Origin of the sequence: Flavobacterium kingsejongi, from assembly GCF_003076475.1 — a bacterium.
Taxonomy (GTDB): domain Bacteria; phylum Bacteroidota; class Bacteroidia; order Flavobacteriales; family Flavobacteriaceae; genus Flavobacterium; species Flavobacterium kingsejongi.
In genome coordinates, this window is the sequence record NZ_CP020919.1 from 2,594,526 (window position 1) to 2,825,211 (window position 230,686).

The window sequence follows — 230,686 nt, forward strand, 5'->3', positions numbered from 1 at the left end:
GCCCTTATTCCCGCTTTGAATTATTTTTAGAAGACGAGAAAGAAAAACTGCGTCCACTCCCACAAGATCGTTTTGAAATTAAATACCAGTCTTTTGCAACAGTAATGCAAAACGGTCATGTTCAATTAAGCCAGGACAAAAACTATTACAGCGTTCCGTATCAATATGTAAAGAAGAAAGCCAAGCTGTTATATACCAAATCAACAGTAGAGATTTATTATAAATACAATCGAATAGCTGTACATCCAAGAAACTACAAACCTTATGTCTATACAACAACTCCTGAGCATTTAGCCAGTACACATCAATTTGTAGCCCAATGGAGTGCTGCCCGCTTCATTGAATGGGCTAATAATATTGATGAGTCAGTAGGAGAATATATAATGCAGATAATCGAAAGCAGAAATCATCCAGAACAGGCTTATAAAAGCTGTTTAGGAATACTGAATTTTGAAAAAAAGGTAGGCAGACAGCGATTAATAAATGCCTGCAGGCGGGCACTTGATTTTAAAATTTACAATTTTAAGACCATACAAAACATTTTAGAAAACAACTTGGATCATATTGATTTTGATCAAGAACCTGAGCAGGAACTTCCCGATCACAGTAACATAAGAGGAAAACACTATTATAACTAAATTAAATCTTGAAAAAATGAATGAATCCACAGTAACCAAAATGAAACAAATGAAGCTTTATGGCATGTTTAATGCTTTTAAAACAGCCATTGAAAGCGGGAAAACAGATCATTATACCCTTGACCAGTTTGTATCGATGATTATTGATGCAGAATGGGATGAAAGGTACAATCGTCGTATTGAACGAAGTATCACTAATGCCAAATTCCATTACAAATCAAATATTGAAAGTATCAATTTTGATGTATCACGTAACCTGGACCGAAACATGGTACTGCGTCTGGCAGAATGCGAATTTATAGAGAAAAACGAAAACATTTTAATCACTGGAAGCACCGGTGTCGGTAAAAGTTATTTAGGTACTGCATTAGGTTATCAAGCCTGTATACAGGGTTTTAAGGTAAGTTATTTTAATACCTCAAAATTGTTCGCTAGACTAAAAATGGCTAAAGCAGATGGTACTTATCTACGGGAACTTACCAAAATACAAAGACAGGATGTTATAATACTTGATGATTTTGGACTCCAGGCACTTGACAGCCATAACCGAATTACTCTTTTAGAGATCATAGAGGACAGGCATAATAACGGCTCTATAATCGTGACATCACAAATACCAGTTCAAGGCTGGTATGATATAATTGGAGAAAAAACGATAGCCGATGCAATATTAGACAGACTTATACACCAATCTCATAGGCTTGAATTACATGGAGAATCCATGAGAAAGAAAAGAGGAATAAACAAAGAGTGATATTTTATTATATTTGAATACTAATTAACAGATGAAAAAATATAGTTTTTAATCAAAACGGAGGTGCTCACTTTGCACCGGAATTAGGTGGTCATTTTGAACTGGAATCAGGTGCTCACTTTAAAACGGAATGGGGTGATCAATATAACCGGAATTTGCACATTAAAGCCAAATATACAGATTTTAAGACAGCCTCGTCTGTTGGGAACGATAATTTGTTTTTGGTGTACTTTCTGATTTTTCCATTTAGATTTTCGATTAGATTTGTGGTATAAATAATTTTTCTGATTTCTATCGGGAAGTCAAAGAATACGGTAAGTTCTTCCCAATTTTCAGTCCAGGATTTTACCGCATAAGGATATTTGTCATTCCATTTTATGGCAAAATCTTCAAGAGAAGCTTTGGCTGCCTGTTTGGTTGGAGCATTGTAGATTAGCTTCATATCGCCTGAAAAATCCTTTTTGTCTTTCCAGACAACATATTTGGCTGCGTTTCTGATCTGATGTACTACACAGATTTGTGTTTGTGATTCAGGGAATACATTTTTAATGGTTTGGGTAAATCCATTTAGATTGTCAGTGGCTGTAATTAGGATATCTTCAACACCTCTGGCTTTTAAATCGGTAAGGACACCCAGCCAAAAACTGGCACTTTCATTCTTGCCCAGCCACATTCCCAATACCTCTTTCTTGCCGTCTCTGTTGAGCCCGATAGCCAAGTAAATGGTTTTATTTGCCACCTTTGAGTTCTCTCGGACTTTAAAAACGATGCCATCCATCCAGACAATTAGATAAACTGGCTCTAACGGCCTGTTTTGCCAAGCCACAATATCACTGGAAACGCTATCGGTTATTCGGGATATAGTCGAGGTGGAAACTTCAAAATTATAGACTTCCCTTATCTGTTCTTCAATGTTGCTATTGCTCATTCCTTTGGCGTAAAGAGACACTATAACATTCTCTAATCCATCGAGCATATTCTGACGCTTTGGAACAATTGCGGGGTTAAAAGTAGCGTCTCTGTCTCTTGGAACCTGGATTTGAGATTCTCCAAAAGAAGTTTTTATTTTTTTGCTTGAAAAACCATTACGAGCATTAGGAGTTGCTGTTTTTTCATGCTTTTCATACCCTAAATGAACATCTAACTCTCCTTCAAGCATTTTCTCTAAACCTCGCTTTTGCAATTGACCTAAAAAACTATAAAGGTCTTTGCCTGTCTTGAATTGCTTCAAAAATTCATCGGATAATAAATCTTCCTTTTTCATAGAATATGTAAAATTTAAAATTAAGTAAAAAAGATATTAGGGGTTGCACAAACCCTTATATCTTTTTTACTTACACACTTTATGAGATAGTACCTATTTTTTTAAGTAATGCGATTTTCTATTATAAATTTATATGCCTTCGACTTTAAAACGGCTTTTAGCGCCGTCTTAAAGCGATAGGACAGAATTCATATCCTGCTTAAATGGGATTGATGTATTGTTCTATTTGAATGAGATTTTATTTGTTGTTTCCCTTTTTTTCTCATCAATGATCTTGGTATAAATCTGTGTAGTCTTTATATTTTTATGACCGAGCATTTTGGATACGGTAAATATGTCAGTACCTGCTGCCATTTGTAATGTTGCATACGTATGACGGAAGCAATGAAACGTGATATGTTTTTCTATCGATGCGTCGCTAACCCAAATAGGCAGCAGGCGGTCAATATCCCATTTTTTTAAATCATAAAAGACTCTCTTGTATTGTCCCACTTTTTCACCTAAGAGTTCTATGTGTCTCACATTGTGTCATAATTTCGCCGAATAAAATCCAAGCATGGATTTTATTTTTCGTGGTACAATTATGGTACAAAAAAGAACAAACTATCTGTAAATAAAACTATATAAACAGAAAGAGAAATACCAGTTAAAATGCTGTTTTATAACATTTTAACTGGTATTCTTTGTTTTAGTTTGTGATGTTTTGTGAAACCTATTTTCCGATACAGAAAATAACTTTACTTACTTTACTGGCATTTTAAACCTCTGTGGTACAATTATGGTACAAATTAAAGCAAACTATCGCAAAACTAAACAAAGTATCCTTGTTAAGACAACATATCTCATGGGAGTTGTTTGCACAAAAATAGTTAATAATTTTGAATGTTTATTACATCACTATTATAAAAAAGCTATGTCATATATGATGGTGATACCTAGAAATTAGGATTTTAAAAATAAGAGAACAAAAGAAAAGAGGTCGGAAATCTAGTTTTAACTTTAGATTTTTGACCTCTTTACAATATCATCTTCAATCTCGAAATAAGTTTTTACCCGACCAGACTTAATCCATTTCATTAACTCATGCCTGTAAAAATAAATGCGTTTACCTTGTTTATTGAATGGGATTTCCCTTTTGCACACTTTACTATAGATTGTGGATACCGATAGATTTAAAAGTTTTGATGCTTCTTTAATGTTTAGAAGTTCTTCCTTATTTTCTTCTACAGTAGAAATTCTTGCAATTAGTTTTTCTAAATAATCCAATTTATCATGAATCTTGTTCATCATTATAGGTATTTGGTCAAAAGTGAATGGCTTCATGGGATCTATAGTTTAAAATTTCTAGTAAAATTATCCAGTTCGACTATTAGAAATAAAAGTTGTCCTTTAAAGCGAGAATTTGGCGTTTGATTTCTAACTATTACTAATTCTAATGCAATAGAGAGTAATTATTCATTTCGAATAATCTGAATTTGCCCCTTTCAGTTTACTAGCGCGGTCCGAAAAAATTTCGATTTTTTAGTAGAGGATTTAGAACACTTAGCTTATAAATATTTAGGATTAAATATAGTTATCATTTATGCTGGAAACTCCAGTGCAATTGATCACCAAGTTCAGAAGAAAAAAGATGATTTAATCTTATTTAGTATTGTAATTTATATGTCTACAAAACTTCATTAATTCCGCTACTAATTTTATCACAGCTGCTTTTTATCAATACAACTACCTTTTTTTAGGGAAACAGCACCTAACTCAATATATTTGTTGCTCTTAAACTATAGTTTTAAATCAATTGTTAATTATAAAATATGCTTTAAAAAATTGGGCGATTTTAATTTTGACGTGCATTTTTAGATTAAAAATTAAAAAAAATACCCCAAAAATGTTATCAATTTTTTTGGGGTATAAAATAATCTTGGTAATGTATATTAAACTTGCTTGTATTCACTATTCCAAACTGCATCTTCTGGACCATCTCCTTTGTGTCCATCTAATTGAATCACAAAACTTTTAGCTGGGAAGTAAGGCGTAATATGTATATCTAATAAAATCCTATCTTTTTGAGTCTTGTCTTGCTCAATTTTCATTACTGTAAACTTTTCAATAAGATTAGTAGGACCTTTAATTCCGTCTAAAAATTTAATAATTTGGCTTCTTAAATCCGCTTCTGTTCGGGTTGTCCAATTTTCAAAAGCTCTTCTATTTAAGAAATCGAAAAGAACTTTAGTAATATGATCAAATACTCTAACCACTGAATATGTTTGTAAGCCTAAGTTATCTCCATTAAATAATGTTTTAGCAGAGAAAGCCATAATTTTACTATATTCGTTAACCATTGGTACTAATCCCATTCGTTCAAGTTCCGAAATTTCGCTTTTTTTCAAATCAAAACGAACACTTTCCACTTCATTTAGACCTCCAAATTTTTTACCAGCTACTACTTGAGACATCAAAGTTTTGTATATTTTCCCCGCTAATGAAGTGGATGGTGGAACATACAAGCTTTCTTCTTCTCCTACTTCATCATACTTGCTTCTTCCTAGTAAATAGTTACAAGTCATGATGGTATTTGATTTATGAACATCACCGCCTGTATGATTGGCATTAAAGAAAATATCTATAACATCATCTGGGGTTTCAAGATCTTGAAAATCCGTTAACAAAACTGCTTTGTTTTCATGTGCTATTTTAGACCATTTGTCTAAAACCGCATTAGAGCCTAAGTAGCCAGGTACAGAAAGAATAGAGTAGTTTTGTCTTAAATCTAATCTATCAAAATTTTGCTTTAACTCATTAGAAACATAATCAAAATACAAAGTATTATCTAAATCTTTCAATTGAGATATATCTGCATTTAGAATAGTTACATTTTTAATTTTATCACTTTCAGTGTTCTTATAAAATAAAGAAACACTTCTATAAGATGTTTCTAGTTCTCTGGAAACATTTAACGCATACTTTAAATTCTTATTTAATGTCAACTCTGCAGATGTAGCTTTCGCATCAGCCACTTCAATCATTGATTCTACAGCATTATTGTCTTTTAGTAAGTCCAACCATAAATCTATTTTGTTTGTAAGATTGGTTCTCTCACTTTCCCACTCTACATCGTTTAGAAAAATATTTTTCCTTGCTTTTCTAGTTGGGTTTAAGTTCGATAATCCGTCAATAACATTTTCTAAAAAGGCAAAACCTCCATATTCGTTTAACAAGTTTATTTTGCTACTTGAAGTTTCATTTAGCACTTGTTCGGTTGAAGAACCTTGACTTTTTTGTTCTTTAATTTGAGTTGCCATAATTATTGTTTGTTGTTATTGATTTCGTTTTTAGCATTTTCAAGTAATTCTATGATTGCATCCTTAACAGCTGGGTCTTGAATAGCTTTTATTAAACCTCTATTACTGGAAAGTTGACGAACAATTTTATATGCTTGTTCTTTCTCTGTGTTTAATTTATTCAAAAAAGGGCTGTTTTCTTTAATTGATTTTGCGCCAAAGTCTCCTAAATTTTTAAACACCATAGATTCATTCAAATCCGAACCTTCTTCGGTAGTAAATTCAAAATTCACAGCGGGTTTAAATTTTTCAAAAACAGCTTCTACTGTTTGTAAATCATAAATTGCCTCGGGGGCAATTGGTTGCTCATTTGTAAGTTTTTGAATTAGAATCATTCTATTTGAAGGAATTTCTAAAATTGATTCATTGGCGTCAACTTTTACTTCGTTTCCTCCAATGCCGTAATTGAACATGCTCATAATTTTATAACATTATTAGTTAATTTTGTAAATTTAATAAAAAAAATTCTAATTTATATTGATTTATAGGAATTTTAATTGTTTTTTTGTGTCTGAACTATAAAATAGTTTTTTAGAACCCTATTTGATTAAAATATCAATCTATTATTATTTAATATGAAATACCTTAAATATCCAATCAATTTTAAATCCTTGCTGAAAGGTTCACAGGAAAATTTTTGTAAGATTGAGGAATCTATAGCTTATAATATAATGATGATAATTACGACCTCTTTTGGAGAAATACCAGAAACACCAAACTATGGAACTATTATCTGGGATTTAGAATTTAATCAACACTTAAAGAAAAAGGATTGGGAAGATTTAGTTAAAAAATCAGTATACGAATCAATTGCTGCATTTGAAAAAAGACTAATTCTAAGTGAAGTTTGCATTTCTTTAAATGACATTGATGATAAGGAGTTGGGAGCCAGTATTCGGCGAAAGGCGAATATAATAGTTAAAGGTTCCATTATAGAAAGTTTAGTTCCATTTAATTTTCATACAAAACTGAATATAAGCCCAATTTCGCAATAAATATAATTATGAAGGATACAAAGTTTATAGAAATAAAAAATAGGATACAAAAAAAATGTTTAGAAATTTGGGGAATTGAAGACATTAACATGGCAGATCCATTGGTGATGATGTTAGTAGAGGTTTTTGTACACGAAATTTATTATCTGCACCAAGAAGGAGTAGAGTCCGATAATAAAATTATTGAACGTATTGCTCAGGAGATTGTACCAAGCCAATGGAACTTACCAATGCCTGCACATGCTTTAGCTAGTGCAACCGCAACTAACGGCGTTGTTTTATTAAATGATGATACGGAATTTGTAGTTAAATCAAGTACGGCTACTAGTATTAATTATGATATTTACTTCGCTCCTTTTACTAATGAAGAAATTATTGAGGGTGAGGTAAGCTTGCAAATGTATGATTCCTTTTTGATTGATTCGCTTAAAAATGTAACCTATTTAGCTTCAGAAAATAAAATAGAAGATCATCGTATTTGGGTAGGATTGGATATTTCTAAAGAAAATTTAGTAAAATTAAAATCATTAAAATTTACTTTTGTGACAGAAAGTTCTTCATTGGATGCTTTTTTAAAATATGTTACAGTAAAAGATAGCAATGGAAATGTTCTTCATATTGAGAATGAAATTTTTGATGAAGTTCAGGACAACAAGCATTATACTGAATCTATAAAATTATTCTATAAAAATTTTATTTACAAAATAACACTGAACCCAGAAGATATAATTTATGAGTCTATTTCAAAGAGATTTAAAATTGATGAAGAAGGTTTGAAATCCAGCAAAAAGAATACGGATTTGATTTGGTTAGAGTTTATATTTCCTGAAATTTTTTCTAAAGAAGAATTGGATAACATTCAAATTAAAATTAACACTTTTCCAATCGTTAACAGAAAATTAAATCATAAAGTTCATAATGCTCTAATTGAGGGGCGTCTCTTTCCAATGAAGGCTGAAAGAAATACTCATTTTCTTGATGTAATGAAAATTTTTAATGAAAAAAATGTTGATTTTATAAATGGCATAAAGCAAGCTAATATTCTTGCAACAAATACATTTACTCTATTTTATGGTGGATTAGAAAATTACGATTCTCGGAATGCTAAGTTTTTTCTAAAGAAGTTAGTTCGTGCTTTAAGAGAAGATGTCGGTGCATTTTCGAATATTAATGCGGATTATATTGATGCTACGATGACTAAAATTAATGAAGAAATTAATATAATTGAAAACAAAATTGGCAGTAGCTATAGTGAAGTAAATGATGATGAAGAAGTTTATGCCTTAATTCATGAGACAGAAAAGTCTAAAATCTTATACTGCTCGTACTGGACTTCAAATGGTCAAGCAGCTAATAATTTAAAAAAAGGAACTATTTTAAAACAAACTGTGTTATCAGAGTTAGCCCAAGATTCAACCGTTTTACAAACCAGTTCATTTGGTGGAGTTTACAGGAATGATAAAATTGAAAAAGTAATTAACCTTCGCTATGGCTTTTTAACCAAAGGACGATTGGTAACCAAACAGGATATAAAATCAGCAGTAAACTTTCATTTGAGAAATATTACAAAAGAAGTAGTAATCACAGATGGGGTAGGTATTAGTAATCAAAGAGAAAAAGGAGTGTTTAGAACGATTGATATAACAGTAGTTTTGCAAGACAAGTATAGCTTACAGATAGAAAACAAGCAAAAGATAGGATTATTTTTGAAAGAAACTTTAGAAAATCAATCTGTTATGAATATTCCATTTCAAATAACAATAAAATAAAGGTATGAACGAATTAGATTTTAGCCCCAGCTTATTATCGGCAATCAAATCTGCTAAATCATTAGCAATTCAAGATGGGCATAGTACTTATGGTGTTTCTCATTTGGCGTACGCGTTATTATTTGAGCCAACGGGACTCGTAGAAGTATTAAGAACGTTTTCAAAAGATATAGATTATATAAAAGAATGGTTTGACGTTAGAAAAGAGGTGTACACTTCTTCTCAAAATAATGATAATATTGTTAGTGCTGATGATGAAGTGGAGAAAGTTTTTTCAGAATCAAATTTTAATAGAATAAGATTAGGATCTGATTATATCGATGCATTTTGTGTATTTATAGCAATTATTAAACCTGGATTGGTTTACAGTGATAAACAAATTGATGGATTAAACTTGAGTGATGTAGAACTTTTGAAGCATTTTGGACTAAGAAATACTCAAAAAAGTTTTGATTTGACTGATAATGATAAAGAGCAGGGCAACATTGAAATTAGCTATTGTGATTCATTATATACAAAGAATATTATTGAGGAAGGCAGCAGTATTATCGGCAGAAATAAGGAAGTTAGGTTAATTCTGGAAAATATTGAACGTTATGAGAATCATGGTATTTTACTCATTGGAGAGTCAGGTGTAGGAAAAACAAGTTTAATAAAAAATCTTATTTACTATTTACATCAAACAGCTCCAAATTTCTTTGATGAAACACTGGTTTTATCGTTAAACTCATCTAAACTTGTTGCAAACTGTGGTAGCGAGAACGAAATCTCTAAAAAATTAATTGAAATTTTTGAAAAATTAACTAAATACGGAAAAAGTATACTTTTTATTGATGACGTACAGGTATTATTAAACTCCTCAAGTTCGAAATCAAATGCTGTAATCAATATTATAAATACACAATTAACCGAAGGCAATATTAACATTATTGCCTCAATTGATTCTGATTCTTATAGAAAATCAATTGAAGGAACGACTATAAGTGGAAAATTAGAGAATATTTTCATAGAAGAATTAGAGTATTCTTTACTGCTTGAGTGCTTGAATATTTATAAAGAGAAATTAGAAAAACATTACAAAATAACTATTGAAGAAAAGGTAGTCGAGGAAGCTATTCATTTGTCTAAGCGGTTTTATAAAGAAAAAAAGCTACCCTATGGAGCTATCGATTTATTAGATAGAACTGCTTCTTCGGTAATTGTTTCTAATTCAAATTCATTAGTTGAAATTGTAAAAATAATAGAGCAAATAAAAGAATGTGATCTTACTGATGAAACAAAAATAAACTTACTAAAAAAGCAAATATACAATAGAATAAGCTGTATTGTTACCAGTAAAATTAATATTGTCGAAAGTTCAAAAAACACCAAAAATGAAGTAGTGACATATGATGATATCGTTAAGTTATCTACTGATATTGAAATTATTGCAAAAGAAAAAATTACTGTTGTTACAAAATCTGAGATTTTAGCAGTAGTTTCTAATGCAACAGGAATTCCTTTAGGGAAAATAAGCGCTGGAGAAAAAGAAAAACTTCTAACGATTGAAGACAAATTACAAGAAAGAGTGAAAGGTCAGGCACATGCTATACAAACACTTTCGGAAGCTATTATTGAATCTCGAAGTGGTTTGAGTAATCCTAAGCAACCTATTGGATCATTCTTTTTCTTAGGACCAACAGGTACTGGAAAAACTGAATTAACTAAATCATTAGCTGAATTGCTGTTTGATGATGAAGATGCTATGATTAGATTTGATATGTCTGAATTTAAAGAGGAACACTCTGCTGCTTTATTATATGGTGCTCCGCCGGGATATGTGGGTTATGAAGAGGGTGGAATGTTAGTGAACAAAATCCGACAAAAACCCTATTCTGTTGTACTTTTTGACGAAATCGAAAAAGCACATCCGTCCGTTTATGATGTATTTTTACAAATTATGGATGAAGGAAAGATTCATGACAAATTAGGACGAGAAGGCGACTTTTCTAATGCTATTATTATTTTTACCTCAAATATAGGTAGTCAATGGATTCAGGAGCAAATAGAAAGTGGTTATTTACCCACTTCAAATGAATTAATTGATATTATGAGCAGTCATTTCAGACCTGAATTTTTAGGACGTCTGACAGAAGTAGTTCCTTTTGCTCCCATAAATAAGGAGATTGCTAAGGCTATTTTTAAATTACATCTTAGTCGCCTGCAGGAACAATTAATAAGCATCAAAAATATTTCATTTGACTTATCAGATAGTGCTTTAGAATATTTAACAAATAAAGGATTCTCTAAGAAATATGGAGCTAGACCTATTGCAGGTACTGTAAGAACATATCTAAAAAAAACAATTTCAAAGTTAATTATATCAGAAGTTATTCTAGAGAATGAAACAGTTGTTTTGGATATAAAGGGAGATGAATTTATTTGGGAAAAGAAATAAGTTATGGAGCAAGATATTACTGTTTTAAAACAACAAGTTAATTTTAATTTGAGAGCCGAAGTTCTTTTTTATGAATTGCAAAATATTTTAAAAAAAGAAACCCAAGTTTTTGTGAGACACAATGGGATTTCAAAAAGACACAATTCTAGGGATGCAATTGACATCTCTACGATGTTGTATCAAGAAGATTCACGAATAACCAAAGAAGCACTTGTCTTACATTTAGCAAAAAACAGCATTTATCACAATTTACCTGAATTACTTTTTCATCCATTGTCAGTTAGTAATCCAACAATGTCTAACAAAGAGATTGTGGAAGCTGTCAAAGAAAATAAAGAAACTGAAAATGATGTTTTAGATTTTTTCATGCCTTTTGATAATGAAATTTTTTCTGCCAATTCGGACGCTACGATAAGAAGCCTTCACTTATTTGATGATAAGATTGATTTGTTTTTAACTATAGTAGATGAGTTAGTAGCTATCGAATTTGAATTGACAGCAATCCAAAAAAAGAATTTATTTATCTATTTATGTGAATCTGAAAAGTTAAAAGAAAACCTTCCAGAATTAGAAAAAGTTTTAGAAATGCTATTAGGCAATGCAGTAAAATTGAAATACAAAAAACATGTCTTTACAACGTCTCCCTTTCTAAAACTAAGCGCAGGTATTTTGGGTTTTAATTTAGGCCTATGCGGAGCTGTAGAAAGTGAAATAGATGATGTAGAAGTTGCCTTGTATTTTGATGGAAATATTAATTATTCCATTTTACAGTATAAGATGACACTTACCCGTAAAGTGCTGGAATATTTTATTATTAGTAATAGAAAAATTGATATTGTATTTTTTAATAACTATCAGTTTGGAATAAAACTAAACGAAAACTATTTAGGTATTAATACCATTTTATAATTTTTAACGACAATAAAGAGATACATTAACTTATGAATACAATTCTGCCATTTTTTTTAAAATTCTTATTAGCACCGTTTCTAATACTGATTATTACGCTCATTATGAGTCAGTTTTCCAGTATAAAAATCAATATAAAATCGGCTATAATATTTGTTTTATGTTTTTCGCTTATAGCAGCTTTACCCTGTTTATTTGCTTTTTTTAATAATGAGTTTATTTGGTTAGGCTTGCTTTTTTCTGTTTTATATTATTTAATTATTGGGATTAGTTTATTGTATTTCATGGATACAGCCTTGTTCCAAAATATAGGTGTTAAAAATAGTGCCGCTGCTAAATTTTCTCTTTTTTTAATTGTAACGATTCTATCTTCTTGGATATATTATTTGGTGTTTAACTACATTGCCATATCAAATTATGCCCAGATAAGTATGCTTAATATTCTTTGGTTATTTGCACCAATTTTTTTCAAAGAATCAAAGAAAAACTATTTACAAATTCCTGATCCATTTTATGAATATTGGAGAGTTGGTAAAGAACGAAAAGACATAGAATACTGGGATAATATTGATAAATTTCGCTTAATGCAAGTATCTATACATATAAAGAAAAAAGTAAATGCTGAATTCTTTTCAAAATTTGATGTAAAAATCGCTCAGGATGTTAATCTGGGGAGCTGGTTTGATAAGTTTATTGAGGATCAAAATTACAGGTTTCCAAATGATGCTATCGAATCAAGTGCGGAAAATGAAGATGCTGGCTGGATTTTTTATACTGCCAAATACTTCACTTTCCCATTATTTATCAGGAATCTGAGTCCTCATCAGACCATCTCTGAAAGTAAATTAAATAATAAACAAACCATTTTTGCTAAAAGAGTTGCTTTGAATAAACTAGAAAAAGAATTGGAAGAGATATGACAGATTACACATTCGAAAACCGCATAATTAGTTCAATTCAAAAAGCAAAAGAAAAATCAGAAATAGAACTTAAATTTTCAACTCACGATAAGCTTTATAATGTCTTAAAAAATATATTGAACTTAGAATTAGAAAGGGTTAATTGTTTCCATTTATGTAGGATGGACTCTTTTAGCAATTGATATTATTGAAGTACTTATTGAATATTCGGAAGAGAATAACAATAAAGGTGGTTTTGGCAGAGGATTTGGAGGAGGTAGTTTTAGCGGAGGAGGCGCTGGAGGAAGATGGTAAATTATATGCTATTATATAAATTCTTAAATGAAGAAACAGGAAAAATAATAAATGATACTTCTCCTAATTGGAAAATTGAAAAAGACTTGGGAATTTATGGAGATGAGGCAGAAGACTTTATAATTCGGTTTTCAAATAGATTTAATGTAGATATAAGCAATTTTAATTTTAAAGAACATTTTAATTCCGAAATAGATAGTATAAGCCTTTTTATAGTTAATCTTTTCTATAAAAAAGAAAAAAATGAACTTACAATAAACGATTTAAAAAAGGCTGTGAAAAACGGCAAATTAGAATAAAAATAACCCAGCAATTATGAAATCAAACATACATTTACCAATTAACTGGACAGATGGTGTAAAACTAACCAAAGACCATTTTATCGATAATTATTTCAACTTTATAACAATTGTGAGTGATTATAATAAAGTGCATTTAAATAATTTTAACTATGGTTGTACCCAAACAGCAAGTGATAAATCAATAGATATTGACATAAAAATTGAAGCAGGCCAGCTAGTTGCCTACTTGAGAAAATGTGAGTTAATTGCAAAAAATGGACATTTAATTTCTTTTAACCAAGAGTTATACGGTACAAACCTGCCTGAAGCAAAAATTAATGCAAATGACCTAGATAGAAATTCTTTTGAATTTTATTATGTAATTGTTTCTATAAATCCATACGACTTAATTCCTGTGGGTATTCCTAATCCGAACATGATTCCACTGCATCACCCACATGTACTTCCGGAAATAAAATTACATATTGTCAACAAAAAGGAAGTAAATGATAATTTTTTAGAGGGTTACTTTTTGATTGTTAAAAAAATAGCATTCCAAAATGGAACTTTCATTGAAGATAATAAATATATAGCTCCTGTTGTAAAAGCAAAAAATAATGAAATTCTAAATCAATTTATTACTAGAATAAATAATGAATTATATCTGTTAAATGATTTTTCAATAAAAATTCATAAAAAAAATAATCAAAGCTCAGCTAATAATAAACTTGTAAGTAACACTTTTAGCTTGTGTAGTACGATAATTAATTATTACGGAGAACAATGCTTTTATCTTAAAAACATTGCTTCTGAAGAACCTCCTGTTTATATGTTTGATAAAATAATTGTTCTGGCCAATCATCTGCTTTCTTCATTAACACTCATGGATGATAAAGAGAAAGAGACGCTATTACAATATTACTATGAATGGATTGATGTGAAACCATCAGAATTACTCAGTGTATTATTTGAAGCAAAAAGTGCCGTTTATGACCATAATGATATTTCAGAAACACTTGACAAACTAAATCAATTCCTTAGCGTTTTAAAACGTCTATGGCAAAAATTAAGCGAGTTGGAATATATTGGAATCAGAAAAGAAAATATTGTAATAAGTGAAGAAACTAAGACTGTAACTCCAAGAAGTAATACTTGGTCAATACTAGATTAATATAATACAATACTATGAAACCACTAAATCATATTAAAATAAATGCTAAAAAACGTAAGTTTTACAGTATGTTTTTTTTAAGTTCCTTTTTTATTTTTGGTTGCCTGTATATTACACTAACAACTGCGAATAAAGGAGTTGCCGAACTAGAGCAAAAAAACAAATACTACAATGATATTGCAGTAAAGCAAGGAGAGATGAACTTACTTTTAAATGAAATCTTAATTGAAATCAATGATTTAAGATTTAAAGACAGGACACTGAACGAACGTAAAAATCTTCAATCGTTAATCAATGAGAAAAGATTTACAATCAATAATGAAATTCAAAAATCAAAGACTGATTTGACAAATTCCTTTAGTTTGTACGAAGAATTTTTAGTAGAACTACAGAAAGCACAAACTAAAATTGATGTTTTGAAGGAGGTTGAGACAAGTTATGATATAAATAAAATTCAGCTTGAAAAGTGTATAGCAAAACACGATCAGGAAAATAAAAAAAAATAATCCCATAATCATGAAAAAAGCAATAGAATTTGATGAAACATATTGGAAAAAATTAAAATTCAATTTATTATTTGTCATTAGTGCTTGTATTATTTACATCTGTGTTACAAAGTTTTTATTAAAAACACCCAATTTTAATAATACAGATATGCTCAGTAGAATAAATGAGTATGAAAAAATGCAAGAGATTAAAGCAGATTATGCTGATAAGTCAAAATTAATTTTCAAGACTATTGACACTATAAAATATGATATTAATCAGGTCCAGCGAATAGATGAAGTTAAGAGAAATATATCAGAATACAAACAATTATATAAAGATCATGAATTCCATTCGTCTTATAATTTTTGCCTAATTGGCGGAAATTTACTGAATGTTTTTTTAGAACTGAACCTAGAACAAAGTACCGTTAAAAAGAATGACATCCTAATAGAGAGAAGTCTTAACGAATGTAAAGCAAATTTTAAAAATGAATATTAAAAATAAAACAGTAGTTATCATTTTGCTATGCATTGCGGTAAGTTTAATCATAATAGCATTATTATTTCCTTTTAATAAAAAATTGAGTAATCTTGATTTTTCAATATTGGATAAGAACGATAATCATCAATACGAATTAAATGAAAAATTATCTTTTAAAATAAATGACAGTACTTTGTTATCTGATAAAAAAGCTGTTTGGTATTTTGGTAACGGTGATTCAATTGTCAGTAAGGAAAATGTAGATTACACCTATAAAAAAGCTGGCAAGTATTTAGTAACATTACGAATTAATAATAAATTCGATTTTTCTAAACAAATAAATATTGTAAATGGAAGAACTTTGACAGCAAAAGATTCTATACCAAAAATATTTTGCGCGGCATTTGGCTATGTAGGAGAAGAAATTGTTTTCACAGGATATTCCCCCAGTTCTAATAATTGGTATTGGGAATTTGGTGAAACAGGAACTATTGATTCTTATGAAAAACAAGCTATTTATGTTTTCACTTCACCTGGTATTTATACGATAAAACTAGAAACCGAAAAAACTAAATATCCGATAACTAAAGAAATTGAGATTTTTCAACTTTACGAACCATTTAAAGAACCGGAAGTTATTGACTCCGCAGGTATTGTATTGAATGATATAAAAAAACGATTGCAAATCATTGCTAATTTAGGGGCAAGAGATACTAGAGCTTACAAGGCTCAGGTTAATTACTTGAAAAATAAATACATCTGCAGTGACCTTTCTGATGTAGTTGTTGTAGTTAACGAAGAAAAATACAATGACTTTTTAAGTTATTGCCAAGGACTTCATTATTTAGACGGCAATGCTACTATTATTCAAGAAGTAAAACTGGATACTATTAAATGTTTTAGGCAGATAAATATTACCCAGAAAACTAATAAAACAAAGTAATATATGAAAATTAGCAATTTATGTCAATCCCTTTTTATGATTCACTTTTTGTTGTTTGCAAATGTTGTTTTTTCACAAGTAAAAAATAGTACTCACATTATTAAAAAAAGAGAGAAAACAGTAAACACATATGATAATCAATCGCAAAAGGAGAGGGGGGTGGCAGAGCTTAAATTAGTTTTTTCTGATAGAGACGACAATAATATTTACGAGGAACCTTATGGGGCTAAAGTAAGTAGCATTGCAACTATTTTATCCCCAATGTATGTCATTGATGAGGATAAAAATTATTATAAAGTTGTAGTTGCTGATAAAAAGATGGTTGGCAAACCCAAAGGAATTCTAGCAGTTTTAAGAAGTGAAAAAAATCATTTTTCCAATAAGAAAGAAGTACAATACTTAGGCTGGATTAAAAAAGATAATGTGATTGAATACAGCAGGGCAATTCAAAACCAAGACAATTTAAAGTACGTTAAATATTTTGTAGCTTGTAATGAAGTGGGCAATTTGTTTGCTAGTGCTAAAAATGTTAAAAAAGACACATTGCTGTTAAAAAATGACCCTAATTTAGAGTCATTAGCCCATAAAAATATTAAACTAAATGATTTTGTGTACGTATATAAAATAAATACAACCACTAAATCAGCATTTGTGTCCAATTTTGATGATATTATGACAAAGGATACTGCCAATTTTAAATATGGCTGGGTTCCTTTACAATATTTAAATCCGCTAGAGGACAATATGGTTATAAAACTAAGTCCGTCTGAGAAACTGGAGTTTTCTTTAGGAAAAGTTAGTTTTCAAGCTGACGAACTTTATAAAAACACTTTGTTTTTAAATGAAAATCAATCTAGTCAGCCCATAACCTTTGAGAATCCCAATAAGATTTTGTTACCAATAAATATATGGAATCACGATAAAAACAAAATTACAAATCTAAAAGGTGATGATCTTTCGATAAAAAAAATGGAACAGATTGCTTCTCAATACAAGAATATAAACTTTTATTTTATATTTGAGAATAATAACTTGACAAAACAGCATTTAAAAAAGACACTTTCGTCATTACAAAGTCTAAAATTAACCACTAGTAATGATGCTTATGCAAATTACAATTTTACTTACTCTTTTATTGCAAAAGGAAGGTATGAAAGTTATTATCTGATAAAATCACCTTCTTTTTCGAAGTGGTTTGATTTGATCGAAAAAAGTATCAAAACACCTAATGAGATTAACAAGGAAAATATTTTACCAAATAACAATAGTGATATTACTCAGTTCTTAAGTTCTGATGCTAATTTCGAAAATAACTTTTTTATTTTGGCAGGTGCCAATAGCGCTATAAATACCACTTTACCATCTAGTTTCAATATAATGGCTACAAACAATGCTAAGTTATTATTCATTCTTTTTGGAAATGAGAACACAAGCGATAATCAGGATTTTATTCTGCAAAGTAAAATGTATTTAAACGAAGCAAGTAATGCAAATAAAAGTAATATAAAAAACTATTATGTAGACCCAAAACTAATCACAAAAAACGATGAGTTTATTTATGATGGAGAATTTGATAATGACTACATCTATGACGCGCCTTTAAGAAGCAATTTCAATGGAGGGATTCTATTCCCCAAATTAAATGGGGAACTTAGTGCGGAAACTATTAACAAAGCTATTGACAGTGTTATTGGTAAAACGATAAAAACGAATAATACGTTATTAAAATCATTAACGGAGTATAAAAAAGAATTTAGTTTTTTGAGGAGCCAACCAAGTAGAACAATAAATAATCTGATACAAAATTTGCCGCAAAAGGACAGTATAGATACTACTATACCTAAAAATTATAAAAGCGAGACATTTGTAATTAATGCAAAAGATACTCTTAGCTCTAGTTTAGAAGATAAAATACACCTTTTACTCACAGCAAATGAAATAAAGCAACTTATAGAAAATTACAGGGAGTTAATTAGCAAAGAGTATACAAACGAGAATATCGATAAAGTCGAAATTTTTAGCTTTAAAAAGAGCTGTAAGATACTGGCTAAAAATATAAAAAAAACAGAAAGGTTTAGATCTAAAAGTTCATTGGCTGATTTACTGTACTTCAAAACTAGAGTTTTTGTCAACAACCCTGAGTTACATGCCCTGAGGATAAAAGACATTAGAAAGTTTAAGAAAAAGCCGCAGGAATTTAGATTACTTTTTACTGCTTTAAACGCTAAGCTTGAAGTTTTAGAAAAAATGCAACGAAACGATACTTTTGAGGTATTTAATGAGGAGTCCCAGACTAAATATTACTATATACCTAAAAAATTGCTACTATAACTATGGAGATAAAAAATACAATAGAAATGGCAAAACCTTTACATGAAATAATTTTAGAGTTATTTTATTTTGAAAGTAAAGAAAAACCTTGTGAACTGACTAAAAAAGAAATTTTATGGAGACTAAAAGATCCTAAAATCACAGAGTATCAAATGGAAGAAGTGGACATGCTAACTTAGCCTGCATTGAAAGTTAAGAAATAATCTTAATTTTAATCTATGAAACAAGTCCGCAAAATTTACGACAAGGCTTTTAAGGAAAAAGCCGTTGAATTGAGTTATGATAGAACAAATGTATCAGAACTTGCCAGGGAGTTAGGAATAACAGCCCCCCAGCTTTATAAATGGCGTAAAGAACTCCAGGAATTTGGAGAAGGAAGTTTTCCTGGAAAAGGAAATTTAAAACTAACTCCCGAGCAAGAAAAAATCCATGAACTGGAGAAAAAACTCAAAGATGCAGAGTTAGAACGTGACATATTAAAAAAAGCAATCGGCATTTTTTCCAAGAACGGTCGATGATTTATAGTTTCATTAAAAACAATGAACAGCTATTCCCGATTGAAAAAATGTGCAGAGTTCTACAAGTAAGCAATGGAAGTTATTACCGATGGAAAAAACAAATAAATACTGCAAGACAGCAACTAAAAAGCGCCATAAAAAAACAGATAGCATTGATTTATTTTCAAACCAAGCAACGATACGGGAGTCCTAGAATAACATTAGAACTTCGAAGCATTGGTTATAAAATTTCAAGAGTTACAGTTGCAAAGTATATGAAAGAACTTGGCTTGCGAAGTAAATTAAGCAAGAAGTTTAAAGTAACAACCAACTCTAGTCACAATTATTTAGTTGTCGAAAATGTATTAAACAGAGAGTTTACTGTAAAAATGCCATCAAAGGTTTGGGTTTCAGATATTACATACATCCAAACTAAAGAGGGATTTGTATACCTGACCACTATTATGGATTTATACGACAGAAAAATTATAGGCTGGAGTTTGAGCAACGCAATGAGCACTGAGCAAACGACACTTGGAGCTTGGAAAATGGCAATTAAAAACCGAGATCTTAAAAATGGTTTGATTTTTCATTCCGACAGAGGTGTCCAATATGCCAGTAAAAAGTTTGTAAATGTTCTTGATTCCTATAAAAAAATAACTCGCAGTATGAGCCGTAAAGGAAATTGCTGGGATAATGCTGTAGCCGAAAGTTTCTTCAAATCTTTGAAAACGGAATTGATTTATGGCAACAAACTCATTTCTAAAGAACAAATGAAACTGGAAATCTTTGAATACATTGAAATTTGGTACAACAGAAAAAGAAGGCATTCTGCTTTAAATTATGCAACTATTGAAGAATTCAACAATCAAATTAATTACAAAAATGTAGCTTAACTTACTGTGCAATTTTTGTTTGCATATCCAAAGTACTCAACTGGATGGTGCATCATAAAAAACTAAACGAAAGTTTGGGACATTATAGTCTAGACCGCTTTGAACTAATAGATTTAGAAGAAAAATTTAAAATGGAAAGATTGAATAAAGACAGACAACAAGAACCTATTTTTTTTACTAATTATAGTACCATAAATAATATTCATAGTGCTATGAAACCCAAACCAATGGAAATAGTAGTAAATTATATTTTACCAACGTTTTTGTTTACTTACATTGCTATTATCTTTTATCTGGTAAATGATTTAAATAATAGCTTCGAAATCAACAATAGCAAATTTGAAAGTGTAAAGGAGTTAACAATAAAAGAACCTAAAACGGGTGTTATAAGAAAAAGAAAAGCTTTGTCTGATAATGAAGTAAAACGATTGTTTTCTAATCAGCATCAAAACGTCGTGTATCTAAATAAAACACTTGATTCTTTACAAACCCAGATAAACAAAATAAATGATGTCCATACGGCGGCTACTTCAGATATTAAAAATCAGATAAATTCCCTGCAACCCCAAGTAAATACTATATTCTTACATATTGCAATTGTTTTATTAGGATTTATTTTATTATTTTTTATGAAAAATATTACGAATTAACTTGTTTATTTAATTTGTATTTGTATATTCGTACTAATATTGATTGCGAATCAACCTCACCTTCCTACAAGAAGCAAATCAAAAAAAGTACTTTATAGTACAAAAAAGAGGTATTCTAAAATCATATAGAATACCTCTTTTTTTTGTAAATACTAGTCATACAAAATGAAAGAGGGTTCTAAAAAAAACATTTTTTAACAACTTAATTATTTTTATTATGGCATTTAAAGCAATTTTAGAATTCGAAGGAAACGAGTACCAAGTATTATATTCAAAAGTCGATATGTTAAGACATACAGACGGTAAAGGAGCAGTTTCATCTGAAATTAAAGGAGGTAGATTAAACTTAAGATTAAAATCTACTGAGAACACTACGGTTATTGAGCAAGCAGTAAACAGCCAGCACAAACCTGTAGGCGGAAAAGTTAAATTTTTCAAAGCTGATTCAGAACAAGTAATGAAAGAGCTTACTTTTGAAAATGCTTTTATAGTTTTCTTTAGTGAGGTATTAGATGCTGTAGCTGAAACTCCTATGACTACTGAGATTACTTTCTCAGCAGAAAAAATTACATTAGGTAATGCAACATTAGATAACAATTGGGCGAAAATCTAATTTTTCTCAATGAACAAGAAGCGGTATTGTACCGCTTCTTGTTTTTATAATATCATTAAAACATATAATATAATCTCCAAATTGCATGAAAAGATTAAGGAATATCGCCATTTATTATATTGTTTTAGGAATACTATGTTTCTGTTCTTTTTGGCTTTATGGCTTTTGGAAATTATCGATAATAGGAGTCGTTTTACTGATAGTCTATTTTCTTTTACGATTTGTTTTTAAAATAAAAAATATTGCTTTTAATATATCCAAAAGCAAGTTCATCGTTTGGGATTGTTTCCTGTATCTTCTCCCTATTATTTTTATAACTTTTTCGTTTTGGTATTTGACTAAACCATTTAATCAAACTATTGTATTGCCAAAAGGGTATCAGGGTATTATAACTATAGAATATGATCAAAAAGAAGGACAACCAAAAAAATGGATTGGTGAATCTTTAGGTATGGGTGGTTCTCGACTAATAAGAGTAGATAATAATGGTAGAGCAAAAACTCAATTTAAATACGAGGATAAATACATACCGCTGCTGGGAACCTATTCTCAGGTTTCACTAAAGGGAATGAAAATTTACTATGAAAGTAACTTAAATGCCGAAATACCACAATATTCTTATAATGATAGTGCTGGAACTGAAGATTTTCAATATGAAAAATTAAAACAAAAAAATTTGCCAATTGCATACACAACAGCAGTGAACAAACAAAAGAATATAATTGTTGTATGCAAAGTAAAACAGTACAGTACTTATTTCTACACTGAAAATGAAATAAAAAAAATGGAGGAACAAGGTGTTTTTTTAGATTCCTGGTCCAATATTTTAAGAGACCACTATTATAAATAAGACCAATCTATGATACCGATTACTATACAATTCAATGCCTATATTCCCAAAAATCTTGGTAAATCATTGTTGAGTTATTTTGAAAATGATTCTCGATTTAATCCAAATAGAATGGCTAATTATTATCAATTTAGACAAAAATTACAAGAAATTGATGCTAAAGGTTATGCTTGGTTGCCGGAACCGGGAAACTTTGTATCAGATTATTATTTTTCTACTGATAAAGTTGACTTTCATAATAAACATAATGATCATCATAATCGTTTAAGTCTTATTATGAATCTTGATGCAGCAAAAACTGGAAATTATTCTTTATTTGACAAGACTGCTATTTTTAAGCATAAATGTGGGACGATTTATAAATCGGGACAACATTCTGATGCCTCACACAGGGTTGAAGCACATATTCAAACTGTTCCTATATATTATGGCGGTGCAAAAACAGGAAGTACACCAATCAACGTAGAATATAAAGGAGTTTGCGAGAAAATCCTGGTAGAAACTTCTGAGGAAGTACCATTAGAAACTAGTATACAAAATACTTTAAGCGGTACTCATATAAGTCGAGTAGGTACAAGAATCCCTAATAACACCAGCATTATTAGGGCATCTGCTTCTGCGGGATATCCATTTACTCCAGGCCTTGTAACACCTAATATTGATTTTACAATAAAAGCAACAATGTATCGCAATGGGAAATCATTACTAATTACAATTAATGGTGAGCACAATCATTTCCCAGCTTATGAATTAGTAATTGATGGTAAATTAGAATATAATTATAATCCTGTCGACAATGGTTATACAAATGGGCCTACACCCAATAATTTAAGCCAGTCAAAAACATTTACTAAAACAATATACAAACAATTAACCGATTGGGATATAAAATCTTTTGACTCTTCAAAGCAGTTTATTTTTTCAAATAAAAAGGTATTTGGATTCTAAATAATCACACTAATAAAATAGCTATTATGACACCACCAACAATAATTTTTGGAATAGATTCTAAAAAAATAAGTCACTTTACCAGTATTGAGTTAGTACAAGTGATAAATGACCATCATCGATTTGAAATACGTGTTCCTCATGCCGCTATAGAAAGCCCCTTAGCTTATACTCTGGAAAATGCACAGTCATGGTTAGGAAAAGTGGTACACATTGTGCTCGAAGAAAAAAATAATTTTTTAGGTGTTGTTACTAATATTGATTTTGATCAAGAAATGGGACATTCGGGTAATCATATTATAGTTACGGGTTATTCTAAAACGATACTGTTAGAATCTGGTGAGAAATTATATTCTTGGGAAGAGTTAGCCTTAAAAGATATTATAAAAGAGGTTGTAAAAAATGGGGCAGCTGAACAATTGCAAAATGAGATCAATCCTGAATGTACCAGTAAGATGGATTATCAAAACCAATACCTTGAAACAGATTTTCAGTTTATTCAGCGATTAGCAAAGCAATACAATGAATGGCTATATTATGATGGCGAAAAATTAATTTTTGGGAAGCCCAAAAGCTTTGATGATCCTATATCTCTAACGTATAATAGTGATATTTCAAAATTAAAAATTTCAGTACAGGCAGTCCCTAATAAATTTAGAGCTTTTACTTACAATGAGAATACTGATAAACGTTATACAGCTGAGTCTAAAGACACAGTTGGTGGTTTGCCCAAATTAGGTAATGAAGCATTTGCAAGTTCTAAAGACGTATTTGCAACAGCTGCTTATACCCATGGGATCGTGAGTACAGGAGACGATATACTATTAGAATCCTTCTTAAAAAAGAAACAACAAAGCGCAGCTGCCAATACTAATTATGTAACAGCAAGTACTAAAAATTCAAAATTAAAAATTGGTAGTATTGTAAATATAAAATCAAGTGTTTTAGAAAACGAGAGTATGATTACACAAGAAGTGGGATCATATATTATTACAGAAATTACACACTATGCTACAAATTTAGGAGAGTATGAAAATAATTTTAGAGCAATACCTTCTAAAGTACTTAGCTTGCCAGAACCGGATATAGCATATCCAATTGCACAAACACAGCAAGCTCTTGTAGAGAGTAATACAGATCCTAAAAATATAGGTAGGGTTAGAGTGCAAATGCTTTGGCAACAAGGTACTTCGATGAAAACAGCTTGGCTTCGTGTCATGACTCCTGATGCAGGTAATAGTGACAAAGTAGGTACAAATAGAGGAATGGTATTTATTCCAGATGTGGGCGATCATGTCATGGTACATTTTCGTTATGGAGATCCTAACAGGCCTTTTGTTCTTGGTAGCGTTTTTGATGGTACTAGAGGTACTGGTGGAGGTAGCGGAAATAACACTAGAACAATTAAAACTAAAAGTGGTAATACAATAGCTTTTGACGATAGTAAAAGTAGTATTGCCATTACTGATGGGGCTGGAAATTCTATAGCACTAGATGGTGCAGGAAACATTTCTGTTTCGTCCTCAGCTTCAATAACGCTAACTACTGGTAGTAGTAGTTTAACGTTAAAAGAGGATGGTACTATTGATTTGTCAGGTAATAAAGTAACAATTAATGGTATGGAGACACTTGATCATAATAGTCCAAAAGTAACAGTAACTGGATCAGAAGAAGTTGTGGTAACCTCTCCAATAAAAGTAGATATTAACTCGGCCGCAGAAGTTACAGTTACAGGAACAGCATTAGCAACTTTATCTTCATCGGCAACCACATCAGTAGAGGGAACAATTATTAAATTAAATTAAACATGGCAACTAGTAATTCTGTACAAAATACTATGGATAGTTTAGTAAGTAAATGGCAAAATGCTTATATCTTGAAAGAGGTAAAAATGGTATGCATTACTTATACCCCAAAAGAAGAGTCTATGATGGAAGCTTTTTTGGATTATATTTTAGCATTAGACAATCAAATAGAAAATTTTGTATGGGTTTTTGAGTCAGTTTTTGAAAATGAAGAATCTTTTGCTCTTGATATTGCTAATGAAATGCAGGAACTAGTACAAGATTGGAATACAATGAACAAGCCTGCGGAATATGATGCTTCAGAAATAAATTGGAAACCAGTTTTTGAGCACACTGATTTTAAAAACCCAATGCAACTTTTGGTGCATAACTTAAATAGTTTTGCTAAGAATCTTTTTCCTAATAGGGACATAGAAGTGTGTTATGTTTTTAAAAATTTTGATATTTCTAAATCTGAGGCCTATCAATGGATAAAATTATCATTAGAATTTCCTTTTGAAAAAAATATCACATGGACTGTAGTACAATCAACAGAAAATTTGGTGTATCAAAAAGCTATAGATAGTTTTCCTAAAGAAGTAAAAGAAATTAAATCGGATATTAATGTTAATGCTGTTGTAGAACAATTAGTAGCACAAGCAGATCCTACTAAGCCTGAAAATGTATATCGTAGTGAATTGGTAAAACTAATGCATGCTGTTGAAGATCGGAATAAGGATAAGGTAAGTATTCAAACAAAAAAATGTTTGGATATTGTTATCCGAGAATTAAAAAATGATCCTAATTGGATTTCACAAGTTGTGACCGTTTATGTAATTTTATATAACGATCAAATAGGTTATAAAAACTACAATGAAGCAATCTATTTTGCAGATAAAGCGGTAGAAGCTTCTGAAATTGCTCAAAAAACAACTGATGTCTCTATAGGAAATAGGTTGGCTGGACAAACGCATATAGGCAGAGGCAGCATTTATGTTTTAAAGAATGATTGGAAAAAAGCCAATGAAGATTACATAAAAGCTAAAGAAGCATACAAGCAATGCGATGATTATTTAATGCAAATAGAAGCTTGTCGTCTTTGTGGATGGTCTGGTAATAAATTTGATAAGGAAATAAATGTGCTTCCGTTTTATATTGAGGGATTTAATCTACATTCTAAATTAACTTCTGAATTGTTATCAAATTCTACTTTTCCGCTGCTGTTAAAAGAAGTAATCTATAATATAAATTTCGAAAATCAAGTAAGTAAACAGAAGCTAGACGAGGTATTAATTCCTCTTTTTGGTCAACATTATAAATTTGAAATTGATCAATATGGAACAGTTAAATAACATGTATGAAGCTATAGTTAATTTAAATTGGACAAGAATTTTTTCTTTTGTAGTGATAGGAATTTTAATTTTTGGTTCATTATATCAAAGAAATTGGAATCTTAGTAGCAAAGACAAAATAACATTGCCTAATAAAAAAAAAGTATCAAGAAGGCTTATAAATACGTTATTGGTATTTATTTTTTGCCTAATTAGTTTAATAATTTCAATAATACTATTCTAAAAAAAACAAACATTACTATGAAAGAAGAATCAGAAAATATTATGAATCAATTTAGTCAATTTTTAAGTCAAAATCCACATTATGGTTATTTGATCGCTGCAGCGGGGTTTGCTATTTTTTTTCTAGGTTATTTATTAAGATGGAGTTGGGTAATTAATCCAGAAGGAAGTACTAGATCAGTATTTATATACGAAGTGTTGGGAAAAGAAAACATGCGCAAATTAATGATAGTTGTAATGGGAATAGTAGTTTTTATTTGTGTTGGAGCCTTTTTTCTTTCTAATTCTAAACAAAAGAATAGCTTAAAAGATACTTCTAATACTGAGGTTACTCAAAAACAATAGACCGTATGGAAAAAGAATCTAAATATGCAGACAAAAGCTATCATGAAAAAGTAAGTCAACAACTTGCTATAACTACAGCTAAGGAAACGCAGGGGATTTCTACCAATATAACTACTGCTCAAAGCACATATAATAATAAAAACCTAAGTACTTCTACAAAAGCTACAGCATTAGCTCTTAATGCGGTAGATACTGGTATACAGGCGTTTGGTGCTATAACAGGTATGGTAGATGGTGTATTAGGCGCCGCATTGATGCCCATGTTAGAAGGTTTAGGCATGAAAGGGATGGCATCACTCCCAATCTCTAAACAGCTTGACCCTGTGTTAGGTATAGATATTCACATGGTAACCATACCGCCATCTCCAGCTCCTATACCCATGCCACATCCCTATATAGGAATGCTTTTTCGCCCAAAAGATTTCTTAGCTGCTGCAATTGCATCGATAATTCCACCACCACCAGCACCACCAGCAATGTCTGATACTGCTACAGATGGTGAACAAACTGATGCCAATATTGCACAAGGATTAACTGTAGCCCATACAGCAGCCACAATGATTGTAGGAATGATTGGTGCTACTGTAAAAATTGGCGGATTTGTACCGCGAGCTGTTGCGAGTACCCCTACAAAAAACATTCCCCATTTCCCAATGGGAGCAGGCTTTCATCCTGTTTATTCAAGAATGTGCAGTAAAGATAATGGACATGCTCTTCTAGGCAGTTTACTAGCTCTTGCAGATGGTGACCCTATTGGTGGTGGTGGAACCCATTTACACAACAGCTGTCAAGATATAGGTATTTTTTCGCCACATACTTTTCGCCCTACAAAAAATAAGGATGATACAACTAAGATAGGGTTAAAACTATTTTTGCCTACGAGCATGATAATACCCATACCCACATCAGGATTAATTATTACTAATCCTATTCCTGCGCCTTTTAACCCAATTACAATGCTTAAAAAAATGCTAAGAGCAACGCTGGGTAAATTTGTAGGAGGAAAATTGCATAAACTTGTCAATAAAAAAATAGGTTCGGGTAAGCTACAAAACATGTTACACAAAAGCATCTGTACTGTTACAGGTCACCCTGTAGATGTAGCAACAGGGAACTTTTTTACTGATGAAGAAGATTTTTTCTTGCCTGGCCCCATAGCATTATCTTGGGAACGTACTTATTATAGCAAGTCTGATTATCAAGGTCCCCTAGGTAATGGCTGGCACCATGCCTATGATATGGCAATACATATAGATGATGAAACCAATACCGTTACTGTAAGACTTGCCGATGGTAGACCCATAGCTTTTGAAAAACCAAGCCCAAAAGTGTCAACATTTAACAAAGCCGAGCAACTTGAACTTTTTGTAGACAATACCAATCGTTTGTACCTTTGGGATATAAAAGAAAATTTATATTATTATTTTACTCCAAACTCCTACAGCGAGTTGCATCTTTTACAAACCGTAACTAATGCAAATGGATTTGCCCTATTTTTTGGGTACGATACAAATGGTTTTCTAACAAAAATCATTGATGCAGCCCATCGAGAGCTTACAGTTACTAACGACAATCAAGGTAGAATAGTAACTATTACAGCACCACATCCCACATTAGATAACCAGTCCTTTGCAATTGCTACCTACGAGTATGATGCAATAGGTAACCTTATGAAGCAAACTAATGCTGAGAACGATAGTATGCACTTTGAGTACCAGGGCAGGCTAATGACTAAAGAAATTTGGCGTAACGGTCTTAATTGGTATTTTGAGTATGATGGTACAGCTCCAGGTGCACGCTGTGTACATACGTGGGGAGATGGAGACATTTACAAACACAAATTACTTTTTGAAGAGGGTAAAACTATTGTAACTGACAGTAGAGGATATGATATAGAATACTACCATAAAAACGGACTGGTATACAAACGTATAGATCCTAACGGAGCCATAAACCAGTGGCTCTATGATAAAGACAACCAGTTACTATCTCAAACAGACCCGTTAGAAAATGCTTATTTATATGGCTATGACAATCGTGGTAACCAGATACAAACCACCAACCCAATGGGCGGTACAGAAACGACAGAGTATAGCTTTTTACATAAAAATCTACCAAGCTTAGTACAAACACCACTGGGCGCAAAATGGAAATGGAAATACGATAGCAATGGCAACACCATAGAAGTAATCAACCCTAACAATGCCACAACCAAAATAGAATATCAAAATGGTTTACCCAATACTATTATAGACTATTTAGGGAATAAAACACTCTTAGAGTATGATCAAAATTATAACTTAATACAAATAACAGAACCCACAGGCGCCATAACCCTCTATACTTATGACTCCCTAGGACGCAACACAACTACACAAAATACAAAACACGCCAAGCAAAAACTGTTTTATGATCTACTAGGTAGAGTAACCCAAGTAGAGGATTTTGACGGTAATAAAATAAAACTGCAATACGACGGTATAGACAACCTGTTGCAATATAAAGATGCACAAACAGAGGTAAGCTACACCTACAAAGGGATGTGGAAGATGACAGCTAGGCATCAAAACCAAAAAAACACCCTCTTTTTTTACAATAAAGAAGAGCAGTTAATACGTATAGAAAACGACCACCAGCCTTACACTTTTAAGCGGGATAGCGTAGGTAATGTAGTCGAAGAAAGCCCGTTTGACAACATAGTACGCCTTTATAAACACGACCTTGCGGGCAATGTGCTGCAAAAGGAGATTGAAAATCACGAAAGTATTTTAGTTCCAAACACTAAAACTAATTATGAATATAACAAATTAGGCAACATACAAAAAATAACCTATACAGATGGTGTAGAGCACCTATTTGACTACAACCCAGCAGGCCTACTCATTAGTGCAATAAATCCAGCCAGTGAAGTAACTCTTGCTTATAACACTCTAGGTACTATTACCCAAGAAACACAAAACGGTACTACTATAACCAATACCTACAACGCAGTAGGACAACGTACCAATTTGCAAAGTAGTCTAGGCGCTAACCTAGATCTAGAGTACAATGAGTTAGGGCAATTGAGTAAAATGAAAACCCAACAAGATTGGCAAAGCAGCTTTGGTTATGACCAAATGGGTTTAGAAATACAACGCCTCTTGCCTGGACAAGTACAACAAACTACCACCCGAGATGCCCTAGGACGACCTACAGAGCAACTTGTAGGACATGCAAGCAAACGGGTTAAAAGCCGAAAATACCAATGGGGAATAAACAACCAGTTAAAACAAATAATAGACTCCACAACAGGCGCAACTAATTTTACCTATAACAAAAACGGACATTTAACAGAAGCACAATATGCTGATGGAAGCACTCAAAACCGGTACCCAGACAGCCTAGGAAACCTATACGAAACACCCGAAAAAAAGGACAGAGCTTATGCTCGAGACGGTAAATTAGAAAAAAAAGGGAGCTGGCATTACAAATATGACAATCTAGGCAACCTAATAGAAAAATATAAAAAAACAGGAAGTCTTTTTTCTTTTAAAGAAGAGCATTGGTTTTATGAATGGAACTCTGCGGGAATGCTCAAAACGGTACAACGCCCTGATGGAAACTACGTAAACTTTGCATACGATGCTTTTGGCAGACGAATTTACAAACAATTCAAGAAAACTTTTACTAACTTTGTTTGGGATGGCAATGTGCCTTTGCACGAGTGGAAAAGTTTTGAAACCCAAGACGTTCTTACCGATAGAGTAATTACTTGGATATTTGAAGAAGACAGTTATTCTCCAATAGCCAAAATAAAAAAGGACAAACAATACAGTATTGTCAACGACCATTTAGGCACGCCCATAGAAGCCTATGCAGAAGACGGAAAATCTATTTGGGAACGCGAACTCAACAGCAATGGTAAGGTTCTAAAAGAAAAAGGAACTATTGGCACTTGTCCCTTTCTGTTTCAAGGGCAATATTACGATGAAGAGGTAGAACTGGCTTACAACCGTTTTCGCTATTACGACCCAGAAGAAGGACGCTACATTTCCCAAGATCCAATAGGCTTATTAAGTGGCGAGTTTGGGTTTTATAATTATGTTCATGATACCAATGGTTGGATTGATGTTTTAGGTTTAGTAAGAACTTACTCTGCACGTGTACAGGCATTACCAGAACATTTACGGGATAGACCTAAATGGAGAAAGAAAACTAAAAAGCATTTAGATAAAACGAATCCTAAAAGAAATGGCAATTTTATAGATGTAAAAACTGACAAAGAAATTACTGGTAAAAAAGTAATTGGACATCAAAATGAAACATGGAAAGAATATCAAGATAATCCAGCAAATCATACCAAAACAAGAAAACAAGTTATTGACGATTATAATAATGTTAATAATTTAGGATATGAAGACGCTACACAAAGTTCTATAGATGGTGGTACTTTTAATGGTTTAGAAAATTAAATAAAAAAATGAAGACAATAGAAGAAATTAAATTATTACTTTTAAATTCAGATTATGAAAGTTTAAAAGAATCACTCAATGATTATGATATAAATTCCTTTGACACCAATGGAAATAATATTTTACATTATTACATTAATTCAAATCAAAGTGTTAAAATAAAACCAGAATTAGTTATCGATTTATTAGTTTCAAAAGGATTAGATATCAATCAAAAACAAATTAAAGGTGCTTTTAAAAGAAGTCCATTGCATATTTCGGTTTTTATTAAACAACAGGAAATAACAGATTATTTGATTAAGTTAGGGGCTGATATTAATTCTACAGATTTAAATGGAAATAATATATTAATGACAGCAATTTCAAGAATAAAATTTGGTGAAAATGGCGAATATTTTATAAAAAAATTAATTGAAAATAATGCCGATATAAATCAATTAAATAATCACGGTAGAAGTGCAAAAATGTCAGGTATAGAAAATGAAGGAAACGAGGCAATACACAAATATTTCATTTAGTCTTAGCTCAGTTGCTAAAAGTCTCCCGACTTTGAGGTATTATAAATATCAAAACCCAGCAATTGCTGGGTTTATTATTATGCAAGAAATAATAAAAAAAATATCATAAAAGGTTTTTTCATTCAGATGATTTTTTATCAGTTGCAAAGTTTGTAGATAAAAAATTAAGTATTTTAGCAAACTAGTAACGTAATCAAACATGTAGGCGAACTCAACAGCAACGGTAAAGTTCTAAAAGAAAAAGGAACTATTGGAACTTGTCCGTTTCTATTTCAAGGGCAATATTACGATGAAGAGGTAGAATTGGCTTACAACCGTTTTCGTTACTACGACCCAGAAGAAGGTAGGTATATTTCTCAAGATCCAATAGAGCTTCTGGGTGGATTTGAATTGTATGCTTATGTCGAAAACACTAACCTTTTTGTAGATATTTTTGGTTGGGCTAAAAGTTATGCACAAAAGAAAGCATGGAAAGATGCTAGAGAGGCTTATTGGAAAAAAGAAGCAAAAAAGAACAAAAAAGACTATTCTCAACATAATTTAGACAGAATGAAAAAAGGGACAGCTCCTCAACTGCAAGTTGAAGTTGAAAATAATAAAACTGGAAGAAAAGAAACAAAAGTAGTTTCAATGGAATTACATCATAAAAAAGCTCAACATTTAGGAGGATCAAACAAATCATCCAATTTACAAAAAGTGACTCCTTGGGAACACGAAGCAATTGACACATATAGACATACTGGCAGCACTTTGCAAAATATTATTAGTGATGCAGGTAGTTTCGGCGGATAATTTAACAAAAAAGTAAAATATGAATGAATTATTAGAAATAGTTACATTACACGATTATAATTTAGCTATAAAAACATTAACTTTTAGAAATAAGTTGATTATTGATAATAAAATAAATGACGCTCACATCATAAAATATAAGGATTATAAAGAAAAAGCTAATATTAATTTAAATGATATCGTTTCAATATTGGAATCAAAAGATGAAATGAAAATCGTAGTAAATTACGTTTCTAAAAAACTTGTAAAATATGATGGTTGTGATGAACAAGAATATCCTGACGGAGAAGAACCTGATGAAGATGAAAAAGACATAATAGTTTCGAGTAATAATGAGTATTATATTACTTTTCTAATTTATCATCTTATTGAATACTGTGTTTTAAAAAAAAATAGAGATTATATTGATGAGTACGTGAAATTGATTAGGATTCCAAATTCAAAAAAATACGCCAAAGAATTAAAAGAAATTTTTGCACAAGTAAAAAATTAGGAAATCAAATTTATTTTTATAAAAATCAAATTTAAAACCGTTTCCGTTTCTGTTTCAAGGGCAATACTATGATGAAGAGGTTGGCTTGGCTTACAACCGTTTTAGGTATTACGACCCAGAAGAAGGCAGGTATAGGCGGATTCAAGGGTCTAGCGCAACAGTGTTAGTTTTTTTTAATTAATCAAATTTAGTATTTTTCTTAGATAATGTGCTTAATTTTAGAATAACTTTTTTGGCTTTTTAAGGAGCCAAAAGTTATTTCCAAACTTAAGCCGTTGCTTGATTCATTTTGTTGATTTCCTCGCTTCTCATTTCATTAGGTGTCTTGAAACCTAAAACCTTTCTAGGTCTGTTATTTAGGTTGTTTTCTATTCGTTTTAGTTCTTCAATAGTTATTGTGTTAAAGTCGGTTCCTTTGGGTAAAAACCTTCTAATTAGTCCATTAGTATTTTCATTTGTTCCTCTTTCCCATGAGGAGTATGGATGTGCAAAATAAATATCCATTCCAGTTTTTTCTGAGAGCCATTTATGATTAGCCATTTCTATTCCGTTATCGTAAGTCATTGTTTTTCTGAGGTATTGAGGTTGTTTATTTAAGAGCTTTGCAAATTCGTGAGTTACTGTTTTGGATTTTCTGTTGTTGATTTTTACAATAATTAAAAATCTAGTTTTTCTATCTACAATGGTTCCAATAGCACTTTTGTGTGCTACACCAATCATTAAATCTCCTTCTAAATGTCCAGCTTCAAGGCGTTCCTCGATATATTTAGGTCTATCATCAATACTGACTTGGTCTTTGATTCGAGTTTTTTTTATACCATATTTCCTTTTGTCCCGTCTTTTGTGATGATTGCAAATTCCGGTTATATTGATCACCCCATTCCGTTTTAAAGTGAGCACCTGATTCCAGTTCAAAATGACCACCTAATTCCGGTGCAAAGTGAGCACCTCCGTTTTGATTAAAAACTATATTTTTTCATCTGTTAATTAGTATTCAAATATAATAAAATATCACTCTTTGTTTATTCCTCTTTTCTTTCTCATGGATTCTCCATGTAATTCAAGCCTATGAGATTGGTGTATAAGTCTGTCTAATATTGCATCGGCTATCGTTTTTTCTCCAATTATATCATACCAGCCTTGAACTGGTATTTGTGATGTCACGATTATAGAGCCGTTATTATGCCTGTCTGGACATGCTAACTTAGCCTGCATTGAAAGTTAAGAAATAATCTTAATTTTAATCTATGAAACAAGTCCGCAAAATTTACGACAAGGCTTTTAAGGAAAAAGCCGTTGAATTGAGTTATGATAGAACAAATGTATCAGAACTTGCCAGGGAGTTAGGAATAACAGCCCCCCAGCTTTATAAATGGCGTAAAGAACTCCAGGAATTTGGAGAAGGAAGTTTTCCTGGAAAAGGAAATTTAAAACTAACTCCCGAGCAAGAAAAAATCCATGAACTGGAGAAAAAACTCAAAGATGCAGAGTTAGAACGTGACATATTAAAAAAAGCAATCGGCATTTTTTCCAAGAACGGTCGATGATTTATAGTTTCATTAAAAACAATGAACAGCTATTCCCGATTGAAAAAATGTGCAGAGTTCTACAAGTAAGCAATGGAAGTTATTACCGATGGAAAAAACAAATAAATACTGCAAGACAGCAACTAAAAAGCGCCATAAAAAAACAGATAGCATTGATTTATTTTCAAACCAAGCAACGATACGGGAGTCCTAGAATAACATTAGAACTTCGAAGCATTGGTTATAAAATTTCAAGAGTTACAGTTGCAAAGTATATGAAAGAACTTGGCTTGCGAAGTAAATTAAGCAAGAAGTTTAAAGTAACAACCAACTCTAGTCACAATTATTTAGTTGTCGAAAATGTATTAAACAGAGAGTTTACTGTAAAAATGCCATCAAAGGTTTGGGTTTCAGATATTACATACATCCAAACTAAAGAGGGATTTGTATACCTGACCACTATTATGGATTTATACGACAGAAAAATTATAGGCTGGAGTTTGAGCAACGCAATGAGCACTGAGCAAACGACACTTGGAGCTTGGAAAATGGCAATTAAAAACCGAGATCTTAAAAATGGTTTGATTTTTCATTCCGACAGAGGTGTCCAATATGCCAGTAAAAAGTTTGTAAATGTTCTTGATTCCTATAAAAAAATAACTCGCAGTATGAGCCGTAAAGGAAATTGCTGGGATAATGCTGTAGCCGAAAGTTTCTTCAAATCTTTGAAAACGGAATTGATTTATGGCAACAAACTCATTTCTAAAGAACAAATGAAACTGGAAATCTTTGAATACATTGAAATTTGGTACAACAGAAAAAGAAGGCATTCTGCTTTAAATTATGCAACTATTGAAGAATTCAACAATCAAATTAATTACAAAAATGTAGCTTAACTTACTGTGCAATTTTTGTTTGCATATCCTGTCCTCTATGATCTCTAAAAGAGTAATTCGGTTATGGCTGTCAAGTGCCTGGAGTCCAAAATCATCAAGTATTATAACATCCTGTCTTTGTATTTTGGTAAGTTCCCGTAGATAAGTACCATCTGCTTTAGCCATTTTTAGTCTAGCGAACAATTTTGAGGTATTAAAATAACTTACCTTAAAACCCTGTATACAGGCTTGATAACCTAATGCAGTACCTAAATAACTTTTACCGACACCGGTGCTTCCAGTGATTAAAATGTTTTCGTTTTTCTCTATAAATTCGCATTCTGCCAGACGCAGTACCATGTTTCGGTCCAGGTTACGTGATACATCAAAATTGATACTTTCAATATTTGATTTGTAATGGAATTTGGCATTAGTGATACTTCGTTCAATACGACGATTGTACCTTTCATCCCATTCTGCATCAATAATCATCGATACAAACTGGTCAAGGGTATAATGATCTGTTTTCCCGCTTTCAATGGCTGTTTTAAAAGCATTAAACATGCCATAAAGCTTCATTTGTTTCATTTTGGTTACTGTGGATTCATTCATTTTTTCAAGATTTAATTTAGTTATAATAGTGTTTTCCTCTTATGTTACTGTGATCGGGAAGTTCCTGCTCAGGTTCTTGATCAAAATCAATATGATCCAAGTTGTTTTCTAAAATGTTTTGTATGGTCTTAAAATTGTAAATTTTAAAATCAAGTGCCCGCCTGCAGGCATTTATTAATCGCTGTCTGCCTACCTTTTTTTCAAAATTCAGTATTCCTAAACAGCTTTTATAAGCCTGTTCTGGATGATTTCTGCTTTCGATTATCTGCATTATATATTCTCCTACTGACTCATCAATATTATTAGCCCATTCAATGAAGCGGGCAGCACTCCATTGGGCTACAAATTGATGTGTACTGGCTAAATGCTCAGGAGTTGTTGTATAGACATAAGGTTTGTAGTTTCTTGGATGTACAGCTATTCGATTGTATTTATAATAAATCTCTACTGTTGATTTGGTATATAACAGCTTGGCTTTCTTCTTTACATATTGATACGGAACGCTGTAATAGTTTTTGTCCTGGCTTAATTGAACATGACCGTTTTGCATTACTGTTGCAAAAGACTGGTATTTAATTTCAAAACGATCTTGTGGGAGTGGACGCAGTTTTTCTTTCTCGTCTTCTAAAAATAATTCAAAGCGGGAATAAGGGCGTCCTGTCAGTTTTCTGTTATTGTGAGAGTCAAGTAAATCCCAGATCTGCTGGTTTAATTCTTCCAGAGAAAAGAACTTAGTTTCTTTTATGGTTACATAAATCCTTCGATATAATATCTTAACAGCTCCTTCAACTAGTGACTTGTCTCTGGGCCTGTAAGCTCTGGCAGGTAAAATTGTGGTTTCGTAATGTTCTGCTAAATCAGCCAGGGTTTCATTGATTGTCGGTTCAAAACGACTGCTTTTTATTACGGCAGATTTTAAATTATCTGGAACAATGGCGGCAGGAGTGCCTTCAAAAAAGCGCATGGCATTTTCTACCGAGTCAACAAAGTTTTCCTTTTGCTGGCTCATGGAAGCTTCAGCATACGTGTATTGGCTAGCGCCCAATATTGCTACAAAAAATTGTACTTCTTTGACTTCTCCAGTATCTATATCAATAATTGAGAGTGTCTTTCCGGCATAATCAACATACATTTTATCACCAGCCTTATGGTTCATATGCATGACCGGATTAACTCGTTTGCCCCATATATTGTAATGATAATGAAATTGTGAAGTTCGATAACCATCAGGATTTACAGCAATATATTGTTCCCACATATGCTGTACGGTAACGCCAACTTTTTTTAGTTCACGTTCCATTTTAGGAAAAAAATCATAAAGTGTCTGTAATCTCGGGCTAATGGCCTCTACACTAGTCTGGGAGAATAAAAGTTCCAGCTCTGCATCGGTTTTTTGGTCGATTAATTCAAAGCTTAATTCGAGAACTTCAAATAAAGAAATATATTTCTTTACCGTATTTCTTGAAAGGGATAAGTAGCTACTTATAAATAACTTACTCTTTCCATTACAATAGAATTTAATTACTTTTCTAATTTTACTCATGTCTGTTATTTTGTTTGCCATAATCCGTAAATTTTTAACGAATGTATGGTTCTAACAACATGAAAAAATCAATAGTTTTTAATACTTAATTCACCACAAAACTTGGTGGTCAATTTGCTCCGGAATTAGGTGGTCAGTTTGCTCCGGAACGGGTGGTCAATTTACTCCGGAATTAGGTGGTCAAATTGACCGGTTTTTCCAGTTTCCTGATCGGAAACTTAATCCGCAGACAATAAGAATGAGCGTGATCTGCAACTGGCTCAACGAGAAAAAAATTCCTTTAGAACAGGCTCAGGAACTTGCCGGGCATAAGTGGCCAGGAACTACGGAAAAATACATTAAAGTGAACAGTTCACAGCAACGAGAAATGATTAATCGTTATTTTCCAAATATTTAATAATATTACATGGAGTGTTAAAAGTTAGTGCACTTTGATTCTTATTCGTATATTTGTAAAATATTTACAAATTTTAAAATAAGAGTTATGATTGAAGAATTTAGCTTTGGAAACATGTGTTCCTTTAAAGACATTCAAACTTTAAACATGAAAGCGGCTAAAATTAAATCTAATAATTCAGTTTTAGATAAACAAAATGTAATTCCTATTAAGGAGGATTTGTCTTTGTTAAAATCAAAAGCTATTTATGGTGCTAACGCTAGTGGAAAGAGTAATGTTATTCGTGGTTTAGTATCATTCATAAAGATTATTAGGGAATCTGTGAAGGATGAGAGTGCATTAAGATTTATTGCTCCGTATGAGCTATCAACCGAAACGATTGATCAACCTACTTTTTTTCAATTAATTTTCAGGGTCGATGATGTAAGATATAGATACGGCTTTGAAGCTGATGAAAAGTCAATTAAAAGTGAGTGGCTTTTTTCAACACCAAGTGTTCGCGAGCAAACTTTATTTATCAGAGAAAATAATAAGATTCTGGAAATTAGTAAAAAGTATTTTACAGAGGGAATTAAGTTTGTTTCTTTAATGGAGGATTTTAGTGAGGAAGCTGAAGCTGAAGGCGGAATCTTTAGAGATAATTCCTTATTCTTATCTTCTTTATCTTCATTTGGATTTGGTAAAATTTCCAAAAAAATTATTAAGGAGATTAGTTCTATTGCTATTATAAGCGGATTAGGGCATAAAGGAATGTTTGCTCTTGCTGGTGACTCCTTGCAAGATCCAGATCAAAAGAAATTTGTTTTAAATTTTTTAAAGAATGCTGATATAGGAATTCAAGATTTAGAAACAATTGATTTTTCAAATGACAACTTGCCTGAAAACATTGAAGAGGATGTTGCAAAGACTTTGAAAGACAGAAAATTTCTTTTATCTCACAGAACCGTTTATGACAAGAATTTGAAGAAAGATGGCAATGCAACCTTTTCATTTCTTTCGCAAGAATCAGAAGGTACTAGAAAAATGTTTGAAATAAGTCCTTTTATTTATAATTCATTGAAAAATGGAACCACATTAATTATTGATGAATTTGATTCAAGATTTCATCCACTATTAACCAAGAAAATTGTTGAATTGTTTAATTCAAATCAAAATCCAAGGTCACAGCTCATTTTTACAACCCATGATACTAATTTGTTGTCATCTGAATTATTGAGAAGAGATCAAATTGATTTTGTTGAAAAAGATAAATATGGAGCAAGTCATTTATATACTCTGGTTGAGATTAAGGGCATTAGAAATAATGCTTCATTTGAAAAAGATTATATTCAAGGAAAATATGGTGCTATCCCTTTTTTAGGTAATTTTTCTAACATCTTAAATTTTGAATAATGCCTAAAAGTACGAAAGCTATAAAAGTAACAGATAAGGCAAAAGCATGGAACAAAAAGGCTAAATCTTCTAATTATAAAATAGATACTATTCCTGTAAACAAGATAATATTAATTGTTTGTGAGGGACAAACAGAGAAATTATATTTTGAATCATTTCCTGTATTAGGAATGAAAGTGGAAGCTATAGATCTTCGTGGTCAGTCAAAATTGAAACTCATTGAATCTACACAAAAAATAATTGAAATATCTGATTCTGAATATGACGGTGTTTGGTGTGTTTTTGATATGGATGTTAAGCGCGGAGCTGAAGAATTCTCTGATTTTGATAATTCTATTGAGAAAGGAATAGAACTTGGTTACAACATAGCTTACTCTAATGATTCATTTGAATTATGGTTTTACTTGCATTTTGAATATACTGACGCCGAACATCTAAGAGGATTTTACTATGACGAGTTGGGGAAAAAGTTTGGTATTAATTATGTAAGAGAGGGTAAGAAATATGCTTTTTGTTTACAACTTTACAATACATTGATGGAGGATGAAAATTCTTCGCAGGAAAAGGCAATAGACAGGGCTGAAAAATTATTTAAAAAAGTTAAAGATTTGCCTTTTCACCAGCAAAATCCAGTAACTAAAGTATTTGAATTAGTTAAAGAACTTAATAAGAATTTAAGACGATAAAAAATGAATGATGTATACCATTATCCACCGGATCTTTTTGATTTAATAGTTCAAACAATCCCGTTATTGAATAAATCCAAAAAAGCTGTTTTAACTTTTTTTAATGGTGCGGGAGTAGAAGTTGCATTATATAATGATGTTGTAAAAACGTTGCAGACAAATCCTGATTCACTGTCTAAGTATGATATTTGCAGAACGATACTTGAACGTATTAATCAAAATTCTGAAAAATATTTAAGACAGAGAAGAGAACTTTTAAAAAGAATTACAGAGTTTGAAGCATTTTCTACTTGTTGGGAAAATGATCAGTTTAAGGCAAAAGGATTAGTTGCAGAGATTCAAAAAGTAATTAATGTTAAAGATTCTTTTACAAGAATGAAACAGGAAAGGGAGAATGAACAAAGCCTTAGAAAACAAGAGTATCAAAATAAAATTAATCAAATACAAAAAAGGAAAGTAAAATTAGAGGATATTAAAAAAGAACTATTTTCTTTATTTTCTGAAACGAATCCACAAAAAAGAGGCAAGCTGTTAGAATCAGCTCTGGGAAATTATTTCAAAACTTATGAAATTTTAGTTAAAGAAGATTTTAAGAGAAATGGAGAAGCCGGAGAGGGTATTATTGAACAAATAGATGGAATCATTGAAATAGATAATCAAGTCTACTTTGTTGAAATGAAATGGAAAAAAGATGCAATAGGTAGCGATGATATATACCAGCATTTAGGAAGAATTTATCATCGAGCAAACGCTCATGGGATATTTATATCTGCTTCCGGATATACTCCTTCAGGAATAACCGCAGGGAAAGAAGCTCTTATTAAGAATGCGTTACTGGTTATGTTTGATTTAGAGGAATTCGTAAAAATAATCGAATCTGAAAGTGACTTTCCTAATTATTTACGTTCTAAAATACAGAGCGCAATAATAGAAAAAAACCCATATAAAAGAGGTTGAAGATTTAAAAGTTGAAAAGCTCTCAGAAATGAGGGCTTTTTTATTGGCAATAAGTGAAAATTATTAGGAAAATAATTAAAGTAAATCTACTTTCGTATTGTGGAAAATGCAAATGGACGTTCTTTATATTGAGATTTTTTGCAAGGGGTTTTTCTCTATAGAAAAGGTTTGCAGAACCTTATAAGTATAAGTACAATGGAAAGGAGCTTCAAGACGAGCTGGGGCTTAACCTTTACGACTACGGAGCGAGAAATTATGACCCTGCAATTGGAAGGTGGATGAACATCGACCCACTAGCAGAGAAGATGAGGAGACATAGCCCTTATAACTATGCTTACAATAATCCGATTAGATTTATTGACCCAGACGGTATGGTGGAAAAACCGGTCAATTTGACCACCTAATTCCGGAGTAAATTGACCACCCGTTCCGGAGCAAACTGACCACCTAATTCCGGAGCAAATTGACCACCAAGTTTTGTGGTGAATTAAGTATTAAAAACTATTGATTTTTTCATGTTGTTAGAACCATACATTCGTTAAAAATTTACGGATTATGGCAAACAAAATAACAGACATGAGTAAAATTAGAAAAGTAATTAAATTCTATTGTAATGGAAAGAGTAAGTTATTTATAAGTAGCTACTTATCCCTTTCAAGAAATACGGTAAAGAAATATATTTCTTTATTTGAAGTTCTCGAATTAAGCTTTGAATTAATCGACCAAAAAACCGATGCAGAGCTGGAACTTTTATTCTCCCAGACTAGTGTAGAGGCCATTAGCCCGAGATTACAGACACTTTATGATTTTTTTCCTAAAATGGAACGTGAACTAAAAAAAGTTGGCGTTACCGTACAGCATATGTGGGAACAATATATTGCTGTAAATCCTGATGGTTATCGAACTTCACAATTTCATTATCATTACAATATATGGGGCAAACGAGTTAATCCGGTCATGCATATGAACCATAAGGCTGGTGATAAAATGTATGTTGATTATGCCGGAAAGACACTCTCAATTATTGATATAGATACTGGAGAAGTCAAAGAAGTACAATTTTTTGTAGCAATATTGGGCGCTAGCCAATACACGTATGCTGAAGCTTCCATGAGCCAGCAAAAGGAAAACTTTGTTGACTCGGTAGAAAATGCCATGCGCTTTTTTGAAGGCACTCCTGCCGCCATTGTTCCAGATAATTTAAAATCTGCCGTAATAAAAAGCAGTCGTTTTGAACCGACAATCAATGAAACCCTGGCTGATTTAGCAGAACATTACGAAACCACAATTTTACCTGCCAGAGCTTACAGGCCCAGAGACAAGTCACTAGTTGAAGGAGCTGTTAAGATATTATATCGAAGGATTTATGTAACCATAAAAGAAACTAAGTTCTTTTCTCTGGAAGAATTAAACCAGCAGATCTGGGATTTACTTGACTCTCACAATAACAGAAAACTGACAGGACGCCCTTATTCCCGCTTTGAATTATTTTTAGAAGACGAGAAAGAAAAACTGCGTCCACTCCCACAAGATCGTTTTGAAATTAAATACCAGTCTTTTGCAACAGTAATGCAAAACGGTCATGTTCAATTAAGCCAGGACAAAAACTATTACAGCGTTCCGTATCAATATGTAAAGAAGAAAGCCAAGCTGTTATATACCAAATCAACAGTAGAGATTTATTATAAATACAATCGAATAGCTGTACATCCAAGAAACTACAAACCTTATGTCTATACAACAACTCCTGAGCATTTAGCCAGTACACATCAATTTGTAGCCCAATGGAGTGCTGCCCGCTTCATTGAATGGGCTAATAATATTGATGAGTCAGTAGGAGAATATATAATGCAGATAATCGAAAGCAGAAATCATCCAGAACAGGCTTATAAAAGCTGTTTAGGAATACTGAATTTTGAAAAAAAGGTAGGCAGACAGCGATTAATAAATGCCTGCAGGCGGGCACTTGATTTTAAAATTTACAATTTTAAGACCATACAAAACATTTTAGAAAACAACTTGGATCATATTGATTTTGATCAAGAACCTGAGCAGGAACTTCCCGATCACAGTAACATAAGAGGAAAACACTATTATAACTAAATTAAATCTTGAAAAAATGAATGAATCCACAGTAACCAAAATGAAACAAATGAAGCTTTATGGCATGTTTAATGCTTTTAAAACAGCCATTGAAAGCGGGAAAACAGATCATTATACCCTTGACCAGTTTGTATCGATGATTATTGATGCAGAATGGGATGAAAGGTACAATCGTCGTATTGAACGAAGTATCACTAATGCCAAATTCCATTACAAATCAAATATTGAAAGTATCAATTTTGATGTATCACGTAACCTGGACCGAAACATGGTACTGCGTCTGGCAGAATGCGAATTTATAGAGAAAAACGAAAACATTTTAATCACTGGAAGCACCGGTGTCGGTAAAAGTTATTTAGGTACTGCATTAGGTTATCAAGCCTGTATACAGGGTTTTAAGGTAAGTTATTTTAATACCTCAAAATTGTTCGCTAGACTAAAAATGGCTAAAGCAGATGGTACTTATCTACGGGAACTTACCAAAATACAAAGACAGGATGTTATAATACTTGATGATTTTGGACTCCAGGCACTTGACAGCCATAACCGAATTACTCTTTTAGAGATCATAGAGGACAGGCATAATAACGGCTCTATAATCGTGACATCACAAATACCAGTTCAAGGCTGGTATGATATAATTGGAGAAAAAACGATAGCCGATGCAATATTAGACAGACTTATACACCAATCTCATAGGCTTGAATTACATGGAGAATCCATGAGAAAGAAAAGAGGAATAAACAAAGAGTGATATTTTATTATATTTGAATACTAATTAACAGATGAAAAAATATAGTTTTTAATCAAAACGGAGGTGCTCACTTTGCACCGGAATTAGGTGGTCATTTTGAACTGGAATCAGGTGCTCACTTTAAAACGGAATGGGGTGATCAATATAACCGGAATTTGCAGAATACAGTTGAGGAAAGCTTTTTTTAGTCATTCTGTAAATTAGCAGTTTAACTTTTAAAACTTAAAAACGTATATGCTACTATGACAACTGCGACAGCACCGTATTTTGTACCATTCCTTTTTTAACTTATCTTCGCTCTTTATACATTGGTGAGTACATTTTACTCCTTTAAAAATTTACTTTGTGAAACAAAAACAGGAAGACGTAGCAGATAACCAGCTTAAACGTGGGCTGACGAACCGCCACATTCAGTTAATTGCCTTAGGTGGATCAATAGGTACAGGTCTTTTCCTGGGCATTGGCCCGGCGGCTGTATTAGCAGGGCCCTCTGTTATTTTAGGATATGCTTTTGCCGGAATTATCGCTTTTTTTATTATGAGGCAACTTGGTGAAATGGTTGTTGAAGAACCGGTGTCCGGAAGCTTTAGTCACTTTGCCTATAAGTATTGTGGCCCTTTTGCAGGTTTTGCCTCCGGTTGGAATTATTGGATTTTATATATTTTAGTGAGTATGGCTGAACTTACGGCCATTGGTGTGTATGTGCAGTTTTGGTGGCCTGGAATTCCGCTGTGGTCATCCAGTTTATTTTTCTTCCTGGTTATTAATGCGTTGAATTTTGCCTCCGTAAAAGTGTACGGCGAAACAGAATTTTGGTTCTCCATCATAAAAGTGGTCGCAATTATTGCCATGATCCTCTTTGGTACCTACTTGCTGATCAGTGGGACAGGAGGAGAGCACGCTACAATTCATAATTTATATAACGATGGAGGCTTCTTTCCAAAAGGTTTCTTTGAAAAAACGACTACTGGTAGTTTTGAGGGCTTATTAGCCGCAATGGCGCTGATTATGTTCTCCTTTGGCGGTTTAGAACTCATCGGGATTACCGCAGCTGAGGCAGAAAATCCAGAAAAAAATATTCCAAAAGCAACCAATCAGGTCATCTATAGGATCCTTATATTTTATGTGGGTGCATTAGTCATTTTATTTGCGTTGTCACCCTGGCAGCAAATTACGACAGATAGCAGCCCATTTGTAATGGTTTTTCAGAATCTAAACGGAATGGAATTTGAATTTTTTGGGCATAAAATATTTTTCACACGCCTTATTGCGAATGCGCTCAATCTAATTGTATTAACGGCCGCTTTATCCGTATACAATAGCAGCGTATACAGCAACTCCCGGATGTTATATGGTTTAGCAGATCAGGGCAATGCGCCCAGGTTTTTAAAGAAGCTCAACAAACAATCAGTACCCATTAATGCTATTTTGATTTCTTCCTGTTTTGCAGCGATCTGTATTTTAATCAATAAAGTAATTCCAGAAGAGGCTTTTAGTATTTTAATGTCTTTGGTGGTGTCTTCTTTAATTATTAACTGGGTGATGATTTCGTATACGCACCTCCAATTTAGGCGATCGAAAGACAAGGAAAACACAAAAACGAAGTTTCCTTCCCTATTTTATCCGGTAAGTAATTACATCTGTTTTCTGTTTTTATTGGGGATTTTATCCATCATGTGGATGACCAATATGAAGTTGTCCGTAGAATTAATTCCTATTTGGCTGGGGATACTTTTTGTATGTTATAAAGTTTTAAAGACAAAAAAATAACGAGCTTATAACTATTATGCGATGAGCTATATATTTTCTGACAACAATCAAATAGGAGTGGTAGCTACTTTCGATGCACTCGTACAGACCGATTTCAAGGGCGCAATGAATGCGCTGTGCTGGCACAGAAATTTGGATGGCGATTTTAACGAGATTGTAGCCCAATTATCTTTAAAAGAAAATATAACCGAAGTTTCTCGGGAAGATCTCATCGCACTCCAACTATCCGAAAAGGGGAATAGAGCCAGGGAAATAATCCTAAATGATTTGCAATTATTAAAGGATTTTGGCGCTTCGCCGGCTCTGAATTTGCTGAAGTGTTACGAACGTGATGATGAATTTGATTTCATATCGACCGATGTGTATTCGTTTCATGTGGATCGTTCGCCCATTGCTACCGATACTTTTTTATGTACCTATCACGGCGCGGCAAGTGATATTATTGCTAATGCACAGGCACAGCAAAAAATCCTGATTCCGGAAATCCGGGCCAAGCTAAAAGAGCTGCATGACGGACCAGAAGAAGAATTCGAAGACTTTTTAAAGAACAATTATTTTGATTTGCATTATCAGGTTAATGCGGATGCAGCACCTATTAATTTAGGGGTAGGGCATCTTTGGCGACTGGCCGTAGATCATCCTAAACAACAAGTGCTGCCTTGTATTCATAGAGCACCTATAGAAAAGGATGGGGGATATCGGTTGTTGTTGATTTGTTGAGGTGTGAAATTTCTATGGAAAATAGGTATTATCGAAAATGAAATTGCTTTAAAAGTCTTGCCTTCCAATAATAGTAATAATCTCTACCCGTTTGTTTGCATTAATTTGGTAGTAAATAGTATCGATACCGCAAACACAATAACGATATCCTATTTTAATGTGGTCAGCAGATGGAAATAAAAAAGGATTTCCCTCTATTTTTTCAAAACAATCATAAAACATATTAAAATAGCCATCAGCTTGATTAATTCCAAACTTACTAACACCATAATAATAAATTCTTCTTAAATCTTCTTTGGCTTCGCTACTTAAATAATAGCTATACATTAGGCAAATCTTTTTTAAATTCGGCTAACATTTCTTCTCTGGTTTGTTTTTTTGCAAAACCGCTTTTTTCTCCCTTATCTATTTTTTCTCTCACAAACTCATAGTATTCTTCTCGTGAACGAGCTTGCTTAATCAAATAGTTAATAGCTTCACTTTTGCTGCTAAACTCTTCTGCATTCACCTGATTTTTCAACCACTCTTCATTAGGGGCAGTTAATGATATACTTTGTCGTGTCATAATAATACAAGTTTTTAGATTGGTGTAAATTTACACCAAATTTTGAAATGGAAAATAGATTTAGATGAAATAGTTTTTTAATTGTTGCGTTGCAACCCTGATCGCTCGGAAATTCTTTCCGTGCCCGTTCTTATATTGGAAAAACCGGTCAATTTGACCACCTAATTCCGGAGTAAATTGACCACCCGTTCCGGAGCAAACTGACCACCTAATTCCGGAGCAAATTGACCACCAAGTTTTGTGGTGAATTAAGTATTAAAAACTATTGATTTTTTCATGTTGTTAGAACCATACATTCGTTAAAAATTTACGGATTATGGCAAACAAAATAACAGACATGAGTAAAATTAGAAAAGTAATTAAATTCTATTGTAATGGAAAGAGTAAGTTATTTATAAGTAGCTACTTATCCCTTTCAAGAAATACGGTAAAGAAATATATTTCTTTATTTGAAGTTCTCGAATTAAGCTTTGAATTAATCGACCAAAAAACCGATGCAGAGCTGGAACTTTTATTCTCCCAGACTAGTGTAGAGGCCATTAGCCCGAGATTACAGACACTTTATGATTTTTTTCCTAAAATGGAACGTGAACTAAAAAAAGTTGGCGTTACCGTACAGCATATGTGGGAACAATATATTGCTGTAAATCCTGATGGTTATCGAACTTCACAATTTCATTATCATTACAATATATGGGGCAAACGAGTTAATCCGGTCATGCATATGAACCATAAGGCTGGTGATAAAATGTATGTTGATTATGCCGGAAAGACACTCTCAATTATTGATATAGATACTGGAGAAGTCAAAGAAGTACAATTTTTTGTAGCAATATTGGGCGCTAGCCAATACACGTATGCTGAAGCTTCCATGAGCCAGCAAAAGGAAAACTTTGTTGACTCGGTAGAAAATGCCATGCGCTTTTTTGAAGGCACTCCTGCCGCCATTGTTCCAGATAATTTAAAATCTGCCGTAATAAAAAGCAGTCGTTTTGAACCGACAATCAATGAAACCCTGGCTGATTTAGCAGAACATTACGAAACCACAATTTTACCTGCCAGAGCTTACAGGCCCAGAGACAAGTCACTAGTTGAAGGAGCTGTTAAGATATTATATCGAAGGATTTATGTAACCATAAAAGAAACTAAGTTCTTTTCTCTGGAAGAATTAAACCAGCAGATCTGGGATTTACTTGACTCTCACAATAACAGAAAACTGACAGGACGCCCTTATTCCCGCTTTGAATTATTTTTAGAAGACGAGAAAGAAAAACTGCGTCCACTCCCACAAGATCGTTTTGAAATTAAATACCAGTCTTTTGCAACAGTAATGCAAAACGGTCATGTTCAATTAAGCCAGGACAAAAACTATTACAGCGTTCCGTATCAATATGTAAAGAAGAAAGCCAAGCTGTTATATACCAAATCAACAGTAGAGATTTATTATAAATACAATCGAATAGCTGTACATCCAAGAAACTACAAACCTTATGTCTATACAACAACTCCTGAGCATTTAGCCAGTACACATCAATTTGTAGCCCAATGGAGTGCTGCCCGCTTCATTGAATGGGCTAATAATATTGATGAGTCAGTAGGAGAATATATAATGCAGATAATCGAAAGCAGAAATCATCCAGAACAGGCTTATAAAAGCTGTTTAGGAATACTGAATTTTGAAAAAAAGGTAGGCAGACAGCGATTAATAAATGCCTGCAGGCGGGCACTTGATTTTAAAATTTACAATTTTAAGACCATACAAAACATTTTAGAAAACAACTTGGATCATATTGATTTTGATCAAGAACCTGAGCAGGAACTTCCCGATCACAGTAACATAAGAGGAAAACACTATTATAACTAAATTAAATCTTGAAAAAATGAATGAATCCACAGTAACCAAAATGAAACAAATGAAGCTTTATGGCATGTTTAATGCTTTTAAAACAGCCATTGAAAGCGGGAAAACAGATCATTATACCCTTGACCAGTTTGTATCGATGATTATTGATGCAGAATGGGATGAAAGGTACAATCGTCGTATTGAACGAAGTATCACTAATGCCAAATTCCATTACAAATCAAATATTGAAAGTATCAATTTTGATGTATCACGTAACCTGGACCGAAACATGGTACTGCGTCTGGCAGAATGCGAATTTATAGAGAAAAACGAAAACATTTTAATCACTGGAAGCACCGGTGTCGGTAAAAGTTATTTAGGTACTGCATTAGGTTATCAAGCCTGTATACAGGGTTTTAAGGTAAGTTATTTTAATACCTTAAAATTGTTCGCTAGACTAAAAATGGCTAAAGCAGATGGTACTTATCTACGGGAACTTACCAAAATACAAAGACAGGATGTTATAATACTTGATGATTTTGGACTCCAGGCACTTGACAGCCATAACCGAATTACTCTTTTAGAGATCATAGAGGACAGGCATAATAACGGCTCTATAATCGTGACATCACAAATACCAGTTCAAGGCTGGTATGATATAATTGGAGAAAAAACGATAGCCGATGCAATATTAGACAGACTTATACACCAATCTCATAGGCTTGAATTACATGGAGAATCCATGAGAAAGAAAAGAGGAATAAACAAAGAGTGATATTTTATTATATTTGAATACTAATTAACAGATGAAAAAATATAGTTTTTAATCAAAACGGAGGTGCTCACTTTGCACCGGAATTAGGTGGTCATTTTGAACTGGAATCAGGTGCTCACTTTAAAACGGAATGGGGTGATCAATATAACCGGAATTTGCACCATTTGTTTTAATTATGGTAAAAGATATTATTTCCTTTGGTTGCAAAATCGAAACAAAGATTAAAAGCTGATTGAGAACGTAATTGGCCGGTACTGCCCATGATTAGTGACGAAAGTTTTGCTTCATCATCTTTGTAGTTTCGGACATTTTGAAGGTTTTAATTGAAACATATATAGATTTAACAGATAGCGCAAGGGATAATAAAAGGGTGATTAATGAGCAGATAAAAGATTTAGAAAGTAAATTATCAAAAGCGAGGGATTTGCTTTTATCGATGGAGATAGACCCAGTAGATTACAAAATAATGAAAGAGTATTATGGTAATAGAATTAGTAAGCTTGAATCCCAACTATCAGATGTAGGAAATGATAAACATAGTATTGAAGAGCTTTTGAATCGTGGTTTTGATAACCTGATAAACTTAACTAACATATACCTAAACGGTAGCTTAGCAGAAGCAAGAGACTTAATTGGTTTAATTTACCCTGAAAATTTCACGATTCGGGAAACGCAAATACAAACCACCCGAACTAACAAAATTGTAGAATCTATTTATTTGATTAATAATGAATTAAGGGCAAAAAAAAACGGGACAAAAGAAGATTTTTCTTCTTTGTCCCGTAAAGTGACCTCGACTGGATTCAAACCAGTAACCTCTTGAGCCGTAATCAAGTGCGCTATTCAGTTGCGCCACGAGGCCTTAATTCCGGGTGCAAATATAAGGATATTTATTATTAACTTGCAAGCATAAATTGATATAAATATAAAAAAAATGGAACTCGAAAAGTATATACGTGATATTCAGGATTTTCCAAAACCCGGGATTGTATTTAGAGATATTACCCCGCTGCTGAATAATGCCGAAGCGCGTAAAGAATGCCTGAACCAACTGATGAAAGGGCTGGAAGGAATGCAAATTGATAAAGTTGTGGGTATAGAGAGCCGTGGTTTCTTTTTCGGGACTTTATTAGCCAGGAACTGAATGCAGGTTTTGTGCCCGTTAGAAAGCCTAAAAAGCTGCCGTATGAAACACTTTCGGCTACTTATGAGCTCGAATACGGAACAGATACGTTGGAAATTCATATTGATGCTATCAATAAAGGCGATAAAATCCTAATTCATGATGATGTCCTGGCCACAGGCGGTACTGCAAAAGCGGTATGTGAACTCGTAGAAAAGCTGGGAGGCGAAATCATGCAGTTTAATTTCCTGATGGAGCTTGCCTTCCTGAATGGAAGGGAAAAACTAAAAGGGCATCCTATTTTCGCATTACTGAAGTATTAAGAAAGTGCCCGTGATGTTACAAAGTATTTCCACGCAATAATCGCTTTCTGAAATTTGGTCGCTTTGGCTAAATCCAGTTGCTCTTTCGTATAATTCGGAAGGATGAGCTTGTTGAGTTTGGCTAATAATTTATACATAACAGGTTGTTTTATAGTAAATATACTAAAAAAGGACTGTTCATCGAACAGTCCTTTTCATTTGTTTAACTAACTCAGCGCAGTAGTGCAGGGATAGGATTATTAAAAAATAACGCTTTTTTGTACTGTTGCACTATTCTTTTTTAAGCGTAAGTTTTCATAAGGCGCTTTAAGCGTCAGGCTATGTTTCAATCGTGCAGCAGCTTTGTACCATTCGAAGTAGGTCTTTTTATCGATTTGAAGTTGCGCTACTTCCGGTTTTACATTTTCTGTTTTCAGGCGCAATAGCCCTGTTCTTCCCTCTTTTTTTGCTTTTTTGGTAGTAATCAGGATTACTCCATACGGTGCTTTTGGGCCATACTTTTTTCCCAGGCTTTCGGAAGATTTGTATCGGGAGGATTCTTCTACATCTTCAGGATTAAGCTGCTCCAGCTCTTTTGGGGTGCTTTCTTTTCCATCAATGAAGATTGCCGCTTTTCTGTAGTCGGTCGTGGTGCTCGTCATAATGTCCTGGAGTGTGGTTTTATAAGTACTGCTATACCTAAGGGTTAGTTTTTGATTAGCATCATCTTTGTTTTTTGAGGACAATGCTGTCCCGTTGTCCGGTGTAGCTTTTTTTTCCGGTCCCGTGGTAATTTCTACCGCACCATTGCTCCCTTCTTTACCATATTTATTTTCAGCTTCTTCAGGGTTGAGTTTCTTATGGGAAATGATCTCCTGGTCGAGCGGCAGTTTTACTTTGGTTCCTTTGGTTTGTTGGATCCCGTTGATTACAACAAGGTATTCGGTACCATTTTCATTATAGCTGTCATAGGTCCATCCGTAATTGGAGTTTTCTTCGGGGGATTTGTTTTCAGTAGTGACAATAAACAATTCTTTCACCCCATATTTTTTAAGATTGTCGTCGCTCTTCAATATCGTAATACTTTTGATTTCTGTCGGTTTCAACGCTTTAAATGCAGCGTCGGAATCGGGCTGCAATTTTCCGTCAAGAATAAGCGCTGTTTTTTTTCCGTCTGTTGCCAAACTTTTTATACTTTCTATTTTTAGTTTTGTCTGGGTAGACTTTGTAAGGGGCAGCCCATTGGAACTACGATTTCCTATAGTGTCCTGAGTATTGGCCATAGAGGTAGAGACTAGAGTGAGTGCCTGGGTAAGCATATTCGGATCCTTGCCGTCAACCATATTGACAAAAGAAAGATGTGGCTGATTGTTGTCTTGATTAAAGACGATCAAAATTCCTTTAAATTCTTTATTCCCTTTGCCATATTTCAAGGTACCGGTTTCTCCTTTTTTAGTGTCATATTGAATTGTAATGGCATTAATTTCCCTCTGGTCATTTCGTTTGATATTGGAAAACCGCAAGACAATTGCATGCTCTTTTTTGATACTCTCAGCATACTCTTTTAATTCTTTATCCGTTTTGTCTTTACTAATGGACCAGCTGTCATAGATGGTTTCAGCCGCAACTGGGGTATTGGAATAAGATACGGTGGTAAGGGTACTTTCCTTTTCCTGGGCAACAACTTTTACCTGAAACTGGAGCATATAGGCGACAAGTGCCGGAAGCACCAGGGCATATTTCCAGGAACGTGCTTTGTTTGATTTTTGTTGATTTAACATAACGATTCGTTTTTTGATTAATGATTGATAGAAATGATTGGTGATGGGAATACAGAGATGAGCTGTACTTACTTTTAAAAGTGTTTTTTGATATGCAATGGCATCAGATATCGTTTTGATAGCAGTAGCATCGGCAATAAATTCAAGGTTTTGCGCGATAGCTTTTTTGTACAGCCATACCAACGGATTGCACCAGAATACAATACAGCAGAGCTGTGCAAAGATCATGTCTAATGAGTGATACTGCCTGCTGTGTACCTTTTCGTGTACGATGATGTTGTCGAGTTCCTGCGGAGGAAAGAGGGCTGCATTAAAAACAATGTAATTGAAAAATGAAAAAGGGGATAGCACTCCTGGAGTATCAATAAGGCGAAATGGGCCGGATTGACGGAAAGGATTGCGTTGTAAAACGATAAAAAGCGATCTGGAGTCTCTTATAAAACGACCGAGGAAGAATAACATGCCCCCACAATAGATCAGGATGGCGATATACAGCCAATTGATTGCATTAGTATCTTTTGCTGGTGACACAGCGGTCATCACATCCAGGGCAGTCAGTTCATAAGCCATTGGGGATTCCACTACAGGTTCGGTCCAGACAATATGGGTAAATGTAAGCGTTGGCAAAACAATTGCAGCCAGCAGTCCACCCAATAAAAACCAGCGGTTGCTATTAAAAAAGGTTTCTTTTCGCAGGAGCAGATAATAGGCCAAAATGAATACCGTCAGTAATGCGCTGGATTTGATAAGATATAAAAACCAGGTTTCCATATTATTGCTTTTTTTCGATGATGTCTAAAATCTCCCGTAATTCTTTGGCGGAAATTTTTTCCTCTTCTGCAAAGAATGATACCATATTCTTGTACGAGCTGTTAAAGTAATTTTCTATTGCTGTACTCATGAATTGCTTCCGGTAGGCCTCAAGTGTTACCACCGGAAAATACTGATGTGTATTGCCAAAAGCCTGGTGAGCGACAAAACCTTTGTCTTCCAGGTTCCTGATGATGGTAGAAAGTGTATTGTAATGCGGTTGCTCATCGGTAATCTCAGCCTGTACTTCTTTTACAAAAGCTTTTTTAAGCTTCCATAAGATGTGCATGATTTCTTCTTCTTTGTTGGTCAGTTTTTGCATGGTTTTATTTTTTTGAGGTCTGAGCTATTTTTCTTTCAGGCAATTGCATTATACAAATCGGTTGGTTGTGCTTGCTAAAACAAACGTACAACTATATTTCTAGTTTGCAAACTATTTTTGTAGTTAATAAACTATTTTTGTAGTTTGGTTTTTAAAAAGCTATAAATTAAGGCTGTATCATCGTTGCAGCAGCAGGAAAAAAGGGTTCACCGGACTAAAAATTAGTAAAAGTGCTTTTATTTTAAATTCTTACTTTTGTAAAAAAAAGAATGATACGATATAGCGTTTGGATAGCATTGCTGATGGGGTATTATGGCTATTCGCAAAATAACTGTAGTGTGGCGGGCGTAAAAAGCTTTCAAACAACCATTAATACAGAATATGCGACAAGGGGAGAATCCCCTCTAAAAGAGAAAGACTTTCAGGAATTTAAAACACTGGACTTTTTTCCGATTGACCTGAAATATTGTATTGTAGCAAAATTTATACGCACAGAAAAAGAAAAACCTTTTGAAATGCCTACATCCAGTGGGAAACAAAAGCGATTTGTAAAATATGGTGAAGCACAGTTTACGATAAATGGCACATCTTTAAAACTAAATATCTACAAAAGCCTCGATCTTACGAAGCTGAAAAAATACAAGGATAATTTATTCCTGCCCTTTACCGATCTTACGTCGGGAGTTACCACCTATGGCGGTGGCCGGTATATCGATTTGCTTACCACTGATATTGTTGGTGAAACCATTACGATTGATTTTAATAAAGCCTATAATCCATATTGTGCTTATAGCGAAAATTATTCCTGCCCGATTCCCCCCGAAGCGAATGACCTGAAAATAGAAATCAGGGCTGGCGTTAAGAAATTCCACGACTAATGGATTTTGTCAATGTACATACCCATCAGGCAGCAGTGGAACCAAATGTACTGGGTATTGTCAATCAGTATCCGCAATCACTGGATGTTACAGTCCCTTTTTTCTCCGTAGGCATTCATCCCTGGTACATAGAACCTGCCCGGATCGAAGCCGATCTCCGGATTATTTCGGATACAGTAGCATTGGAACATTGCCTCGCACTGGGAGAATGTGGATTGGACAAAAGAACGGCTGTACCTTTGGAACTTCAGGTATCGGTATTTGAACAGCAGTTAGCACTGGCAGAAAAATACCAAAAACCCATGATTATCCATTGTGTAGCGGCATTCCAGGAGCTTATCGAATTGAAAATTAAAAATAAGAGTACCGTTCCAATGGTGGTACATGGCTTCTCTAAGAACGAACAAGTAGCAGCACAACTCCTTAAAAATGGCTTTTACCTTTCTTTTGGGAAGTACCTGTTGCAGAACCCGGAATTGGAGCGCGTATTTTGTACCATACCGAATGACCGCTTTTTTCTGGAAACAGATACGGTAGCAGAAACCATACAGGAGGTTTATGCAGTAGCGGCACAATATAAAAAAATAGAATTGAAAGAATTACAAAAGATAATAGCATATAATTTTAATACCGTTTTTAAAGATGGCAGAATGGACTGAAAGGGCAGCATTGCTGTTCAAACTGGAAGGATTGGATAAATTACAGCGTTCCAATATATTAGTAGTCGGATTGGGTGGCGTAGGCTCATTTGCGGCAGAATTCATAGCCCGGGCAGGTGTAGGGAAAATGACCATTATTGATGGTGATGTGGTTGATATTACCAATATTAACAGGCAGTTGCCAGCATTGCATTCTACCGTGGGGCAACCTAAGATTGATGTAGTGGCAGATCGCTTACTGGATATTAATCCGGAACTGCAATTGACAAAAATTAAAGAATTCCTGTCACCGGAGCGCGCGTTTGAAATTGTAACCGAGGAGTATGATTATGTGCTGGATTGTATTGATAGCGTAACCCCAAAGCTCAACCTCATTATTGCTGCAAAGCGCAAGAAGGTGAAAATTGTAAGCAGTATGGGAGCAGGAGGGAAGATGGAAGCTGCAAAAGTAAAAGTAGCCGATATCAGCAATACCGAAAATTGCTATTTTGCCAAAACCATAAAAAGACGCCTGAAAGAAGTAAAAATCGATAAAGGGGTCAAAGTGGTTTTTTCCTCTGAAATCCAGGATGAAAGCAGCCTGAAAACGACCGATGGTAAAAATTTCAAGAAATCATTTTATGGGACTAACAGTTATATGCCGGGATTATTCGGATTGTATGCTGCTGAAACCGTAATACGCCATTTGTTAAAAGAGAAGTAGCAGCAACACAACCCTGATAAAAGATTACTATACTCACAATAGTCCAGAATCAGGGGAGTAGTCGTTAGATTGTGTAAACGTAGAAATTGATTTTAATTTGATTTGAGATTTTAAGGCTTAGCCAAAAAACAACAGATCATTAAGTATAGAATTTAAAAGAACTACATTTAAATAATTTAAAAAGAGCGGATTATGATCGAAGATGGTAAATTACCCAAAGATTTTGCAAAGCAATTTAAAAACAAAGAAGACTTCCATACTTTTTTTCAAGACCTGTATAAACAAGGCATTGAACAGCTACTCCAGGGAGAATTGGATGCTCATCTGGGATATGAGAAGCATAATATTGACGGATACAATACAGGCAATAGCCGTAATGGTTCTTTCTCAAAGAATATAAAATCAGAGACTTTGGGCAATATGGTCCTGGCTATTCCCCGGGATAGAAATGGTGAATTCGAGCCTCAGGTCATCGGAAAAGGCCAATCGATGAGTGAAAAGATTGAAGATGCTATTTTAGGAATGTACAGTCGTGGAATGACCCGTAGTGATATTGTAGAACAAGTTAAAGAAGTTTATGGGATATCAGTAAGTGAGTCCACGATTTCGACCATCTCTGATAGAATACTGGCTGATGTTGATTTATGGACTAAAAGGGCTTTAGAACCACAGTATCTGATTGTTTGGATGGATGCTGTGCATATGAAAGTAAGAACAGATGGGAAATATGAAAACCATGCAATTTACATTGTAATCGGACTAAAAACAGATGGTAAGAAAGAAGTATTAGGAATGTGGCTAAATAAAGAAGAGTCGGCTTCATTTTGGATGACTGTACTCTCTGACATAAAATCTCGTGGAGTAAAGGATATTCTCATTGCCTGTACAGATAACCTTACCGGATTTACAAAAGCTATCAGAGGTGTTTTTCCAAATACAGAATCCCAGCTTTGCATTGTTCATCAAATAAGGAATAGCCTTAAGTTTGTAGTAGTTAAGGATAGAAAAGCATTTTGCAGTGCAATGAAAGAAGTATATACTGCAATAAATCAGGAAGAAGCCGTTTTAGCTCTGGCTGAATTTAAAAAAAACTGGGAAGCAAAATATAAATATGCCGTTTGCTCCTGGGAAAAGAATTGGGAAAATCTCATGCCTTTTTTGGCCTATCCTGCTGAAATCAGGAAAATAATGTACACCACAAATACAATAGAAAACTTAAACAGGGGAATTAGAAAATATACCAAAACAAAAGTGCAGTTCCCAGATGAAAAAAGCGTCAAGAAATCAGTCTATTTAGCAATACAAAATTGTGAAAAAAGCTGGATAAATGCAATACCAAGCTGGGGATTAATCATGAATCAGTTCTTGGTCATATTTGGAGAAAGGTGTAATATTAAACACTAAGAACTGTTTACACAAAATTTCGACCAGTCTCAGAATCAGAGATTAAAATGATACTAAAACTACTTTTAATACGTAATGAACCTATTAAAAGTGGTTCCCGATGTATTATAATACGTATGGGTACGTATTAAAAGTGGTCCCCGATGTATTATAATACGTATGGGTACGTATTAAAAGTGGTTCCTGACGTATTATAATACGTATGGGTACGTATTAAAAGTGGTCCCCGACGTATTTTAATACGTATAGGTACGTATTAAAAGTGGTTCCTGACGTATTATAATACGTATGGGCACGTATTAAAAGTGGTTCCTGACGTATTTTAATACGTATAGGTACGTATTAAAAGTGGTTCCCGACGTATTATAATACGTATGGACATATTTAAAAGTAGTTGTCGGCTTATTTTAACTTGACTGAAATGGAATCAACGCTATGGGATTCCGTGTTGTTCCAAAGAAGGAATACTGCGAATAAGCGAATAGAAAATTATTTTCAAGGCGTAGCCAAATGTCTAGTCCTAGAATAGCAATACAGGATTAATAATAATAAAAGTACATTTTTTAGACAGAAGTAGCTTCATGGTTACTTCTGTTTTTTGTTTTATAGGTTTTCATTTCTATTTCTTTTTGCTGATGCATTTGCATCGGAGTAAGCATATGATTAGAGCAATGCGGTCTTACTAGATTATAAATCTGTATAGATTCCTTAACTACTAACTTAATAATATTAAGTTGCTGATCATTATACCTATCTACTAAAAACTCCTGTTTTAATATCCCATTTACCCTTTCAGCGACCGCATTTTGATATGGATCATAAGACTCAGTCATGCTACAGCGCAGGTTTTTAGTCTTGCGTATCACTTTTTGATATTCATCAGAACAATATTGTATACCTCTATCTGAGTGATGGATTAACGACAAACAACTATTTTCCCTGCTCTTAAGAGCCATTTGTAAAGCTTTAAGACTATTTTCGGCATTTAAATTAGTAGCTACATTAAATCCCATGATCCGTTTTGAATATGCATCTGTTACTAAGCTTAAATAGCAGGGCTTACTTCTTTTTCCGATGTATGTAATATCGGATACCCAAACCTGTTCAGGACGTATTATTTTTAAGTTTTCAATTAAATTCTTGTGTTTTTTAAAACGATGATATGAGTTAGTCGTAATATGATAGCTCCGTTTTGGAGATATTAGCAGATGGTTTACTTTGAGGATATTAAAAAACATATCTCTTCCAATCTTTAATGCTCTAAGCTCCTGGTTTAATAAATAATACAACTTTCTCGTACCGATACGAGGCATTTTCATCCTAATCTTTCTTACCATAAGAATGACTTGTTCAGACTTTGATTGCTTTAAGATTTTTCTTTTAATGCTACGATAATAGACCTGCCTGTCTATCCCGAACAAACTACAGGTAAAACCTAAGGTTTGTTTTTGTTCTTCTTTAAATAGGACAATTGTTCGGGTGATGAGTTTTTTCGGATATCGATATTATATTCTTTCTCTGCAATATCAATAAGCATATCAAAAATAATAGCTTTCTTATCCGTAAAATTAACTTGTTGCTCCAGATGAGCTTTCTGTTTTTCAAGAAGCGTAACTTTAGCTTCGAGTTCCATGATTTGCTGTTCAGGTGTTTTAGCCATTTGAGATGGGGTTTGGGTTTCCTAATCAAAGTTACCAAATTTTCTAAGCCAACTAACAACTGTTGAACGTGCTTGCACACCATATTTTTTACAAGCTCCATGTGTAGATAACTCTCCTCGTTCAATCTCATGGACGATTTGCAATTTGAGAGACATACTGTAATCTCGCTGGGTTCGCTTTACATAATTTTTCTCTTTAGACATAATTGAGTTTTTTTTTGTATCGCTATTTCAGGACGGGACAAAAAGCCTAAAAAAAAGATCGCCTAAATTCTTAGGCGATCTTTTTTTATTGATCCGGGTCATTAAAGACTTCCGTTGTAGTAGTTGTGGGTTTTGCGACAGGAGCTTTCGGTTTCACTACTTTCGGTTTTAGAACCGTAGCAGGTGTAGTGCCCGGTATTGCTGTTGTTGGTGTGGCGGTAGTGTTACTTGTTACTACACCATTTTCCACAGGGGCAGTTACCGGCCCTATTGGAATATACAGCTCAGTGATCCATTCCGCAGCATTTTTTGTTTCCGCTGGGCCTTTTACATAAACTTCCAGATTGGGAAGTGCTGTATTCTGTACAAGGTTATTGGTTGTGATGTATGCCATCGCTTTATCCCATGCCTGTTTGCTGTGGGAATAGTGGCCATGCAATACGGTTTTAAGATACGTACCCGGCTCTAGTTTAGCACAGGTATAATCACTGCCCGGAGTCGTGAATATTTCTTCTGCTATCGGCATTGCTACTGCAAAATCAACCGTTCCTGTTGTTGTATTATAATTTTTGTAGACCGTAAAAGGAGGGCCGGTCATTGTGATCTTGTTATTTCTGAAGAAACTGAAAATGGCTGTCGTCATGGCAGTAATAGTATCTGTCAGTTCCGGGATTTTGCATATTGCCTGCTGTTGCAGGTAAAATCCACCGTTACGATTGGTGACACCTTCCACTTTAATGTCAAAAGTATTAATCTGTTCGATAATAATTTTGGTAAGGCCTGCAAGCCCTTTATCGTAATCCTTCCCTACAGATTTTTGTGTTCCGCCTTCCAGCAGGTTTTTGAATTTGGCCACAAACCCTAATTCTCCTTTGGTATACCAGGTGATCTTAGTTCCCTGTTCTGTGTCTTTAAAACTCCAGTATTGGAATGAGGTTTCACCGGATACCGTTTTCTTTTGCGCAAGCGAATCGGCCTCTTTGGCAAAAATGGTTTCCAGGCGGCCTTCTTCCGTATTGTTTTTCCATGAAATGTAGGCGCCATTTCCTGCGGTACTATCGCTGTAGGTGTACTGTATGTTGCTGCCTTTGTCATTGATAAAGTCCCAGTCTTCCCAGTTTTTATAATTATTGACATAATCATAAATTATTTTTTTAGAAACGGGAACCGTTTTGCTTCGTTCCACTAAATAATCTCCTTTAAGGGTAGCTACGTATACAGTGAGGGCAATAGCTACTAATACAATCAAAAGAAAGATATATTTGGCAATTTTCATAGGTGTAGGTTTAAGAGGCAAAGTTAGAAATTAAATCGAAACTTTTTCAAGTTACAAAAATTAACACAATCGCCCAATAAATATCTTTTAGTTATAATTATTTAATGGTCACTCTACACAATGAAACCCTGTTTTCAAACGTTTTAGGAGGATACAGGAATTATAAAAGTTTTCCTATATTTGTTTGAGAACTTAAAAAAAATCGAAATATAATGAAATTACAAACATTTGCCGGCTTGTTTTTGGCTTCGGCTGTGCTGCTTTCCTGTAATAAGGAAAAAACGGCTGTAGCAGAAAAAGAAGCACCAAAGACGAAAACTGAAAATTCCGACTATAAAGTAGATCAGTTTGCCGATATTGAAGTACTGCGGTACAAAGTACCCGGATTTGAAAACCTGACACTGAAAGAAAAGAAATTGGTATATTACCTCACACAAGCCGGGCTTTCCGGGCGTGATATTTTCTGGGATCAGAACTACAAGCACAACCTGAAAATCAGGAAAGCACTGGAAAATATTTACCAAAATTACAAAGGCGATAAAAATGCACAGGACTGGACTAATTTTGAAATTTACCTGAAAAGGGTATGGTTTTCTAATGGGATCCACCACCATTATTCCAACGAAAAAATTAAACCGGATTTTCCACAAGGCTACTTTATCAAATTGTTATCGGATACCAAAACGACTTTGGAACCTGAAGTTGTATCCATCCTGTTCAATGATGTAGATGCTAAAAAGGTAAATCTGGACGAAAGCAAAGGATTGCTTTCCGGCTCTGCGATTAATTTTTATGATAAAGGAATTACCGCTAAGGAAGTAGAAGATTTTTATGCTAAAAAAACCAGCCCGGATCCTAAAAGACCGTATTCGTATGGGCTAAATTCCAAATTGGTACGCAATGCCAAAGGGGAACTGGAAGAAAAAGTTTGGAAAAGCGGCGGAATGTATGGTGCTGCAATCGATAAAATTGTTTTTTGGCTGGAAAAAGCAAAAACAGTAGCCGAAAATAAAAAACAGGGCGATGCTTTAGGGCTCCTGATCAGTTATTACAAATCCGGAGACCTGAAAACCTGGGACGATTATAATATCGCATGGTTACAGGCTACCGAAGGTAATATTGACTATATCAATAGTTTTATTGAAGTGTATAATGATCCTTTAGGCTATAGAGGCTCTTATGAGAGTACAGTACAAATTAAGGATTTCGAAATGTCAGCCAAAATGGAAGTTATTTCTAAAAATGCCCAATGGTTTGAAAACAACTCTCCTTTACAACCGGAACATAAAAAGAAAAAGGTAGTAGGGATTACCTATAAAACGGTAGTTGTAGCCGGAGAATCCGGTGATGCCTCACCCAGTACTGCTATTGGGGTAAACCTGCCTAATTCTGACTGGATTCGTGCAGAATACGGCTCTAAATCGGTTTCTTTAGGAAACATCATAGATGCTTACAACCATGCCGGAGGTTCGGATAAAGTAAAAGAATTTGCCAACGATAAGGAAGAAATAGAACTGGAAGAAAAATATGGTGAAATAGCGGATAAAATGCACACGGCACTGCATGAAGTGGTAGGGCACGCTTCGGGTCAGATTAATCCGGGAGTAGGCACACCAAAAGAAACCCTGAAAAGTTATGCTTCCACACTGGAAGAAGGCAGGGCAGATTTAGTAGGCCTGTATTATCTCTATAGTCCAAAACTCCAGGAACTGGGATTGGTAGACGATTGGCAAAAAGTAGGAAAGGCGGCTTATGATGGTTATATCCGAAATGGATTGATGACACAATTGGTACGTCTGGACCAGGGGGCAGATATTGAAGAAGCACACATGAGAAACCGTCAGTGGGTGAGTGCCTGGGTATTTGAAAAAGGGAAAAAGGATAATGTTATCGAGAAAATCACCCGTGATGGAAAAACCTATTTTAATATTACAAATTATGAAAAACTGCATGAGCTTTTTGGTGAACTATTGAAAGAAACCCAAAGGATAAAATCGGAAGGGGATTATAATGCCGGTAAAGCACTGGTGGAAAATTATGGTGTTAAAGTAGATCAGAAGTTACACAAAGAAGTGCTGGAACGCAATAAAAAATTCAATGCAGCAGCTTATAAAGGATTTGTAAATCCGGTACTGGTACCGAAGACGGATGCAAAAGGCGAAATTACCGCCATTGAAATCCAGGAACCTAAAACCTTTGCGGAGCAGATGTTGTTTTATTCCAAAAATTACAACTTCCTTCCCGATACCAATTAATCTTTGATACGATCAAAAATGCCCGGTGGGAAGCCGGGCATTTTTTTTAACAATAACAAACTAAAACTATTGGACTGCCTGGCGGTCTGTAGTGCCAGGTGATATGGGTAACCTATTATTTTAGACACACAGGCATTGTCCTGTTCGGATACATTACATATTCCTGTTATTGGTTAGGCCTAATTTTTCAGCACACAAAGGTGCGGAAATACAGTACATAAAAAAATCCCCATTAATGGGGATTTTTTAGTTTTATAGTAGGGATTAAAATTTGTATTTCTTATCCATTGCGTACCGTAGCAATTCACTTTTCCCCTGAAGGTTTAACTTCCGAAGCAGGTTTTTCCGATGGGAATCAACGGTGGATTTTCCAATAAACAGTTGCTCGGCTATTTCCTGTGATGTTTTTCCCTGGGCAATAAGTTCCAGGATTTCCTTCTCCCTTGGGCTAATAGGACTGTTGGTAGTGTCCCGATGCTCGGATTTCTTAATATCCGCTTCAAAATAGGTCTCGTTATTGGCGACCGCTTTTATAGCAGTAAGCAATAATTTCAAAGAAGAATTTTTAGTAATATAAGCCGAAGCCCCAGTGTCGATCATCTGTTGTACGGCTTCGTCCTGCTCAAACATGCTGAAAGCAATAATCCGGCATTCCGGAAATTCCTTTCGTATGATTTTGGCCGCGGTAATGCCATCCATTTTCGGCATCCGGATATCGGTAAGGACAATATTAGGCTGCTTGCTACGGACAATTTGCAATAAATCTTCTCCGTTATTGGCTTCTCCAACGATCTGGATATCTTCTTCAAATTCCAGTAATAGTTTGATCCCGTCAATCAGGGATTGATGGTCTTCCGCAATGGCAATTGTAATCATAAGGGTATATTTATTACTACGGATGTCCCTTTGCCTTCGTAGGCTTCAATTGTAAGGGTACCGTCCAGGTGTTCTACTTTTTTTTCTATGTTTTTGAGCCCCATACCGTTTTTACGCAGGATAGTACGGGTATCCATTCCTTTACCATTATCCTCAATAATAATATTCAGGGAGTCTTCGTGCTGGGTAAGGTGAATATTAGCCTCTGTAGCTTCCGCATGCTTGATGATATTGGTCACGAGCTCCTGGATCATCCGGAATATGGAAATCTCCATGGTATTCTCGATACGTTCATCCAGCCCAAAGGGAAATATATTGATGGTAAACTTACCTGGAATAGTGACTTTGGCGGCTAAATTTTCCACTGCAGGCACCAATCCCTGATTTGCGATCACCCCTGCATTTTTAGCATGGGCCAGGCTTCTTACCTTTTGGTAGGCTTCCTGGATGAGGTTATCAGTCTTGTCGTAAAGCTTATCATGGATAGGCATACTGTTTTTCGTCCTGAGATTATCAAAATTAAGTTTCAAGGCGGCCAGTAAGCTACCCAGATTGTCATGGAGGTCGTTGGCAATCCGTTGCCGCTCTTTCTCCTGTCCTTCCAGCATCAGGTCGATGGCGCTGGATTCCATTTCACCCAGCTGCTTGTCTAATTTTTGTTTTTCAATCTCTTTGTACTGGTCGCTTATTTTTTGCTTTCGTTTTAAATTTTGGGTAATCAGGTAAGCAATAACGATACTGATGAATAACAGGGCAACCGCACCATAAAACAAGTTTTGGCTCGCCTTATGCTTGTTGTCAATGATTTTGTTTTCTTTCTTCAGCAGCTTGTTTTCCAGTTCCTTTTCTTTGGTTTCATACCGGGTCTGGATATCGGCAATCGCAATGTTTTGTTTGTCATACTGGATACTGTCACTATAGATGTATTCCAGTTGCTGGTAGTCATACGCCTTGGCGATATTGCCCGAAAGCTTGTAATTTAAGGAAAGGAATTCATAAATATAAGATTTCAGGATTTTGACCTTTTGTTTATTGGGAACGCTATCGGCCTTTAATAAGTATTCGATAGCTTTTTTATAGTCTTTTTTGTGATGGTAGGAACTTGCCTGGTTGATGTAATTGTTGCACAGTTCAAAGTATTTTTGTTGTGGAACGATCAATGGCAGGTTCTTTTTAAGATAATATAAACCGGAGTCTGGCTGGTTGAGGTACTCGTTATGCAGTACAGCAATATTATTATTCAGGCCAATTTCGATGTCCGTATCTTTCGCGATCTGGTTTTGCTTTATGGCAAGGGTAAAATAGTACAGGCTTTTCTCATCGTGCAATCCTGCATTCATACTACCCAACTGGGCATAAGCCCGGGCTAATTTTTTACTGTCTTTTGTGGATTTGGCGTAGGCCAGGAATTCGTCTGCGTAGTGTTGGGCTTTACCCGTATTGTTTTTCTGGCTGTCTATTAAAAAAGCCAGGTCCAGGTTAATGGCGGCTACTTTATCCAAGCTGTCAACAGCCTTATAGAGTTCTTTAGCTTTCAGGTAATAGCTATAAACATAATCCGATTTATTCTGCTGCTCATAGGCTTGGCCGAATATATAATTGTAAAAAGCCTGATCGGCTTTTTTTAGTGTTTTGGGTTGTATTTTATTTAAATCTTTGATCGAGCTTTCCACATACCCGTTTTGGATAGCCTTTTCGATGGAAATTAATTTCGCATCATTTTGAGCATAAATACTGCCCGCAAAAAAAGATGCGGGCAATATCCATAACTTTTTACAAAGCCATAAACTCATTAGACTCTTGTCATCGAACCTGTTCCACATTTCTTAGGATCGCCATAGCCACCATCGATGCCACAGGTGCCATTCATCGCATTATTAAAAACCAGGGTTGCCTGGTTGGCTGTAACAGGTTTATCATTATGGAATAATGCTACTTCAATCGTATTTTTACCCAAATCTAAAGCTACCGCACTGTTTGAGGTTACTACCGCACTGGAGAGTAATTCAAATTCATAAGGTACTGTGTTTTCATCAAGATCAGCAAGTGCTGTGTTTAATGTACTCTGCATGCAGATCAGAATTTTATTCTCTACTGCTGTTGAAACATTATAAACCGGGCCGAAGGTATAGCTGTCTCCTGGTGCCGGTTTTGGCAAATAAATGTTGTAGACTGCTTTGCCGTCTTTTTTAAAATTTCCGCTTCCGTCGTAAGTGTTCATAGGGGTTATTTTTAAGGTGTAAATTTCGTGGGTTTAAATTTAAAAAAAATCCCCATTATTGGGGATTTTATGAAAAATATAAGATTAATCTTTCAAGTAGTATTTTATAAAAAATAGTATTGCGATAAAAATCAGGAAGCCGATCAGGATCCAGTAGCTCCCTTTATAAAAACGTTTGTGAAGTAATATATCCTTTCGGTAGGAATAGATCATAGCAATTACAAAAACTACCACAAAAAAAGCGGCAAACATCCATTGGCCCTGAGTAAACATAGTATTTAATTTTGGTGTAAAAATAGCTAATCTGAATGTAAAAGTTAGTATTTTGCAACAGTAAAATACTGAAAGGATTGTAAATTTAAAATTAGAATTATGCAGAAAAAATTAAATGCAGTCAGGGAATTTCATACCGCATTTGGACTGGGTGTTAGTGCAACTCCAAAAACGGATTTGGGTGATGCCATCCACATGCTACGTTATAATCTGATGAAAGAAGAAAATGAAGAATATCTTGAAGCGGCTCAAAATAAGGACCTCGTAGAGATTGCCGATGCTTTGGGAGATATGTTGTACATCCTTTGCGGTACGATACTCGAACATGGACTGCAACATAAAATAGAAGAAGTTTTTGATGAAATCCAGCGGAGCAATATGAGTAAATTAGGGGCAGATGGCAAACCGATTTATCGCGAGGATGGGAAAGTGCTGAAAGGGCCAAATTATTCTAAGCCCAATTTTGAAGCCATTCTGAAATAATGGAATCATACCTATAAAAAGCAATGGCTATCATCCAGATTGGAGATAGCCATTGCTTTTGGAATACGATCCTTTCGCTCAGGAAGGGATTTATACTTTTACCGTCCAGCCAAAAGTATCTTCGGCAAGTTTGTATTGGATATTGTTTAGTTTTTCTTTTAGTTGTAACGCATAACTGTTTTCCGTTGGAGGCAGTTCATAATATACGTCCTGGTATGAAAATCCAATAATAGGATTGACCACTGCTGCAGTACCGGCACCAAAGATCTCTTTAAGGGTTCCATTTTGGACAGCTTCAACCAGTTCACTAACTAATACAGAACGCACTTCAACCTTCAGACCTTCGCGTTCTGCCAGTTCAATAAGGCTTTTACGGGTTACACCGTCTAAGATGCGCTCACTGGTAGGGGCAGTATATAAAGTATCACCAATCCTGAAGAACACGTTCATTGTTCCGGCTTCTTCCAGTTTGGTATGGGTAGCATCATCGGTCCAGATAATTTGCTGGAATCCTTTTTCATTGGCCAGTTTTGTAGGGTAAAATTGCCCGGAATAATTCCCTGCAGCTTTCGCAGCTCCAATACCACCATTGGCAGCGCGGCTGTAATGCTCTGCAATAATAACTTTTACTTCACCGGAATAATAAGATTTTGCCGGAGAAAGAATGATCATAAATCGGTATTGGGAAGAAGGGGCGGCAATTACACCGGTTCCGGTAGCAATCATAAAAGGACGGATGTACAAAGAGTTTCCTTTTCCTTTTTTAACCCATTCCTGTTCAATTTTAAGGAGTTCCTTAAGACCATCCATAAATACAGGTTCCGGAACTGAAGGCATCGCTAAACGGTTGGCGGATTTATTAAAACGGATGAAATTTTCTTCAGGCCTGAAAAGCCATACGCTATCCTGTTCGTCTTTGTAGGCTTTCATCCCTTCAAAAATTGCCTGCCCGTAGTGAAAAACCCGGGATGAAGGATCCATTAAGAAGGGCTCATAAGGTTTAATAACAGGTTTTTGCCACGCTCCATCGGCAAAATCGCAGAGTAGCATGTGGTCTGTAAATATATTTCCGAAAGCTAAATTTTCAAAATCAATCTGGCTGATTTTAGAAGTCGCTGCTTTTTGAATGTCAATTTCAATACTGTTGGTTGTGCTCATTTTAAATTTTAAAGGTTTTAAAAATGCTTCTAATCGATTGTAAATCAATAATAGAAATAATTTTAAAAGTTTACATTTGATTTTATTTTTGCTAAATTAATAAAAAAAGAATCTTTAATAAAGAATATTTAAAATTTAAACAAAATCGCCTTTACTTTTTAATTATTCTTAATTTTCGTTTTGTATACTCTTTATTTATTAATTATATAATAAAAAAAGATTAAAAATTGTAATAGTTACCCGATAGAAAAAATTATTTTTGCTTCTCAAAAGAGTATCAATACTACTATTTAAATCCATATTATGAAAAAAGTTATACTATTAATGAGTGTTTTTCTGTCACTAATGAGTTGTGCAGATAAGAAAACGGAAGAAACAGTAAAAGAGCCGGAAACGGTATATGCTGAGTTCGGGACTAAAATTGCACCTGACAATGCCCTGACAAAAGAGGAAATGTTTGAAAAATTCAAAGGCCTTAAAGAAGGGGATACGATTGATGTGAAATTCAAATCGAAAATTAATGATGTGTGCAAAAAGAAAGGATGCTGGATGGCAATGGAATTACCAGAGGAGAAAGAAGCTTTTGTAAAATTCAAAGACTACAGCTTTTTTGTACCGATGAATGCTACCAATGAAGATGCTATCGTAAGCGGTAAGGCTTTTATCAGTGTAGAAACAGTTGACCAACAACGTCATTATGCTAAAGATGGCGGAAAATCAGAAGCGGAGATCAGTAAAATTACAGAACCTAAGATTACGTATGCATTCCAGGCTGATGGAGTACTAATTACCCAGGAATGAGAGCAATAGTATATGTAGCTTTTTTATTCCTGTTGCTGGTGTCCTGTAAAAAGGAGGTACCGGAAACAGAAGTCGTAAAAACAGAATCTGCCCCTAATAAGAAATTTAAAATGTATGAGATGTCTGAAATGTCTGCCCTAATGGAACAGATGTATGTAGACAATCAACGTCTTAAAGAGCGTATTATGCGGGGGGATACTATTGGTGATTTTCCCAATCATTTCCTGAAGATCCATAAGGCAGTAATGACCGATACTTCAGAAAATGATGCTTTTTTTAAGCAACAGGCAGCCTTATTCCTGAAAGCACAGGAATTAATCCACGAGGATCCAAAAGGTGCCCGGGAACACTTTAATAATGCCGTGAGTGCCTGCATCCGATGCCATGAGGTAAAATGCGGCGGGCCCATACCCCGAATAAAAAAATTATATATCCCATAAATTTTGAAAAGAGAAATTATTCAGACTTCCGACGGTTCTACCACCATTCATTTACCCGAATGGGAGGAAAGCTATCATTCGAAGCACGGTGCCATACAAGAGGCCTATCATGTCTTTATCCAAAATGGCCTTTCGCTGTTCCGGGGAAAAGAAACGGTGGCTATTATGGAGATCGGTTTTGGGACAGGGCTGAATGCTTTTATTACTTTTTTGGAGGGAAAAAAGAATAACCAAAAAATAAACTATACCGGCATTGAGGCTTATCCAATTTCTCCGGAAGAAGTAGGCCTTATGAATTATGCCCAGGAATTGGATGTCGCAGCTAATGCGCCTGTTTTTGCCGCTATGCATGATGCCGCCTGGGAAACTCCTGTAGCACTGGATGCTACTTTCGAGCTCACAAAGAATAAGCTCTTTTTTAATGAAATCCAATACGAGCAGGCATTTGACCTGATCTATTTCGATGCTTTTGGTTTTCGGGTACAGCCCGAATTGTGGTCTGCGGAGATTTTTGCGATCATGTATAAGGCATTAAAACCCGAAGGGACTCTGGTTACCTATGCTGCACGGGGCATTATTAAGAGAAACATGCAGGAAGCAGGATTTACAGTAACGAAAATGGCAGGCCCACCAGGGAAAAGAGAAATGATGCGGGCGACTAAAAAGAATGATCTCATTTAAGAGTCTTGATTTAATTAACAGCTATCCTTATTTTATTAACGTTTTATTGTGTATTTTAGCTAGTAATTAAATATACATTTACAAAACGTTCTTAAGTAATAATTTTAATAAAAATCATTAATCATGTCAAGATCTATGTTTGCCTATACCAAGACTATACTGGAAAGAGTAAGTTTTGATCCGTTGTTATTTTGTAAAGAACTAGAGAAAGCAGTACGTTTTTTGTTACCTTCAGAAGTCGATGAACTTTTCGACTGGCTGTTGAACTACACCAATGAGAAACCGGAACTTAAGCATTGCCTTATAGTTGTAAATAAATAAAAAAAAAGGAGCCTGAAATTTCAGGCTCCTTTTTTTATGTGCTTTAGGGACGTTTAGTTTTGCAACTGTTTGTTCGCTTCCGCTTTATTTTCTGCTGCAGCTGCAGGAGTAGGTGTTTTTGTTGTGTCCACTGTTGCAGCTGCAGTATCTACAGGCATAGTGTGTTCTGCTGAACTGGTAGTCAGGCTATAATCGGTTCTTCTTCCGTCATTGCTTTGTACCGGGTTACCCTCAGGATATACCACATTCCCTTTTTCGTTATCGGAATTGTTTTCTTTGCTTCCGCAAGATCCCATAAGGCCTAAAGCAAAAACGGCAACAGCAGTGGTCATGATTCTCTTTTTCATTATATAAATTTTAGATTAGTCTTTCCATTTTATGTCGTAAAGTTATAATTTTTTATATGATTTACCTCTACTGTCATAGTACTTTTCAATAAAAAAGATCGTCATAAACCTATTCTACAGCTGGATTTATAAAATTAGTGGTAAGTTTGCCGCCATTCCTAATCTTTAATATTTTCCACATGTCGGAGCACCGCCATTTTATACTTCACAAACCTCACGGTTATGTTTGCCAGTTCGTCCATCCCGTACAGAAGAAAAAACTATTGGGGGCACTCTATGATTTCCCCGAAGGAACGATGGCTATAGGACGCCTGGATGAAGATTCTGAAGGGTTATTGCTACTGACTACCGAAGGCATGATGAGTGAAAAAGTACGCAGTAAAAAAGTAGAGAAGGAATACTACGCCCAGGTGGATGGCCTTATCGATACCGCTGCAGTAGCGCAACTGAAAGCAGGGGTGGAAATTGGGGTCAAAGGCACCAAATACCAGACCTTGCCCTGTGAGGCTTTTATCTTGAAAGAAGCACCCGAATTTGAAGCACGTACCAAAAAAATACGGGACGAACGCCATGGTCCTACAAGCTGGGTTTCCATTATCGTTAATGAAGGTAAATTCCGCCAGGTGCGCAAAATGACCGCTGCAGTAGGATTCCCGACTTTAAGGCTGATCAGGGTGAGAGTAGGAGCAATACACCTCCATCATCTCAAAGCCGGTGAGGTTATTGAAGTCAGCGATCTGGAAATCTGATACGCTTTAGAACGGATAGCCAATAGCGAGGTTAAATACCAGGTTTTCTTTTCTCCAGGAACTATTCCCAAAACTGATCTGATCCAGTACCCATCGGCTGCCTTCCGGATTATCCGGTCTGCGTAATGGGAAAGCAAGATCCGTACGCAGTACTAAAAAGGAAAGGTCAAAACGCAATCCAACCCCGGTTCCAACGGCCAGTTCATTCAGGAACCTGCCGGAGAATTCAGCACCCGGTTTACTATCATTTTTATTCATAAGCCAGATATTCCCGGCATCTACAAAAACAGCGCCCTGGACGATACTAAACAGTTTGGTACGGTATTCTGTATTGAGTTCGAGCTTGATATCTCCCGATTGATCGGGTAAAAAGGAATTGGAATCGGTTGCTACGTTAAATGATCCGGGACCAATAGCCCTCGCCCGGAAAGCCCGGATACTGTTGGTACCACCGATAAAAAACTGGCGAATATAGGGTAATTCAGTAGAGTTGCCATACGGTACGCCTACACCCACAATGATACGGCTGGCCAACTGAGAATTTCGGCTCAGGCGAAAATAATGCCTGAAATCATGCTCCATTTTTGCAAATTGGCTAAATGGCACACTAAAAATAGTAGCGGTATTGTCTTTTTTCGCATTAGCGCCAGTAATAAGCCCTGCTATATTTCCGGCCAATTCGATCGAACCTTTATAGTAAAACGTATTTTTCTTACGCTTTTCCATGGTATTGGTATAGGTAAACGAATAGGTAGGCCCAAAGATCAGCTGACGGTCGATGATCCGCTGTAGGGAGTTGCCTAAAGTGTCATCTGCTATCTTTTGCCGGTATTCATCGGTCACATTAAAGGGGCTTACATAATTGATTTGTGTGATATTCAATTCGTGTTCCTTATGTACACTTTCTTTCCATAAATAGCCAAAAGAGCCTTTAAAAGAGTTCAGGGTATAGAGTTTCTGTCGGTTTTGGAATTCATATCCCAAAGTGGCCTTTGTCCTTGGGACAAATCCGCTGGAAGAAGTGAAAGGGAATGGCGCAATGATCCTGGGCCAGATCAGGTTGGCTTCGGTACCGACACGGTAGACATTATAGCCCTTATTTTGTCCTGAAACCTGGACTTCGGCACCTCCAAAGGCAGAAATGGTTAATAATTCAGCACCATGGAATGTATTTCGATTGCTCCAGTTCACACTCAGTTCCGAACCGGTATAGTTGGCAGAATTGGTTTTTCCCAATATCTCAAACCGGATTGATTTCCGGGGTAATGGCGTAAGGTAATAATAGGCATCCAGCTTATTATTAAGCGTATCCGATATACGGAATTGGTTTTTGACAAACTTAAAGGTTCCTAAATTGACCAACCGATTGAGCGACAGGTTGTGGTTGGTTCGGTTATAAAGATCTCCCTTTTTAAAATAAAGGGACCTATCAAAAATACGCGGATTGAACATCTTCTCCGGATCGATAATAGTGAAATCCTTATATTTTTCAACGGCATCTGCCGATTTGTTTAGGGTGTCACCTGCTAATGTGAAGTTCGGGTAAATGACAATATCATTAATCGTATATATTTTTTTGGCCTGTTCCGGCGTTTCCTCCTTAACTTTTACGATAAGATCTACTTCGTGCTTGCCTACAGTACTATCAACCTGGATCAGGATAAAATCAGCATTGAAAAAATAATATCCTTTTTCTTTTAACCGGGTGTCAATCCTTTCCCGTTCTTCTTTAATGACATCCAGGTCGTAACCCCTGCCTTTGCGCAACCGGCTTCCTCGCTTTGTGGCAGCAACAGCACTGTCAATGGCGGTAGAATCGGTAGGAAAGGTTACGGATTTTATTTTGTAGCGCACATTCGGGTGTACGGTATAATCGGCTGTTGCCCTTTTGTTTTTGGCAGTAGAGTCGGCTTCCGTCCGGGCTTTGAAATAGCCTTTGTTTTCCACATAATTCTGCAATATACTGGCGTTATATTCCAAATCGACCTTACTGAATAGTACAGGAGGTTCGCCTACTTTGGTACGCAGCCAGTGACGGAATCCTTTATCTTTGGTAGGTTCCCCGGCGAGATTGTAAAAGTAGAGTTTGGGTTTTAATCCCAATATAGCGCGATTGGGCTTTGGCCGCAATAGTGCTTCAAGATCGGCTTTCATTGTCTTTTTATCGCTTTTGGAAAGCAGGGAATCTTCAATTTTTACCTTACCACCAACATACAACAATTCACCTTCCGGCAAATACTTGGTGTTGCTACAGGCTGATAAAAACAGCGTAACTAAAAAGAGTACTATATATCTATTTTGAATCATTTTTTTCTTTTTTGGTTGCGGCATTTTTTTCTTTATCCTTTTTCTCTTTTTCTTTAATTTCTTTGTCTTTTTGAGAGCGGTGGAACAGTTCCCGGAATTTGTTGTAGTCCATTGTGATGATAAAAGCAACACCCGTTTCCACGACCTGGCCCTGTAGGGCAACCTGGTATTGGTTTTTGCGGTAGGCGCGTACCATGTAGCGGCCGTCTTTGGTCAGTTGGTAATCTGCGGAAATATCACCCGCAATATTATTGGCTTCCCGGTTTTCCTGATCCGGCCCTTCAAGTCCGAAATTGCTTCCGATCGTTACTTTCAATCGGTCATTGAGTAATTTTTTGGATACTGCAACATTAAGGTCGGTCCTGTTCTCCCGTTGTCCGGTAGTATAGTCATCGGTGGATTCCAGGTCAAAGTTTACTTCTACGCCCTGGATCAAATCTCCGGCAAGGTTATTCAGCTGTTGGGAAAGTATTTTGCTGACACTCTGGCGGGCGATGGATTCTGCACCAACCGATCCGGCTTCACTTGCAAATGGATTTTCGCCCACGAAACGATTCAGGAGCAATAAGGCAAAAACCTGTTTGTTCATCTCAGAAGGCTGGTTCCGGATCTGATCCAGTTTGGCTTTTGAAAGTGAGATGACATCGGCTGAGACATTGTAATTCCCATCCGGAATCTGGATATCAAAAGAGATTTGGGGTTTTAAAAGTTCGCCCTGCATCATCAGCTTCGTCTGGAAAGGAATTTTTTGTTTATAGGTATTCCGTACGGCAGGAGCCACACTCCCAAGCTGGTCATCCACCAGGTCAATAGGAGCCGTTTCGATTTCATAAATTGCCGTAATATTGATATTGGCCGACATCGGTTCTCCTGTCCATAAAATGTAGCTGCCTTTTTCGATATCAAATTTTCGCTTGATAAAGTTGAAAGACATCTTGTAAGCACCTTCCGTAAATTCATAACGACCGGTCAGGCTGGTTTTTCCGGAAGGGTCAATTCCACCATTCAGTTCGGCTTCCCCTTTTAATTTCAGGAAATCGCCATTGCCTTTATCAATGACAAGGTTTAGTTCCGCTTCTTTGACGATGGCGATATTTACGGAAACATTCATTCCTGTAAGTTTGCTTTTGCTGACAGATTCATCAGCAATGATCATTTTCTTCAACTGGGGATTGTCCTGATCGATGAACTCAACGATACCTTCACGATCGGCAATGGAAGGATCCGATTGCGGCATGACAACGGTCAGTTTGGTACCCTCATTGATTTTAATATTTCCATCGACAACAGGGCTCTCTAAGGTTCCTTTGATATTAAGATGTGTATCCAGGTACAATTCACCATAATAAAGGTCATTGTCTTTTTCGGTAGAGTTCATGGCACGGAAATTATCGGCATCCACTTTCATATCAAAACCAAAATCGCGATAGGTTGTCGTATTGATGCGGCCATTTACGGCTAACACATTGTCTTCTTCATCTTTAAGGGAGAAATTATTAAATACGATCCCGCTTGGGGTAAATGCAATCGATTCATTCATGTCTTTAAACACAGAATTCAGTTGTTGGACACGGAATCCGATAGCATTGAATTTCAGGTCTCCAATTACTTTAGGCTGATCTGCCGTACCGTCAACTTTAAACTGGCCGGAAAGGAATCCGGTGCTCTCCGTGATAGCGCCCATAGTAAATCCCTGTATGCTTTTCAGGTTCAGGCGTTGCATGTCTAAATTCATGTCGAAACTGCTATTGTCAGTACGGTATGTACCGTCCAGGTTCACCTGGTTTTCCTGTCCTGTAATTTGTACCGCTGCCCTGAATGTATTGGCGATTTCATTATCTACTTTTATTTCCAGATTCCCAATAGTATCGGTTTTAAAGCTCAGGTCGGTGATTTTTAAGTCTGAGGTAAATACCGGAGTTTTGGAGAGATCCCTTACCAATACATTCCCATTGATCACTCCACCAACCAGTAAAGTGTCTTTTTGGATCATACTGGTAATAGTTTCAATTTTGAAATCGGTAAAATCGACAGCAAGCGGCGCATTAGGGGCATCGGATTCCGATTGGATTTTCAACATATTCCCATCATGGCGAAGTTCGAAATCATTAGCATGGATTCCGTTTTTCCCAAGGCGGATACTGTTTTCAGGTGCGATATTCCAGGTTTCATAATTCAAAACCAATCCTTGTGGATCCAGGCTTATTTCAGTATCCCCGTTTTCGGCTTTTAGTTTTCCCTCTACGAGGTAATGTTCTTTGTCTTTGGCATCGCGTACCTGCAATTTATAGGCTACCGTATTTTCTTTTACCGTTCCGGTTATGCTGGTATATGGCAAATTGATTTGTGAGCTCTGGATATCATCAATCACCAGGCTGTAGTTTAAGGCGTCATCTTCAGTACGGAGTGCAATTATGCCATTCGTAATGGTATTAGCACCATAAATAACCTTTGGAATGGTACCGTTTAAAACGATACTGTCATTCACACTATTGTAGCGCCCGTTGATGGTGATTGGGTCAAGTCTTTTGATTTCCGGAACCAATGCAAGTAAAGCAGGATCATTTTTAACTTTCATGTTAAAAGCGAAATGCTGAGGCTCGATTTTTTTAGGAGGTATACCGGGATTGGTATTGTAATATTTGGCAATCGATTGTTGTAATGCAGTTGCCAGCTGGGTTAATTTATATTTCCCAACAACATCGGCATCTATAAACTGTGATTTTAATTTAATCGTATTCGTATCAGCAGTTGCTGTGGCTACTAGATGAATCGTATCCAGAATGAATTGCTCTTTCGCATTGGCAATAATAAAATTATCTAAGCTGATGGTACCATTCAGGAAGTCAGGATTGGCATCCTGGATATCCGCATTCAGTTTACCGCTCACGCGTAGGGGATCTTTACTGAGGTTGATTTTATTCAGGTCTGCCATTTCGATAGCGAGATCTGCTTTAACCGAAGGATATTTTTTATTGAAGTCTCCGCTGGCGACCAGTTTAAAATCAAGATTTGGGTCATTCATTCCGGCTTCAGCATTGAAAAGGCCATTTTTGATGGTACCTTTCAGTGCCAGGTTACGGTAGGTATACCGGTTGTAATCGGCTTTAATCAGTAGCCCGTTTAAAGTAGCACTGGCTGTTTTCGGATCAAGTCCGGTACCCTTTACAGTGGCTTTAAGGCTTATTTTTCCAATAGAATCATTTTTCAGCAACCGGCCTACATTAAAGTTGGTCAGTTCCACATTCGCATCATAACGTTCTCTTTTTTTCTTCCTTTGATCGAACAGGGCTTTGATACGTGCATTTCCAAAACTGCTTACCAGATTGAGATTGGTATTGAAATTGGTAATTCCCCCCTTAAAGGTACCGGTCAGTTTCAACTGGGAAGGCAGCTGGATATTGGACGGTATCGTTCCTTTGGGCACAAAGAGATTAATATCTTTTGCTGTGGACTGGAAATTCTTGATGTTCAGGTCAAAATAGGCTTTATTCACGTCGGGTAATCCGGTGATCCTGCCGCTGGCTGCAATAATAGTACTTCCAATACCACTGATTTCAAGATTTGGAATAGTTAAATCATTTACTTTACCCGAAACTTTACTATTGATATGCAGTATGGCATTCGGATTGCTCAGGAAAGGATTTGTTTTTGATAATGTCGGGACAAAAAGCAGGATGTCTTTAAATCCAATTTGACTGCCGTTGATGTTAGCATTGATTGCAAGTTCACCAAGATTTTTACTGATGGAAGCAATAGAGGGATAGCCTACACTGATCTCATCTTTCACTAAGGTCTGCGGGGTTTTTAGGTACAGATTTTTAAGATAAGCATTTTTACTGCCATAATAAAAGTCAGTCCGTAAGGCTTCGATATCCAATCCACTGTGGTCTTTTGCTGTAAGTTTTGTAAGCTTCCCGGAAATAACATCCGAGCTGTATTTTATTTTGGAAGCCCTTAGGTTAATACCGCTTAAATCTAAGTGTTTATAGTCGATTCCGGCTTTGGCTTTGGCGGCGTTCTCATCGTCAAAACGAAAGTCAATATCTTTAAAAGCAATTTTATTCAGGTTTACTTTCCAGTTCGGTCCGGTTGCTGCCAGGGTATCCGGCGTTTGAACCGTAATCTTCTTATCCAGTTTGCCCAATGTAAGTCCACCCCTGATAGTACTGAATTCAATTTTTTCCAGGTCTATCTGTTGCTTTTTCAGGTCAATATGATTGAATTCCAGGAATAGTTTTTTCAGGGTAATCCCCGAATTCAGTTTGGTTCCCGCATTGTCATAGGCAATATCAATATTGGACAAGTTGATTTTATCCAGCCTTAGTTTAAGGTCCGGGCTTTGCACAGCATCATCAGCAACTTCAACAGTATTTTGTGCGATTTCCTGGATCAGAGCGCCTTGGTTTAGTTTTAACTTAAGGCCATCGAGTGTGATTTTAGGAATCTCAAAATCCATTTTGTCCAGGTCAAAATTTCGGATCCGGGTATCAAAATGGGTCAGGGTAACATTCAGGTCGTTTTTGGTTATTGCATCATCAAATGTAACACGGATGTTATCCAGGGTTACTTTACCAATGGAGAATTTCATCGGTTTCGAATCCTTTTTAGGTTCATCAGCAGAAGCAAAAGCTTTGATGATGTAATCAAAATTAAAAACAGAATCCTTATCCCGTTTTACATTGGCAACAATACCTTTGAGATCAATTGAGTTGATTTCAACCTCATTGCTTATCAGTTTAAAAAGACTGATATCGACTGCCAGTTTCTCACCGGCCAGTAAAGTATCTTTTTGCTGGCTTTCAAAATAAACGCCTTCGAGTATGATTTTTTTAGGAAGCCCGATTTCTATTTTTCCAATAGAAACAGGCGTATGGATTTTTCCTTCAATATAATTGACCGCTTTATCTTTGACATAATTTTGTACTGCTGGAATTTGGATCAGGATGACGGTCAGTAAAAAGAGGCCAACAATTGATCCTATGGTCCAAAGAACAATTTTTAAAACGATGCGTGTAACTTTTTTCAAGATGGGAACAGTTTAAATTCTTAGTGATATACAGCAGCAATTCCGGCTGAAAAATAAGATTTTCAAAGATGTGGAATATTTCAAAACCGGCTATTATACAATTTTACGCGAATGTTGTAATATTATCAGATGCCCGTTTAACACTTAAAATTAATAATAAATTTCTTTAGAAATCATTTTCAGATCGTATTTACGGATAAAAAACTGAAAATCAGTTAAAAAATTATAATCATAGTTGCTGATTTGGGACTAAATACAGCGCTATACTCCAAAGATACAGGAATCTTCGTAAAATGCAGCATTTATTTCCGAACAGCTATTTTATTTACAATTCATAAAATACAACCTTATCCCAGCGTGGAAAGAGCAACTTTTTGTAAAAGACCGGCTTTTATTTCCTGAAGTTTTGAATGATTGGAACCTGTATTGTATAAAAAGCAAAAACGCCGGATATATACCCGGTGTTTTGCAATTATGATTAAAAAATTGATTAATAGCTTTTTAGCGACATGATGAAAGTAAATTCTTTTTCGTCCAGTATACGGATGAGTTGTGTTTTGTCTACTACTACAAAGTAGCGCATTTCATCGGTGGCATTCGTATAAATGTATAGGTGGGATTTCATCTGTTCTTCCGTCAGGTCTTTTTTGACGAAATTATAAATCGATTTTTTCAGTTCCATTGTCATATCGGTGTCATCATTATGGAAAAGGGCCTCGATTACGAGTTTGCTTTCTTCCGTCCCTAAGAGTCGGAAAGTAGTGTCGGTTGCCCAGTTTGTTTTTTTGTGCAATTGCTGCTTGATCATATAGGGAAGGACAAGCTCGATCAGGTCACGCTTGATCTTAAAATAGAAATCTTCATAATGTTCCGATACTTTAGTGTAAGGAATTCCACGTACAGAGCCAAAAATAGAGTTTTTGACAATTATTTTTTCAACCTTGATTTTATTGTAGTTGTTGTCTTCCTTAATATCGCGTTGTACTTCAAAATAAAAGCCTGTGCCATCGAAGTCTTGTTCAAGTTGTTGTATTACGTCGTTTAAAAATTCCATAGTAGCGGTGGTTTTGTAGGTTTATGATCTAAAATTACAATTTTGATTTTTTAAATGAGAGCATTTTAATATGATTTTTTGATTTTATCGCTGCTAACACAATAATAATGTTGCATTGGAAGTTTTAGGATTTAGGAGACGTGCTTTTAACGATTTATTAACTAAAGGGTATGTGTCAAACGATAAATTTGTGATCTTAATCTTTTGAGTATGAATGATAAATTTCTTAATCTTTATCTTGCGGAGGACGACCTGGACGATAGCCTCTTCTTCGAAGAAATTTTAAATGAGCAACCAACTCCCATTCAACTTACTATTGCACAGAATGGTGAAGAGCTGATGCAGCTGTTAGGAAAGGCTCCTGTTTTGCCGGATATTGTATTCCTGGATTTGAATATGCCTCTTAAAAATGGTTTTGAGTGTGTGAATGAGATACTTGCCAATGAAAAGCTCAAAGACATTAAAGTAATTGTTTTCTCTACTTTTTTCTCACCGGCAGTACTGGATAATCTCTACGATAGCGGAGCAGACTATTGTATCCAGAAGCCCTCCAGTTTTTCAGAATTCAGCCGGATTATTTCGTATGCCATACAACTGGCCAGGGCTTCAGAGACCCAGCCAGGTAGGGATAAATTTGTTTTGGATCGGTATGCCGTTTAGGAAGTAAATTTTAGGGTTTCAGCCGTACGTAGACGTGCTTGATCCTTTTGCCATCCAATTCGCGCTCATCAATTTCCAGAAAGTCACTCATTGATTTCAATAGGGGAGTCAATTTTGAAAAGCCATAACTTCTCGGATCAAAATCGGGTTTCTTTTTTACGATAAGATTTCCAACATCCCCCAAAAATGCCCAGCCATCATCATCGGCAATATCTTCAATACTGGCTTCAATCAGGTGTATGGTTTCAATATCCACTTTTTGCTGTGGTGGTTTCTCTTCTTTTTTCTTGATTCCGGTAATGGTATTGGTTTTGGCAGGTTCTTTCTTCTTAGCACCTTCAATTACTTCAATATAGACGAAAAGGTCACAGGCTACAATAAAAGGATTGGGTGTTTTTTTCTCTCCGATACCAATCACTTTCATTCCGGATTCCCGGAGGCGTATTGCCAGTCGTGTAAAATCACTATCACTGGATACAATACAAAAGCCATCCACTTTTTCGGAATATAAGATGTCCATTGCATCAATAATCATAGCAGAATCAGAAGAGTTCTTGCCATACGTATAACTGTATTGTTGTATAGGGGTAATGGCATGTTCGAGCAATACGCTTTTCCAGCCTTTGTCGTGTAATGTGGTCCAGTCACCATAGATACGCTTGGTGGTAGGGGTTCCGTATTTAGCGATTTCCTGCATCATTCCTTTGACATTGCTAAAAGGGACATTGTCAGCGTCAATAAGCACAGCTAATTTCAGATCTTGTTTACTCAGATTCATATTTTTAGGTTTATAGTATTTCAAAGATAGTGTATTTACCCTGTTTTAAAAATCTTTAAAGTACAATTCCATAAGAATACCCGGTTGGAAATCAGCCTAAAATCAATCCTTAAATAATTATGATACCAATGAATAAATAATTATTTTTGCACCGTTTTTAACGACATTCATTTTTACATTTATATTATGGTAAAAGATTTATTTGAAAGAATACAAAATAATAAAGGTCCGTTAGGAAAATGGGCTTCTCAGGCAGAAGGATATTATGTTTTTCCAAAACTGGAAGGACCGCTTTCTAACCGAATGATGTTTCACGGAAAAGAAGTCATCAACTGGAGTATCAATGATTACCTTGGACTTGCAAACCATCCTGAAGTACGCGCTGTCGATGCTCAGGCTGCTGCAGAATATGGTGCTGCCTATCCGATGGGAGCCCGGATGATGTCTGGACATACTACGTTACACGAGCAATTGCAAAATGAACTGGCTGAATTTGTACAAAAGGAAGCGGCTTATCTGTTGAATTTCGGCTATCAGGGAATGGTATCTGTTATTGATGCTTTGGTAACCAAAAATGATATTATCGTTTATGATGTGGATGCACATGCCTGTATTATTGATGGGGTAAGGCTTCACATGGGAAAACGTTTTACATACAAACATAACGATATTGAAAGTATCGAAAAAAACCTGGACCGTGCTACTAAAATGGCCGAAACTACCGGTGGTGGGATATTATTGATCACAGAAGGTGTTTTTGGAATGCGCGGGCAGCAAGGTAAGCTGAAGGAGATTGTAGCTATGAAAGCAAAATACAACTTCAGGTTATTGGTAGATGATGCACACGGTTTTGGTACACTGGGTAAAACCGGGGCCGGAGCGGGTGAGGAGCAGGGCGTTCAGGATCAGATTGACGTTTACTTCTCCACTTTTGCGAAATCTATGGCCAGTATTGGTGCTTTTATCGCAGCTGACAAAGATATTATTGACTTCCTGAAATACAACCTGCGTTCCCAAATGTTCGCCAAAGCATTACCGTCGCTTTTAGTGGCTGGTGCATTGAAACGTCTGGATATGTTGCGTACCATGCCGGAACTGAAAGCAAAGTTATGGGAAAATGTAAACGCATTACAAAATGGACTGAGAGAAAAAGGATTCAATATTGGGGATACCAATACCTGTGTAACTCCGGTTTACCTGGAAGGAAGTGTGCCGGTAGCGATGATGCTGGTAAATGACCTGAGAGAAAATTACAATGTTTTCTTATCCATCGTAATTTATCCTGTAATCCCAAAAGGGATTATCTTATTGCGAATGATTCCAACAGCAACACATACCTTAGAAGATATCAACCAGACCTTGGTTGCTTTTGAAAATATCAGGGAAAAATTAGAAAACGGAACCTATGCCAAATGGGCCGAAGAACGTACTGTAGACGTAAGCGAAGAGCGTTAATTTTTCTTGTTTTAACGTTAGAAAGCCATTCAATATCGGAATGGCTTTTTCGTTTCGATAGTTTTTTGTTTTTAATTAACAAAATTCCACATCGAATCCAGTAACTTTATAGTCTAACCCTAAAATGATGATTATGAAAAAGAATATTTTACTTTTTGGAATGCTTTATGCTTTTTTGGTTTCCTGTGGTGATAAAAAATCAGGGGATACAATGAATGGGCAGGATGAAACTACTGTAACACCAACACCGGAGGCACCACTGACCGTTACGGAGTGTTATGAAATGATCAAGAATAAAGATACCATACAAATGACCTTAAAAGTAACCAATGGTATTGCCCAGGGGGAATTGATATACAAATTAAACGAAAAGGATAGCAATACCGGGACTTTTACCGGAACAATGGAAAAAGATACCTTACGGGCGGAATATTCGTTTCAATCGGAAGGGATGATGTCCATCCGCGAAGTGGCTTTTGTACGCAATACGGAACGTGATACCGTCTTTGTCGAAGGTTTTGGGGAAGTTACCATGAAGGGGGATACCCAGCATTTCAAAAATCCCAAGCAATTGAAATTTGATAAGAACAGCATCGTGCTCAAGCGCGGTAAGTGTTATTAAAACAAAAAAAGAGCGGCTTTTCAATTGAAAAGCCGCTCTTTTAGAATATAAGGTATTCCTAAATCGTTTTGCGATAGGTCTTTCTTCTTTTATTAGTAACCGGACTGAAATTTTTCCATAAATTATGGATGGCATTATTTTCTTCCAGCTCGGGCGTACGCACACAGCTGATGATGCCTCTTTCTTTAAAGGTATGATAGTATTCATTAAAGATCAGGGCTGTTATTCCTTTATTCTGGTATTCCGGAGCAATACCAATCAGGTAAAATACCACTTCCTTACTGTGTTTTTTGGCCTTGAGCAGGTGGTAAAAACCAAAGGGGAAAAGTTTTCCGTTGGCTTTTTTAAGCGCTTCCGAAAAAGAAGGCATCACGATGCTGAACCCGATTAGTTTTCCGTCTTTATCCAAAACAAATTTAATGTATTCCGGATTGATCAGGCTGATGTATTTCTTCTTGAAATAGGCTTTCTGTACTTCGTTTATAGCGACAAACGAGGAGAGGTTGGCATAACTGTTATTGAACACGTCAAACATCTCATCCACATACGGCATAATGTCTTTAGTCTTGGTAAAACCCAGTGCTTTCAGTTGGTATCTTTTGGTGATAAGGTCGTTAGCTTTCAGGAAGAAATCCCGATTGGCGACCACGTTGGCAAACGGGAATATATTTTCCTGGTATTCTTTTTCCTGTACAAAACCCAATTGTTCAAAATGATCTTTATAATAGGAGTAATTGTACCAGGTGATCATGGTGCCCATCTGGTCAAAACCTTCTGTAAGTACGCCCACTTTATCCAGATTGGAAAATCCCATTGGGCCTTCGGTATACTCTAAGTTATTTTTCCGGCCCAGTTCGTATACTTTTTCCAATAAGGCTTTGGTCACTTCGATATCATCGATAACATCAAACCAGCCAAAACGGACTTTCTTTTTATGCTGGTTATTCACTTCATCCCAATTGATGATCGCTGCAATTTTACCCACAATCTTGTTATCGCGGTACGCAAGGTAAAAGTAAGCTTCTGCACTTTCAAAAGCGGGGTTTTTGGTTTTATCAAACCCTTCCAGCTCATCATTGATAATAGGCGGAATCCAGTACGGATTGCCTTTGTATAGTTCAAACGAAAACTTAATGAAGTCTTTCAGTTCCGCTTTCGTTTTAGCTTCTTTAATCGTAATCATAATTTTTAATTAGTCGTAGGTTCCCCTTCAATTTCGTCCACTCTTTTTTTCTTCTCTTCTTTCTCTTTCTTGGCCTTTTTATCACCTTTAGAATCTTTTCCGCTATCGATCAGGACGTCTTTGTAATTTTTATCAAAACGCCAGGAAATTCCAATTCCACCGTAAAATATCGATGGCGTATCTTTGATATTTTTACTGATAGAAGCATCAACCTGTATGTTTTCCTGGATCAGGTAGGCAGCACCGCCCCTGAAGATCCCGTCAGAATAAAAATCACTTTTATAGCCCTGCACTTCGAGGAAACCGGACCATTTTTCGTTAAATCCTCTGGTAACCGTCAATATACCGCCGTAGCTTGGGTAATCGGTTGAGATTTTATCGGCAATAATATTGGTGACCACTACCCAACGGCCAAAATGATTCTGGGTAATTACCATCACTTTCGGGCTGATGGAAGGATCCGTTGCAAAGGTATAAGGATTATCGCCAAATACAAGATTGGCTCCGGCATAAACGCCAACAGCAGGGATCAATTGTCTCCATTTGAAGCGGTGATTGGCTTTCCAACTGTAAATGTTTACTTTCTCTTCATAATTTTTGAAAGGGTCATACACCAGGTATTTAGCTCCGATAGTCGTACTCTTCAATCCACTTCGGTTGGTGGTTTGCAATGCGGTTGTATACTGATCGGCCTGGTATTGTAATTCTACTACAAATTCCAATTGTTCTTTGAAAGCACCATAGCGTATGGCCAACTCCCCGCCAAATCCTTTTGCGTCATAATTCAGGATGTCATGATTTTCTGAAATTCCGTAAATGCCTCCTTCTGCCTGGAAAACGGTCTTCCCAACAGAAAAAGCCGACATGGATTTTCCAGGTCGGTTGGAATTAATAGCATCCGTGAATTGTGCATAGTTTAAGCTTGTTGCCAGGAGCGAAAGCAACAGTAAGGTCGGTTTTAGTCTGGTCATATTTTTCAATTTACTTTGATGAAATAGAATATAAACCAAAAGTAACATATTTTATTATTTATTTAAGAGAGATAGTTTCAATTAAATACGACAATTTATTAAATTTGACAAAAATATATCCAGATCATGCAAGAAGCATCATTTACAGGTTTTATCAAAACATTATTTTACCTTGTAGTGTTTTATTATGTTTTTAAGTTTCTTTTTAGGCTCTTCGCACCTATTGTTTTGAGGAATATCGTTCAGAAAGCGGAAGCCAATTTTAAACAAAGCCAGCAACAACACTATACTTCCAACAATCAGAATACAACGACACAGGCACCTTCTTTTTCACGTCCAAAAGAAACTAAAAAAGTCGGGGAATATGTAGATTATGAAGAAATAGATTAAGTTTGCAGTATTGAACGCTTTCGTTTCGTCAGAAATGGAAGGCGTTTTTATGTTGTAACGAATTAAAATTTTTCTTCTTCTATGAAAGTACTAAACAAATTCTATCCGCATCTTTTATCGGTTGCAGGATTCCTTTTGATTGCATTGATTTATTTTTATCCCGTACTTCAGGGAAAAGAAATGTTACAATCTGACATCCAGCAGTATACCGGGATGGCAAAAGAACAGAATGATTTTCGTAAAGAAGAAAAAACCGAGCCTTACTGGACCAATTCTGCCTTCGGGGGGATGCCAACCTACCAGTTAGGAGCAAAATATCCACACAATTACATCAAAAGCATCGATGGGATTATCCGTTTTCTACCCCGTCCTGCGGATTACCTTTTCATTTATTTCCTTGGTTTTTATGGACTGTTACTCGTCCTGAAAGCCGATCCTTTAAAAGCATTTATCGGGGCACTGGCCTTTGGATTTTCCACCTACCTGATTGTTATCTTGGGGGTTGGTCACAATGCCAAAGCACATGCTATCGCCTATATACCACTGGTAGTTGCCGGGGTGATTATGGTATTCCAACGCCGGTATATTGCCGGGGGAATTCTCACCATGCTCGCGACTGCATTGGAAATCAATGCGAATCACTTCCAGATGACCTTGTACCTGCTGATTTTACTATTGGTGATCGGGATCTATTTTATGGTACAAATTATTAAGAATAAAGAATACAAAGTACTGCTGCCTATTGCAGGGACATTCCTCATTGCCCTGATCCTGGCTATTGGCGCAAATGCGACCAGCCTCATGGCCACAAAAGAATATGCTGATTTCAGTATCCGTAGTGACAGTGATCTTACCTACAGCCCTGACGGATCCAAAGCTACATCCACCAATGCCATGACCTATGACTATATAACAGAATACAGCTATGGCATAGCAGAATCATTAAACCTTATTGCACCACGTTTATTCGGAGGGGCAACACATGAAAAATTAGGTAAGGATTCCCATATGGTGGAATTTTTACAAACCCAGCCAATCTCGGAAGACCATTACATCTCCGAAGCCCAGGCAGTGGATTATGCTTCACAGGGCATGCCAACTTATTGGGGCGACCAGCCTATTGTTGCTGCACCGGCCTATATCGGGGCAGTGGTATTCTTCCTGTTTGTATTGGCAATGTTTGTTGAAAAACGAAAACTAAAATATGCTTTCCTTATCGGTGCCATCTTAACCCTGATGCTTTCCTGGGGTAAAAACTTTCCGGTACTAACCAACCTGTTTCTGGACTTTTTCCCAATGTATGATAAATTCAGGGCTGTGTCTTCCATCCAGGTGATTGTGGAACTTTGTATGCCTGTTCTGGCGATTATGGGATTGTATTCCTTTTTTAAATCGACTAAGGAAGAGCAATGGGATGGCCTTAAAAAATCTGGAATGGTGAGTTTGGGATTGATCGTATTGTTGTTCATTGCCAAATCACTCTTTAGCTTCTCAGGCGGTAATGATGCCTATTATATCCAAAATACAGGTCCGGATTTTGTCAATGCGTTGAAAGAAGACCGTAGGAGCATGTATACGTCAGACCTGCTGCGTTCCGGATTCCTGATCCTGGCTTCTGCAGGAATACTCTGGTGTTTTATCAAAGAAAAAGTATCCCATACTACTGCCGTAGTATTAGTGGGTATCCTGATGGTAGGGGATTTGGTGCTTATTGACAAAAACTATGTTGATAATAGCAGTTTCGTAAGTCCGGGTCAGGCAGAGCAGCCTTTTGAAGCTTCCCAGGCCGATTTATGGATCAAAAAAGATACTACAGATTACAGGGTTTTTGAAGTAAGCGGACTTTTAAACGGCCGAACCTCCTATTTCCACAAATCGATTGGTGGTTATAGTGCAGTACGCCCTAAGCGGATGCAGCAACTGTTTGATTACCAACTGGCCAATAATAATATTGAGGTACTGAATATGCTCAATGTAAAATATATCATCCAGAAAAATGAAAAAGGGCAGGATATCCCTGTTCCTAATCCGGATGCCAATGGAAATGCATGGTTTGTAAAAAGCATCGAAACGGTTCAATCTGCCGATGCAGAAATGAAAGCACTGGATAGCCTGGATAGTAAAATAACTGCTATTGTAAATGAAAAAGAATTTGGCAGCCTGATCAAAGCCAAGAGCTTTACCGTAGACAGCAGTGCTACTATCAAGATGGTTCAGTACAAACCGAATTACCTGAAATACAGCAGTAACAATACCAACGATGGTTTGGCTGTTTTTTCAGAGATGTATTATAAAAAAGGATGGAATGTCACTATTGATGGTAAAGCAGCAGAACATTTCAGAGCCGATTATATTTTACGCGCCCTGAACATTCCGGCTGGAAAACATACTATTGAATTCAAATTTGAACCACAGGTAGTAAAAACCGGGAGCATGATTACGCTTTTTAGCTTTATCGGTATGCTTATCGCCATTGGTGGTGGTATTTATTATTCTGTCCGTAAAGACAAAAACAAAAAATCAGTAAACGAATAGGCAATGAAAAAAGTACTGATCATCTCTTATTATTGGCCGCCAGCAGGTGGTCCCGGCGTACAGCGATGGTTAAAATTTGCAAAATACCTGCCAGAGTCTGGGGTTGAGCCAATCGTCTATGTGCCTGAAAATCCTACCTATCCGATACTGGATGAGAAACTCATTGCAGAAGTACCGGAAGGACTGACACTACTGAAAAAAAAGATAACGGAGCCCTATAAATGGGCTTCGTTTTTTTCAAAAAATAAAACCAAATCATTCAGTTCGGGAATTATCCCGAAAAGCCGGAAACAATCCTTCCTGGAGAAATGCCTCCTGATGGTACGCGGGAATCTTTTTATTCCTGATGCGCGGGTATTGTGGGTAAAGCCCTCGGTGGCCTATCTCAAAGAGTATATCGCTGCCGAAGGAATTGATACGATCATCACAACGGGGCCACCACACAGCCTCCACCTGATTGGAATGGCTTTGAAAAGTGAACTGCAGTTGCGCTGGATTGCTGATTTCCGGGATCCCTGGACTACTATTGGTTATCATAAGGCCCTGCGGCTATCTGCCTATGCAGAACGAAAGCACAAAATGCGGGAAAGTAAAGTGTTGCGTACTGCTGATCATATTGTAGTGACCAGCAAAACCACCAAAGCGGAATTTGAAGCATTGACACCACAGCCCATCACGGTTATTACCAATGGTTATGATGTGGAACCTGTGGCAAAGCAAACCCTGGATGAGAAGTTCACGCTTGCGCATATTGGTTCTTTATTATCGGAACGGAATCCCCGCATTTTGTGGAAATGCCTGAAAGAGCTGATCAAGGAAAACCCGGATTTCAAGAAAGATTTCCAACTGAAGCTGATCGGGGCGGTGAGCCAGGAAGTATTGGATGCCATTGCCGAATTTCGCCTGGGCAAATATTTGAATACCATGGGATATGTGTCCCACCAGCGGGCGGTCGAAGAACAGCGAAAATCGCAGGTGCTATTGCTTATAGAGATCAATTCGGAAGAGACGAAAAGCATCATCCCGGGAAAATTATTTGAATATATGGTTTCCGAAAGGCCTATTATTGCCATGGGACCTGAAGATTCAGATTTTGAAGAAATTGTACGTACGACCAATACAGGTGTTTTTATCCGCTATAGCGATATGGATCTGCTAAAGGAGACACTGCTGAAATATTATAAGGACTACCAAAACAAAACCTTGCAATCCCACGCTGTAGGGCTGCAACACTATAGCAGGAAACAGCTTACGAAACAGCTGGCCGAACTCATCCTGAAATAAGGGCAAAAGAAAATCCCGCTGTGCACTGCTGCATAACGGGATTTTCACATCTAACCAAACCAACCAAAACTTTAACTAAATTATGAAAAACGTAATTTAATTGTACTGGTAATAATTCAATTAACGTGCCAAAACTGAATCACTAACGATCTAATTTAGAGGTGGTATAGTTAAATATTTACTAATTTCGACACTACAACGTTTTTTGTTGATAACAGTGCGTTGTATGCAATAACCCAATTGCAGTCCCTACAATTCATCCCCGAATTCTGACAACTCAGTCAATACTAATTTTTTTCCAGACGGATAGCTTCCATATTTGTACCTATAAAATGATACTCTTATGAAAGCAACCTTTACACTATTCTTTATATGCATGACCTACTGGCTACAGGCACAAACGACGCTATCCGGTAAAGTAGTGGATGAAAAGGGTTTACCCGTTTACGGAGCGAATGTTTTCCTGGAAGGTGCTTATGATGGGGCTACAACCGCTGAAAATGGAACTTTCGAATTTACCACCGAAGCCACCGGCCCCCAAACCCTGATCATTAGCTTCCTGGCTTACGAAACTTCCCGGGTATCCATTACGGTGGAAGAAGCTGCCAATATGACTTTAAAACTTAAAAGTGCTGTCAATACGCTGGATGCGGTGATGATTAATGCCGGCAGTTTTGAGGCGGGAGACAATGCACGGGTAAGCGCACTTAAACCTTTGGATATTGTGACCACTGCAGGTTCAGCGGGGAATATCATTGCGGCTTTACAGACTTTGCCGGGAAACCAGGTGGTAGGGGAAAGTGGAAAACTATTTGTGCGCGGTGGAGAAGCCGATGAAACGCAAACCTATATCGATGGTATTCGCGTGGCACAACCGTATGGGGCCAGTACCAATAACCTGCCAACGCGCGGGCGCTTTTCACCCTTCCTGTTTAATGGGATCACATTTACAACCGGTGGCTATTCTGCAGAGTATGGTGAAGCTTTATCCAGTGTATTATTACTCAATACCATTGATGAGCCGGTACAGGAGCAAACTGATATTTCGGTCATGTCCGTTGGAGCCGGGCTAAGCAAAACCAAAAAATGGGAGCAGAATTCGCTTACTTTTAATACTTCCTATATTGACCTGGCGCCCTATCAGGCAGTAATGCCACAAAATGCCGACTGGAACCGTGCATATCGTTCCTTCTCCGGGGAATCGGTATACCGCCATAAGACCGAAGCAGGGCTGTACAAACTCTATGCAGCTTTTGACCATGCCGATTTCGATATCAATCAGTTCAATGTGAACCAGGTCGAAAAAATGCGTGTGGATATGAACAATAACAATGTCTATGTCAATGGATCCTATAAAGGCTATTTTGGCAGTAACTGGTTATTGACTACCGGGCTCAGTTATGGATACAACCAAAATAAGATCGGGCTGGATGCCAACCGGGTGCAGAATGCGGAACACGCTTCCCATTTAAAATTCAAGCTCCGCAAAACCATCTCCGAACGTTTCAAACTGAATTTCGGTGCGGATTATTTTTATACTAATTTCTCGGAAGACTATACTGCATTTGCCAGTAACAGTTACCAAAGTGGCTACACCAGCAACATTATCGCAGCCTATACCGAAGCTGATGTTTTCTTTTCGAAAAAGTTAGCTGCCAAGATCGGATTCCGTACCTCTCAAAATGAGCTATTACAGGAATTTACAGTGTCTCCACGATTGTCCCTGGCTTACAAAACCGGGAAATACTCACAGTTTTCAACGGCTTACGGTACTTTCGTACAGGCTCCTAAAGCTGATTACCTGAAATACGCTTCTGATTTAACCAATGAGAAAACGCAGCATTATTTAGTAAACTATCAGTACAATGAGGGCGGAAAGACCTTTCGTGCCGAAGCCTATTATAAAAAGTACAACGACCTGGTACATTATGACACGCCAACAGTAGTATACAATTCGGTTTTCAGGACGAATGGAAGCGGTTATGCACAGGGGCTCGATCTGTTCTGGCGGGATAATAAAACGGTTAAGAATATGGATTATTGGATTTCCTATTCCTACATTGATACCAAGCGGGATTTCAGGAATTACCCAAAAGCGGTTATGCCGAATTTTGTGGCCCATCATAACTTTTCAGTCGTAGGGAAGTATTGGGTGGAAGGCTTAAAAAGCCAGTTTGGGGCGACCTATACCTTTAGCTCCGGCAGGCCGTACAATGACCCCAACACTACTGACTTTATGGCTTCGAAGACTAAGAGTTACAATAATCTGAGTCTGAGCTGTGCTTATTTATTATCGGCACAAAAGATTTTATATTTCTCCGTGAGCAATGTACTGGGATTGCAAAATGTATACGGGTATGATTATGCCACAGCACCCAATGCAGCGGGCGTATACAACAGGCAGGCGGTGGTTCCTACAGCAGACCGTTCCATATTCATCGGGTTCTTCTGGACAATCAGTGCTGATAAAAAAACAAACCAATTGGAGAACCTTTAATGAGCGGCTATCAATACTATTACAGTAATACAACCTGACCGGTTAGCCTACGACCGGCCATTTTCCATAATAGGCGACTAATTTATAATCGCCCTTTATTTTACCAAATACAAAACCAAAATAGCTTTCAGCTGCGGTACCACTTTCGGGAAACTGCCGATAGGCCTCATAAAGCGGCATTCCGGGATCTGTTATTTTTAGGAGTTCCCGATAATAAGGATCTTTGGTTTTGGCATCGATTTCGGTGAGGTCAACCAGCGGATAGTCCGGCAGAAGACGCAACACATCCGCAGTGAAAATTTCCGGATAGTATTTTTTAAAAGCTTCCGCTGTTATGGCGTCTGTAGGTAGCGTACTATCAGAAAGAGATGCTTTGGCGGTATAGAAAGGAAAATGGACTATTGCTTTCATGCCTTGGGCATTGAGGAGTTGTTTCTTGAAATTGGTAAAGCACTTTTTAATGTCTGTTTTGGGCGGAATCACATGTTTAGTAGTGGTCGAATTACTTTTGATCAGCGTCTGAAATGCTTTTGGATCGAGATTCATAAACGATAGCGTGAGGAGCATAGCGGTGGCAAGAGTGAAAAAGCTCATAAGTACTGGGGATAAGGTGAATGGGGCATATTAAATTTAGTAAATAGTTTTCAATCTGCATTTTTTTTGGATAAAGAATACCGGGTTTTGTGTAAAAAAATGTATGTTTGGTTTTTATACCACAGCAAAATGAAACTAAATTTTTACCAGATTGATGCTTTTACAGAATATATTTTCTCCGGCAATCCTGCCTGTGTAGTCCCTTTAGAGGAATGGCTGCCCGATGCAGTGCTTTTGAAAATTACGCAGGAGAATGCAGTCGCAGAAACGGCTTTTTTTGTCCCTGCAGGGGATAAGTTCCACTTGCGCTGGTTTACCCCGGAGATCGAAATGGATCTTTGCGGACATGCGACACTGGCAACGGCACATGTAATCACTACGATTTTAGGCTATTCCAAACCGGCAATAGTATTTACAACACTGAGCGGTGATCTTGAAGTTACTGTAGCGGAAGGATTGTACACGCTGGACTTCCCATCCCGAATGCCGGAAGCGGCGGTTTTACCAGAACTGATCGCACAGGCGTTGAGCATCCAGCCTTCCAAAGTTTTAAAATCCCGGGATTATGTCCTGGTGTATGATGACGAAGCCGATATCCGGGCGATACAAATAAACCGTAACCTGCTGGATCAGGTGAATCTTGATCCCGGCGGTATCGTTGTCACTGCCAAAGGCGCGCACAGTGATTTTGTGTCCCGCTTTTTTACACCCCAGGCCTCCATACTCGAAGACCCGGTTACCGGATCAGCCCATTGCTCCCTGATTCCCTATTGGGCAGCAGCGTTGGGTAAAAAAGAAATGACTGCTTTCCAGTTGTCCCAACGGGGCGGGCAACTGTTTTGTGTGGATGCTGGCGATCGTGTACGGATTAGTGGCCATGCGAAAACCTATGCGTCAGGAACCTGCTGGACCGAATAAGTACTGTTATTTTTGAAGGGTTCGCAACGCTTTCTTCACGATATAGGCTGTAGCTTTAGTATCGCTTTCCGTTTTCCATTTTTGGCATAAGTCCCATACAAAATTAGGATTGGATTTGCTGGCGTCATTCAGCCAGTTGCCCACGCTGTCCTGCACATATTTTGATGGGTCAGATTGCAATGGTGTTATAATAGGCAGGGCCAATTCCGGGTTTTTTTTTAAGGCTTCAATATGGGCACTCCAAACGCCCCGTGGCCTTATCGCTTCACAGGCAAACCGCCTTATATTGGTATCGGTATGGGCGGTCCAGGTAGCGAGTAGGGCAATGCTTTCCGTCAATTGTGCCGTAATAGAAGGGCGGAGTGCCAACCAGCTGATTTCGCGTACACCAAAATGGGGATCTGCAGCAAAAGGCAGGATCTGCCTTAATTTTTCCCCAATATTCAGTTTCGGGTTGTGACCAATGCCATAGGCTGCCCAGCACCGGACCAAATCAGAAGGATGTGTGGCTATCGTTTCAAAAATCACCGTATCGTTATGCTGCTCCATCTGGGACCAAAGTGTGGTTCCTATAGCTTCATTGATGGTATTGACCGTTTGTTTTTTCAATTGTTTGATGCTTTCAAGTATAGGGACGAGGTAAGGTTCCCTCTTCAATTGGATCAGGAGGTGCTCCAATAATATTTCCTGATCCACCGCCAGCCATTCTACCAGGTTGGCTGTTGCTATAGTGCCACAGTTCAGTTGTGCCATGATGGCGGCTGGAATGTCCTTCGTTGATTTTGAGCCTTTGCGTTTTATAGGGATCATAAGTGTTCTTTTAAGTGTTCCGGTGCAATAATGCTGTTAGTATTTTGACTTGTGTATTGAGCGGCATCCTTTCTTTATTTTCAGTATTTTTACAAAGGTTTAAAAACGATTCCAGGTATACAATACCGCATATTTTTACCCCATAGTGGGGAATACATCACAATTATGAAAACAAAGGTACGCGCCATAGAAAATAAAATTTGCCCATTGGAAGTTGCCGTAAATACCATTAGTGGGAAATGGAAAATCCCCATAGTATGGCAAATCCATGAAGGTAAAAAACGGCCCAGCGAATTTTTGCGGGGTATTGCCAAAGTAGACAGGCGTGTCCTGAACCAGCAGCTTAAAGAGATGGAAGAGGATGGGTTATTAGTCAAAGAGGTATTTGCAGAACTGCCACCCCGGGTTGAATATACGCTTACCGCGCTGGGTGAAAAATTGGTAATGGCTTTGTGGCACCTGAACGACTGGGGCAAACTGGTTCTGGAACAGGAAAAAAAGGAATTAGATCCTGATATTGGAAAGTTGTAATAATGATTGAAAATTGTATAAGGCTTTCGGCTGGATTTTATAGGAAATTTATAGAAAAGAAAATAACCTATAAAATTGCACAAAATGGAAAATCAAAAAAGCATTGACGCATTAAACAAACTGATCGAAATTAACAATGACCGTGTTGAAGGATATGAGACTGCTGCAAAAGAAGCAGATTCAGCCGACCTGAAAAGCCTTTTCGCCTCATTGCAAACTACAAGCCAGAACAACCTCACAGAACTTCGTTCAGAAGTAACACGTTTGGGTGGTAAACCTGAAGAAGGAACGAGAGTTACCGGAAAATTCTTCAGAGCCTGGATGGATGTTAAAGCCGCCTTTACAGGAAATGACCGTAAAACGATCTTGAATTCTTGTGAGTTCGGAGAAGACAAAGCTTTGGAAACCTACGAAAACGTATTGGAAGAAAACCGTGGCGATTTAGCACCGGAACAATTGGCTTTGATTGCCAAACAACAAGCCAGCCTTACTACAGATCACGATAGAGTGAAAGCTTTAAGAGATGCTGCATAAGCTGTAAGACAAGATAGGAAAGGCCCCGTCAGAAAATGACGGGGCCTTTTTTATTTACTACTTTTCAGTAATTATCAAACGATTTTAAACCCATTATTCCGGTACGGATTCAATTGCTCGTCATTGCCGGGCAAATCGGTGATCAGGATGGAAATAGCTTCCAGACCACATACTTTAAAGGGTTCGGTACTGTTTAATTTTTCAATATTCCCTAACACTATGGTTTGTTTTGCAGCATTCAGCATGGCCTGTTTTGTAGCAGCTTCCTCCGCAAAGGCAGCTGTAACACCAAATTGTTGCTGGATGGCACAGGCGCCGAGAAAATAAATATCAGCAATATAGTTCCCAATCTCTTCACAGGTTTTGGCCCCTAAATTAGTTTCGGTGTCCCGGTTATACGCACCACCCAATAGGATGAGCTCGATATTTTTAAACCGGGCAAGCACAGGAATCAGTGCCATATTATTGGTAACGATCCTAAATTTAGCATCCACCGGAAGGTGGGCTGCAATGGTACAGTTGGTCGTTCCGCCATCCATAAATACCGTCATACCACTTTTTATAAATTGCTGCGCTTTTAATGCGATCACCTGTTTGCCTTCCGAAAGATGTGAGGTCCGATCCTGGAAATTCAGTGGATTCTTCGATAATAGTATTGCGCCGCCCCGCACTTTGGAAAGCATACCGTTGTGGTGGAGGAAATCAATATCCCTTAGAATGGTGTCTTCGGAAACCTTAAGGTCGGTCGCCAGTGTTTCATAGGTGACCTTTTCCTTTTCTTTCAGGGCTTCCAGTATATGATCAAAACGTTCTTCTTTTAGCATAAGCGTCGTAAATAAAGGGTAAAGATAAAAATAACCTGGTTTTAGAAAGTCATTTTAGGCAGTATAAAAACTAAGGATGCTTTTATTTTGATACCGCCCCGTTTTTAAGGCCATACGCGATAGCGACTGTCAGTAATAAGGCCGCGCTAAAACCCAATGCGATTGGTAAGGAAAACAGGTGGGCGATGTAGCCCAACAGTGCCGGGCCTGCCAGTTGTCCTGCGTACCCCATCGTGGTAATGGCCGGAACAGCAATAGCGGCAGATACATTTTTGAGTCTTCCGCCTTCGCTTAAAAATACCGGAACGATGTTCGCACCTCCAATACCCAAAAGGGCAAATCCCAGTAATGCAGTCCCTACCCAGGGCGTGGTTACCGCCAGCAGTAACCCAACTGCTGCAATACTCCCCCCGGCAATAACTACTGTCCGTCCGGAATAATGGGATACAATCTTATCTCCAACGAGGCGCATGATGGCCATGGCAATAGAGAAGGTGGCATACCCCATTCCCGCAAATTCTTCGGTAACACCCCGGTTTTCATGCAGGAAGATCGCACTCCAGTCCAGCATGGCCCCTTCGGATAAGAAGGCAGCAAAACTGAGGAGCCCCAGGAATACTACACTGCCTCGGAGCCAGGAGAATGCAGTGGTTTTTTCGCTTGTAGCGCTGGTTGAAAAATCACGCATTGCTGCTCTTTCTGTCGCTGCATCAAAGAGTGAACTATATTGTGAAAAGACAATCAGTAGGAGCAGTCCTGCAATGCTCAGTGCGGCAGCCAGTGGGGAAAGTCCTGTTTTCATTAGGAACCCCAAACCCAGTGCCCCCAAAAGGCCCCCCACGCTAAAGAGCCCGTGGAAGGATGACATGATCGGTTTCCCGTAACGGTTTTGTACCTGAACCCCGTGTGCAATCATCGCTACATCCACCGTTCCCACAGCAGCACCAAAAAGGAACAATACGAGCCCCATTGATAGTGCCGTATGCATCATTAGAAGAAGGGGTAATAGCAGTGCCATTAGTATAGTAGCATACAGGATAACGATACGGTTTCCCACTTTATGTGCTAAGTAGCCGCTCACAGGCATCATCATAATCGCTCCTGCTCCCAGTAGCAGTAATAATAAGCCCAGGCTGGCATCGTCGAGTTGTAATCTTGCTTTGGCATAAGGAACCATAGGTGCCCAACTGGAAATACCCAGTCCACACACGAGAAACATTGCTTTTGTGGCTCTTTTAGCCTTTACTATTGAATCAGTCATTCGGATGAAAATAAAATTATTTTGCAAATTTATGCAAATTTGTATAAATACGCATTATTTGTTTTGCGATTTTACTACTGATTTAGGAGTAAGACATGCTTTAGTTAGGGTTACTGCCAATAGAAAAAGCCCCATAGCATACACTATGGGGCTTATGGAATTCTTATTTTAGTACGATTATAGCGTAGCCATATCAATGACGAAACGGTAACGAACATCACCTTTCACCATACGTTCATAGGCAGATTGAATATCTTTCATATCAATCATTTCTATTTCCGATACAATATTGTTTTCGGCACAGAAGTCCAGCATTTCCTGAGTTTCAGCAATACCACCGATACCGGAACCTGCAAGGCTTTTTCGGCCTCCTAATAGACTAAAGGCAGCAATTTCAGCGGGTTTTGGTGGTACACCTACACAGATGTGAACCCCATTGGTACGCAATAATGACAGGTACATATTGAAATCGTGCTCCGCAGAAACGGTATCTAATATAAAATCAAAAGTTCCTTTGGCAGCATTCACCTGTGCTTCATCTGTGGTCACTACAAAATGATGCGCACCTAATTTTTTAGCATCGGCTTCTTTTTTCGGAGAAGTACTCAATACAGTAACTTCAGCGCCAAATGCCACACCAAATTTAACGGCCATGTGCCCCAATCCACCCAGTCCTAATACGGCTAATTTATGGCCTTTGCCCACTTTCCAGTGGCGTAATGGAGAGTAGGTAGTAATTCCGGCACATAATAATGGTGCTACGGCAGCCAGGTTCAGTTTATCCGAAACATGTAATACAAATTCTTCACGAACAACGATAGTATTGGAATACCCACCATACGTTGGCGTTTTTCCGTCACGCTCAAAACCATTGTAGGTTGGCGTATTGCCTTCCAGGCAATATTGTTCTAAGTCTTGTTTGCAATTTTCACACACCTGGCAGGAATCCACCATACAGCCTGTACCGGCAAGGTCGCCTACTTTAAAGTTTTTGACATGATCGCCCACTTTTACCACGCGCCCTACGATTTCGTGTCCGGGTACCATTGGGAATATTCCCGGGAACCAATCATTTTTGATCTGGTGCAGGTCGGAGTGGCATACACCGCAATACAATATATCAAACTGAACATCATGAGGGCCTACTTCACGGCGTTCAAAATTCCATGGAGCCAAATCTGTTTCAGGGCTTTGCGCCGCATATCCTTTTGTTGGTATCATATTCTTATAGTTAATTAAATTATTACGTAAAAATAAATAAGTCCACTACCAATAAGTTGCAAAAATCAAACAATAAATTGCAATTTTCAAACGGACATGGCACTTCCGGTTTTCGATTCCAGACTAAAGTTATTAAAAATGCAGGCTAAAAATACATGGAGCTGCAAAAAAGACAATGCTATTTTTAAAAAACGGAACGGAATCAGGGACGGAAACGTTTATTTATTACGAATAACAGCTGTATCGTGTAACCAACAGCCTCTTTTCCTGCTCTAACCTTTTATGAAAACAAACTTCCTCATTTCCGCATTTTGTGTAGCCTGGTGTAGTATAACACCCGTATGCGCACAGCAGTCATCGGCCGATAAGGCACAAGCTGCACTCTTTCAGGAGCTTCAGCAAAAAGACAGCCTCCTTTTTGATTTTATTTTCAACAGCTGTGCTATCAATAAGCTCCAGACGGTCCTCTCTAAGGATTTTGTCATGCTCTACGACAATGGCCTTAAGGATTCTACCACACCGCAATCCTATGATTCCTACATTGCCAACATAATGAAAGGATGTGACAAAAAGCGTAAAAATGAAGGGACGTCGATGCGACGGGAAGTGGTCAAAGGATCACTGCAGGTTTTTAATGTCACCCAGGATATAGCGGTACAAACCGGGGTGCAGCGTTTTTTTACAGTGTCTAAAGAAGGCACGGCAACGCTGGTTGAAGAATCAAAGTTCTTACGGAACTGGCAGCAGAAAAAAGGAGAATGGAAGATGATTACCGAAACCGATTTCAAGATCGACCACAATCCCCAGGGCGTATCAGACCGTTATGTACCCGACGCTTATGTACCGGCATCTGAAGCACTGTACAACACGGTAGTCGAACTGGACAGCCTTTATTTTGATACCTACAACAACTGCAAGATGGATAAGATGGCAGCATTAACGGCAGACGATATTGAGTTTTATCATGACGGGGGTGGACTCACTACTTCAAAAAAAGATTTGATAGCTTCGATCCAGAAAAACATTTGTGGTAAAGTCACCCGCATCCTGTCTCCAAACAGTATTGAAGTATATGAAATACCCGGTTATGGCGCGGTTGAGGTGGGCTACCATAGCTTCCGGAATAGTAGCGAACCCGGAGAAAGCCATCCCAGCAAGTTTATAACACTCTGGCGTTTTAAAGACAAACAATGGCAAATGGCCCGTGTGGTAAGCCTCCATTAAACCTAAAGTTTTCCTTTTAAGAATAGTTACGGGAAGTAGTTTGTGTTCCCAAGAAGGATGCCCGCGATAGCATCGGCATAATAGCAGCTTCCGCGAGGTTCCAGCTCGTGGCGCCAATCAAAATCGGTGGCTATTGGAAATGGTTTTGCGTTCCCGAGCAGGATACTCTGAATAATGGCCGCTCCCGCGAGGTTCCAGCTCATGGCGCCAATCAAAATTGGTTACTATTGGAAATGGTTTGCGTTCCCAAGCATCATGCTCACGATAGTATTAAGTCCAAAAGACTTATTTACTTTTGTTGAGAATAAGTCTTTGGATCTCTTTTATGTATTCTTTATTTTTTGTTGCTAAAAAAAAGACTCCTGAAGCACCGTTGTAGCCATATATAGATTTAGCTCTACTACCATCATAATAGGAAATACTTTCAATATTTTCGCTATTTAATTTTGAAACCAATGGGCTATATTCAGGATTTTTATTTAAATCTAACAGTATCGTTTTTCCTTTTGCATACTGCAATGAAAATAAAATTTTTACAGCGCATATTTCTGCGGGTAAATTGTTTTGTGTTGCTCTCGCGAAACCACAAGGAATTGGTAATGGCACTTCAGAAGTATGATACATGCTATCTTTTTTTATTTTTTCTTGGATGAGTTGTAACTGTATTGCTTTTGAATTAGCATTTGTATATAATTTTTTCCATGCTGTATTCGGGCCTGTTAAAGCACAAGTGTCTACCACTTTTGTTTGTGCAGCACTACCGATAGCGTATAAAATCAATGCTGTATAAATACATTGTCGTATTCGATGAACTATATTTTGACTGTAGGATATTCTTTGCTTAACAAGCATATAGGAGAAAATTACCGGACTATTAGTATTGATGCGAACTACAAATAAGGGATTTTTATAATTCAATACCTAATTATTTTTGGCTCATACGAATCTAATATTTTGTAATTGACCAAATACATGCTCTCACAATACATTTGGTTATTGCTTAAAATTGGCTGAAATTTGCCTTTAGTATTACTGAAACGCAGATTATAACCGGATTCTATCATGCAGTTAGCTCCTTCATTCCCGTTGCAAAGTATTGTCAGGCATTATTTGATTCTTTCAAATGAGGCTGGCGCGCATCTGGATTTCCGGATGTTTTCGGACGGGAGCCCTGGGATTGTCTTTCACCGCAAAAAACCTTTGCTACAGCAAAACGAAACCGAGCAGCATACACGACAACCGGAATCGTTTGCCTACGGACAGATCACGCTCTTTACCACTTTATCGGCTACTGCTGCTGTAGACATGCTCATTGTCGTTTTACAGCCCGGTGCTGTATTCCGGTTGTTTGGAATTCCGGCTTTCGAGCTCAACGACCTGACAGTACCTTTTACAGTCCTTACCGGAAATGCCGGGCATGTGCTGATGGAGCAGGTACAACAGCAGTCGGATAGTATAGCAGCGATCAAAGCTATTGAAGCATTTCTTTTAAGCCGTTTGCATCAGGATACCTACGATGGGCAGTTGATCGACACGACTTTACAACAGATATACACCGAAAAAGGGCAAAGTACGGTAGCCACGCTACTCAAGGCTATTCCGGTTACTGAAAGGCAGTTGGAGCGCAAATTCCGGCAGCATATCGGGTTGAGTCCTAAGAAGTTTGCCGATATTATACGTTTTCAGCATTTCCTTAAAAACCTACGGCAATGTGCCGCTACGGTAAGCCTTTCCGAACTCAGTTTTACCTCCGGGTATTACGACCAGTCGCACCTGAACAACAGCTTCAAAAAATTCACGGGGCTAACGCCAGGGCAATATCAGGCAGATGTACAGCAGCTGGCGGTGAACTTCCTATTGCTCCGCTAAATCATTTTGTCGGTTTTTTCCAATTTTAAAAATAGATTTTTGGTCAACTTCGCAGTTCAATTACTAAGCGGAATGACATGAAAAATTTAAAAGTAGCTACGGCACAATTTGAAAACCGGAATAATGACAAAGTCTATAACCTGAGTTGCATCGAAACGTTATCCCGGGATGCGGCAGCTGCGGGAGCCGATGTGATCCTTTTTCACGAATGTTCTGTTACAGGGTATACTTTTGCCCGTCACCTGAGCCGCGAGGCACTGTTGGAGGTGGCAGAGTTTATTCCCGATGGGCCAAGTGTCCAGGCATTGATTGCGATTGCGGCCAAATACCAGATTACCATTTTAGCCGGATTATTTGAAAAAGACACCGATGGAAAACTCTATAAAGCCCATGTCTGTGTAGATCAAACCGGGCTCCTGGGCAAGCATCGCAAGCTACATCCCTTCATCCATCCCAATATTTTACCGGGAAATAGCTATACCGTCTTTGAGATCCAGGGCTGGAAATGTGGGATACTGATATGTTATGATACTAATATTATTGAAAATGTCCGGGCTACGGTTTTACTCGGTGCCCAGATTATATTCATGCCCCATGTTACGATGTGTACGCCTTCGACCAGGCCCGGTGCCGGATTTGTCGATCCCGGATTGTGGCTGGACAAAGTGGCGAATGCCGTACAGGTGCGTGCGGAATTTGATGGGCCCAAAGGCAGGGAATGGCTGATGAAGTGGCTGCCGGCGCGGGCGTATGACAATGCGATCTATGCCATTTTTGCCAATCCGATAGGAATGGACGACGACCAACTCAAAAATGGCTGCTCGATGATCCTCGATCCGTATGGGAATATTATTGCCGAATGCCGGGAATTGGAAGACGCCTTTACGATGGCCGAACTGGAACCTGAAAATTTAGTACATGCCGGAGGATATCGGTACAAGGCTGCCCGGAGGCCGGAGTTGTATGGAGACATTATCGGCGCGCCACATGAAAGTGTGCAAAAGGTGGTATGGTTAACATAACCCGTAGGTCTGTTGCACTGCAACAGACTTACGGGTTATTCCGCGGTCAGGTACATGTCAAATGTGGCTCCTTCGTTGGGAATTCCGGTGGCGGTAATAATACCATTGTGGTTGCCTACAATCTTTTTGACAATGGCCAGGCCGATGCCTGTACCTTCATAGGCGGTTCTTTCGTGGAGGCGTTGGAACAATTCAAATATTTTGGTGCTATATTGCTGCTCAAAGCCAATCCCATTATCGGAAACCCTGATATGGCAATATTTTTTATCCGGCACTAATCCTATATTCGGAGCGTCGTAACCCTGGATGATAGTGCTTCCTATGGTAATGACCAAGGGGCGTTCCGGTGCCGAAAATTTGATGGCATTTGTAATCAGGTTATAAAATAACTGGTGGATCTGGAAAGGGATCACGTGGCAATCACACATGGAATCGGCAATTATCGTTACATCACTTTCCTGCAATCCTTCTTCCTGCAGGTCTTTTTTGACTTGCAGCAAGGTCTGGCTGAGGTTGGTTAATTCAAACTTACGGTCTGCGGTACTGGTACGCGAATAGGACAGGAGGTCATCAATGAGGGACTGCATGCGGTGTGCGGCATTCTGCATGCGTTTAAAAAAGTCCTTTCCGTTATCCGACAGGTTTTTCAATTCCCGCTCCATGATCATACTCGAAAAGAACTGTATTTTCCGTAGTGGTTCCTGCAGGTCATGGCTGGTGATATAGGCAAATGATTTGAGTTCCTCATTCATCTTTTGCAGCGAGGCATTGTTTTCTGTCAGTTTTTTGGTCCGTTCCCGTACTTCTTTTTCTAAGGTTTCGGTGATCGCTTTTTCCTGAAACAACTGTTTTTTGCCCGTCCGGATGGTTTCGATAGCATCCAGGTGAAAGGAGATCAGTTCTGCAAACAGGTTGAACATTTCCAGGATGGCGGTACTGCTTAAATCATGTGGCTTGGGATCAATTGCACAAAGGGTTCCAAAGAAAGCACCACTCTTGCGGTATACCGGAACCGAAATATAACTTTGAAGCCCATATTTCAGCGGAGTGTGATGATTCTGGTACAAGGCATCTTCATTGACATTATCAATCACAACCGCTTGGCGGGATTCCCGGATTTCGTGGCATATCGTGGTTTCTACTTCCAACTCATCGCCGGGTTTTAGGCCAAAGCCTATGGTATCATTCACACTGCACGTAATCCAACGGGTTTCAGTTACCCGCGCCAGGGCAGCAAAGCCCATACCGGTATTTTTACAAATTACATCCAATAAAGAAGATATAATCGGGATTTGCCCTACATCAGCAATATCTTCGGCAAAATCCATATCAACGATCATATAGTATATTTTATCTGGTCTTAAATGTAACCTTTATAAACGTAGCAAAGTTAAGAATTTGTAACTAAGAATTATCGGAAAATTTAAAAGACAATGAGTAAAAGGTAAAAGGGGAGAAGTGAGCCGTAAAAGGTTAGCAGTAAGAGTAAAAGGGATAAGGGAGCAGTAAGAGGGATCAGTAAAAAGTAAAAAGTAAAAAGTAAAAAGTAAAAAGTAAAAAGTAAAAAGTAATAAGTAAAAAGAGAGCGGGAAGAAATAAGCGATTAAAGGCTCATGCAGGTGATGGGCTTAAAAATAAGATTGGAGCGGCTGGTATTTTTTAACATTTAGCCGTAAAAACCGATGGAAGATAGGAGAAGCAGGCTCCTGTTTTTATAAACGGAATCATGCCTGCAGTCTTATTGTAGCTGGATTTTGACGTGTTGATATTTAGTTATTTATGGGATGCTACACTTTTGCAAAAGCTCCTCTAAAGTTAAAAACCCTAATGTAACATTTTTGTGACTTATAGGGGTAGACCCTAAGGGAATGCGGGTAGTACCTTTGTCACGATGGAATTGGTTGTTCCATCACCGGTATCATCCCTTACAGAAACAACATTGCTATGAAAAAGAATATCCTTTATGTTATGACCCTGTTATTGCTCAGTAGCCTGGTGGTGCGCAGTGGGAACATGCTGCATATTGATTTCCTGATGCGTATGGACCGGCAGATTAAATTGAAGGTTGCTGATTTTTTTGCGCCTTCCATATCATTAACCAAAACTGATGCTACACGTTCCGGAGCCGGGACGATTAATGCAGCGGTTAGGGGACAAGAATATAACGCTACCATCGTTTTTGAATATTGGAATACCACTACTCCGCAACAGGTGGTAACGACTACAATGCCTATCACCGGCCTTGAAAAAGGGACGTATAGCGTAAGGGCTACCATGACGGGTGAGGTAGTAGAGCAGGCCGAAGCAATCATTACGATTGCCAACTACGATCAGCCCGTACAACTTTCTGAAATATAGCGATTGCCTTACGGGGCAATGTGATTTTATATACATCGCTTAAAGTCCTGCGATTCCTTTTTTGATTTAACTACTGCAGTTGCGTATTTATGGTCATAAACTGCAAAGGATTAGGATTTTGGCTGTTCTATCCGGTTTTTTGGGTACAATTATACCTTCAAATGCGATAAGTATTGCCACGCCTTCTACGTCTCTTGTCACGTTCTCTTTGCTTCTTGTCACGTTGCCTACAGTTCCGGTCGCGTTATCTAAGAATAAGGGTTCTTGGGCCATAGTATAGGAGGAAAGCGGGATGTTGTTCGTATAAAATTTTTAGGGGAATGGGCTGCAACTACGATACAAATGCCTAAAAAGACTATTTTAGCTCCCTAACTCTTTATAGCCCTAAAAATGATATCCTACAAAAATTGTGGTACCCTGCTGTTGCTGCTGGCACTAAGCCTTAGCGCCCATGCACAACAAACTAAAAAGGCAGCCAAAAAAGCGGTCCAACCTCAAACTACAATTACAATTGCACATTCCGATAGCCTGTATGAGGAAATTTTTAAAGCCGATAGCCTGCTGTTTCAAGCTTTTAATACTTGTGATACGGTTACTTACAAAAAATATTTTACCGAAGACCTGGAATTTTACCATGACCTGGGTGGCCTGACGGTAGGGCTGGATAACGAACTAAAATCGATACACGAAATGTGTGCACGGGGCAACCATATCCGTAGGGAGCTGGTCAAAAGCAGCCTTGAAGTCTATCCCCTAAAGAATTTTGGTGCGGTCGAAATAGGCGTACATAATTTTTACCATACCAATCCGGGTGATACCGAAAAGCCAAGCGGAACCTATAAGTTTGTACAGGTCTGGCAGAAAAAAGACGGCCAATGGAAAATTACCCGGATCATCAGCTACGGGCATGATAGTATGAAAAATGATTAACCAGAAGTTGTAGCCAAGCATATCCCTACAGGCTGTCCCTAAGCAGGATAGTGTTATAGGTTGTTATCGCTGCTGCTTTAATTGCTAATGACAAGAAGATGTTTAAACGAATAATTGTATTGCTGCTTTGCCTGTTTTCGGTACAGGCTTTCTGCCAATCGGAATTGGAGGGGATTAAGAAAGAAGTGAAAAACCTGCAAGGAACTCTTGCTGTAGGGAACTATTGGGACTATATTTATACCAGTGACCAGCAAAATAATGGGGAGGGTACTGTTCTTCATGATCCCAAAGTAGATGTGCTCAATCTATACCGGGTTACACTGATGATCGATAGGTTTGGTTATCCTACGATGGCAGCGTATAACTATCCGATTAATATGGTACCCTGGCTGGTGTGGACTCATTGCCCGGCTACCGCATTAAAACAATATACATTTCCTATCATTTTAAAAGGGAAGGAACTCGGGCAGCTTCCGGAAGGTTTCTTTCCCAATTATTTCGTGGGCGGATTCCTGCTGAATGCTTACGGGCAGGATATGGAATTCGACCAAAGTTTTGGCGAAGGCACCGCATCCATCATTGCGACTGCACTACAGCATTTTGAAAAGACCGCTGGGAAAATAGATTCCCAAAAGGTAGCAGCAAAAGCAACAGCTTATCTCGTAGAATCCCAATTATCCATTCAAAAAGAATTAGGACAGTGGCGTATGGTCCAATTGGATAATACGACCTATTTTAAAATAGTACAACTCCAAAACAACAATTGGTACCTGAGCATTAAGGGGGAGCATACCGAACCGGTATTGCATCGGGTACTACCGGATTTAAAACGAATGCAGTTTAAACCTTCGGAGGGCTTTGGCCTGTTTTATTTTGAAATTACAGGAGCAAAACTACAACTTTGCAATGCCCAGGGGAAGGTGATCAAAACCTCGTTATAGGAACAACCGGAATATCAGGAATAGTTTGCTGTAATTTATTTTTGTCAAGTATATTTTCGGCTCCCGCGAGCCTCTGGTTCGTGGTGGTAATCCAGGGATTGGTTTATCGTTCACGAACAGGAGGCATGCGACAGCAGAGGCAGGAACAGCTTAAATCAAAATGCCGTATGCCTCACAGAATGCCTGTGTCACATATTCATTGGAACAATAGACATAGCCATTATCGCAAAATTGGGTTCCCCAACTGTTCCGAATAATAAAATGGTCGTTGGTATACCCTACAATGGCAATAGCATGAGCACCTCTTACGGTTTCTTTATCATAGACGTCAAACCTGTTTTCTGCAGGCCATGACCTCCATTGGTTATCGGTGTCCACCATGGCAATAACAGGGCCCTGGCTTGAAATCCACATACGCAGGTAATCCACATTGCAGTCGTCATTGTTAATCACCCGGTAATAGCCTTTAATTTTCATCTGCGATGCCAAATCAGAAAATTCCGGTGTTTTGAATTTTACATTAAATTCTTCCGTGTCCAGCGGAAAGTCTTTGAGATGTACCGCACCATATTTTCGCAATACATCCAAAGCCGCTTTTAGGCAGACACCCGTATGGATATCGGCAGAAGTGGTGGCTGCGTCATCATCGGTTTCCTTAGCTGCCATCCAGGTAAGCCATGATGAAAGTTGGTCTTCTTTGGCGATTTTGTTTTGTTTTACCAGGTGCCAACGCAGCAATCCATGTGTTGAAGCCCAACCTACGCAGGCTGAGGTATCGAGTTGGTCGCCAATTTCCCACCAATCTTCACGCAGATCAAAAGTGTGTGGAAAATTCATGTTTACTAATCCTTCGGCAATAGCCTTATCGAGTGTCCAGTCGTTCTCTTTATCAAAAGAGGGGACACAATTTAAAATTCTATCGGTAATGCGACCTCCTGCTGGCATAACTATTTAGTTTTAAGTGATTTATATATGATGAATTTGTAGGTACATTTAGGCTTAGCTATTTTTTATGATGGCTAATAGGGCACAATTATAGTGATTTAATTAATAATTATGATAAATTCCTATTCAATTTTTAAAATTCATAGCAATTATTTGGGTAATTGGTGTAAAGTTGTGAAAATTGATAATAAATATGGTGCTATTGGAAGTAGTTTGCGCGTCACGAGCAGAATGCTCACGACAGCGCTGATCTAATTTTATATCTGAAAATCATTAAGCATAAAAAAACCGTCTAAAATTACTTTTAGACGGCTCTTCAACATTTTTAAAGCCTACTACAATGGCTGCAAAGAGGTTTACCCCCTGTACCAGACTGTCGATTAGCGCTCTCGATGTTGTTTCCTTCCGTACAACTGGTGTTGTTGTGATGGACACTTTGTTTCACGCTGTGAAACGGGTTTGTTTTTGCCATAATTACTGTTTTAGATTAAGTAACAATAGTAAAACACTTACAGTAGTAATCTTTACGGTTTTCCTTTATACGGCATATTATTTTTTGGTGCTTCCGCGAGCATCCTGCTCGTGGCGACAATCCAAGGACGTTTGATGGCAATTGGCAAATGTTCTCCGGTTTTTATATCTTGCTGCTTTGAAATAGTATGACAAATGCGGAAAATTAAATTATACATTGCCATCTCTCTGGATGGTTATATCGCCCGTCCTGATGGCGATTTGGATTGGTTAACAACATTTCCCAATCCCGAAGTTTCGGATTATGGTTACCAGGAATTTTATGATACGATCGACACCATTATCATGGGCGGTAAAACCCATCGTACCATTGTCGCTATGGCTATTCCCTGGCCTTATGAGGATAAAACCTCCTATATCGTAAGCCGTCAGCAGGGCGGAAGTAGCACACAACAGATCCGGATTTTAAATGACAATCCCATTCAAGCCATCACCCAATTAAAAGAACAGGAGGGAAAGGCCATTTGGTTAGTAGGCGGAGGCGAATTAGTAGCACTGCTTTTAAACCATGACCTGATTGATTCGATGATTATTACGACCATCCCGACACTATTAGGCAGTGGGATTCCGCTATTCCCAACGCCTATTAAAGGTTCGGACTGGAATGTTGTCCATACCCAATCCTATACCAATGGCGTGATGACAACGGAATATGAGATTAGTAAAAAATAGTGCAGTATAGTTTAGTAACACAATACCCGGCTCCCGCGAGCATCCTGCTCGTGGCGACAATGCAATGATGTTGTTATTGGAAGTGGTTTACGAGGTCAAGGGCAGGATGCTCGCGACAGCGGGGGGGGGTATTCGATTTGTTGATAAGTTAATACGCTTAATTCTTCTTGCATAGTTCACTAAGTATATCTTAATGTCTTGAAATATAACAGTTATTATAATTTTTTTATTTTGTTTTAAAACAAAATATTTCACACTTATCAACATTATTATAGTATTTACTATCCTATATTTGTAAACGGTTTACAACATGTAGACATTGTACACATTGAAAAGAATGAATAAAAAAACCATCCCGTAGGATGGTTATAAAATAAACTAACGCTTGCGTTCTAAAATAAGATACAGCATAGCTAAAAATAAAGCATACTCCATTTAATAAGGGAATTATGTTAATACTTGAAAAACTTCTGATGGCAGTCAGGAGTTTTTCCCTTTGTACTCTACTGCATTTCTGCAACTTCAAAGGTGGACATGCTAACTTAGCCTGCATTGAAAGTTAAGAAATAATCTTAATTTTAATCTATGAAACAAGTCCGCAAAATTTACGACAAGGCTTTTAAGGAAAAAGCCGTTGAATTGAGTTATGATAGAACAAATGTATCAGAACTTGCCAGGGAGTTAGGAATAACAGCCCCCCAGCTTTATAAATGGCGTAAAGAACTCCAGGAATTTGGAGAAGGAAGTTTTCCTGGAAAAGGAAATTTAAAACTAACTCCCGAGCAAGAAAAAATCCATGAACTGGAGAAAAAACTCAAAGATGCAGAGTTAGAACGTGACATATTAAAAAAAGCAATCGGCATTTTTTCCAAGAACGGTCGATGATTTATAGTTTCATTAAAAACAATGAACAGCTATTCCCGATTGAAAAAATGTGCAGAGTTCTACAAGTAAGCAATGGAAGTTATTACCGATGGAAAAAACAAATAAATACTGCAAGACAGCAACTAAAAAGCGCCATAAAAAAACAGATAGCATTGATTTATTTTCAAACCAAGCAACGATACGGGAGTCCTAGAATAACATTAGAACTTCGAAGCATTGGTTATAAAATTTCAAGAGTTACAGTTGCAAAGTATATGAAAGAACTTGGCTTGCGAAGTAAATTAAGCAAGAAGTTTAAAGTAACAACCAACTCTAGTCACAATTATTTAGTTGTCGAAAATGTATTAAACAGAGAGTTTACTGTAAAAATGCCATCAAAGGTTTGGGTTTCAGATATTACATACATCCAAACTAAAGAGGGATTTGTATACCTGACCACTATTATGGATTTATACGACAGAAAAATTATAGGCTGGAGTTTGAGCAACGCAATGAGCACTGAGCAAACGACACTTGGAGCTTGGAAAATGGCAATTAAAAACCGAGATCTTAAAAATGGTTTGATTTTTCATTCCGACAGAGGTGTCCAATATGCCAGTAAAAAGTTTGTAAATGTTCTTGATTCCTATAAAAAAATAACTCGCAGTATGAGCCGTAAAGGAAATTGCTGGGATAATGCTGTAGCCGAAAGTTTCTTCAAATCTTTGAAAACGGAATTGATTTATGGCAACAAACTCATTTCTAAAGAACAAATGAAACTGGAAATCTTTGAATACATTGAAATTTGGTACAACAGAAAAAGAAGGCATTCTGCTTTAAATTATGCAACTATTGAAGAATTCAACAATCAAATTAATTACAAAAATGTAGCTTAACTTACTGTGCAATTTTTGTTTGCATATCCAAGCTATATTTTCTATATTTATAAAATCGTAATCACTACTGTTTAGCTTCATATCAATATGAATTAGATTTTAAGAACTTCATCTTTCCATAAAAAATACAGATTTTTGATGCTTCCATCACTAATTGTTGGACTATTACTCATGCCATGAGTATCTTTTATGACATTTATTGCTATTTGTGTAAAGTATTGTTCACCAGGAAAATCCCCAATATATCCTGATCCTGTATAGCTTTTAAGATCATTAATTTTTTGATTTATAGTTTTTTCATCGTTTCCCATTAGTTTGTTTTTTGATTAGATTAACTAATATAGTTAATTAAAGCATTGGCAATGAAGTTCTAATTCTATTATTTTGAATCTTAGTAAAGGTGATAAATAACATTATAGTCCACATACTGATTTAATTAATAATATGAATTTGGGATGTTACTATTGGAAGTAGTGTACGGGTCACGAGCAGGATGCTCGCGAAAGTATATAAGGATAGCTGGGCTATTAAAATTATTAAGTGACATCGTAAATTCATCCTTAAGATCTTTTCTAAACTGCTCTTTTAAATATTTTTTTTTGTTTTCTTCATTAATTGTTTGATAGCCAAGATTCATTTCTGTTATGATTTCGCTTTCCAAATGTTCGATGAATTTTTGCATACCACCTGGTTGCGGAACACTTGAAATATCATTCATTATAGGATTCGGTGAAAGAATAAAAAGATACATTTTATAATATAAATCTGCAACAGTATGTATTTTGACTTTTACCCCACCGATTTTATTTGAATTATTTAAATAGGCATTGGACAAAATTTTAAGCCTTAAAATTTTGTTGATTAGTACGTCTCTATCAACTGTTTTAATAAAAAGATCACGATATTTTTTTAGTTGTTCAATATCTGGAGGGAACGGATCGTCAACTTTTATACCTCGAATAATTTTTGGTATGTCCGTAAAGACATCAAATAGTGCTCTATAATAACCTTTCAAGTAATCTAAGATTTCTAATATCTCTTCTAACTTTCCTAACCTTAACTGCTTTTTTAAGTTGTGCTTCGTCATCAATATAGTAATAATTGAAATTACAATTGCAAAAGTTGAAAATGCGAATGTTAGTGCTTTATTCCAATCTATAAGCATAAAACTGTTTTTAAAGTAAATGTATATATAAAAATAGATGCAAAAAAGAGAATAGTTTTATTCTCGATAATGTTATTAGTAGTTTTCCATCAATATTTTTTTTGTGACAATACGGAAAGCCGTAAGGAAAAGTAAAGGTCAATTATTATCATTGCTTAATTAACTTAAAATAAAAATTATGACAAGTTTTAAAAAGAGTGATTTAAAGTACGAAAATCAGTATGTATGGAAACGCGATAGCGGTGATGGTCCATATATAGGAAAAATTGATAGGGATAGATTAGATCGAAATGAAGGATATGAAGTTTTATACTTTGCAAATTCTAATTTATCATCAACTTCGACAGTTCGAGATCTGCATAAATTCGAAGATTTAATCCGTGAACTTCCTTCCAGAGAAGTGATGAAGGAGAATATAATTAAATATATTAGAGACAATTGGTAACAATGAAACAACCAAAACGTAATCAACCAATTTCACTAAATTATTACAATATTTAACTAAAAACTAAAAACATGAAGTTTATTACATTTAGGTCAGAGAATCAAATAGAGTATACTATTAATACTTTACAAATAACACATATTTATAAAAATGATTTTGGAAATGGTACCATTGGATATGCAAACAAAAATTGCACAGTAAGTTAAGCTACATTTTTGTAATTAATTTGATTGTTGAATTCTTCAATAGTTGCATAATTTAAAGCAGAATGCCTTCTTTTTCTGTTGTACCAAATTTCAATGTATTCAAAGATTTCCAGTTTCATTTGTTCTTTAGAAATGAGTTTGTTGCCATAAATCAATTCCGTTTTCAAAGATTTGAAGAAACTTTCGGCTACAGCATTATCCCAGCAATTTCCTTTACGGCTCATACTGCGAGTTATTTTTTTATAGGAATCAAGAACATTTACAAACTTTTTACTGGCATATTGGACACCTCTGTCGGAATGAAAAATCAAACCATTTTTAAGATCTCGGTTTTTAATTGCCATTTTCCAAGCTCCAAGTGTCGTTTGCTCAGTGCTCATTGCGTTGCTCAAACTCCAGCCTATAATTTTTCTGTCGTATAAATCCATAATAGTGGTCAGGTATACAAATCCCTCTTTAGTTTGGATGTATGTAATATCTGAAACCCAAACCTTTGATGGCATTTTTACAGTAAACTCTCTGTTTAATACATTTTCGACAACTAAATAATTGTGACTAGAGTTGGTTGTTACTTTAAACTTCTTGCTTAATTTACTTCGCAAGCCAAGTTCTTTCATATACTTTGCAACTGTAACTCTTGAAATTTTATAACCAATGCTTCGAAGTTCTAATGTTATTCTAGGACTCCCGTATCGTTGCTTGGTTTGAAAATAAATCAATGCTATCTGTTTTTTTATGGCGCTTTTAGTTGCTGTCTTGCAGTATTTATTTGTTTTTTCCATCGGTAATAACTTCCATTGCTTACTTGTAGAACTCTGCACATTTTTTCAATCGGGAATAGCTGTTCATTGTTTTTAATGAAACTATAAATCATCGACCGTTCTTGGAAAAAATGCCGATTGCTTTTTTTAATATGTCACGTTCTAACTCTGCATCTTTGAGTTTTTTCTCCAGTTCATGGATTTTTTCTTGCTCGGGAGTTAGTTTTAAATTTCCTTTTCCAGGAAAACTTCCTTCTCCAAATTCCTGGAGTTCTTTACGCCATTTATAAAGCTGGGGGCTGTTATTCCTAACTCCCTGGCAAGTTCTGATACATTTGTTCTATCATAACTCAATTCAACGGCTTTTTCCTTAAAAGCCTTGTCGTAAATTTTGCGGACTTGTGGATATGCAAACAAAAATTGCACAGTAAGTTAAGCTACATTTTTGTAATTAATTTGATTGTTGAATTCTTCAATAGTTGCATAATTTAAAGCAGAATGCCTTCTTTTTCTGTTGTACCAAATTTCAATGTATTCAAAGATTTCCAGTTTCATTTGTTCTTTAGAAATGAGTTTGTTGCCATAAATCAATTCCGTTTTCAAAGATTTGAAGAAACTTTCGGCTACAGCATTATCCCAGCAATTTCCTTTACGGCTCATACTGCGAGTTATTTTTTTATAGGAATCAAGAACATTTACAAACTTTTTACTGGCATATTGGACACCTCTGTCGGAATGAAAAATCAAACCATTTTTAAGATCTCGGTTTTTAATTGCCATTTTCCAAGCTCCAAGTGTCGTTTGCTCAGTGCTCATTGCGTTGCTCAAACTCCAGCCTATAATTTTTCTGTCGTATAAATCCATAATAGTGGTCAGGTATACAAATCCCTCTTTAGTTTGGATGTATGTAATATCTGAAACCCAAACCTTTGATGGCATTTTTACAGTAAACTCTCTGTTTAATACATTTTCGACAACTAAATAATTGTGACTAGAGTTGGTTGTTACTTTAAACTTCTTGCTTAATTTACTTCGCAAGCCAAGTTCTTTCATATACTTTGCAACTGTAACTCTTGAAATTTTATAACCAATGCTTCGAAGTTCTAATGTTATTCTAGGACTCCCGTATCGTTGCTTGGTTTGAAAATAAATCAATGCTATCTGTTTTTTTATGGCGCTTTTTAGTTGCTGTCTTGCAGTATTTATTTGTTTTTTCCATCGGTAATAACTTCCATTGCTTACTTGTAGAACTCTGCACATTTTTTCAATCGGGAATAGCTGTTCATTGTTTTTAATGAAACTATAAATCATCGACCGTTCTTGGAAAAAATGCCGATTGCTTTTTTTAATATGTCACGTTCTAACTCTGCATCTTTGAGTTTTTTCTCCAGTTCATGGATTTTTTCTTGCTCGGGAGTTAGTTTTAAATTTCCTTTTCCAGGAAAACTTCCTTCTCCAAATTCCTGGAGTTCTTTACGCCATTTATAAAGCTGGGGGCTGTTATTCCTAACTCCCTGGCAAGTTCTGATACATTTGTTCTATCATAACTCAATTCAACGGCTTTTTCCTTAAAAGCCTTGTCGTAAATTTTGCGGACTTGTTTCATAGATTAAAATTAAGATTATTTCTTAACTTTCAATGCAGGCTAAGTTAGCATGTCCACATTGTAGGTTTAAGTTGTGGACTCAAACTAACTACTCTCTTGTCTATAAGAAATATTCTTACTATGATTGAGGAAGAACAATAATTATTTATTTAAGATATTTGTATATCATTTCTAATTTCAAATAGATAAATTAAAATTAGAACAAAAAAAAGCTCCCTTTACAATTTTGTAAAGGGAGCTTTTTGTATATATGATAAACTATAGAGTTTTATTTACCCAACATCTTTTCGAGGTAGCTATTTTTTTCTTTTTCGGCGGCTAAGAGGCGTTCGTAAAGGCTTTTGTTTTCTTCAAATACTTCTACGAGTTTGTCTAAAGGATTAAACGTGGTATACATACCTTGATTAAAACTATTTCCTTGACTGGAACTGTTATCGTAAAAGTTGTTGAAATTATTGATTGCGGCTTCATCCGAAAAATGGATGATAGCGTCTGGTGTTACCCCTAATACTTTTGCAATCTCTTTAAGTTTATCTTCGTCAATCATTTCACTGTTTTCAATAATGGAAACAGATTGTTGGCTGATGCCTAATGCAATGGCCAGTGCCTCCTGCTTCATACCTCTTAGTTCACGAACGCGGCTAATCTTGCGGCCAATGTGATTTTTTTCTTTTGCTGTACTCATAATTCAAAGATATTGATTTGGTTTCAAAAATAACGATGGTAAAATACAATTGAAATTAGTAGGATACTAAAAGATTAGTAGCGTACCACCGGTAATTGTGCTTTACTTGCAGGGGTATTACAAAAGTACATTTTTTGTAATAGCTTCCATCCCCCGGAAGAAAAAAATATCTACTACTATACGATTTTATCCCGCTTGGCGGGAAAGGCGGTACAATCATTTAAAACCTCAATCATATGGAAAGTAAAGCACACAAAAAAGAACAGGTGGTACGGAAGCTCATCGGGACCTACCTTACACAGGACCATAAGATGCCCACAACACCAGGGCATGTTATCGGCCAGTTTGAAACAGAAGGGCACCTGGAGTACCAACTCAAGATTTCGAGCCTGATTAAAGTCGCCCTGCTCGCCTTAGACAGCGATGCGAAAAGCCGGCCGGAGTATATGGACAATCCCGAGATTTATGTCTGCGATGTGTTGGATATTGTTCTGCAGCTGCTGGATTCCAACACGGCAGAATTTGCAGACCGGGTGCAGGAAGAGCTGGGCAGCCTGGATGTGACAGGATAATACGCAAAAATAGGGGATTGGGACGCTGGGGGCGGCTGGAGCGGAGGTTGGAGGAAGATGGAAGGATTATTTTTGCGGTTTTGGAACCTGCTAAGTCATTATTATAGAATTTATTAGAATAATTGCGAAATGCCATGCATAATAGGCAGCGTTTCTTAAATATGCTGAATGATAGAAAAAAGTATCTCAAAATCGTTTACCGTCCAACAGGACTACAGCGATTATAAAGGGGGTAAAAAGGGGAAAAGTACAATGAAATAAGGGGATTTGGTCATATTTATGGTGTTTTGAATTTTAATTTTTAACGAAATACTTTATATTTGCCGAAATTTAAACACAAAAAAAATGCAAGAGTTATTAGGTAAGATCAAAGCAGAAATTGAAACATTCAACCAGGAAGTGGAATTGAATATCGAAAAAGGAAATAAAGCTGCTGGAACAAGAGCACGTAAATCTGCTTTGGAATTGAGCAAATTATTCAAAGATTTCAGAAAATTATCTGTTGAAGAATCAAAAAAATAATTAAGTACGCCTGGCCTGCCAGGTTGGACTATTAAAAATCACCTTTCGGGGTGATTTTTTTTTGGTTCCAACAGTTCATCGCCCTAATATGACAATTCAGTCAGATAAAATTGTAAAGTAGGCAGTAGCATAGTAGTTTTGGAGTATCAAAATGAAACAACCTTAAAAAAATAAGATCATGGCTAAATTATTCCTACTACTTTCTGTGTTTATCTGCACTATTGTTACCGCTCAGACGCCTTACGAAAAAGGAATGACAAAAGCATTTGAGTTGTGGAAGGGCAATAACGCGACCGAAGCTTCGGCTGTATTTGAGCGTATTGGTGCTGCCGAAAAAACAAACTGGCTGCCGTATTATTATATTGCACTGGTCAACACGACCGAAGCTTTTAAAACGAAAGACAAGGAAAAGATTGCGGCACTATTGGCCAAAGCCCAGGAAGCCCAGGATACGGCTATGGGAATGTCGGAGAATAATGCAGAATTGCTGGTAATGCAGGCTATGATTCATACGGCCTGGATAGTGGCGGACCCGATGACTAACGGTATGCGTTTGTCCAATGCGGTCATGCAATTGTATGTAAAAGCAGAACAGTTAGCGCCCAACAATCCGCGGGTTGTCTTTGGGAAAGCGGAATTTGAATTGGGTGGGGCCAAATATTTTGGCGGGGATGTTAGTGCAATCTGTGCAAGGATCGAACAATCTATTGTGCTTTTTGGTACTTTTAAACCGGAAATGCCTTTTGCCCCGAGTTGGGGATTGGAACGCGCACAGGAAGCGGCAAAAGACTGCCGGAAGAAATAAGGAGTTGGCAAAGCAACAGTAACCCAATTAAAGAAGTGTCATGAGTGTATATGTACGGGAATTTATAAGAGCAGTGATTTGTGGGGTATTGGTTTTCCTAGGGATGTTGCTTTTTAGCTATGCTTTGGGGAGTCACGTCTACTGGAACGGGAGACTGGCCGAGGAATTCCTACGGACAGTGGTTTACACAACGACTATTTATTACGCGAATTTCCTGATATTTATCCTGCTCGATAGGATCTTTGCCCAAAACCGGTTCCAGGCCAAACGGATTATTATTGGTTTTTTATGCTCGGCTGTGGCTACGATAGTGATCCTGTTTACGGTGCATTTTATTGAAGAAGTACTCCTGAAACAAAAGGATGCAGCCGAATTCCTGAAAAATGAAACCCCTTCAGCCTACGCAGGATCGATTGTTGTCTTCCTGATCATCACCCTTTTTGTACATGCTTTTTACTTTTATAAAAAGCTGCAGGAGAATAAGGTAAAGGAGCAGAAGATCATAGCTACGACGGCTTCGGCACAGTTTGAAAGCCTAAAGAACCAGATCGATCCGCATTTCCTCTTTAACAGCCTGAACGTACTCACTTCCCTGATTGAAGAAAACCCGGATATGGCACAGAAATTCACGACTTCGCTTTCCAAAATCTACCGCTATGTGCTGGAACAAAAGGATAAGGAGCTGGTGGAGGTGAAGGAGGAACTGAATTTTGCTAAAACATATATGAACCTGCTCAAAATGCGCTTTGAAGAAAGTGTGTTTTATGAACTCCCGGAAAAGCTGAGCAATCCGGAGGCCAAAGTGGTTCCGTTATCGCTGCAGTTGCTGTTGGAAAATACGGTCAAGCACAATACGGCTACTTCCAGCAGGCCACTGCACATCCGGATTTTTGAACAGGATAATTACCTCGTCGTCCGTAATGATTACCAAAAGAAGGAAGTGCTGCAGGACCGCAAAGGCGTAGGATTGCAGAATATCGTAAACCGCTATGGCATCATTACCAGCCGTAAGGTAAAGATTGAGCAGGATGCGCAGTACTTCACGGTGTATTTACCATTATTAACCAAACAACTATCGATTATGGAACCGGATGCTATTGATCTCGAAGACAGTTATGAAAAAGCCCTGAAAAAGGTGGAGGACATTAAAGGATTCTATGGAAACCTGGTGAGTTATATCGTTATTATTACCGGGCTCTTCCTCCTTAACCTACAGACGAGTCCCGAGTACTTTTGGTTTTTATTCCCGGCATTGGGCTGGGGCTTTGGCCTGCTGATTCACGGCTTGAGTGTCTTTGGCCATTCGCTGCGGTTTTTGGGTAAGGACTGGGAGGAAAAGAAAATCAGGGAACTGATGAAAAAAGAGGAACAGCAAAAGTGGGACTAAGTAAAGCGGTAAGTACGGGAAATTCCGTAATTAAAAGACAAACAACACAAAATAGCATATCAAATGGAAATTAAGAACACTTTTGAAAACCAACGGTTGGAACGGGCCCGAAGACGGGTAAAGAAGATTGCAGGCTTTTACAGGCATCTGTTGATTTATATCCTCGTCAATCTGTTTTTGGTGACACTGGAATATTTCAGACTGGAAACCGGCGAATCCTTTTTTACTTTTAATACATTTTCCACTGCTTTTTTCTGGGGGATCGGACTCTTTTTTCACGCTTTCAATGTATTTGGGCCAAATCTATTTTTGGGTAGCGACTGGGAAGAACGCAAGATTCGCGAACTGATGAAAAAGGAAGAACAGCAAAAGTGGAGTTAAAACAAAGCATATTATGAAAAAGAAAGAAGCAGTATCGGGTAGCCCTTATGAAAGAGCCCGGAAAAAAGCCCGATCCATACGCCAGTTTTATATTACCCTTACCGTATATTGCCTTGTGATGTTGGTGCTCATTACCATCAACCTGCTCACGACTCCAGGGGAACTCTGGTTCCAGTATTCGGCTATTGGCTGGGGCTGTGGGATGATCTTTTATGCGATGCGGGTGTTTGATTACAACCCTTTCCTGTCCAAAGGATGGGAAGAGCGGAAGATTCAGGAATTGATGGCAAAAGACAAACACCTGCATAGCAAAGAAAATGGAGCGTAATGCAAAAACAAATTAGGTCTGTTGCAATGCAACAGACGTTCTAATTTTCCTGTTGCAATGCAACAGGCCTTATAATAAAAAGATATGACAACAATTATTATTGAAGACGAGAAACCCTCGGCACGGCTGCTGCAGCGGAAAATAGAAAAACACGGGCTTACGATATTGGGCATGCTGCATTCGGTAGAAGAATCCATTGCCTGGTTCCGGAGTAATCCGCATCCCGATTTGATTTTCCTGGACATCCAGTTATCGGACGGGCTATCGTTTGAAATATTTGATGCAATACCGATTAAAAGCGCTATTATCTTTACGACGGCTTATGATGAATATGCGTTAAAAGCCTTTAAGCTCAACAGCATCGATTACCTCCTGAAACCCATCGACGACGACGACCTGGAACAGGCAGTACAGAAGTTCCGGGAGCGGCAGCCCAAACCGGATGCTGCATTTGATTTTAATTACTTTCGTAAAATGCTGGGTGTTCCTGCACAAAATGACTATAAAAAACGTTTTACCATCAAAGTAGGGCAGCACCTGAAAGTGATTCCGGTTGAAGAAATAGAATGTTTTTACAGCGAAAATAAAGGTACATACATCCACACCACCGATAACCGGGATTACCTGATCGAACAGACGCTGGAACAGCTGGAAAACGAACTGGATCCTAAAAAATTTTACAGGGTGAGCCGGAAGTTTATCATTCCGCTACAGGCCATTAAAGAAATTGTGGTGTACAGCAATTCGAGGCTGAAGGTGCAGCTGCAAACCTATAAAGGGGATGAAGTAATTGTGAGCCGGGAACGCGTGAGCAGTTTCCGGGAATGGATAGGCTAAAAAAAAAACTGTTTCAAAAGCTATAAAAGCTTATGAAACAGTTTCCATCAAAATGAAAGTCGGATTTGTTTAGTGGGATTACTACTCCTTAGAGTTGTTATCTTTACTAAAGTCTTCCAGCGATTTGCCAAAATTATCCATATCACGATTGAATTCCTCCTTAAAGGATTTCCAATCTTTCTTGGTATCTTCTTTAAAGGCATTTAGCTTGGTTTTCATTTCATTATTTTTTAGTTCCAGCTTGTCTACGCTTTTCTGATATTCGGCTTTCATCTTTCCGTTCTGAGCAGCAATCTTCGCTTTTAGGGCGGCGATTTTCTCATCGTTTTTCTGGATTGTGATTAAGCTTTCTTTCTTATAAGCGTCATAGTTGGCTGAAACAGTATCTGTTTTGGCCTCGGCAACTTCTTGTTCCGCTTCCATTACATCAACTTTCTTTTGTTCCAGATTGTCTTCTGCTTTTTCTACTTTTGATTTATCGGTACATGACGTAAGCATGGTTACGGATAATAGTGCCAGTGCAGCGCAACTGTATAGTGATTTTTTCATAACCTGTGAACAGTATTTAATTAGAATGGATTAGTCAAATAAAGATTTGATTTCTTTTTCTGTTTTACCCAATTTTTGTTGGAGTTTTCCCCACATTTCGTCTTCTTTACCTTCTTCGTATAACAAATCGTCATCGGTAAGGTCAGCAAATTTCTGCTTTAGTTTTCCTTTAAACTCGTTCCAGTTTCCTTTAATTTCTTTTGAATTCGGCATAATATATAGTTTTAAAGATTAATATAATTTATATATACAAAGTTGACGAAATTAAAGCATGCGGCTGTTACACAATTTCCTGTTTTTGTTGCAGGATTATTTACGAATGATGGCTAAGGCCTTATCCAATACGGGATCTTTATGATTTTGAAGGTCGGAAACAGTAGGCTTTACTACCACATCCGGCACAATACCGATTTTTTGGGTTGGCGTTTTGTCCGGGTAAAAGATCCCGACACCGGAAAAAATGAGCTCACGTCCATCTGCCAGCAGGATTGGGGTTTTGTTTCCATCGGCTCCGGCAGTCTGGCTTCCCACAAAGGTTACGTCAGGTACTTTTTTAAAGATCATGGACCACATTTCCTGGACACTCTGCGTTTCTTCATTAATGAGCACATAGACTTTCCCGGTATAGGCATTTGGATTCTTTTTACCGATGTACTTGTAATCTTCACGGATGATAAAATCCTGGTAGCAGAATTTCCCCGGCTGGGTAAAATCTACTTTGGTACTAATCCCGAACCAGGCCGGTTCTGGCAACAGGAACCCTAATATTTTAAGCAATTGATAGTTGTCGTTGTAATTTCGGAGATCAAAGATGATGGCTTTGGTATCTTTCATTACAGTGATCAGGCTATCGATATCCTGGGCTTGTAACATCCCAAAATCAATATAGCCAATCCCATCATCATAACGTTTGGAATAGACGATCTTTTGGGTGGCTTCATCCCTGTAGATAAGTGGATTGTCCGGAAGGCCATCTTCAAACCACACCTGGGAACTACGGTCGATACGCGCAATGGTTTTGTCAAAAGGCTTATTATTGACGTCGTATCCCTGGATGGTAAAGCTCCCTTCAGGGCCATAAAAAAGATATTTAAAGGCATCGCGTTCCTGTATTGCAGGATTGGAAGCTGAAAAGTATTTGGACATCCGGGCAATGATCCTGGTTACCGGTTCTTTATCGATGCTCACAATCACATCGCCATAGGCAATACCATAGGCCTTGCATTTTTCGGCATCGATAGGTTTGGTCACCACCATTTTATGTTCGGCCATGTGGAAGGTAAACGGTGCGCCATAGGTACCCAAAATAGAAGCATTAGGCCTTGGGTTGATTTCGGAATGGGTATCTTCCAGTGCTCCGGAGAATTCCATTACTACCTGGTCATAGCTTTTTTGATCGGTAGCCTGGCGGAACTTGGGAATGAATTCTAATAATACGGTATCCCATTTTTTGGAAATCACATATTTATATGGGGCAAAATATTCAATAGCATTCCAGGCCCGGAACAGGGTTAGCAAGCGGTAATTTTCTTCTAAAGCTTTTTCCTTGTATACTTTTTCTCTTTTCCCGTAGTAGCGGATATTGTCCTTGTCCTGGCTGTAGTAGGTACCCGGTGCGCTGGAAGCGGTGACGATCCCGTTCAGGAATTTCTTCTGGGTGTTGTCGAGGTTTTTATCGGTTTGAATCCAGCGGGTATCAAAGTTCCGGTTGTCGGGGTCATTGCAAACGTTTTTGGGTTCGGCCGGAATATTGCTGCTTTTGGACCGGGTATCCAAAAAGGCAATCCAGTTGGCAATGGTTTTTTTAGCCGGTTGTTGCTGTGCTAAGGCAGTAAGCAATAGCGAATCGGCATCGATCTTTCCGCGGGATACCAAAGGGTGATAGTATTTGATCAGTCCCCAGGTTTTAGCTATCGTTTGTAATTCTGTATCGGAAAGGGATTTTTTCTTTTGCGAGAAGCTGGCAGTGGTGCATATCAACAAAAAAAGTAGCAAGAGTCTGTTAGGGTTCATAGTAGTATTTTAGGGAATCGTAATTTTTGGCCTAAAATAATAAAAATAACCACAGCTTTGCTACTGATTTTATGAGAATATAGGAGGTATATCTTAAGGATGTGCCACCACCGGATTTTGCTGCCTGCTTTCGAGTATCAGGTAAAACTGTATCCCAAACAACAGGGAGGCAATGACCAAATGGGTAGTCTGGCTTCCAAAAGGGAAATCCAGGTAATACATAGCAATCCCCGAAACAATTTCAAGTACCAGCAGTACCAAAACCCAAACGGTTTTGGAGAAGCCCAGATTCAGTTTCCGGTTGCGCACCAGTATCGCCACGTTGATCAAAAAGACCAGCACAGAGAAGGTACGGTGGAAGTAGAATGCAACCAAAGGGTGTTCCAGCCATAAGGAAGTATTATAACCTACCAGTTTGATTTGCTCGTCGACAAACTGACGTACCTGAGTACCCAGGACTACCTGAATAAGTGTGAGTGCGAGCGAAATGATGAGCAGGTTTTTAAACAGGGCATCTTTAGGATAGGTATTCCCGGCTGGTTTGGCCAGTTTTAATATGTATAGGATGACGGCAACAATAACAAGTGCCATGACCATGTGAACGGTAATTTTAATCGGATTGAGCACGGAATAGACTACGGTAGCACCCAGCCAGGCCTGGAATCCCATCATAAAAACGGAAAGCCACGAGAGGAAAACAATCGCTTTTTTCTGTTTCCAGAATGAAAAGGAGGCGATTGCCATAGCAAATACCGCGATCCCGGCTACAGCACCACAAAGGCGGTTGATGTATTCGACCCAGGTATGCAGGGGATTGAAGATGGCATAATCGTGTTTGGTATAGCGTTCCCAGTGGGAAGCATCAAAGGTATCGGCTGTCGTAAAATGGTCTTTGGCCACCAGTAAAGTTTCGTCTTTAATAATAACCTGCCCTTTGTCAAATTCCCGATTGGGGAGCCAGGTGAGTTCGATCACATCGGTAGGCGGAATATAATACCCAAAACATTTTGGCCAGTCCGGGCATCCCATTCCGGAACCCGTCATGCGCACCAGTGCTCCGGCAACAATGACCAGGTATACCAGTACTAAAGCTGTTTTTGTAATGGAGGTAAAATATTTTTTCATAAAGCAATTCAGGTTTAGTTTTCGATTTTCAGGCCTAATTTAGCCGCCCGTTGCATCATATAGTCGTAGGCCGGCTGGTATTCGTTCGGAATTTCCCCTTCCAATATGGCTTCTTTGATAGCCTCTTTCAGGATTCCAATCTCCCGTGAGGGCTTGATGTTGAAGATGGCCATGATCTCTTCGCCACTGATAGGCGGCTGGAAATTGCGTACATGATCCCGCTCTTCGACTTCGACGATCTTCTGGCGAACGATTTTAAAGTTATTGTGGTATTTCTTGAATTTCGACGGATTCTTAGTCGTAATATCCGCTTCACACAAGGTCATGAGGTTCTCGATATCTTCCCCGGCGTCAAAAACGAGCCTGCGTACGGCAGAATCGGTTACGAGATCCTGGGACAGGACGATAGGGCGCGAACTCATGGAAACCATCTTTTGGACGAATTTCATCTTTTGGTTTAACGGCATGTGCAGCCTTTCAAACAGTTTTTTGACCATTTTGCCGCCTACGAACTCATGTCCGTGAAATGACCAGCCATTTTTAGGATGGTGCCTTTTGGTCGGTGCTTTACCAATGTCGTGCAGCAATGCCGCCCAACGGAGCCATACGTCATCAGTATTGGGTGCGATATTATCGACCACTTCCAGCGTATGGTAGAAATTGTCTTTATGGGTTTTGCCTTCGGCTTCATCCACGCCCTGGAGGTCGGTCAGTTCCGGCAACAGGATGTGCAGCAATTCCGTGCGGTGGAGCAACAGGAATCCTATAGAAGGTTTTGGCGTTTCCAGAATTTTATTCAGCTCATCGACGATGCGTTCACCGGAGATAATTTTAATCCGGTCTTTGTTCCTTTTGATGGATTCCAGGGATTCTTCATCAATGGTAAAGCCTAATTGAGTCGCAAAGCGAATTGCCCGCAACATGCGCAACGGATCATCGGAATAAGTGATGTCCGGATTAAGCGGCGTGCGAATGCGTTTGGATTTCAGGTCTTCAATACCGTCAAAAGGATCGAGTAGGGTACCATAATCGTGCTGGTTGAGTGAAATGGCCAGAGCATTGATGGTGAAATCCCTACGGTTCTGGTCGTCCTGTAAGGAGCCATTCTCGACGATAGGATTACGGCTGTCGAAATTGTAGGATTCCTTACGGGCGCCTACAAACTCGATATCAATGTCTTTGTATTTTAGCATTGCGGTACCGTAGGTTTTAAAAACCTGGACTTTAGGTTTTTTAGGCAGCATTTCGGACACTTTGAGTGCCAGTTCGATTCCGCTGCCTACGGCTACAATATCAATGTCTTTTTTGGACGCCCGGCCCAGGATATAATCTCTTACAAATCCGCCAATGACGTAAGTGTCGAATTTTAATTCCCCGGAAGCCTGGGAGATCACTTCAAAAATGGTATTGTTTAAAGCTTCTTTATATGAAGTTTTGTTTTTCATTATATACTATATCAGAAGCTGCGGGATTTTTTATTTTCGAATGATTTTAACCTGTGCATCACTGGATAGCTTGATGATCACGGATGGTTTACCTGCAACTTTATCACGGTCCAAATTTACGACATAGTCTACGCCTTTTAAAATCTCAGGGCTAATTTCTTTAAAAGATTTTGGTGTAGGCATCCCGCTGATATTGGCCGAAGTGGAAACCAATGGTTTTTTCATGCGTTCCAGCAGTTTGAAACAAAAGGGTTCTTTCACAAGGCGGACACCAAGGGTTTTGTCCGGTGCAATAATATTAGGCGCTACATTACGCGGATTATCAAGGATAAGCGTAGTTGGGGATTCGGATACATCCAGAATCTGCCAGGCTACTTCCGGAATCTCTTTGAAAACATTGTACAGCATCTTTTCATTGTTCATCAGCACGATCATGCTTTTGGACTCTTCCCGTTTTTTTAGCTTGTAGATCTTGGCGATTGCTTCAGGATTTGTAGCATCACAGCCAATACCCCAAACGGTATCTGTTGGGTAGAGTATAATTCCGCCATTCTGGATGACTTCAAAAGCTTTGTGAATTTCTTCGTTCATTTTTGTATTGTGTTTTAAAAATAGGGCAACAATTTTTATCGAAAAAAATCGTTATTTAAAATCATTGTACTCCCGGATATAATCGTCTTCATTGTATTCCATACTTGCGATACAAAGTTGTACGGCATTTTCAGAATAGGTGATGGTTCTCCAGTGCCTTTTAGGAAGATAGAGTCCCATATTTGGCGAGTCCAGTACAAAATCCTCTTTTTCACCACTTAGGGATTCTGTTTTGATACTAATTTTACCCGCAACCGCTATCAGTAATTGCTCCAGTTCCTTATGGGAATGATTGCCTCTTTCTACTTCCTGCGGAGTAGCATAGGTCCAATAAATCCTTTTTGGGACAAAGGGAAGATTTTCCTTTTCGGCAATGGAGATAAAACCCAGTGAAGCGGCTCCAATTTTTGGAAATGAGATAAGGTAGGGCTTTTCAGAATTCATTTAGTATCGGCTCGTTTTATTGTGGGTAAAGTTATAAAACAAAGCGCATTATTTGACTTTTTCAAATAGTTTTATTGCCGATGCTCCCAATAGGGCTGTGTTTTTGACCGAAATACTCCTGTTTGTAGCACTGTAGTGTTGTAAGGCAAACAGTATAGGGCAAAGCCAACAGTTGATATCCGGATGGAAATAGGACAGTGCCCTAAAAAAAAATATATTTGTAATCTGTTTAAGATGATAATAGAATAGCTAAAGAAGGAAGCGTTATGATTAGAATAATTTTAGATCCCCAGATTTTTAACGATCAGAAATTCGGAGGGATATCAAAATATTATGCCGAGATATATAAAAATCTGCAGGGCAACAGTGAAGTGGAAATGATTTTGCCTTTAACGTATACAGATAATTTCCACATCAAGGAATGCGCTGCCACGCCTTTTATGAATAAATACAGTTTTTTTATTAAGAACAATATTTTCAGGAGGAAGTTCATCCGGAAGCTCAAAAGGGAAAACCGGACGGTAGTAGATAAGGTATTGCAAAAAGAACCTTATGATCTTTTTATACCCACTTATTATGATCCTTATTTCCTGGACAAGATCGGGGATAAGCCTTATGTGCTGACTGTATATGATATGATTCATGAATTATTCCCACATTATTTTGGTGCTGAGGACAAAAATTCGGAACGCAAGAGCCTGCTGATCCAGCGTGCCACAAAAATTATTGCGGTTTCCAATAATACGAAAAAGGATATCCTGAAGTTTTTCCCGGAGATTGATCCGGATAAGATTACGGTTATCTATCACGGCTATTCCCACGATGCTAAAAACGATGTTCCGGTGGCAGCATTACCGGAAAAGTACATCCTGTTTGTAGGCAATCGTGAAAACTATAAAAACTTCACCTTCTTCCTGGAGTCGATTAAAGACCTGTTGCTGGAGGATCCGGAATTGTATCTGGTATGTGCCGGAGGCAACGGATTCCGGGACAAGGAAAAAGCACATATCAGCAGCCTGGGACTGACCAAAAAAGTAATCCAGCAGAATTTTAGCGATAACGAGCTGAATGCCTATTATCAAAATGCGCTTTGTTTTGTCTTTCCTTCCATCTATGAAGGATTTGGTATCCCAATCATGGAAGCGATGATCAATAAATGCCCGATCATCTTAACAGATAACAGCTGTTTCCCGGAAGTAGGGCAGGAAGCCGTTCTTTATTATGAATTGGATAATAAAGCTGATCTGGCAGCCAAAGTCAGGAGTTTCGTTTATAATCCTGAATTGCGGGAAAAATACAGTCGCCTGGGATTTGAGCGTGTACAATCGTTTACTTGGGAAAAAGCGGCCAAAGAATGCCTGGAAGTATATAAATCGGCAGTGGCTGCAGTACAGTAAATCGAAAATTCATAACATAAAAATTATTTTTTTATAGGAGTAAAACATTACATATCAATGACTATAGCAAAAGGTTGAGAAAAAAAAGTACTTTTTTTCTCAACCTTTTATAGAAAATTGCATCTATATATTGTACAAAGAAAGACCGAAATGGTAATTCTTTAGATAATAGTAAATTGAAGGAAGAAGCCGTTTTTGTAGCGTTCTGATTCCGGGAAATAAATTAGTAAGTAATGGGGAATTTGAAACTTTCGATCATAACGATCAATTATAATAACGAAGAAGGATTAAAAAAAACAATTGACAGCATTGTAAATCAATCGTGGCAGGAATTTGAATATATTGTAATTGATGGTGGAAGCGATGCAGCAGAAGTGGCGCTAATAGAAAATTGCCCTCGGGTAGACTACTGGGTTTCCGAAACGGACAATGGCGTATACAATGCGATGAATAAAGGAATACGTCAAGCTACCGGGGATTTTATTATTTTCATGAATAGCGGCGATTATTTCTATAAGGATAACGTGCTTGAAAATACAAAATGTCATTTTACTGCCGAGAATAATATCATCTACGGTAATTCAGTTTACTTTAACGCTACCGGATACCGAAGGGAGGAAACACCACCTGTAGAACTTTCCTTTCACTATATGATGAACTTTGGGATCAACCATCAGGCGAGCTTTATCAGGCGTGAATTGTTCCATGAACATTTCTTTTATAATGAGGAATATAAAATATGTTCGGACTGGGAATTTTTTATCTACACAATTTGCCATAAAAGCGTTTCATATTTACATACAAATTCGTTTATTTGTTACTATGATTTTTCGGGTATCTCAGCTGACCCCAAAAACCTTGATACTTACTATGAAGAAAGGCAAAAAACGATCGAAAAATTCTTTCCTCTTTTTCATGGAGATTATCAGGTAATGAATCAGTTAAATTCAAAAAGGGTCCGACAACTGCTGTATATAAAAGAGCATGTTGTAGGATGGCGGTTCATAAAATGGTTTATGGATTTTGTTTTGATTTTTCTGCCCAGCTTCAAAAAAAATGATAAATACAATCCGGGATAGCCATTTTCCGTAACAGAAAAAATTTGAAAAATATATTAAAATTCTTTGCGCCCCAAAGCATAAATAAGACGGAAAATAATTCATTGCTGCATTCTATTACAAGCTCTAAAAAGCAAATAGAATTTGGGGATTATATTTTACAAATTGATAAATCCAATCCTTTAGGCAGTTACCGAAAAGATTATCCACTCTATGATCAGTTTTTACCACAGATCTGCTCAACCTTAAATGGGCTGATTATTGATATCGGTGCGAATGTCGGGGATACAGCAATCAGTATTTTCGAAAAGAACACAACAGCATTTGTGGTGGGTGTAGAGCCCGATATCGATTTTGGTGCCGAATGCCAGAATAACATCGACCTTAATAATTTACAGGATCGTTTTTTGCTGGTGCAGAATTTTATATCTACCGAAAAAGGAAATTTCCAAATCGACAAAAGCAAAAACTCCAGGACTGGATCGATGGTAAAAACAACAGAAAGCACAGAGAGCAATTCCCTATCTTTTGCCCAATTGATCGAACGTGTACCGGAAAATGCTGCTAAAAGCATTGATATGCTAAAAGTGGATACCGACGGATTTGACTGGGATGTCCTGAATTCGTATTGTGAGGCGATTGCAGACGGAGCTGTACCACAACACGCCCGATTTGTATTTTTTGAATTCCAGACCTTCCTGAACAATATTGGATTTTCGGATCCGGGCCGTAGCGAACGTACTTTAAAATATAAAAAAGCAATATTGGGATTACAGGAAAACGGTTACGATCGTTTTTGTGTATTTGATAATTTTGGGACCCATATCCTGCAAACGAGTGACGTCGATGTGATCATCGGCCTGTCGGACTACATGAAAAGAACACAGCTTCACAATAAGAAATCGACTATTTATCACCTGGATGTTTTGGCCTATCGAAAAGCAGATGAAGATTTTGTAAAAGAACAGTTACAACAGTACCTTAAATAATAGCAGGAGTACAACTGCAGGATGATTGCATAATAAAATGTAATTTTGCACATTGATTAATCGTGTATGATGGAGTACATCATCATCAAATTGAAGCATAAAAATAAAATGAAAACAGCCTTAATAACAGGAGTTACCGGACAAGATGGAGCCTATTTGGCAGAATTGCTATTGTCAAAGGGATATATGGTGCATGGTATAAAAAGAAGAAGTTCTTTATTTAACACCCAAAGGATTGACCACATCTATGAAGATCCACACATTGATGACCAACATTTTAGGCTGCATTATGGTGATTTGGGAGATTCTACCAATATCATACGAATTATACAGGAAACACAACCCGATGAAATTTACAATTTGGGAGCGATGAGCCATGTAAAAGTAAGTTTTGACATGCCGGAATATACTGCTAATGCTGACGGAATAGGAACATTGCGTATTCTGGATGCTGTACGATTACTCGGACTGACAGAAAAAACTAAAATTTACCAAGCTTCCACTTCAGAGCTGTATGGTTTGGTACAGGAAGTACCACAAAAGGAAACAACACCTTTTTATCCGCGTTCTCCTTATGCGGTAGCTAAAATGTATGCTTACTGGATTACTGTAAACTATCGTGAAGCGTATGGGATGTTTGCCTGCAACGGAATATTATTCAACCACGAGAGTCCAAGACGTGGAGAAACCTTCGTAACCCGTAAAATAACAAGAGGTGTCGCTCAGATGGCTTTGGGAATGCAGGATACCTTATATATGGGTAATATTGATTCACAACGCGACTGGGGTCATGCGAAAGATTATGTAGAAGCTATGTGGCGTATTTTACAACAGGATAAACCCGAAGATTTTGTAATCTCGACTGGCGTTACTACTACCGTACGTGATTTTATCCGTATGTGTTTTGATGAAGTAGGTGTGGTGCTGGAATTTGAAGGAGAAGGTGTGACCGAAGTGGCTACCGTAAAATCGTCTTCTAATCCCGATTATGCTTTCCGTCCGGGACAGGTAGTAATACAAATTGATCCGGTGTATTTTCGTCCAACCGAAGTAGACTTACTTATTGGAGATAATACCAAGGCACGTACAGTTTTAGGCTGGGAACCAAAGTATACACTGCAAATGCTGGTACAGGAAATGATGGAAGCTGATTTGCACTTGTTTAAAAAAGAAAAATTCTTTAAAGATTTTAAATAATATGGAACTTAATTCCAAAATATATGTTGCCGGGCACCGTGGTATGGTAGGAAGTGCTATCCTTGCCAATTTACAGCAAAAAGGATACACCAATATCATCACCCGTACCTCTGAAACGCTCAACCTGATTGACCAACAGCAAACTGCTGCTTTTTTTGAAGCGGAAAAACCGGAATATGTTTTCCTGGCGGCTGCCAAAGTAGGAGGGATCGTTGCCAATAATACCTACAGGGCTGATTTTCTGTATGAAAACATAATGATTCAAAGCAATGTTATTCATGAGAGTTATCGGAATAATGTGACCAAACTGATGTTTTTAGGATCTTCCTGTATTTATCCTAAACTGGCGCCACAGCCTTTGAAAGAAGAATCGCTGTTGACAGGTTTGTTGGAAGAAACTAATGAACCGTATGCGATTGCTAAAATCGCCGGGATTAAGATGTGCGATGCCTACCGCGATCAATATGGTTGCAATTTTATTTCCGTTATGCCAACTAACTTATACGGATTCAACGATAATTATGATTTGCAGAATTCCCATGTGCTTCCTGCCTTGCTTCGTAAATTCCACGAGGCTAAAATTGCTGGTGATCCTACAGTAACAGTATGGGGAACGGGAACACCATTGCGTGAATTCCTTCATGCTTCTGATATGGCAGATGCATGTGTGTACCTGATGGAGCAATATGATGCCAAAGGATTTGTAAATATTGGTACCGGAATTGAAATTTCGATTAAAGGCCTTGCAGAACTGGTGAAGAAAATTGTGGGCTATACCGGAGCTATCGTTTTTGATACGACTAAACCAGACGGTACCCCAAGAAAATTAATGGATGTGACGAAATTGGAAAATTTGGGCTGGAAATTTAATATTGCCTTAGAACAGGGAATCCAACAAGTATATTCAGAGAAATTTTTATCATAATACAGGCATGGCACAGAAAATATCGGTTATTACCATAAATTATAATGACAAAGAAGGGCTTGAAAAAACACTTCAGAATGTAACGAATCAGAAGAATGCTGATTTTGAATTCATCGTGATCGATGGTGCAAGTTCGGATGGGAGCAAAGAGCTGATTGAACACTATGCCGATAAAATCGATTATTGGATCAGCGAACCGGATAAAGGGATTTATAATGCCATGAACAAAGGGATTCTCGCTGCCAAAGGTGATTTCTTGATTTTTATGAATAGCCGGGATACCTTTTATGATGAGAATGTACTGGCTACGGTTTCAGGGCAATTGACAGCCGACCATGGTATTTATTATGGCGATACCTTTATGCTGAAAACCAACTCCAAAAGAAGAAAAACATTTCCGGAAAAACTGTCATTTTCCTTTTTCTATTCGAGCTGCATCAACCACCAATCTACCTTTATTAAAAGGCAATTATTTTTTGATCACTTCCTGTACAATGAAAGCTATAAAATTGTAGCCGACTGGGAATTTTTTATTTATACTATCTGCCATCAAAATGTACCTTACAAATACCTGAATTGCCTCATCAGTAATTATGATTATACGGGGATCTCTTCTACAAACCAGTATGATGCCGTTTCCAGAAAAGAGAAACAACAGACTTTTGAAAAATATTTTCCTTTATTCATCGAAGATTATAAAAGGGTAGCCGAACTCAATTCCAAGCGTATAGGCCAGGTATTTCATATTAAGGAATATCCTATAGCGTGGAAAGTACTAAAGGGGATGTTAAGCTTCCTGACCGCACTGCTGCCTAAAAAATCCAGGACAGCAGATACGGAATCGTAAATAAGAATTGTTTCGGGAATTAATTGGAGTCTTTACGGCACACGGTCACTTTTAAGAACTTTCGTTAAGAATAGCATATTCTTATTATAAATTTATTGTAAAAGCTATGATTGTTCCTCCAATTATGGGTAAATTGGAATTGGTAACGCGATATTTTTTAACAAATTCGCGGGTTTAAAACAATAAAATCAATACTTTTGCGCGCCTTCTGTAGCGGGCTAATTTAGTTGAAGAATAAGAGATATAAGAATATGAAGAAAATTCACGTAGGTTTCCTTTTATCCTATGACTACGATAAGATAAAGCTTTCCCTTCCGCCTGTATATAAGGATGCTGATAGAATTTTTATTGCGATGGACCAGGAGCTAAGAACCTGGACCGGAAATAAATTTGAAGTGGATCCTTCCTTTTTTGAGTGGATCAAAGCGTTTGATGTTGACCATAAAATAGAATTCTATAGCGATAATTTTTTCGTTCCGGAGCTTACGGCGATTGAAAATGATACGCGCGAAAGGCATTTGTTGTCTTTAAAGATGGGTATTGGCAATTGGCTGATCCAGGTCGATAGCGATGAGTATTTTATTGATTTTGGGAAGTATGTCCGCGATTTAAAAAAACACGACCATTTTCTGGATCATCCGGAGCGTAATCCGGTACAAATTTCAGGGTTCCACCTTGATGTTTATAAGTACCTGGACGATGGCTTACTGTATGTAAAAAACGCATCCAAAGTATTGCTGGCGACCAATTACCCCAATTACAAATATGCGCGCCAAAGTAAAGAACGGATCATCTATACCGATAATCTGGTCCTGCATGAATCGTTGGCCCGTACTGAAGCTGATTTGCGGTACAAGCTGAAGAATTGGGGGCATAATGACGAACTAAATAAAACGTTCCTGGAGAAATGGCTGAAAGCGGATAAGCACAACTACCATGAAATCAAGGATGTTTTTTACCTTGATGCTACACAATGGAAAGAGTTGGGTTATTTGCCTACCAAGAACATACAAGAGCTGAAACAGCACTTTAATGAGATTGATTGTGTGAATGTGACCCAAGTATTCCTTTGGAAGAAAAACTTCGGGCAATGGTTCAAGCACCTTAAGGTATTTAAAATGGGAAAGAAGCCATTTTTTAACCCTAATTTCAAGATCAAATAAAACGGTTAGCGTTCTAAAACGAAACGGTAAACATTTAAATATTCAGAGGCTGCTTTTTTCCAATCAAAAAAAGCAGCTCTTTCTTTCATTTTCTGACTCACTATCGCTTCGTTCTGGTTGAAATGATTCAGCCCCTGCACTACTATTTCTTTCATGTATTCCGGGTCAAAATTGTCCCAATAGTATGCATGTTCACCGCCAATTTCGGGTAATGAGGTATAATTCGATAAAAAAACCGGTTTTCCAAAACGCATCGCTTCAATAGGAGGGAGCCCAAATCCTTCGCGAATTGATGGAAAGGCGAATGCAAGGCAGTGCTGCAAGAAAAATTGTTTTCCTGCTTCATCTACTTTTCCGGTGAGGAAGACTTTATCTTCCAATTTGTTGTCCCTGATATATTCCTTAATCACGTTACCATATTCATGGCTGTCATTTCCCGACAGGACCAGATTAACGTCCGGCATAAGGGCAATCATTTTTACCAGTGAGAGGAAATTTTTACGCTCCTGGAAATCACCAATGCTGTAAATAAAAGGGCGATCCGTTGGGATTGATGTGCTGTAATCCTGGGTGTCAAGGATGGTAGTAATAGGATTGCCATTGTGAATGATATATTCCGGTACTTTGGGGACATCAAAATACTGATGGGTTTGCTTGCGGGCGAATTCGGAAATATAGGTTATCGCATCCGATCGTTTCAGTTTGGCGATAAAAAGCTTGTTATTCCGGTGCTGCATGTCACTGGAAATCTCTTCGACAAAATTTACATCATGTACGGTCAACAGGTATTTTGACGTACGGTAAGGTTCTATTTTAGTGTTCTGATTGAGGGAGTGCCACAGGTCGTGTTTTTTTCTGATGCGAAAAATAGGATGCCGCTGCAGGCTACTGTATTTATGGTATTGAAAAAGAGGCCCGTATTGCTGTTGCAATCTTTCCGGATGTTTCGAGTTCAGGATAAGTTGCAGGTCATTGGGATTGATTTCAGCAAAAGCCTTAACTAATTCCTGGTTAAATGTGCCAAGTCCTGATGCCCGGTTATCGATATTATGAGATTCTAAAAATATTTTCTTCATGGGGCGTTAGTCAATTTTTCGATATTTCATCCAAAGTTGTAAATACCGTTTAAAAACAGAAAAAGAATGAACGTAGGCCAATACAAACCCTTCTTTACCATCCAGGATTCCGAGACGATATAGGTATTGCCACGTAAAGCGGTAGGCCGGCCTGATAAAAAAGTGATAGGCATTCGGTCTTTTTCTTTTTGCGTATAATGTCTCAGCCTGCAATTTGCTGTAATTACTGAGTTTTGTATTGTAATTATCGAAACTGGTATAGCTGAAGTGATCTGCTTTTTGTTTTAAATGCCCTATTTTTCCATTTACGGTTACCGTTTCGTGCACCAGTCCTTTGTATTGGCAAAAACCTTTATGGAACAGCCGGATTACAGTATCAGTTTGCCAACCACCGAAACGGATGTGCTTTCCCATGAAATAAAAATTCCTTTTGATGGCATAGGCAACGGTATTTTGGGTCTGGGCTACTGTGGCAAGGATTTCAGTTTGCAGTTCGGGGCTTATAATTTCATCAAGGTCGAAAAAAAGAATCCAGTCGTTTTGTGCCTTTGAAATGGCGAAATTCCGCTGTTCTGAAAAGTTATGGAACGTCTTCTGGATCACAGTTACATTTAGTTCTTTGGCCAGTGTGACTGTAGCGTCGGTACTGAAGGAATCCACGAAAATAATCTCGTCGGCAAATGCTAAACTTTCTACATACCTTCTAACATTCTGTGCTTCATTAAAAGTGATGGCTAAAGCTGTTATTTTAGGACTCGAATTATTTTTGGACATAACATTAAATATAATAGGCAAATGTAATAATTTTACATTTATAACTTTTTTAAAAATTACCTGATGGCATCCCTTCCCGTTTTAATGTATCATAATGTTTCTGAAGACAAAAATAAAAGCTTCAGGCTAACGATTTCTACAGTAAAACTCGAGGAGCAATTTAGGTATTTTTCAGAAAATAACTACACGACTTTTCACTTTTCTGAATTGGAAAACCGTATTGCGCTTCCGCCGAAATCCATAGTGATTACTTTTGATGATGTTACCACAAATCAATTCCTGCATGCTGTCCCTTTATTAAAGAAATACGGATTGAAAGCTACTTTTTTTATTCCTTTTTACTATCTGGGTAAAACGGATGAATGGAATAAGGGAGCCGAAAAGATTATGACACTCTCCGAGCTACAGGCAATTGATCCCAGCCTGATTGAGTTTGGGTATCATTCTTCGCGACACCGCCATTATGCTAAATTATCGGATGCCGAAATACAGGAAGATTTTGACGAAAGTGAGCGTATCATTGCAGCAAATGGATTGAAGGTTTATCCGGCATTGGCATTTCCGTATGGGAATTATCCCAAAAAGGAACCGCAGAAAAGTCGTTTTCAGGAACTCCTAAAAAAAAATAATATCAAATTCGGGTTAAAGATTGGCAATAGAAGGAATAAGTTTCCCTTTAAAAATACTTTTGAAGTACAGCGTATTGATGTTAAAGGAGAGGATAGCTTTTTGAAATTCAGGCTTAAGCTAAAATTTGGTAAGCTGAAATTATTTTAGCCCTTTTTGCAGTAAGAGCAACTTGGCATAGCGCGAAAAAACACCATAGGCATTTACCGCAGCAACAGCCAATCCGGGTACACCATCCAAAAAGCCGCGTTTGAGGATATAGGAACTGAAAAAACGGTAAAATGGCTTAAAAGCCAAATGAAAGAAAGTCACTTTTTTACGTTTCTGAAAAGCGGTATTGGCCTGGAACCATGCATAGGAGTCTTTCTTCTGTAAAAAATGAAACAGCCCTTTATAGGTATAATGGATCATGAAATTTTGCAATTGTCCAATGCTGCCTTTTACCAGTAGCTTCTCGTGTACATCGCCCTGAAAAACAATGCCGTCATTTTTAACCAGGCGAACTACTTTATCCACCTTATGATACAGAAAACGGTTCATGTAAAAATGAGGGAACTTTATTTTATAGCCGGCATGTTTTGGAGCATTTATAGTTTGCTGTATTTCAAACTTTAATTTTTCGGTAACCCGTTCATCAGCATCGATAAATAATACCCAGTCTCCGGTAGCGGCTGCAATAGCATAGTTTTTCTGGCTGGAGAAATTATCGAATTTGCGCTCCAGGACAGTACATCCTGCAGCGAGTGCTTTGGCTTTGGTAGTATCGGTACTGAAAGAATCTACTACAATAATCTGGTCGGCAAAAGCCACTGATTTTAGTGCATCTTCAATATAGGAATCCTCATTGTAGGTGGGGATAATTACCGATAATTTTGTCATTCCAAATTTTTTAGTGAAGACAAAACTAACAAAAAATAATTATCTTTGCGGAATGATGCAGAAGAATATTTCGATTATAATCAGTACCTATAATTCAACTGAATGGCTCAAAAAAGTTTTGTGGGGCTATAATACGCAGACGTACCGGAATTTTGAAATGGTCATTGCCGATGACGGTTCGAAACAGGATACTTTTGACCTGATTGAAACCCTGAAAAAAGAGGTTTTTTATCCTATAATCCATGTATGGCATGAAGATAACGGTTTTCAGAAATCGCAAATCCTCAATAAATCCATCGTCGCCTGTACGACCGATTATATCATGATGTCAGACGGGGACTGCATTCCACGGCCTGATTTTGTAGAGCAGCATATTAAATTCAGGGAAGAAGGCTACTTCCTTTCCGGAGGTTACCATAAATTGCCTTTGCAGTTATCCAAAGACATTACCAAAGAAGATATTTATTCCGGAAGGTGTTTTGACGTTTCATGGCTTAAAAAACATGGGATGGCAACGTCATTCAAAAATAATAAAGTAGATGCGACGGGGATTACAAGTTCGATCTTGAATTTCCTGACCCCTACGACACCAAGCTGGAACGGGCATAATGCTTCGGGCTGGAAAACAGATATCCTCGCAGTGAATGGTTTTGACGAAAGAATGCAATACGGTGGCCAGGATCGTGAATTAGGGGAACGCCTGGTGAATGCTGGTATCGCACCGAAACAAATCCGCTACAGCACTGTGTGCCTGCACCTCGACCATCCGAGAGGTTATGCAACACCGGAATCCATTAATAAGAACCGGAATATCCGCAAAGAAACCAAAGACCAGAAGAAAAAATGGACGGATTTTGGTATTATAAAAAAATAAGGCTTACGCTTCTTTAAGGTTATATTTCAAAAAGGCATCCAGCTCTGGGATAATCAGTTCCGGAGTGAGTTCCTGGTAAAGGGCATCTGGATTCTTTTCAATTTTCTTGCGTTCTTCAAACGTAAAATTATCAAAAAGGTTGGGTTTCATTTCCAAAAGATGAACCGAATGATGGAACTTTCCATCTTCAAAACTGGCCCAGTGGTCTTTATTCACATAAGGTGAAAAGATCGTAAAAGTAGGTTTATGCAATGCTTTTGCAATGTGGACCGTTCCGCCTTCATTCGAAACCAAGGCGTCACACTGATTCATCAACACACAAAATTCACGGATATTTTGGGCGTAAATCCCGGTGATGATATGCTTTTGGTTTTTACAAAGCGCATAGATTTTCTGTGCGTCCTCTTTTTGATGTGGCGCATAGTTAAACAACAGGTTTACATCATATTGTTCGGCAATAAAATCTACAAGGGCGGCAATATAAGGGTAGGGCATGGATTTTTGTGGCGTACTGCCTAAAATACCTAACATGATGATTTTCTTATTTTTAAAAGGCGCTAACGTAGTGTCCTGTTTTTCGGCTTCGGTCAGGAATATTTTTGGCTCGTAATCAATCGTGTCAAAGCGCTCCGATTCCTGTAACAGGTGGATACGGTCTTCGATTGCCTTTCCACAGATTTTAGTTTTTTCTTTTGCAATCGCTACCGGATTGGTGTAATACCCCAGATTTCCTAATTTCTTACGGCTTTTGTGTCCGATGGTTTGGATAGCATTTGAAAACTTACTGATGAGTCGGCTTTGCATTTTGGAATAGGGATCAAAAATCACATCGTATTTCTCTTTGCGTATTGACTGGATCAGTTTCCACAAATTGGGTAATTTTTTAAGCTCTTTGTCTTTGATCGAAATGATTTTATCGATATTCGGATTATTTTCAATAACGCCATGCGTAAAATCATATGCCAGGAAATGAATCTCACTGTCTGGATATTTTAGCTTGTAATTGGTTGCAATGATAGAACTTATCAGTACATCGCCAATGCGTTTATTTTGGATAATCAGGACTTTCTTCATAGTAAAATTTGTTACCGCAAAGTAATATTTTTTTTCTACTTTTAAGCCAAAATTTAGCTATGCCGGTCAACATTCATACACTTCCCGAATATTCAGATGAAAAAACATCCCTCCTGCAACTGACGGATAATTTTCATGACGAAGGGGAACTGATTGTTAAGGGGTCACGGAATATTATAAAATCGAATACCTTCCAGGGGCAACAGGTTAATATCAAGTATTTTAAGAAACCGGGCGCTTTTAATGCTGTCGTTTATAATTTCTTTCGGGAATCCAAAGCTAAGCGCTCTTTTGATTATGCGGTGCGGCTTTTAAAAGCCGGAATACGGACCCCGAAACCGATCGCTTATATTGAAGAAAAAACAGCTTTTACACTTCAAAGCAGTTATTATATCTGCGCACAAATCAATTATGACTTTACTTTCCGGGAGCTGATCCACGATCCGTTATGGAAAGACCGCGACCTGATCCTGGAACAATTCACGGAATTTACATTCCGGATGCATGAAAACAGGATTAATTTTCTCGATCATTCCCCGGGAAATACGCTTATTGTGAAAAGGGGGGAAGGGCAGTATGATTTCTACCTGATCGACCTGAACCGAATGACATTTGAAGATTTATCTATTGCACAACGGATGGATAATTTTAAGAAATTGTGGTTGTCCAAAACGATGGTTAAAATAATCGCCCGTAAATATGCAGCGCTGAGTGGGGAAGACCCGGAGCAGCTACAGTGTATCCTTTTGGAAAAAACAATAGCCTTCAAACGCCGGATTACCAAAAAGAAATGGCTGAAACGCAAACTGAAAAAATAAGGATTCCATTGGGAACCCTGCATAAAAAAGGGGAATTGTACTGCAATTCCCCTTTTTGTATTTCATATTAAACAGCGACGTCGTATTCGCGAAGCGCATTATTTAAGGAGGTTTTTAAATCTGTAGACGCTTTACGTTTACCAATAATCAGGGCACAAGGAACCTGGAATTCGCCAGCGGCAAATTTTTTCGTATAACTTCCCGGGATTACCACCGAACGGGCCGGTACAACACCTTTCATTTCTACAGGAGTGTCACCAGTAACATCGATAATTTTGGTCGATGCGGTGAGGCATACATTGGCACCCAATACGGCTTCTTTTTCAACGCGTACGCCTTCAACGACAATACAACGGGAACCGATGAAAGCACCATCCTCTATAATTACCGGAGCAGCTTGTAATGGTTCCAAAACACCACCAATACCAACACCACCGCTCAGATGTACATTTTTACCAATCTGTGCACAGCTGCCTACAGTCGCCCAGGTATCTACCATAGTTCCTTCATCTACATAGGCACCAATGTTAACGTAACTCGGCATCAGGATTACTCCGCTGGCGATAAATGCACCATGTCGGGCAACAGCATTCGGTACAACACGGATTCCTTTGGCAGCATATCCCCTTTTTAAAGGCATTTTATCATGGTATTCAAATATACCAGCTTCCAGCGTTTCCATTTTTTGAATTGGAAAATAAAGAACAACGGCTTTTTTTACCCATTCGTTTACCTGCCATCCATCGGCAACCGGCTCAGCCACGCGCAATGTCCCTGCATCGATCAGGTCGATCACTTCGCGAATAGCAGTAGTTGTTGTCGTTTCCTGAAGCAAAGCCCTGTCTTGCCAGGCCGCTTCTATAATAGTTTGTAGATTTTTCATGCTAATTAGATTTTGGGCAAAGATAAAACCATTTTTCATATATAAAGTATCGGCTGTTGGAAATGACCAGCGGTTATGCAAAATCCAACAAATTAAAGCTTTTTTATGATATCCTGCTTTATGGAGGCCTTGTTGTTGTCCTATTAACGGTTGTGCTGCTTTTTGGCGTTTTATTTCGTTATTTTAGAGTTTTAATTGACCGTATTTCAATACTATAATTGTTTCCTTTATCGTTATAAAATTTAAACCGTACTAACCCCAAACTTAACCTTATGAAAAAACAAATTAAAGTAATGTTGGCTTTCGCTATTGTATTGTCTTTTGCTTTTACAATACCGCAAATTCCTGTTAAGCCTTTTCGCGTGATCATTGATGCCGGACATGGCGGCCGGGATTATGGTGCAAAAACAGGACAAGCTACTGAAAAAGATATTACGGAAGCCATAGCACAAAAAATAAAGCTGATGAATAAAGATCAGAACATTGAAATTTATGTGACCCGTAACGGCGATACTTTTATGGATCTTAAAGATAGGGTCCAGTTCGTGAATAGTCTGGATGCCAATTTACTTATTTCCCTACATGTGAGTTCGGATAAGGATGTCGCATCATCGGGAATGGGAATCTATACCTATACCGATTCCAGCCATTATAAGGAATCAACGGCTTATGCCAATCAGTTAAAAAATAAATTGTCAGAAAATAAAAACTGGCAGATAGCACCCATTAAAGAAGCCTCATTCTATATTTTAAAAAATGTAAATACTCCTGCATTACACCTGGATCTTGGTTATTTATCAAATGCCAAGGATAAAGCTATCCTAAGTTCTACTGATGGGCAGGATGAAATTTCAAATGCAATTTTGGATTATATCCAGGCTATACGCTAATTGAACGCGTTAACAGCTCTTAACAAAGATTAGTATAAGTTTAATATGATGATTGAATCGTTCGGAAATGGTATTTGTAATTTTATAAGAACCAAATTATTAAACTTTAAAAAATTAATGTTATGAGTAAGAAAATTGCAATTTTAGCCACCAGCGGATTTGAGGAAAGTGAATTAAAATCACCGAAAGAACGGCTGGAAAAAGAAGGATGGACCGCTCATATTGTCAGCCTGAAACCGGGAACAATTCGTGCAGAAGTCAATAACGAATGGACGAACGAATATAAAGTGGATAAAACTCTGGATGAAGTTACGGCTAATGATTATCATGCACTGGTACTTCCCGGTGGTGTGGTCAATCCGGATGCGCTCCGCAGAAGCGATAAGGCAGTGCAGTTTGTAAAGGATTTCTTTACTGCTAAAAAACCGGTAGCCGCAATCTGCCACGGGCCACAAATATTAATCAATGCAGAAGTGGTCGACGGCCGTAAGATGACATCTTTCTTTTCCATCCGTAAAGATTTGGAGAATGCAGGTGCCCATTGGGTAGACCAGGAAGTTGTGGTCGATGAAGGATTTGTGACCAGTAGGAATCCGAACGACCTTCCGGCATTTAACGATAAAATGGTCGAAGAAATAAAAGAAGGCAAGCATGAACTACAGCATGATTAATTCAATTTAGATTCAACAGTAGCTGAATCAATCTGCTTTTTAAAACTCCCGTTTCCAATTTGGAACCGGGAGTTTTTTATGTAGCCTAAATTACTGAGGGAAAATTTGTGCCAGTAGGCGATAGGATTCCTTACGGTCTTCGAAGTTTTCGGCCATAGTGGCTACCATGATTTCCTCGATATCGTATTGATCGGCCAGTTTCAGGAATTTACGTTGTACCTCTTCCGGAGTCCCGGCGACAAAACGGCCTCTGTTATAGGCTATCCTTGCTTTTTGTGCCAAGCTGTATTTGATACTCATAATTTCTTCATAGGAAGGAAGGTCACCGGTAGCACCGGATTCAATATGCAGCATCCGGTAATCGAATTCTGTAATCCATTGTTGTATTTTCTCCTTATCTTCAGAACAAAAGGCGAAAATCCCCATATTGACTTCCGGAGTCTGCCGTTCTGGCGATGGTTTGAAATTATGGCGGTAAAATTCAACAACATCCGGGCCACCTTCTGGATTGATAAAATGGGCAAAAGAAAGTGCCATTCCAAAATGTGCCGCAAACTGTGCGCTATCGCCGCTGGAGGTTAAAATCCACAGGTTAGGAATTTGTTCCGGCCTTGGATAGGACTTTACTTTTTCATGGATGGTATCGGGTAATTCATCACCTCTCAGGAAAGCCTGTACATCGACCAACTGCTGCATAAAATCTTTTTCGCTGAAATTGTTTGCAGGATTTAACAGGTGGGAGGATAAGCGATCGCCGCCCGGAGCCCTTCCAATCCCCAGGTCAATACGACCCGGATAGAGGGTTTCCAAAAGCCCAAAATTCTCAGCGACTTTTAAAGCACTATGGTTCGGGAGCATAATACCGCCTGACCCTATTTTAATTGTATTTGTTTTGCCTGCGAGGTATGGAATCAACACTTCCGGGGCACTTCCGGCTACCATTTTAAAGTTATGGTGTTCGGATACCCAATAACGGGTAAAACCCAGTGCTTCGGCCAGCTGTACTAATTCACCCGATTGTTCCAGGGCCTCTTTTGCAGTGCCGCCTCTTTTTACCTGGGATTGATCCAGGACGCTTAGTTTAATATTTCTCATTGTGATTTACGGTCTATGATTATACTCCTAAATTGCAGTTTCTTATGACACTTAGTGTCATTTGGAGTAACGTAAAGTTACGAAGTAAATTTCTTATCCGTTATTATATTGCGCTTATTGAGGAGATGGATGCAGCGAATAGTGAATTGTTTTTTGTTTTAACACCCGAAAAGAAAAGTTATTTGTTTTTTGTATCCTATAGTTTCAAAAGAATACTGTTTTTGCAGTTTGGTAATTTTGGGGTAAAAAAATCCCCTGAAGCAATCAGGGGATAGAGTGGAATATTATTTTTGGGTTTCAATCCATTTTCGTGCATTGACAAACGCTTCATGCCAAGGGGAAACTTCATCGTTTCGTCCTTCCGGATAATTAGCCCAGTTCCACTGGAACGTCGAACGCTCAATGTGTGGCATCATCACCAGGTGGCGTCCTGTAGTATCACACATCATTGCGATATCAAAGGCCGAACCATTAGGATTGGCAGGGTAACCTTCATAAGCATATTTAGAAACCACATTATAGCGGTTTTCGCTATACGGAAGTTCAAATTTACCTTCACCATGAGAAATCCAAACACCTAAAGTACTTCCGGCTAATGTATTCAGCATTACGGAATTGTTCTCCTGTACTTTTACAGAAGTAAAGCCACTTTCGTGTTTTTTAGAATCGTTATGGAGCATTTTTGGCTTCTTCTCATGATCCGGGTTGATCAGGCCTAATTCTACAAAAAGCTGGCATCCGTTACAGATTCCTACCGATAAGGTATCTTCTCTTTTGAAGAAGTTGTCCAAGGCTGTTTTGGCTTTTTCATTGTATAAAAAGGCACCAGCCCATCCTTTGGCAGAACCCAGAACGTCAGAGTTAGAGAATCCACCTACAGCACCGATAAACTGAATGTCTTCCAGTGTTTCCCTTCCGGAGATTAAGTCCGTCATGTGTACGTCTTTCACGTCAAATCCGGCCAGGTACATCGCATTGGCCATCTCGCGTTCGGAATTACTCCCTTTTTCACGGATGATGGCTGCTTTTGGTCTTGCTGTTGCAGCATCAATTACTGGTTTTTTACCTGTAAAGTGGCTTGGGAAGCTAAACTGAAGCGGTTGGTTTTTATAGTTGTCAAAACGTTCTTTGGCTTTTTGGGCACCCGATTGTTTGCGGTCTAATAAATAAGACGTTTTGTACCAGATATCTCTAAATTCTGAAACTTCAAATAGATTTCCTTCGATCGAAAGATTTTTACTTTTTTCAACTTGACCAATTTTAAAAAACTCTATATTTTTTTGAGATAATTTTTGCTCAATATTACTCTGCTTGTTCGCTTGAAATACTATTCCAATATTTTCAGAAAAAAGAATTTTTACTAAATTTTTCTCGCTTAATTTACTAAATGAAATTCTTGCACCAAGATTATTGTCTGCGAAGCACATCTCTAATAATGTAGTAATTAATCCTCCACTTCCAATATCATGCCCAGCAATTATATCACCATCTAAGATTAGTTCTTGAATGGCATTAAATGCATTTTTAAAAAAATCAGAATTTTTTATTGTTGGAGTTTCATGACCAATTGATTTCCTAATTTGAGCATAAGAAGATCCTCCCAGTTTGTAAGCATCCTGAGAAAGGTTAATGTAATAGATGTTTCCACCGTTTTTCTGTAATACAGGCTCTACCACTTTTTTAATGTCGGTACAGTTTCCTCCTGCGGATATTATTACAGTACCCGGAGCGATAACATCACCATCGGCATATTTCTGTTTCATAGACAGGGAATCTTTTCCGGTTGGGATATTGATTCCAAGTTCAATAGCAAAATCAGAACAGCCTTTTACTGCTTCATAGAGTCGGGCATCTTCGCCTTCATTTTTACAGGCCCACATCCAGTTGGCTGAAAGTGATACACCCTGTAATCCGTTTTTGATCGGTGCCCAGATGATATTTGATAATGCTTCTGCAATGGCATTTCGGCTTCCAGCAACAGGATCAATGAGGGCAGAAATAGGCGCATGACCAATAGATGTTGCAACGCCTTCTTTTCCTAAATAATCCAACGCCATTACCCCAACATTATTCAAAGGCAATTGTAAAGGTCCAGCACATTGTTGTTTGGCTACTTTTCCACCAACACAACGGTCTACTTTGTTGGTCAGCCAATCTTTACAAGCTACCGCCTCCAATTGTAATATTTTTTCTGTTTCAGTATATAAACTTAGCCCCTCTATTAATAAACCAGTTTCTGAATAATAATCAATTTCTTTATAGTTTCGAGTAATTGTAGTATCTTCCATTACTACTTTTGGAGAACTTCCAAACATGTCTTCCAAAGCAAAATCCATAGGTTTTGCGCCTGTAGTTTTAGATTCAAATGTAAAGCGGTGATTTCCGGTTACATCCCCCACAGCGTACATTGGCGAACGTTCCCGGTCGGCAATTTTTTGCAGGGTATCCATATCTTTTTGTCCAATAACCAATCCCATTCTTTCCTGGGATTCGTTACCGATGATTTCTTTAGCAGAAAGGGTAGGGTCTCCCACCGGTAATTTGTCCAGGTCAATTAAGCCTCCGGTTTCTTCAACCAGTTCAGACAGGCAGTTCAGGTGGCCACCTGCACCGTGATCGTGGATGGAAACGATAGGATTTTCATCGCTTTCTACCAATCCGCGAATTGCATTGGCAGCCCGTTTTTGCATTTCAGGATTAGAACGCTGGATGGCATTCAGCTCGATACCCGAATTGAAGGCACCGGTATCTGCGGACGAAACTGCAGCACCACCCATTCCGATTCTATAATTTTCACCCCCTAAAATGACGATTTTATCGCCCGGTTGTGGTTTCTTTTTGATCGCCTGACTTTCTTTGCCATACCCAATTCCACCAGCAAGCATAATGACTTTGTCAAATCCTAACTTGCGGTTGTCTTCTTCGTGTTCAAAGGTCAATACGGAACCGGTAATAAGCGGCTGGCCGAATTTATTTCCAAAATCGGAAGCACCATTAGACGCTTTAATCAGGATGTCCATTGGTGTCTGGTACAGCCATTTTCTTTCGTCCATTCCGTTCTCCCAGTTGCGGTCTGCTTCCAGTCGGGAATAGGCGGTCATGTATACCGCTGTTCCGGCTAATGGCAATGAGCCCTGACCTCCTGCGAGACGATCACGGATTTCACCTCCGGAACCTGTTGCGGCCCCATTAAAAGGTTCTACCGTGGTGGGGAAGTTATGGGTTTCTGCTTTCAGGGAAATAACAGAATCAAAATCTTTGGTTGTATAAAAATCAGGCTTATCGGCTGATTTAGGTGCGAATTGTTGTACGGTAGGGCCTTTTACAAAAGCCACATTGTCTTTATAAGCAGAAACAATATCATTCGGATTTTCAGAAGCCGTCTTTTTGATCAGTTTGAATAGCGAAGATGGTTTTTCTTCCCCGTCGATCACAAACGTACCGTTGAAAATTTTGTGGCGGCAGTGTTCTGAATTGACCTGTGAAAATCCAAATACTTCGGAATCGGTAAGCTTACGGCCTATTTTTTCGGAAAGCGTATTAAGATAGTCTACTTCTTCAGTACTCAATGCCAATCCTTCTGTAGCATTGAATGCCGCGATATCCCCAATTTCCAAAATCGGTTCGGGCTGTATCGCAATGGTATAGATTTCCTGGTTTAATTCGGTATATTTTTGCGAAAGCATCGGGTCGAAATCGGTGAAAGTATCGGCTACTTTCTGGAATTCTTCAATCCTGAGGATGCCTTCAATTCCCATGTTCTGGGTAATTTCAACAGCATTCGTACTCCATGGCGTAATCATTGCGGCACGGGGGCCAACAAAAAAATCCGCAAGCACGGATTTTTCTATTTTATGAGCGTCGCCAAAAAGCCAGTTTAATTTTGAGATATTTTCAGCAGAAAGTTCGTTTTGCGACTGAACTGCAAAAACCGTATTTGTTTGGTTTCCGAAGAAATGAATCATGTTGTTTTTAGTTATGTTGTTGCGTTACGCAAAATTAATTCAATTGTATGAAATAGGCAATTTGAAAACGCTTTATTTGAAAATTATTCTGCACTATAATTATAAGCCCCCAAATCTGCAGGGGTACTCCTTGGATTTCCTAAGATATCATTGGGAACTGGTGTAGAAGGTGCTACATTTCGTGCAGCAGAACTTTCCTGTATTTTGAGGTTATTATTCCCCGGATTGATAAACCTCGGGTTGTTCGAGGTGGATGTTTTGGCGATCAGGCAATTGTTATAATACACATCACTGGACGCAGTACTGCTGGTAAACTGGTACAGTGGATTGCTGCCGTACTGCCCGGAAAAGTCAATAAATTTGATCAGGCAATAGTTGAAGGCAAGCTGGAATTGTGCATTGTTATTCTTGCTTAGTCCCAATTCAAGGTTGTTATTACCGTATATGATACAGTTGGTAAAGCTGGAATTCTGTAGGTTTTCCGTTAAGGTTCCCGTAGAAGTTTCTATAAAGTTGGTCAGGGTAACAGTAGGAGCAGAACGCGAGCCGCTATTCCAGTAATTGCCAAAGGTAGATTGGCTAAAGTTATATGTTCCACCATACGTCCCTGCAAAAGTACTTTCACCGGTTCGGCTGATGACTACATTCTCTCCGGTGATAACTCCGGTTCGTGCCAATATTCCTGAATTGGTATGATTGTACAGTTGGGTATTTTTGATCACTAAAGGCGAATTTTCAACCAATATTCCAATTCCGGCATTTTTGATAGTAGCATAATTAATACTGTTGTTCACACTACCCGAAGTGAGCCAGATCGTACCCCATTGTCCTGGTGTATCGGAAAAAGAGGGCTCGAGGCGGTCCCCTTCAAAAACCACCTGATCGGTTAATGTACCGTTGACCTGTAAGGAAGCATTGTTGGCAGCGATTAATCCGGATCCGGAATGGAAATGGATTTTTGCTCCGGGATCGATAGTAAGCGTTTTGTTCCCTGGGATGGCTGCATAGCCGTAAATGACATAGGGTTTTTGAGCCGTCCAGTGGAGTTCACTATCATCAAGGAAGAAACCATAGACTTCTTCACCACCAATAGGCAGGGTTTCGTAGGTTCCATCTGTATTCCGTGCAGGATACAGGAAGACAGCATCCTGGATCAGGGTGACTAAGTTTACATTTTGGGTAACACCGCCGCCGGAAAATTGTATTTCGTCAGTATATAGGAAGTCCGTAGGATTGGCATCCCCGATAGCTGCTGTAGTTTGAATATAAATATAAAGACTGTCTTTGGCCAGTACTTCTACATTGGTAAAAATCTTATTGTCGTTTCCGGTCATTCCATCTACTGTGATGCGGTATTTGGAATCCAGGCCTTTGCCCAGTTTCACGGAAGGGATGCTGATGTCTTTATTACTTCGGTTGTATACCTTTAAGGTGTAGGTGCTGGAACCGATGTTGGCAAACACCGTGTCGAGGTATATGGTATCCCTGGAAAACTCCAATCCACCGGAACTGGTTTCGAAATCAAAGTCTTTACGGCAGGAAGTAAAGCACACAATTGTTAGAACCAGGAATGTATAGATATAATGACGCATGGAATGGTAATTTTGGTAAATGTAAATATTAATTGCATAATTTAAAAATAACTTATTTTAATTCCTGACAGGAGCCTGAAAACACTATTTTTAACCAGTTACAATCATTTTATTCTTTAATTTTACCAATCTAAAATTTGAAATTATGTCTTTTGATAAAGAAAAAATGCTGGCGATGTGCCAAAAGTTTTCTGAAAACACACTGATGGAAACACTGGAAATTGAATTTATTGATGCGGGTGAGGATTTCTTAGTCGCGAAAATGCCGGTGAACTCAAGGGTGCACCAACCGATGGGACTCTTACATGGCGGCGCATCAGTAGCGTTGGCAGAATCGGTGGGCAGTGCAGCCTCTATATTATATATCAATCCTGAAGAAGAGGAAGTACGGGGGATTGAAATCTCAGCCAATCATTTAAAAAGCAAGCGGGAAGGGGTCGTTTTTGGTACGGCACGCATTATTCATAAAGGAAGAACCATCCATTTGTGGGAAATAAAAGTGACCGATGAAGCCGGAAACCTGATTTCTTTGTGCAAACTGACTAATATGGTGTTACCGCGCATCAAAAAATAAAAGAGGCTACGGACATGATAAATATATTGGATCGTATAAAAGTACAGCAGGAGAAAAACCTTCCTTTTGTAGTCTACAGAAAACAGCTCGAAACCGGGATTACCGGAATTTTTCAGGATACAGCAGCTTTGTTTTTATCGGAAGACCTGAGTGAAACCGGATTTGTTTTTGCTCCTTTTGATAGCCGTAACCCTACCATATTAATTCCGGAAGCGCATTCCGAAGTCATTCGGGAAGCATTTGTACCTAAAGTTATAAAAAGCATGGCAGATGATTCGTTTGAGGCGGATGATCAAGCCCGGCAGCATTTTGAAGCACTGGTTGCTTCCGGAGTAGCTGCTATAGAAGAAGGCCGTTTTTCCAAAGTAGTGCTATCGCGCAAAGAAAAGGTAGTGCTTCAGGAAAGGGATTACGCAGTAGTGTTTGAAAAATTGCTTCAGGCGTATCCTGCGGCATTTGTTTATATTTGGTATCATCCGGAAATAGGGCTTTGGATGGGGGCAACACCCGAAAAATTAGTACAGAGCGACCGTGGCCATTTTACCACCATGGCATTGGCAGGCACTCAAAAGTACCAGGATACGGAAGAGGTACATTGGCCCGAAAAAGAACGGCAGGAACAACTTTTCGTGACTGATTTTATCGTTCAGGAACTCCGGGACTATACAACTGAAATTAAGCTCTCTTCACCGCATACCCTGCGGGCGGGCGGGATAGTACACATTAAAACCGATATCACAGGAACATTGAAAGCCGGAGCTACGGTAAAGGAAGTGGTAACAGTATTGCATCCAACACCTGCCGTTTGTGGCTTGCCAAAGGAAAGTGCCAAACAGTTTATCCTGGCAGCAGAAGGCTATGACCGGGAGTTTTATTCCGGATTTCTGGGTGAATTGCAAAAGAATTTTCAAACCGGGCAGGCAGCTTCTGACTTTTATGTCAACCTGCGGTGCATGCAGCTTATAGGAAGTGAAGCTAATTTGTACATCGGATGTGGCATTACGCGGGACAGTGATCCCGAAAAAGAGTTCCAGGAAACAGTCAATAAAGCGATGACCATGAAGCGGGTTTTGCTATAAAGTAACGTTAAATAGAAAAAATCACAGGTGCCCAATAGGATAGCGACCTACCTTTGGGGCCATAAAATAATACGTATGAAATTAGATATATTAGTATTTGGCGCACATCCCGATGACGTGGAATTGAGTTGTGGTGCTACGATTGCAAAAGAAATCTCTTTGGGGAGAACAGTAGGTATTGTGGATCTCACCCGTGGTGAATTAGGGACGCGCGGTACTGCTGAAATCCGTGATGAAGAGGCCGAAAATGCCGGGAAGATCCTTGGGGTTTCCGTTCGCGAGAATCTACGGTTCCGGGATGGTTTTTTTACCAATGATGAAGCGCACCAACGGGAAGTGATCCGCATGATCCGGAAGTACCAACCCGAGATTGTGATTTGCAATGCTGTCGATGACCGACATATCGATCATGGAAAAGGGAGCAAACTGGTTTCCGACGCCTGTTTCCTTTCCGGGCTGATTAAGATTGAAACGCAGGAGGAAGGTGCATTCCAGGATGCCTGGCGTCCAAAGCTGGTGTACCATTACATACAGTGGAAAAACCTTACACCGGACTTTGTCGTGGACGTCACCGGATTCATGGATATTAAAGTAGCTTCCCTGATGGCCTACAAATCCCAGTTTTATGATCCGGATTCCAAGGCTCCGGTAACGCCAATTGCTACAAAAAACTTTAAAGACAGCATCCTTTATCGCGCGCAGGACCTGGGCAGGCTGATCAACACTGATTATGCCGAAGGATTTACAGTGGAAAGATATTTGGCAGTCAATAGTTTAGGAGATTTAGTGTAAATTTCTTCAAATTTTATTTGTAGAAACCAAAATGAGTCTTATATTTGCACTCGTTAAACAAATGGTGGTTGTAGCTCAGCTGGTTAGAGCATCGGTTTGTGGTGCCGAGGGTCGCCGGTTCGAACCCGGTCATCCACCCAGAAATTTAAAGCTTCAGAGAAATCTGGAGCTTTTTTTGTTACTATAACTTCCAGTTTTATTTTCCCGAGCTCTCTTCCTTTTGTATCAATTCAAGCGATAAAAAAACCAATTCATTTAAAATTAACTTGCGAATATTTTCATAAGACATTCAGTACATAATGCGATATTTATTATTGAACTTAAGTTTTTTTTAACTAAATTGCTGCTTATTAACTATAAATAGAATACTATGGGAACGTTTTTAGTTACAAAAAGAAAAAATGGAGAATTCCAGTTTGTTTTAAAAGCCGGAAATGGCGAGCCGATATTGGTTAGTGAAGGGTATACGACCAAAACGAATTGTCATAGCGGTATTGAGTCTGTCCGGAAAAATTCTCAGGACGAGTCTAAATTTGAAAAAAAAGAAGCCAAAAATGGTCAATTTCATTTCAACCTGAAAGCCACAAACGGCCAGATCATTGGTACAGGAGAGATGTATGCTTCTGCCGCAGGACGGGACAATGGTATTGCTTCAGTAATGAAAAATGCACCGGAGGCAAAAATTAAGGAAGAACTGGATTAATATAGTATTATCTTTCGATTACTTCCGTTACGATACAGTAAAAACCAGTACATCCATTGTATTGGTTTTTTTATTTCCCACAATCAAGCTGTATCTTTAGGGCACATTTTAATGACCATCACGAATCGCTATGGAAAGAAAAACAAAACTAATTGAAGCGTTAAAGATAAAAATCCCGGTAGTGCAGGGGCCGATGCTGGGCGTTACAACACCCGCTATGGTTGCCGCTGTTTCTAATTCGGGCGGTTTGGGATCGTTGCCAGTGGGTGGACTTGCACCGGATAAAGTGGAAGAATTGATTCAGGCCACAAAGCGACTGACAGACCAGCCTTTTGCGGTGAATGTTTTTGCCCATGAAATACCGACTCATACGAATCCTGCCATTCTCAACGCGATGCAGGATTTTCTGGCCGCTTTTTCTCTTGCGCATGGCCTTCCTTATACCGTTCGTGATACTTCGGAATTTAAGTTTGTCGGTTATCAGGAACAGCTGGATAGTATACTACGAAATAAGGTCCCAGTGGTTAGCAGCACATTCGGGGTGCTGGATCAGCATTCGATGTCACGATTGCAGGAAAAGAAAATAACGGTTATAGGTACGGCGACAAGTGTTGCTGAGGCATTGGTATTGGAACAAAGCGGTGTGGCTATCGTTACCGCACAGGGGATTGAAGCTGGCGGGCACCGGGGTTCTTTCCTACAGCAGGACCGATTGCCGCAAATAGGCTCCATGTCGTTAATTCCACTGATTTCCGATGCCGTGCAAATTCCGGTTTTGGCTGCTGGCGGTATTGCTACAAACAGGGCAATGCGTGCAGCATTTCTATTAGGTGCCGCCGGGGTGCAGGTGGGAAGCCTTTTTATTCCTGCCGCAGAAAGTGCCGCTTCTGAAATTTATAAAGAAGCAGTAATGGGGGCTAAAGATACCGATACCGTAGTGACCAAAGCCCTGACAGGACGATGGGCGAGAGGCATCCGGAATGTCTTGCTGGAATCGATCGAAAATGCCGGTTTGGAAATTCCCGATTATGTAATTCATAATTTCCTGACATCGGGAATCCGCAGTTTTGCAGCAGGAGCACAACGAAAAGAATTCCTGTCCCTTTGGGCCGGGCAATCTTCTTCAAAAGCCAAAAGAGGCACCACTGCCGAATTGTTTCTGGAATTGGTGCAGGACGGCTGGTAATTTTATTTAATAAAGAAATAGTGCGGTGACGCCATAAATAAACTCCGAATGTTTCCATTCGGAGTTTTTGTATCAGGGCAGGATTTTATTCTCCAGTTTTGTCTACGACAGGGCGGTTTTCGCGGTTGGCCAGTTCCCAAGCTGTGGCAAATACCAATCGGGCTCTTTTGGCTAAGATATCATATTCAATTTTGTCTGGTGTATCTCCCGGAAGGTGGTAATCCTCATGGACACCATTGAAGTAAAATAAAGCAGGTACTCCTTTTTTAGCAAAGTTATAATGGTCGGAACGGTAATAGATTTGTTCCGGGTCATTCAGTGCGTTGTATTTGTAATCCAGTTCTAAATGGCCATATTTTTTATTGGCTTCTTCCGAAATTTTATGAAGATCAGTACTCAGTCGGTCGGAACCGATCAGGTACACATAATTCGGATTGTCTTTGTGTTTCGCATCGCGTCGGCCAATCATATCGATGTTAAGGTCGGTAATGGTATTCGCCAGCGGGAAAAGCGGATGTTCAGAATAATAACGCGATCCGTGAAGGCCGTGCTCTTCGCCGGTAACATGCAGGAATAAGATGGAACGTTTGGGGCCATGACCCTCTTTTTTCGCCTGCATAAAAGCCTGTGCAATTTCAAGCAGTGTTACTGTTCCGGAACCATCATCGTCGGCTCCATTATAAACTTCCCCGTTTTTCATTCCTACGTGGTCGTAATGGGCTGAAATAACTAAAATCTCATCCGGTTTTTCACTGCCTTCAATATATGCCCAGATGTTTTCGGAATCTGGTAATTTTGGGCTATAGGCACGAGCCATAAATTCAGAAGGTACTTTCTGGTAAAAGTTTTCGGCTCCCTTAGGATAGGAAATACCATTGCTTTTGTATTGGTCGATAAGATATTGTCCTGCTCTTTTCTGACCTTTGGAACCTGTATCCCTGCCTTCATTTTCATCAGAGGCTACAATATATAAATGGGTTTTCAGCTCCTCCGGCGTAATGGTATTCATGTATTTGACCAGGTATTTCTCTGAAGTATTGTTTTTGCCGCCGCCGCACGATAACGCTACTAAAGCCAGTCCTATTACTACAATTTTTCTCATCGGTTGTTGGGTTTCTATTTTGTACTAAAATAGTTTTTTTTCTGCTGTAAAAAAATATTTTTTCAATTCCGGTTGCAAAAGCTCTTTTGTAATGCCCGGCTTACGGGATTCAGGGCTGCCGGACTGTTGGAGTTTGAGCTTCGGAACTCTTGCTGGGCAGCTCATTATAAGCCGCTTGAAAGAAACAAATTACTTTTAGTCTACTAAGTTACTAGACTAATAATATTAATGCTTACTTTTGTTGCAAATGCTATTGCTTTTTTCAGACGGCAGCGTTCGTTTAAATTTAATTTTAATGAGAAAGATATGGAGTATACACTAACCGCCAATAACCCGGAGCAGGACGAAAACGAATTGCGCCAGCCTGTGATTCTTTTACACGGGCTCTTTGGAAACCTCAGCAACTGGAAAGCAGTACAGGATGTGTTTTCAGCAGATTATAATCTTTATACCCCTTTATTGCCATTATTTGATACTGTCCTGGGACGCAACCGCCTGGATCGCCTGGTCGTATTTTTAGAAAAGTATATCCTGGATCATAACATCCAAAATCCAATACTGATTGGAAATTCACTGGGTGGGCATGTGGCATTATTGTATACGCTAAAACATCCTGATAAAGTCAGCAAACTGGTCCTGACCGGGAGTTCAGGATTATATGAAAATTCTTTTGGCGGTGGTTTTCCACGGGTCAAAGACTACAATTATATCCGTAAGAAAGTAGAAGATGTGTTTGACCGCAAAGAAGTGGTGAATGCCGAAGTGGTGGATAGCGTGTACAGCATCGTCCAGAATAATTCCAAAGTCATAGCGGTTATCAGCCTGGCCCGGGATGCGCAAAGGCAAAACCTCAAAGACCGCCTGGCTGAGATTAAAATACCGGTACTTTTGATCTGGGGGCTTCAGGATATTGTGACGCCACCCGAAGTGGCCCGGGAGTTTCATACCCTTATCCCGCATTCCAAATTACACCTGATCGATGAATGTGGCCACGTTCCGATGATGGAACAACCTATTCTGTTCAACCAATACCTCAAAGTTTTTCTAAGTAAATAATTATGGAAAATATTAATTATCTGGCATTTGCAATGCCGGCATTCTTTATATTTTTATATCTGGAATATGCCTTTACAAAACGGAAGAAGAAAAATACAGTATTCCGCTATGAAAGTTCGGTTTCCAATGTTACCATCGGGATTGCAGAGCGGTTGCTGGACCTGTTTATAGCAGCCAGTTTTGTACAGCTGTATTATTGGATATACAACCATTATGCCCTGTTCGAAATCCCCAATCACTGGGCGATATGGATTTTTTTATTGTTAACAACCGATTTTGTGTGGTATTGGTACCACCGCCTCGGCCATGAAGTGAATTTTTTCTGGGCTGCCCATATCGTGCACCATCAGAGTGAGGAGTTCAATTACACTGTAGCCGCCCGTATCACGACCTTCCAGGCCATTATCCGGGATTGTTTCTGGTGCCTGCTGCCATTTGTCGGTTTTCATCCCGCTATTGTATCAATCATCCTGATTGTCCACGGTGCCTATTCCTTTTTTACACACACCCAAATGATCAAAAGTATCGGCTGGCTGGAATATGTACTGATTACGCCTTCGCTGCATGGCATTCACCATGCTTCGGACGAAAAATACCTGGATAAGAATTACGGGGATGTTTTTGTGTTTTGGGATAAGTTGTTCGGGACTTTCCAGAAAGAAGAAGAAGCGCCCAAATACGGATTGACGCATCCCCTGAAAAGCTACAGTTTCCTGTGGCAGCATTTCCATTACTACCTTGAAATCATCGAAGCCTGCCGGCGAACTGTAGGCCTTAAGAACAGGCTCCGGATCATCTTTGGCAGCCCTGCGGTGATGGACCAGAATATCCGCCCGATCCTGGAACGTAAATTCCTGCAGGACAAAGAAAAACAACCCTGTATCCTGCCGTTTAAGAAGTACCTGAATTTTCAGGTCGGGCTTTCGGTAGTTGTATTAACGCTGTTTACCCTGTTTTTCAATTACCTCGGATTTGCAGCCAAAACCTGTATTGTATTATTTATACTGCTCACACTAATTAACTGTGGGGCATTGCTCGAGCAGCGGAAATGGATCCATTATCTGGAATATTCCCGCATATTATTGCTTTTTGCTTATGTTTTTATGGTATTTGGGCGGGTGGAGTTCCTTATCTTACCCATTTTAGCCATCGCCATATTAAACGATGCTTTTGACCTGGATCAGAAATACCTGCGTTTTGTGTACCGCGAGCCTCATGTCGATAAATAGACTATTTGTAACGCTCTATAAATTGTGAAGGCGTCTCGTTGGTTTTGGATTTGAATAACCGGGAGAAATAAGCATAATCATCATAGCCCAGGTATAGTGCAATATTGGTAAACGAATCCCGGGATTGTACAAACATCCTTTTGGCTTCCAGTATGATACGTTCGATAATCAGGTCGGAGGTGGTTTTTCCCAATACGGTTTTTGTGATCCTGTTCAGGTGTTTGGTACTAATGTTCATTAGGTCAGCATATCCGGCGGGCGATTTCTCCGTTAGGAAATGCGTTTCAACCAGGCGTTCCAGGTGTTTCAATTTATCAGCATACGGATTGGATTTGTGTACCAGTGTATCGTTTTCCTTTTCATACAAACGCGTCATATCAATATACATCATATCGATCAGGCTGATGATTTTCTGGCGTTTCAGCAGGTACTCATTTTCATATTCTTCCAGTATCACGGTAAATGAACGGATCATTTTTTCAAGTTGCTCCTGGTCAATATAGATGAAGGGAGGATTTTGTGTGGAAAAAAAGAAAGGGAAATTGGTGATGGATTTGCTGTTGAACTGAAAGTCATAAAAGGCCTGGGTATGGAAGAATATAAATCCGTCACAATCATCAGAAAGTACCCAGTGGTGCGTCTGTCCCGGATTGAGCAGGAAGATGCTGCCGGGCTGTATGGTATAGGCATTAAAATCGATTTCATGGATGCCGCTTCCCTGTGTAAAAAGTACTGTCACATAGAAATTATGCTTGTGCGGAATGGTGATCGATTTGTGATAAAACTCCAAATGCTTTACAAACGTATTGGCATAAAAATCAGGATTGATTGTATTCTTTTCAAATTGTTGGATGTCAAGTACCTGTACTGATTTCATACGTTTTATTTTTTTAGCCCTGCAGTGCCAGTTACAAAAATACCGTACTGACTGATTGAAATTATGTCCTAAAAGTACAAATTTGTGAGCGATAAGTATAAGATTATTTGCAATAGCCTGCCGTAAATTTGTAGTGTACTAAATGATAGACTATGTCAATGATATTAAATATTTTTAGAGGAAGATGTCCCCACTGTGAAAAAGGACGCATTTTTGAGAAATTAGGAAATCCATTTCTTTTTCAAATGCCGAAGATGAAACAAAAATGTGACGTTTGTGGGCATTCCTTCGAACGGGAACCGGGGTTTTTCTTTGGGGCGATGTTTGTGAGCTATGCGGTAGCAGTTCCCCAGATGGTGGTATTGTTATTAGCCTGTAAAGCATTGGGATTGGAAAATATCCCGATTATAATCATTGTGATTATTGCTTTTATACTCCTGAGTACTACCAATTTCAGGTTGTCGCGAACGATCTGGATGTATATTTTCCGGAACGTATAACGGACCAATTTATAAAGCCCCGGACAGGTCTGATAGCTACTGGCCGGGGCTCTTTTTAGTTATTTCTTCTTCTTATTTTTTCAGGGTTTCGTCCAGGAACATCAGGAAATGTTTCCACGATCTTTTATCGGCTTTTTCATTATAGGCAGCCCCTTTGGAATTATCATTTCCCGCTGATTTCTCCGTAAAGGCATGTACAGCATTGGCATAATAGATCATCTCCCAGTCGGCCTTGCCATCACGCATCTCCTGTTGAAACGCAAGTACATCTTTTTGCGGTACATATGGATCATCTGCGCCATGCAATACCAATACCCCGGTTTTGATTGGGCCATTTTTGCGATCGGCTTCTTTACCCAGTCCGCCATGAAAGGACACTACACCTCTAACATCCATACCGCTACGGGCCGCTTCCAAAACTCCTGTACCACCGAAGCAATACCCAATAATAACAATATTATCAGCATTGGCACCAGCCTTAATCAATTCCTGGCGGGCAAGGTCAATTCGTTTTGTATACAGTTGGTAGTCTTTTTTGTATTTACCGGATTGTTCTCCGGCTTCTTTCAGGTCTTTTGGGTAATTCCCCTCTCCATAAATATCAGCGACAAAGGCATAATACCCTAAACCGGACAGTTCCTGTGCTACCTCTTTAGAATGATCATCAATACCTTTCCAGGCAGGCAGGATCAGGATTCCGGGTTTGGATTTGGTTGTTTTTTTGGGTGCTATTGCAAAACCATTAAGCTTTTGATCTTTGTCTTTATAGGCTACAGGCTTTAGCTGTGCCAACGCTTCTGTGTGGACGATAACAGCCAACAGCAGGGGTAAAATAATTTTTTTCATAGTAGTGTGATTTGGTTCTATACAAATATAATTAGGTATTTGTGGAAATGCTATAAGGCTTTCATAAAATAATGTAAAGCAGGTTCAAAAGAATACAACTAAGTTTGATACTGTTTAACCGAACATCCAAATCGTTCCACACTAAATCAAATTACCATGATTGAGAAACTCAAAGATGTACCCGATACGATAGCCGCTTTTCGTGCGGTAGGCGAAATTACCAAAGAGGATTTTACCAACCTGGTGATACCGGAAGTTGAAGCACTCGTACAGCGTACGGACAAACTGAATTACCTCTTGTTGCTGGATACGGAGTTAAAGGAATTTTCCGCCGGTGCCTGGCTGCAGGATGCATTATTAGGCATTAAAAATATCACCAAATGGAACCGTGCCGCCATTGTATCCGATTCTGAAGGTGTCATCCAGTTTACCAACGCATTCAGCGTAGTGATGCCCGGCGAATTCAAAGGATTCCGCAAAAACGAATTACAGCTGGCCATTGACTGGGTCGCTGAAAAAATTGATACTATTAAGTAACCGGGAGCAATCCCCTAAAAATAAATACCATGGGAAATTATAAAAACCTCAGCAATGAAGAAGCGATTGCCAAACTGAAAAAACTGGCAGAAGATATTAAAGTATGTATGTTCTGTACCGAACTTACAAAAGCTCCTTTTTCCACACGCCCTATGAACCTGCAGGAAGTAGATGCTGCCGGAAATTTATGGTTCATCAGCGGCGCCGATAGCGATAAGAATTTTGAAATCAAACAGGACGACAAAGTGCAGTTGCTGTTTGCCAAACTTTCGAGTTCGGAATATTTAAATATCTATGGACACGCCCATATCTACACCGATCAGTCTACGATTGAAGAGAAGTGGAGCCCAATGGCGAAGGCCTGGTTTAAAGATGGAAAAAAAGATCCTAATGTATCTATCATCAGGGTACAGCCGGAATATGTATATTATTGGGATACCAAAGACGGCATGATGGTTTCATTGCTGAAAATAGCTGTAGCTGCCGTTACCGGAAAACAAATGGACGGTAGTATCGAAGGAAAGATCAGCGTATAACGAGTTCTTTTAGCCTACACATAAAATAAAAAAAGCTTCTGTCCCCACAGAAGCTTTTTTAGTACCAATTACTTTTAGTGTTTAAATTTTTTAAAGATGGTCGTCGCAATATGGCCACCAAATCCAAAAGTATTACTCATGGCATAGCGCAGGGGTTTGTGTTGCGCAGTACCCAGTGTAAAATCGAAGCTTTCGCTAAAATCGGGATCTACTGTAACGGTATTGATCGTCGGCGGAACACAGCCATCTACTATCGCCATGACTGAAGCAATAGCTTCTATAGCGCCGGCAGCACCAAGCAGGTGGCCTGTCATAGATTTGGTTGCACTGATGTTCAGTTCCGGGCGGATCCCAAATACCCGTTGTACCGCGATCAGTTCACTGCGGTCGCCCATTGGGGTTGATGTAGCATGCATGTTGATGTAGTCGATGGCTTCCGGTTGTATTTCGGCATCTTCCAGTGCCGCCAGCATCCCCAGGTAGGCACCTTCGCCTTGGGGATGGGTACCGGTGAGGTGATAGGCATCAGCAGCCATACCACCTCCGACGATTTCCGCAATGATAGGCGCATTTCGTGCCAAGGCACTCTCATAACTTTCGAGCACCAAGGCTCCGGCACCTTCGCCAATTACAAAACCATCCCGGGTAGGGTCAAAGGGACGCGAAGCCGTTTCCGGGCTATCGTTCCGTACCGATAGTGCTTTGGAAGCATTAAAACCGCCTACTGCCGTTGCTGTAATGGCAGCTTCGGATCCTCCGGTAATTATCATGTCGGCCTTTCCCCAGCGGATATAGTTAAAAGCATCAATAATAGCTGTATTGGAAGTAGCACAGGCAGAAACCGTAGTGAAATTAATACCCCGCAGCCCGTATTTAATTGAAATCACTCCGGAGGCAATATCCACAATCATTTTAGGGATGAAATATGGATTGAACCGGGGAGTGCCATTGCCAACAGCATATTCCGTAACCTGCTCTTCAAAGGTGGTGATTCCCCCATTACCGCTGCCCCAGATGACGCCAATCCGGTTGCAGTTTAGGGTTTCAAAATTAATTTTTGCCTGTTGTACCGCTTCTTCAACGGCAATCAGTGCGTATTGGGTGTACAGGTCATATTTCCGGGCTTCACTTTTTTCAATATGATCCAGTGGATTAAAATCCTTCAGCTCACAACCAAACTGCGTCTTGAACTTTGCCGGGTCAAATTTCGTAATCGGGCTCGCACCGCTTTTTCCGGCTTTCAGGTTCGACCAAAATTCTGCCGTACTATTTCCGATAGGGGTCAGTGCGCCCATTCCGGTAATAACAACTCTTTTCATAGTAGCAAATATTGGATATACCAATCGGTATATTGTTAAGTATAAAAATTAGGATACCGGATTTACCATCAACAGGGCATCGGCCGGAGAGGCAAGAAAGGCGTTGTATAAGTCCGCAGTCATTCCCACATGTATCTCAGTTTGGTCCGTAGCAAGTGCCTGTACTAAGTCCTGGGCTACCTGTGCCGGAGCGATACCATTTTCACCGCCTATATCTTTCGAAAAATTAGTATTCACCAAAGGAGGCATAAGTTCAAAAACAGATACGGTACTGGAACGTAAAGCCACTCGTAAAGACTGGGTATACGAATGCAATGCTGCTTTGCTGGCACTGTAGGTAGGAAGGCGCGCACCCGGTACGAAAGCCACAATAGAAGATACATTTACAATGGCTGCTGTAGCTTGTTCTTGCAGGGCAGGCAGCAGAAGCTCATTGAGGCGGATGATGGAAAGGTAATTGGTCAGTATTTCTTCCTGTGCGTTTTTAAAACTGTTTGTACTGGCTGCGAGGTCATAATAGTAAGCGCTGCCCGCATTATTGATTACAATGTTAAGGGCTGGGAAGTCCTTTTGCAGTTGTGCGACTAACTGCAGGGTATCTGCTTCATTGGTCACATCGGCACGGATGGCGGTCACATTGCTGAGTTGGGCAGCTGCCGTCTTAAGGCGGTCTTCATTGCGCCCGGTGATGATTACTTTGTTGCCTTTTTCAGAGAACTGACGGGCCATTTCGAATCCGATACCGGCACTTCCGCCGGTAATTAATACGGTATTATTTGTTGTATTCATTATAAAAGGTTTTTATTTATTTCTGGGTTCTATTTTAAGAAGATTCGTATACCCTTTAGCGATCAGGCGGGATTTATCGGCATTCCAGACGTTACACTGGGCATTGACAATCTGGTTTCCTTTTTTGATGATGGTACTCTCTGCAATCAGGATATCATTTTCTTTGGCTGCGGCAAAATAATCGATGACCAAGTTGACGGTGGTATAAAACCAGGGCTCGCCATAGGAAATCAGGGTAGCCCCGATGCAATCATCAATGATGGCTGCGGTAATTCCGCCATGTAACGTTCCCATAGGGTTGGTCATTTCATTACGGATGGTGTATTCAAATTCGAGTTTGCCTTCTTCTACGGTACGCATAACTGGTTTGAGCCAGTTCATAAAGGGAGAAGGGGAGTGTTGCACCTCTTGTCCGATGCGGTCTTTTAAAAATTGAAATGCTTTGTTGTCCATGCTATAGTTGTATACTTGATTATTTTTCCATGATCATTGTAATGCCCTGTCCGCCTGCGGCACAAATGGAGATGAAGCCTTTGCCCGATCTTTTTTCGTGTAGCAGTTTGGCCATAGTGGCGATAATACGGCCACCGGTAGCGGCAAAAGGATGCCCGGCTGCGGTACTGCTGCCGTTTACATTCAGTTTGCTACGGTCGATGGGTCCTAATGCGGTTGCTAATCCGAGGGAGGCAGTAAGTTCCTGGCTTTCCCATATTTTTAGTGTCGTTAGTACCTGTGCGGTGAACGCTTCGTGTATTTCATAAAAGTCAAAGTCCTGCAGTTTCATCCCGGCACGCTCCAACATTCGTGTAGCTGCTGCTACGGGTGCCAATAATAAGTTTTGCTTGTTTTCGACGTATTCGATAGCGGCAAGTTCTGAAAACGTAATGTAAGCCAATACCGGAAGTCCTTGCGCTTTGGCCCAGTCTTCACTCGCTAATAATACAGCGGATGCACCATCGGTTAACGGAGAGGAATTACCGGCGGTCAGGCTGCCGTTTTGCGGGTCAAATGCCGGGCGGATTTTTGCCAGCTTTTCTATAGAAGTATCCCGTCTCAGGTTGTTGTCAGCTTCCAGGCCATGGAAGGGCTGGATCATATCCTTAAAAAATCCGTTATCATAGGCTTTAGCCATTTTTTGGTGGCTTTCCAGTGCCAGCTGATCCTGTTCGGCTCTCGGGATCTGGTAGTATTTCGCGGTCAGTTCCGTATGCCCGCCCAGCGATAATCCGGTACGGGGTTCCGAATTCATTGGGGCGAGTGGGGACAGGTCGCGGAATTTGATTTTGAGTACCTGTTTGATACTTTCCCAGGTCGTTTTACTGCGCTTTACGGCGAACAGGTTTTTGCGCAAGCGTTCCTTCAGGAGCAGGGGCACATTACTGGTGGAGTCAACCCCTCCGGCAATACCGACTTCAATTTGTCCCAAAGCAATCTTATTGCCAATATAAATGGCAGCTTCTATTCCGGTGTCGCAGGCCTGCTGTAGGTCACAGGCGGGTGTTGCGGGATCCAGCTGGGTACTCATGACACATTCCCGCATCAGGTTCAGGTCGAGGCTGCTTTTGATAACAGCACCACCGGCCACTTCACCCAAACGTTGCCCTGCTAAATGGTACTTGGTGACCCATGCCATCGAGGACAGCGGTCATCATTTCCTGCAGGGAAGCATCGGTATAATTGGTATTCTGACGGGCAAACGGAATCCTGTTGTATCCGACAACAGCGACTTTTCTAACGAGATTTTGATCAGACATAGCGATTGTTCTTTTAATTCGTATTGAGTTGTCCCTTAAAATTAAAACTTTAATTCCTGCTTATTCAATTTTCGGCTTTTTATTTTTATACCAATCGGTATATTGATGAATAAAAAAAATCAGGCCTGTAATGCCATGATCATTTTCTGAGCCACCTGCATGGCTGATTTCAGCCCTGCCATATTCCCGGTTACTTTGGTAATCATAATGCCCCCTTCAATCACGGCGATAAATCCGTAAGCAAAAGCTGTTACATCTTCTTCAGGTTTGAATTCCCCGTCCCGGATGCCCTCCGCTACAAGAGTAGCAATAGCAATTTGCCATTTCTCTATGGCGGAAGCCGCTTTTTTTCGCAATTCGGGGTGGGTATCGTCGCTTTCGGTTGCTGTATTTAAAATGGGGCAGCCATACTGCAGGAGTGGATTGGTATGAAATCCGGCAAAGGTATCGAGATAGACCTGTAGTTTTTCCGTAGCCGTATTCTTTTGGTGCATCTGCTGGATCATGTGCCTGCTGATCTGTCCGTAGTTGTAGTCAAAGGCAGCGAGTACTACTTCATCTTTGTTGCCAAAGTTGCCGTAAATACTACCCTTGGTTAATCCGGTAGCCACGGTCATATCATTCAGCGAAGTACCAGTAAAGCCTTTTTTATTAAAAATAGGCGCGGTCTTTTCAATGATGAACTGTTTCGTCTTTTCTGCTTTTGTCATAGTCATTCGGAATTACGGTGTAAAATTATACCAATCGGTATAAAAAAACAATAGTATTGGCATTTATTTAACCGGGCATCGTACTTATTCGATAGTATAAGGGATTCCAGAAACCTACAGCAAGCTAAAAACAGTAAAAAAAACGGTAAAGTGAAAAAAACGGATTCCGTCCACAGTAGTGGACAGGCTGCTGCAGACTGCAGGAAGGTATCTACTACTGTAGACGGGCTGCTGCAAGAGTGCAGGAAGGTATCCACTACTGTAGACGGGCGCTGCAAGTGTGCAGGAGACCGTCTACTGCTGTGGACGGGCCGCTGCAAGTGTGCAGGAGATCATCTACTACTGTGGACGGGCCGTTGCATGAAAAAAGGCCATTGTCAACTGTAGACAGCAATCAAAAAAGTGCGAGAGTGCCTTTACAATTATAGTGGGTTGATGACAAAAAAGCAGTCCATTGTTTACTGTAGACGGAAACCAAAAAAATGCAACAGGGTATTTTTTAGCAATTTTCCAGACACTACAAAGCCAGATCAGTGATCCGGCTTTTGGTATTTTTTTTCGCAATGGATTTAATGATCGTGATCCGGTGCTGTAGTTGTTTCTAAAATTTTAATCATCTTAAAGGATTTCAGCAAATGAAATAGTCCCGGTAAGATCAGGAATCCCCCAACCAATAATGAAATGGCCAATACTTTAATCACTTCCGGAGGAGCGGCATTATCGAGCAGGCTGATCGCTCCGGTTTTGGTGATGATAATATCGGGATAGTGGGCAAAAAGTGCCGCAGTAATAATCAGGATCACCTGCAGTCCGGCAAAAAAGCGGCAGAGGATGTAATCGCCTTTGCGGATGCTGTACCAGAGTGGGAATATTAAGATGGCCGAAATACTCACCAGCCCGAGGGCATAGTAATTCTGGATGAAATCGAGTACAAATTGTTTTTCCTGGGTGTAGCCGATGACCAATGTAATCAGTCCCAGTAATATGACCGTATAGGTGGCGATTGTCGCTTTACGGATGTATAATTTACGGTTTTCAAGATCCACTTCCCCAATTAGGAACGTAGCAGCGAGGAAAGTACATAAGGCGGCAAAGAATAGGCCGATAGCAATCGGGAAGGCCTGGAACCAGGGTGTAATAAAAAGGATGACAAAATCGGGATTTTCCGCAGGATCCATCAGTACTATATTGCCACTGATCAGGGTACCAAAAGTCATTCCGAGGAAAATCGGGGTGACCACACAGGAAAGCTCAAACATCTTGTCGTATAGGATCTGGGATTTGTCTTTTACTGCATCATAATGCCGGAACACAAAGGCGACCCCACGCAGGGTAATGCCGAGCAAGACCAACGTCAGTGGGATGTGCAGGTAGATCACAAGTATATTGTAATACCCGGGAAAAGCAATCCAGAGGATTACGATAAGGATAATAATCCAGATGTGGTTGGCTTCCCATACCGGGCCCATCACACTGTATACGGTTTTTTTAATCAGTTTTTTATTTTCCTTTGATGAAAACAGCTCGAGGATCCCAGCACCAAAATCGGCACCACCCAGCAGCACATACAAAAAGAATGAAAAGGCAAGAAAGAATAAGACGATATACAACATGACCTTTAGGTATTAGGAGTGTTATTGAGGACTTTAATCTGACGGCTCATCAGCCAGGTTACGGCAATAGCGAGTACGGTATAGAGCACCACATACATGTAGAAACTGTAAATCATTCCAGGCATAGGGGTTACCGCATCTTTGGTACGCATCACATTATGTATGATCCAGGGTTGCCGCCCGACTTCGGTTACGATCCATCCGGCTTCGAGGGCTAAAAAACCGACAGGAGCTAAGCAGGCAAAATAAAGCCAGTACTTCCGGCTGTCCTGCCATTTTATTTTTTTAAGGCTGGTAAAATAAAAAATTCCTGAAAACAACATCAGCATCCCAAGGCCAACCATGATCTGGAACGCATAATGGGTAATGGCTACCGGGGGGCGGTCTTCGGCCGGAAAATCATTCAGTCCTTTTACTTCCGCATCAAAATCGCCAAAGGCCATAAAAGAAAGTGCTTTGGGGATTTCAATCTTATAGGAGACTTCCTGTGTTTTTTCGTCCACAATCCCACCGATAAACAGGGGAACCCCTTTTTCCGTATTGTAATGGGCTTCGAGGGCAGCGAGTTTGGCAGGCTGGCGTTTGGCAATATCCTTAGCTGATAAATCCCCACTGAGCGGTTGTAATAGTGCTGCAACGGCCCCTATGGAAATAGCGATTTTAAAAGCCGCTTTGTGCAGGATGGTGTTCCTGTTTTTGTAGACTTGGAAGGCATGGATCCCGGCGACGGCAAAACTGGTGGCAGCAAAGGCAGCCAGTGTCATGTGCAGCGCCTGGGTGAACCAGGCCGGATTCAGGAAGGCTTTCACCGGATCGATATTCAGGAATTTCCCGTCGATATAATCAAATCCCGATGGGGCATTCATCCAGCTGTTGGCCGAAACGACAAGTATACCGGACAGTACACCCGAAACACCTACGATAATCCCGGTAAACCAGTGGAATTTTTCGGGAAGCTTGTTCCAGCCATACAGGTAAAATCCAAGGGCAATGGCTTCGATAAAAAAAGCAGCACCTTCCAGGGAAAAAGGCATCCCGATAATCGGGCCGGCATGTTTCATGAATTCGGGCCACAGGAGGCCAAGTTCAAAGGACAGTGCGGTACCAGACACGGCACCGGTCACAAAGAAAATGGCGACGCCTTTTTGCCAGGATTTGGTGAGGGAGAGGAAAACCGGATTGCGGGTTTTCATGAATTTGTAATGTGAAATTACCATGAAGAACGGCATGACCATTCCGATACAGGCAAAGACAATATGAAAGATGAGGGTGAATGCCATCTGCATTCGGGCAGCATCAAGATTTTCCATAGTAGCGGTTTTAAATTGACCTTCAGCAAAGGTACTGGATCCGCTTCGGTAAAGCTATTTTATACCGTACTAATTCTATGGATTCCCCTTTAATTTAACAGTTAAAAAGCCAGTTTTCGCGAGGTTTCCAAAAGCAGTTGCCCTACCGTAAATATAGCCCTTTCCACTTGTTGTGCCCGGCTTAAAGTTCCGCTACGGGAGCCGCATACAGCAGCAGGTCTTTTTCGGTTTCCATCGGTTGCTGATAGCGCAATCCCAGGCGTTCCAATAAAGCAATCGAGGCATGGTTGTTACTGAGGGTAGTAGCCAGCAGTACCGTATCGCTTTCCTTTTTAACAATGTGTTCGATAACCGATTTTGCCGCTTCGTAGGCATAGCCTTTTCCGGTGTGTTCCGGCAGGAAGGAAAAACCAATATCACGGTGTTCCAGATGATCCCGTTTGATCAAAGAGAGTATCCCAACGGGTATTTCCCCTTCGCAGGTTCTGACTACCCAGTAGGAGATATTGCTGTTGTGAATGATTTTCTGGATATAGGCATCAGCATCCGAAAGGCTCCTGACATTCCGGTCCCCGATGAATTGCAGGAAGCCCGGAGTATTAACAATCGTGAAAATAAAGGCAGCGTCCTCCGGTGTTAAGGGGCGGAGGTGCAGTCGTTCACTTTTGAATTGCTGTGGCATGGAATATAAAATAAAAAAGGGTTACAATCGTAATGTTCTTTTGACGCTTACCAACCTCCACTCAGGCCTTCTTTCAGGGCTTTTTGGTATTTTTCAAGATCAAAACTGTACAAATCCGGCGCACGGTGCGCACCACCTTTACGGGGTTCCTCGTGTTTGAGCAATATGTCATAACGCAGCAGTTTACGATAGAAATTACCGCGATTCAGTTTTTTGTCCAATATGATTTCATACAGCTTCTGGATTTCCGGCATTGTAAATTGTTCCGGCAACAGATTGTAGCCAATGGGTTTATTGTTCAGTTGTTTGCGTAAGGTCAGCAGGGCCTTGTCAAAGATCTGGCGGTGGTCCATCATAAACGGTGGGAGTTGTTCGATATCTTTCCACTCACAGGCGGTAGAGAACTCATCCATGATAATACCTACTTTGGAATAGTCGACCAGGGCATAATAACCGATCGATATAAAACGCTGCTTGTTCCAAAGGGTATCCGGATAGTCTTCAAAAAAACCTTCGGAGCGGTTGAGATCGCCAAAGGTGTAAAATTGTTGGAGGTAAATATCGGTGGCACCGGCCCTGTCTTTCAGGATGCGTACGGCGGCAGCATCTAATGGCTCTTCTTTATAGACATAGCCGCCGGGGAGGCCCCAGAGCTCCTGGTCTTTCATTTTGAGCAATAACACTTTCAAGGTCCCATCATGAAATCCGAATATGACAGAGTCAATAGAAATATGGGGGATGTAATTTTTCCAGGACGTTTCTGACCGCTGTTCGAGTAAACTTTTCAATTCCATAGGGATCGCAATTCTGCCCAAATTTACTGTTTTTGGTTTTTGAAACCGTTGAATTTGTTTTTTTTTAAACATTTTTTTAATCACAATAAAAACCAATCGAAACGATAAAATGGCTTTTCAGCTAAAATAATAACGATGCTAAAAAAATAAGCTACCTCGTTTTCGCCAGTAAACACAAAGGCTTACGAAAACGAGGTAGTCTTTTTATTGAATTTTAGGTATACGCTAAGGACTATTCGTTTTTATTGTTTTTATCGAATTGAACGCTTGTTTTAGTTGCGATTATGAAAATAAATAGTTGCTTTTTTTGTAAATATCAAAAAAAGGATTTAATATTGCTTCATAATGAAGCAATGACTATTTTATCAAATCAAATAAACTAAAAAGCAATTCAGAGTACGTATGAAAAAAATTATAATTTCTGCTTTTTGCCTGACCCTGTTTCCTGTTTTTGAAGCATTTTCACAGGAGGGCAAAACCACTCCGGCAGATTCGCTGAAAGTAAAAGCGAAAGTGGTGAATTCGGATACCAAAGAGGAAAAAAACCGAAACATAATGCTGAATGCAGCCAATAACTCCGGGCCTCGTGATGTGAATATCGGGTTGCCTTCTTCAGTAGGGGGTATTACAATCCAGGAAAATGATTTACCAGTGGTATATTATTTCTGGCCGGAATTGCCTAACCGGACGTGGCGGCAAAGTAAAAGTCTGGGTCGTACGGGATTGCTGAAAATTGGGGAAGCCGCCATTACTACCGGAGATCTTGGGTTTGCGGTAAATTCCTATACCAAGCTGGGTACGGACAAACATGAAGTGGTGGGGAATCTTTCCGGTAGCCATTTTGGTTGGCTGAAAGGGGATGTGAATGTATCCGGCCCTTTAGGCAACAACTGGTACTATACGATGGGGGCTTATGCCAACTTTGACCCGAACTCATTTGATTTAAAATTTGCACAATATTCCGACCGCACACAAATTTATCGCGCAGGACTGACCAAACGATTCAACAACGGAAAAGGGGAGATTAGTGTCCTGTATAAATATGCTAATTCGGCATCATTGAGTAATTATGCGGTATTTCAATATAAAGAAGGCGGGAAAGTAGCGGAGATCGACGGGTTCCGTATTGGGCGTGATTCTTATATCGTCAATGATGGAATACTCAAATTCAAGGACATCTTAACCGGGGAATCCAAAACTGCCGATATGGGTGGTAGCGATGCTGCTTCTTTTTCACATTCGGTTGACATCCTTGGGAATTATGACCTTGGGAACGACTGGAAATTCAATTTCTCTACCCGTATGCGTTATGCCGAAGCCTCCCAGTTGGTGACCATTCCACTGAGTATCTTTCAGGCCGGAGCCGGTGATGGTTTTGCGTACCAGGCGAATGGACAGCCGTATACCGGAAATGTCAATTCGATGCTGGGTATGTACACCGACGGTACACCAACCAAAACGTTACTGTCCCGGTTTGAGATTAAGAAAAGCATCAACAACCACAATTGGCGCTTCGGGTTGACCGAATACTATTACAATGTGGATAAATTTACCTCCAACCGCTCGTTTTTCTACCAGACCGTGGATGCCAATCCCAATAAACTGGTACGCAATAGCGCCGGGGGAACAGGTACCGATGCTGATGGATTTTACAACTACAATGTCGGAGGCGAATACCACAATGGGTTTGAAAATAAACTGTCGGCTTATTTCTCTGATGACTGGGTAGTGAACAACCGTTTGAGCCTGACCTATGGTGTCAACCTACGCTACAACAAATTAAAAGGCGACTATTACCTGACGCCGCGTACGCCTAACCTGATACTGGATCCGAACGACCGCAGTTATTTTGATAACAATTGGTTTCACTTAGGGGCTTCGGTTAACGCAGTCTTCAAAGTGACGCAGAAAGCAGGATTATTAGCCGACTTTACATACACCGAAAAAAACGGCCAGCTGGAAAGTTATTCCGGAGCAGTAGCGCCTAATCTCTCCAAGACCAAAAGCCCGTTGGCTGCCTTTGGACTGTACTTTAACCACGATAAATTCAGTGTGGTATCCCAGGCCACCTACCTGACCCGCAACAACTACCAGGCGCGACTGAACCTGGTGAACCCGGACAACGGTAGCGAATCACAGGTGGCGACTGTATTTTATGACATCCAGACCATCGGTTGGACAACGGATATCGTAGCGAAACCTTTTAAGGGATTGAACCTGCATTACCTGATTACATTCCAGGATCCGGTGTATAAAAATTACAACTTTTCGGCGTTTGGGAACAATTATTCCTACGATGATAAAAATGTACTGGAAATCTCCAAAGTGCTGATGGAAATCGATCCGAGTTATACCTACAAAGACTTTAAAGTATGGGCGAGTTTCCGCTACTTCAGCAAGCAGTTTGCCAACCTGACCAATGCCCTGTATTTCGACGCCCGTTGGGAAACCTTCGGTGGGGTGAATTATAAGATCAACGATCATTTTGATATTGGGCTGACGGCTGTCAACTTCCTGAACCAGACCGGAGCCAAAGGAACGATTAACGGTGCGGAACTCATTACGGATGCCACGCCCTATTACGATAAGCTTTTGGTAGGATCCTATATCAGGCCTTTTACTTTGGAAGCATCACTGAATTTCAGATTTTAATTTACCACTATGAAAAAGATAATGATCACGGCCAGTCTGGCATTTCTCATCAGTACCACCCTTAGTGCGCAAAAGCAGGGGGAATTTGTACTCGTAAAAAACACTAAAGGGGCTACCCTGGGCTATGCTCCCGGTTCAGGCATTAAGATAATTACCGTTAACGGAAAACATTTTAAGGACCTCAACCGGAATGGCAAACTGGATAAGTATGAAGACTGGCGTTTGCCGGCAGCAGTACGGGCCAAAGATCTGGCAGCACAAATGTCTGTAGAGCAGATCGCCGGATTGATGCTGTACAGCCGGCATCAGGCGTTACCCGCGGGCAATTCAGGTTACAATGCCGGTACCTATGATGGAAAAATATTCCCGGAAAGCACGGCGAAAGCCTGGAATCTTACCGATCAGCAGAAGACCTTTTTGAAAGAAGACAACCTCAGGCATGTCCTGATTACCAAAGTAGAAAGCCCGGAGGCTGCTGCTTTATGGAATAATGAAATGCAGGCGTATGTAGAAGGCATCGGGCTTGGTATCCCAAGTAATACCAGTACCGATCCGAGGCATACGGCCCTGGTGACTTCGGAGTTTAATGCCGGTGCCGGTGGAACGATTTCGATGTGGCCTGACGGGTTGGGTATGGCGGCTACTTTTGATCCGCAGGTAGTGGAGCAATTCGGCCAGATTGCGGCCAAAGAATACCGTGCACTGGGCATTGCTACAGCCTTATCACCACAGATCGACCTGGGTTCCGAGCCACGCTGGTACCGTATTGCAATGACTTTTGGCGAAAGCCCGGAACTCACCCGCGATATGGGTCGTGCATATATTGATGGCTTCCAGACTTCCTATGGTACTGCCGAAATCAAAGACGGCTGGGGGTATAACAGTGTCAATGCGATGGTCAAACACTGGCCGAGTGGTGGAGCGGAAGAAGGCGGACGTGATGGCCATTGGGCCTATGGAAAATTTGCCGTCTATCCCGGGAACAATTTGCAACAGCATATCGATCCTTTTATCAATGGGGCTTTTAAGCTCAAAGGCAAAACCGGAAAAGCCGCTGCAGTAATGCCGTACTATACCATAAGTTTTGACCAGGATAAAAAATACAATGAAAATGTAGCCAATGGCTATAGCAAATATATCATTACCGACCTGCTTCGGGATAAATACGGCTATGATGGCGTAGTCTGTACCGACTGGTTAGTGACTGGCGATGAAGGGAAAACGCCGGATCAGTTTGCCGGGAAACCCTGGGGTGCGGAAGCCCTGACGATTGCCGAACGCCACTACAAAGTAATTATGGCGGGTGTCGACCAGTTTGGCGGTAATAATGATAAAAAACCAGTTTTGGAAGCCTACGCTATGGGTGTTAAGGAATTTGGAGCGCCGTTTATGAGGGCACGTTTTGAACGATCGGCAGTTCGCCTGCTGCAAAATAGCATTCGTGTCGGCCTTTTTGAAAATCCGTATCTTGATGTAGCGACTACAAAAGCAGTAGTGGGGAATCCGGAGTTTATGAAAGCGGGTTATGAAGCCCAATTGAAATCGATAGTATTGCTGAAAAACCACGACCAGGTATTGCCAATGGCAGCCCAAAAGACGGTGTATGTCCCTAAAATCTATTTTCCATCTACCAAAGACTGGTGGGGTAAAGCCAGCGAGCCACGACTGGACTATCCGGTGAATATGGAGCTGGTCAAAAAATATTACAATGTCAGTGAAGATCCTGAAAAGGCTGATTTTGCTCTGGTTTTTGTGACCAGCCCGCAGAGCCTTGAAGGCGGTTACGACCTGCATGACCGTAAAGCGGGAAGCAATGGTTATGTCCCAATCTCATTGCAATACGGGACCTATACCGCGACTGAAGCCCGGGAACACAGTATTGCTGCGGGAGATGCCGTAATCGATCCTACTATTACTGACAGGACTTATAAAGGGAAAACAGTAACAGCCGCCAACACCATGGATTTGAGAACCATCTTGGACACCCGGGACATGATGAAAGGAAAACCGGTTATTGTAGCAGTTACAGCTTCCAAACCCATGATTTTTAAGGAATTTGAAAAAGAAGTTGCCGGAATTGTCCTGAACTTCGGCGTTTCCACCCAGGCGATACTGGATATTGTTTCCGGAAAAACAGCGCCTTCCGGATTATTGCCGGTACAAATGCCTGCGGATATGAGTACGGTTGAAAAACAACTGGAAGATGTGCCTTATGATATGATTCCCTACCGGGACACTGAAGGGAATGCCTATGATTTTGCCTTTGGACTGAACTGGGAAGGTGTGATTAAGGATGCGCGTACTGCAACCTATAAAAAATAAAGTTAGTAAGCCGGGGCGGGGATATTTTCCCTGGTCCGGTTTTTTATATCAAGTGATTGAAATGATCGCAGCCGAAAAATATGTTTTATCGCAGCCGATTTTAAAAATGCATACTATTAACCAATTCAATATCCCCATGAAAACAAACATCACATTTTTTATGTTATGCTTTATGTTCCTGCACCATGCTGCCCAAGCACAGGATGAAACCGTAAAATTATATACAGGTAAAGCCCCCGGGTCAGAAAACTGGACACAGCAAGAAGCGCAAATGTATTCCGATCTTTTTAAAACAGATGTTGTCTATAATGTCACGGCTCCGTCTTTGTTGGTTTTTAAACCTGCAAAAGGCGTGAAAAATACTGGAACGGCTATTGTAATCGCACCGGGTGGCGGATTTCAGAGCCTGTCCATTACCCGCGAGGGAACCGAACTGGCACAATGGCTGAGTGCTAAAGGAATTACTGCTTTTGTGCTGAAATACCGTTTGGTCAAAACAGAATCGAACGATCCGGCCCGTGAGATGATGGACAAACTGAAAGACCGTGCTGCTTTTGAGAAAAGTACGGCTCCGGTCATCCAGCTTGCGGCACAGGATGGCAATAAAGCATTGCAATATGTACACGACAATGCGGCGCGCTTTGGGATTAAAAAAGGACAGATCGGGATCATTGGTTTTTCTGCCGGAAGTACGGTTGCGTTGGAAACGGTACTCTATACCCCTTCGGAAATCGTACCTGACTTTGCCGCTTCCCTCTACGGTGGGCCAAGCGCAAAGCTGCTGACCACACCGGTACCAACGAAGAAAATTCCATTATTTATCTGTGCAGCCAGCGATGACCAGTTGCAACTGGCACCACGAAGCGTACAGCTGTATAATAAATGGCTCGAAGCGGGGCAATCGGTAGAATTGCACCTGTATGCCAAAGGCGGGCATGGCTTTGGAACCGGAAAACAAAACCTTCCGGTAGACAGCTGGGTACAGCGCTTTGAAGACTGGCTGAAACAACAAGGCTTCAGCAATTAAAAATCGAAAATAACGACTTATGAAAAATAGGATACAAAAAACAGCGAAAGTATCGTTGTTAACCGCACTGGTAGTAAGCAGCCTGTCCTGGGATGCCTTGCCTAAAAAAGAATATGATCCGGTAATTACCATCAATGGATTTACCTTTACCGACCTGAACCGGAATGGGAAATTAGACCTGTATGAAGATTACCGGCTTCCCGTATCACAAAGGGTACAGGACCTGGTGAGCCAGATGACCGATGAAGAAAAAGCCAGTATGCTTATGGGAACCGGGATGCCTGGCTTTGATGGGCTGACCCCTGTTGTTGGTGCTGTTGAAGGGCGTGTGCCGGGAGCTGCCGGGATAACATTTGCGATCGAACGCTTGGGAATCCCAGGAGTGATCTTAGCGGATGGTCCGGCAGGATTACGCATCAAACCAATCCGCGAAAACGATCAAAACACCTATTATTGTACGGCTTTTCCGGTAGGAACTGCCTTAGCTTCTTCCTGGAATGAAACCCTGATCGAGAATGTAGGAAAAGCGATGGGGAATGAAGTGAAAGAATATGGAGTGGATGTATTATTAGCGCCTGCACTGAACATCCACAGGAATCCGTTGTGCGGCCGTAATTTCGAATATTATTCCGAAGATCCCTTAGTTTCCGGTAAGATTGCTGCGGCAATGGTAAAAGGGATACAGTCCAATGGCGTAGGGACATCGATCAAACACTTTGCGGCCAACAACCAGGAAACAAATCGTTTGTCGATCAACGAACATATTAGTGAACGCGCCATGCGGGAAATCTACCTGAAAGGCTTTGAAATCACGGTAAAAGAATCGGATCCCTGGACTGTCATGTCATCCTACAACCTCATCAACGGCACCTATACTTCTGCACGGAAAGACCTGTTGACCGATATCCTTAGGGACGAATGGGGCTTTAAAGGAATTGTGATGACCGACTGGTTTGGAGGGTATGCCGGATTCTCGGCGATTGCTGCCAAAGATGCTACCAGTAATGTTACCCAGCAACTGATCGCCGGGAATGATTTGCTGATGCCCGGACTGCCAGCGCAAAAAGCCAGTATACTGGAAAACATGAAAAATGGGAAGCTCTCCAAAGCTGTGGTGGATACCAATGTCAAAAGGATATTGGAATTTATCCTGAAATCCCCGGTAATGAAGCAGTATAAATATTCTGACAAACCAGACCTGAAAGGCAACGCAGCGGTAACCCGTGAAGCGGCATCGGAAGGAATGGTCCTGCTGAAAAATGATAAAAACGTATTGCCCTATACTTCACAATCGGCGCCAATAGCGGTTTTTGGAGTTACGTCTTATGATTTCATTGCCGGTGGTACCGGAAGTGGGGATGTCAACGAAGCCTATACCGTATCATTGATCGAAGGACTGACGAAAGCAGGTTATCCGTTAGATGAAGAACTTAAAAAAATGTATACCCCTTTTGCAGCCAAAGAGAAAGCGGCCGAACTGGAGAGCCGTAAAAAAAGGGGCATGCTGGCCTTGCCGGAGCGCCTGCCGGAATTACAGCTGGATACTAAGCTTATTGCGCAGAAAGCCACATCTTCGGAACTGGCGATCATTACTATCGGCCGTAATTCCGGAGAGGGAGGCGACCGTAAAGTAGCGGACGATTTTAATTTAGCAGCAGACGAAATAGCCCTGATTGACAACGTCAGCAAAGCTTTTCACGCTAAAGGCAAAAAAGTAGTGGTAATCCTGAATATTGGTGGGGTTATTGAAACGGCAAGCTGGAAAGACAAGGTAGATGGGATTTTGTTATCGTGGCAGCCAGGCCAGGAAGGCGGTAATTCTGTAGCCGATGTATTTTCGGGTAAGGTGAATCCTTCCGGTAAGCTTACCATGACTTTCCCGGTACAGTATACGGATACACCTTCGTCCAAAAACTGGTTGGGCACCCCGGCGGCTAATCCCGTTGAGGTGACTTATGAAGAAGGCGTATATGTAGGGTATCGTTATTACACTACTTTTAACGTAAAACCTTCTTATGAATTTGGTTATGGAAAATCCTATACACAGTTCCAGTATTCCGGAGTCAAAGTAGACCAGCCTGTATTTGCAAAACAACTTACGGTTTCGGTGACGGTAAAAAATACTGGGAAAACATCCGGTAAAGAAGTGGTGCAGCTGTATCTTTCGGCACCATCAAAAAGTATCGACAAACCAAAAGAAGAATTGAAAGCTTTTGGCAAAACCAAACTCCTGAATCCGGGAGAAAGTGAAACGCTTACGATGGTCCTCACGCCAAAAGACCTGGCTTCTTTCTTAGAAAGCAAAAGTGCCTGGATGGCGGAAGCCGGAACGTATACGGTTGGAGTAGGCGCTTCTTCATTAGACATCAAAGGAAAAGCGACATTTAAGGTACCGGAGGAAATTACGGTAGAAAAAGTAAAAAAAGCATTTGCTCCGGACGTCACCTTTATGGAGTTGAAACCGTAAATCAGGCATTACTAATTATAACAAAAGCCCTTCCGGTCCATGACCAGAAGGGCTTTGTCATTGTAAGCATTCCTATAATTTAGAGTTCGCCGATGCCACCCAGGGCGACTACTTTGTTATCGGTGATTTTGATTTCGAGGCCATGTTCGTTATCCAGGGTATAATTAATTTCCAACATTAGGGAATTAGCATCGAGTATCCGGATATAATTGAGGTCGCGGATGGCGTTGAAATGTTTTTCGGGTGTGTCAATCCCCAAAGGCGGTTGCCCGGATTTGGATTCGGTTTCATAATAGTGGGCATACAACCGTTGGTAGCGTTCAAAAGCTTTTTCTTTAATATCGGTGACGACAACGTCAATATCTCCTAAAAAGGCAGTGAATGTAGCCTGGTAGCGGTCTAAGGCTTCCAGGCTTGGGAAGTCTTCAATTTCTTCACCCTCCTCATCGAATTCGGATCCGAGGAATACCTCAATTTCATTGGGGGTAAAATGCGGAATGGTAAAATAGCGTTCGGTAGAAAATCCGGCCCATTCTTCGACAATAGTATTCCAAAAAGGATGTTGTTCCATAGTATTTCGTTTTATAATAGTTAACGGTTGTGGGGAGTGATTATTTTACAAACTGCTTTATTCCGGATTGAACTGGAAACCTTTGAGCCAATGTTTTTCATCGCGCCAGATCATCCAGCAGTACCCAATGGTAGCAGTACCCTCCATAATTTTCAATTGCATCCAGTAGCCTTTTACCTGAACGGGATAGAAACGCAGGGATTTCGATTCTTCATACCGGAGGTGTGCCCTAAACGTACGGTCTGCTTTTGGAAGTGCTGCACGGTCATACGGTTTGTCATAGAGAATTGTGGTATCATAAGCGCGGTCAAAGCTGAAAAATTCGCCTTGTGCGGCCTGTTTCCGAAAATAATCATTCCAAGTGTAAAATGTTCCGGCAGTTTTGGAAAGGTAGGCCATTTGCCCAATGCTATCAATCCGGATCTGATAACGGTTATTGCCTGTTGCGCTACAAATAAAACTCAGGCTCCCGCTTCCGCAAAGAAAAGGCAGGATGGTGCCTCTATGAAAACGATCGGGTTCGGCACAGGACATGCATTCCGGGCAGTTGGTTTGTTGCAATGTCAGTACAGTGAGGACCGATCCGGAAGTACTGTCACGGTACAAGGGAATCGGTGAAAGTTCAAAGGGAACCGTAATTTCCACCAGGCCATTGCCCAAATAATCAGGAGCTGGTGCTGCTTTCCTTTGGCAGGAATCCAGGCCTAATACCATAATAACGCTGAACAGTATAGCAAGTGAATGGTATCGTATCAGGAATCGCCCCATGAGTAATCGGGATACCATTAGCGGTATCTTCCCCAAATATAACCAAAATCAATTTATATTTAAAAACGAAAAAGCGGATTACCCTGTGGGCAATCCGCTTTTTCGAGCAGTTTATTGCCGCTTAGAAATCGGTAGATTCGGAGGTAGTTTTCCATTCTTCCAATCCCTGTTGGATCAGGACTACTTTTTGTGTGGCTCTTTTATAAGCATCACTGCCTAAAAAAAGGCGAACGGGCGGTTGCTCCAAATTGGCCAGTTCGATAAAAGCGGTTGCTGCTTTATCGGGATCTCCTGCCTGGGTGCCGTCCATGGTCAGGTAACGGGCATGAGAGGCACGTACAGTTGTATAGTCCGCAATCGGGTTGGCGGGTAAGCTGAGTGAGTCGGGAGTAAGGAAATTGGTACGGAAAGCACCAGGCTCGACAACGGTCACATGAATGCCAAATTCCGCCAGGTCTTCTGCCAGAACTTCGGAGAGTCCAACTACGGCAAATTTGGTCGCGGCATAAACGGCCCATCCGGTAGCAGCGGCAAATCCGGCGATGGAAGCAATATTGATGATATGGCCCGAACGCTGACTGCGCAACTGGGGTACGATCGCACGGATGACATTCATCGTTGCAAATACATTTACTTCAAAACTCTGCATAATCTCACTGTTTTCCAGTTCTTCAAGGGTTCCACCAATACCATACCCGGCATTGTTGACCACCACATCCACACGGCCGAAAGTAGCAATCGTTTCTTGTACCGCAGTAGCAATGCTGCTTTCACTCAGCAAGTCTACCTGTAAGGGGAGGAAATCAGAGGAAGTCGTCCCAACCGCAGCAGTAAGTGCCTCAGCCGTTCTCGAAGTCGCAGCTAGCTGATGCCCTTCCTGCAGTAGTTTTTTAACCAATGAAAGCCCCAGTCCTTTGGACGCTCCCGTAATAAACCAAACTTTTTTAGTGCTCATAACTATTTCATTTATACAAATGTACCGGGAATTTACAAAATAGGAATTGCCCCATTCAAACAGATACTTGCTAAATTCAAATAATTTTTTGGAATGTGTAAGTTGTGAGAAGTGAAAAGTAAGAAGTGAAAAGTAGAAAGGGAAAAGTAGAAAGGGAAAAGTAGGAAGGCAGATATATGTTAATACTATTAAATTGTAAAGTTATTATGCCTAAAATCAATTCGTATTGTAATTAGTTTAACTTTATCCCATCAAAACAACCAAATATTTATGAAAAATTTTAAGACAGTACTCTTTGTACTCTTGCTCGCGGTTTTAGCTCCTGCTACTGCCCAGACTAAAAAAGTAGCCGTAGTAACCTTTTATGCGGATAAACGCGTGGGCATGTCCGATTTGGGGTTGGAAGGCTTAGCTGACATCACGAGCTTACAGGACAATCCTAATTTTAACCTGCAACCGCTATTGGACGAATACCATACTCGCTTTTTTGGAACGTATGCGAAAGAATTTCCTTTTGAATTGCTTCCGGAAGCTACGGTTACCGAAAATGAAAGCTATAAAAACTTCAAAGCACAGTTCCCTACAGACGGTTCTAACGAAAGCCGTTTTACAACCTTCGCAGGATACAAAGCGATAAACAGTAACTGGGGGAAAGAAAATGAAAAAGAAATGATCAGGATTTTTAGTGAGGCGGATGGCGTATTATTCGTTTATATTAATTTTGATTTTGTGAAAGGATTTGGTATCGGTGGAACCTCGACAGTAAAAATAAAAGCCTATACCAATATTGTACTTTATAATAAAAAAGGCGAAAAAGTATTCACTATTAATGAGAATGCACAATCGAAGAAAACAGGCGTTATGGTTGGAGGTGTTCCGGTGATAAAACCGGAAAAAGTCCTGCCAATGTGCCAAAGTGCTTTAGATGAACTGATGAAAGACCTTGATAAAAGGCTACCGAAAATTATCAGTAAGACGGCTAAAAAACTATAAAAAAATAGTACTTTTCAGATCAAATAATTAATCAAAGATGCAGCAGAAGTGTTGTGCCTTTTTCATGGAATATGTTACAAATGAAACCGATATGCTAATAGACTGAAAGTAAAAACAGAACTCCTGATTTAGTAAATACAATAAAGGGATTGGCACAGCCAATCCCTTTATTTTTTAGTATAGTTCCAATTATTTAATGTTTCATCCATTTGATACGTGCCAGGGCTTCCTGGTATTGTTCGGCATAGGCACCGTCCAGCACATCATCGGTATGGCTTCCAAAATCCAGCAGTATGTTTTCCGCTCTCAGGTTACCATAGAGTGCCAAAATCTCTAATCGGCCCAGGATTTCATCCGTTTCCATATTTTGTAATTGTTGCTGTTCCAACTGATCCAAAAACTGTTTCTGGGCTTCCTGGCTTATCGTTGCAGTTATGGGTACAGGCCGCTTTCCGGATGAGGTCGGTACTCCTTTGTGGGATGTAATCGTTTCTTTCGCAAAAACAACGGATCCCCATTTCCAGGTATCATCTACCGGGAAATCAGCTTGTTCATAAATGGTGAGTGTATCGTTTTTAAATGCAGTAGTGCAACTTTGTGTAGCACCATACTCGGTAATAGAAGTACCTGTTTTGCAATCAAAAACATTAAATTCCGAAAGCACTTTATCTTCGTTAAAACCACAGACGGTAATCCCCGAACCATCGGAAAAATGATAGGCAGCTATGGGGCTATCTTTAGCAGTAGCGCCTATGCCATCATAACAATGGCAATCCCTTTGGGATACGCTTCCCTGGGGAGCATTTGCTTTTATTTCCGGGGTTGTTTTTTTGTCACAACCGGTAAAAAGGACAATCATAAAGGCCAGAAGGTAAATTTTCATTGCTATTACGGTGTTGGTGTATTGTAAAAATACACTTTCAAAAGGATTTTTAAGCCCCTATTGAACTGATTTTAAAATAAATACTATTCTTTTTTTGGATTACAATACTAATTTAGCCTCCCATTCCAGTCCACTAATGTCAGTCAGCACCAGGCGGTAGTTGCCTTTAGGGAGCGTATCGAAAGCAGTATCGGGGAAGGTCAGCGTGGCTTTTGCGCCCAAGGGCAGGATGAGGCTGTGTTTGCCCGGTTTTACTTTGGCGACATAGCGATTACTAATTGCTGATGGCGCAACTTGTGAGAGTGCTTTATGATCCTTTTCGAAGATAATGTTACCGCTTTCATCTTCAACGTGGACACCGATTAAAAAAGAACCGTATACGTCAGCACCTTCTACCCTAAAAACAGTGAATTCCAGGTTGCTATTGGTAATCGAAGCCTCAGTTACTTCTACTTTTGGTTTAACTGATTTATTGTGCAGTTCGCCATATACGCCGCCGTGAAAATACTGGTTGGTAAAGAGCGCGATAAAAAGGATCAGGAGTGATCCGGCTACAACCGGAACCTGCAGTTTCCTGATGTGTACCGGCAATATCCCGGAAGTAAGCCAGTTCCATTTTTTTTGGGCCTGTTGGGTGGCGGAAAAGAAGAGGTGGTCCAGGGAATAGTTGCCACCCCCGGAAAGAAACAGGGAAAATCCGGCTGCAATGCCCAGGATCCCAATCTGCCATTCATCCAGGCAGGTGGTACCGAGCCAACCGCTACCGAGCAGGATTCCCATAGCAAGGCTGAATACACCAATACTCATCAGGCGGGTGAATAGTCCCAGCATAAACAGCAGCCCCACAATCCCTTCCACGATTGTGAAGCCGACCATAGACCACCACAGTGCATCCGGATTGCTGACGAGGTATTCGATGATGGGTTTTATCCCCAGGGCATTCGGAAGGAAGTGGTTGAATTTTTCACCCACATAACCCGCTTCTTCGGGGTTCAGTTTGTTTTCTAATACGACGCGGCGCCAAAAGGCAGAGAAATACGTCCATCCTGTAACAAGGCGTAAAGCGAGTGTAGCCATTCCGGCATAAGAATAGGAAGTTGCAGCAGTATGCTGATCGATAGTATGCGACATGTGTGTAATTTTTGAATTTAGATATCCGTAACAAAATCATTGCTGGCAGCAGGAAGCAACCAGGCCTTAAAATTGTGGGATATCAAATCAAAAATTGTTCGTTTTTTTTATACAGGGGAACGTGTACTGTAAAGTACAGAAAAGGTACCGGTAGTGGTTTTTGCTGGTAAGATGTTGCTGTTATGGCAATGTATGTGTAGGGAACGGGATAATCATTTTGTGATTTCCGGATGCCCTGCTGATACGCTGATGGCCTTTTTGTTTCGGTTTCCACGCAAAATCCTGCAGTGGTATTTTTCTCCGATAACTCCATCACCGGAATTCCCAATTGCTGTTTGATTTCTCTCTTAGCGGTACAGGGCAGCACCAAAAATACCACTACTAACAAGAGGGCAAAAGTATGAAGGTGATGTTTAAAACGGCTGTACATGAATTTAGAAATTCGGAATAAAATCAAACTTAGCTAAAAAAATCCCGAAATCAAATGCTTTAGGGATTAATTATCAGGGCGAAGGTGCTAATTGTTGCTCTGGAGGAATTGGAATGGCAAAGTGAAATTTTTATCAACAAAAAGAAAGCAATACTGATCGCGTCAGGATAAATACGTAAATTTCAATTTCATAAAGTAAACAGTAAGCGATTTAAAATCAACTACTGATACGGAAGTCTATGCCCCACATTGCTTCATTAAAACCGATATGCTTATGCTAGTACTGTTAGATAACGGACATGGTGGAATTATCAAAGGAAAATATCAAACACCAGGAAAACGAAGTCCGAAATGGAGCGATGGCTCCCAACTTTTTGAAGGCGAATTCAACCGGGCCATTGTCAATGGTATCATACAGGAACTCACACACCTGAAAATCCCATATGTGAACATCGCCCCGGAATACACCGACGTACCTCTTGCTGAACGGGTACAACGTGCCAATGCGCATGCCAACGAACCTTGTTTTTACCTGAGCATCCACTCCAATGCGGGTGGTGGTTCGGGAGTCGAAATTTATACTTCCAAAGGAACTACGGAAAGCGATGCTATTGCGACACTATTCGGAGCAGCATTCAAAGCTGTTTTTCCAGAGCAATTATTACGCACCGATTTTAGCGATGGCGACCTGGATAAGGAGAGCAATTTTTATGTACTCCGCAAAACCCGGATGCCGGCTATCCTCACTGAAAATTTCTTTATGGATAATGAAGCCGAATGTAAATCATTATTACTGACACCCGAAGGCAGGCAGCGGATCATTGCCTATCATGTTCAGGGTATTGTCAGTACGCTGGAGTATTACAAGCAAAAACACACCTGATCATTTATGTCATCATGTTGTTTTAATGTGATTCCAGTAGCAATTTTCCCTAAATCACCAACTCCAAACTTTACACAATTGATGGAAACGAATTCAAAATTTAAGATCTGTATTACTATGGCCGGAGCGGTGTCTGCCGGTGCTTTTACCGGAGGTGTAATGGACTATATCCTGGAAACCCTGGAACTATGGGAGCAGGCCAAGCAAAAAAACCGTTCCTTAGGAACCGATCATCCGAGCTATGATTTTACAGTTCCCATGCATGATGTCGAACTGGATGTGATCAGCGGTGCTTCTGCCGGAGGAATCACCGGATCACTTACGCTGTTGAATGTTATTGATGAAACTTACCGTCCGGTAAATAAAGATAATCCTTTGGGGCAAAATAACCGTTTTTACCAAAGCTGGGTGGTGATGGGGGATGATGCCGAAAGTGATACGTTCGAAAAACTACTCGCTGCAGATGACCTTAAAAAGGGAGAACAACCCGAATCGCTGCTCAATTCCAAACCCATTGATTCCATAGCCGACAAAGCCCTGGTTATTGCAAAAGTACGCGCTTATCCACCGTATATCTCCAACAGCCTGGACCTGATCCTGACCACAACCAACTTAAGAGGGATTAATTTTAAAATTGATTTTGGCGGTAATGATCAGTCGGGATCGGTAATCACCAGCCATGCGGGTTTTTTCCGGTACAAACTGGCCAATGAACACTATAAAACCGGGATTCCGGATGGTGAGGAATTGTATTATGTGCTGGATCTTTCCGATACTAAAGAAATGAATTACCTCAAGGATGCAACACTGAGTACTGCTGCATTTCCGATAGGGCTAAAATCGAGGGAAGTAGCTATCTCTCAAAAATATGTGGAACGTTATCCCAAATACCTCTTTGGAAAGCGACAGGGCATTTATCCGCTGCTCAGGGAAAATAGTGTTTATAAATTCAATTCCATCGATGGTGGGCTGATCAACAATGAACCTTTTGCCATTGCACTAAAGGTACTGAAAGAAAAAAATCCGGTGGCTGTAGCCCAGGATCGTTATGCAGTAGTTATGATTGATCCTTTCCCGAATCAGGATAATGATGTGGAACCCAATAATCCGAAACGTGATATTATTTCTATTGCCAAAGGAATGTTCAAGGCACTCCGGAATCAGGTGATGTTCAACCAGGATGGGATATTGGATGCGCTGGAAGTAAGTGACCGTACTAAATTTCTTGTGGAACCTGTACGTAAAATAATGGTGCAGGGCAGTTGGGCAAGGGCCAAAAGTGACCTGGCATCGGCGCCTTTCAGTGGTTTTACTGGATTTATAGATCAATCGTTCCGTAAGCACGATTACCATCTGGGACGGTTGAATGGGCAGTCTTTCCTCCGTTATTATTTCGGAGTTACAGAAACCGATCTGGAAGCCCGACTGGGGACAGTACCGGATGCACGGGCTTTTGAACGTTTTTACATCCATGAATCCAAACACGATACGACTACTGTAAAGGTGTTCCCGATCATACCGGATATGCGCTTACTAAAAGCCCGGACCAATGAATCGGATAGTGTAACGTATGGCACCGATGCGACGTTGCAGTATCCGGAATACCCTAAAATTGTCAGGGCAGATTTTGAAAAGAAATACAAGAGCCAGATTAAAAAACGAATTGAATTAGTCGCAAATGCACTGGTTGGGAACTTTTGGTTTTCATTAGCCAACAGGCTATTCCTTAGGAAAAGAATTTATGATGGTGTAAATGATATGATCCTCAAGGAACTGGAAGAGGCAGGGCTGACCGAAAGTTCACAGCGATAACAGCTTCGTGTCTTTTGTCTGTTCTCAAAAGTAAATAAGAAGGATCATAATTCAGTATAAGAAAATAATAGCGCCCAAAATACATCCTGGATCCAATGAAATTTATAATATAAGTATCTGTATTTTAGTAGGTTGTGTTTGGTGATTTGCCTGTGTATTTTTATACGCGCTAATATTGCTGCTCACGGCTTGGAAAGAGCATCTTTTATGTTGATTATAGCGTACATTTGGAAAAAATCCAACCCTACTGATGAACAATAAGGAAAATCTAAAAATTTTACTGACAGACGATGACCCTGATGACAGGGATTTGTTTAAAGAAGCCATTTCGGAACTCAATTTAAAACACCCTGTAGAATATTGTGTAAATGGATTGGAGCTTTTGGAGCGGTTGAAGAGCGGTGGTGAAAATCCCGACCTGATATTTTTAGATCTTAACATGCCAATGTTATCGGGTGTGGAGACACTGGAAGAGATTCGTAAGGATCCCCGGTTTAAAAACATTCCTATTATTGCCATCTATTCTACTTCGTCTTCGGAAGCAGATCATAAAAAAACGTTTCTGTCTGGAGCAAATGCCTATGTGACGAAGCCGGTTTGTTTTAAACAGTTGAAACTACTGTTGGAAAAAGTGATTGAAACCGATTGGAGCAAGCAAATTGCAGATTCCAATATGGAAACATTCGTGATTAGCATTTCAAAATAGCGGATTAATAGGAACAATTCAAACTACATCAGCTCATTACAGGCAAATCCGGAAAAACCAGACCGGGACGACTCCTTTATTTTGATGCAATTCATGTTAATTGTTTGTTTTTTTAGCGGTTTGTGCTTTTGAAAAGAATACATTTAGCAATCATCTGTTATAGAACCTGTAAAGGGCTGATTGCCTGTTTTGGGAACTAAAAGAATAGTTCAGAATAGCCCCCTCTTACTGTAGGGTATACCCAGTATCATTATGCAACCCGAAACTACTACTAAGCCACAGGCTACCCTTCAGGATTTCCCAATTGTGGGTGTCGGTGCTTCTGCCGGAGGTCTGGAAGCCTTCAAACAATTTATTGCGGCTATCCCGGCAGATTCCGGAATGGCGTATGTATTTGTACAACACCTGGATCCCAGCCATGAAAGTAAACTTACGGAAATTTTATCCAGGGTTGCAAAAATTGCAGTCAATGAAATTACGGATGAGATCCATCTCGCTCCCGATCATATTTATGTCATCCCCGAAAACAAAATGCTCACCTCCTTTGATGGAGTACTCAAACTGAGCCCCCGCGAAAAGCAATCGAAGAATTCAGCCATTGATATCTTTTTTAGCTCATTGGCGGAAGCCCATCTGGACCTGGCATACGGAATACTGCTTTCCGGTAACGGATCGGATGGTACGATTGGCCTGCAAACGATTAAGGAATGGGGCGGAACCACCTTTGCCCAGGATTTGGAAGCCTCTAATACTGCAATGCCACAGAATGCTATTAATGCCGGGGTTGTCGATTATGTATTGTCCCCGGAAAAAATCGTGGGAAAACTTCTCGAATTGGTGGCGTTGAAAACAAAAAAGAAGTTGGAAAATGAGCAAAATGAAGAAGGGATATTCTATGAAATCATACAACTTCTAAAACACCACAGCGGTGTTGATTTTACCTATTATAAACAAACAACCATACGGCGCCGTATTGCGAGACGGATGGCTCTGGGCAAAATCATGACGCTTAGGGATTACCTGAAGTTATTGCAAGGCGATACATTAGCACCACAAGCTTTATTTAATGACCTGCTGATCCCGGTTACCGAATTTTTCAGGGATCCGAAAATATTCCAGACGATGCGGGAGACGGTTTTTCCGCTAATCCTGAAGAGGGTAGGGGAAAGCAATTGCATACGTGTGTGGGTAGCAGGTTGTTCTACCGGTGAAGAAGCCTATACACTCGCCATATCACTTACGGAATTCTTAGGTAAAAATTTGTCGGGAACCCAAATTCAGGTTTTTGCGTCTGATATTTCAGAACTCGCGATTTCCAAAGCCCGGATCGGATTCTACCGAAAAGCACAACTCCGGAATGTACCGGAGCAGTTGCTAAAAAAATACTTTACCCAAAATACCAGTGGATACCAAATCAACAGGCAAATCAGGGATACCTGTGTTTTTGCCGTGCATAACTTTTTAAAAGATCCTCCATTTGCAAAAATGGACCTGATCTCGTGCAGAAATGTATTCATTTATATGGATGCTTTCCTGCAAAAAAAATCACTAACTACGTTTCATTATGCACTAAAAGAAAATGGGTTCTTACTTTTAGGGAAATCAGAAACTGCTGTTCCGGCAGGAGAGCTCTTCCAGACATTTGAAAAAGCAGGAAAAATTTATACACGCAAACAAGTATTGGGACGTTTTGTACATGCAGCCATGGGAAATAAAGAAAAATATATCGGATTCAAGCGGAATCCAACTCTTGTAGAGATACAGAAAGAGGATTTCAAAAAAAGTGCAGAGGCCTTATTGCTTTCGCGCTATACGCCTGCCAGTGTAGTGGTTAATGATCAGATGGATATTGTACACATCAACAGTTCCATTGCAGAATTCATTGAGCTCGCCACGGGAAAACCTACTTTTAACCTGTTAAAAATGGCACGTGAAGGTTTGGCCTTTGAGCTGCGGAACGCCTGGCACAAATGCAGGGAAAATATGTCCCATATCATAAAAGAAGGCATTCAGGTAAAGAATAAAGGGGGAATTGCCGAAATTACCATCGAGATACAACCGCTTAGTGATGCCGCAGAACCTTTTTTTCTGGTGGTTTTTTACAAGTCGGTCGTAGTTCCGCAGGCCATAACTGCAGGGGCTACACCGGAACAAATTTATCATGATATCAATTTAAAACGCATCAGTCAGCTGGAACTTGAATTGTCAAAAATCCATGATGATGTTAATGCGATCAGTGAAGAGCAGGAATCCTCTAATGAGGAACTGCAGAGTGCCAATGAAGAATTATTGAGCGGCAGCGAAGAATTGCAGAGCCTGAACGAAGAATTGGAGACTTCTAAGGAAGAATTGCAATCGAGTAACGAAGAACTGATCCAGATCAACCAGGAGTTGCTGAATAAGCAACAGCAGATCAATATCTCAAGAAATTATACCGAAGCGATTGTCGCTACACTCCGCGAACCTATAGTCGTACTGGATACCAACCTTCGGATCAAGAATATCAACCGGGCCTTTTCTAAAAAATACAATATTGCCAAACAGGAAGCGGAAGGGAAACTGATTTATGAAATCCAAAACCACCTTTTTGACAATATCCCAATGCGCGCCATGCTGGAGAAGGTATTGCCTGAAAAAATGCAACTCGATGATTACCAGATTTCGGTTAACCTATTGCCTTACGGCGAAAGTATCATGCTGCTAAATGCCCGGCAGGTGACCAATGAAACCAGTAAAGAACAGTTGATCCTGCTTGCGATTGAAGATATTACGGAGCGGAGGATTATTGAAAAAAGACTGCAGGTACTTTCCAGCGGTTTTGAGAATATCGTGCAGGAACGTACTGCAGCATTACTGACTTCCAATACGGAACTCGAAAGCACTATAAAAGAATTACACGGTGCTAATATACAGCTACAGGAGTATGCTTATGTGGCCAGCCATGATTTACAAGAGCCACTCCGTAAGATACTAATGTTTATCAGCAGGTTATTTACGCTAAAAGACAGGCCTTCTGATGAAGCTATGGAGATCCTGCAAAAGATCAGCAAATCGTCGCTGCGGATGACTACACTGATCAAAGACCTCTTAGCATATTCGTACCTCAACAACCATGAAGAGCAATTTGTCCCGACAGATCTCAATGTGATCCTCGAAAATATACTAACCGATTTTGAACTTCTGATAGAAGAGCAGCAATTTGTCATAAAAATAGGAGCCATGCCAACGGTTAGTGCGATTCCGCTGCAAATGAACCAGCTATTTTATAATCTGATCAGCAACGCGCTTAAATTCCATAAGAATGATGGTACTACTTCTAAAATTGAGATTAAATCCCGTAAGCTTACCCCCAAACAGCTTTTGAAATATCCGGATTTAGATGCCACAAAAACCTATTGTGAAATTATGATCCGGGATAATGGAATAGGCTTTAATAAGGAATATGAAAACAAAATTTTCACGATCTTCCAAAGGCTTCATAATAACGATGCCTATACTGGTACCGGTATTGGCCTGGCGATCAGTAAGAAAATTATTGATAACCACAAAGGCATTATTTTTTCTAAAGCCAAAGAAAATATAGGTGCAGCCTTTTACGTCCTATTGCCAATGGAATAGGATATGCATTTTACTTTTGAGCTATAGCTTAATTGTATTTGAAACTTAGGTGGATCTCCTCACAATCCTCGTACAGCCGGGTGAACGTGAGGTATAACATGAGCGTATTCTCCGAGAGCTCCCGGATGAGTGTTTCAATGGTATGGTCTGCCTGGTCTTTGTAGTCTGTTATTTTGAATTCAGCATCCATTAGTTTGGAGATGGTGATAAAGGTTGCTTTTTCAACGGCCTGGTCTTCCAATTCGTCCCAGTGAGCCGCAATATCATGCTCCGATTCCAGGTATTCGATCGTCTCCGGTTTGTTGTTCGTAATAAATTCAATTACTTTCTCATTCACTACAGGTTTTAATTCCCGATGTACCAAGGAAGGTAAAATGATAATTTCAGGAATCTTATAGGTAACAAAGAGTAATTTTTCCATAGCATCGGATTTATATTGCATGATTAATTTTGTTTAAAATTATTACATGAAATTACGGCGACTAAATCCTAAAGTTCTTACACTTCTTTTTCTTTTTGTTACATTTAAAAAGGGTATTTTCTGGTTTGACATTCGGTTAAAAATGGTTTTGATAGTGTATAGATTATCTTTTTTAGTGATGAAATACAGGCATTGCTAAAAAAAATAGGAAGGATGAATGTTGATTGTTAGTCTGTTAAAGTAGAAGCTTGAAAATGTCTAAAAAAAAGTAGGGAAAAGTTTTTCAAAATCAAAAAAGCGTTCTATATTTGCAACCGCAATCAGGTAATGATCGCGACATACTGGAGAAATGGCAGAGCGGTCGAATGCGGCAGTCTTGAAAACTGTTGACTGTAACAGGTCCGGGGGTTCGAATCCCTCTTTCTCCGCACAAGATCGGGAATACCTTTATTTATAGGGCTTCCCGATTTTTTATATAAAAAAAGGTAACAAAAAGGTAACAACTTTTATTTATCACCTGATTGAATAACTCTCCCCTCAGACATTTTAATTTTTAAAAACAATTAAAATGAATTCAATCTTCACAGTTCCAAAATTAGTTTCTTATCGAGAACCTGATAAGCAGTGGTTTATTTTTTTTAGATATCAAGGTAAATTGATCAAATACAAAAAAGGAATCAATTATATCAAAAATTTTAAAGAGAGATCTCTTGCTGCTAATGCGTTGAAATCTGCATTATATCAAAAGTTAAAGCAAGGATGGAATCCTCTTGTTCCCGAAATAGAAGCATTAGATCAGTCAATGACTTTGATTCAAGCAATTCATTTCGCATTGGAAAAGAAAAAACCTTTTTTGGCCCCTAAAAGCTATTCCGGGTATAAATGCACTGTGAACTTTATAGAGGCTGCTATAATTTCATTGAAACAACATAATCTCTTAATAAATGATGTAAAGCGTGTTCATATAAAAACTATTATTGAACAGGCGAGGAAGCAACGTAGCTGGTCGAACAACGCATACAATAAGCATCTTAATCAATTAAAAGCTATTTTGAGTGAATTGATCCAGTGGGATATAATAGAGAACAATCCAGCATTTAAAATTAACAATTTACCTGTTGCAGAAACAAGATCTAATATCCCAGCAAGCTCTGCACAACAAAGCATAATACGGGATTCATTACAGAAAAACCATCCTGATTTTTATTTATTCATAATTACTATTTTTCATACCGGAATTAGACCACATGAAATTTTATTAATAACCCTTGAAATGGTTGACTTGAAAAATAATCAGATTATACTTCCGCATGAAATAACTAAAACCCAAAAAGAAAGAATAGTACCAATTAATCAACATTTAAAATTATATTTTGAGTTACTAAATTTACACCAATACCCGAAAGATTATTACCTATTCGGTAGCTACAGAGAAGCTACCAAAGGTAATCTTGGAAAACATGATGATTTTATACCAGGTCCTACAAAGATAAAAAGGGATACTGCCACTCGCAGGTGGGAGAAGTTGGTAAAAAAAGGATTAGGAATTGACGCAAACATGTATTCAAACAAACATGCAGGAGCTAATGCAAAGATTTTAGCAGGTATTGATCTGGATGCATTAAGGGAATTGTATGGTCATACATCAAAGTTGATGACAACTAAATATGCCACTGTAATCAAGCAAGTAAACAGGCAGCAAATAATGGAAAAATCACCTGAATTTTAATATCAGGTGATTGGAAGTTATGGGCGCATAATTCTGGAAATTCTATAAACTAAAAATCCAAGAGCAGCAATCGCACAACATCCACCAAAACACGAGAGCATCACAACCCATTTAGGCATATACTTCACAGGTATTTCCCGGGTATCTTTAATAATTTCTTTGGTATGCACTGTAGCATTGTTTATTGTAGTCTGATTATCTGTGGGTCCTACTTTAATTAAAGCACGTAGCTCTTTTAAGACATCATCGTACATCAATTGATATGAGTTGTCACCGGATGATTTTGAAGAGTTTAGATTTGAAAGAATTTTACTCACTGCAGAATTCACAGCACTATCAAATTTTTGATCACCGGTTTGGCTTTGGGCAATTTTAAATTTCAAACTATCTATAATCGCTTTATTCCGCTCAATTGTTGTTAGACGGTCAGTATTTACAATTACTTCCTTTTGTTCTTCTCTTTTTTCCTTGACTACTTTAGTTGTGCCGCATCCAGTAGCGGTAATCAACATAAAAAAATATAATATATTTTTCATAATTTTTTTTATTATCGTTTTACTTTATCGACAAGAGCATCAATCAATTCTTTAGCTCCTAATTTCGCAGCATCAAATATTGCGACCAATACCTCTTCCATCTTTTTTTGTATTATTTTGCTATTGGAACTCATAAAAGCACATATCGCATAAATCAAAAACTGTTTTAGATGAAAAAACTGATCGAATATTGCATACCCTATTATAGCTATGAAAAAACCGAATACAGCTTCTGACATGAACCAAAAAAAAGTAAGCTTAGTTCCTGAGTAAATTCCTTTAATCACTCTTACGATTACCCCAAACATTACAAATAGTGAAAACATAAAGCCTTCTTTTATCTCCTGGGAGTAATCTTGCCATATTTGGGTTAAAAAATCTTTCATCCATTCCAACGGGCTTTAGTCCCACGTATATCATAGTGAGTAAATGTCTTGTAAATTCCGATACCGCCCTGTTTCATTTTTCCGGAAGCAATTAATTTTTCAATTCTATCCGCAAGTTGCTTTGGTGTAAAACCTTTGGCGCGAATATCACCGGCATTCCCTTTCGGATGTTGACTATTTAGAGCGCCACCTATCTTTTTATTGTAAGAAGGGGAACGGTACCCGCTATTGATGGTTATTGCCACACCGATATCCTCCCGAAGTACTTCCAAGTTGGCTACTAACTCAATGAGATGAGGTAATATTTCCTTAGGTGTTACGCTGCCATCGTGGCATTCAAATTCTTTTAGTGTAAAATGTTCTGATAAATTCATTGATAAAGGTTTTAGGTTAGTAATGCATTTGGTAAGGGAGCTCGAAGTCTGTAAACATTGGCCGTAGGTTCATAGGTGACATCCTGAACGCGGATGTGAACCATGTTATCTTGAATGTAACAGCCGACTAATCCTTTAATAGAGATTTCGTAATCGGTTAATGAGATTCGGATAAATTTCTCAGGATCCAAAATCCCACTTGGAATAGTTCCGATTACTACATACGCATTAGTTGAACCAAGTCCGGTTTGGGTGATGTTGATATCCAGGATAAACGTGTTTTCCTTAACGCGATATCTGAAAGCGTTTACTGTGAAGTTGCCCGGCAGATTGGTTGGAGTTAAGTTTGTCCAGGCGAAATCCTTTTTTAGAATTACTTGACCAAGATTAACCGCATGATCTTGCATAATTGCAGCAGGCACCGATACCGGTCTCTGATAATAGCAGTATCCGTCAGGGTGTATACTGTGTACCAAAAGATTAGGGCTGTTCTGATCAACTCGGACAATCGTATCAAAAGTGCCTGTGAAGCTATAGTTGGCAACCAATAAATGCTCTCGGGTATCAGGATTACCTATAGTATTTCGAAAAACTAATATACCTGTCCTCAGCGATGCAGAGCTCACTTCAGTATTAGTTCTTATTGATCCGACGACGTCGAGCTTGACTGCAGGATTAACAGTCCCCAATCCCCAGTTTCCGTCCGGATTACAATACATTTCGGGAACATAAGAACCTGAGCTGTTACTAATTTGCCTGCTAATAGCAAAATCCCCATATGCTTGGGAATCTCCCTGAACAGACCAAGACCGGGAATCCGTTGCATTAGGATTCGCGATTGTTTTTAAAACTGGCGCGACAATAGAGTTTGTAGTCCTTAATTCGTTTTCAAATATTTTTTGACCTTGTATAGTTTGGTTGCCTGTGGTTCTTACCGTCCCCGGATCAGGGTTGGTCGAAGTAAAAATGGTACCTAATTGTACGCTATCCACCATTGCTTTTAATTGGCTCCCGTCCCATCCAATACGGATAAGATTCCCACCCCAACCGGGAAAGCCTCCGGACACTACCTGTTGCTCATTCATTACCTGATTCAATCCCAGGTATGTTTTTACAGAAATAGCATTTGCCGGAATCCACTTTGAAGTATTGAGGCTTCTGGCCATGATCAAACTGATATCACCCACAGCTGCAGGGGTATCTTCATAGGGAACGCCTCCAAGCCCATTGGATTGTACTGAAACAATGTTCCATATTGATCCCGGAATCGCATTGCCGCCGTTCGTATCAACTTTGTTTGCTTGCAAAGTATTGATCGAGTTGTATTGCGCCAAATTAACATCGTCGATCCCATTAAGGTAAGATTGCAAGCCGGTGATGTTTCCGATTGATAGTATTACAGAAGATATCGGATGCCCCTCAGTATCGCGGAGTTCTAATAAATAAGGGTTGCCGCCATTAAACGCAATGCTTTTTGCCAGGTTAGAAACAAATGCCGACACGGGTACCTCCGATAGTATTTCCCCAGCATCATTTCTTAGCTCCAACATTTCCGTCGCATCATTATAAAAGAAAGTCGTGCCCTCATTATTTAAAAAAGCAACGTTCAATGTGGCCAGAGTGTCTCCGGAACCATTTTGCAAATAGACTTCCTGTGCTGCTTGGTTAGCTATCAGGTTCAACCCATTGATATTATCATATATGTCGGCTAAAAGGGCTATATCCCCATTTTTATTTTGAAATGACTGATTTTTATTTCCGGTGAATCCACCAGAAATCCCGGCTATATTTAATGTACCAGCACCTTTTGCGATTTGAATTAAATTTCTTCTTACTCCGATGTATTCATTTCCACTATTTGCCTGGGCAAATACCCCATTACCAGTAATGGTTGTGTGAGATCCGGTTCCTGTGAATTCAGCTGTTTTTGTTGTTGTACTTCCGGCTGTTAATACACTTTCTAAATTTTGAGTACCATTAGATAATAATTCCAGTCTATTTTGCCCTGCTGAATACCTATACTGAGCAATACCACCGGCCGGTATAGAAATATCCCCCATCCAGTTGTTAAAAAATTTAACAAAATCACCGGCAAAATTATTACGTATTATCAGATTAGCGGTTCCAGAATTTATATAAGTAAAAACAATACCGTCGTAGATATTATCTGGATCACCATTGAAATACATGCCCGTAATCTGGGTAGTATTATTTGTAAATCGGATTGTAGTTTTTTGATAAAAGTTTACTGCCCCGTAGTTTCCGGAAACTGCAAATATTTGTTCGCCTTTTTCAGATTTCGGAATATAGAAAACACCAATTTCAGGATCGGTAGGATCACTTATATTTGAATCCGAAATTAACAATTCTGTAACTAAGACAGTATTGAAGGGTATATTGGGTCTTAAAGCAATGCCATTTCTTTCCAAACCAGTTATTCTTACAAGCTGAGATGCTGTATTTAAAACGATGATATCTCTTCTTATTTTCCCAGTCTCACATAATGGAATAGGAATAGCAGTTTCTATTAAAGTAGAATATATTATGTTGTTTATTGAACCTTGAAGTGGCGGAACTTTTAACTCATTTTCATCTAAATATATTTCCCCATCTATTGAAATCAATCTATTGTAGGCACCTTGATTAACAGCAGAAATGATCTTTTGTATTTCTAAGCTTTCTGAGACCCCATCTTTAGAAACATGAAATTTAGAATGAGGATCAATTGTTATTTGTTCCGGAAGTTCTTCAATCCTTTTTGCATTAATTGTTATTGCATTAAGGGCTAAAGTTATTTGTTGTAGCTTTTCAGTGACAAATGATTGAAAACTCATGATTCATAGCGTTTTATTATTTACAAAAGTAAGAAATAAATACCTCTATTTATAATCATTCTAAATAGACTTGACATATTTACAAAATTTAATTCCTTTCTCTGTTAAAATTAAACCTTGACTATCATTTGAATGAACCCGCTAACATAAATTAAATTTATTTAATCGTTTTGTGGGAAACCGTAAGGAAATTAATTTTTTTATTTCGAATAGATTAACCAGCAATTATTTATGCAGAATAATTATCTTTGTGGTATGGCAATACTTTTTTTATTTGTTGTTTTTGTTGGCGGTGGCTGGATGGTGGGAAAGCTATTTGGCAGTATTTTTTTTAATCGAACTAAGAACGGACAGACACCAAGAAGATATATTGATCGATCCAATAATATTGTTCATCATCATCACCATCATTACCATGATAATAGAAGTGTCAATATTAATGGCGAAGAATTTAAAAATATTCAAAAATAAAGCGTACTCCATTTTTATCGGTGGTACTTAAAACCCTCCTGGTTGCAGACAGGAGGGTTTTTACTTAGTATCTCATATAGCCAGAATCAGTTTCGATTAATCCCGGTACCTCAATTGCACTTCCATCATAATCAAGGCTGCCGCTATTTTGACTATTATACACACCACCGGTTTTGATCATTGTTGCAGTAAGCACATATAGATTTGAATCTTCCAGCGGACCTTCAGTATTTAAACTTGCATTTTTTACATATCCAACATCATTTATGAGAACCTTTTCATGGGAAAGTGCCAAGCAGGCTTTACGCCACAGTTCTTTTGTGAGTGGTTCAAAGAGGAAATCGTCTACTTCGTATAAATCAGCATTCAAAAGGATAGCATTGGTATCAGTTTTATGAACTTCACTTTCCTGATCAGTACGGCCAGAAACCTTTGTAAATGGCAATCTAATTCGATGCTGGATTCCGGTACTATACATTATATCTGTATTGGTCGTATTCCAATACTGTATTTCCATTACATCATCATGCTTAACCTTTATCCATAACTGTTCACTCAAATGAGTTATCACTGGAAATGATGCGCTTGAGTTTACTAATTTCACTTGGATTCGCTGGTCAATATAATTGAACATATCAATTTCAAATTCATACACCTCATAGTTGAACCGGTTGAATATTGATCCTACGCGAATCAGCTCCAATAAAGTTGATGGATATGTAATTACTAACACTTCGGCATTTTTGCTTTCATCATAAATAATCTCTTCTATCAGGAACCATCCATTATTCATATTGACATAATTTCCAGAAATAGCCCATTCAGGAAGGTTACCATTCAAGGCATGTGAACCAATAATGGCCCCTGAATTATAATCATAGATATTACCTGAGACAAAATATATTCCAGTCCGGCCACCACCTAAGTTATATCTTCGGGCATCTCGTCTGTCTGTAATTCCAATATTGTTGGTCATCTTAACTACTGGCACGTTGACTTCTGTCAAATCTCCTTTAATTACAGTTGCAATATTTGAGTTATAATTTGACTTGAACTGTGTTGTGATGATATCAGCCGATTGAAATTGCTGGACTTCTTTGTAAGGTACCAGGACATCAACCTCGCAACTTAAAGTGTTTTCATCATTCTTATAATTTGCGCTATCACCGAAGGTTATCCTATTAGCAAATCTTATGGAATTGGATTTTGAAATGTAAAAATATGGATTTTGGACCCCAAATTCATCAACAATGAAAGGCAGAGTAATTGAACACCCATAATTATCCCGTACATGCAAAGTATAGGAATCTGCTATCAGCCCGGCATATATGTTACTTGGTTGCCAGGTAGCATTATCCAATGAATATTCAAGGGTAAGCCCTGCGACATTTATTGAGTTAATTACAACTGTTCCCCCGTTCGGGCTTGTATTTATTGTTAGGCTAAAATTTGAAGCATTTAATGTGTCAGGTGATTGAAATGATCTTGTTATCTGTGTTCCGCCCGCATTCTTTAATATGATATCTCCGATTTGAGATCTGAATACCTCTATTATAAGCGGGTTTGAATTATTCGATAATACCTCAACTGGAGATAACATTTGAATAGCTAATGAGCTGGTTTGAATACTCATTTTAATTCGGTTACACTGGTTTGTATCCGCAGGTAAAAAATTGACAGATGTAACAGAAAAAGGATCTGAAGTATTATTGACTATTTCGAATGTAACAGTACCATTGCTTTGGGGTAAATGAAATCCAAAATCAGGACTATTTACCGTGATCGAAACTATATTCAGTTCCCTGCTTATCGTATAGAAATTGGTAGAATTAAAATCAAGACTTATAGCAGCAAAATAGTTGATGGCACTTCTTTCACCACCTATGTACGTCGGTATCCCCGAGGAAACTTCACCAAATCCGGCACGTAGTCCTACCCATGTTTCCTCTAAATATATACTAAGTTCACCAGGATTTGTGAGATTCTTTAAAGCAAATTTCACAAAGGCCCCTGTGTAAATATCGTTTACGAATTTTATTTTTATAACTGAATTTGCCATATCACTATCTATTTGCTTTTAAAACTGTCCAAATCCCTTTACCGTTAGGCTTTAGGTTGAACAGATATCCTTTTTCTAACTCGTTTTTTTCATTCATAAATTCAACCAACCCATAAAAGTTTGGAATTTCTCTTCCCAAGATTGTAGTCGTACCTTCAACCATTTGCATTATTCCAAAATCACAAATATGTTCGAATTCTATTTCCTCCGGAAAGAAACGAGCTCTTTGCAGTTCGGAATTTATAATATTTCCATTTTCAGCATATTCATTACCATTCCCAGGAGTAGACGTTGGCATCAAATTATAACCAGAATCACTTCTAAGTTTGGTTTTTAAATTACTATTCGCAGTGGAGCTGCCATAACGGACATAATCAGTAATGTATGTTTTGAAGCCACCCGCGTACCACCAACTATGCCGTAATAAAATATTAAATGGAGAAAACCGAAGATTAGTTGCTGTTTCCGGTGAAAACACGCCCGTTGGAGCACTAACAAAATCATCCTGCCATGTTCTTTGGCTATATATGTTTCCGTTCTTTCTTTTAAGGTCCATCAGGAATATATTATCATCGTAAGGAGTATCTTCCGTATTATTCAAATCTTTTTGTTTTCTCCTGGCAAATTCCATCCCATAAGCATCTGCACGATATTTGGACAATTTGGAATAAGTAGATTTTATCCTATTGATGATAGTTGTAAAATTTGATTTAGCGTTATACTCATCAAGTCCCATAGCTTCTTCATAATCCCCGCCTTGCTCATATCCAATTTCTAAAGCAGAATAATACTTATCTGTGGCAACCGTTCGCTTGACATTATTTACTTGATAAGGCAGCCTAATAGTCACATTATTATTATAGAAATAGCTTAGTTCTTCAAGTCGGATTCTTTCCTTATATCCTACGGTTTCAATGCCAATTCCCACATTCCACACAGCATCTAATGATGTAATGAAATCTTTGAATGAAGTCGTAAGAGGCTTAAAAAGGTTTTCAACTTTAGGAGGGCCAATAGTTGGTATTGGCAATTTGTCAAATCCTCTGACCCAAAAACCATGAGCCATACCAGTCAATGATGCTTTCCCGTCCTTTGAATATCCTATATCGGTTCTTCCCAATAAATCAGAGAAAAGAGCACTGCTTTGATTTGTACTTATTGCAATAAGCCGCTCACACATTTCATGTGCTAATAATGCCTTAGTAGATGTTTTATCAAAACGGCTATCTTCTTCCAGGGATAGTTTCCCAGATATCTCAGTTGCTATTGTTTCCATAGCCGCATTAGATCCACCATTATTAGCAAAATCAGTTCTATTCATCAATTCTAAAGAAATGCTATCACCAGGAGCAAGGTCAATTGTACCTGACCAATCCGGTACCGATAACATTTGATTGTTCCGTGTGTAAAATGATGCTAAACTTTTATGGCCATGTCGCGGTCCCACATCAAAATATAAAAGAGGGATCCTGTTTTTAAAATCTAATGTTCCTCCATTTGAATAAACACCTATATACATTCCATAAGATGTGACTTCTGCGTCATCTGCCAGGTCAATGCTGTTTTCTTTGAAACCAAATCTAAATTTCATTTCTTGAACATCAATTTTTACAGTTCTTGATCTGTTAGAGTTAAGAAAGAACATCATACCTATATTTCCATTATCATAGGTACCATTAACTTCAACGTATGTAGCCTCAACATTATCATGTGATTTATTAACTAAAGAAAGAGGAACACCAACACTTTCAGCCCTTACATTCCCCGCATTACTTTGTACCCTTGTAGAAGCATAATCATCAGGTGTCATTACTTCAAAAGTACTTTTCAGAAATATGCTTCGGCCAATAAGCTCAACGGTTTTTGTTTCTAATGGCAGGATTGGTTTACCATCCATAGTATCTAATCGGTCAATCTCAATCTTTTCAGTTTCTCTTGACTTAAGGAGCGGTTCAATGCCACCGGAGTTGAATTTTACAGATACTTGATTTCCTTCACGCTGCCAGGTAGAAAGGTCCAGATATCCTCGATATGTCAAAGTCCATATATCAGTTTGCGGATGCTTCTCATCTCTTATTAATTCAATTTCAGAGTTTATACCATAAAGATCATATTCAAGTTGAATAAAGTCAGCTGCACTATCTACAAATTTAAGTGAGTTTGAAAACTTAGCAATTACACCATGATATTGTTCGTGTCTGGAAAGTTCTTTCTCGTCGGTATTCCAACCCACAGGTTCTGTTATAATAAGGGAGCCTGTATTTTTAGATCTAAGAGTATATCGTACTCTATCGTTATATGATAATTGAAAGTTTGGCATTAGCTCCAGTTTTTATTTTTAGATTTCCATATCTCGTGAGGAATATCAATTTTTGGCATATTAACAATTACGTTTTGTTTTTGATTTTTGATAGCTTTAGTATTCTCCCTCATCTCTTTTAAAATTTCTTCATTGAAACCAGGATCAAAATACTGAGATGCTTGAAAATCTGTCAACATACGTCCCTGATTATTAATATTAGCCATCATAGCACCATATTGTAATTGTTTTTGATAATCTTCCATAGATTTGTGGACCTTATCACCGGCGTATAGTTGAATCAGAGTATCAGTAGCAGGAGTAATAAAAACTTCCCCAGATTTACGCTCAACAACCTCGGGTATACCACCATCTCCAACAATAGCTTTCTCCTTCGGTCCATTTTTTCGACCATCTTTATACTTAGGAATAGGAGTTGCTAAAACAGCTGCAGTATTTACCGCGCCAATGGCTCCTACCAAGATTGCGGCTGCACTTCCAGCTATAGGACCTAATTGCGCATAAGCCTGCATTATACCTAATGCCGTAGCTGTACCGATATTTACAATTTTTAGTGCTTTATCAAATATTGCCTGTTTGACCTGTTCCTTTCTTTTTTTCTTCTCTAATTCTTCACGTCTTTTTTCTTGCTCTTTTTCAATGACTTTTGTTTGAGAATCATCACCTTTGGCTGCTTCAAGGAGTTTTTTATAATATTCATCACTTTTTGCAATTTCATCATCAATATTTGAAATCTTTTTTTCGAATAAAGCATTAGCAAAATCACCCAATGAATTGGTTAAATCTTGTGACATTTCAATAATAATATCTCGAAATGCTCTTTCGGATTCAATCTTATCCTCAACTCCTACAATATATTTTTCATTACCTAATTCATTAAATGCTGTTTTTGCAACTACAAGATCATTCTCTAACTTTTCTCTCAGTTGAGCAGATATCCTGTCAGCCTCTACTTTTTTGTCATTAGTAAGTAATTCATTTTGCAAATTATCAATCTGCAATTTTAAAGCGAGCATGGCACCACGCTTTTTAATAGCAAGCATTCTTTGCTCATGCTCTTCAGCTGCCTGTTCTATTAACTCCGCATTTTTACCTGCTAAATTTAGAGCTTGTTGGTAAATATCGTTTTCAACTAATAATGCTTTCTGAATTTTAGTATCCTCCAATATTTTTAGTCGTTCTATTTTCTTTTGGACTAATTCAACCTCTTTATCATTGATTGCCTGTCTATCTAATAAGTCTTTTTCTTGAAGTATTTTTTTATCAGCATAATATTTTTCAAGAATTAGCTTCTCATCAGATGTCATTTTTTCTGTTGCAACTTTCCCATCAACAAGTGCTCTTACTTTGACCTTAGCATCTTCTATGAATGCGTCCTGTTTTGCTTTACTAAGTTTTTGAAGATCTCTTTTGTCCAGCTGATAATTTAGCAATTCGAATTCTAAAGTTTCTTTGCTTTTAGATTGACGCAGTTGCTCATTGTTAAATTGAGCCTCTAATCTTTCATCAAGATTTTTCTTATCACTATCAATTATTTTCTGATTTGCATCGATTTCATTTTGATATCTGAATTGAGTAAGCTGATAAAGAGCATCGCGCAATTCTTTCATTCGTTTTATACGATCGTTTGTTTCCTTTTTATCAACAGCCCCAGCTTTTTTGTCGCTATATATCAAATCTCTTTCTGCTTTTAATTTTGCTATTTCTGCTTTGATTTCCTGACCTCTATTTCCGGATTTAGCAGATAGTTCTTTGATTTTATCCTCTTGCTCTTTGATTAACCCATCTATAACTTCTATTGTTCTTTCGGCATCCGGATCAACTTTTCCACCGGCACCGTCATTCAGTTGCTTCTGAACTGAAAGCCTCCTTTGAAGAGTCTCAATGTTTTTATTTGTTAAAGCAAGGTTTTCTTCATTGGCTATTCTGGCTTTGAGATATATTTTGAGTTCATCATTAGTTAGATCGCGCCATAGTCGGAAGACGGTATTCTGCACCTTCAGTACATCATTTCTTCGGGTGATAACACCGATACCTTCTAATTTTAAACCATTCGCATCTTCTTCAGTTACATTTAATATCCGTGTTGTTTTCTCATACTCCTTAAGATTTGCAATGTTTTCTTTGATCTTTTCCTTAGTCTCAATTTCGTATAGCTTGCGTTTTGATTCGATATACACTTTTGTTTTTGCAGTATTAATCTCGAGAGCTTTGCCATATTGGTCCATCTTAGTAGTTGAACCCGGTACCGTTTTACTGAGTATATCCAAGATGGCATTTAGCTCTTTTTGCTCAGCGGTATTTCGGTTGGTTTTTTTTATCAATTCCTCATATCGGTCTGATAATTTCCCGATTGAAATAATGTTTTTATCATTAATATCTCGGTTTTTCAAAAACTCAGCCGTGTCTCGCTTCACAGCTTCTTGATGGGCTTTAAGTTTCCGGTTCTGTTCTTCGATAGATTCATTAAATTTGTTGAAGTAGTAGATTGCCGCAACTATAGCTGCAATTATAAGCCCCAACGTATTTGCTTTAAGAATAGCTGTAAAACGTAACCAAGCCGCGCTGGCGATATTGGTTGCTACAGTATTTGCACCTTGTGCTACAGTAACAGTTTCCACGGCCATAGTGTTTTGAGCTTGGGCAACTGCATTAGTTGAAGTAGAGACTGGTCGAAATTTTGTGTAAACAGTTCTTAGTGTTTAATATTACACCTTTCTCCAAATATGACCAAGAACTGATTCATGATTAATCCCCAGCTTGGTATTGCATTTATCCAGCTTTTTTCACAATTTTGTATTGCTAAATAGACTGATTTCTTGACGCTTTTTTCATCTGGGAACTGCACTTTTGTTTTGGTATATTTTCTAATTCCCCTGTTTAAGTTTTCTATTGTATTTGTGGTGTACATTATTTTCCTGATTTCAGCAGGATAGGCCAAAAAAGGCATGAGATTTTCCCAATTCTTTTCCCAGGAGCAAACGGCATATTTATATTTTGCTTCCCAGTTTTTTTTAAATTCAGCCAGAGCTAAAACGGCTTCTTCCTGATTTATTGCAGTATATACTTCTTTCATTGCACTGCAAAATGCTTTTCTATCCTTAACTACTACAAACTTAAGGCTATTCCTTATTTGATGAACAATGCAAAGCTGGGATTCTGTATTTGGAAAAACACCTCTGATAGCTTTTGTAAATCCGGTAAGGTTATCTGTACAGGCAATGAGAATATCCTTTACTCCACGAGATTTTATGTCAGAGAGTACAGTCATCCAAAATGAAGCCGACTCTTCTTTATTTAGCCACATTCCTAATACTTCTTTCTTACCATCTGTTTTTAGTCCGATTACAATGTAAATTGCATGGTTTTCATATTTCCCATCTGTTCTTACTTTCATATGCACAGCATCCATCCAAACAATCAGATACTGTGGTTCTAAAGCCCTTTTAGTCCATAAATCAACATCAGCCAGTATTCTATCAGAGATGGTCGAAATCGTGGACTCACTTACTGATATCCCATAAACTTCTTTAACTTGTTCTACAATATCACTACGGGTCATTCCACGACTGTACATTCCTAAAATAGCATCTTCAATCTTTTCACTCATCGATTGGCCTTTTCCGATGACCTGAGGCTCGAATTCACCATTTCTATCCCGGGGAATAGCCAGGACCATATTGCCCAAAGTCTCTGATTTTATATTCTTTGAGAAAGAACCATTACGGCTATTGCCTGTATTGTATCCGTCAATATTATGCTTCTCATATCCCAGATGAGCATCCAATTCTCCCTGGAGTAGCTGTTCAATGCCTTGTTTATACAGGTCTTGAAAAAAAGTATGGAAGTCTTCTTTGTTTTTAAATTGCTTTGCAAAATCTTTGGGTAATTTACCATCTTCGATCATAATCCGCTCTTTTTAAATTATTTAAATGTAGTTCTTTTAAATTCTATACTTAATGATCTGTTGTTTTTTGGCTAAGCCTTAAAATCTCAAATCAAATTAAAATCAATTTCTACGTTTACACAATCTAACGACTACTCCCCGGTACGGTTTTGATTATAAGCATTTTCAATCACATTACTGTATATGCCATCTTCTAACCGTGCAATACTTGAGGTAGTATTGCGGCTGTTCTGATTATAAAGTCCAAAGGTGAGCTTGCCTTTATAGGAGTAGGATAGTTCGACATTGTTATTGTAAGAAGGCTGTAATGTAGGCGTTCCGCTATAATACATGTACGGATTGGTATACCAGCGGAAAGGATTGAGGGATTGGAAATCCGGACGGTTGATCCTCCTGGAATAATTAAGGGAAAAAACGTGATCCTCATCGGGTTTGTAACTTACGTAGGCTGTAGGAAACAGTTTTCCATACTCTTTTTTTAGATTGCTGTTTTCATCGCCAGGAGCTTGTCCCTGTAGCGCTGTATATTCATACCGCAGCCCGGCTTTGGCAGACCATTCTTCATTGAACTCCTTTTGCAGGCTGATGTAACCGGCATAGTTGTGTTCCTTATATTCAAACATATTACTGTTTTGAGGATCTAAAATATAATTGGAACCAGTGTAGTTGTAATAACCTACGTTGGAGGTATTATCCAAAAAAGTATATTTAGCACCTGTTTCAAGGGTCAAGAACTTATAGGGTATAGTAAGGTCGGCCTGTCCTGAATAGATGCTGTACTGCATGTTACTGTTGTTGCGTACTATAGCCTGATTATTGGTCGTGGTATTATCAGTATTGAAATCATTATTTTTATCGGGAGCATTACTGAGGTAATTGCCGGTAAAGTTTATTTTTTTGCCTAAGGTGTCCAATTTCACATCATAATAAGCATTAAATGTGTGCGTGGGTGTTTTCCAATGTTGTACAGCCCGCGTATTGAGTGTCGAATCGACTTGGGTCTGCTGTTCATACCGGCTACTGCCTTCGGCATTGATGTCATAGTTACCCTGACTGAAATCGTAGATAAAGCCGGCATTAGAGTGATCGTTAATTTTATAATCCAAACTGTAATTCAGCCCAAATGCCGAGGCCTGGTCTTTCCGGGTCTCAGTGGTATAAATGCTATTTTGTCCGCCTATTAAATTACGGGTTCCATCAAGCTGATAGGCTAAGTCATACTTTCGGATTTTGAGTGAGGAACTCCATTTTTCCGATTGATAATTTAGTGTTGCCCCCGTTCGGTATCCATTATAGGAATTTCGCTGATAGGTACCGCTCACATTTCCACTCCAGCCCATATTTGGATTGCGTTTCAATATGATATTGATGATGCCGCTATTGCCCTGTGCATCATATTTTGATGGAGGCGTGGTGATGACTTCTATCCGGGCAATATCATCGGAACGCAATGATTGCAAATAATTGGTCAATTCATTACCGGAAAGGTTCACGATACGGTCATTGATCATTACGGAAACCCCGCCTTTCCCAACAATGGAAATATTGTCATCCTGTACCCGGACCAAAGGCGTATTACGAATAGCATCCAATCCGTTCATCGCTTGTGAAGCAATGGAGTTTTCCACATTATACACAAGGCGGTCCATTTTTTGTTCCACTAACTTTTTTTGTGCGTTGATGGTAACACCTTCTAATAGTATGGATTCTTCCACCGTAATATTGCCCAGGTTTGTCGTTTGAAAGAGTGAAATTTCTCTTTTCAGGACTAGTGTACCAAACTGTTCTAAACGAAGTGTATAATCGCCCTGTTCGGCTATCATGGAAAATACACCCAAGCTATCGGCTGTGGTTTTTTGTATTGCAATAGTGTCATTTTTCAGAAGGATAGCATTGACAAATTCCAGAGGACGGTTATTTTGATTCGTTATTGTACCACTTACGGTATACTGCTGTGCCGAAAGAATGCTCGTTGTAAAGAATAAGGATAGGCAGAAAAGAAGTTTGTTTCGCATCGTTGTTTGATTTTACAGCAAAGCAACGTGGAATAAAACCGCTAAAATTGTAAAAATCGTGCAAAATTACTTTTCAGTATAAATCCAGGCCAATTCCTCCTGTTGGATTTTCGTTTTATTTTTTACCTGGGTAGGTGTCTGGCCCGTACTGTCTTTAAAGTCCTTAATAAAATGGGACTGATCCGCATAGTTGCTTTGATGGGCAATACCAGTAAGCTTTACCTTTTGGTAGGTGAGTAATTCTTCCAAGACATTTCGAAACCGGATTGTTTTCAAAAAACTTTTGGGATTCTGCCCGAGCTGGCTGGTAAATAAGCGATAAAGTGTGGACTCGTTTACAGCAAGTGCTTTAGCTATAGTTGCGACATCCAGTTTATTGTCTTTTTTGGAATTGATTACATCTAATGCTTCTTTTATCTTATCGGAATGCAAGTCTTTTTTGAGGCTTTTAAGGAAGAGGAATTCCAGGTTCGAGGCTCTTTTTTGATCGTCTTGCTCTTCAAAAAGTGCTTCCAGAAAGCAACGGTCACTATTGGGGAAAATCATTTGGAAAACTTCATTGCTATCCTGCATTTCTGCATACGGTACATTGGTAAATAGTCGTAGTGCGGAAGGATGGAAGAGCACGCAAATTTCGTCTATTGGAGCCTGTACGCTCATCTGAAAAGCAGTTTTATGAAATCCCACAAGATAACTCAGGTAGGTTTGTGTTCCCTGTAGCGTCGTGCATTGGTTGATACTGCCTTTACGATGCAATACTACATTGTTTTTTTTATAGATAGCCAGACAGAGGTTGGTATTTGGAAATGTAGTATAATTAATTACTTCATCTTTTTCCGATTTGAAAAAAATGAAATACTGAATAAAATCCTTCAGTTCCGGATGGTTTATCTTAACGATTTTGGTAGTCATAACAGAGTAGCATTAAAATTCCTCCTGATAATCTTCTGTCCTTACAGGTTGCTATCGGGAGGAATTGTAATGGTATCAAAAATAGGCCAATATTTCGGGATTTACAGTAGGCTAAAGTCGGAATATTGTTAAAACTGAACCGAATTAGGCCAAAGCACGGTTGTTGATTTTTTTAAGTTTAAAAGACAGGTACACCTGAAAAATTCCAATAACAACAAAAGCCAATGCAGTATAAAAAACGATAGTCATTCCTGCGAGTAGTGGATTCCACAGTAATATAAATGCCGCAATAGCTCCTATGATCCCAACGCCAAGCAAATTCCCCCAATCACTTATTTGCTGTCTTCGTAGTTCAAGCGACCATCCAATCGCCATAATAGACCGGAATAAAATACCAAAACCGATATAAAACGGCAACACAATAATTGTGATATCCGGACGGGAGACCAATAAAATTCCCAGTAAAAAATCGACAATTCCGCCTGCCAGTGACCAGCCCCAATGATCAGATCCCTTACGGTTTCCTATAGCATAGAGTATCTCGAGTATTCCGGTAAAAAGAAACGTTATGGCAAAAATAGCAGCTAAAGTGAGATAGGAGGTTAATGGTGTATTGAATACCAATATTCCGATCCCTATAAATACAATACCCGATATAAGAGGTAAATACCAGTGTTTTCCAGCAGCTCTTAATGATTGAAAGTTTACATTTTCCATGATTAATTCAGATTTAAGTTAGTGTTAGAGAATGGGTTATTACTATAAATTTAACTATAAATTTTGAATTGTACTACCGCAATCGTGGGATATATCAGTGTAACAATTTAATTCCATTCTGAATAGGAGGATTTTATCTGTCCTGTTCCTGGTTACTATTGCTTTATAAAAGGAGAGCAGAATAAAAGCCTGTTCAATGGGCGCTTGCATTTATTTTTTCTGGTTTAGCATTAAAGCACTCACAACACACCTTTGTGCCTTCTGGTTTCATTAAAGCATTAGTCATTTTGGATCAGAAATTATGGCTGTAAACTGGGGAAATGTGCCTTAACTGTAGAAAATATCCACACTTTTCTCTTTTATTTTTTTGCTAAACCATTGGTTTTTAGCAGAAAGTGTTACTGGCATGGCACTTGCAAATTGTGAGACGTTCCCCTTTGGGGATTTTGATACACAGAGAACAAAAAAGAATTACAGATGAAAAGCGAAAACATTACTACGACCAAACAATTATACACTTCCGATGAGCAAACGTTTATCAGTACGGTTTTTGGAAACTTCACAAAACCGAATGGAAATCCTTTAGGCTTTATAGTACTCATGGGCAGTTTTGCGCTTATGATTGGAGCTGCGTTCTTATTTTACGATTTGCAGCCTGAATTTACGCAGTTTAATCTTGACCGCGTCAATTCGGTATGGGGGCTTTCTTTCCTTGTTGTTGCCGCTTCATTGCTCTTATTCAAAGTTGGTTTTTTCCTGTATAATGTAGTCCTGTATTTTAAATACAAACCTATCAAATCCGTTTCTGATGCTTTATTGCCTACCTGTACGGTAATCGTTCCGGCATACAATGAAGGAAAACAGGTATGGGAGACGTTGCTAAGTTTGGCAGAGAGTCATTATCCAGAAGAAAAATTACAATTGCTTGCTATTGATGATGGAAGTAAAGATGATACGTGGTACTGGATGCAAAAAGCAAAACAGAAATTAGGAGATCGTTTGTCGATTTACCAGCAACCACAAAATAAAGGGAAACGCCATGCACTTTACCGTGGTTTTAACCTCGGTACCGGAGAAATTTTTGTAACGGTAGATAGTGATTCAATTGTAAAGAAAGATACACTGCGAAATTTAGTTAGCCCAATGGTTACTAATGAAAAATGTGGTGCTGTAGCAGGAAATATACAGGTTCTAAATAATGATAAGGCATTATTGCCAAAAATGCTGAATGTAAGTTTTGTAATGAGTTTTGAATTCATGCGATCTGCAGAAAGCAGTTTGGGTTCTGTAATGTGTACACCGGGTGCTTTGGCCGCATACCGCAGTACTGCAGTATTTGCCTGTCTCCCGGATTGGATCAACCAGACGTTTATGGGACAGCCTTCCGATATTGGTGAAGACCGTGCCATGACGAATATGATTTTGAAACAGGGGTATGAGGTATTGTTCCAAAGAAACGCATATGCCTTTACCAATGTGCCTGAAAGCTACAGTGGATTATATAAGATGTTTATCCGATGGGACAGGAGTAATGTACGTGAAAGCATCATGATGTCAAAATTCGTATTCAAGAATTTTAGGACTGGTTCTAAAGTAGGTTCACGCCTTTTATTTTTAAACCAGGCATTAAAAATCGTAATGACCTATCCGTTTACGCTGTTCATGCTCTTTATGGTAATAGTACATCCGTTATTATTTTTAAGCTCTACGCTTTTCAGTATACTAATACTATCCAGTTTCCCGGTTTTATTTTATGCTAAACGTTATAGCGTATCGGAATCGTTCTGGGCTTATTCCTACAGTATTTTATACACCTTTGGCCTCTTTTGGATTACTCCGTATGCCATTGCTACTGCCAACAGAAGAGGATGGTTAACACGTGGTTTGTCCGAAGTAAAATAAATGATATAAATTTTAATTGATAAAAACCGGGATATAATAGTACCATTCGCTATTGTATCCCGGTTTTTAATTTTATGGAAATTGATCCGTCAATTACAATTTTAAATAGTCAGTTTTAGCTTGTTATCTAAATTTAATGTCGTACCTGCTTTTGTCCAAAAAAAGCAAAGGATTATCCATTGTTATCATTTCTTTAATAGCCTGTTTTTTATCCGGCATCATATCATAATAGGATGCTGCAATTTTATAGCCAATTAAATACCCGAGATCCGCTGGCCTGTCTGTGCTGGTTCCATTGTTGGCAATCCAATTCTTCAAACTGGCATTACAGAGTTCACTTTTGAATTCAATCCACAATTCTTTTTCATGGGCAATACCATAAATCTCATAGTTTTTAGGTTTGAAAGGCCTGTCCAGTATTTTTTGGGCGATAAATTCTGCGACACCTTCACGAATAGCAAGATCCAAGAGGTTACAGATTACAGCATCTTTATTTCTGGGTTGTTGTTGTGTATGAACTGATTCATGTGCTGCAACTTCTTCCAGTTTTAGTTTCAAATCGTCAGTAGTTTTAATTTTTGAAAAATCAGCCTTGAAGTTGGCGTTTGTAAATTCACTTGTATCAGAATTGGCATCGCCACTGAGTAATTCTGTTCCCAAGAGCAGGTAATTTCCCGAAATCGTAGCTCCATCAGAAACGGGACCAATGATAAAGCATACTTTAAATCCTTTGGCTTCGGGATATATTTTTTTAAAACGATCCAGTAAGGAATGATCCGAAATGTCAAGTTCATTGGCTACATAAGTGTTTTTCCGGACAGAATTGTAAAACTTTTTGTATTGGTGGATTTTGTGTACAAATTTTTCAGCTGAAAAATCTTTGACTTTCTGGAAATTTTTAAGGCCATCTGTTGCACGATCCAGGTAAACGGTTTGTATGATTTGTACGCTGTCCTTGAAGTTTCGGCAGTCTTTTAATTGATCAAAAGCTTCCCAAAAATGTTTGATGTCCAAAGTCATAATGTCTTTGTTATTTTCTTCTTTTGCGGCAAGCGAACTTTTCTTGATGCCTTCAAGCTCTTTCGTACTGTACTTCTTTATGAAAATGTTGATTTCACCATTAGGAACATTTCCTTTTTTAAAAGGACTGATTACAATTTTGTAACGCTGTGTTGTTTCTGGACTGAAGTTTAATTTATCATAGCCTTGGTTGCCGTCGGCTAAATCAGTTGACGAAATTTCATTGTTTTTTGCATCCAATAGCGAAATTTTCACGTCAATATTATTTTGATAGACGCTTATAAGGTGGAAAAACCGGTCAATTTGACCACCTAATTCCGGAGTAAATTGACCACCCGTTCCGGAGCAAACTGACCACCTAATTCCGGAGCAAATTGACCACCAAGTTTTGTGGTGAATTAAGTATTAAAAACTATTGATTTTTTCATGTTGTTAGAACCATACATTCGTTAAAAATTTACGGATTATGGCAAACAAAATAACAGACATGAGTAAAATTAGAAAAGTAATTAAATTCTATTGTAATGGAAAGAGTAAGTTATTTATAAGTAGCTACTTATCCCTTTCAAGAAATACGGTAAAGAAATATATTTCTTTATTTGAAGTTCTCGAATTAAGCTTTGAATTAATCGACCAAAAAACCGATGCAGAGCTGGAACTTTTATTCTCCCAGACTAGTGTAGAGGCCATTAGCCCGAGATTACAGACACTTTATGATTTTTTTCCTAAAATGGAACGTGAACTAAAAAAAGTTGGCGTTACCGTACAGCATATGTGGGAACAATATATTGCTGTAAATCCTGATGGTTATCGAACTTCACAATTTCATTATCATTACAATATATGGGGCAAACGAGTTAATCCGGTCATGCATATGAACCATAAGGCTGGTGATAAAATGTATGTTGATTATGCCGGAAAGACACTCTCAATTATTGATATAGATACTGGAGAAGTCAAAGAAGTACAATTTTTTGTAGCAATATTGGGCGCTAGCCAATACACGTATGCTGAAGCTTCCATGAGCCAGCAAAAGGAAAACTTTGTTGACTCGGTAGAAAATGCCATGCGCTTTTTTGAAGGCACTCCTGCCGCCATTGTTCCAGATAATTTAAAATCTGCCGTAATAAAAAGCAGTCGTTTTGAACCGACAATCAATGAAACCCTGGCTGATTTAGCAGAACATTACGAAACCACAATTTTACCTGCCAGAGCTTACAGGCCCAGAGACAAGTCACTAGTTGAAGGAGCTGTTAAGATATTATATCGAAGGATTTATGTAACCATAAAAGAAACTAAGTTCTTTTCTCTGGAAGAATTAAACCAGCAGATCTGGGATTTACTTGACTCTCACAATAACAGAAAACTGACAGGACGCCCTTATTCCCGCTTTGAATTATTTTTAGAAGACGAGAAAGAAAAACTGCGTCCACTCCCACAAGATCGTTTTGAAATTAAATACCAGTCTTTTGCAACAGTAATGCAAAACGGTCATGTTCAATTAAGCCAGGACAAAAACTATTACAGCGTTCCGTATCAATATGTAAAGAAGAAAGCCAAGCTGTTATATACCAAATCAACAGTAGAGATTTATTATAAATACAATCGAATAGCTGTACATCCAAGAAACTACAAACCTTATGTCTATACAACAACTCCTGAGCATTTAGCCAGTACACATCAATTTGTAGCCCAATGGAGTGCTGCCCGCTTCATTGAATGGGCTAATAATATTGATGAGTCAGTAGGAGAATATATAATGCAGATAATCGAAAGCAGAAATCATCCAGAACAGGCTTATAAAAGCTGTTTAGGAATACTGAATTTTGAAAAAAAGGTAGGCAGACAGCGATTAATAAATGCCTGCAGGCGGGCACTTGATTTTAAAATTTACAATTTTAAGACCATACAAAACATTTTAGAAAACAACTTGGATCATATTGATTTTGATCAAGAACCTGAGCAGGAACTTCCCGATCACAGTAACATAAGAGGAAAACACTATTATAACTAAATTAAATCTTGAAAAAATGAATGAATCCACAGTAACCAAAATGAAACAAATGAAGCTTTATGGCATGTTTAATGCTTTTAAAACAGCCATTGAAAGCGGGAAAACAGATCATTATACCCTTGACCAGTTTGTATCGATGATTATTGATGCAGAATGGGATGAAAGGTACAATCGTCGTATTGAACGAAGTATCACTAATGCCAAATTCCATTACAAATCAAATATTGAAAGTATCAATTTTGATGTATCACGTAACCTGGACCGAAACATGGTACTGCGTCTGGCAGAATGCGAATTTATAGAGAAAAACGAAAACATTTTAATCACTGGAAGCACCGGTGTCGGTAAAAGTTATTTAGGTACTGCATTAGGTTATCAAGCCTGTATACAGGGTTTTAAGGTAAGTTATTTTAATACCTCAAAATTGTTCGCTAGACTAAAAATGGCTAAAGCAGATGGTACTTATCTACGGGAACTTACCAAAATACAAAGACAGGATGTTATAATACTTGATGATTTTGGACTCCAGGCACTTGACAGCCATAACCGAATTACTCTTTTAGAGATCATAGAGGACAGGCATAATAACGGCTCTATAATCGTGACATCACAAATACCAGTTCAAGGCTGGTATGATATAATTGGAGAAAAAACGATAGCCGATGCAATATTAGACAGACTTATACACCAATCTCATAGGCTTGAATTACATGGAGAATCCATGAGAAAGAAAAGAGGAATAAACAAAGAGTGATATTTTATTATATTTGAATACTAATTAACAGATGAAAAAATATAGTTTTTAATCAAAACGGAGGTGCTCACTTTGCACCGGAATTAGGTGGTCATTTTGAACTGGAATCAGGTGCTCACTTTAAAACGGAATGGGGTGATCAATATAACCGGAATTTGCAATTGACTTCCCTACCTGGATATTAGTAGTTGTTCCATTTGTATTATTTCGTAATCTTTCAAATAATAGGTTTTCGAAGTTTGGATCAATACTAAAATCGCTACCGTCCACATCATATTTTGCTTTTAAATCTCCATACCCAATTTCACCACCCTGATTGGTTCTGAATTTTTCGTTTAAAATTGTGCCCGAACTTTTATATTTAAAAAATATTTCTTTATAAACGTTTGGCTTTTTGATTCCTATTACATCCGAATCAATATTTCCAGTAATATTTATGATTTTACCTTTTGAATACCAATCATCCAATGGCATTATTTCAAAATGTGTAGAATCAATGGGAATTATTACAAGATTGTGGGTTCTAATTAGTGATGTAAAAAACTCTGTCACTTTTAATTTAGGCAATTGATCATTTATACTTACACCTCCAATTAAAGTCTGTTCCGGGTTTAGAGCATTAACGATGTACACATGTGGATTTGGAAATTTAAGTCCAAATGTTGATATCCTTGATGCGAATTGGAAACCGGCTGCTGATTTAATTTTAAATTTAAGCGTATAGGCCCGTATAACTGTAGATGAAAATTCTATACTCGATTGTCCTTCGGATGATAAAGTGATGACATTTTCACCGTTAACCTCAATAGTAAAAGTGTATTCGGTGTTTTCAAATCCAGGCGATGGTATAACCAGAAATGTTGTGTTTGCCTGACTAAATCCAGAATAAGTTACAGTGTTATTTGCAGCATTAAAAAAAATTGGATCATCGGATTGATTTACAGTCATATCTATATATTCATAGTTACCCAGGACCTTCATTTTTTCCTCGGTATTATGCAGCCACATGTATAGCTTTGTGAATATAGCTCTGTCAAAAAATGTACGTGTAAATGACACGCCATATTTTACTTCAGTTGCTTTTATTATCTCATATAGTTGAATTGCCGGTTTCAAATCGGTGAAATTTATACTGCCGTCGTTCGTAAGTATGTCATTTGAATTAAGTGTACCAGCTTCGAAATTTCTAATTGATGAAATCAATGGATAGTAAATACTTCCGTTTGAAATGTTATTTTCACGGGTGGCCTTAAAAACAGTCTGTTCGTTGTATGGATGATCAAGGTGTGAGAAATCCAATACACTTAATTCATCATCGCCAAATAAATCGTTTAGGTTTTTCAGATTGCCGAAAAACATTAAAGTGTAAAAAGATATCTTCCCCTTTTTAACAGATACAGAATTTAATTGAATCACCCCGACTTTGAAGGTATAAGTGCCAATTTCTATGAAAGCGGGTTGCCGCATATTTGCATTAAATGAATTGTTGATATCAACGTTATAGTAGTGTTTGAACATTTTATTGTTCACATCACTTCCAGGTACCGTAAACGATTGGGAATACTCTGTGAAAACTTTTCCCAGATCGTTAATTTTCTGAACGGATGAATTTATTTCGATTGTTTCGTCACCAAATAAATCTAATTTTTTACCATTTATATAAATTGCTACTGATATCATTATTGTACATTATTTATTTCGTCAAAAGAATATTTGAATGTCATACTGTAATTGATAAGTTTATCAATTATTTTACTTTTAAATTCAACACTATTCGTTTCAAGGTTTACCGGGAAAATAATTCCATTTTCAATTATCCAAATCGATTCCGATAGGATCAGTTCTTTTATTATTTCATTTTGATCTTCTCGGACATACCCCGTATTAAGCAATAGCCGGGTATTACCATTCAAATTATAATTTTTTGTCTGGTGCTTGACGATAGAATATACCCCGTGATCTGATATAAGCCCACGGTAATCTTCGGATGTTGTGGAAGTAGTTTTTTTTGAGGTCTTGTTGAATGGAAATGCCTGAGGAAAACCGTATTTATTTATAAAAACCACATTGATAGGATTATAAAAACACTCATCTAATACTTCAACGGTTATGCTTCTGGTTTCACTAGGATACACTAATTTTACGATTAACCTATCGGTTGTTGCTGATAGACTATTCAGATTCAATGAAGCAATGTTTTCATTATTTATTTCTGCGGAGAAATCAAATGCCAGTATTTGCCCATTTACTTCAACCTGATTAATCCCTACGGTCACAAAGTATATTCTGAAATCAGATTCTCGGTTCATAATATGGTTATTTCCGGTTATAAGCACATTACTTTCCGGAACGTAGTTATACCCTTCTGTAAAATATCCATACCCATAAATACCCAATGCTATTTGCGTTCTTGTATAAACCAAATTAAGATTGTCAAATGCATTTAATTCATACCTTACCCATTTTGATGCATCAGGTTGTGAAACTTCTAAGCCAGGGTTTTGATATGCATTTATGGTACTGTCTATATTTTCTTTCACCAAATTTGATATGTCAAAAGAAATTATACTTTGGCCTAACTGGATGACCTGTTTACCTAATGTGTAATTGGGGGTAGTAGGTATATCTGCTAATGAACCTTTCCACATGTATACCGACATTTCTACACGATCATAAACAGTGTTGGGTATGATCCTTACAGTATGGGGTGATCGTGCCATTATTAGACTAACAGAGCTATCGAACTGGAATGATTTTGTACAACCCAGACGGTCGCGAATGTAAACAGTATAGTTCGAGTACTCGACATTGTCGAATATGTACCATGCTTGAAAGTTTAATCCATCAATCGAATACTGGTAATCCTCCCATGTACTGGCCGGTATGACTCCGGTGATGGATATATTTAGAGCGGTTCCGGAATATGTGATATTTACGTTGTTGGCCTCGAGGCTATCAAATACGGGCATGATTACGCTGCTACCGTCCGATGCTTCTACCTTGTAGGAATATCCCCTTTGTTTAACGATATCAACCTGTTGATCGATTCCTGTATGTGTGGTGACCTCATTAGTACTTAGGTTAGTGACCGTCAGTGAGGTTGAAAATGTGGTGATACTCAGTGTTGAAAAATTACAGGGATCAGCCGTGTACGGAATGAGAATTCCTGATATTGTGATAAATGGGGAGTTTGAATATTCAACCCCAACATCAGCGAGTATCAATCCACTTTTATAAATGTGATGGCCGCCATAAAAGAAACTGCCTGTTCCTGTTCCTAAAACTCTTTTTATGACTACTATATTACCGTACCTGGTAACAGTATATTGTTTATATATGGCTGTTGGGCTATAGTCCAATAGGAGTGAGGCCACAAAGTTTATAGCACTGCGTTCACCGGCAATTGCTGTTGGTGTCCCAACTGGAACCTGGTTCGGTCCGGTGCGGTTGGTAAACCAGTTTTCAATTATGTTGTATTCGACATTTTCTATGTAGGTGGAAGAACCACCTAATACAGCTAATGTACTTCCGTTAATCAGATCTTCATTGAATTGCAGTTTACAGTATCTATATTGAGCCATTATGTTATATTATTTTAATGAGTATTTCAATAAATTGTCGAAATCTAAACCGAAGCCTTCAATTATTTCGTCCGGTAATTTCTGGTAAGCTCTCTCAAATGGAGTTGTGAAAAACTTTGTCGGCTTAATTCCATTTTCATAAATGCTTTTTGCTATTGCGAACTGCAGCGATTTCCGGCTCGTAAATTGCCCCTTTTCATTTCGTGGAGCGATGTTCCTTCGAACTACCCATTGATTGAAAGCAGAAGGCGGTGGCATCTTATCCTTATATGAATATGGTGTATCAAATCTTTTTTTAGTACCGCTAACACCTTGGTCTTGAAATTTGCCGTGGGGGGCCATTAGAAAGGCTAATTGAAAACTGTTATTGCTTACATTAAAATCAAATCCTAAACTATTATACAGCTCACCGGATGCGGTTTTCTTTTCCTTAGTTAGGTTGGTACGGGATTGCTGTATGACATATTTACAGAAATCGTTTAGAGCTTTTTTAGTATTATCTAAATTCATCAGCAAACTTTAATTTCAGTGTTAGGAATCAATAGTTCTAATTCTGTACCCCACCCATCAAGTAGGTTGGCAAATTCACCGATGATTGGGTTTGCCTGAGGTTCTCCGTTCAATTCGATATTATGATCGTTATTCAAATTTTGCAGCTTTACGATTCCCCGGTTCAATATTGCTAAGCAGGTATTCAAATTGTCTAACTCATTATCGTTACCTAAAAATTTATCCTTTACCGATTGCTTTGATATATTCCGGAGGTCTACAACAACAATTTCGAATGTAATTGAAATATAGCTACCTTGAATGCGAGAGCTTACAGCCCGTAAATGAACCAATGGGAATATGTTTTTCTTATCAATGTCCATAAGCGATGACAACCCGTGGGTAATCGTATGTACATTGATATCTTCCCGGAATAGATTCTTTAATAATTCAATGGCTAAATAGAAACTTCTCATGTTGTTGGTGTATTTTTCTTTAATAATATCCTCTGTAATTCTGCTTTAGCTGATTCGAATTCGAGGAAGAATAAAAATTCATGAATATTCAATTCGTTGACTACTTTTTTGAATTGTAAAGGGTCTCCATTCCCAGCTGCATAAATGCTTTGATACCACCCCCATTCAGCATTGAAATTCGATTCAGCGCTATAATTTGGGCTGTCTCCTTCGACATCATCCCTTGGGAAGATTCGAGAGTAAGTAGCAGTAATTCGTTGCTTAAATTGTAAAAAAAAAGCTGCGCACCTAAGAAATATTCGGCCGGTGAATCCATTAGTATTTTACTGTAATTCTCCGATCCTTGGTATTGTTCTATGCTGTATAGGTGATTGCCTTTTCTGCGTAACCAATTCCGTTTTATCTTTACTACTGGCCGGTACATTACCGCCATTGCATTATGCCAGGTGTCTGATGTATGAATGTATGATTCAAGATCAATGTATTCACCCGCTGACATTTTTTCCATGTTTGGCATGAATCCGAATTCAACTCCTTTGTGTTTAAACGTCTTGTGGAATTCAGGCTCCATTTTAAGAACGTTACTAATAAGCTCCGATATTTCGGTATGGTCATTCAAAGGGATGTACTTTACTGCATCAATTGATATGTTACAAAATATAGATATCAGTTTGTTGTTATCCTTATTCGGTTCTGCTGCCCACTCAATAATTTGCCTGAGTTTGATATCCTTTAAATCCTGTGGAATAATTAGTTTCATACTGTATAATCATTTTATATCGTTTTGTTCCCTATCCGATGACGGGTAACCCGATCTTCTTTAGGTCAAATATTCTTTTCATCATAAGCCCATCGAGCAAATCGGGAGAATCCCCGCTCAGGTATTTTTGTTTCATTTCGTCTTTAGATATCAAACCTTCTGGTTCCTCATCGATCTTCTTTTTTTTCTTAATCGCTTTACGTTCGAATTCTAAACGTTGGCGTACGGTCATCTTATCATCGTACATGGTCATGGCCACACGTTCAGATATGTACTGTTCGATGATTTCGCCATCGAGGTAATAACATTGTGCCTTTAGATTTTTAAAGTTTCGCTTATCGCCCTTATTGGGATTCTTCAAAGCTTTTGAGTTATTGTCAAATGGGACTGAATTTGGGATGAATGAATTTTCACTACCTCCGATAAATGCTCCCACACCATTAGCGTCATAAGTGACTTTTGAATTGGGTACTGAGTGTCTGGTTTGCATTAGCTTAATAGTATCGGTCACATCCTTACCTGATGACTTATCAATAATTTTTATATCTTCCCATCGGTTGCCGTCGAAATATGATATGACTAATTTATTACTTCCCATCATTGCCACATCGACGGTAATGCATTTAGTTCCCGGCTTGACAAAGTCATTGGTAAAGTAGTCCCTGAACATGGCATAGTCGTAAACATCACTTGGATTGATAGCTGCTTTCCAGTTACCGTCCATTAGTTGTTTACGTGAGTTCTCATCTTGTGCTGCAAGATTGGCCAGGTAGTCCGGGTTCACATCAAGCAGTTTCTTATTTTCGTATATGGACCCGCCTATGAATGTAATGGACTTGACAAAATGCTTTGGGTCCACATTGGCCCGTTCAGATAATGGCCCGATAAAGTACCAAGCTTTCTTTATGCATTCAACTACACTATCCGCCCATATCATATTTTCACCGTCCTTAACGAAATACCTTATGACTCCCTGTCTCGCTTTGATTGGATAGCCCTCATCGTCGATCCACCAGGATATCAGTTCATATACCCAACTGTCTGGATCAGGGTTGCATGTGGCTCGTATGTAGGGCTTCACACCTGATACTGATCTATTACGTGATAGAAGATAAAAGAACGTTGATTTAGAGAAGTGTGTTAACTCGTCAAACCCGATAAACGGGATTTGCGCACCTTGCCAACTAATTACATTCTTCTCGTGTTCTAAATGCGAAAACTTTATTTTAGCACCGGATTCGAATTTCCAGAATAGGTCCGTACTATTTGATACACCGCCAGCCAAGTTGTACAATTTATTAGATTCATCCCATAGCCCCCCTGCTGCTTTAATCTGGGTAGTAAGCCTCCGGAATATTACCCCGTTGAAATCTTTGTTTTTTACGTCTCTTAATGGGTCAATTAATAAGCAAAAGGTTTTTCCGGATCCTGCAGCACCACCACCAATCACGATATCGGCAGGCGATGAAAGTGCGAGCATTTGATAACCGGGTTGCGGCCTGATGATATTAATCTCTTCCATTCTTCGGTATTTCGAATAACGTTATGTTTGTTTGCTTTTGCTCGTTGTCTTTGTTGTAGCCTCCCATGTAGCGTATCAGCTTATCGATAGCCGCCTGTTTGTCTGAGGTTTTTATTTTTCTATTGATACCCGTGGACTTACGTTCAATTCCCCGGCCTTCGAACTCTTCGAATGATTCGATCTGTTCGATACTATTACGGGCGCTCTTTGGTATTTCCTGTATTTTCTTTAGGTTTCCGCTTTCATCATAGATATCAACTATATCAAATCGTGCGATGTCCGAAAGGATGGAAATGCATTCATCAATAGACATCTGATTTCGCTTGTACAGATCGTGCTGTATTTCTTTTATCCTTGCCGTTATATTGGGGTTTTCGTGTAATTCGAATGCTGCCCTGTTTACTGTCTCGGGTTTCATTTTAGAGGCAGAATAAGCCTCACGATAAGCCACGGACTTATTCCCCAACCTAACGTAAGCCTGGCAATAATTCTCCTGTTTTATCGTGAGGCATTGAATCATGATACTTTGTTTTTCCAATTAGCTAAATCAGTATCGTTAACATAGTTGCATTCCTTCCTTACCTTATCTTTGTTACTTGGGTCCTGGAATGATCGTTTCCTTTCTCTGGATAAAAGAAAGTTTCCGAATGCAACTAATTGTTTTGTGGTGAACATTTGTTCTTTGTCTGGTTGGTGATCTACTTGATTTTTCATTTTAAATCGATTTTTTAAGTTTTTTAATAATTCCTTTCCAAACCCCAGGGCAGCTTGTACATGGATTAAAATTTTTTACCTGGTAAACCTTACAGTAAGATTTTATTATCATTTCCTGATCTGATGCGGTTAATGTCATCTTATCCAATATTGGTTTTAAGATTTCCGCTTCCACCTCTGTCAGCTTGCCTTTAAACGGGAACATGCTGTTCATCGCTTCCTGCCTCTTCTTACAGCCTTCACATGGTTTTATACCTATGGCTGTTGTAACGTTCGCTATAACATCCCCGATTCCCCGGCTTTTTGAATCGCTATTTTCCATACCTTTTTTTTTGTTGATACGATTGTTTTATTTATTGACTTCAAAGAAATCCCCGTTTCCTTGCTCAATGCCCGCTGTGACATTTCCATTGTAATATTCAGTAACTCCCTTTCGTAGAATGGTAGGTTTTTAATCTCTTCGATTACTATTTCACATACAGTATCTCTTTTTACATCATAGTCTGAGCAATCATCGATTATCTGAAAGTCACCAATACTAATATGCCGTTTGGACTTATTGACCTGGTGCAGGAATATATCTTTCATGGTCTTGAATATGTACCAATCGGTTACCGTCTTTTCTTTGTCTGAGAAGTACAGATACATTTCCTGAACCAGATCGTCAGCAGTGTCTTTGCTTTTGCAAATCTGAAAGGCCATTCTACGCCAAACACTATCACGTTTCACTAATTCAGGAAGCATATTTATTTTTTTGGTTTTCTTGGTGTGTATCTTCTCTTTGAAACTGGTGCAGGTGTCGCTTCCTGATCTGCTTTCTGTTCTTCCGATAGCTCCGGTGTAGGTGTCAGGATCAATATCTCAGGATCATTTACATTGATGTCTGATAGTTCCTTTGTCGGTGTTACCTCATCAACATCCGTAATAGATATAATTGAAACCAATTTATCCTGATGACCCATAATAACCTTACCGCGTTCCTCACTGACTTCGAACTCTTCACCTCGTAGGATCTTTCGATCCTGTTCGACATCGAAGAAATCCCGTTCTGCTTTTAATTTGAATACTTTTTTCATGTTATTAATTATTAGTTATTATTCTTACCCAGTCATTTTCGTTTGAAAGCTCATTGAAAAATTCGATGACTGGTATTTTTTTATATAATGTTTCGACGTTTAAATTGCTGAGGTTGAAATCTAAAATGTATCCAGTCTGTTCGTGGATCACTTGCTCGTGGGCGCTTGGGAAGTCCGTAACGATTACCGGGGTTAACAGTTGCAATGCTTCATAGATAGAGTAGGAGAACCCCGTGGAATTTAACCCCATCGAAACGGGATAGCTTACTTACTATTCCTTGGGCATAATCGGATGAGGTGTTACCGTAGATATCCCATGTGTATTTTACATTACCCTCATTTAGCTTGGTCAACATTGTAATCATTCTGGAAAAACCTTTTTCAGGACTGATGCGAGAAACTGTAATAAGTTTCAGATCATCATTTTTGTGCTTAACCAAATGGTTGACCTCATCGTCAACCAAATTATAAATCACTTGATCGATGGTATTGCTGGTCACTTTTTCGAACTGTGCGCCTACGTGCTTACCAACAGCAACGTGATGAGTACATTTATTAGGTTTTTTGTATTTGAAGTTCCATCCCTTGATACATTCGTAATCGGCATGAATCATTTGGATATATCGATTCGCTTTGATAGTGGCTTCCGGATTTGTTCCCCAGGCAGAAGCCCAAATAAAAGTATCACATGAAAACTCCTGTCCGGTGTATTTCAATACATCAGCATATTGGGAAATAGCCATCAAACGCGAGGGATCACCACCGCCAAAAAGCAAAGTGATTTTATAGTGTTTCGACATGCGTTTACAGAAATTATAAACGAACGTTTCAATGCCACCGATATCATTTAAATACGACATCCAGATAATAACTTTCGCCATCTGAAAATAACCGTTAACGCTGAGAAATATCGTGCCTAAAAGAAATTAGGTCTTTTGAAGAATTATCTAAATAAAGTATGATTTTTACAAAACAAATATACTAATAATAATTGAATTTCATTGTGCTTTCAATTATCATGAGGATATTTTTTACTTTTTATTGTTCATATCCAATCCATTATCTACCCATGTTTGGTTATCTTGAATAAGCCTGAATGTTTTTACAACGGCAAAATTAGTGAGCCGGAAATATTCAAACTTTAACCCGTAATTTTCCGCATTTAGCTTATCAAGTACCGATTTTTCTATTTTTGCCGGATTAATGTTCTCTAAATTATTTTTAAAAATAAAGTCGCTGATTTCACTCATGGCCATGTTTGAAATAGTTGCCTCCGGATGGAATAAAGTTCTGTACAACAGTTCAAGGTTAGTAATAGAATAACCGAGACTACTATTTATAGTAATGGTTTTGGTATCCTTGCTCATTAACGTTTGAATATTTAGGGTAATTACCCTTAGCCTTGTTTCTTGGATGTACACAGAATCTAAGTAGGGTATCCTGAAATAGATTCCACCGTTTAATTTTTTTATCTGCTTACCTCTCCGTACCCGGATGCCCTGTTCCCAGGGTTGAACAATAATCCATATCTTGATAGAGTTGAAAATATATTCGAAAAATTCTTTTATTTGATTCATAACTTACTCTTTGTTTTTTTACATTTAGGATACCTGTTGCAACCAAAAAACTTTTCACCTGTATTTTTATTTACTCTATCTTTAAAATGTCCACCGCATTCACATCGCCTTTTTATCCTATCCAGCCGTACTAACTCTTTTTTTTGTTTTTCGTATGCTTCCTCTCGGGTTTCCATATCTAAATAAAATATGTTACCCATTTCTGCAATAATCTTCTTACATGAATTGCAATCAACTTCTCTATATATTTTAGTTCCATCTGTCAGGATTATTAATGAAATGACGATTAGCTGCTGCTGTTAGGTATGTACATGGTGGAAAGCATATCATCATATCCCAACCCATTCCTATGAAATCCCAAACAGACCCTTTAAGGTGCCATTCTGGATGACCACCTGAGCATTCCTGTATATCGCAACTAAAAGCCTCATGACCTTTAGCACGGAAGGCCTTACATACTTCCTGGCTTTCCTCACAGGCTATTATAATTCTCATACGGGAGTAGTCGTTAGATTGTGTAAACGTAGAAATTGATTTTAATTTGATTTGAGATTTTAAGGCTTAGCCAAAAAACAACAGATCATTAAGTATAGAATTTAAAAGAACTACATTTAAATAATTTAAAAAGAGCGGATTATGATCGAAGATGGTAAATTACCCAAAGATTTTGCAAAGCAATTTAAAAACAAAGAAGACTTCCATACTTTTTTTCAAGACCTGTATAAACAAGGCATTGAACAGCTACTCCAGGGAGAATTGGATGCTCATCTGGGATATGAGAAGCATAATATTGACGGATACAATACAGGCAATAGCCGTAATGGTTCTTTCTCAAAGAATATAAAATCAGAGACTTTGGGCAATATGGTCCTGGCTATTCCCCGGGATAGAAATGGTGAATTCGAGCCTCAGGTCATCGGAAAAGGCCAATCGATGAGTGAAAAGATTGAAGATGCTATTTTAGGAATGTACAGTCGTGGAATGACCCGTAGTGATATTGTAGAACAAGTTAAAGAAGTTTATGGGATATCAGTAAGTGAGTCCACGATTTCGACCATCTCTGATAGAATACTGGCTGATGTTGATTTATGGACTAAAAGGGCTTTAGAACCACAGTATCTGATTGTTTGGATGGATGCTGTGTGCAAATTCCGGTTATATTGATCACCCCATTCCGTTTTAAAGTGAGCACCTGATTCCAGTTCAAAATGACCACCTAATTCCGGTGCAAAGTGAGCACCTCCGTTTTGATTAAAAACTATATTTTTTCATCTGTTAATTAGTATTCAAATATAATAAAATATCACTCTTTGTTTATTCCTCTTTTCTTTCTCATGGATTCTCCATGTAATTCAAGCCTATGAGATTGGTGTATAAGTCTGTCTAATATTGCATCGGCTATCGTTTTTTCTCCAATTATATCATACCAGCCTTGAACTGGTATTTGTGATGTCACGATTATAGAGCCGTTATTATGCCTGTCCTCTATGATCTCTAAAAGAGTAATTCGGTTATGGCTGTCAAGTGCCTGGAGTCCAAAATCATCAAGTATTATAACATCCTGTCTTTGTATTTTGGTAAGTTCCCGTAGATAAGTACCATCTGCTTTAGCCATTTTTAGTCTAGCGAACAATTTTGAGGTATTAAAATAACTTACCTTAAAACCCTGTATACAGGCTTGATAACCTAATGCAGTACCTAAATAACTTTTACCGACACCGGTGCTTCCAGTGATTAAAATGTTTTCGTTTTTCTCTATAAATTCGCATTCTGCCAGACGCAGTACCATGTTTCGGTCCAGGTTACGTGATACATCAAAATTGATACTTTCAATATTTGATTTGTAATGGAATTTGGCATTAGTGATACTTCGTTCAATACGACGATTGTACCTTTCATCCCATTCTGCATCAATAATCATCGATACAAACTGGTCAAGGGTATAATGATCTGTTTTCCCGCTTTCAATGGCTGTTTTAAAAGCATTAAACATGCCATAAAGCTTCATTTGTTTCATTTTGGTTACTGTGGATTCATTCATTTTTTCAAGATTTAATTTAGTTATAATAGTGTTTTCCTCTTATGTTACTGTGATCGGGAAGTTCCTGCTCAGGTTCTTGATCAAAATCAATATGATCCAAGTTGTTTTCTAAAATGTTTTGTATGGTCTTAAAATTGTAAATTTTAAAATCAAGTGCCCGCCTGCAGGCATTTATTAATCGCTGTCTGCCTACCTTTTTTTCAAAATTCAGTATTCCTAAACAGCTTTTATAAGCCTGTTCTGGATGATTTCTGCTTTCGATTATCTGCATTATATATTCTCCTACTGACTCATCAATATTATTAGCCCATTCAATGAAGCGGGCAGCACTCCATTGGGCTACAAATTGATGTGTACTGGCTAAATGCTCAGGAGTTGTTGTATAGACATAAGGTTTGTAGTTTCTTGGATGTACAGCTATTCGATTGTATTTATAATAAATCTCTACTGTTGATTTGGTATATAACAGCTTGGCTTTCTTCTTTACATATTGATACGGAACGCTGTAATAGTTTTTGTCCTGGCTTAATTGAACATGACCGTTTTGCATTACTGTTGCAAAAGACTGGTATTTAATTTCAAAACGATCTTGTGGGAGTGGACGCAGTTTTTCTTTCTCGTCTTCTAAAAATAATTCAAAGCGGGAATAAGGGCGTCCTGTCAGTTTTCTGTTATTGTGAGAGTCAAGTAAATCCCAGATCTGCTGGTTTAATTCTTCCAGAGAAAAGAACTTAGTTTCTTTTATGGTTACATAAATCCTTCGATATAATATCTTAACAGCTCCTTCAACTAGTGACTTGTCTCTGGGCCTGTAAGCTCTGGCAGGTAAAATTGTGGTTTCGTAATGTTCTGCTAAATCAGCCAGGGTTTCATTGATTGTCGGTTCAAAACGACTGCTTTTTATTACGGCAGATTTTAAATTATCTGGAACAATGGCGGCAGGAGTGCCTTCAAAAAAGCGCATGGCATTTTCTACCGAGTCAACAAAGTTTTCCTTTTGCTGGCTCATGGAAGCTTCAGCATACGTGTATTGGCTAGCGCCCAATATTGCTACAAAAAATTGTACTTCTTTGACTTCTCCAGTATCTATATCAATAATTGAGAGTGTCTTTCCGGCATAATCAACATACATTTTATCACCAGCCTTATGGTTCATATGCATGACCGGATTAACTCGTTTGCCCCATATATTGTAATGATAATGAAATTGTGAAGTTCGATAACCATCAGGATTTACAGCAATATATTGTTCCCACATATGCTGTACGGTAACGCCAACTTTTTTTAGTTCACGTTCCATTTTAGGAAAAAAATCATAAAGTGTCTGTAATCTCGGGCTAATGGCCTCTACACTAGTCTGGGAGAATAAAAGTTCCAGCTCTGCATCGGTTTTTTGGTCGATTAATTCAAAGCTTAATTCGAGAACTTCAAATAAAGAAATATATTTCTTTACCGTATTTCTTGAAAGGGATAAGTAGCTACTTATAAATAACTTACTCTTTCCATTACAATAGAATTTAATTACTTTTCTAATTTTACTCATGTCTGTTATTTTGTTTGCCATAATCCGTAAATTTTTAACGAATGTATGGTTCTAACAACATGAAAAAATCAATAGTTTTTAATACTTAATTCACCACAAAACTTGGTGGTCAATTTGCTCCGGAATTAGGTGGTCAGTTTGCTCCGGAACGGGTGGTCAATTTACTCCGGAATTAGGTGGTCAAATTGACCGGTTTTTCCACTGTGCATATGAAAGTAAGAACAGATGGGAAATATGAAAACCATGCAATTTACATTGTAATCGGACTAAAAACAGATGGTAAGAAAGAAGTATTAGGAATGTGGCTAAATAAAGAAGAGTCGGCTTCATTTTGGATGACTGTACTCTCTGACATAAAATCTCGTGGAGTAAAGGATATTCTCATTGCCTGTACAGATAACCTTACCGGATTTACAAAAGCTATCAGAGGTGTTTTTCCAAATACAGAATCCCAGCTTTGCATTGTTCATCAAATAAGGAATAGCCTTAAGTTTGTAGTAGTTAAGGATAGAAAAGCATTTTGCAGTGCAATGAAAGAAGTATATACTGCAATAAATCAGGAAGAAGCCGTTTTAGCTCTGGCTGAATTTAAAAAAAACTGGGAAGCAAAATATAAATATGCCGTTTGCTCCTGGGAAAAGAATTGGGAAAATCTCATGCCTTTTTTGGCCTATCCTGCTGAAATCAGGAAAATAATGTACACCACAAATACAATAGAAAACTTAAACAGGGGAATTAGAAAATATACCAAAACAAAAGTGCAGTTCCCAGATGAAAAAAGCGTCAAGAAATCAGTCTATTTAGCAATACAAAATTGTGAAAAAAGCTGGATAAATGCAATACCAAGCTGGGGATTAATCATGAATCAGTTCTTGGTCATATTTGGAGAAAGGTGTAATATTAAACACTAAGAACTGTTTACACAAAATTTCGACCAGTCTCTCTCATACCCGTTCAATGTTAAGTCCAACAATGTTGTTATGCCTGATACCTTGCTTTGATATTTTGCCTCGGTATTTTATTTCAATTACAACATTATCGTCCATATTGAATCCTTGCAATTTGTTAACATAGTAACCCTGAAATTGAACAAAACACACTTCTTTTTTATTTCTTAGTGTGATAACTTTTTTGTCGTTACCGTTTGTATTTTCAGTTTGAATCAATTCTATTTTACCAATTAATTTATTCATGTTTTTTTTAATTTAAATATCATGTATCCATTGATCCCGATACGGATATCAATTTCTTCATCGTTATACATTTCGCTAAATATCTCGTTTACTTCGG

214 protein-coding genes, 3 tRNA genes and 10 pseudogenes (1 of these 227 running past the window's edge) are annotated in these 230,686 nt (G+C 38.4%); 118 read left to right on the forward strand and 109 right to left on the reverse strand.

Annotated features, from left to right (window positions below; all coding sequences use genetic code 11):
* Both istA (FK004_RS11385) and istB (FK004_RS11390) read left to right on the forward strand, forming a co-directional pair.
* Positions 1 to 638 carry the 3' portion of an IS21 family transposase gene (istA, locus tag FK004_RS11385; RefSeq protein ID WP_108735486.1) on the forward strand. The gene continues 910 nt to the left of window position 1, outside the view, so the window shows 638 of its 1,548 coding nt (coding positions 911-1,548); its start codon lies off the left edge, out of view; its stop codon occupies positions 636 to 638.
* 16 nt (positions 639 to 654) lie between these two features.
* Positions 655 to 1,392 (forward strand): IS21-like element helper ATPase IstB, encoded by a 738-nt coding sequence (istB, locus tag FK004_RS11390; protein ID WP_056251131.1) that lies wholly within the window; start codon positions 655 to 657, stop codon positions 1,390 to 1,392.
* 163 nt (positions 1,393 to 1,555) lie between these two features.
* Here istB (FK004_RS11390) and FK004_RS11395 read toward each other — a convergent pair.
* The 5 genes and pseudogenes from FK004_RS11395 to FK004_RS11415 all read right to left on the reverse strand — a co-directional run.
* A pseudogene (locus FK004_RS11395) lies at positions 1,556 to 2,656 on the reverse strand (IS256 family transposase); the annotation flags it as partial.
* A gap of 222 nt (positions 2,657 to 2,878) precedes the next feature.
* The gene (locus FK004_RS11400; protein WP_420358877.1) at positions 2,879 to 3,178 is read right to left on the reverse strand and encodes a tyrosine-type recombinase/integrase; all 300 of its coding nucleotides are present in this window, start codon (positions 3,176 to 3,178) and stop codon (positions 2,879 to 2,881) included.
* 477 nt (positions 3,179 to 3,655) lie between these two features.
* A complete protein-coding gene (locus tag FK004_RS11405) occupies positions 3,656 to 3,979 on the reverse strand; it encodes a helix-turn-helix domain-containing protein (RefSeq protein ID WP_108737372.1) in 324 nt (107 codons plus the stop codon).
* 608 nt (positions 3,980 to 4,587) lie between these two features.
* Positions 4,588 to 5,955: a DUF5458 family protein gene (locus tag FK004_RS11410; RefSeq protein ID WP_108737373.1), complete on the reverse strand. Its 1,368-nt coding sequence runs from the start codon at positions 5,953 to 5,955 to the stop codon at positions 4,588 to 4,590.
* A gap of 2 nt (positions 5,956 to 5,957) precedes the next feature.
* Positions 5,958 to 6,407, reverse strand: coding sequence for a hypothetical protein (locus FK004_RS11415; RefSeq protein WP_227871596.1), 450 nt, complete (start codon positions 6,405 to 6,407; stop codon positions 5,958 to 5,960).
* Positions 6,408 to 6,569: 162 nt separating this feature from the next.
* Between FK004_RS11415 and FK004_RS11420 the strand changes: the two genes are divergently transcribed.
* The 25 genes from FK004_RS11420 (at position 6,570) to FK004_RS19455 (ending at position 33,605) form a co-directional block, all read left to right on the forward strand.
* Complete coding sequence (locus tag FK004_RS11420; RefSeq protein WP_108737375.1) at positions 6,570 to 6,989, forward strand: GPW/gp25 family protein; 420 nt, start codon at positions 6,570 to 6,572, stop codon at positions 6,987 to 6,989.
* A gap of 8 nt (positions 6,990 to 6,997) precedes the next feature.
* Positions 6,998 to 8,758, forward strand: a complete 1,761-nt coding sequence (locus FK004_RS11425; protein WP_108737376.1) for a hypothetical protein — start codon at positions 6,998 to 7,000, stop codon at positions 8,756 to 8,758.
* A 4-nt stretch (positions 8,759 to 8,762) separates the two neighbouring features.
* Positions 8,763 to 11,195, forward strand: coding sequence for an AAA family ATPase (locus FK004_RS11430; RefSeq protein WP_108737377.1), 2,433 nt, complete (start codon positions 8,763 to 8,765; stop codon positions 11,193 to 11,195).
* Positions 11,196 to 11,198: 3 nt separating this feature from the next.
* Complete coding sequence (locus FK004_RS11435) at positions 11,199 to 12,104, forward strand: hypothetical protein (protein WP_108737378.1); 906 nt, start codon at positions 11,199 to 11,201, stop codon at positions 12,102 to 12,104.
* A gap of 32 nt (positions 12,105 to 12,136) precedes the next feature.
* Positions 12,137 to 13,024 (forward strand): TssN family type VI secretion system protein, encoded by an 888-nt coding sequence (locus tag FK004_RS11440; RefSeq protein WP_157956085.1) that lies wholly within the window; start codon positions 12,137 to 12,139, stop codon positions 13,022 to 13,024.
* A 299-nt stretch (positions 13,025 to 13,323) separates the two neighbouring features.
* Positions 13,324 to 13,617, forward strand: a complete 294-nt coding sequence (locus FK004_RS11450) for a DUF1493 family protein (RefSeq protein ID WP_157956086.1) — start codon at positions 13,324 to 13,326, stop codon at positions 13,615 to 13,617.
* A 16-nt stretch (positions 13,618 to 13,633) separates the two neighbouring features.
* The gene (locus FK004_RS11455; protein ID WP_108737381.1) at positions 13,634 to 14,770 is read left to right on the forward strand and encodes a hypothetical protein; all 1,137 of its coding nucleotides are present in this window, start codon (positions 13,634 to 13,636) and stop codon (positions 14,768 to 14,770) included.
* A gap of 14 nt (positions 14,771 to 14,784) precedes the next feature.
* Positions 14,785 to 15,276 (forward strand): hypothetical protein, encoded by a 492-nt coding sequence (locus FK004_RS11460; protein WP_108737382.1) that lies wholly within the window; start codon positions 14,785 to 14,787, stop codon positions 15,274 to 15,276.
* A 10-nt stretch (positions 15,277 to 15,286) separates the two neighbouring features.
* Positions 15,287 to 15,757 carry a type VI secretion system TssO gene (tssO, locus tag FK004_RS11465; protein WP_108737383.1) on the forward strand — a complete coding sequence of 157 codons (471 nt, stop codon included), beginning with the start codon at positions 15,287 to 15,289 and terminating at the stop codon, positions 15,755 to 15,757.
* On the forward strand, positions 15,747 to 16,682 hold the full coding sequence (locus tag FK004_RS11470; protein WP_108737384.1) for a PKD domain-containing protein: 936 nt from the start codon (positions 15,747 to 15,749) through the stop codon (positions 16,680 to 16,682). Before tssO ends, FK004_RS11470 begins: the two co-directional genes overlap by 11 nt.
* A gap of 3 nt (positions 16,683 to 16,685) precedes the next feature.
* Positions 16,686 to 19,013, forward strand: coding sequence for a type VI secretion system protein TssR domain-containing protein (tssR, locus tag FK004_RS11475; protein ID WP_108737385.1), 2,328 nt, complete (start codon positions 16,686 to 16,688; stop codon positions 19,011 to 19,013).
* Between the two features lie 26 nt (positions 19,014 to 19,039).
* Complete coding sequence (locus tag FK004_RS19215) at positions 19,040 to 19,192, forward strand: DUF5457 domain-containing protein (RefSeq protein WP_157956087.1); 153 nt, start codon at positions 19,040 to 19,042, stop codon at positions 19,190 to 19,192.
* A 39-nt stretch (positions 19,193 to 19,231) separates the two neighbouring features.
* Positions 19,232 to 20,406 (forward strand): IS3 family transposase gene (locus tag FK004_RS11480; RefSeq protein WP_420358875.1). Its coding sequence is split into 2 segments (ribosomal slippage): positions 19,232 to 19,499 and positions 19,499 to 20,406, totalling 1,176 coding nucleotides; the frame shifts between segments, so codons are not numbered across the junction.
* Positions 20,407 to 20,429: 23 nt separating this feature from the next.
* The gene (locus FK004_RS11485) at positions 20,430 to 21,056 is read left to right on the forward strand and encodes a DUF5457 domain-containing protein (protein WP_227871713.1); all 627 of its coding nucleotides are present in this window, start codon (positions 20,430 to 20,432) and stop codon (positions 21,054 to 21,056) included.
* A gap of 217 nt (positions 21,057 to 21,273) precedes the next feature.
* On the forward strand, positions 21,274 to 21,669 hold the full coding sequence (gene tssD, locus FK004_RS11490) for a type VI secretion system tube protein TssD (protein ID WP_108737387.1): 396 nt from the start codon (positions 21,274 to 21,276) through the stop codon (positions 21,667 to 21,669).
* Between the two features lie 85 nt (positions 21,670 to 21,754).
* On the forward strand, positions 21,755 to 22,519 hold the full coding sequence (locus FK004_RS11495; protein ID WP_108737388.1) for a hypothetical protein: 765 nt from the start codon (positions 21,755 to 21,757) through the stop codon (positions 22,517 to 22,519).
* A 9-nt stretch (positions 22,520 to 22,528) separates the two neighbouring features.
* Positions 22,529 to 23,467: a hypothetical protein gene (locus FK004_RS11500; protein WP_108737389.1), complete on the forward strand. Its 939-nt coding sequence runs from the start codon at positions 22,529 to 22,531 to the stop codon at positions 23,465 to 23,467.
* 26 nt (positions 23,468 to 23,493) lie between these two features.
* On the forward strand, positions 23,494 to 25,272 hold the full coding sequence (locus FK004_RS11505; protein WP_108737390.1) for a type VI secretion system Vgr family protein: 1,779 nt from the start codon (positions 23,494 to 23,496) through the stop codon (positions 25,270 to 25,272).
* Between the two features lie 2 nt (positions 25,273 to 25,274).
* Positions 25,275 to 26,603, forward strand: a complete 1,329-nt coding sequence (locus FK004_RS11510; protein WP_108737391.1) for a hypothetical protein — start codon at positions 25,275 to 25,277, stop codon at positions 26,601 to 26,603.
* 240 nt (positions 26,604 to 26,843) lie between these two features.
* Positions 26,844 to 27,170, forward strand: a complete 327-nt coding sequence (locus FK004_RS11520) for an immunity 17 family protein (protein WP_108737393.1) — start codon at positions 26,844 to 26,846, stop codon at positions 27,168 to 27,170.
* A gap of 5 nt (positions 27,171 to 27,175) precedes the next feature.
* On the forward strand, positions 27,176 to 31,621 hold the full coding sequence (locus tag FK004_RS11525; protein WP_108737394.1) for a DUF6531 domain-containing protein: 4,446 nt from the start codon (positions 27,176 to 27,178) through the stop codon (positions 31,619 to 31,621).
* A gap of 8 nt (positions 31,622 to 31,629) precedes the next feature.
* Positions 31,630 to 32,139 (forward strand): ankyrin repeat domain-containing protein, encoded by a 510-nt coding sequence (locus tag FK004_RS11530; RefSeq protein WP_108737395.1) that lies wholly within the window; start codon positions 31,630 to 31,632, stop codon positions 32,137 to 32,139.
* 192 nt (positions 32,140 to 32,331) lie between these two features.
* Positions 32,332 to 32,931 carry an RHS repeat domain-containing protein gene (locus tag FK004_RS11535; RefSeq protein WP_108737396.1) on the forward strand — a complete coding sequence of 200 codons (600 nt, stop codon included), beginning with the start codon at positions 32,332 to 32,334 and terminating at the stop codon, positions 32,929 to 32,931.
* Positions 32,932 to 32,950: 19 nt separating this feature from the next.
* A complete protein-coding gene (locus FK004_RS11540; protein ID WP_108737397.1) occupies positions 32,951 to 33,424 on the forward strand; it encodes a hypothetical protein in 474 nt (157 codons plus the stop codon).
* Positions 33,425 to 33,473: 49 nt separating this feature from the next.
* On the forward strand, positions 33,474 to 33,605 hold the full coding sequence (locus FK004_RS19455) for an RHS repeat-associated core domain-containing protein (protein ID WP_227871714.1): 132 nt from the start codon (positions 33,474 to 33,476) through the stop codon (positions 33,603 to 33,605).
* Positions 33,606 to 33,691: 86 nt separating this feature from the next.
* Here FK004_RS19455 and FK004_RS11550 read toward each other — a convergent pair.
* Positions 33,692 to 34,276, reverse strand: a pseudogene (locus FK004_RS11550) (IS30 family transposase); the annotation flags it as partial.
* A gap of 159 nt (positions 34,277 to 34,435) precedes the next feature.
* Positions 34,436 to 34,615, reverse strand: a pseudogene (locus FK004_RS11555) (ATP-binding protein); the annotation flags it as partial.
* 56 nt (positions 34,616 to 34,671) lie between these two features.
* On the opposite strand from FK004_RS11555, the gene FK004_RS11560 reads away from it, so the two are divergent.
* Positions 34,672 to 35,846, forward strand: a protein-coding gene (locus FK004_RS11560; RefSeq protein WP_420358875.1) for an IS3 family transposase whose coding sequence is annotated in 2 segments (ribosomal slippage) — positions 34,672 to 34,939 and positions 34,939 to 35,846 — 1,176 coding nt in all. Because the reading frame shifts where the segments join, the coding sequence is not laid out codon by codon here.
* Here the strand turns inward: FK004_RS11560 and FK004_RS11565 are convergent.
* Together FK004_RS11565 and istA (FK004_RS11570) are read right to left on the reverse strand one after the other, a co-directional pair.
* Positions 35,787 to 36,437 (reverse strand): ATP-binding protein, encoded by a 651-nt coding sequence (locus FK004_RS11565; protein ID WP_108737400.1) that lies wholly within the window; start codon positions 36,435 to 36,437, stop codon positions 35,787 to 35,789. The genes FK004_RS11560 and FK004_RS11565 overlap by 60 nt on opposite strands.
* 16 nt (positions 36,438 to 36,453) lie before the next feature.
* A complete protein-coding gene (istA, locus tag FK004_RS11570; RefSeq protein ID WP_108735486.1) occupies positions 36,454 to 38,001 on the reverse strand; it encodes an IS21 family transposase in 1,548 nt (515 codons plus the stop codon).
* A 217-nt stretch (positions 38,002 to 38,218) separates the two neighbouring features.
* On the opposite strand from istA (FK004_RS11570), the gene FK004_RS11575 reads away from it, so the two are divergent.
* From FK004_RS11575 to FK004_RS11615, 9 genes and pseudogenes are all read left to right on the forward strand, one after another.
* Positions 38,219 to 38,377 (forward strand): site-specific integrase, encoded by a 159-nt coding sequence (locus FK004_RS11575; RefSeq protein ID WP_227871597.1) that lies wholly within the window; start codon positions 38,219 to 38,221, stop codon positions 38,375 to 38,377.
* Between the two features lie 87 nt (positions 38,378 to 38,464).
* Positions 38,465 to 39,769, forward strand: coding sequence for an AAA family ATPase (locus FK004_RS11580; protein ID WP_108737401.1), 1,305 nt, complete (start codon positions 38,465 to 38,467; stop codon positions 39,767 to 39,769).
* Positions 39,769 to 40,455: an RloB family protein gene (locus tag FK004_RS11585; RefSeq protein WP_108737402.1), complete on the forward strand. Its 687-nt coding sequence runs from the start codon at positions 39,769 to 39,771 to the stop codon at positions 40,453 to 40,455. Before FK004_RS11580 ends, FK004_RS11585 begins: the two co-directional genes overlap by 1 nt.
* Positions 40,456 to 40,458: 3 nt before the next feature.
* The gene (locus FK004_RS11590) at positions 40,459 to 41,412 is read left to right on the forward strand and encodes a restriction endonuclease (RefSeq protein ID WP_108737403.1); all 954 of its coding nucleotides are present in this window, start codon (positions 40,459 to 40,461) and stop codon (positions 41,410 to 41,412) included.
* Between the two features lie 179 nt (positions 41,413 to 41,591).
* Positions 41,592 to 41,786: pseudogene (locus tag FK004_RS19695) on the forward strand (RHS repeat domain-containing protein); the annotation flags it as partial.
* Positions 41,787 to 41,967: 181 nt separating this feature from the next.
* Positions 41,968 to 43,515: an IS21 family transposase gene (gene istA / locus FK004_RS11600; protein WP_108735486.1), complete on the forward strand. Its 1,548-nt coding sequence runs from the start codon at positions 41,968 to 41,970 to the stop codon at positions 43,513 to 43,515.
* A gap of 16 nt (positions 43,516 to 43,531) precedes the next feature.
* A complete protein-coding gene (gene istB, locus FK004_RS11605; protein ID WP_056251131.1) occupies positions 43,532 to 44,269 on the forward strand; it encodes an IS21-like element helper ATPase IstB in 738 nt (245 codons plus the stop codon).
* Positions 44,270 to 44,614: 345 nt separating this feature from the next.
* Entirely contained in the window at positions 44,615 to 46,039 is a 1,425-nt protein-coding gene (locus FK004_RS11610) for an amino acid permease (RefSeq protein WP_108737369.1), read from the forward strand.
* Positions 46,040 to 46,060: 21 nt separating this feature from the next.
* Positions 46,061 to 46,759, forward strand: a complete 699-nt coding sequence (locus FK004_RS11615) for a DUF1826 domain-containing protein (protein ID WP_108737405.1) — start codon at positions 46,061 to 46,063, stop codon at positions 46,757 to 46,759.
* A gap of 48 nt (positions 46,760 to 46,807) precedes the next feature.
* Here FK004_RS11615 and FK004_RS11620 read toward each other — a convergent pair whose 3' ends face one another.
* Both FK004_RS11620 and FK004_RS11625 read right to left on the reverse strand, forming a co-directional pair.
* Complete coding sequence (locus FK004_RS11620; RefSeq protein WP_108737370.1) at positions 46,808 to 47,086, reverse strand: type II toxin-antitoxin system RelE/ParE family toxin; 279 nt, start codon at positions 47,084 to 47,086, stop codon at positions 46,808 to 46,810.
* Positions 47,079 to 47,324, reverse strand: a complete 246-nt coding sequence (locus tag FK004_RS11625; protein ID WP_108737371.1) for a ribbon-helix-helix domain-containing protein — start codon at positions 47,322 to 47,324, stop codon at positions 47,079 to 47,081. Before FK004_RS11625 ends, FK004_RS11620 begins: the two co-directional genes overlap by 8 nt.
* A gap of 316 nt (positions 47,325 to 47,640) precedes the next feature.
* On the opposite strand from FK004_RS11625, the gene istA (FK004_RS11630) reads away from it, so the two are divergent.
* The 3 genes from istA (FK004_RS11630) to FK004_RS11645 all read left to right on the forward strand — a co-directional run bounded on the left by istA (FK004_RS11630) (position 47,641) and on the right by FK004_RS11645 (position 50,765).
* Positions 47,641 to 49,188 carry an IS21 family transposase gene (istA, locus tag FK004_RS11630; RefSeq protein ID WP_108735486.1) on the forward strand — a complete coding sequence of 516 codons (1,548 nt, stop codon included), beginning with the start codon at positions 47,641 to 47,643 and terminating at the stop codon, positions 49,186 to 49,188.
* A gap of 16 nt (positions 49,189 to 49,204) precedes the next feature.
* Positions 49,205 to 49,942, forward strand: a complete 738-nt coding sequence (istB, locus tag FK004_RS11635) for an IS21-like element helper ATPase IstB (RefSeq protein WP_108736446.1) — start codon at positions 49,205 to 49,207, stop codon at positions 49,940 to 49,942.
* Positions 49,943 to 50,252: 310 nt separating this feature from the next.
* Complete coding sequence (locus FK004_RS11645; RefSeq protein WP_157956089.1) at positions 50,253 to 50,765, forward strand: hypothetical protein; 513 nt, start codon at positions 50,253 to 50,255, stop codon at positions 50,763 to 50,765.
* Here FK004_RS11645 and FK004_RS11650 read toward each other — a convergent pair.
* Positions 50,731 to 50,804, reverse strand: a tRNA-Arg gene (locus FK004_RS11650). The two genes, FK004_RS11645 and FK004_RS11650, sit on opposite strands and share 35 nt — an antisense overlap.
* A gap of 72 nt (positions 50,805 to 50,876) precedes the next feature.
* On the opposite strand from FK004_RS11650, the pseudogene FK004_RS11655 reads away from it, so the two are divergent.
* Positions 50,877 to 51,388: pseudogene (locus FK004_RS11655) on the forward strand (adenine phosphoribosyltransferase).
* Here the strand turns inward: FK004_RS11655 and FK004_RS11660 are convergent.
* The 3 genes from FK004_RS11660 to FK004_RS11670 form a co-directional block, all read right to left on the reverse strand.
* A complete protein-coding gene (locus FK004_RS11660; protein ID WP_108737407.1) occupies positions 51,385 to 51,525 on the reverse strand; it encodes an SsrA-binding protein in 141 nt (46 codons plus the stop codon). The pseudogene FK004_RS11655 and the gene FK004_RS11660 sit on opposite strands and share 4 nt — an antisense overlap.
* Before the next feature lie 102 nt (positions 51,526 to 51,627).
* Complete coding sequence (locus tag FK004_RS11665) at positions 51,628 to 53,919, reverse strand: M56 family metallopeptidase (RefSeq protein ID WP_108737408.1); 2,292 nt, start codon at positions 53,917 to 53,919, stop codon at positions 51,628 to 51,630.
* A gap of 1 nt (position 53,920) precedes the next feature.
* A complete protein-coding gene (locus FK004_RS11670) occupies positions 53,921 to 54,280 on the reverse strand; it encodes a BlaI/MecI/CopY family transcriptional regulator (protein WP_108737409.1) in 360 nt (119 codons plus the stop codon).
* Between the two features lie 269 nt (positions 54,281 to 54,549).
* On the opposite strand from FK004_RS11670, the gene FK004_RS11675 reads away from it, so the two are divergent.
* The 4 genes from FK004_RS11675 (at position 54,550) to FK004_RS11690 (ending at position 57,924) form a co-directional block, all read left to right on the forward strand.
* Positions 54,550 to 55,158 (forward strand): DUF1684 domain-containing protein, encoded by a 609-nt coding sequence (locus FK004_RS11675; protein ID WP_108737410.1) that lies wholly within the window; start codon positions 54,550 to 54,552, stop codon positions 55,156 to 55,158.
* The gene (locus tag FK004_RS11680) at positions 55,158 to 55,817 is read left to right on the forward strand and encodes a TatD family hydrolase (RefSeq protein WP_108737411.1); all 660 of its coding nucleotides are present in this window, start codon (positions 55,158 to 55,160) and stop codon (positions 55,815 to 55,817) included. Before FK004_RS11675 ends, FK004_RS11680 begins: the two co-directional genes overlap by 1 nt.
* Positions 55,801 to 56,520 carry a tRNA threonylcarbamoyladenosine dehydratase gene (locus FK004_RS11685; RefSeq protein WP_108737412.1) on the forward strand — a complete coding sequence of 240 codons (720 nt, stop codon included), beginning with the start codon at positions 55,801 to 55,803 and terminating at the stop codon, positions 56,518 to 56,520. Before FK004_RS11680 ends, FK004_RS11685 begins: the two co-directional genes overlap by 17 nt.
* A 192-nt stretch (positions 56,521 to 56,712) precedes the next feature.
* Entirely contained in the window at positions 56,713 to 57,924 is a 1,212-nt protein-coding gene (locus tag FK004_RS11690) for an IS256 family transposase (protein WP_108735429.1), read from the forward strand.
* A 563-nt stretch (positions 57,925 to 58,487) separates the two neighbouring features.
* Here FK004_RS11690 and FK004_RS11695 read toward each other — a convergent pair.
* The 4 genes from FK004_RS11695 to FK004_RS11700 all read right to left on the reverse strand — a co-directional run bounded on the left by FK004_RS11695 (position 58,488) and on the right by FK004_RS11700 (position 61,064).
* Positions 58,488 to 59,345: an IS3 family transposase gene (locus FK004_RS11695; protein WP_262497646.1), complete on the reverse strand. Its 858-nt coding sequence runs from the start codon at positions 59,343 to 59,345 to the stop codon at positions 58,488 to 58,490.
* Positions 59,346 to 59,359: 14 nt separating this feature from the next.
* Complete coding sequence (locus FK004_RS19465) at positions 59,360 to 59,584, reverse strand: hypothetical protein (RefSeq protein WP_227871598.1); 225 nt, start codon at positions 59,582 to 59,584, stop codon at positions 59,360 to 59,362.
* A 21-nt stretch (positions 59,585 to 59,605) separates the two neighbouring features.
* The gene (locus FK004_RS19470) at positions 59,606 to 59,788 is read right to left on the reverse strand and encodes a transposase (protein WP_227871599.1); all 183 of its coding nucleotides are present in this window, start codon (positions 59,786 to 59,788) and stop codon (positions 59,606 to 59,608) included.
* Positions 59,789 to 59,873: 85 nt separating this feature from the next.
* Positions 59,874 to 61,064: a GyrI-like domain-containing protein gene (locus tag FK004_RS11700; RefSeq protein WP_108737413.1), complete on the reverse strand. Its 1,191-nt coding sequence runs from the start codon at positions 61,062 to 61,064 to the stop codon at positions 59,874 to 59,876.
* A gap of 212 nt (positions 61,065 to 61,276) precedes the next feature.
* On the opposite strand from FK004_RS11700, the gene FK004_RS11705 reads away from it, so the two are divergent.
* Positions 61,277 to 63,319 (forward strand): dipeptidyl-peptidase 3 family protein, encoded by a 2,043-nt coding sequence (locus tag FK004_RS11705; RefSeq protein ID WP_108737414.1) that lies wholly within the window; start codon positions 61,277 to 61,279, stop codon positions 63,317 to 63,319.
* A gap of 264 nt (positions 63,320 to 63,583) precedes the next feature.
* On the opposite strand, the gene FK004_RS11710 is transcribed toward FK004_RS11705, so the two are convergent.
* From FK004_RS11710 to FK004_RS11725, 4 genes are all read right to left on the reverse strand, one after another.
* Positions 63,584 to 64,195 carry a response regulator gene (locus FK004_RS11710; RefSeq protein ID WP_108737415.1) on the reverse strand — a complete coding sequence of 204 codons (612 nt, stop codon included), beginning with the start codon at positions 64,193 to 64,195 and terminating at the stop codon, positions 63,584 to 63,586.
* Positions 64,192 to 65,988 carry a sensor histidine kinase gene (locus FK004_RS11715; RefSeq protein WP_170108555.1) on the reverse strand — a complete coding sequence of 599 codons (1,797 nt, stop codon included), beginning with the start codon at positions 65,986 to 65,988 and terminating at the stop codon, positions 64,192 to 64,194. Before FK004_RS11715 ends, FK004_RS11710 begins: the two co-directional genes overlap by 4 nt.
* Positions 65,988 to 66,416, reverse strand: coding sequence for a hypothetical protein (locus FK004_RS11720; RefSeq protein WP_108737417.1), 429 nt, complete (start codon positions 66,414 to 66,416; stop codon positions 65,988 to 65,990). The genes FK004_RS11715 and FK004_RS11720 overlap by 1 nt, the downstream gene beginning before the upstream one ends.
* Positions 66,417 to 66,500: 84 nt before the next feature.
* The gene (locus FK004_RS11725) at positions 66,501 to 66,689 is read right to left on the reverse strand and encodes a hypothetical protein (RefSeq protein WP_108737418.1); all 189 of its coding nucleotides are present in this window, start codon (positions 66,687 to 66,689) and stop codon (positions 66,501 to 66,503) included.
* Positions 66,690 to 66,788: 99 nt separating this feature from the next.
* Between FK004_RS11725 and FK004_RS11730 the strand changes: the two genes are divergently transcribed.
* Entirely contained in the window at positions 66,789 to 67,172 is a 384-nt protein-coding gene (locus tag FK004_RS11730; RefSeq protein WP_108737419.1) for a pyrophosphohydrolase domain-containing protein, read from the forward strand.
* 90 nt (positions 67,173 to 67,262) lie between these two features.
* On the opposite strand, the gene FK004_RS11735 is transcribed toward FK004_RS11730, so the two are convergent.
* On the reverse strand, positions 67,263 to 68,330 hold the full coding sequence (locus FK004_RS11735; RefSeq protein ID WP_108738826.1) for a branched-chain amino acid aminotransferase: 1,068 nt from the start codon (positions 68,328 to 68,330) through the stop codon (positions 67,263 to 67,265).
* Between the two features lie 303 nt (positions 68,331 to 68,633).
* Between FK004_RS11735 and FK004_RS11740 the strand changes: the two genes are divergently transcribed.
* From FK004_RS11740 to FK004_RS11755, 4 genes are all read left to right on the forward strand, one after another.
* Positions 68,634 to 69,131 (forward strand): DUF4920 domain-containing protein, encoded by a 498-nt coding sequence (locus FK004_RS11740; protein ID WP_108737420.1) that lies wholly within the window; start codon positions 68,634 to 68,636, stop codon positions 69,129 to 69,131.
* The gene (locus tag FK004_RS11745) at positions 69,128 to 69,571 is read left to right on the forward strand and encodes a hypothetical protein (RefSeq protein ID WP_108737421.1); all 444 of its coding nucleotides are present in this window, start codon (positions 69,128 to 69,130) and stop codon (positions 69,569 to 69,571) included. Before FK004_RS11740 ends, FK004_RS11745 begins: the two co-directional genes overlap by 4 nt.
* A gap of 3 nt (positions 69,572 to 69,574) precedes the next feature.
* Positions 69,575 to 70,252: a tRNA (5-methylaminomethyl-2-thiouridine)(34)-methyltransferase MnmC2 gene (gene mnmC2, locus FK004_RS11750; RefSeq protein ID WP_108737422.1), complete on the forward strand. Its 678-nt coding sequence runs from the start codon at positions 69,575 to 69,577 to the stop codon at positions 70,250 to 70,252.
* Positions 70,253 to 70,375: 123 nt separating this feature from the next.
* Positions 70,376 to 70,573, forward strand: coding sequence for a hypothetical protein (locus tag FK004_RS11755; protein ID WP_108737423.1), 198 nt, complete (start codon positions 70,376 to 70,378; stop codon positions 70,571 to 70,573).
* A 53-nt stretch (positions 70,574 to 70,626) separates the two neighbouring features.
* Here the strand turns inward: FK004_RS11755 and FK004_RS11760 are convergent, their stop codons facing one another.
* Positions 70,627 to 70,920 carry a hypothetical protein gene (locus FK004_RS11760; RefSeq protein ID WP_108737424.1) on the reverse strand — a complete coding sequence of 98 codons (294 nt, stop codon included), beginning with the start codon at positions 70,918 to 70,920 and terminating at the stop codon, positions 70,627 to 70,629.
* 179 nt (positions 70,921 to 71,099) lie between these two features.
* Here FK004_RS11760 and FK004_RS11765 point away from each other — a divergent pair, with 179 nt between their 5' ends.
* A complete protein-coding gene (locus FK004_RS11765) occupies positions 71,100 to 71,669 on the forward strand; it encodes a pseudouridine synthase (protein WP_108737425.1) in 570 nt (189 codons plus the stop codon).
* 6 nt (positions 71,670 to 71,675) lie between these two features.
* On the opposite strand, the gene tamL is transcribed toward FK004_RS11765, so the two are convergent.
* The 3 genes from tamL to FK004_RS11780 all read right to left on the reverse strand — a co-directional run bounded on the left by tamL (position 71,676) and on the right by FK004_RS11780 (position 80,059).
* Positions 71,676 to 73,976, reverse strand: coding sequence for a translocation and assembly module lipoprotein TamL (gene tamL / locus FK004_RS11770; RefSeq protein ID WP_108738827.1), 2,301 nt, complete (start codon positions 73,974 to 73,976; stop codon positions 71,676 to 71,678).
* A complete protein-coding gene (locus tag FK004_RS11775; RefSeq protein ID WP_108737426.1) occupies positions 73,963 to 79,005 on the reverse strand; it encodes a translocation/assembly module TamB domain-containing protein in 5,043 nt (1,680 codons plus the stop codon). Before FK004_RS11775 ends, tamL begins: the two co-directional genes overlap by 14 nt.
* 490 nt (positions 79,006 to 79,495) lie before the next feature.
* On the reverse strand, positions 79,496 to 80,059 hold the full coding sequence (locus tag FK004_RS11780; protein WP_108737427.1) for a hypothetical protein: 564 nt from the start codon (positions 80,057 to 80,059) through the stop codon (positions 79,496 to 79,498).
* A gap of 210 nt (positions 80,060 to 80,269) precedes the next feature.
* Between FK004_RS11780 and FK004_RS11785 the strand changes: the two genes are divergently transcribed.
* Positions 80,270 to 80,719 (forward strand): response regulator, encoded by a 450-nt coding sequence (locus FK004_RS11785; protein ID WP_108737428.1) that lies wholly within the window; start codon positions 80,270 to 80,272, stop codon positions 80,717 to 80,719.
* Between the two features lie 10 nt (positions 80,720 to 80,729).
* Here FK004_RS11785 and FK004_RS11790 read toward each other — a convergent pair whose 3' ends face one another.
* The gene (locus FK004_RS11790; RefSeq protein ID WP_108737429.1) at positions 80,730 to 81,497 is read right to left on the reverse strand and encodes an NYN domain-containing protein; all 768 of its coding nucleotides are present in this window, start codon (positions 81,495 to 81,497) and stop codon (positions 80,730 to 80,732) included.
* Positions 81,498 to 81,683: 186 nt separating this feature from the next.
* On the opposite strand from FK004_RS11790, the gene capB reads away from it, so the two are divergent.
* The gene (gene capB, locus FK004_RS11795) at positions 81,684 to 82,952 is read left to right on the forward strand and encodes a cysteate-C-fatty acyltransferase (protein ID WP_108737430.1); all 1,269 of its coding nucleotides are present in this window, start codon (positions 81,684 to 81,686) and stop codon (positions 82,950 to 82,952) included.
* A 133-nt stretch (positions 82,953 to 83,085) separates the two neighbouring features.
* Positions 83,086 to 83,574: a hypothetical protein gene (locus FK004_RS11800; RefSeq protein ID WP_108737431.1), complete on the forward strand. Its 489-nt coding sequence runs from the start codon at positions 83,086 to 83,088 to the stop codon at positions 83,572 to 83,574.
* Positions 83,575 to 83,632: 58 nt separating this feature from the next.
* Here the strand turns inward: FK004_RS11800 and FK004_RS11805 are convergent, their stop codons facing one another.
* On the reverse strand, positions 83,633 to 84,757 hold the full coding sequence (locus FK004_RS11805) for a GNAT family N-acetyltransferase (protein ID WP_108737432.1): 1,125 nt from the start codon (positions 84,755 to 84,757) through the stop codon (positions 83,633 to 83,635).
* A gap of 5 nt (positions 84,758 to 84,762) precedes the next feature.
* Complete coding sequence (locus FK004_RS11810; protein WP_108737433.1) at positions 84,763 to 85,728, reverse strand: transporter; 966 nt, start codon at positions 85,726 to 85,728, stop codon at positions 84,763 to 84,765.
* Positions 85,729 to 85,854: 126 nt separating this feature from the next.
* Between FK004_RS11810 and FK004_RS11815 the strand changes: the two genes are divergently transcribed.
* The 4 genes from FK004_RS11815 (at position 85,855) to FK004_RS11830 (ending at position 92,434) form a co-directional block, all read left to right on the forward strand.
* Positions 85,855 to 86,118 (forward strand): DUF4834 family protein, encoded by a 264-nt coding sequence (locus tag FK004_RS11815; RefSeq protein WP_108737434.1) that lies wholly within the window; start codon positions 85,855 to 85,857, stop codon positions 86,116 to 86,118.
* A gap of 81 nt (positions 86,119 to 86,199) precedes the next feature.
* Positions 86,200 to 88,653: a YfhO family protein gene (locus FK004_RS11820; protein ID WP_108737435.1), complete on the forward strand. Its 2,454-nt coding sequence runs from the start codon at positions 86,200 to 86,202 to the stop codon at positions 88,651 to 88,653.
* Positions 88,654 to 88,656: 3 nt separating this feature from the next.
* Positions 88,657 to 89,937 carry a glycosyltransferase family 4 protein gene (locus FK004_RS11825; protein WP_108737436.1) on the forward strand — a complete coding sequence of 427 codons (1,281 nt, stop codon included), beginning with the start codon at positions 88,657 to 88,659 and terminating at the stop codon, positions 89,935 to 89,937.
* 343 nt (positions 89,938 to 90,280) lie between these two features.
* Positions 90,281 to 92,434 (forward strand): TonB-dependent receptor, encoded by a 2,154-nt coding sequence (locus tag FK004_RS11830; protein ID WP_108737437.1) that lies wholly within the window; start codon positions 90,281 to 90,283, stop codon positions 92,432 to 92,434.
* A gap of 42 nt (positions 92,435 to 92,476) precedes the next feature.
* On the opposite strand, the gene FK004_RS11835 is transcribed toward FK004_RS11830, so the two are convergent.
* Positions 92,477 to 93,028 (reverse strand): hypothetical protein, encoded by a 552-nt coding sequence (locus FK004_RS11835; RefSeq protein ID WP_108737438.1) that lies wholly within the window; start codon positions 93,026 to 93,028, stop codon positions 92,477 to 92,479.
* Between the two features lie 129 nt (positions 93,029 to 93,157).
* Here FK004_RS11835 and FK004_RS11840 point away from each other — a divergent pair, with 129 nt between their 5' ends.
* Positions 93,158 to 93,946 (forward strand): PhzF family phenazine biosynthesis protein, encoded by a 789-nt coding sequence (locus FK004_RS11840; RefSeq protein ID WP_108738828.1) that lies wholly within the window; start codon positions 93,158 to 93,160, stop codon positions 93,944 to 93,946.
* 6 nt (positions 93,947 to 93,952) lie between these two features.
* Here FK004_RS11840 and FK004_RS11845 read toward each other — a convergent pair whose 3' ends face one another.
* Positions 93,953 to 94,756 (reverse strand): DNA alkylation repair protein, encoded by an 804-nt coding sequence (locus FK004_RS11845; protein ID WP_108737439.1) that lies wholly within the window; start codon positions 94,754 to 94,756, stop codon positions 93,953 to 93,955.
* A gap of 165 nt (positions 94,757 to 94,921) precedes the next feature.
* Between FK004_RS11845 and FK004_RS11850 the strand changes: the two genes are divergently transcribed.
* Together FK004_RS11850 and FK004_RS11855 are read left to right on the forward strand one after the other, a co-directional pair.
* Positions 94,922 to 95,287, forward strand: coding sequence for a winged helix-turn-helix transcriptional regulator (locus tag FK004_RS11850; RefSeq protein ID WP_108737440.1), 366 nt, complete (start codon positions 94,922 to 94,924; stop codon positions 95,285 to 95,287).
* 84 nt (positions 95,288 to 95,371) lie between these two features.
* Positions 95,372 to 95,821, forward strand: a complete 450-nt coding sequence (locus tag FK004_RS11855; RefSeq protein ID WP_108737441.1) for a ferritin-like domain-containing protein — start codon at positions 95,372 to 95,374, stop codon at positions 95,819 to 95,821.
* A gap of 74 nt (positions 95,822 to 95,895) precedes the next feature.
* On the opposite strand, the gene FK004_RS11860 is transcribed toward FK004_RS11855, so the two are convergent.
* The 3 genes from FK004_RS11860 to FK004_RS11870 form a co-directional block, all read right to left on the reverse strand.
* Positions 95,896 to 96,645 (reverse strand): DeoR/GlpR family DNA-binding transcription regulator, encoded by a 750-nt coding sequence (locus tag FK004_RS11860; protein ID WP_108737442.1) that lies wholly within the window; start codon positions 96,643 to 96,645, stop codon positions 95,896 to 95,898.
* 82 nt (positions 96,646 to 96,727) lie between these two features.
* The gene (locus FK004_RS11865; RefSeq protein WP_108737443.1) at positions 96,728 to 97,906 is read right to left on the reverse strand and encodes an MFS transporter; all 1,179 of its coding nucleotides are present in this window, start codon (positions 97,904 to 97,906) and stop codon (positions 96,728 to 96,730) included.
* Positions 97,907 to 98,083: 177 nt separating this feature from the next.
* The gene (locus FK004_RS11870; protein ID WP_108737444.1) at positions 98,084 to 99,127 is read right to left on the reverse strand and encodes an NAD(P)-dependent alcohol dehydrogenase; all 1,044 of its coding nucleotides are present in this window, start codon (positions 99,125 to 99,127) and stop codon (positions 98,084 to 98,086) included.
* Positions 99,128 to 99,409: 282 nt separating this feature from the next.
* On the opposite strand from FK004_RS11870, the gene FK004_RS11880 reads away from it, so the two are divergent.
* Entirely contained in the window at positions 99,410 to 100,351 is a 942-nt protein-coding gene (locus FK004_RS11880) for a nuclear transport factor 2 family protein (RefSeq protein ID WP_108737446.1), read from the forward strand.
* A gap of 285 nt (positions 100,352 to 100,636) precedes the next feature.
* On the opposite strand, the gene FK004_RS11885 is transcribed toward FK004_RS11880, so the two are convergent.
* Positions 100,637 to 101,269 (reverse strand): hypothetical protein, encoded by a 633-nt coding sequence (locus FK004_RS11885; RefSeq protein WP_157956090.1) that lies wholly within the window; start codon positions 101,267 to 101,269, stop codon positions 100,637 to 100,639.
* Between the two features lie 144 nt (positions 101,270 to 101,413).
* Here FK004_RS11885 and FK004_RS11890 point away from each other — a divergent pair, with 144 nt between their 5' ends.
* Positions 101,414 to 102,220, forward strand: coding sequence for an AraC family transcriptional regulator (locus FK004_RS11890; protein ID WP_108737448.1), 807 nt, complete (start codon positions 101,414 to 101,416; stop codon positions 102,218 to 102,220).
* 77 nt (positions 102,221 to 102,297) lie between these two features.
* Positions 102,298 to 103,242, forward strand: a complete 945-nt coding sequence (locus FK004_RS11895) for a nitrilase family protein (RefSeq protein WP_108737449.1) — start codon at positions 102,298 to 102,300, stop codon at positions 103,240 to 103,242.
* Positions 103,243 to 103,277: 35 nt separating this feature from the next.
* Here the strand turns inward: FK004_RS11895 and FK004_RS11900 are convergent, their stop codons facing one another.
* Positions 103,278 to 104,582 (reverse strand): GAF domain-containing sensor histidine kinase, encoded by a 1,305-nt coding sequence (locus FK004_RS11900; RefSeq protein ID WP_227871600.1) that lies wholly within the window; start codon positions 104,580 to 104,582, stop codon positions 103,278 to 103,280.
* A gap of 604 nt (positions 104,583 to 105,186) precedes the next feature.
* On the opposite strand from FK004_RS11900, the gene FK004_RS11905 reads away from it, so the two are divergent.
* A complete protein-coding gene (locus FK004_RS11905; protein ID WP_108737450.1) occupies positions 105,187 to 105,600 on the forward strand; it encodes a hypothetical protein in 414 nt (137 codons plus the stop codon).
* Between the two features lie 93 nt (positions 105,601 to 105,693).
* Here the strand turns inward: FK004_RS11905 and FK004_RS11910 are convergent, their stop codons facing one another.
* Positions 105,694 to 105,873 carry a hypothetical protein gene (locus tag FK004_RS11910; RefSeq protein ID WP_108737451.1) on the reverse strand — a complete coding sequence of 60 codons (180 nt, stop codon included), beginning with the start codon at positions 105,871 to 105,873 and terminating at the stop codon, positions 105,694 to 105,696.
* Positions 105,874 to 105,990: 117 nt separating this feature from the next.
* Between FK004_RS11910 and FK004_RS11915 the strand changes: the two genes are divergently transcribed.
* Entirely contained in the window at positions 105,991 to 106,530 is a 540-nt protein-coding gene (locus tag FK004_RS11915) for a nuclear transport factor 2 family protein (protein ID WP_108737452.1), read from the forward strand.
* A gap of 98 nt (positions 106,531 to 106,628) precedes the next feature.
* Positions 106,629 to 107,471 (forward strand): hypothetical protein, encoded by an 843-nt coding sequence (locus tag FK004_RS11920; RefSeq protein WP_108737453.1) that lies wholly within the window; start codon positions 106,629 to 106,631, stop codon positions 107,469 to 107,471.
* A gap of 150 nt (positions 107,472 to 107,621) precedes the next feature.
* Here FK004_RS11920 and FK004_RS11925 read toward each other — a convergent pair whose 3' ends face one another.
* Positions 107,622 to 108,416: a C1 family peptidase gene (locus FK004_RS11925; RefSeq protein ID WP_108737454.1), complete on the reverse strand. Its 795-nt coding sequence runs from the start codon at positions 108,414 to 108,416 to the stop codon at positions 107,622 to 107,624.
* Between the two features lie 666 nt (positions 108,417 to 109,082).
* On the opposite strand from FK004_RS11925, the gene FK004_RS11930 reads away from it, so the two are divergent.
* Positions 109,083 to 109,619, forward strand: a complete 537-nt coding sequence (locus FK004_RS11930; RefSeq protein ID WP_108737455.1) for a dihydrofolate reductase family protein — start codon at positions 109,083 to 109,085, stop codon at positions 109,617 to 109,619.
* A gap of 585 nt (positions 109,620 to 110,204) precedes the next feature.
* Positions 110,205 to 111,379 (forward strand): IS3 family transposase gene (locus FK004_RS11935; RefSeq protein ID WP_420358875.1). Its coding sequence is split into 2 segments (ribosomal slippage): positions 110,205 to 110,472 and positions 110,472 to 111,379, totalling 1,176 coding nucleotides; the frame shifts between segments, so codons are not numbered across the junction.
* A gap of 92 nt (positions 111,380 to 111,471) precedes the next feature.
* Here the strand turns inward: FK004_RS11935 and FK004_RS11940 are convergent.
* Positions 111,472 to 111,690 carry a hypothetical protein gene (locus tag FK004_RS11940; RefSeq protein WP_108737456.1) on the reverse strand — a complete coding sequence of 73 codons (219 nt, stop codon included), beginning with the start codon at positions 111,688 to 111,690 and terminating at the stop codon, positions 111,472 to 111,474.
* 125 nt (positions 111,691 to 111,815) lie between these two features.
* Entirely contained in the window at positions 111,816 to 112,544 is a 729-nt protein-coding gene (locus tag FK004_RS11945; RefSeq protein ID WP_108737457.1) for a hypothetical protein, read from the reverse strand.
* 178 nt (positions 112,545 to 112,722) lie between these two features.
* On the opposite strand from FK004_RS11945, the gene FK004_RS11950 reads away from it, so the two are divergent.
* The gene (locus FK004_RS11950; RefSeq protein ID WP_108737458.1) at positions 112,723 to 112,989 is read left to right on the forward strand and encodes a hypothetical protein; all 267 of its coding nucleotides are present in this window, start codon (positions 112,723 to 112,725) and stop codon (positions 112,987 to 112,989) included.
* Positions 112,990 to 113,191: 202 nt separating this feature from the next.
* Here the strand turns inward: FK004_RS11950 and FK004_RS11955 are convergent, their stop codons facing one another.
* The 5 genes and pseudogenes from FK004_RS11955 to FK004_RS11965 form a co-directional block, all read right to left on the reverse strand.
* Positions 113,192 to 114,016, reverse strand: coding sequence for an IS3 family transposase (locus FK004_RS11955; protein ID WP_262497647.1), 825 nt, complete (start codon positions 114,014 to 114,016; stop codon positions 113,192 to 113,194).
* A pseudogene (locus FK004_RS19755) lies at positions 114,004 to 114,069 on the reverse strand (hypothetical protein); the annotation flags it as partial. The gene FK004_RS11955 and the pseudogene FK004_RS19755, both read right to left, overlap by 13 nt.
* Positions 114,066 to 114,287: a transposase gene (locus tag FK004_RS19650; RefSeq protein ID WP_337833474.1), complete on the reverse strand. Its 222-nt coding sequence runs from the start codon at positions 114,285 to 114,287 to the stop codon at positions 114,066 to 114,068. The gene FK004_RS19650 and the pseudogene FK004_RS19755, both read right to left, overlap by 4 nt.
* Positions 114,288 to 114,388: 101 nt before the next feature.
* Positions 114,389 to 115,562, reverse strand: a pseudogene (locus FK004_RS11960) (IS3 family transposase).
* A gap of 268 nt (positions 115,563 to 115,830) precedes the next feature.
* Positions 115,831 to 116,247 carry a helix-turn-helix domain-containing protein gene (locus tag FK004_RS11965; RefSeq protein ID WP_108737459.1) on the reverse strand — a complete coding sequence of 139 codons (417 nt, stop codon included), beginning with the start codon at positions 116,245 to 116,247 and terminating at the stop codon, positions 115,831 to 115,833.
* A gap of 266 nt (positions 116,248 to 116,513) precedes the next feature.
* Here FK004_RS11965 and FK004_RS11970 point away from each other — a divergent pair, with 266 nt between their 5' ends.
* From FK004_RS11970 to FK004_RS12000, 7 genes are all read left to right on the forward strand, one after another.
* Positions 116,514 to 116,819: a hypothetical protein gene (locus tag FK004_RS11970; protein ID WP_157956091.1), complete on the forward strand. Its 306-nt coding sequence runs from the start codon at positions 116,514 to 116,516 to the stop codon at positions 116,817 to 116,819.
* Between the two features lie 345 nt (positions 116,820 to 117,164).
* Positions 117,165 to 117,341 (forward strand): histone H1, encoded by a 177-nt coding sequence (locus FK004_RS11975; RefSeq protein ID WP_108737461.1) that lies wholly within the window; start codon positions 117,165 to 117,167, stop codon positions 117,339 to 117,341.
* 178 nt (positions 117,342 to 117,519) lie between these two features.
* Positions 117,520 to 118,146, forward strand: coding sequence for a hypothetical protein (locus FK004_RS11980; RefSeq protein WP_108737462.1), 627 nt, complete (start codon positions 117,520 to 117,522; stop codon positions 118,144 to 118,146).
* 40 nt (positions 118,147 to 118,186) lie between these two features.
* Complete coding sequence (locus tag FK004_RS11985; protein WP_108737463.1) at positions 118,187 to 119,533, forward strand: 2TM domain-containing protein; 1,347 nt, start codon at positions 118,187 to 118,189, stop codon at positions 119,531 to 119,533.
* Between the two features lie 63 nt (positions 119,534 to 119,596).
* The gene (locus tag FK004_RS11990) at positions 119,597 to 119,914 is read left to right on the forward strand and encodes a 2TM domain-containing protein (protein WP_108737464.1); all 318 of its coding nucleotides are present in this window, start codon (positions 119,597 to 119,599) and stop codon (positions 119,912 to 119,914) included.
* A 13-nt stretch (positions 119,915 to 119,927) separates the two neighbouring features.
* Entirely contained in the window at positions 119,928 to 120,242 is a 315-nt protein-coding gene (locus FK004_RS11995) for a 2TM domain-containing protein (RefSeq protein ID WP_108737465.1), read from the forward strand.
* An 84-nt stretch (positions 120,243 to 120,326) separates the two neighbouring features.
* Positions 120,327 to 121,079 carry a LytR/AlgR family response regulator transcription factor gene (locus FK004_RS12000; RefSeq protein ID WP_108737466.1) on the forward strand — a complete coding sequence of 251 codons (753 nt, stop codon included), beginning with the start codon at positions 120,327 to 120,329 and terminating at the stop codon, positions 121,077 to 121,079.
* An 81-nt stretch (positions 121,080 to 121,160) separates the two neighbouring features.
* Here FK004_RS12000 and FK004_RS12005 read toward each other — a convergent pair whose 3' ends face one another.
* The 7 genes from FK004_RS12005 to FK004_RS12035 form a co-directional block, all read right to left on the reverse strand.
* Positions 121,161 to 121,628 (reverse strand): sll1863 family stress response protein, encoded by a 468-nt coding sequence (locus FK004_RS12005; RefSeq protein WP_108737467.1) that lies wholly within the window; start codon positions 121,626 to 121,628, stop codon positions 121,161 to 121,163.
* A 30-nt stretch (positions 121,629 to 121,658) separates the two neighbouring features.
* Positions 121,659 to 121,841 (reverse strand): CsbD family protein, encoded by a 183-nt coding sequence (locus tag FK004_RS12010; RefSeq protein WP_108737468.1) that lies wholly within the window; start codon positions 121,839 to 121,841, stop codon positions 121,659 to 121,661.
* A 96-nt stretch (positions 121,842 to 121,937) separates the two neighbouring features.
* Positions 121,938 to 123,641, reverse strand: a complete 1,704-nt coding sequence (locus FK004_RS12015; protein WP_108737469.1) for a S41 family peptidase — start codon at positions 123,639 to 123,641, stop codon at positions 121,938 to 121,940.
* A 93-nt stretch (positions 123,642 to 123,734) separates the two neighbouring features.
* A complete protein-coding gene (locus FK004_RS12020) occupies positions 123,735 to 124,766 on the reverse strand; it encodes a COX15/CtaA family protein (protein ID WP_108737470.1) in 1,032 nt (343 codons plus the stop codon).
* Between the two features lie 14 nt (positions 124,767 to 124,780).
* On the reverse strand, positions 124,781 to 126,211 hold the full coding sequence (locus FK004_RS12025) for a CCA tRNA nucleotidyltransferase (RefSeq protein ID WP_108737471.1): 1,431 nt from the start codon (positions 126,209 to 126,211) through the stop codon (positions 124,781 to 124,783).
* Between the two features lie 30 nt (positions 126,212 to 126,241).
* Entirely contained in the window at positions 126,242 to 126,802 is a 561-nt protein-coding gene (locus FK004_RS12030) for an L-threonylcarbamoyladenylate synthase (RefSeq protein ID WP_108737472.1), read from the reverse strand.
* A 51-nt stretch (positions 126,803 to 126,853) separates the two neighbouring features.
* Positions 126,854 to 127,246, reverse strand: coding sequence for a sugar 3,4-ketoisomerase (locus tag FK004_RS12035; protein WP_108737473.1), 393 nt, complete (start codon positions 127,244 to 127,246; stop codon positions 126,854 to 126,856).
* A 266-nt stretch (positions 127,247 to 127,512) separates the two neighbouring features.
* Here FK004_RS12035 and FK004_RS12040 point away from each other — a divergent pair, with 266 nt between their 5' ends.
* The 7 genes from FK004_RS12040 (at position 127,513) to FK004_RS12070 (ending at position 134,822) form a co-directional block, all read left to right on the forward strand.
* The gene (locus FK004_RS12040; protein WP_227871601.1) at positions 127,513 to 128,643 is read left to right on the forward strand and encodes a glycosyltransferase family 4 protein; all 1,131 of its coding nucleotides are present in this window, start codon (positions 127,513 to 127,515) and stop codon (positions 128,641 to 128,643) included.
* 233 nt (positions 128,644 to 128,876) lie between these two features.
* Entirely contained in the window at positions 128,877 to 129,722 is an 846-nt protein-coding gene (locus FK004_RS12045; RefSeq protein WP_108737474.1) for a glycosyltransferase family 2 protein, read from the forward strand.
* 23 nt (positions 129,723 to 129,745) lie between these two features.
* The gene (locus tag FK004_RS12050; protein ID WP_157956092.1) at positions 129,746 to 130,690 is read left to right on the forward strand and encodes an FkbM family methyltransferase; all 945 of its coding nucleotides are present in this window, start codon (positions 129,746 to 129,748) and stop codon (positions 130,688 to 130,690) included.
* Positions 130,691 to 130,798: 108 nt separating this feature from the next.
* On the forward strand, positions 130,799 to 131,887 hold the full coding sequence (gmd, locus tag FK004_RS12055) for a GDP-mannose 4,6-dehydratase (RefSeq protein WP_108738831.1): 1,089 nt from the start codon (positions 130,799 to 130,801) through the stop codon (positions 131,885 to 131,887).
* 1 nt (position 131,888) lies between these two features.
* On the forward strand, positions 131,889 to 132,812 hold the full coding sequence (gene fcl, locus FK004_RS12060) for a GDP-L-fucose synthase (RefSeq protein ID WP_108737476.1): 924 nt from the start codon (positions 131,889 to 131,891) through the stop codon (positions 132,810 to 132,812).
* A 7-nt stretch (positions 132,813 to 132,819) separates the two neighbouring features.
* Positions 132,820 to 133,659 (forward strand): glycosyltransferase family 2 protein, encoded by an 840-nt coding sequence (locus FK004_RS12065; protein ID WP_108737477.1) that lies wholly within the window; start codon positions 132,820 to 132,822, stop codon positions 133,657 to 133,659.
* Positions 133,660 to 133,910: 251 nt separating this feature from the next.
* The gene (locus FK004_RS12070) at positions 133,911 to 134,822 is read left to right on the forward strand and encodes a hypothetical protein (RefSeq protein ID WP_108737478.1); all 912 of its coding nucleotides are present in this window, start codon (positions 133,911 to 133,913) and stop codon (positions 134,820 to 134,822) included.
* 5 nt (positions 134,823 to 134,827) lie between these two features.
* Here FK004_RS12070 and FK004_RS12075 read toward each other — a convergent pair whose 3' ends face one another.
* Both FK004_RS12075 and FK004_RS12080 read right to left on the reverse strand, forming a co-directional pair.
* Entirely contained in the window at positions 134,828 to 135,898 is a 1,071-nt protein-coding gene (locus tag FK004_RS12075; protein ID WP_108737479.1) for a glycosyltransferase family 4 protein, read from the reverse strand.
* A 6-nt stretch (positions 135,899 to 135,904) separates the two neighbouring features.
* A complete protein-coding gene (locus tag FK004_RS12080) occupies positions 135,905 to 136,672 on the reverse strand; it encodes a glycosyltransferase family 2 protein (protein ID WP_108737480.1) in 768 nt (255 codons plus the stop codon).
* Between the two features lie 63 nt (positions 136,673 to 136,735).
* On the opposite strand from FK004_RS12080, the gene FK004_RS12085 reads away from it, so the two are divergent.
* The gene (locus FK004_RS12085) at positions 136,736 to 137,449 is read left to right on the forward strand and encodes a polysaccharide deacetylase family protein (RefSeq protein WP_108737481.1); all 714 of its coding nucleotides are present in this window, start codon (positions 136,736 to 136,738) and stop codon (positions 137,447 to 137,449) included.
* Here the strand turns inward: FK004_RS12085 and FK004_RS12090 are convergent.
* Positions 137,441 to 138,178, reverse strand: a complete 738-nt coding sequence (locus FK004_RS12090; protein ID WP_108737482.1) for a glycosyltransferase family 2 protein — start codon at positions 138,176 to 138,178, stop codon at positions 137,441 to 137,443. The two genes, FK004_RS12085 and FK004_RS12090, sit on opposite strands and share 9 nt — an antisense overlap.
* Before the next feature lie 52 nt (positions 138,179 to 138,230).
* On the opposite strand from FK004_RS12090, the gene FK004_RS12095 reads away from it, so the two are divergent.
* Complete coding sequence (locus FK004_RS12095; RefSeq protein WP_170108556.1) at positions 138,231 to 139,052, forward strand: glycosyltransferase family 2 protein; 822 nt, start codon at positions 138,231 to 138,233, stop codon at positions 139,050 to 139,052.
* Between the two features lie 3 nt (positions 139,053 to 139,055).
* Here the strand turns inward: FK004_RS12095 and FK004_RS12100 are convergent, their stop codons facing one another.
* Entirely contained in the window at positions 139,056 to 140,126 is a 1,071-nt protein-coding gene (locus FK004_RS12100; RefSeq protein ID WP_108737483.1) for a glycosyltransferase family 9 protein, read from the reverse strand.
* Between the two features lie 59 nt (positions 140,127 to 140,185).
* Here FK004_RS12100 and FK004_RS12105 point away from each other — a divergent pair, with 59 nt between their 5' ends.
* On the forward strand, positions 140,186 to 140,944 hold the full coding sequence (locus FK004_RS12105; RefSeq protein WP_108737484.1) for a lipopolysaccharide kinase InaA family protein: 759 nt from the start codon (positions 140,186 to 140,188) through the stop codon (positions 140,942 to 140,944).
* Positions 140,945 to 141,011: 67 nt separating this feature from the next.
* Here FK004_RS12105 and FK004_RS12110 read toward each other — a convergent pair whose 3' ends face one another.
* Complete coding sequence (locus FK004_RS12110; RefSeq protein ID WP_108737485.1) at positions 141,012 to 141,827, reverse strand: 2,3,4,5-tetrahydropyridine-2,6-dicarboxylate N-succinyltransferase; 816 nt, start codon at positions 141,825 to 141,827, stop codon at positions 141,012 to 141,014.
* A 272-nt stretch (positions 141,828 to 142,099) separates the two neighbouring features.
* Between FK004_RS12110 and FK004_RS12115 the strand changes: the two genes are divergently transcribed.
* Both FK004_RS12115 and FK004_RS12120 read left to right on the forward strand, forming a co-directional pair.
* Positions 142,100 to 142,717 carry an N-acetylmuramoyl-L-alanine amidase family protein gene (locus tag FK004_RS12115; RefSeq protein WP_108737486.1) on the forward strand — a complete coding sequence of 206 codons (618 nt, stop codon included), beginning with the start codon at positions 142,100 to 142,102 and terminating at the stop codon, positions 142,715 to 142,717.
* 122 nt (positions 142,718 to 142,839) lie between these two features.
* Positions 142,840 to 143,388, forward strand: a complete 549-nt coding sequence (locus FK004_RS12120) for a type 1 glutamine amidotransferase domain-containing protein (protein ID WP_108737487.1) — start codon at positions 142,840 to 142,842, stop codon at positions 143,386 to 143,388.
* Between the two features lie 90 nt (positions 143,389 to 143,478).
* Here the strand turns inward: FK004_RS12120 and FK004_RS12125 are convergent, their stop codons facing one another.
* From FK004_RS12125 to FK004_RS12140, 3 genes are all read right to left on the reverse strand, one after another.
* Positions 143,479 to 144,483 carry an LLM class flavin-dependent oxidoreductase gene (locus FK004_RS12125; RefSeq protein ID WP_108737488.1) on the reverse strand — a complete coding sequence of 335 codons (1,005 nt, stop codon included), beginning with the start codon at positions 144,481 to 144,483 and terminating at the stop codon, positions 143,479 to 143,481.
* A gap of 284 nt (positions 144,484 to 144,767) precedes the next feature.
* Positions 144,768 to 148,448, reverse strand: coding sequence for a phosphoribosylformylglycinamidine synthase (gene purL / locus FK004_RS12135; protein WP_108737490.1), 3,681 nt, complete (start codon positions 148,446 to 148,448; stop codon positions 144,768 to 144,770).
* 83 nt (positions 148,449 to 148,531) lie between these two features.
* Entirely contained in the window at positions 148,532 to 150,040 is a 1,509-nt protein-coding gene (locus FK004_RS12140) for a hypothetical protein (protein ID WP_108737491.1), read from the reverse strand.
* Between the two features lie 145 nt (positions 150,041 to 150,185).
* Here FK004_RS12140 and FK004_RS12145 point away from each other — a divergent pair, with 145 nt between their 5' ends.
* The 6 genes from FK004_RS12145 (at position 150,186) to FK004_RS12170 (ending at position 154,374) form a co-directional block, all read left to right on the forward strand.
* Positions 150,186 to 150,614, forward strand: a complete 429-nt coding sequence (locus FK004_RS12145) for a PaaI family thioesterase (protein ID WP_108737492.1) — start codon at positions 150,186 to 150,188, stop codon at positions 150,612 to 150,614.
* Positions 150,615 to 150,628: 14 nt separating this feature from the next.
* Positions 150,629 to 151,693 (forward strand): isochorismate synthase, encoded by a 1,065-nt coding sequence (locus tag FK004_RS12150; RefSeq protein ID WP_108737493.1) that lies wholly within the window; start codon positions 150,629 to 150,631, stop codon positions 151,691 to 151,693.
* Between the two features lie 75 nt (positions 151,694 to 151,768).
* Entirely contained in the window at positions 151,769 to 152,485 is a 717-nt protein-coding gene (gene bshB1 / locus FK004_RS12155; protein WP_108737494.1) for a bacillithiol biosynthesis deacetylase BshB1, read from the forward strand.
* Positions 152,486 to 152,549: 64 nt separating this feature from the next.
* Positions 152,550 to 152,623 (forward strand) — tRNA-His (locus tag FK004_RS12160).
* 232 nt (positions 152,624 to 152,855) lie between these two features.
* Positions 152,856 to 153,188: a YegP family protein gene (locus FK004_RS12165; protein ID WP_108737495.1), complete on the forward strand. Its 333-nt coding sequence runs from the start codon at positions 152,856 to 152,858 to the stop codon at positions 153,186 to 153,188.
* 130 nt (positions 153,189 to 153,318) lie between these two features.
* Positions 153,319 to 154,374, forward strand: a complete 1,056-nt coding sequence (locus FK004_RS12170; protein ID WP_108737496.1) for an NAD(P)H-dependent flavin oxidoreductase — start codon at positions 153,319 to 153,321, stop codon at positions 154,372 to 154,374.
* 85 nt (positions 154,375 to 154,459) lie between these two features.
* Here FK004_RS12170 and FK004_RS12175 read toward each other — a convergent pair whose 3' ends face one another.
* Entirely contained in the window at positions 154,460 to 155,476 is a 1,017-nt protein-coding gene (locus FK004_RS12175; protein ID WP_108737497.1) for a M28 family metallopeptidase, read from the reverse strand.
* 306 nt (positions 155,477 to 155,782) lie between these two features.
* On the opposite strand from FK004_RS12175, the gene FK004_RS12180 reads away from it, so the two are divergent.
* Together FK004_RS12180 and FK004_RS12185 are read left to right on the forward strand one after the other, a co-directional pair.
* Positions 155,783 to 156,532 (forward strand): alpha/beta fold hydrolase, encoded by a 750-nt coding sequence (locus tag FK004_RS12180; RefSeq protein WP_108738833.1) that lies wholly within the window; start codon positions 155,783 to 155,785, stop codon positions 156,530 to 156,532.
* Between the two features lie 2 nt (positions 156,533 to 156,534).
* Positions 156,535 to 157,761 carry a sterol desaturase family protein gene (locus FK004_RS12185; protein ID WP_108737498.1) on the forward strand — a complete coding sequence of 409 codons (1,227 nt, stop codon included), beginning with the start codon at positions 156,535 to 156,537 and terminating at the stop codon, positions 157,759 to 157,761.
* Position 157,762: 1 nt separating this feature from the next.
* Here FK004_RS12185 and FK004_RS12190 read toward each other — a convergent pair whose 3' ends face one another.
* Complete coding sequence (locus FK004_RS12190) at positions 157,763 to 158,638, reverse strand: AraC family transcriptional regulator (RefSeq protein WP_108737499.1); 876 nt, start codon at positions 158,636 to 158,638, stop codon at positions 157,763 to 157,765.
* Between the two features lie 152 nt (positions 158,639 to 158,790).
* Between FK004_RS12190 and FK004_RS12195 the strand changes: the two genes are divergently transcribed.
* Positions 158,791 to 159,138 (forward strand): DUF983 domain-containing protein, encoded by a 348-nt coding sequence (locus FK004_RS12195; protein WP_108737500.1) that lies wholly within the window; start codon positions 158,791 to 158,793, stop codon positions 159,136 to 159,138.
* 72 nt (positions 159,139 to 159,210) lie between these two features.
* Here FK004_RS12195 and FK004_RS12200 read toward each other — a convergent pair whose 3' ends face one another.
* Entirely contained in the window at positions 159,211 to 159,984 is a 774-nt protein-coding gene (locus FK004_RS12200) for a dienelactone hydrolase family protein (protein ID WP_108737501.1), read from the reverse strand.
* 156 nt (positions 159,985 to 160,140) lie between these two features.
* On the opposite strand from FK004_RS12200, the gene FK004_RS12205 reads away from it, so the two are divergent.
* Together FK004_RS12205 and FK004_RS12210 are read left to right on the forward strand one after the other, a co-directional pair.
* Positions 160,141 to 160,521, forward strand: coding sequence for a SpoIIAA family protein (locus FK004_RS12205; protein ID WP_108737502.1), 381 nt, complete (start codon positions 160,141 to 160,143; stop codon positions 160,519 to 160,521).
* 29 nt (positions 160,522 to 160,550) lie between these two features.
* Positions 160,551 to 161,057 carry a pyridoxamine 5'-phosphate oxidase family protein gene (locus FK004_RS12210; RefSeq protein WP_108737503.1) on the forward strand — a complete coding sequence of 169 codons (507 nt, stop codon included), beginning with the start codon at positions 160,551 to 160,553 and terminating at the stop codon, positions 161,055 to 161,057.
* Between the two features lie 74 nt (positions 161,058 to 161,131).
* Here the strand turns inward: FK004_RS12210 and fabF are convergent, their stop codons facing one another.
* The 9 genes and pseudogenes from fabF to FK004_RS12255 all read right to left on the reverse strand — a co-directional run bounded on the left by fabF (position 161,132) and on the right by FK004_RS12255 (position 170,028).
* On the reverse strand, positions 161,132 to 162,376 hold the full coding sequence (gene fabF, locus FK004_RS12215) for a beta-ketoacyl-ACP synthase II (protein WP_108737504.1): 1,245 nt from the start codon (positions 162,374 to 162,376) through the stop codon (positions 161,132 to 161,134).
* Between the two features lie 48 nt (positions 162,377 to 162,424).
* Positions 162,425 to 163,165 carry an SDR family oxidoreductase gene (locus FK004_RS12220; RefSeq protein WP_108737505.1) on the reverse strand — a complete coding sequence of 247 codons (741 nt, stop codon included), beginning with the start codon at positions 163,163 to 163,165 and terminating at the stop codon, positions 162,425 to 162,427.
* Between the two features lie 12 nt (positions 163,166 to 163,177).
* Entirely contained in the window at positions 163,178 to 163,618 is a 441-nt protein-coding gene (locus FK004_RS12225; RefSeq protein ID WP_108737506.1) for a PaaI family thioesterase, read from the reverse strand.
* A 19-nt stretch (positions 163,619 to 163,637) separates the two neighbouring features.
* A pseudogene (locus tag FK004_RS12230) lies at positions 163,638 to 164,919 on the reverse strand (acetyl-CoA C-acetyltransferase).
* 119 nt (positions 164,920 to 165,038) lie between these two features.
* On the reverse strand, positions 165,039 to 165,629 hold the full coding sequence (locus FK004_RS12235; RefSeq protein ID WP_108737507.1) for a TetR/AcrR family transcriptional regulator: 591 nt from the start codon (positions 165,627 to 165,629) through the stop codon (positions 165,039 to 165,041).
* Positions 165,630 to 166,198: 569 nt separating this feature from the next.
* On the reverse strand, positions 166,199 to 167,242 hold the full coding sequence (locus FK004_RS12240; protein WP_108737508.1) for a cytochrome d ubiquinol oxidase subunit II: 1,044 nt from the start codon (positions 167,240 to 167,242) through the stop codon (positions 166,199 to 166,201).
* Between the two features lie 5 nt (positions 167,243 to 167,247).
* Positions 167,248 to 168,552 (reverse strand): cytochrome ubiquinol oxidase subunit I, encoded by a 1,305-nt coding sequence (locus FK004_RS12245; protein WP_108737509.1) that lies wholly within the window; start codon positions 168,550 to 168,552, stop codon positions 167,248 to 167,250.
* A 181-nt stretch (positions 168,553 to 168,733) separates the two neighbouring features.
* A complete protein-coding gene (locus FK004_RS12250) occupies positions 168,734 to 169,234 on the reverse strand; it encodes a GNAT family N-acetyltransferase (RefSeq protein WP_108737510.1) in 501 nt (166 codons plus the stop codon).
* Positions 169,235 to 169,281: 47 nt separating this feature from the next.
* Positions 169,282 to 170,028: an NUDIX hydrolase gene (locus FK004_RS12255; protein WP_108738834.1), complete on the reverse strand. Its 747-nt coding sequence runs from the start codon at positions 170,026 to 170,028 to the stop codon at positions 169,282 to 169,284.
* Between the two features lie 402 nt (positions 170,029 to 170,430).
* Here FK004_RS12255 and FK004_RS12260 point away from each other — a divergent pair, with 402 nt between their 5' ends.
* The 4 genes from FK004_RS12260 (at position 170,431) to FK004_RS12275 (ending at position 178,496) form a co-directional block, all read left to right on the forward strand.
* Positions 170,431 to 172,680, forward strand: a complete 2,250-nt coding sequence (locus FK004_RS12260) for a TonB-dependent receptor (protein ID WP_108737511.1) — start codon at positions 170,431 to 170,433, stop codon at positions 172,678 to 172,680.
* Between the two features lie 9 nt (positions 172,681 to 172,689).
* Positions 172,690 to 175,002, forward strand: coding sequence for a glycoside hydrolase family 3 protein (locus FK004_RS12265; protein WP_108737512.1), 2,313 nt, complete (start codon positions 172,690 to 172,692; stop codon positions 175,000 to 175,002).
* Between the two features lie 136 nt (positions 175,003 to 175,138).
* Positions 175,139 to 176,029, forward strand: coding sequence for an alpha/beta hydrolase (locus tag FK004_RS12270; protein ID WP_108738835.1), 891 nt, complete (start codon positions 175,139 to 175,141; stop codon positions 176,027 to 176,029).
* 19 nt (positions 176,030 to 176,048) lie between these two features.
* Positions 176,049 to 178,496 (forward strand): glycoside hydrolase family 3 N-terminal domain-containing protein, encoded by a 2,448-nt coding sequence (locus FK004_RS12275; protein WP_193844339.1) that lies wholly within the window; start codon positions 176,049 to 176,051, stop codon positions 178,494 to 178,496.
* 79 nt (positions 178,497 to 178,575) lie between these two features.
* Here FK004_RS12275 and FK004_RS12280 read toward each other — a convergent pair whose 3' ends face one another.
* From FK004_RS12280 to FK004_RS12290, 3 genes are all read right to left on the reverse strand, one after another.
* Positions 178,576 to 179,067, reverse strand: a complete 492-nt coding sequence (locus tag FK004_RS12280; protein ID WP_108737513.1) for a DUF6985 domain-containing protein — start codon at positions 179,065 to 179,067, stop codon at positions 178,576 to 178,578.
* Positions 179,068 to 179,124: 57 nt separating this feature from the next.
* The gene (locus tag FK004_RS12285) at positions 179,125 to 179,853 is read right to left on the reverse strand and encodes a hypothetical protein (protein WP_108737514.1); all 729 of its coding nucleotides are present in this window, start codon (positions 179,851 to 179,853) and stop codon (positions 179,125 to 179,127) included.
* A gap of 103 nt (positions 179,854 to 179,956) precedes the next feature.
* The gene (locus FK004_RS12290; RefSeq protein ID WP_108737515.1) at positions 179,957 to 180,790 is read right to left on the reverse strand and encodes an SDR family NAD(P)-dependent oxidoreductase; all 834 of its coding nucleotides are present in this window, start codon (positions 180,788 to 180,790) and stop codon (positions 179,957 to 179,959) included.
* Between the two features lie 270 nt (positions 180,791 to 181,060).
* On the opposite strand from FK004_RS12290, the gene FK004_RS12295 reads away from it, so the two are divergent.
* Positions 181,061 to 181,783, forward strand: coding sequence for a hypothetical protein (locus tag FK004_RS12295; RefSeq protein WP_108737516.1), 723 nt, complete (start codon positions 181,061 to 181,063; stop codon positions 181,781 to 181,783).
* Between the two features lie 193 nt (positions 181,784 to 181,976).
* On the opposite strand, the gene FK004_RS12300 is transcribed toward FK004_RS12295, so the two are convergent.
* From FK004_RS12300 to FK004_RS12310, 3 genes are all read right to left on the reverse strand, one after another.
* Positions 181,977 to 182,666: a hypothetical protein gene (locus FK004_RS12300; protein WP_108737517.1), complete on the reverse strand. Its 690-nt coding sequence runs from the start codon at positions 182,664 to 182,666 to the stop codon at positions 181,977 to 181,979.
* A 99-nt stretch (positions 182,667 to 182,765) separates the two neighbouring features.
* Positions 182,766 to 183,797: a TQO small subunit DoxD gene (locus FK004_RS12305; protein ID WP_108737518.1), complete on the reverse strand. Its 1,032-nt coding sequence runs from the start codon at positions 183,795 to 183,797 to the stop codon at positions 182,766 to 182,768.
* A gap of 82 nt (positions 183,798 to 183,879) precedes the next feature.
* Positions 183,880 to 184,227, reverse strand: coding sequence for a hypothetical protein (locus FK004_RS12310; RefSeq protein WP_108737519.1), 348 nt, complete (start codon positions 184,225 to 184,227; stop codon positions 183,880 to 183,882).
* A 274-nt stretch (positions 184,228 to 184,501) separates the two neighbouring features.
* On the opposite strand from FK004_RS12310, the gene FK004_RS12315 reads away from it, so the two are divergent.
* The 4 genes from FK004_RS12315 (at position 184,502) to FK004_RS12330 (ending at position 191,246) form a co-directional block, all read left to right on the forward strand.
* Positions 184,502 to 185,110, forward strand: coding sequence for an N-acetylmuramoyl-L-alanine amidase (locus FK004_RS12315; protein WP_108737520.1), 609 nt, complete (start codon positions 184,502 to 184,504; stop codon positions 185,108 to 185,110).
* 6 nt (positions 185,111 to 185,116) lie between these two features.
* The gene (locus FK004_RS12320; protein ID WP_108737521.1) at positions 185,117 to 186,922 is read left to right on the forward strand and encodes a patatin-like phospholipase family protein; all 1,806 of its coding nucleotides are present in this window, start codon (positions 185,117 to 185,119) and stop codon (positions 186,920 to 186,922) included.
* 250 nt (positions 186,923 to 187,172) lie between these two features.
* Complete coding sequence (locus FK004_RS12325) at positions 187,173 to 187,628, forward strand: response regulator (RefSeq protein WP_108737522.1); 456 nt, start codon at positions 187,173 to 187,175, stop codon at positions 187,626 to 187,628.
* A gap of 252 nt (positions 187,629 to 187,880) precedes the next feature.
* Positions 187,881 to 191,246: a CheR family methyltransferase gene (locus tag FK004_RS12330; RefSeq protein WP_108737523.1), complete on the forward strand. Its 3,366-nt coding sequence runs from the start codon at positions 187,881 to 187,883 to the stop codon at positions 191,244 to 191,246.
* A gap of 28 nt (positions 191,247 to 191,274) precedes the next feature.
* Here the strand turns inward: FK004_RS12330 and FK004_RS12335 are convergent, their stop codons facing one another.
* The gene (locus FK004_RS12335) at positions 191,275 to 191,688 is read right to left on the reverse strand and encodes a hypothetical protein (protein ID WP_108737524.1); all 414 of its coding nucleotides are present in this window, start codon (positions 191,686 to 191,688) and stop codon (positions 191,275 to 191,277) included.
* 322 nt (positions 191,689 to 192,010) lie between these two features.
* Between FK004_RS12335 and FK004_RS12340 the strand changes: the two genes are divergently transcribed.
* A tRNA-Ser gene (locus FK004_RS12340) sits at positions 192,011 to 192,095 on the forward strand.
* A gap of 140 nt (positions 192,096 to 192,235) precedes the next feature.
* Entirely contained in the window at positions 192,236 to 193,396 is a 1,161-nt protein-coding gene (locus FK004_RS12345) for a tyrosine-type recombinase/integrase (protein WP_108737525.1), read from the forward strand.
* 17 nt (positions 193,397 to 193,413) lie between these two features.
* Here the strand turns inward: FK004_RS12345 and FK004_RS12350 are convergent, their stop codons facing one another.
* From FK004_RS12350 to FK004_RS12365, 4 genes are read right to left on the reverse strand one after another with little or no spacing between them, the layout of a single operon-like run.
* Positions 193,414 to 193,932 (reverse strand): hypothetical protein, encoded by a 519-nt coding sequence (locus tag FK004_RS12350; RefSeq protein WP_108737526.1) that lies wholly within the window; start codon positions 193,930 to 193,932, stop codon positions 193,414 to 193,416.
* 11 nt (positions 193,933 to 193,943) lie between these two features.
* The gene (locus tag FK004_RS12355) at positions 193,944 to 194,318 is read right to left on the reverse strand and encodes a hypothetical protein (RefSeq protein WP_108737527.1); all 375 of its coding nucleotides are present in this window, start codon (positions 194,316 to 194,318) and stop codon (positions 193,944 to 193,946) included.
* A complete protein-coding gene (locus FK004_RS12360) occupies positions 194,315 to 194,692 on the reverse strand; it encodes a YcbK family protein (RefSeq protein ID WP_108737528.1) in 378 nt (125 codons plus the stop codon). Before FK004_RS12360 ends, FK004_RS12355 begins: the two co-directional genes overlap by 4 nt.
* A gap of 11 nt (positions 194,693 to 194,703) precedes the next feature.
* Complete coding sequence (locus FK004_RS12365) at positions 194,704 to 197,526, reverse strand: autotransporter outer membrane beta-barrel domain-containing protein (RefSeq protein ID WP_108737529.1); 2,823 nt, start codon at positions 197,524 to 197,526, stop codon at positions 194,704 to 194,706.
* A gap of 231 nt (positions 197,527 to 197,757) precedes the next feature.
* Here FK004_RS12365 and FK004_RS12370 point away from each other — a divergent pair, with 231 nt between their 5' ends.
* On the forward strand, positions 197,758 to 197,997 hold the full coding sequence (locus FK004_RS12370; protein ID WP_157956094.1) for a hypothetical protein: 240 nt from the start codon (positions 197,758 to 197,760) through the stop codon (positions 197,995 to 197,997).
* 64 nt (positions 197,998 to 198,061) lie between these two features.
* Here the strand turns inward: FK004_RS12370 and FK004_RS12375 are convergent, their stop codons facing one another.
* From FK004_RS12375 to FK004_RS12405, 7 genes are all read right to left on the reverse strand, one after another.
* Complete coding sequence (locus tag FK004_RS12375) at positions 198,062 to 200,056, reverse strand: hypothetical protein (RefSeq protein WP_108737531.1); 1,995 nt, start codon at positions 200,054 to 200,056, stop codon at positions 198,062 to 198,064.
* A gap of 4 nt (positions 200,057 to 200,060) precedes the next feature.
* The gene (locus FK004_RS12380; protein ID WP_108737532.1) at positions 200,061 to 202,376 is read right to left on the reverse strand and encodes a hypothetical protein; all 2,316 of its coding nucleotides are present in this window, start codon (positions 202,374 to 202,376) and stop codon (positions 200,061 to 200,063) included.
* Positions 202,376 to 204,997 carry a hypothetical protein gene (locus FK004_RS12385; protein ID WP_157956095.1) on the reverse strand — a complete coding sequence of 874 codons (2,622 nt, stop codon included), beginning with the start codon at positions 204,995 to 204,997 and terminating at the stop codon, positions 202,376 to 202,378. Before FK004_RS12385 ends, FK004_RS12380 begins: the two co-directional genes overlap by 1 nt.
* 74 nt (positions 204,998 to 205,071) lie before the next feature.
* On the reverse strand, positions 205,072 to 206,283 hold the full coding sequence (locus tag FK004_RS12390) for an IS256 family transposase (RefSeq protein WP_108735429.1): 1,212 nt from the start codon (positions 206,281 to 206,283) through the stop codon (positions 205,072 to 205,074).
* A 131-nt stretch (positions 206,284 to 206,414) separates the two neighbouring features.
* Entirely contained in the window at positions 206,415 to 208,298 is a 1,884-nt protein-coding gene (locus FK004_RS12395) for a TonB-dependent receptor domain-containing protein (RefSeq protein ID WP_108737534.1), read from the reverse strand.
* Between the two features lie 66 nt (positions 208,299 to 208,364).
* Complete coding sequence (locus FK004_RS12400) at positions 208,365 to 209,210, reverse strand: helix-turn-helix domain-containing protein (protein WP_108737535.1); 846 nt, start codon at positions 209,208 to 209,210, stop codon at positions 208,365 to 208,367.
* A gap of 144 nt (positions 209,211 to 209,354) precedes the next feature.
* Positions 209,355 to 209,927, reverse strand: coding sequence for an HdeD family acid-resistance protein (locus tag FK004_RS12405; RefSeq protein ID WP_108737536.1), 573 nt, complete (start codon positions 209,925 to 209,927; stop codon positions 209,355 to 209,357).
* 477 nt (positions 209,928 to 210,404) lie between these two features.
* Here FK004_RS12405 and FK004_RS12410 point away from each other — a divergent pair, with 477 nt between their 5' ends.
* Entirely contained in the window at positions 210,405 to 211,829 is a 1,425-nt protein-coding gene (locus FK004_RS12410; protein ID WP_108737537.1) for a glycosyltransferase family 2 protein, read from the forward strand.
* Between the two features lie 123 nt (positions 211,830 to 211,952).
* Here FK004_RS12410 and FK004_RS12415 read toward each other — a convergent pair whose 3' ends face one another.
* A complete protein-coding gene (locus FK004_RS12415) occupies positions 211,953 to 213,104 on the reverse strand; it encodes a DUF2268 domain-containing putative Zn-dependent protease (RefSeq protein WP_157956096.1) in 1,152 nt (383 codons plus the stop codon).
* A 211-nt stretch (positions 213,105 to 213,315) separates the two neighbouring features.
* Between FK004_RS12415 and istA (FK004_RS12420) the strand changes: the two genes are divergently transcribed.
* Together istA (FK004_RS12420) and istB (FK004_RS12425) are read left to right on the forward strand one after the other, a co-directional pair.
* Positions 213,316 to 214,863, forward strand: a complete 1,548-nt coding sequence (gene istA, locus FK004_RS12420; protein WP_108735486.1) for an IS21 family transposase — start codon at positions 213,316 to 213,318, stop codon at positions 214,861 to 214,863.
* A 16-nt stretch (positions 214,864 to 214,879) separates the two neighbouring features.
* Positions 214,880 to 215,617: an IS21-like element helper ATPase IstB gene (gene istB / locus FK004_RS12425; protein WP_056251131.1), complete on the forward strand. Its 738-nt coding sequence runs from the start codon at positions 214,880 to 214,882 to the stop codon at positions 215,615 to 215,617.
* A 120-nt stretch (positions 215,618 to 215,737) separates the two neighbouring features.
* Here istB (FK004_RS12425) and FK004_RS12430 read toward each other — a convergent pair whose 3' ends face one another.
* The 13 genes from FK004_RS12430 to FK004_RS12495 all read right to left on the reverse strand — a co-directional run bounded on the left by FK004_RS12430 (position 215,738) and on the right by FK004_RS12495 (position 225,812).
* The gene (locus FK004_RS12430; RefSeq protein WP_108737539.1) at positions 215,738 to 217,297 is read right to left on the reverse strand and encodes a hypothetical protein; all 1,560 of its coding nucleotides are present in this window, start codon (positions 217,295 to 217,297) and stop codon (positions 215,738 to 215,740) included.
* Positions 217,297 to 219,198, reverse strand: coding sequence for a hypothetical protein (locus FK004_RS12435; RefSeq protein WP_108737540.1), 1,902 nt, complete (start codon positions 219,196 to 219,198; stop codon positions 217,297 to 217,299). Before FK004_RS12435 ends, FK004_RS12430 begins: the two co-directional genes overlap by 1 nt.
* 9 nt (positions 219,199 to 219,207) lie before the next feature.
* Positions 219,208 to 219,708, reverse strand: a complete 501-nt coding sequence (locus FK004_RS12440; RefSeq protein ID WP_108737541.1) for a hypothetical protein — start codon at positions 219,706 to 219,708, stop codon at positions 219,208 to 219,210.
* A complete protein-coding gene (locus tag FK004_RS12445; protein ID WP_108737542.1) occupies positions 219,708 to 220,163 on the reverse strand; it encodes a hypothetical protein in 456 nt (151 codons plus the stop codon). The genes FK004_RS12440 and FK004_RS12445 overlap by 1 nt, the downstream gene beginning before the upstream one ends.
* Positions 220,164 to 220,263: 100 nt before the next feature.
* A complete protein-coding gene (locus tag FK004_RS12450; RefSeq protein WP_108737543.1) occupies positions 220,264 to 220,923 on the reverse strand; it encodes a hypothetical protein in 660 nt (219 codons plus the stop codon).
* 31 nt (positions 220,924 to 220,954) lie between these two features.
* A complete protein-coding gene (locus FK004_RS12455; RefSeq protein WP_108737544.1) occupies positions 220,955 to 222,445 on the reverse strand; it encodes a terminase large subunit domain-containing protein in 1,491 nt (496 codons plus the stop codon).
* Positions 222,432 to 222,965, reverse strand: a complete 534-nt coding sequence (locus tag FK004_RS12460; protein WP_108737545.1) for a terminase small subunit — start codon at positions 222,963 to 222,965, stop codon at positions 222,432 to 222,434. Before FK004_RS12460 ends, FK004_RS12455 begins: the two co-directional genes overlap by 14 nt.
* Before the next feature lie 195 nt (positions 222,966 to 223,160).
* Positions 223,161 to 223,481, reverse strand: a complete 321-nt coding sequence (locus FK004_RS12470; RefSeq protein ID WP_157956097.1) for a hypothetical protein — start codon at positions 223,479 to 223,481, stop codon at positions 223,161 to 223,163.
* On the reverse strand, positions 223,436 to 223,903 hold the full coding sequence (locus tag FK004_RS12475; protein WP_108737548.1) for a sigma-70 RNA polymerase sigma factor region 4 domain-containing protein: 468 nt from the start codon (positions 223,901 to 223,903) through the stop codon (positions 223,436 to 223,438). The genes FK004_RS12470 and FK004_RS12475 overlap by 46 nt, the downstream gene beginning before the upstream one ends.
* Before the next feature lie 2 nt (positions 223,904 to 223,905).
* Complete coding sequence (locus FK004_RS12480) at positions 223,906 to 224,235, reverse strand: hypothetical protein (protein ID WP_108737549.1); 330 nt, start codon at positions 224,233 to 224,235, stop codon at positions 223,906 to 223,908.
* A gap of 4 nt (positions 224,236 to 224,239) precedes the next feature.
* On the reverse strand, positions 224,240 to 224,485 hold the full coding sequence (locus FK004_RS19700) for a glycosyltransferase (RefSeq protein WP_108737550.1): 246 nt from the start codon (positions 224,483 to 224,485) through the stop codon (positions 224,240 to 224,242).
* Positions 224,445 to 225,116, reverse strand: a complete 672-nt coding sequence (locus tag FK004_RS12490) for a glycosyltransferase family protein (RefSeq protein WP_157956098.1) — start codon at positions 225,114 to 225,116, stop codon at positions 224,445 to 224,447. The genes FK004_RS19700 and FK004_RS12490 overlap by 41 nt, the downstream gene beginning before the upstream one ends.
* A 150-nt stretch (positions 225,117 to 225,266) precedes the next feature.
* Complete coding sequence (locus FK004_RS12495) at positions 225,267 to 225,812, reverse strand: SPFH domain-containing protein (RefSeq protein ID WP_108737552.1); 546 nt, start codon at positions 225,810 to 225,812, stop codon at positions 225,267 to 225,269.
* 636 nt (positions 225,813 to 226,448) lie between these two features.
* Here FK004_RS12495 and FK004_RS12510 point away from each other — a divergent pair.
* A pseudogene (locus FK004_RS12510) lies at positions 226,449 to 226,955 on the forward strand (transposase); the annotation flags it as partial.
* Between the two features lie 160 nt (positions 226,956 to 227,115).
* On the opposite strand, the gene istB (FK004_RS12515) reads toward FK004_RS12510, so the two are convergent.
* Positions 227,116 to 227,853 (reverse strand): IS21-like element helper ATPase IstB, encoded by a 738-nt coding sequence (gene istB / locus FK004_RS12515; protein WP_056251131.1) that lies wholly within the window; start codon positions 227,851 to 227,853, stop codon positions 227,116 to 227,118.
* A gap of 16 nt (positions 227,854 to 227,869) precedes the next feature.
* Positions 227,870 to 229,417, reverse strand: coding sequence for an IS21 family transposase (gene istA, locus FK004_RS12520; protein ID WP_108735486.1), 1,548 nt, complete (start codon positions 229,415 to 229,417; stop codon positions 227,870 to 227,872).
* 182 nt (positions 229,418 to 229,599) lie between these two features.
* Here istA (FK004_RS12520) and FK004_RS12525 point away from each other — a divergent pair.
* Positions 229,600 to 230,307 (forward strand): annotated as a pseudogene (locus FK004_RS12525) (IS256 family transposase); the annotation flags it as partial.
* 33 nt (positions 230,308 to 230,340) lie between these two features.
* Here the strand turns inward: FK004_RS12525 and FK004_RS12530 are convergent.
* The gene (locus FK004_RS12530; protein ID WP_108737557.1) at positions 230,341 to 230,589 is read right to left on the reverse strand and encodes a hypothetical protein; all 249 of its coding nucleotides are present in this window, start codon (positions 230,587 to 230,589) and stop codon (positions 230,341 to 230,343) included.
* Positions 230,590 to 230,686: the final 97 nt, after the last annotated feature.

Coding starts and splice junctions, on each gene's coding strand:
- FK004_RS12375 (WP_108737531.1), bottom strand. CDS start 200,056: ATGGCAAATTCAGTTATAAAAATAAAATTCGTAAACGATATTTACACA.
- FK004_RS12180 (WP_108738833.1), top strand. CDS start 155,783: ATGGAGTATACACTAACCGCCAATAACCCGGAGCAGGACGAAAACGAA.
- FK004_RS12275 (WP_193844339.1), top strand. CDS start 176,049: ATGAAAAATAGGATACAAAAAACAGCGAAAGTATCGTTGTTAACCGCA.
- FK004_RS11620 (WP_108737370.1), bottom strand. CDS start 47,086: ATGTATAGCTATTATTTAAGTAGCGAAGCCAAAGAAGATTTAAGAAGA.
- FK004_RS11580 (WP_108737401.1), top strand. CDS start 38,465: ATGATTGAAGAATTTAGCTTTGGAAACATGTGTTCCTTTAAAGACATT.
- FK004_RS12005 (WP_108737467.1), bottom strand. CDS start 121,628: ATGAAAAAATCACTATACAGTTGCGCTGCACTGGCACTATTATCCGTA.
- FK004_RS11495 (WP_108737388.1), top strand. CDS start 21,755: ATGAAAAGATTAAGGAATATCGCCATTTATTATATTGTTTTAGGAATA.
- FK004_RS12185 (WP_108737498.1), top strand. CDS start 156,535: ATGGAAAATATTAATTATCTGGCATTTGCAATGCCGGCATTCTTTATA.
- FK004_RS12475 (WP_108737548.1), bottom strand. CDS start 223,903: ATGCTTCCTGAATTAGTGAAACGTGATAGTGTTTGGCGTAGAATGGCC.
- tssO (WP_108737383.1), top strand. CDS start 15,287: ATGAAAAAAGCAATAGAATTTGATGAAACATATTGGAAAAAATTAAAA.
- FK004_RS11730 (WP_108737419.1), top strand. CDS start 66,789: ATGCAGAAAAAATTAAATGCAGTCAGGGAATTTCATACCGCATTTGGA.
- FK004_RS12400 (WP_108737535.1), bottom strand. CDS start 209,210: ATGACTACCAAAATCGTTAAGATAAACCATCCGGAACTGAAGGATTTT.
- FK004_RS11860 (WP_108737442.1), bottom strand. CDS start 96,645: ATGCTAAAAGAAGAACGTTTTGATCATATACTGGAAGCCCTGAAAGAA.
- FK004_RS11985 (WP_108737463.1), top strand. CDS start 118,187: ATGAGTGTATATGTACGGGAATTTATAAGAGCAGTGATTTGTGGGGTA.
- FK004_RS11615 (WP_108737405.1), top strand. CDS start 46,061: ATGAGCTATATATTTTCTGACAACAATCAAATAGGAGTGGTAGCTACT.
- FK004_RS11995 (WP_108737465.1), top strand. CDS start 119,928: ATGAAAAAGAAAGAAGCAGTATCGGGTAGCCCTTATGAAAGAGCCCGG.
- FK004_RS11815 (WP_108737434.1), top strand. CDS start 85,855: ATGCAAGAAGCATCATTTACAGGTTTTATCAAAACATTATTTTACCTT.
- FK004_RS11625 (WP_108737371.1), bottom strand. CDS start 47,324: ATGACACGACAAAGTATATCATTAACTGCCCCTAATGAAGAGTGGTTG.
- FK004_RS12090 (WP_108737482.1), bottom strand. CDS start 138,178: ATGACAAAATTATCGGTAATTATCCCCACCTACAATGAGGATTCCTAT.
- FK004_RS11500 (WP_108737389.1), top strand. CDS start 22,529: ATGATACCGATTACTATACAATTCAATGCCTATATTCCCAAAAATCTT.
- FK004_RS12270 (WP_108738835.1), top strand. CDS start 175,139: ATGAAAACAAACATCACATTTTTTATGTTATGCTTTATGTTCCTGCAC.
- FK004_RS12370 (WP_157956094.1), top strand. CDS start 197,758: ATGCAGAATAATTATCTTTGTGGTATGGCAATACTTTTTTTATTTGTT.
- FK004_RS12380 (WP_108737532.1), bottom strand. CDS start 202,376: ATGCCAAACTTTCAATTATCATATAACGATAGAGTACGATATACTCTT.
- FK004_RS11455 (WP_108737381.1), top strand. CDS start 13,634: ATGAAATCAAACATACATTTACCAATTAACTGGACAGATGGTGTAAAA.
- FK004_RS11925 (WP_108737454.1), bottom strand. CDS start 108,416: ATGCCAGCAGGAGGTCGCATTACCGATAGAATTTTAAATTGTGTCCCC.
- FK004_RS11950 (WP_108737458.1), top strand. CDS start 112,723: ATGACAAGTTTTAAAAAGAGTGATTTAAAGTACGAAAATCAGTATGTA.
- FK004_RS12435 (WP_108737540.1), bottom strand. CDS start 219,198: ATGGCTCAATATAGATACTGTAAACTGCAATTCAATGAAGATCTGATT.
- istA (WP_108735486.1), top strand. CDS start 47,641: ATGGCAAACAAAATAACAGACATGAGTAAAATTAGAAAAGTAATTAAA.
- FK004_RS11725 (WP_108737418.1), bottom strand. CDS start 66,689: ATGTTTACTCAGGGCCAATGGATGTTTGCCGCTTTTTTTGTGGTAGTT.
- FK004_RS12490 (WP_157956098.1), bottom strand. CDS start 225,116: ATGGCGAAAGTTATTATCTGGATGTCGTATTTAAATGATATCGGTGGC.
- FK004_RS12150 (WP_108737493.1), top strand. CDS start 150,629: ATGATAAATATATTGGATCGTATAAAAGTACAGCAGGAGAAAAACCTT.
- FK004_RS12280 (WP_108737513.1), bottom strand. CDS start 179,067: ATGGAACAACATCCTTTTTGGAATACTATTGTCGAAGAATGGGCCGGA.
- FK004_RS12110 (WP_108737485.1), bottom strand. CDS start 141,827: ATGAAAAATCTACAAACTATTATAGAAGCGGCCTGGCAAGACAGGGCT.
- FK004_RS12205 (WP_108737502.1), top strand. CDS start 160,141: ATGATTGAGAAACTCAAAGATGTACCCGATACGATAGCCGCTTTTCGT.
- FK004_RS12095 (WP_170108556.1), top strand. CDS start 138,231: ATGATGCAGAAGAATATTTCGATTATAATCAGTACCTATAATTCAACT.
- FK004_RS11745 (WP_108737421.1), top strand. CDS start 69,128: ATGAGAGCAATAGTATATGTAGCTTTTTTATTCCTGTTGCTGGTGTCC.
- FK004_RS11830 (WP_108737437.1), top strand. CDS start 90,281: ATGAAAGCAACCTTTACACTATTCTTTATATGCATGACCTACTGGCTA.
- FK004_RS12025 (WP_108737471.1), bottom strand. CDS start 126,211: ATGAAAAACAAAACTTCATATAAAGAAGCTTTAAACAATACCATTTTT.
- FK004_RS12105 (WP_108737484.1), top strand. CDS start 140,186: ATGCCGGTCAACATTCATACACTTCCCGAATATTCAGATGAAAAAACA.
- FK004_RS11690 (WP_108735429.1), top strand. CDS start 56,713: ATGATCGAAGATGGTAAATTACCCAAAGATTTTGCAAAGCAATTTAAA.
- FK004_RS11930 (WP_108737455.1), top strand. CDS start 109,083: ATGCGGAAAATTAAATTATACATTGCCATCTCTCTGGATGGTTATATC.
- FK004_RS11715 (WP_170108555.1), bottom strand. CDS start 65,988: ATGAGTTTATGGCTTTGTAAAAAGTTATGGATATTGCCCGCATCTTTT.
- FK004_RS12290 (WP_108737515.1), bottom strand. CDS start 180,790: ATGAGCACTAAAAAAGTTTGGTTTATTACGGGAGCGTCCAAAGGACTG.
- FK004_RS11895 (WP_108737449.1), top strand. CDS start 102,298: ATGAAAAATTTAAAAGTAGCTACGGCACAATTTGAAAACCGGAATAAT.
- FK004_RS12355 (WP_108737527.1), bottom strand. CDS start 194,318: ATGAAAGATTTTTTAACCCAAATATGGCAAGATTACTCCCAGGAGATA.
- FK004_RS12070 (WP_108737478.1), top strand. CDS start 133,911: ATGAAGAAAATTCACGTAGGTTTCCTTTTATCCTATGACTACGATAAG.
- FK004_RS12000 (WP_108737466.1), top strand. CDS start 120,327: ATGACAACAATTATTATTGAAGACGAGAAACCCTCGGCACGGCTGCTG.
- FK004_RS12285 (WP_108737514.1), bottom strand. CDS start 179,853: ATGGTATCCCGATTACTCATGGGGCGATTCCTGATACGATACCATTCA.
- FK004_RS12235 (WP_108737507.1), bottom strand. CDS start 165,629: ATGACAAAAGCAGAAAAGACGAAACAGTTCATCATTGAAAAGACCGCG.
- tamL (WP_108738827.1), bottom strand. CDS start 73,976: ATGATTCAAAATAGATATATAGTACTCTTTTTAGTTACGCTGTTTTTA.
- FK004_RS12405 (WP_108737536.1), bottom strand. CDS start 209,927: ATGGAAAATGTAAACTTTCAATCATTAAGAGCTGCTGGAAAACACTGG.
- istB (WP_056251131.1), top strand. CDS start 43,532: ATGAATGAATCCACAGTAACCAAAATGAAACAAATGAAGCTTTATGGC.
- FK004_RS12495 (WP_108737552.1), bottom strand. CDS start 225,812: ATGAATCAAATAAAAGAATTTTTCGAATATATTTTCAACTCTATCAAG.
- istA (WP_108735486.1), top strand. CDS start 213,316: ATGGCAAACAAAATAACAGACATGAGTAAAATTAGAAAAGTAATTAAA.
- FK004_RS11975 (WP_108737461.1), top strand. CDS start 117,165: ATGCAAGAGTTATTAGGTAAGATCAAAGCAGAAATTGAAACATTCAAC.
- FK004_RS12245 (WP_108737509.1), bottom strand. CDS start 168,552: ATGGAAAATCTTGATGCTGCCCGAATGCAGATGGCATTCACCCTCATC.
- FK004_RS12450 (WP_108737543.1), bottom strand. CDS start 220,923: ATGAAACTAATTATTCCACAGGATTTAAAGGATATCAAACTCAGGCAA.
- FK004_RS12345 (WP_108737525.1), top strand. CDS start 192,236: ATGAATTCAATCTTCACAGTTCCAAAATTAGTTTCTTATCGAGAACCT.
- FK004_RS11850 (WP_108737440.1), top strand. CDS start 94,922: ATGAAAACAAAGGTACGCGCCATAGAAAATAAAATTTGCCCATTGGAA.
- FK004_RS11680 (WP_108737411.1), top strand. CDS start 55,158: ATGGATTTTGTCAATGTACATACCCATCAGGCAGCAGTGGAACCAAAT.
- FK004_RS12265 (WP_108737512.1), top strand. CDS start 172,690: ATGAAAAAGATAATGATCACGGCCAGTCTGGCATTTCTCATCAGTACC.
- FK004_RS12040 (WP_227871601.1), top strand. CDS start 127,513: ATGATTAGAATAATTTTAGATCCCCAGATTTTTAACGATCAGAAATTC.
- FK004_RS11865 (WP_108737443.1), bottom strand. CDS start 97,906: ATGACTGATTCAATAGTAAAGGCTAAAAGAGCCACAAAAGCAATGTTT.
- FK004_RS12430 (WP_108737539.1), bottom strand. CDS start 217,297: ATGATATCAGTAGCAATTTATATAAATGGTAAAAAATTAGATTTATTT.
- FK004_RS11890 (WP_108737448.1), top strand. CDS start 101,414: ATGCAGTTAGCTCCTTCATTCCCGTTGCAAAGTATTGTCAGGCATTAT.
- FK004_RS11910 (WP_108737451.1), bottom strand. CDS start 105,873: ATGGCCCAAGAACCCTTATTCTTAGATAACGCGACCGGAACTGTAGGC.
- FK004_RS12220 (WP_108737505.1), bottom strand. CDS start 163,165: ATGAATACAACAAATAATACCGTATTAATTACCGGCGGAAGTGCCGGT.
- FK004_RS12325 (WP_108737522.1), top strand. CDS start 187,173: ATGAACAATAAGGAAAATCTAAAAATTTTACTGACAGACGATGACCCT.
- FK004_RS12115 (WP_108737486.1), top strand. CDS start 142,100: ATGAAAAAACAAATTAAAGTAATGTTGGCTTTCGCTATTGTATTGTCT.
- FK004_RS11870 (WP_108737444.1), bottom strand. CDS start 99,127: ATGATACCAACAAAAGGATATGCGGCGCAAAGCCCTGAAACAGATTTG.
- FK004_RS11705 (WP_108737414.1), top strand. CDS start 61,277: ATGAAATTACAAACATTTGCCGGCTTGTTTTTGGCTTCGGCTGTGCTG.
- FK004_RS12210 (WP_108737503.1), top strand. CDS start 160,551: ATGGGAAATTATAAAAACCTCAGCAATGAAGAAGCGATTGCCAAACTG.
- FK004_RS11790 (WP_108737429.1), bottom strand. CDS start 81,497: ATGAATCTGAGTAAACAAGATCTGAAATTAGCTGTGCTTATTGACGCT.
- FK004_RS12195 (WP_108737500.1), top strand. CDS start 158,791: ATGTCAATGATATTAAATATTTTTAGAGGAAGATGTCCCCACTGTGAA.
- FK004_RS11945 (WP_108737457.1), bottom strand. CDS start 112,544: ATGCTTATAGATTGGAATAAAGCACTAACATTCGCATTTTCAACTTTT.
- FK004_RS12010 (WP_108737468.1), bottom strand. CDS start 121,841: ATGCCGAATTCAAAAGAAATTAAAGGAAACTGGAACGAGTTTAAAGGA.
- fabF (WP_108737504.1), bottom strand. CDS start 162,376: ATGAAAAGAGTTGTTATTACCGGAATGGGCGCACTGACCCCTATCGGA.
- FK004_RS11425 (WP_108737376.1), top strand. CDS start 6,998: ATGAAGGATACAAAGTTTATAGAAATAAAAAATAGGATACAAAAAAAA.
- FK004_RS11660 (WP_108737407.1), bottom strand. CDS start 51,525: ATGTATAAATTATTAGCCAAACTCAACAAGCTCATCCTTCCGAATTAT.
- FK004_RS11840 (WP_108738828.1), top strand. CDS start 93,158: ATGAAACTAAATTTTTACCAGATTGATGCTTTTACAGAATATATTTTC.
- FK004_RS12365 (WP_108737529.1), bottom strand. CDS start 197,526: ATGAGTTTTCAATCATTTGTCACTGAAAAGCTACAACAAATAACTTTA.
- FK004_RS19700 (WP_108737550.1), bottom strand. CDS start 224,485: ATGGGGTTAAATTCCACGGGGTTCTCCTACTCTATCTATGAAGCATTG.
- FK004_RS12455 (WP_108737544.1), bottom strand. CDS start 222,445: ATGGAAGAGATTAATATCATCAGGCCGCAACCCGGTTATCAAATGCTC.
- FK004_RS12410 (WP_108737537.1), top strand. CDS start 210,405: ATGAAAAGCGAAAACATTACTACGACCAAACAATTATACACTTCCGAT.
- FK004_RS11415 (WP_227871596.1), bottom strand. CDS start 6,407: ATGTTCAATTACGGCATTGGAGGAAACGAAGTAAAAGTTGACGCCAAT.
- FK004_RS12035 (WP_108737473.1), bottom strand. CDS start 127,246: ATGAATTCTGAAAAGCCCTACCTTATCTCATTTCCAAAAATTGGAGCC.
- FK004_RS11825 (WP_108737436.1), top strand. CDS start 88,657: ATGAAAAAAGTACTGATCATCTCTTATTATTGGCCGCCAGCAGGTGGT.
- FK004_RS11765 (WP_108737425.1), top strand. CDS start 71,100: ATGTCGGAGCACCGCCATTTTATACTTCACAAACCTCACGGTTATGTT.
- FK004_RS11670 (WP_108737409.1), bottom strand. CDS start 54,280: ATGCAAAAACTGACCAACAAAGAAGAAGAAATCATGCACATCTTATGG.
- FK004_RS11585 (WP_108737402.1), top strand. CDS start 39,769: ATGCCTAAAAGTACGAAAGCTATAAAAGTAACAGATAAGGCAAAAGCA.
- FK004_RS11785 (WP_108737428.1), top strand. CDS start 80,270: ATGAATGATAAATTTCTTAATCTTTATCTTGCGGAGGACGACCTGGAC.
- FK004_RS19470 (WP_227871599.1), bottom strand. CDS start 59,788: ATGTCTAAAGAGAAAAATTATGTAAAGCGAACCCAGCGAGATTACAGT.
- FK004_RS12445 (WP_108737542.1), bottom strand. CDS start 220,163: ATGAGAAGTTTCTATTTAGCCATTGAATTATTAAAGAATCTATTCCGG.
- FK004_RS11920 (WP_108737453.1), top strand. CDS start 106,629: ATGTTTAAACGAATAATTGTATTGCTGCTTTGCCTGTTTTCGGTACAG.
- FK004_RS11940 (WP_108737456.1), bottom strand. CDS start 111,690: ATGGGAAACGATGAAAAAACTATAAATCAAAAAATTAATGATCTTAAA.
- FK004_RS11665 (WP_108737408.1), bottom strand. CDS start 53,919: ATGGAAACCTGGTTTTTATATCTTATCAAATCCAGCGCATTACTGACG.
- FK004_RS12175 (WP_108737497.1), bottom strand. CDS start 155,476: ATGAGAAAAATTGTAGTAATAGGACTGGCTTTAGTAGCGTTATCGTGC.
- FK004_RS12075 (WP_108737479.1), bottom strand. CDS start 135,898: ATGAAGAAAATATTTTTAGAATCTCATAATATCGATAACCGGGCATCA.
- FK004_RS12390 (WP_108735429.1), bottom strand. CDS start 206,283: ATGATCGAAGATGGTAAATTACCCAAAGATTTTGCAAAGCAATTTAAA.
- FK004_RS11915 (WP_108737452.1), top strand. CDS start 105,991: ATGATATCCTACAAAAATTGTGGTACCCTGCTGTTGCTGCTGGCACTA.
- FK004_RS11720 (WP_108737417.1), bottom strand. CDS start 66,416: ATGAACACTTACGACGGAAGCGGAAATTTTAAAAAAGACGGCAAAGCA.
- FK004_RS12330 (WP_108737523.1), top strand. CDS start 187,881: ATGCAACCCGAAACTACTACTAAGCCACAGGCTACCCTTCAGGATTTC.
- FK004_RS11590 (WP_108737403.1), top strand. CDS start 40,459: ATGAATGATGTATACCATTATCCACCGGATCTTTTTGATTTAATAGTT.
- FK004_RS12305 (WP_108737518.1), bottom strand. CDS start 183,797: ATGTCGCATACTATCGATCAGCATACTGCTGCAACTTCCTATTCTTAT.
- FK004_RS12120 (WP_108737487.1), top strand. CDS start 142,840: ATGAGTAAGAAAATTGCAATTTTAGCCACCAGCGGATTTGAGGAAAGT.
- istA (WP_108735486.1), bottom strand. CDS start 38,001: ATGGCAAACAAAATAACAGACATGAGTAAAATTAGAAAAGTAATTAAA.
- purL (WP_108737490.1), bottom strand. CDS start 148,448: ATGATTCATTTCTTCGGAAACCAAACAAATACGGTTTTTGCAGTTCAG.
- FK004_RS11735 (WP_108738826.1), bottom strand. CDS start 68,330: ATGAGCACAACCAACAGTATTGAAATTGACATTCAAAAAGCAGCGACT.
- FK004_RS12350 (WP_108737526.1), bottom strand. CDS start 193,932: ATGAAAAATATATTATATTTTTTTATGTTGATTACCGCTACTGGATGC.
- FK004_RS12085 (WP_108737481.1), top strand. CDS start 136,736: ATGGCATCCCTTCCCGTTTTAATGTATCATAATGTTTCTGAAGACAAA.
- FK004_RS11760 (WP_108737424.1), bottom strand. CDS start 70,920: ATGAAAAAGAGAATCATGACCACTGCTGTTGCCGTTTTTGCTTTAGGC.
- FK004_RS11980 (WP_108737462.1), top strand. CDS start 117,520: ATGGCTAAATTATTCCTACTACTTTCTGTGTTTATCTGCACTATTGTT.
- FK004_RS12530 (WP_108737557.1), bottom strand. CDS start 230,589: ATGAATAAATTAATTGGTAAAATAGAATTGATTCAAACTGAAAATACA.
- FK004_RS12080 (WP_108737480.1), bottom strand. CDS start 136,672: ATGTCCAAAAATAATTCGAGTCCTAAAATAACAGCTTTAGCCATCACT.
- FK004_RS11510 (WP_108737391.1), top strand. CDS start 25,275: ATGGCAACTAGTAATTCTGTACAAAATACTATGGATAGTTTAGTAAGT.
- FK004_RS11810 (WP_108737433.1), bottom strand. CDS start 85,728: ATGACCAGACTAAAACCGACCTTACTGTTGCTTTCGCTCCTGGCAACA.
- FK004_RS12300 (WP_108737517.1), bottom strand. CDS start 182,666: ATGAAAATTTACCTTCTGGCCTTTATGATTGTCCTTTTTACCGGTTGT.
- FK004_RS12395 (WP_108737534.1), bottom strand. CDS start 208,298: ATGCGAAACAAACTTCTTTTCTGCCTATCCTTATTCTTTACAACGAGC.
- FK004_RS11755 (WP_108737423.1), top strand. CDS start 70,376: ATGTCAAGATCTATGTTTGCCTATACCAAGACTATACTGGAAAGAGTA.
- FK004_RS11880 (WP_108737446.1), top strand. CDS start 99,410: ATGAAAACAAACTTCCTCATTTCCGCATTTTGTGTAGCCTGGTGTAGT.
- FK004_RS11525 (WP_108737394.1), top strand. CDS start 27,176: ATGGAAAAAGAATCTAAATATGCAGACAAAAGCTATCATGAAAAAGTA.
- FK004_RS11845 (WP_108737439.1), bottom strand. CDS start 94,756: ATGATCCCTATAAAACGCAAAGGCTCAAAATCAACGAAGGACATTCCA.
- FK004_RS11430 (WP_108737377.1), top strand. CDS start 8,763: ATGAACGAATTAGATTTTAGCCCCAGCTTATTATCGGCAATCAAATCT.
- FK004_RS12440 (WP_108737541.1), bottom strand. CDS start 219,708: ATGAATTTAGATAATACTAAAAAAGCTCTAAACGATTTCTGTAAATAT.
- FK004_RS11565 (WP_108737400.1), bottom strand. CDS start 36,437: ATGAATGAATCCACAGTAACCAAAATGAAACAAATGAAGCTTTATGGC.
- istA (WP_108735486.1), bottom strand. CDS start 229,417: ATGGCAAACAAAATAACAGACATGAGTAAAATTAGAAAAGTAATTAAA.
- FK004_RS12335 (WP_108737524.1), bottom strand. CDS start 191,688: ATGCAATATAAATCCGATGCTATGGAAAAATTACTCTTTGTTACCTAT.
- FK004_RS11685 (WP_108737412.1), top strand. CDS start 55,801: ATGGCAGAATGGACTGAAAGGGCAGCATTGCTGTTCAAACTGGAAGGA.
- FK004_RS12255 (WP_108738834.1), bottom strand. CDS start 170,028: ATGGAATTGAAAAGTTTACTCGAACAGCGGTCAGAAACGTCCTGGAAA.
- tssD (WP_108737387.1), top strand. CDS start 21,274: ATGGCATTTAAAGCAATTTTAGAATTCGAAGGAAACGAGTACCAAGTA.
- bshB1 (WP_108737494.1), top strand. CDS start 151,769: ATGAAATTAGATATATTAGTATTTGGCGCACATCCCGATGACGTGGAA.
- FK004_RS12170 (WP_108737496.1), top strand. CDS start 153,319: ATGGAAAGAAAAACAAAACTAATTGAAGCGTTAAAGATAAAAATCCCG.
- FK004_RS12030 (WP_108737472.1), bottom strand. CDS start 126,802: ATGAACGAAGAAATTCACAAAGCTTTTGAAGTCATCCAGAATGGCGGA.
- FK004_RS11855 (WP_108737441.1), top strand. CDS start 95,372: ATGGAAAATCAAAAAAGCATTGACGCATTAAACAAACTGATCGAAATT.
- FK004_RS12140 (WP_108737491.1), bottom strand. CDS start 150,040: ATGCGTCATTATATCTATACATTCCTGGTTCTAACAATTGTGTGCTTT.
- FK004_RS12225 (WP_108737506.1), bottom strand. CDS start 163,618: ATGGACAACAAAGCATTTCAATTTTTAAAAGACCGCATCGGACAAGAG.
- FK004_RS12015 (WP_108737469.1), bottom strand. CDS start 123,641: ATGAACCCTAACAGACTCTTGCTACTTTTTTTGTTGATATGCACCACT.
- fcl (WP_108737476.1), top strand. CDS start 131,889: ATGGAACTTAATTCCAAAATATATGTTGCCGGGCACCGTGGTATGGTA.
- istB (WP_056251131.1), bottom strand. CDS start 227,853: ATGAATGAATCCACAGTAACCAAAATGAAACAAATGAAGCTTTATGGC.
- FK004_RS12360 (WP_108737528.1), bottom strand. CDS start 194,692: ATGAATTTATCAGAACATTTTACACTAAAAGAATTTGAATGCCACGAT.
- gmd (WP_108738831.1), top strand. CDS start 130,799: ATGAAAACAGCCTTAATAACAGGAGTTACCGGACAAGATGGAGCCTAT.
- istB (WP_056251131.1), top strand. CDS start 214,880: ATGAATGAATCCACAGTAACCAAAATGAAACAAATGAAGCTTTATGGC.
- FK004_RS11435 (WP_108737378.1), top strand. CDS start 11,199: ATGGAGCAAGATATTACTGTTTTAAAACAACAAGTTAATTTTAATTTG.
- FK004_RS11965 (WP_108737459.1), bottom strand. CDS start 116,247: ATGAGTACAGCAAAAGAAAAAAATCACATTGGCCGCAAGATTAGCCGC.
- FK004_RS12065 (WP_108737477.1), top strand. CDS start 132,820: ATGGCACAGAAAATATCGGTTATTACCATAAATTATAATGACAAAGAA.
- FK004_RS11800 (WP_108737431.1), top strand. CDS start 83,086: ATGAAAAAGAATATTTTACTTTTTGGAATGCTTTATGCTTTTTTGGTT.
- FK004_RS11450 (WP_157956086.1), top strand. CDS start 13,324: ATGCTATTATATAAATTCTTAAATGAAGAAACAGGAAAAATAATAAAT.
- FK004_RS11470 (WP_108737384.1), top strand. CDS start 15,747: ATGAATATTAAAAATAAAACAGTAGTTATCATTTTGCTATGCATTGCG.
- FK004_RS11675 (WP_108737410.1), top strand. CDS start 54,550: ATGATACGATATAGCGTTTGGATAGCATTGCTGATGGGGTATTATGGC.
- FK004_RS12190 (WP_108737499.1), bottom strand. CDS start 158,638: ATGAAATCAGTACAGGTACTTGACATCCAACAATTTGAAAAGAATACA.
- FK004_RS12250 (WP_108737510.1), bottom strand. CDS start 169,234: ATGCCACAGCAATTCAAAAGTGAACGACTGCACCTCCGCCCCTTAACA.
- FK004_RS11540 (WP_108737397.1), top strand. CDS start 32,951: ATGAATGAATTATTAGAAATAGTTACATTACACGATTATAATTTAGCT.
- FK004_RS11440 (WP_157956085.1), top strand. CDS start 12,137: ATGAATACAATTCTGCCATTTTTTTTAAAATTCTTATTAGCACCGTTT.
- FK004_RS11780 (WP_108737427.1), bottom strand. CDS start 80,059: ATGGAATTTTTAAACGACGTAATACAACAACTTGAACAAGACTTCGAT.
- FK004_RS11740 (WP_108737420.1), top strand. CDS start 68,634: ATGAAAAAAGTTATACTATTAATGAGTGTTTTTCTGTCACTAATGAGT.
- istB (WP_108736446.1), top strand. CDS start 49,205: ATGAATGAATCCACAGTAACCAAAATGAAACAAATGAAGCTTTATGGC.
- tssR (WP_108737385.1), top strand. CDS start 16,686: ATGAAAATTAGCAATTTATGTCAATCCCTTTTTATGATTCACTTTTTG.
- FK004_RS12125 (WP_108737488.1), bottom strand. CDS start 144,483: ATGAGAAATATTAAACTAAGCGTCCTGGATCAATCCCAGGTAAAAAGA.
- FK004_RS11575 (WP_227871597.1), top strand. CDS start 38,219: ATGAGCGTGATCTGCAACTGGCTCAACGAGAAAAAAATTCCTTTAGAA.
- FK004_RS11530 (WP_108737395.1), top strand. CDS start 31,630: ATGAAGACAATAGAAGAAATTAAATTATTACTTTTAAATTCAGATTAT.
- FK004_RS12020 (WP_108737470.1), bottom strand. CDS start 124,766: ATGAAAAAATATTTTACCTCCATTACAAAAACAGCTTTAGTACTGGTA.
- FK004_RS19215 (WP_157956087.1), top strand. CDS start 19,040: ATGGCAAAACCTTTACATGAAATAATTTTAGAGTTATTTTATTTTGAA.
- FK004_RS12470 (WP_157956097.1), bottom strand. CDS start 223,481: ATGGAAAATAGCGATTCAAAAAGCCGGGGAATCGGGGATGTTATAGCG.
- FK004_RS11900 (WP_227871600.1), bottom strand. CDS start 104,582: ATGATCGTTGATATGGATTTTGCCGAAGATATTGCTGATGTAGGGCAA.
- FK004_RS11410 (WP_108737373.1), bottom strand. CDS start 5,955: ATGGCAACTCAAATTAAAGAACAAAAAAGTCAAGGTTCTTCAACCGAA.
- FK004_RS11710 (WP_108737415.1), bottom strand. CDS start 64,195: ATGATTACAATTGCCATTGCGGAAGACCATCAATCCCTGATTGACGGG.
- FK004_RS12100 (WP_108737483.1), bottom strand. CDS start 140,126: ATGAAGAAAGTCCTGATTATCCAAAATAAACGCATTGGCGATGTACTG.
- capB (WP_108737430.1), top strand. CDS start 81,684: ATGGTAAAAGATTTATTTGAAAGAATACAAAATAATAAAGGTCCGTTA.
- FK004_RS12310 (WP_108737519.1), bottom strand. CDS start 184,227: ATGTACAGCCGTTTTAAACATCACCTTCATACTTTTGCCCTCTTGTTA.
- FK004_RS11805 (WP_108737432.1), bottom strand. CDS start 84,757: ATGATTACGATTAAAGAAGCTAAAACGAAAGCGGAACTGAAAGACTTC.
- FK004_RS11905 (WP_108737450.1), top strand. CDS start 105,187: ATGAAAAAGAATATCCTTTATGTTATGACCCTGTTATTGCTCAGTAGC.
- FK004_RS12145 (WP_108737492.1), top strand. CDS start 150,186: ATGTCTTTTGATAAAGAAAAAATGCTGGCGATGTGCCAAAAGTTTTCT.
- FK004_RS11520 (WP_108737393.1), top strand. CDS start 26,844: ATGAAAGAAGAATCAGAAAATATTATGAATCAATTTAGTCAATTTTTA.
- FK004_RS12295 (WP_108737516.1), top strand. CDS start 181,061: ATGAAAAATTTTAAGACAGTACTCTTTGTACTCTTGCTCGCGGTTTTA.
- FK004_RS12240 (WP_108737508.1), bottom strand. CDS start 167,242: ATGTTGTATATCGTCTTATTCTTTCTTGCCTTTTCATTCTTTTTGTAT.
- FK004_RS11700 (WP_108737413.1), bottom strand. CDS start 61,064: ATGAAAATTGCCAAATATATCTTTCTTTTGATTGTATTAGTAGCTATT.
- FK004_RS12460 (WP_108737545.1), bottom strand. CDS start 222,965: ATGATTCAATGCCTCACGATAAAACAGGAGAATTATTGCCAGGCTTAC.
- FK004_RS19465 (WP_227871598.1), bottom strand. CDS start 59,584: ATGGCTAAAACACCTGAACAGCAAATCATGGAACTCGAAGCTAAAGTT.
- FK004_RS12165 (WP_108737495.1), top strand. CDS start 152,856: ATGGGAACGTTTTTAGTTACAAAAAGAAAAAATGGAGAATTCCAGTTT.
- FK004_RS12480 (WP_108737549.1), bottom strand. CDS start 224,235: ATGAAAAAAGTATTCAAATTAAAAGCAGAACGGGATTTCTTCGATGTC.
- FK004_RS11835 (WP_108737438.1), bottom strand. CDS start 93,028: ATGAGCTTTTTCACTCTTGCCACCGCTATGCTCCTCACGCTATCGTTT.
- FK004_RS12320 (WP_108737521.1), top strand. CDS start 185,117: ATGTCATCATGTTGTTTTAATGTGATTCCAGTAGCAATTTTCCCTAAA.
- FK004_RS11460 (WP_108737382.1), top strand. CDS start 14,785: ATGAAACCACTAAATCATATTAAAATAAATGCTAAAAAACGTAAGTTT.
- FK004_RS11990 (WP_108737464.1), top strand. CDS start 119,597: ATGGAAATTAAGAACACTTTTGAAAACCAACGGTTGGAACGGGCCCGA.
- FK004_RS11820 (WP_108737435.1), top strand. CDS start 86,200: ATGAAAGTACTAAACAAATTCTATCCGCATCTTTTATCGGTTGCAGGA.
- istB (WP_056251131.1), top strand. CDS start 655: ATGAATGAATCCACAGTAACCAAAATGAAACAAATGAAGCTTTATGGC.
- FK004_RS12200 (WP_108737501.1), bottom strand. CDS start 159,984: ATGAAAAAAATTATTTTACCCCTGCTGTTGGCTGTTATCGTCCACACA.
- FK004_RS12045 (WP_108737474.1), top strand. CDS start 128,877: ATGGGGAATTTGAAACTTTCGATCATAACGATCAATTATAATAACGAA.
- FK004_RS11420 (WP_108737375.1), top strand. CDS start 6,570: ATGAAATACCTTAAATATCCAATCAATTTTAAATCCTTGCTGAAAGGT.
- FK004_RS11405 (WP_108737372.1), bottom strand. CDS start 3,979: ATGAAGCCATTCACTTTTGACCAAATACCTATAATGATGAACAAGATT.
- istA (WP_108735486.1), top strand. CDS start 41,968: ATGGCAAACAAAATAACAGACATGAGTAAAATTAGAAAAGTAATTAAA.
- FK004_RS11505 (WP_108737390.1), top strand. CDS start 23,494: ATGACACCACCAACAATAATTTTTGGAATAGATTCTAAAAAAATAAGT.
- FK004_RS12260 (WP_108737511.1), top strand. CDS start 170,431: ATGAAAAAAATTATAATTTCTGCTTTTTGCCTGACCCTGTTTCCTGTT.
- FK004_RS12315 (WP_108737520.1), top strand. CDS start 184,502: ATGCTAGTACTGTTAGATAACGGACATGGTGGAATTATCAAAGGAAAA.